Source organism: Flavobacterium sp. B183, from assembly GCF_023539155.1.
Taxonomy (GTDB): Bacteria; Bacteroidota; Bacteroidia; order Flavobacteriales; family Flavobacteriaceae; genus Flavobacterium; species Flavobacterium tructae.
Genome location: NZ_CP097434.1, coordinates 3,343,657 through 3,574,342, shown reverse-complemented (window position 1 = coordinate 3,574,342; position 230,686 = coordinate 3,343,657). Strand labels below are relative to the sequence as shown.

192 protein-coding genes, 2 tRNA genes, 2 pseudogenes and 1 riboswitch (2 of these 197 running past the window's edge) are annotated in these 230,686 nt (G+C 35.8%); of the genes and pseudogenes, 108 read left to right on the top strand and 88 right to left on the bottom strand.

The window, feature by feature from the left end; genetic code table 11:
- Nucleotides 1-901, top strand: partial view of a multidrug effflux MFS transporter gene (locus M4I44_RS15165; protein ID WP_249965226.1) — the 3' portion only. It extends 329 nt beyond the left edge of the window; 901 of the gene's 1,230 nt are visible here — the last part of the coding sequence; its start codon lies beyond the left edge, outside the window; it ends in the stop codon at nt 899-901.
- A gap of 166 nt (nt 902-1,067) precedes the next feature.
- Here the strand turns inward: M4I44_RS15165 and M4I44_RS15160 are convergent.
- The 4 genes and pseudogenes from M4I44_RS15160 to M4I44_RS15145 all read right to left on the bottom strand — a co-directional run bounded on the left by M4I44_RS15160 (nt 1,068) and on the right by M4I44_RS15145 (nt 6,123).
- A pseudogene (locus M4I44_RS15160) lies at nt 1,068-2,323 on the bottom strand (NAD(P)/FAD-dependent oxidoreductase).
- A gap of 83 nt (nt 2,324-2,406) precedes the next feature.
- A complete protein-coding gene (locus M4I44_RS15155; RefSeq protein WP_249965225.1) occupies nt 2,407-3,741 on the bottom strand; it encodes a DEAD/DEAH box helicase in 1,335 nt (444 codons plus the stop codon).
- A 199-nt stretch (nt 3,742-3,940) separates the two neighbouring features.
- Nucleotides 3,941-5,482: a DEAD/DEAH box helicase gene (locus M4I44_RS15150; RefSeq protein WP_017498295.1), complete on the bottom strand. Its 1,542-nt coding sequence runs from the start codon at nt 5,480-5,482 to the stop codon at nt 3,941-3,943.
- Between the two features lie 110 nt (nt 5,483-5,592).
- A complete protein-coding gene (locus tag M4I44_RS15145; RefSeq protein WP_017498294.1) occupies nt 5,593-6,123 on the bottom strand; it encodes a DUF6155 family protein in 531 nt (176 codons plus the stop codon).
- A gap of 103 nt (nt 6,124-6,226) precedes the next feature.
- Between M4I44_RS15145 and M4I44_RS15140 the strand changes: the two genes are divergently transcribed.
- Both M4I44_RS15140 and M4I44_RS15135 read left to right on the top strand, forming a co-directional pair.
- Nucleotides 6,227-6,514: a DUF3817 domain-containing protein gene (locus M4I44_RS15140; RefSeq protein ID WP_017498293.1), complete on the top strand. Its 288-nt coding sequence runs from the start codon at nt 6,227-6,229 to the stop codon at nt 6,512-6,514.
- Entirely contained in the window at nt 6,507-7,763 is a 1,257-nt protein-coding gene (locus M4I44_RS15135; RefSeq protein WP_026110171.1) for a mechanosensitive ion channel family protein, read from the top strand. The genes M4I44_RS15140 and M4I44_RS15135 overlap by 8 nt, the downstream gene beginning before the upstream one ends.
- 118 nt (nt 7,764-7,881) lie before the next feature.
- Here M4I44_RS15135 and M4I44_RS15130 read toward each other — a convergent pair whose 3' ends face one another.
- Complete coding sequence (locus tag M4I44_RS15130) at nt 7,882-8,310, bottom strand: hypothetical protein (protein WP_249965224.1); 429 nt, start codon at nt 8,308-8,310, stop codon at nt 7,882-7,884.
- A 129-nt stretch (nt 8,311-8,439) separates the two neighbouring features.
- Between M4I44_RS15130 and M4I44_RS15125 the strand changes: the two genes are divergently transcribed.
- Complete coding sequence (locus tag M4I44_RS15125) at nt 8,440-8,847, top strand: glyoxalase (protein WP_249965223.1); 408 nt, start codon at nt 8,440-8,442, stop codon at nt 8,845-8,847.
- Nucleotides 8,848-9,091: 244 nt separating this feature from the next.
- On the opposite strand, the gene M4I44_RS15120 is transcribed toward M4I44_RS15125, so the two are convergent.
- Nucleotides 9,092-10,834 (bottom strand): DUF885 domain-containing protein, encoded by a 1,743-nt coding sequence (locus M4I44_RS15120; protein WP_249965222.1) that lies wholly within the window; start codon nt 10,832-10,834, stop codon nt 9,092-9,094.
- Between the two features lie 67 nt (nt 10,835-10,901).
- Entirely contained in the window at nt 10,902-12,878 is a 1,977-nt protein-coding gene (locus M4I44_RS15115) for a thiamine pyrophosphate-dependent enzyme (RefSeq protein WP_249965221.1), read from the bottom strand.
- Between the two features lie 171 nt (nt 12,879-13,049).
- Between M4I44_RS15115 and M4I44_RS15110 the strand changes: the two genes are divergently transcribed.
- From M4I44_RS15110 to M4I44_RS15030, 17 genes are all read left to right on the top strand, one after another.
- A complete protein-coding gene (locus M4I44_RS15110; RefSeq protein WP_017498286.1) occupies nt 13,050-14,000 on the top strand; it encodes an isopenicillin N synthase family oxygenase in 951 nt (316 codons plus the stop codon).
- Nucleotides 14,001-14,115: 115 nt separating this feature from the next.
- Nucleotides 14,116-14,448, top strand: a complete 333-nt coding sequence (locus tag M4I44_RS15105; protein WP_070908059.1) for a translation initiation factor — start codon at nt 14,116-14,118, stop codon at nt 14,446-14,448.
- Nucleotides 14,449-14,651: 203 nt separating this feature from the next.
- A complete protein-coding gene (locus M4I44_RS15100; RefSeq protein ID WP_070908058.1) occupies nt 14,652-15,521 on the top strand; it encodes a nucleoside phosphorylase in 870 nt (289 codons plus the stop codon).
- A 36-nt stretch (nt 15,522-15,557) separates the two neighbouring features.
- A complete protein-coding gene (locus tag M4I44_RS15095) occupies nt 15,558-15,998 on the top strand; it encodes a DinB family protein (RefSeq protein ID WP_249965220.1) in 441 nt (146 codons plus the stop codon).
- A 4-nt stretch (nt 15,999-16,002) separates the two neighbouring features.
- Nucleotides 16,003-16,395 (top strand): VOC family protein, encoded by a 393-nt coding sequence (locus M4I44_RS15090; RefSeq protein WP_070908056.1) that lies wholly within the window; start codon nt 16,003-16,005, stop codon nt 16,393-16,395.
- A gap of 31 nt (nt 16,396-16,426) precedes the next feature.
- The gene (locus M4I44_RS15085) at nt 16,427-16,900 is read left to right on the top strand and encodes a DUF4265 domain-containing protein (RefSeq protein ID WP_017498281.1); all 474 of its coding nucleotides are present in this window, start codon (nt 16,427-16,429) and stop codon (nt 16,898-16,900) included.
- Between the two features lie 49 nt (nt 16,901-16,949).
- Entirely contained in the window at nt 16,950-17,801 is an 852-nt protein-coding gene (locus M4I44_RS15080) for a substrate-binding domain-containing protein (protein ID WP_249965219.1), read from the top strand.
- A gap of 18 nt (nt 17,802-17,819) precedes the next feature.
- Nucleotides 17,820-18,752 carry a transglutaminase gene (locus M4I44_RS15075; protein ID WP_249965218.1) on the top strand — a complete coding sequence of 311 codons (933 nt, stop codon included), beginning with the start codon at nt 17,820-17,822 and terminating at the stop codon, nt 18,750-18,752.
- A gap of 145 nt (nt 18,753-18,897) precedes the next feature.
- Nucleotides 18,898-19,266 (top strand): hypothetical protein, encoded by a 369-nt coding sequence (locus M4I44_RS15070; RefSeq protein WP_017498278.1) that lies wholly within the window; start codon nt 18,898-18,900, stop codon nt 19,264-19,266.
- A 194-nt stretch (nt 19,267-19,460) separates the two neighbouring features.
- On the top strand, nt 19,461-19,850 hold the full coding sequence (locus tag M4I44_RS15065) for a hypothetical protein (RefSeq protein ID WP_249965217.1): 390 nt from the start codon (nt 19,461-19,463) through the stop codon (nt 19,848-19,850).
- Nucleotides 19,851-19,997: 147 nt separating this feature from the next.
- Nucleotides 19,998-20,321, top strand: coding sequence for a helix-turn-helix transcriptional regulator (locus tag M4I44_RS15060; RefSeq protein ID WP_017498276.1), 324 nt, complete (start codon nt 19,998-20,000; stop codon nt 20,319-20,321).
- A gap of 7 nt (nt 20,322-20,328) precedes the next feature.
- Nucleotides 20,329-20,799 (top strand): SRPBCC domain-containing protein, encoded by a 471-nt coding sequence (locus M4I44_RS15055; protein WP_017498275.1) that lies wholly within the window; start codon nt 20,329-20,331, stop codon nt 20,797-20,799.
- 26 nt (nt 20,800-20,825) lie between these two features.
- Nucleotides 20,826-21,206, top strand: coding sequence for a DoxX family protein (locus M4I44_RS15050; protein WP_249965216.1), 381 nt, complete (start codon nt 20,826-20,828; stop codon nt 21,204-21,206).
- Between the two features lie 68 nt (nt 21,207-21,274).
- Nucleotides 21,275-21,832 carry a DUF4256 domain-containing protein gene (locus M4I44_RS15045; RefSeq protein ID WP_249965215.1) on the top strand — a complete coding sequence of 186 codons (558 nt, stop codon included), beginning with the start codon at nt 21,275-21,277 and terminating at the stop codon, nt 21,830-21,832.
- Between the two features lie 22 nt (nt 21,833-21,854).
- On the top strand, nt 21,855-22,433 hold the full coding sequence (locus M4I44_RS15040) for a YdeI family protein (RefSeq protein WP_249965214.1): 579 nt from the start codon (nt 21,855-21,857) through the stop codon (nt 22,431-22,433).
- 73 nt (nt 22,434-22,506) lie between these two features.
- Entirely contained in the window at nt 22,507-22,926 is a 420-nt protein-coding gene (locus M4I44_RS15035; RefSeq protein WP_017498271.1) for a VOC family protein, read from the top strand.
- Nucleotides 22,927-23,494: 568 nt separating this feature from the next.
- Nucleotides 23,495-25,060 carry a serine hydrolase gene (locus M4I44_RS15030; protein WP_249965213.1) on the top strand — a complete coding sequence of 522 codons (1,566 nt, stop codon included), beginning with the start codon at nt 23,495-23,497 and terminating at the stop codon, nt 25,058-25,060.
- Between the two features lie 77 nt (nt 25,061-25,137).
- On the opposite strand, the gene M4I44_RS15025 is transcribed toward M4I44_RS15030, so the two are convergent.
- Together M4I44_RS15025 and M4I44_RS15020 are read right to left on the bottom strand one after the other, a co-directional pair.
- A complete protein-coding gene (locus M4I44_RS15025) occupies nt 25,138-26,208 on the bottom strand; it encodes a hypothetical protein (RefSeq protein ID WP_249965212.1) in 1,071 nt (356 codons plus the stop codon).
- 12 nt (nt 26,209-26,220) lie between these two features.
- Nucleotides 26,221-26,514, bottom strand: coding sequence for a hypothetical protein (locus M4I44_RS15020; RefSeq protein WP_249965211.1), 294 nt, complete (start codon nt 26,512-26,514; stop codon nt 26,221-26,223).
- A gap of 248 nt (nt 26,515-26,762) precedes the next feature.
- Between M4I44_RS15020 and M4I44_RS15015 the strand changes: the two genes are divergently transcribed.
- Nucleotides 26,763-28,214, top strand: coding sequence for an NAD(P)/FAD-dependent oxidoreductase (locus M4I44_RS15015; protein ID WP_249967422.1), 1,452 nt, complete (start codon nt 26,763-26,765; stop codon nt 28,212-28,214).
- A gap of 156 nt (nt 28,215-28,370) precedes the next feature.
- On the opposite strand, the gene M4I44_RS15010 is transcribed toward M4I44_RS15015, so the two are convergent.
- From M4I44_RS15010 to M4I44_RS14995, 4 genes are all read right to left on the bottom strand, one after another.
- Complete coding sequence (locus M4I44_RS15010; protein WP_249965210.1) at nt 28,371-29,318, bottom strand: DUF4465 domain-containing protein; 948 nt, start codon at nt 29,316-29,318, stop codon at nt 28,371-28,373.
- A 64-nt stretch (nt 29,319-29,382) separates the two neighbouring features.
- The gene (locus M4I44_RS15005; protein WP_249965209.1) at nt 29,383-30,621 is read right to left on the bottom strand and encodes a hypothetical protein; all 1,239 of its coding nucleotides are present in this window, start codon (nt 30,619-30,621) and stop codon (nt 29,383-29,385) included.
- 12 nt (nt 30,622-30,633) lie between these two features.
- Nucleotides 30,634-31,875, bottom strand: a complete 1,242-nt coding sequence (locus tag M4I44_RS15000; protein WP_249965208.1) for a hypothetical protein — start codon at nt 31,873-31,875, stop codon at nt 30,634-30,636.
- A 43-nt stretch (nt 31,876-31,918) separates the two neighbouring features.
- Entirely contained in the window at nt 31,919-33,208 is a 1,290-nt protein-coding gene (locus M4I44_RS14995; RefSeq protein ID WP_249965207.1) for a cell surface protein, read from the bottom strand.
- A gap of 462 nt (nt 33,209-33,670) precedes the next feature.
- Nucleotides 33,671-33,873, bottom strand: a riboswitch (cobalamin riboswitch).
- 281 nt (nt 33,874-34,154) lie between these two features.
- Here M4I44_RS14995 and M4I44_RS14990 point away from each other — a divergent pair.
- Both M4I44_RS14990 and M4I44_RS14985 read left to right on the top strand, forming a co-directional pair.
- Nucleotides 34,155-34,499 (top strand): hypothetical protein, encoded by a 345-nt coding sequence (locus tag M4I44_RS14990; protein ID WP_017498262.1) that lies wholly within the window; start codon nt 34,155-34,157, stop codon nt 34,497-34,499.
- Between the two features lie 4 nt (nt 34,500-34,503).
- Nucleotides 34,504-35,622 (top strand): hypothetical protein, encoded by a 1,119-nt coding sequence (locus M4I44_RS14985; RefSeq protein WP_249965206.1) that lies wholly within the window; start codon nt 34,504-34,506, stop codon nt 35,620-35,622.
- Nucleotides 35,623-35,777: 155 nt separating this feature from the next.
- Here M4I44_RS14985 and kdpA read toward each other — a convergent pair whose 3' ends face one another.
- Both kdpA and M4I44_RS14975 read right to left on the bottom strand, forming a co-directional pair.
- Nucleotides 35,778-37,475 (bottom strand): potassium-transporting ATPase subunit KdpA, encoded by a 1,698-nt coding sequence (kdpA, locus tag M4I44_RS14980; protein ID WP_249965205.1) that lies wholly within the window; start codon nt 37,473-37,475, stop codon nt 35,778-35,780.
- Nucleotides 37,476-38,067: 592 nt separating this feature from the next.
- A complete protein-coding gene (locus tag M4I44_RS14975; protein ID WP_249965204.1) occupies nt 38,068-39,255 on the bottom strand; it encodes a PQQ-binding-like beta-propeller repeat protein in 1,188 nt (395 codons plus the stop codon).
- A gap of 359 nt (nt 39,256-39,614) precedes the next feature.
- Between M4I44_RS14975 and M4I44_RS14970 the strand changes: the two genes are divergently transcribed.
- Nucleotides 39,615-40,670 (top strand): serine hydrolase, encoded by a 1,056-nt coding sequence (locus M4I44_RS14970; RefSeq protein ID WP_249965203.1) that lies wholly within the window; start codon nt 39,615-39,617, stop codon nt 40,668-40,670.
- A 64-nt stretch (nt 40,671-40,734) separates the two neighbouring features.
- The gene (locus M4I44_RS14965; RefSeq protein WP_249965202.1) at nt 40,735-41,532 is read left to right on the top strand and encodes an alpha/beta fold hydrolase; all 798 of its coding nucleotides are present in this window, start codon (nt 40,735-40,737) and stop codon (nt 41,530-41,532) included.
- A gap of 71 nt (nt 41,533-41,603) precedes the next feature.
- On the opposite strand, the gene M4I44_RS14960 is transcribed toward M4I44_RS14965, so the two are convergent.
- From M4I44_RS14960 to M4I44_RS14945, 4 genes are all read right to left on the bottom strand, one after another.
- Entirely contained in the window at nt 41,604-42,719 is a 1,116-nt protein-coding gene (locus M4I44_RS14960) for a nuclear transport factor 2 family protein (RefSeq protein ID WP_249965201.1), read from the bottom strand.
- Nucleotides 42,720-42,976: 257 nt separating this feature from the next.
- Nucleotides 42,977-43,681: a purine-nucleoside phosphorylase gene (deoD, locus tag M4I44_RS14955; RefSeq protein WP_249965200.1), complete on the bottom strand. Its 705-nt coding sequence runs from the start codon at nt 43,679-43,681 to the stop codon at nt 42,977-42,979.
- Nucleotides 43,682-43,915: 234 nt separating this feature from the next.
- Nucleotides 43,916-43,993 (bottom strand) — tRNA-Val (locus M4I44_RS14950).
- 136 nt (nt 43,994-44,129) lie between these two features.
- Nucleotides 44,130-44,693 (bottom strand): nucleoside monophosphate kinase, encoded by a 564-nt coding sequence (locus M4I44_RS14945; protein WP_089077567.1) that lies wholly within the window; start codon nt 44,691-44,693, stop codon nt 44,130-44,132.
- Between the two features lie 501 nt (nt 44,694-45,194).
- On the opposite strand from M4I44_RS14945, the gene M4I44_RS14940 reads away from it, so the two are divergent.
- Entirely contained in the window at nt 45,195-45,455 is a 261-nt protein-coding gene (locus M4I44_RS14940; protein WP_249965199.1) for a hypothetical protein, read from the top strand.
- Between the two features lie 191 nt (nt 45,456-45,646).
- Here the strand turns inward: M4I44_RS14940 and M4I44_RS14935 are convergent.
- Nucleotides 45,647-45,724, bottom strand: a tRNA-Val gene (locus tag M4I44_RS14935).
- Nucleotides 45,725-45,987: 263 nt separating this feature from the next.
- On the opposite strand from M4I44_RS14935, the gene M4I44_RS14930 reads away from it, so the two are divergent.
- Nucleotides 45,988-47,778, top strand: a complete 1,791-nt coding sequence (locus M4I44_RS14930; protein ID WP_249965198.1) for an ABC transporter ATP-binding protein — start codon at nt 45,988-45,990, stop codon at nt 47,776-47,778.
- A gap of 40 nt (nt 47,779-47,818) precedes the next feature.
- Nucleotides 47,819-49,126 (top strand): OprO/OprP family phosphate-selective porin, encoded by a 1,308-nt coding sequence (locus M4I44_RS14925; RefSeq protein ID WP_249965197.1) that lies wholly within the window; start codon nt 47,819-47,821, stop codon nt 49,124-49,126.
- A 132-nt stretch (nt 49,127-49,258) separates the two neighbouring features.
- Here the strand turns inward: M4I44_RS14925 and M4I44_RS14920 are convergent, their stop codons facing one another.
- Nucleotides 49,259-50,428 (bottom strand): proline dehydrogenase family protein, encoded by a 1,170-nt coding sequence (locus M4I44_RS14920; RefSeq protein ID WP_249965196.1) that lies wholly within the window; start codon nt 50,426-50,428, stop codon nt 49,259-49,261.
- A gap of 272 nt (nt 50,429-50,700) precedes the next feature.
- On the opposite strand from M4I44_RS14920, the gene aroB reads away from it, so the two are divergent.
- The 5 genes from aroB (at nt 50,701) to recQ (ending at nt 57,203) form a co-directional block, all read left to right on the top strand.
- Nucleotides 50,701-51,768 (top strand): 3-dehydroquinate synthase, encoded by a 1,068-nt coding sequence (gene aroB / locus M4I44_RS14915; RefSeq protein ID WP_249965195.1) that lies wholly within the window; start codon nt 50,701-50,703, stop codon nt 51,766-51,768.
- Between the two features lie 298 nt (nt 51,769-52,066).
- The gene (locus tag M4I44_RS14910; protein ID WP_070908026.1) at nt 52,067-53,470 is read left to right on the top strand and encodes an arginine decarboxylase; all 1,404 of its coding nucleotides are present in this window, start codon (nt 52,067-52,069) and stop codon (nt 53,468-53,470) included.
- A 107-nt stretch (nt 53,471-53,577) separates the two neighbouring features.
- Complete coding sequence (locus M4I44_RS14905; protein ID WP_017498535.1) at nt 53,578-54,546, top strand: deoxyhypusine synthase family protein; 969 nt, start codon at nt 53,578-53,580, stop codon at nt 54,544-54,546.
- A gap of 7 nt (nt 54,547-54,553) precedes the next feature.
- Nucleotides 54,554-54,958, top strand: coding sequence for a hypothetical protein (locus M4I44_RS14900; RefSeq protein WP_017498534.1), 405 nt, complete (start codon nt 54,554-54,556; stop codon nt 54,956-54,958).
- 136 nt (nt 54,959-55,094) lie between these two features.
- On the top strand, nt 55,095-57,203 hold the full coding sequence (recQ, locus tag M4I44_RS14895) for a DNA helicase RecQ (protein ID WP_249965194.1): 2,109 nt from the start codon (nt 55,095-55,097) through the stop codon (nt 57,201-57,203).
- A 272-nt stretch (nt 57,204-57,475) separates the two neighbouring features.
- Here the strand turns inward: recQ and M4I44_RS14890 are convergent, their stop codons facing one another.
- The 4 genes from M4I44_RS14890 to M4I44_RS14875 all read right to left on the bottom strand — a co-directional run bounded on the left by M4I44_RS14890 (nt 57,476) and on the right by M4I44_RS14875 (nt 62,391).
- The gene (locus M4I44_RS14890) at nt 57,476-57,991 is read right to left on the bottom strand and encodes a DinB family protein (protein WP_017498532.1); all 516 of its coding nucleotides are present in this window, start codon (nt 57,989-57,991) and stop codon (nt 57,476-57,478) included.
- Between the two features lie 12 nt (nt 57,992-58,003).
- Nucleotides 58,004-60,589, bottom strand: coding sequence for a phosphoenolpyruvate carboxylase (locus tag M4I44_RS14885; protein WP_017498531.1), 2,586 nt, complete (start codon nt 60,587-60,589; stop codon nt 58,004-58,006).
- A 90-nt stretch (nt 60,590-60,679) separates the two neighbouring features.
- Nucleotides 60,680-61,159 (bottom strand): Lrp/AsnC family transcriptional regulator, encoded by a 480-nt coding sequence (locus M4I44_RS14880; RefSeq protein WP_008468989.1) that lies wholly within the window; start codon nt 61,157-61,159, stop codon nt 60,680-60,682.
- A 77-nt stretch (nt 61,160-61,236) separates the two neighbouring features.
- Nucleotides 61,237-62,391: a M14 metallopeptidase family protein gene (locus M4I44_RS14875; RefSeq protein ID WP_249965193.1), complete on the bottom strand. Its 1,155-nt coding sequence runs from the start codon at nt 62,389-62,391 to the stop codon at nt 61,237-61,239.
- Between the two features lie 312 nt (nt 62,392-62,703).
- Between M4I44_RS14875 and M4I44_RS14870 the strand changes: the two genes are divergently transcribed.
- Nucleotides 62,704-63,090 (top strand): helix-turn-helix transcriptional regulator, encoded by a 387-nt coding sequence (locus tag M4I44_RS14870; RefSeq protein WP_371922979.1) that lies wholly within the window; start codon nt 62,704-62,706, stop codon nt 63,088-63,090.
- A gap of 158 nt (nt 63,091-63,248) precedes the next feature.
- On the opposite strand, the gene M4I44_RS14865 is transcribed toward M4I44_RS14870, so the two are convergent.
- A complete protein-coding gene (locus M4I44_RS14865) occupies nt 63,249-63,800 on the bottom strand; it encodes a 1-acyl-sn-glycerol-3-phosphate acyltransferase (RefSeq protein ID WP_249965192.1) in 552 nt (183 codons plus the stop codon).
- A 63-nt stretch (nt 63,801-63,863) separates the two neighbouring features.
- On the opposite strand from M4I44_RS14865, the gene M4I44_RS14860 reads away from it, so the two are divergent.
- From M4I44_RS14860 to M4I44_RS14840, 5 genes are read left to right on the top strand one after another with little or no spacing between them, the layout of a single operon-like run.
- Nucleotides 63,864-64,529 carry a spermidine synthase gene (locus tag M4I44_RS14860; RefSeq protein ID WP_017498527.1) on the top strand — a complete coding sequence of 222 codons (666 nt, stop codon included), beginning with the start codon at nt 63,864-63,866 and terminating at the stop codon, nt 64,527-64,529.
- 4 nt (nt 64,530-64,533) lie between these two features.
- Complete coding sequence (locus tag M4I44_RS14855; protein ID WP_249965191.1) at nt 64,534-65,211, top strand: peptidoglycan DD-metalloendopeptidase family protein; 678 nt, start codon at nt 64,534-64,536, stop codon at nt 65,209-65,211.
- A 6-nt stretch (nt 65,212-65,217) separates the two neighbouring features.
- The gene (locus M4I44_RS14850; protein ID WP_249965190.1) at nt 65,218-65,694 is read left to right on the top strand and encodes a hypothetical protein; all 477 of its coding nucleotides are present in this window, start codon (nt 65,218-65,220) and stop codon (nt 65,692-65,694) included.
- A 10-nt stretch (nt 65,695-65,704) separates the two neighbouring features.
- Complete coding sequence (locus tag M4I44_RS14845; protein WP_249965189.1) at nt 65,705-66,232, top strand: hypothetical protein; 528 nt, start codon at nt 65,705-65,707, stop codon at nt 66,230-66,232.
- Between the two features lie 52 nt (nt 66,233-66,284).
- A complete protein-coding gene (locus M4I44_RS14840; RefSeq protein ID WP_017498523.1) occupies nt 66,285-66,764 on the top strand; it encodes a nuclear transport factor 2 family protein in 480 nt (159 codons plus the stop codon).
- A gap of 22 nt (nt 66,765-66,786) precedes the next feature.
- Here M4I44_RS14840 and M4I44_RS14835 read toward each other — a convergent pair whose 3' ends face one another.
- Nucleotides 66,787-68,274: an aminotransferase class V-fold PLP-dependent enzyme gene (locus tag M4I44_RS14835; RefSeq protein WP_017498522.1), complete on the bottom strand. Its 1,488-nt coding sequence runs from the start codon at nt 68,272-68,274 to the stop codon at nt 66,787-66,789.
- A gap of 180 nt (nt 68,275-68,454) precedes the next feature.
- Here M4I44_RS14835 and msrA point away from each other — a divergent pair, with 180 nt between their 5' ends.
- Both msrA and M4I44_RS14825 read left to right on the top strand, forming a co-directional pair.
- Complete coding sequence (gene msrA / locus M4I44_RS14830; RefSeq protein ID WP_249965188.1) at nt 68,455-68,988, top strand: peptide-methionine (S)-S-oxide reductase MsrA; 534 nt, start codon at nt 68,455-68,457, stop codon at nt 68,986-68,988.
- An 82-nt stretch (nt 68,989-69,070) separates the two neighbouring features.
- A complete protein-coding gene (locus tag M4I44_RS14825; RefSeq protein WP_249965187.1) occupies nt 69,071-70,639 on the top strand; it encodes a YdiU family protein in 1,569 nt (522 codons plus the stop codon).
- 78 nt (nt 70,640-70,717) lie between these two features.
- Here M4I44_RS14825 and M4I44_RS14820 read toward each other — a convergent pair whose 3' ends face one another.
- The gene (locus M4I44_RS14820; RefSeq protein WP_249965186.1) at nt 70,718-71,683 is read right to left on the bottom strand and encodes a YpdA family putative bacillithiol disulfide reductase; all 966 of its coding nucleotides are present in this window, start codon (nt 71,681-71,683) and stop codon (nt 70,718-70,720) included.
- A gap of 5 nt (nt 71,684-71,688) precedes the next feature.
- Nucleotides 71,689-72,162, bottom strand: a complete 474-nt coding sequence (locus M4I44_RS14815; RefSeq protein ID WP_249965185.1) for a CYTH domain-containing protein — start codon at nt 72,160-72,162, stop codon at nt 71,689-71,691.
- 293 nt (nt 72,163-72,455) lie between these two features.
- On the opposite strand from M4I44_RS14815, the gene M4I44_RS14810 reads away from it, so the two are divergent.
- Both M4I44_RS14810 and M4I44_RS14805 read left to right on the top strand, forming a co-directional pair.
- Complete coding sequence (locus M4I44_RS14810; protein WP_249965184.1) at nt 72,456-73,277, top strand: OmpA family protein; 822 nt, start codon at nt 72,456-72,458, stop codon at nt 73,275-73,277.
- A gap of 19 nt (nt 73,278-73,296) precedes the next feature.
- Nucleotides 73,297-73,848, top strand: coding sequence for a hypothetical protein (locus M4I44_RS14805; protein ID WP_249965183.1), 552 nt, complete (start codon nt 73,297-73,299; stop codon nt 73,846-73,848).
- Between the two features lie 48 nt (nt 73,849-73,896).
- Here M4I44_RS14805 and M4I44_RS14800 read toward each other — a convergent pair whose 3' ends face one another.
- From M4I44_RS14800 to M4I44_RS14770, 7 genes are all read right to left on the bottom strand, one after another.
- A complete protein-coding gene (locus M4I44_RS14800; RefSeq protein ID WP_249965182.1) occupies nt 73,897-74,943 on the bottom strand; it encodes an o-succinylbenzoate synthase in 1,047 nt (348 codons plus the stop codon).
- 83 nt (nt 74,944-75,026) lie between these two features.
- The gene (locus tag M4I44_RS14795) at nt 75,027-76,229 is read right to left on the bottom strand and encodes a M48 family metallopeptidase (RefSeq protein WP_249965181.1); all 1,203 of its coding nucleotides are present in this window, start codon (nt 76,227-76,229) and stop codon (nt 75,027-75,029) included.
- A 33-nt stretch (nt 76,230-76,262) separates the two neighbouring features.
- Nucleotides 76,263-76,778 carry a DUF2199 domain-containing protein gene (locus M4I44_RS14790; RefSeq protein ID WP_249965180.1) on the bottom strand — a complete coding sequence of 172 codons (516 nt, stop codon included), beginning with the start codon at nt 76,776-76,778 and terminating at the stop codon, nt 76,263-76,265.
- 5 nt (nt 76,779-76,783) lie between these two features.
- Nucleotides 76,784-77,461, bottom strand: coding sequence for a metal-dependent hydrolase (locus M4I44_RS14785; protein WP_017498512.1), 678 nt, complete (start codon nt 77,459-77,461; stop codon nt 76,784-76,786).
- Nucleotides 77,462-77,491: 30 nt separating this feature from the next.
- Nucleotides 77,492-78,454, bottom strand: coding sequence for a 1,4-dihydroxy-2-naphthoate octaprenyltransferase (menA, locus tag M4I44_RS14780; protein ID WP_249965179.1), 963 nt, complete (start codon nt 78,452-78,454; stop codon nt 77,492-77,494).
- A gap of 78 nt (nt 78,455-78,532) precedes the next feature.
- Nucleotides 78,533-79,366, bottom strand: a complete 834-nt coding sequence (locus tag M4I44_RS14775) for a 1,4-dihydroxy-2-naphthoyl-CoA synthase (protein WP_017498510.1) — start codon at nt 79,364-79,366, stop codon at nt 78,533-78,535.
- 778 nt (nt 79,367-80,144) lie between these two features.
- The gene (locus tag M4I44_RS14770; RefSeq protein WP_249965178.1) at nt 80,145-80,999 is read right to left on the bottom strand and encodes a S1 RNA-binding domain-containing protein; all 855 of its coding nucleotides are present in this window, start codon (nt 80,997-80,999) and stop codon (nt 80,145-80,147) included.
- 166 nt (nt 81,000-81,165) lie between these two features.
- On the opposite strand from M4I44_RS14770, the pseudogene M4I44_RS14765 reads away from it, so the two are divergent.
- Nucleotides 81,166-82,514, top strand: a pseudogene (locus M4I44_RS14765) (M28 family metallopeptidase).
- Between the two features lie 79 nt (nt 82,515-82,593).
- Here the strand turns inward: M4I44_RS14765 and menD are convergent.
- Nucleotides 82,594-84,258: a 2-succinyl-5-enolpyruvyl-6-hydroxy-3-cyclohexene-1-carboxylic-acid synthase gene (menD, locus tag M4I44_RS14760; RefSeq protein WP_249965177.1), complete on the bottom strand. Its 1,665-nt coding sequence runs from the start codon at nt 84,256-84,258 to the stop codon at nt 82,594-82,596.
- Nucleotides 84,259-84,437: 179 nt separating this feature from the next.
- Between menD and M4I44_RS14755 the strand changes: the two genes are divergently transcribed.
- Together M4I44_RS14755 and M4I44_RS14750 are read left to right on the top strand one after the other, a co-directional pair.
- Entirely contained in the window at nt 84,438-85,616 is a 1,179-nt protein-coding gene (locus tag M4I44_RS14755; RefSeq protein ID WP_249965176.1) for a thioredoxin family protein, read from the top strand.
- 85 nt (nt 85,617-85,701) lie between these two features.
- Entirely contained in the window at nt 85,702-86,199 is a 498-nt protein-coding gene (locus tag M4I44_RS14750; protein ID WP_017498504.1) for a GNAT family N-acetyltransferase, read from the top strand.
- A gap of 84 nt (nt 86,200-86,283) precedes the next feature.
- On the opposite strand, the gene M4I44_RS14745 is transcribed toward M4I44_RS14750, so the two are convergent.
- A complete protein-coding gene (locus tag M4I44_RS14745; protein WP_017498503.1) occupies nt 86,284-86,871 on the bottom strand; it encodes a glutathione peroxidase in 588 nt (195 codons plus the stop codon).
- A gap of 837 nt (nt 86,872-87,708) precedes the next feature.
- On the opposite strand from M4I44_RS14745, the gene M4I44_RS14740 reads away from it, so the two are divergent.
- The 3 genes from M4I44_RS14740 to M4I44_RS14730 all read left to right on the top strand — a co-directional run bounded on the left by M4I44_RS14740 (nt 87,709) and on the right by M4I44_RS14730 (nt 89,496).
- On the top strand, nt 87,709-88,239 hold the full coding sequence (locus M4I44_RS14740; RefSeq protein ID WP_017498502.1) for an RNA polymerase sigma factor: 531 nt from the start codon (nt 87,709-87,711) through the stop codon (nt 88,237-88,239).
- A complete protein-coding gene (locus tag M4I44_RS14735; RefSeq protein ID WP_017498501.1) occupies nt 88,239-89,027 on the top strand; it encodes an anti-sigma factor domain-containing protein in 789 nt (262 codons plus the stop codon). The genes M4I44_RS14740 and M4I44_RS14735 overlap by 1 nt, the downstream gene beginning before the upstream one ends.
- Before the next feature lie 88 nt (nt 89,028-89,115).
- On the top strand, nt 89,116-89,496 hold the full coding sequence (locus tag M4I44_RS14730) for a DoxX family protein (RefSeq protein WP_070907996.1): 381 nt from the start codon (nt 89,116-89,118) through the stop codon (nt 89,494-89,496).
- A gap of 71 nt (nt 89,497-89,567) precedes the next feature.
- On the opposite strand, the gene ccsA is transcribed toward M4I44_RS14730, so the two are convergent.
- From ccsA to M4I44_RS14715, 3 genes are all read right to left on the bottom strand, one after another.
- A complete protein-coding gene (gene ccsA, locus M4I44_RS14725; RefSeq protein ID WP_249965175.1) occupies nt 89,568-92,774 on the bottom strand; it encodes a cytochrome c biogenesis protein CcsA in 3,207 nt (1,068 codons plus the stop codon).
- Nucleotides 92,775-93,065: 291 nt separating this feature from the next.
- Nucleotides 93,066-93,746: a hypothetical protein gene (locus tag M4I44_RS14720; RefSeq protein ID WP_249965174.1), complete on the bottom strand. Its 681-nt coding sequence runs from the start codon at nt 93,744-93,746 to the stop codon at nt 93,066-93,068.
- Nucleotides 93,746-94,486 (bottom strand): hypothetical protein, encoded by a 741-nt coding sequence (locus M4I44_RS14715; protein ID WP_249965173.1) that lies wholly within the window; start codon nt 94,484-94,486, stop codon nt 93,746-93,748. The genes M4I44_RS14720 and M4I44_RS14715 overlap by 1 nt, the downstream gene beginning before the upstream one ends.
- Before the next feature lie 179 nt (nt 94,487-94,665).
- Between M4I44_RS14715 and M4I44_RS14710 the strand changes: the two genes are divergently transcribed.
- The 11 genes from M4I44_RS14710 (at nt 94,666) to M4I44_RS14660 (ending at nt 108,198) form a co-directional block, all read left to right on the top strand.
- A complete protein-coding gene (locus M4I44_RS14710; protein WP_249965172.1) occupies nt 94,666-95,427 on the top strand; it encodes a Rossmann-like and DUF2520 domain-containing protein in 762 nt (253 codons plus the stop codon).
- Nucleotides 95,411-95,938 (top strand): HAD family hydrolase, encoded by a 528-nt coding sequence (locus M4I44_RS14705; protein ID WP_017498577.1) that lies wholly within the window; start codon nt 95,411-95,413, stop codon nt 95,936-95,938. The genes M4I44_RS14710 and M4I44_RS14705 overlap by 17 nt, the downstream gene beginning before the upstream one ends.
- Before the next feature lie 106 nt (nt 95,939-96,044).
- Nucleotides 96,045-96,971, top strand: a complete 927-nt coding sequence (locus M4I44_RS14700) for a geranylgeranylglycerol-phosphate geranylgeranyltransferase (protein ID WP_249965171.1) — start codon at nt 96,045-96,047, stop codon at nt 96,969-96,971.
- Entirely contained in the window at nt 96,964-97,548 is a 585-nt protein-coding gene (locus M4I44_RS14695) for a Maf-like protein (protein ID WP_249965170.1), read from the top strand. Before M4I44_RS14700 ends, M4I44_RS14695 begins: the two co-directional genes overlap by 8 nt.
- Before the next feature lie 10 nt (nt 97,549-97,558).
- Nucleotides 97,559-98,089 (top strand): mechanosensitive ion channel domain-containing protein, encoded by a 531-nt coding sequence (locus tag M4I44_RS14690; protein ID WP_249965169.1) that lies wholly within the window; start codon nt 97,559-97,561, stop codon nt 98,087-98,089.
- Nucleotides 98,090-98,364: 275 nt separating this feature from the next.
- Nucleotides 98,365-100,191, top strand: a complete 1,827-nt coding sequence (locus M4I44_RS14685; protein ID WP_249965168.1) for a hypothetical protein — start codon at nt 98,365-98,367, stop codon at nt 100,189-100,191.
- A 202-nt stretch (nt 100,192-100,393) separates the two neighbouring features.
- Nucleotides 100,394-100,900 (top strand): hypothetical protein, encoded by a 507-nt coding sequence (locus tag M4I44_RS14680; protein ID WP_017498583.1) that lies wholly within the window; start codon nt 100,394-100,396, stop codon nt 100,898-100,900.
- Nucleotides 100,901-101,121: 221 nt separating this feature from the next.
- Complete coding sequence (locus tag M4I44_RS14675; protein ID WP_249965167.1) at nt 101,122-102,759, top strand: hypothetical protein; 1,638 nt, start codon at nt 101,122-101,124, stop codon at nt 102,757-102,759.
- A gap of 207 nt (nt 102,760-102,966) precedes the next feature.
- Entirely contained in the window at nt 102,967-105,498 is a 2,532-nt protein-coding gene (locus tag M4I44_RS14670; RefSeq protein WP_249965166.1) for a PIG-L family deacetylase, read from the top strand.
- 123 nt (nt 105,499-105,621) lie between these two features.
- Nucleotides 105,622-107,358: a sodium:solute symporter gene (locus M4I44_RS14665; RefSeq protein WP_017498586.1), complete on the top strand. Its 1,737-nt coding sequence runs from the start codon at nt 105,622-105,624 to the stop codon at nt 107,356-107,358.
- 210 nt (nt 107,359-107,568) lie between these two features.
- Nucleotides 107,569-108,198, top strand: a complete 630-nt coding sequence (locus tag M4I44_RS14660) for an MCP four helix bundle domain-containing protein (protein WP_017498587.1) — start codon at nt 107,569-107,571, stop codon at nt 108,196-108,198.
- 469 nt (nt 108,199-108,667) lie between these two features.
- Here M4I44_RS14660 and M4I44_RS14655 read toward each other — a convergent pair whose 3' ends face one another.
- The 7 genes from M4I44_RS14655 to M4I44_RS14625 all read right to left on the bottom strand — a co-directional run bounded on the left by M4I44_RS14655 (nt 108,668) and on the right by M4I44_RS14625 (nt 113,689).
- Nucleotides 108,668-109,081 (bottom strand): nuclear transport factor 2 family protein, encoded by a 414-nt coding sequence (locus tag M4I44_RS14655; protein WP_249965165.1) that lies wholly within the window; start codon nt 109,079-109,081, stop codon nt 108,668-108,670.
- A gap of 2 nt (nt 109,082-109,083) precedes the next feature.
- On the bottom strand, nt 109,084-109,608 hold the full coding sequence (locus tag M4I44_RS14650; RefSeq protein WP_249965164.1) for a TetR/AcrR family transcriptional regulator: 525 nt from the start codon (nt 109,606-109,608) through the stop codon (nt 109,084-109,086).
- 252 nt (nt 109,609-109,860) lie between these two features.
- Nucleotides 109,861-110,703 carry a DUF2911 domain-containing protein gene (locus M4I44_RS14645; RefSeq protein ID WP_017498591.1) on the bottom strand — a complete coding sequence of 281 codons (843 nt, stop codon included), beginning with the start codon at nt 110,701-110,703 and terminating at the stop codon, nt 109,861-109,863.
- 70 nt (nt 110,704-110,773) lie between these two features.
- Nucleotides 110,774-111,436: an HAD family phosphatase gene (locus tag M4I44_RS14640; RefSeq protein WP_089076023.1), complete on the bottom strand. Its 663-nt coding sequence runs from the start codon at nt 111,434-111,436 to the stop codon at nt 110,774-110,776.
- A 151-nt stretch (nt 111,437-111,587) separates the two neighbouring features.
- Nucleotides 111,588-112,304, bottom strand: coding sequence for a ThiF family adenylyltransferase (locus M4I44_RS14635; RefSeq protein WP_017498593.1), 717 nt, complete (start codon nt 112,302-112,304; stop codon nt 111,588-111,590).
- A 125-nt stretch (nt 112,305-112,429) separates the two neighbouring features.
- The gene (locus M4I44_RS14630; RefSeq protein ID WP_249965163.1) at nt 112,430-113,089 is read right to left on the bottom strand and encodes a TatD family hydrolase; all 660 of its coding nucleotides are present in this window, start codon (nt 113,087-113,089) and stop codon (nt 112,430-112,432) included.
- Nucleotides 113,090-113,689, bottom strand: coding sequence for a DUF1684 domain-containing protein (locus M4I44_RS14625; RefSeq protein WP_249965162.1), 600 nt, complete (start codon nt 113,687-113,689; stop codon nt 113,090-113,092).
- 97 nt (nt 113,690-113,786) lie between these two features.
- Between M4I44_RS14625 and M4I44_RS14620 the strand changes: the two genes are divergently transcribed.
- The 7 genes from M4I44_RS14620 to M4I44_RS14590 all read left to right on the top strand — a co-directional run bounded on the left by M4I44_RS14620 (nt 113,787) and on the right by M4I44_RS14590 (nt 120,745).
- On the top strand, nt 113,787-115,004 hold the full coding sequence (locus tag M4I44_RS14620; RefSeq protein WP_249965161.1) for an MFS transporter: 1,218 nt from the start codon (nt 113,787-113,789) through the stop codon (nt 115,002-115,004).
- A 389-nt stretch (nt 115,005-115,393) separates the two neighbouring features.
- A complete protein-coding gene (locus M4I44_RS14615) occupies nt 115,394-115,762 on the top strand; it encodes a BlaI/MecI/CopY family transcriptional regulator (protein ID WP_017498597.1) in 369 nt (122 codons plus the stop codon).
- A gap of 6 nt (nt 115,763-115,768) precedes the next feature.
- Nucleotides 115,769-117,364 (top strand): M56 family metallopeptidase, encoded by a 1,596-nt coding sequence (locus M4I44_RS14610; protein WP_249965160.1) that lies wholly within the window; start codon nt 115,769-115,771, stop codon nt 117,362-117,364.
- A gap of 11 nt (nt 117,365-117,375) precedes the next feature.
- Complete coding sequence (locus M4I44_RS14605) at nt 117,376-117,732, top strand: BlaI/MecI/CopY family transcriptional regulator (RefSeq protein WP_017498599.1); 357 nt, start codon at nt 117,376-117,378, stop codon at nt 117,730-117,732.
- An 18-nt stretch (nt 117,733-117,750) separates the two neighbouring features.
- Entirely contained in the window at nt 117,751-119,568 is a 1,818-nt protein-coding gene (locus M4I44_RS14600) for a M56 family metallopeptidase (protein ID WP_249965159.1), read from the top strand.
- A 105-nt stretch (nt 119,569-119,673) separates the two neighbouring features.
- Nucleotides 119,674-119,814: an SsrA-binding protein gene (locus M4I44_RS14595; RefSeq protein WP_070907978.1), complete on the top strand. Its 141-nt coding sequence runs from the start codon at nt 119,674-119,676 to the stop codon at nt 119,812-119,814.
- An 85-nt stretch (nt 119,815-119,899) separates the two neighbouring features.
- Nucleotides 119,900-120,745, top strand: coding sequence for a DMT family transporter (locus M4I44_RS14590; protein ID WP_249965158.1), 846 nt, complete (start codon nt 119,900-119,902; stop codon nt 120,743-120,745).
- A 104-nt stretch (nt 120,746-120,849) separates the two neighbouring features.
- On the opposite strand, the gene M4I44_RS14585 is transcribed toward M4I44_RS14590, so the two are convergent.
- Together M4I44_RS14585 and M4I44_RS14580 are read right to left on the bottom strand one after the other, a co-directional pair.
- The gene (locus M4I44_RS14585) at nt 120,850-121,404 is read right to left on the bottom strand and encodes a fasciclin domain-containing protein (RefSeq protein WP_249965156.1); all 555 of its coding nucleotides are present in this window, start codon (nt 121,402-121,404) and stop codon (nt 120,850-120,852) included.
- A gap of 218 nt (nt 121,405-121,622) precedes the next feature.
- A complete protein-coding gene (locus M4I44_RS14580; RefSeq protein ID WP_249965155.1) occupies nt 121,623-125,123 on the bottom strand; it encodes a patatin-like phospholipase family protein in 3,501 nt (1,166 codons plus the stop codon).
- A 257-nt stretch (nt 125,124-125,380) separates the two neighbouring features.
- On the opposite strand from M4I44_RS14580, the gene M4I44_RS14575 reads away from it, so the two are divergent.
- Nucleotides 125,381-125,911: a biopolymer transporter ExbD gene (locus M4I44_RS14575; RefSeq protein ID WP_249965154.1), complete on the top strand. Its 531-nt coding sequence runs from the start codon at nt 125,381-125,383 to the stop codon at nt 125,909-125,911.
- 112 nt (nt 125,912-126,023) lie between these two features.
- On the opposite strand, the gene M4I44_RS14570 is transcribed toward M4I44_RS14575, so the two are convergent.
- The 14 genes from M4I44_RS14570 to M4I44_RS14505 form a co-directional block, all read right to left on the bottom strand.
- Nucleotides 126,024-128,006, bottom strand: coding sequence for a T9SS type A sorting domain-containing protein (locus M4I44_RS14570; RefSeq protein ID WP_249965153.1), 1,983 nt, complete (start codon nt 128,004-128,006; stop codon nt 126,024-126,026).
- 540 nt (nt 128,007-128,546) lie between these two features.
- Nucleotides 128,547-131,189 carry a T9SS type A sorting domain-containing protein gene (locus tag M4I44_RS14565; RefSeq protein ID WP_249965151.1) on the bottom strand — a complete coding sequence of 881 codons (2,643 nt, stop codon included), beginning with the start codon at nt 131,187-131,189 and terminating at the stop codon, nt 128,547-128,549.
- Between the two features lie 122 nt (nt 131,190-131,311).
- Nucleotides 131,312-133,090, bottom strand: a complete 1,779-nt coding sequence (gene rpsA, locus M4I44_RS14560) for a 30S ribosomal protein S1 (protein ID WP_017498660.1) — start codon at nt 133,088-133,090, stop codon at nt 131,312-131,314.
- A 488-nt stretch (nt 133,091-133,578) separates the two neighbouring features.
- Nucleotides 133,579-134,250 carry a hypothetical protein gene (locus tag M4I44_RS14555; RefSeq protein ID WP_249965150.1) on the bottom strand — a complete coding sequence of 224 codons (672 nt, stop codon included), beginning with the start codon at nt 134,248-134,250 and terminating at the stop codon, nt 133,579-133,581.
- A 388-nt stretch (nt 134,251-134,638) separates the two neighbouring features.
- Nucleotides 134,639-135,061, bottom strand: a complete 423-nt coding sequence (locus tag M4I44_RS14550; RefSeq protein ID WP_017498662.1) for an MgtC/SapB family protein — start codon at nt 135,059-135,061, stop codon at nt 134,639-134,641.
- A gap of 110 nt (nt 135,062-135,171) precedes the next feature.
- A complete protein-coding gene (locus M4I44_RS14545) occupies nt 135,172-136,392 on the bottom strand; it encodes an ABC transporter permease (RefSeq protein WP_017498663.1) in 1,221 nt (406 codons plus the stop codon).
- Nucleotides 136,379-137,140, bottom strand: a complete 762-nt coding sequence (locus M4I44_RS14540; RefSeq protein WP_035747104.1) for an ABC transporter ATP-binding protein — start codon at nt 137,138-137,140, stop codon at nt 136,379-136,381. The genes M4I44_RS14545 and M4I44_RS14540 overlap by 14 nt, the downstream gene beginning before the upstream one ends.
- Nucleotides 137,141-137,170: 30 nt before the next feature.
- Nucleotides 137,171-138,427, bottom strand: a complete 1,257-nt coding sequence (locus M4I44_RS14535) for an efflux RND transporter periplasmic adaptor subunit (RefSeq protein WP_249965148.1) — start codon at nt 138,425-138,427, stop codon at nt 137,171-137,173.
- Between the two features lie 10 nt (nt 138,428-138,437).
- The gene (locus M4I44_RS14530; protein ID WP_249965146.1) at nt 138,438-139,778 is read right to left on the bottom strand and encodes a TolC family protein; all 1,341 of its coding nucleotides are present in this window, start codon (nt 139,776-139,778) and stop codon (nt 138,438-138,440) included.
- A gap of 341 nt (nt 139,779-140,119) precedes the next feature.
- Nucleotides 140,120-142,069 carry an OmpA family protein gene (locus M4I44_RS14525; RefSeq protein WP_017498667.1) on the bottom strand — a complete coding sequence of 650 codons (1,950 nt, stop codon included), beginning with the start codon at nt 142,067-142,069 and terminating at the stop codon, nt 140,120-140,122.
- A 2-nt stretch (nt 142,070-142,071) separates the two neighbouring features.
- The gene (locus tag M4I44_RS14520; RefSeq protein ID WP_017498668.1) at nt 142,072-142,980 is read right to left on the bottom strand and encodes a type IX secretion system membrane protein PorP/SprF; all 909 of its coding nucleotides are present in this window, start codon (nt 142,978-142,980) and stop codon (nt 142,072-142,074) included.
- A gap of 61 nt (nt 142,981-143,041) precedes the next feature.
- Nucleotides 143,042-154,003 carry a choice-of-anchor A family protein gene (locus M4I44_RS14515; protein WP_249965140.1) on the bottom strand — a complete coding sequence of 3,654 codons (10,962 nt, stop codon included), beginning with the start codon at nt 154,001-154,003 and terminating at the stop codon, nt 143,042-143,044.
- 363 nt (nt 154,004-154,366) lie between these two features.
- Nucleotides 154,367-154,987: a response regulator transcription factor gene (locus M4I44_RS14510; protein ID WP_157495883.1), complete on the bottom strand. Its 621-nt coding sequence runs from the start codon at nt 154,985-154,987 to the stop codon at nt 154,367-154,369.
- 47 nt (nt 154,988-155,034) lie between these two features.
- Complete coding sequence (locus M4I44_RS14505) at nt 155,035-156,879, bottom strand: HAMP domain-containing sensor histidine kinase (protein ID WP_017497545.1); 1,845 nt, start codon at nt 156,877-156,879, stop codon at nt 155,035-155,037.
- A 358-nt stretch (nt 156,880-157,237) separates the two neighbouring features.
- On the opposite strand from M4I44_RS14505, the gene M4I44_RS14500 reads away from it, so the two are divergent.
- Both M4I44_RS14500 and M4I44_RS14495 read left to right on the top strand, forming a co-directional pair.
- On the top strand, nt 157,238-158,233 hold the full coding sequence (locus M4I44_RS14500; RefSeq protein WP_249965138.1) for an SDR family NAD(P)-dependent oxidoreductase: 996 nt from the start codon (nt 157,238-157,240) through the stop codon (nt 158,231-158,233).
- Between the two features lie 145 nt (nt 158,234-158,378).
- On the top strand, nt 158,379-159,179 hold the full coding sequence (locus M4I44_RS14495; protein ID WP_017497547.1) for an AraC family transcriptional regulator: 801 nt from the start codon (nt 158,379-158,381) through the stop codon (nt 159,177-159,179).
- Nucleotides 159,180-159,400: 221 nt separating this feature from the next.
- Here M4I44_RS14495 and M4I44_RS14490 read toward each other — a convergent pair whose 3' ends face one another.
- The 3 genes from M4I44_RS14490 to M4I44_RS14480 form a co-directional block, all read right to left on the bottom strand.
- Nucleotides 159,401-162,223, bottom strand: a complete 2,823-nt coding sequence (locus M4I44_RS14490; protein ID WP_249965136.1) for a pitrilysin family protein — start codon at nt 162,221-162,223, stop codon at nt 159,401-159,403.
- 252 nt (nt 162,224-162,475) lie between these two features.
- Nucleotides 162,476-163,378 (bottom strand): hypothetical protein, encoded by a 903-nt coding sequence (locus M4I44_RS14485; protein ID WP_249965135.1) that lies wholly within the window; start codon nt 163,376-163,378, stop codon nt 162,476-162,478.
- Nucleotides 163,375-163,803 (bottom strand): DM13 domain-containing protein, encoded by a 429-nt coding sequence (locus tag M4I44_RS14480; protein WP_249965131.1) that lies wholly within the window; start codon nt 163,801-163,803, stop codon nt 163,375-163,377. The genes M4I44_RS14485 and M4I44_RS14480 overlap by 4 nt, the downstream gene beginning before the upstream one ends.
- A 182-nt stretch (nt 163,804-163,985) precedes the next feature.
- Between M4I44_RS14480 and M4I44_RS14475 the strand changes: the two genes are divergently transcribed.
- On the top strand, nt 163,986-164,951 hold the full coding sequence (locus tag M4I44_RS14475) for a hydrogen peroxide-inducible genes activator (protein WP_070908416.1): 966 nt from the start codon (nt 163,986-163,988) through the stop codon (nt 164,949-164,951).
- Between the two features lie 176 nt (nt 164,952-165,127).
- On the opposite strand, the gene M4I44_RS14470 is transcribed toward M4I44_RS14475, so the two are convergent.
- Both M4I44_RS14470 and M4I44_RS14465 read right to left on the bottom strand, forming a co-directional pair.
- Nucleotides 165,128-165,925, bottom strand: a complete 798-nt coding sequence (locus M4I44_RS14470; protein WP_249965130.1) for an alpha/beta hydrolase — start codon at nt 165,923-165,925, stop codon at nt 165,128-165,130.
- 68 nt (nt 165,926-165,993) lie between these two features.
- Nucleotides 165,994-166,413 carry an OsmC family protein gene (locus M4I44_RS14465; protein WP_017497553.1) on the bottom strand — a complete coding sequence of 140 codons (420 nt, stop codon included), beginning with the start codon at nt 166,411-166,413 and terminating at the stop codon, nt 165,994-165,996.
- Between the two features lie 466 nt (nt 166,414-166,879).
- Between M4I44_RS14465 and M4I44_RS14460 the strand changes: the two genes are divergently transcribed.
- Nucleotides 166,880-167,473 carry a hypothetical protein gene (locus tag M4I44_RS14460; protein ID WP_249965129.1) on the top strand — a complete coding sequence of 198 codons (594 nt, stop codon included), beginning with the start codon at nt 166,880-166,882 and terminating at the stop codon, nt 167,471-167,473.
- Between the two features lie 29 nt (nt 167,474-167,502).
- Here the strand turns inward: M4I44_RS14460 and M4I44_RS14455 are convergent, their stop codons facing one another.
- Nucleotides 167,503-168,270 carry a methyltransferase domain-containing protein gene (locus M4I44_RS14455; RefSeq protein WP_249965127.1) on the bottom strand — a complete coding sequence of 256 codons (768 nt, stop codon included), beginning with the start codon at nt 168,268-168,270 and terminating at the stop codon, nt 167,503-167,505.
- A 566-nt stretch (nt 168,271-168,836) separates the two neighbouring features.
- On the opposite strand from M4I44_RS14455, the gene ribB reads away from it, so the two are divergent.
- The 10 genes from ribB (at nt 168,837) to M4I44_RS14405 (ending at nt 178,407) form a co-directional block, all read left to right on the top strand.
- Nucleotides 168,837-169,499 (top strand): 3,4-dihydroxy-2-butanone-4-phosphate synthase, encoded by a 663-nt coding sequence (gene ribB, locus M4I44_RS14450; RefSeq protein ID WP_089076325.1) that lies wholly within the window; start codon nt 168,837-168,839, stop codon nt 169,497-169,499.
- Between the two features lie 125 nt (nt 169,500-169,624).
- Nucleotides 169,625-170,203: a Crp/Fnr family transcriptional regulator gene (locus tag M4I44_RS14445; protein ID WP_249965126.1), complete on the top strand. Its 579-nt coding sequence runs from the start codon at nt 169,625-169,627 to the stop codon at nt 170,201-170,203.
- A gap of 210 nt (nt 170,204-170,413) precedes the next feature.
- Complete coding sequence (locus tag M4I44_RS14440; protein ID WP_017497558.1) at nt 170,414-170,977, top strand: Crp/Fnr family transcriptional regulator; 564 nt, start codon at nt 170,414-170,416, stop codon at nt 170,975-170,977.
- Nucleotides 170,978-171,051: 74 nt separating this feature from the next.
- Nucleotides 171,052-171,378, top strand: a complete 327-nt coding sequence (locus tag M4I44_RS14435) for a multidrug efflux SMR transporter (RefSeq protein WP_017497559.1) — start codon at nt 171,052-171,054, stop codon at nt 171,376-171,378.
- 256 nt (nt 171,379-171,634) lie between these two features.
- Entirely contained in the window at nt 171,635-171,982 is a 348-nt protein-coding gene (locus tag M4I44_RS14430; RefSeq protein ID WP_070908421.1) for a hypothetical protein, read from the top strand.
- Nucleotides 171,983-172,436: 454 nt separating this feature from the next.
- Entirely contained in the window at nt 172,437-172,910 is a 474-nt protein-coding gene (locus tag M4I44_RS14425; protein WP_070908646.1) for a DUF4625 domain-containing protein, read from the top strand.
- Nucleotides 172,911-172,920: 10 nt separating this feature from the next.
- Nucleotides 172,921-175,347, top strand: coding sequence for a TonB-dependent receptor (locus M4I44_RS14420; protein WP_249965125.1), 2,427 nt, complete (start codon nt 172,921-172,923; stop codon nt 175,345-175,347).
- Nucleotides 175,348-175,354: 7 nt separating this feature from the next.
- Nucleotides 175,355-176,287, top strand: coding sequence for a DUF4625 domain-containing protein (locus tag M4I44_RS14415; RefSeq protein WP_249965123.1), 933 nt, complete (start codon nt 175,355-175,357; stop codon nt 176,285-176,287).
- Nucleotides 176,288-176,311: 24 nt separating this feature from the next.
- On the top strand, nt 176,312-177,526 hold the full coding sequence (locus M4I44_RS14410; protein ID WP_249965122.1) for a hypothetical protein: 1,215 nt from the start codon (nt 176,312-176,314) through the stop codon (nt 177,524-177,526).
- Between the two features lie 296 nt (nt 177,527-177,822).
- On the top strand, nt 177,823-178,407 hold the full coding sequence (locus M4I44_RS14405; protein ID WP_070908423.1) for a hypothetical protein: 585 nt from the start codon (nt 177,823-177,825) through the stop codon (nt 178,405-178,407).
- 107 nt (nt 178,408-178,514) lie between these two features.
- On the opposite strand, the gene M4I44_RS14400 is transcribed toward M4I44_RS14405, so the two are convergent.
- Together M4I44_RS14400 and M4I44_RS14395 are read right to left on the bottom strand one after the other, a co-directional pair.
- A complete protein-coding gene (locus M4I44_RS14400) occupies nt 178,515-180,212 on the bottom strand; it encodes a ribonucleoside-diphosphate reductase subunit alpha (RefSeq protein ID WP_249967421.1) in 1,698 nt (565 codons plus the stop codon).
- Nucleotides 180,213-180,229: 17 nt separating this feature from the next.
- Entirely contained in the window at nt 180,230-181,204 is a 975-nt protein-coding gene (locus M4I44_RS14395) for a ribonucleotide-diphosphate reductase subunit beta (RefSeq protein ID WP_249965121.1), read from the bottom strand.
- Between the two features lie 603 nt (nt 181,205-181,807).
- Between M4I44_RS14395 and M4I44_RS14390 the strand changes: the two genes are divergently transcribed.
- The 5 genes from M4I44_RS14390 (at nt 181,808) to M4I44_RS14370 (ending at nt 191,753) form a co-directional block, all read left to right on the top strand.
- The gene (locus M4I44_RS14390) at nt 181,808-182,362 is read left to right on the top strand and encodes a GNAT family N-acetyltransferase (protein WP_070908426.1); all 555 of its coding nucleotides are present in this window, start codon (nt 181,808-181,810) and stop codon (nt 182,360-182,362) included.
- 421 nt (nt 182,363-182,783) lie between these two features.
- A complete protein-coding gene (locus M4I44_RS14385; RefSeq protein WP_249965120.1) occupies nt 182,784-184,346 on the top strand; it encodes a histidine kinase in 1,563 nt (520 codons plus the stop codon).
- 105 nt (nt 184,347-184,451) lie between these two features.
- Nucleotides 184,452-187,052, top strand: a complete 2,601-nt coding sequence (locus M4I44_RS14380) for a zinc-dependent metalloprotease (RefSeq protein ID WP_249965119.1) — start codon at nt 184,452-184,454, stop codon at nt 187,050-187,052.
- Between the two features lie 25 nt (nt 187,053-187,077).
- Nucleotides 187,078-190,422, top strand: a complete 3,345-nt coding sequence (locus tag M4I44_RS14375) for a SusC/RagA family TonB-linked outer membrane protein (protein WP_249965118.1) — start codon at nt 187,078-187,080, stop codon at nt 190,420-190,422.
- Nucleotides 190,423-190,433: 11 nt separating this feature from the next.
- Nucleotides 190,434-191,753 carry a RagB/SusD family nutrient uptake outer membrane protein gene (locus tag M4I44_RS14370; RefSeq protein ID WP_249965117.1) on the top strand — a complete coding sequence of 440 codons (1,320 nt, stop codon included), beginning with the start codon at nt 190,434-190,436 and terminating at the stop codon, nt 191,751-191,753.
- 166 nt (nt 191,754-191,919) lie between these two features.
- On the opposite strand, the gene M4I44_RS14365 is transcribed toward M4I44_RS14370, so the two are convergent.
- The 11 genes from M4I44_RS14365 to M4I44_RS14315 form a co-directional block, all read right to left on the bottom strand.
- Nucleotides 191,920-192,351 carry a response regulator gene (locus M4I44_RS14365; protein ID WP_017497573.1) on the bottom strand — a complete coding sequence of 144 codons (432 nt, stop codon included), beginning with the start codon at nt 192,349-192,351 and terminating at the stop codon, nt 191,920-191,922.
- A gap of 12 nt (nt 192,352-192,363) precedes the next feature.
- Nucleotides 192,364-193,674: a HAMP domain-containing sensor histidine kinase gene (locus M4I44_RS14360; protein ID WP_249965114.1), complete on the bottom strand. Its 1,311-nt coding sequence runs from the start codon at nt 193,672-193,674 to the stop codon at nt 192,364-192,366.
- 568 nt (nt 193,675-194,242) lie between these two features.
- Complete coding sequence (locus M4I44_RS14355; protein ID WP_249965113.1) at nt 194,243-195,379, bottom strand: type II secretion system F family protein; 1,137 nt, start codon at nt 195,377-195,379, stop codon at nt 194,243-194,245.
- The gene (locus tag M4I44_RS14350) at nt 195,369-195,845 is read right to left on the bottom strand and encodes a type II secretion system protein J (protein ID WP_070908435.1); all 477 of its coding nucleotides are present in this window, start codon (nt 195,843-195,845) and stop codon (nt 195,369-195,371) included. Before M4I44_RS14350 ends, M4I44_RS14355 begins: the two co-directional genes overlap by 11 nt.
- Nucleotides 195,827-196,171 (bottom strand): hypothetical protein, encoded by a 345-nt coding sequence (locus M4I44_RS14345; RefSeq protein ID WP_249965112.1) that lies wholly within the window; start codon nt 196,169-196,171, stop codon nt 195,827-195,829. Before M4I44_RS14345 ends, M4I44_RS14350 begins: the two co-directional genes overlap by 19 nt.
- Nucleotides 196,159-197,442 carry a hypothetical protein gene (locus tag M4I44_RS14340; RefSeq protein ID WP_249965111.1) on the bottom strand — a complete coding sequence of 428 codons (1,284 nt, stop codon included), beginning with the start codon at nt 197,440-197,442 and terminating at the stop codon, nt 196,159-196,161. The genes M4I44_RS14345 and M4I44_RS14340 overlap by 13 nt, the downstream gene beginning before the upstream one ends.
- A complete protein-coding gene (locus tag M4I44_RS14335; protein ID WP_249965110.1) occupies nt 197,439-197,924 on the bottom strand; it encodes a hypothetical protein in 486 nt (161 codons plus the stop codon). Before M4I44_RS14335 ends, M4I44_RS14340 begins: the two co-directional genes overlap by 4 nt.
- 5 nt (nt 197,925-197,929) lie before the next feature.
- Nucleotides 197,930-198,844 carry a hypothetical protein gene (locus M4I44_RS14330; protein WP_249965109.1) on the bottom strand — a complete coding sequence of 305 codons (915 nt, stop codon included), beginning with the start codon at nt 198,842-198,844 and terminating at the stop codon, nt 197,930-197,932.
- Nucleotides 198,845-198,848: 4 nt separating this feature from the next.
- Entirely contained in the window at nt 198,849-199,823 is a 975-nt protein-coding gene (locus tag M4I44_RS14325) for a tail fiber protein (RefSeq protein WP_249965108.1), read from the bottom strand.
- A gap of 65 nt (nt 199,824-199,888) precedes the next feature.
- A complete protein-coding gene (locus M4I44_RS14320) occupies nt 199,889-200,824 on the bottom strand; it encodes a hypothetical protein (protein WP_249965107.1) in 936 nt (311 codons plus the stop codon).
- Between the two features lie 56 nt (nt 200,825-200,880).
- A complete protein-coding gene (locus M4I44_RS14315) occupies nt 200,881-201,609 on the bottom strand; it encodes a hypothetical protein (protein ID WP_249965106.1) in 729 nt (242 codons plus the stop codon).
- Nucleotides 201,610-202,078: 469 nt separating this feature from the next.
- On the opposite strand from M4I44_RS14315, the gene M4I44_RS14310 reads away from it, so the two are divergent.
- The gene (locus M4I44_RS14310; RefSeq protein WP_249965105.1) at nt 202,079-202,837 is read left to right on the top strand and encodes a LytTR family DNA-binding domain-containing protein; all 759 of its coding nucleotides are present in this window, start codon (nt 202,079-202,081) and stop codon (nt 202,835-202,837) included.
- Nucleotides 202,838-202,871: 34 nt separating this feature from the next.
- On the opposite strand, the gene M4I44_RS14305 is transcribed toward M4I44_RS14310, so the two are convergent.
- On the bottom strand, nt 202,872-205,223 hold the full coding sequence (locus M4I44_RS14305) for a TonB-dependent receptor (protein ID WP_249965104.1): 2,352 nt from the start codon (nt 205,221-205,223) through the stop codon (nt 202,872-202,874).
- A 210-nt stretch (nt 205,224-205,433) separates the two neighbouring features.
- On the opposite strand from M4I44_RS14305, the gene M4I44_RS14300 reads away from it, so the two are divergent.
- Together M4I44_RS14300 and M4I44_RS14295 are read left to right on the top strand one after the other, a co-directional pair.
- Entirely contained in the window at nt 205,434-206,522 is a 1,089-nt protein-coding gene (locus M4I44_RS14300) for a sensor histidine kinase (protein ID WP_249965103.1), read from the top strand.
- 4 nt (nt 206,523-206,526) lie between these two features.
- Nucleotides 206,527-207,231: a LytTR family DNA-binding domain-containing protein gene (locus tag M4I44_RS14295; RefSeq protein ID WP_249965102.1), complete on the top strand. Its 705-nt coding sequence runs from the start codon at nt 206,527-206,529 to the stop codon at nt 207,229-207,231.
- Nucleotides 207,232-207,249: 18 nt separating this feature from the next.
- Here the strand turns inward: M4I44_RS14295 and M4I44_RS14290 are convergent, their stop codons facing one another.
- Entirely contained in the window at nt 207,250-208,263 is a 1,014-nt protein-coding gene (locus tag M4I44_RS14290) for a zinc-binding alcohol dehydrogenase family protein (RefSeq protein ID WP_249965101.1), read from the bottom strand.
- A gap of 171 nt (nt 208,264-208,434) precedes the next feature.
- Complete coding sequence (locus M4I44_RS14285) at nt 208,435-209,313, bottom strand: NmrA family NAD(P)-binding protein (RefSeq protein WP_249965100.1); 879 nt, start codon at nt 209,311-209,313, stop codon at nt 208,435-208,437.
- 80 nt (nt 209,314-209,393) lie between these two features.
- Here M4I44_RS14285 and M4I44_RS14280 point away from each other — a divergent pair, with 80 nt between their 5' ends.
- The 6 genes from M4I44_RS14280 (at nt 209,394) to M4I44_RS14255 (ending at nt 213,425) form a co-directional block, all read left to right on the top strand.
- Nucleotides 209,394-209,762 carry a helix-turn-helix domain-containing protein gene (locus M4I44_RS14280; protein ID WP_249965099.1) on the top strand — a complete coding sequence of 123 codons (369 nt, stop codon included), beginning with the start codon at nt 209,394-209,396 and terminating at the stop codon, nt 209,760-209,762.
- A 70-nt stretch (nt 209,763-209,832) separates the two neighbouring features.
- The gene (locus M4I44_RS14275; protein ID WP_249965098.1) at nt 209,833-210,270 is read left to right on the top strand and encodes a DoxX family protein; all 438 of its coding nucleotides are present in this window, start codon (nt 209,833-209,835) and stop codon (nt 210,268-210,270) included.
- 287 nt (nt 210,271-210,557) lie between these two features.
- Nucleotides 210,558-210,800: a hypothetical protein gene (locus M4I44_RS14270; RefSeq protein ID WP_124020557.1), complete on the top strand. Its 243-nt coding sequence runs from the start codon at nt 210,558-210,560 to the stop codon at nt 210,798-210,800.
- Nucleotides 210,801-210,988: 188 nt separating this feature from the next.
- Nucleotides 210,989-211,825 carry a sulfite exporter TauE/SafE family protein gene (locus tag M4I44_RS14265; protein ID WP_017497585.1) on the top strand — a complete coding sequence of 279 codons (837 nt, stop codon included), beginning with the start codon at nt 210,989-210,991 and terminating at the stop codon, nt 211,823-211,825.
- A gap of 4 nt (nt 211,826-211,829) precedes the next feature.
- The gene (locus tag M4I44_RS14260; protein ID WP_249965097.1) at nt 211,830-212,219 is read left to right on the top strand and encodes a DUF1634 domain-containing protein; all 390 of its coding nucleotides are present in this window, start codon (nt 211,830-211,832) and stop codon (nt 212,217-212,219) included.
- Nucleotides 212,220-212,402: 183 nt separating this feature from the next.
- Nucleotides 212,403-213,425: an LLM class flavin-dependent oxidoreductase gene (locus M4I44_RS14255; RefSeq protein WP_249965095.1), complete on the top strand. Its 1,023-nt coding sequence runs from the start codon at nt 212,403-212,405 to the stop codon at nt 213,423-213,425.
- 132 nt (nt 213,426-213,557) lie between these two features.
- Here M4I44_RS14255 and M4I44_RS14250 read toward each other — a convergent pair whose 3' ends face one another.
- Nucleotides 213,558-215,945 (bottom strand): TonB-dependent receptor, encoded by a 2,388-nt coding sequence (locus M4I44_RS14250; protein WP_249965094.1) that lies wholly within the window; start codon nt 215,943-215,945, stop codon nt 213,558-213,560.
- Nucleotides 215,946-216,155: 210 nt separating this feature from the next.
- On the opposite strand from M4I44_RS14250, the gene M4I44_RS14245 reads away from it, so the two are divergent.
- The 4 genes from M4I44_RS14245 (at nt 216,156) to M4I44_RS14230 (ending at nt 221,738) form a co-directional block, all read left to right on the top strand.
- Nucleotides 216,156-217,436: an acetyl-CoA C-acetyltransferase gene (locus tag M4I44_RS14245; protein WP_249965093.1), complete on the top strand. Its 1,281-nt coding sequence runs from the start codon at nt 216,156-216,158 to the stop codon at nt 217,434-217,436.
- 145 nt (nt 217,437-217,581) lie between these two features.
- Nucleotides 217,582-218,682 (top strand): hypothetical protein, encoded by a 1,101-nt coding sequence (locus M4I44_RS14240; RefSeq protein ID WP_017497590.1) that lies wholly within the window; start codon nt 217,582-217,584, stop codon nt 218,680-218,682.
- 381 nt (nt 218,683-219,063) lie between these two features.
- Nucleotides 219,064-220,974, top strand: a complete 1,911-nt coding sequence (locus M4I44_RS14235) for a fumarate reductase/succinate dehydrogenase flavoprotein subunit (RefSeq protein WP_249965092.1) — start codon at nt 219,064-219,066, stop codon at nt 220,972-220,974.
- Between the two features lie 17 nt (nt 220,975-220,991).
- A complete protein-coding gene (locus tag M4I44_RS14230) occupies nt 220,992-221,738 on the top strand; it encodes a succinate dehydrogenase/fumarate reductase iron-sulfur subunit (protein WP_249965091.1) in 747 nt (248 codons plus the stop codon).
- A gap of 229 nt (nt 221,739-221,967) precedes the next feature.
- Here M4I44_RS14230 and M4I44_RS14225 read toward each other — a convergent pair whose 3' ends face one another.
- Nucleotides 221,968-222,717, bottom strand: coding sequence for a 4-hydroxy-tetrahydrodipicolinate reductase (locus M4I44_RS14225; RefSeq protein WP_017497592.1), 750 nt, complete (start codon nt 222,715-222,717; stop codon nt 221,968-221,970).
- Nucleotides 222,718-223,188: 471 nt separating this feature from the next.
- On the opposite strand from M4I44_RS14225, the gene M4I44_RS14220 reads away from it, so the two are divergent.
- From M4I44_RS14220 to M4I44_RS14190, 7 genes are all read left to right on the top strand, one after another.
- On the top strand, nt 223,189-223,539 hold the full coding sequence (locus tag M4I44_RS14220; protein WP_017497593.1) for a hypothetical protein: 351 nt from the start codon (nt 223,189-223,191) through the stop codon (nt 223,537-223,539).
- Nucleotides 223,540-223,831: 292 nt separating this feature from the next.
- Complete coding sequence (locus M4I44_RS14215) at nt 223,832-224,527, top strand: ABC transporter ATP-binding protein (RefSeq protein ID WP_202701783.1); 696 nt, start codon at nt 223,832-223,834, stop codon at nt 224,525-224,527.
- Nucleotides 224,493-226,862 carry a TonB-dependent siderophore receptor gene (locus M4I44_RS14210; RefSeq protein WP_249965090.1) on the top strand — a complete coding sequence of 790 codons (2,370 nt, stop codon included), beginning with the start codon at nt 224,493-224,495 and terminating at the stop codon, nt 226,860-226,862. Before M4I44_RS14215 ends, M4I44_RS14210 begins: the two co-directional genes overlap by 35 nt.
- An 8-nt stretch (nt 226,863-226,870) precedes the next feature.
- Nucleotides 226,871-228,319 (top strand): DUF3526 domain-containing protein, encoded by a 1,449-nt coding sequence (locus M4I44_RS14205; RefSeq protein WP_249965089.1) that lies wholly within the window; start codon nt 226,871-226,873, stop codon nt 228,317-228,319.
- Between the two features lies 1 nt (nt 228,320).
- Nucleotides 228,321-229,676 carry a DUF3526 domain-containing protein gene (locus tag M4I44_RS14200; protein ID WP_249965088.1) on the top strand — a complete coding sequence of 452 codons (1,356 nt, stop codon included), beginning with the start codon at nt 228,321-228,323 and terminating at the stop codon, nt 229,674-229,676.
- Between the two features lie 288 nt (nt 229,677-229,964).
- Entirely contained in the window at nt 229,965-230,291 is a 327-nt protein-coding gene (locus tag M4I44_RS14195) for a helix-turn-helix transcriptional regulator (protein ID WP_070908465.1), read from the top strand.
- A 57-nt stretch (nt 230,292-230,348) separates the two neighbouring features.
- On the top strand, nt 230,349-230,686 hold the 5' portion of the coding sequence (locus M4I44_RS14190; RefSeq protein WP_249965087.1) for a DUF6428 family protein. The gene runs 127 nt beyond the window's last position; 338 of the gene's 465 nt are visible here — the first part of the coding sequence; its start codon is at nt 230,349-230,351; the stop codon falls past the right edge of the window.

Sequence of the window (230,686 nt, the reverse complement as noted above, 5' to 3'; positions counted from 1 at the left end):
TTGTGCTGCCACAGTGGCTTCTGTAGCGATGGTTCGTGATTTGTTTCCTGTAAAAGACATTCCAAAAGTATTCTCTTTATTAATGCTTGTCGTTGGACTTTCTCCTATGCTGGCACCAACAATTGGAGGTTATGTTACAGAAGATTATGGCTGGCATACCGTATTTTTTATCCTAATGTGTATGGGAATTGCTATATTAATTGCATCACAAGTTGGTTTACCAAATACTTATAAGCCTGATACTTCAATATCTTTGAAGCCAAAACCTATTATTACCAATTTTATCATCGTTTTTAAAGAACCTCAGTTTTATACTTATGCCTTTACCGGTGCAATCGCTTTTTCGGGCTTATTTTCATACGTTGCGGCCTCACCTATCATTTTTATGGATATTTATCACGTTGATGCCAAGACTTACGGTTGGATTTTTGCTTTTATGTCGTTAAGTTTTATTGGCTCAAGTCAGTTAAACTCAGTGTTATTGAAGAAATATTCTAGTGAACAGATGATTTTTGGAGCATTGATTTCACAGTCTGTTATTAGTATCCTTTTTCTAATTCTGGCTTTAAATGACCTTTTGGGATTGTATCAAACTATCGGAATGTTGTTTTTATTTCTGGCTTGTCTGGGAATTTCGAATCCAAATACCGCCGGACTTACCCTGGCACCTTTTGCTAAAAATACAGGGAGTGCTTCAGCATTAATGGGGGCTATTCAGTTGGGTATTGGGGCTTTGGCTTCGTTTGCTGTTGGAGTTTTCGTTAAAGATTCTGTAGCTCCAATGGTGGCTATTATGACCATCACTACTCTTACAGCTTTTGTCTTTTTAAATATCAGCAAACGTTCTATCAAGCAAAAAGTTGAATTATCTGCGGAAGATGATATTATGATTGGTCACTAATAAAGATATTCTAAATTGTCATTTCGACGGAAAAGAGAAAAAGTACATTCTCACTATAATAAAAAAAGCCAGAATTTAATAATTCTGGCTTTTTTTATGCTCAATTAAATACTCTCAGTTCATTGGAGTTTGGAATTTAAAAATTGAATTTTATCAATTCTCTTTATTATCGTTTATCCGGTCTGATAATCATTCTCAAAGACTGATCTTTTGCGAAATAAGCAATCATCCAGTTCCAGAAGGTATTCAATCTGTTTCTATAGGTAATCAAAGACATCAAATGAACAAATAACCAAATAAACCAGGCAAAGAATCCTTTAAAATGCCATTTTGGACTTGGTAAATCTACAACAGCTTTATTTTTTCCAATAATTGCCATAGAACCTTTGTCATTGTACATAAATGCTTTTAAAGGTTTGTTTTGAACCATTGCTTTAAAGTTTTTGGCCAAATTTAATCCTTGCTGAATAGCGACCTGCGCCACTTGCGGATGCCCGTCCGGGAAATTTTTGTCACCGGCTGTGATGGCTGTGTCACCAATAGCGTAAATATTTACGAGTCCGTTGACTTTATTGTATTCATCAGTCGCCATTCGTTTTCCACGACCATAACTTTCTGTTGGGATTCCTTCAAAAATTTAGCAGAAACTCCGGCTGCCCAAATCAGGTTTTTGGTTTTAATTGTTTCTCCATTTGCAAAATGAACAGTATCATCAACATAGTCAACAACACGTGTTTGAAGTTTTACCACAACACCAAGTTTGGTAAGTGCCTCAAGGGTATCCTCCTGAGAGGCTTTGCTCATAGGTGAGAGGAGTGCGTCTCCCCCATCAACCAAATACACATTACTGGCTGATGTTTCTAATTCGGGATATTCTTTTAACAGAATACTTTTGCGCATTTCGGCAAACATTCCGGATACTTCCACACCTGTCGGGCCTCCTCCTGCTACAACGATAGTTAATAATTTGCGTCGTTTACGCATGTCTTTGGTAATTGCTGCTTTTTCAAGGTTTTTAAGCAGTGCATTACGCATTTCGATGGCGTCGTTTAACGTTTTCATCGGAATGGCGTTTTTCATTACATTTTCCATTCCAAAATAACTGGTTTCAGCACCGGTTGCAAAAACTAAATGATCGTATGTTAATTCTCCGTTGTTCAGGATGATTTTATTCTCGGCCGGAACCACAGAAAGCAATTCTCCTAAACGAAACTCAAGATTCTTTTTACCAGCAAAGAATTTTCTAAACGGATAACTGATACTTGAGGGCTCTAAAAAAGCCGTAGCAACCTGATATATAAGTGGTGGAAAAAAGTTATAATTGTTCTTGTCTACAAGAGTTACCTGTATCTGAGGATGGTTAACAAGCTCTTTTGCAAGATTGATTCCTGCAAAACCACCTCCTATGATGACTATCTTCATATATGCTGTATATTAACTGGGATTATAGTGAAATTACCTTATAAATATACGACATAAATTAGCAAAGTTAATCGGCCGGAATATTACTTTTTGAATTTTTTAACAGGTTTTTCGGTGACTTCAACTTTGTTCTGTAAAACATAACTGGCCATCAATTTTTCAATTAGTTCGTCTTTAGTCAGATGATGAAAAACGGTCTTTACCTTCGTTTTCAGATCAGTTGAAATATCATGATTGGGCTTTGTTTTGAAAATCTGCTTGGCCCATAAAAGCATATTGTTCTCTTCAAGACTTAAAGCCGACGGTTTTTGAAATTTGGTGAATTTAATTCCTAATTCTGCTTCAAATTCCGGAATTTCTGCTACTTCTTCCTCCTGTAAAACCGTTAGTGAAAGCCCCTTTGCTCCTGCCCTTGCCGTTCTTCCGCTTCGGTGAACGTAGTTTTCATAAGTGTCAGGTAAGTGATAATTCACCACATAAGAAATCTCTTTTACATCAATTCCTCTGGCTGCCAAATCTGTAGCCACTAATATATTGATATGTCCTTCACGAAACTGCTCCATGATTCTGTCACGTATTCCTTGCGACAAACTGCCGTGAAGTGCTCCTGAAGAAAAACGATTGATCGCTAAATTCTTCGCCAATTTATTGACTGCTGCTTTGGTTTTACAGAAAATAATACCGCGTTCCCCCTCTTTTGAATTCAGGAAATGCATTAAAACATCCAGTTTTTCAATTGGATCCACTACAATATATTCGTGATCAATTCCCTGATTACCTGCAGTTTCCATATTTGCGCTGACCTGAACTACATTTTTATTCAAATAGTTCTGAATCAGTTGTTTGATCGTTCCCGGTAAAGTAGCAGAAAACAATAAAGTACGGTGTTTTTTAGGAAGTTCCGCGATGATCTCGTCCAAACTTTCTTTAAGTATCGAAACCATTTCATCGGCTTCATCCAGCACTAAATAAGAAGTTTGTTTTAAATCAATCGCTTTGCGCTGAATCAAATCAATTAAACGTCCCGGTGTAGCTACAACTATTTGTGTAGGTTGTGTTAATCGCTCAATTTGTGGTTTTATTGGAATTCCTCCGCAAATTGAAGCAATAGAAATATTTGGAATATGTTTTCCAAAATCTTCTAAATTTCTAAAGATTTGCTGTCCAAGTTCTCTCGTTGGAACTAAAATGACAGCCTGAACAACAGGAGATTCTGCAGCAACTAACTGCAGCAACGGCAATCCGAAAGCTGCGGTTTTACCAGTTCCTGTTTTGGCTAAACCAACTACATCCTGAGTTTCAGCCAGAAGTAATGGAATTGTTTTTTGTTGAATTTCTGTTGGTTCAACAATGTTCAATTCGCCTAATGCTTTTAAAATTGGTGCTGAAATTCCTAATGATGAGAATTGTTTAGACATCTTTTTATTTTGTTTATTTTGTTTTTATTGGTTTCAAGTTTCAGGTTGCTTTGATAACTTAAAAATGAGTTTCTGGTAATTTGCAAAGGAGAAATCGCAATAGAATGAATTACTCTAAAATGCTATTTCTCCTTTTAAGAATATAATTTTGTTTAGATTCCAAAAAAACCTGAAACCTTAAACCTGAAACAAAATTTTTCTATTCGTCCGGTTCGTTCATGATTTTTTCACGATACTTCTTACCTATTAATAACGTCAGGTTCTTTTTATAATCGTCAAGAAGCCATTCGCGGTAATTTTTACTACACTGACTCAAACATTTTGCAAAACGTTTGATACGGCATTCTATATCATCATCAAGTTCTTTTCCTAATGATTTTGCTTCTTGCAGCGTTTCTGTATTGTCCACACACATGGAAGCATGTTGTTCTAACGATTTGTCTAAAACCACTTTTGAACGTAAATTTTGTTTGATAATTAACTTATGTTCTTCATCAACGTCAAAAGTTACATCGGCGGTTTTGCTGAATTTAGCACGTAATTCCGGCGGCATACTGTATTTAAAGTACATTTCAATCTCAGTATCATCACGAAGATTCTCTAAATAAAATTCAGGCGATTTAAAGATGTGCTGCCAGTTTACCGGCTCACTCCATAAACCAAAACGTGCGGCGTTATTCCCCAGGTCGATTACTGTAAATTCGTCTTTTCCGGGTAATTTACGGGATCCACGACCAATCATCTGATAATAAAGCGTTAATGACTTAGTCGCTCTGTTCAAAATAATCGTTTCAACCGTTGGTTCATCAAAACCTGTTGTTAAGATTCCCACAGAAGTCAGAATCGCATCCGGTGTTTTTTTGAACCATTGTAAAATATCTTTACGCTCTTCTGAGCTGCTGGTATTATCAAGGTGTCTGATGTCGTACCCTGCTTCTCTAAATGTTTCATAAACATATAATGAAGTGTGGATACCATTATTAAAAATCAGGGTCTTTTTACCTATTGAGCGTTCTGTATAAGCGTGCAATAATTTTTCCTGCATGATGGTATTCGTATACAAATCATCGGATGATTTTACGGTATAATCACCGTTAATACCTACTTTAAGAGAGGTTAATCCAACATCATAACTATAGGTTGTTGCACGAGCCAAAAATCCCTTGTCAATCAATGAACTAATGGTATCACCCACAATAAGTTCATTGTAACTCTGGTGCATCGGTAATTTTATATTTGAACTCAAAGGCGTTGCTGTTACTCCAAGAATAAAAGCATTTTTGAATGAGTTTAGTAATTTTCGGAATGAATTGTAATGTGCCTCATCAATAATAACCAAACCAATGTTATCTAAATGTAGTTTTTCGTCATTGATACGGTTTTTTAAAGTCTCGACCATGGCCACAAAACAAGAGAAATCGTTTTGATCCGGTAATTCTTTTACTTTACTGTTAATGATTTTATTGGAAACACCAAACCCTTTTAGCATTTTTGAGGTTTGCTTACAAAGTTCGATACGGTGTGTCAGGACCACCACTTTTTTATCATTATTAGCTAAATAACGACGAACAATTTCGGAAAAAATCACAGTTTTTCCACCACCAGTAGGCAATTGATATAATAAATGATGTTTCGGAGGAGCGTTGTCTAAACGATCAAAAATGGCATCAATATCGCCTTTTTGATATGCATAAAGTTCTTTTTTCTCTTCTCTTTCTATTTCTAAAGTGTTTTGAGACATTGTTTATTTTTGGATTTTTGCAAAAATACACCGAAAAAACAGTTTTTCACTTTATTTTAACCTAAAATAAATGTTTTTTTTAAATAAGATTTTTTATGAGAATCACTTTATTAGTCGATTTTCTCTAAAATTGCCTCGAAATCGTACCTATTTATCCATTTTTGTTGAAGAGTTTCTTGTTGAATGGTGATGATTCTTTCTTTAAAATCCGGTAAAATTCCATTGGAAATCGAAAAATTCACTGCCTGTTCGAAGGAATTGAAGATGCTTTTACAGAATAAATCCTGCTTAACCGGATTTTGAGACGAATAAGTTTGTGCTATTTCTATATTGTAAAGCATAATATCAGCAACAACAAAAGGATCAACTCCTAACAAAATAAAATGTTTGATGTATTTCTGCGCTACCGAACGTCGCAATTTTGCTTTCGGACGTTTTCTGGCCCCTGCTTTTTTGATTGGAAAATATTCGTGTGAAATCTTTACTTTACATTCCTGCAATAGCTTATCTTCTTTAGGGTTAAAGACAAAATCGTAGTACACTTTTACAGGACTAAACTTTTCATACAATTCGATAATTTGCTCTTCGAGCTGTTCCTTATCTAATTCGGCAAGATATTTTTTTAAATCGCGTTTACTCATTATCAAAGTTTAAGATTACAAAAGTAAATTACTTTCCTGATTGATACTGCAAAAACCAACGATAATACTTAATTTTGCTAGTATTAAACTCAAAAAATAGAATATGCTCAAGATTTTCAAAGTTACTGCAATTTTAGAGGGAATCTCTTATTTAGTATTGTTTACCAATATGCTTTTCATCAAAACCAATAATCCTGAACTTTATCATACCTTATTACGTCCGTTGGGAATGACACATGGTGTTTTATTTATCGGATATGTATTGTTGGCTATTTTACTTAAAAAACCTCAAAACTGGGATTTAAAAACTTTTGCAATTATACAGATAGCGTCACTTATTCCGTTTGGAACTTTTTATATAGAGAAAAAATACCTGGAGAATAATGCCTAGACTTTTGGATAAAATATTCAACTTTTTATACCCTATTTTTAGAGACTGGGGCATGAGCCGCAACATTGCGTCTTATGTAAGCCTGGTCTTTAATATTGCCATTATGGTAATACTGGCTTATGCCATCTATTATTTGGCAAAATTTGTTTTGGTTACACTAACCGCCGTTTTTGCGCAGCGTACCAAAACAAAATTTGACGATTACCTTATTCACAATAAAACCACAAAATACACGGCCTATTTAATTCCGTTTTTCTTTATTTACAAGGCTGTTCCGATTATTCTGGACAAATATGAATACTGGGAGTCTGTTTTTGGAAAAATAGTGGGCGTTTATATCGTTTTGCTGGGTTTATGGATTACCCGCACCATTTTTAATGCTTTACGTGATTATTTAAAGCAAAAACCGGAATACAGCGACAAACCAATCGACAGTTTTGTTCAGGTTATTATGATAGTTCTCTGGATTTTTGGGGTTGCCATTATTATTTCGAAGTTATTCGGAATCAAACAAGGCGAATTGCTGACTATCTTAGGAACACTTTCGGCTATTATTATCTTGATATTCAGAGATACTATTCTCGGGTTTGTTTCGAGCGTTCAGGTCGCGATAAACGATATGGTTCGTATTGGCGACTGGATTACGATGGATAAATTCGGTGCTGATGGTGATGTAATCGAAATTAACCTGACGACCGTTAAGGTTCGAAATTTTGACAACACGATTACCACAATTCCAACCTATGCTTTGAGTTCTGATTCTTTTCAGAACTGGCGCGGTATGCAGAAATCTGACGGTCGACGTATTAAAAGACACGTTTTGATCAAAAGCAGCAGCATTCGTTTTTTGAATGACGAAGATTTGAATCAGATGAAAAAAGTACAATTGATTTCTTCTTATATCGAAACCAGACAATCCGAAATCGACAAATACAATGAGATTCGCGGAATTGATAAAACTTTGGCACTTAATGGCCGAAACATGACCAATTTAGGATTGTTTCGCAAGTATATCATGCAATATTTGGTAACACATCCCGGTTTAAACAAAGACATGCACATGATGTGCCGTCAACTGCAATCGACTGCGAATGGAGTTCCATTAGAAATTTATGCTTTTTCGAGCGATAAACGCTGGGCCAATTACGAATATATTATGTCTGATATATTTGATCACGTAATGGCTTCTGTAGAATATTTCGATCTTGAGATATTTGAACTGCCTTCGAAGATTGGTAGGTTTGATTAAGAAAAGTTTTGTTTCAGGTTTTATGTTTCAGGTTTCAAGTTTCAGGTTTCAGGTTTTGACTTCGTCAATAAACCTAACAACAACGTGAAATCTGAAACCTGAAACAAATAAACAAAAATTACTCCTTAACTTTTTCAAAAACAAACCCTGATTCGTTATATTCTATAGGCTGATCAGGCATAAAAAGCGGAAGATTAAAATAAATTCCGATTACTCCTTTTCCTAAGAACAATTTATTGTCTTTTTTTAGCAAGGCTAAAGGAATTCTCTTCCAGCTTCCGCCATTAGAGATAAAATGATAATCCCCTCTTAACGTGTCTCCTTTTATATCTCCTCTTACATCCCCGGAATCTTTACCAATTTTATGGTAGAATACTTCATAACGGCCGAAAAACCGCTTGTTGTTTATACGAATGTCTAAGACTGCTGTATCGCCTTTGTGAACCGCGCGATAAACAGCATGTTTGTACTCTTCTTTATTTTCTTTTGAATTACAAGAAATTAGAGCAAGAGCCAATAAAGAAAAAAGTATAATTTTTTTGATCATTTTTGAAGTTTTAAAATGCAAATTCATTTCAAACAAAGTTCAGGAGTTTAAAATAATAAGGAATTGCATCATTTTTAGTTTAAATGGAAAAAATCGTATCGGATTTTTTTCTAAATTTAAAGAAAAAACATGGAAGCAAGAGACACTTTTTTAAAAGAATTCAGAGGCGAAACTTTAGGAACTATAAGTGCTCAATCTTCTGCGGATGAGTTGTTTCAAAATCAAACCATTAGACCCATTTTAAAACTTCAGAACGATTTATTTGTTGCGGTTTTTATTAACTATGTCAACAAAAATAAAGCTGATTTTTACTCGTACACAGTAGAAAAGAAACTCCAAACCATCGAAAACTCCATTCAAAAAGATATTAAGTTTAGAAATTCTCTAAAAGGAATCGTAATGGCGCTTTTTACCCTTGAAGAATACGAAACTTATATTCAAAACTCCTCCAGTCTCAACAAAAGGATGATGAATTTACTCATCGATCGCTTGAAAAGTCGGGTACAATTGTTTGAATTAGAGTCGAAATCGAAATAGAATTTAAATGAAAATAGAATTTGAGCTATAAAACAAATCTGACAGGTTTTAAAAACCTGTCGGATTTACATAAATTACTATTTAAACTCCAAAATAAAAAAGACTAACGGTTAAATAAACTGTTAGTCTTTTTACTTTGCATCCATTAGGAAGCAGTTCTCAAAAAAATGTTTTACACTTAATAAAACAAAATCTTGCAAACGACGACTCTATAAGTTTAAAATCGGCCGTAATTGTTGCTGTTTTATTCCTCAGACAACATTAATTCTTTTATATATTTCACTGGAGCACTTCCAAAACTCAAGAATTTCTCGTGAAACTTCTTCAAATTGAATTTATCTCCTTCTTTCTTTTTAAGCTCTTCTCTTAAGTTATAGATCTCCGTGTATCCTGTAAAATAAGAACACAATTGTACTTGTGATAAAGTAACACGTTTCCATTTCCCATCTGCCTCTGCCTGCTGCTGAAAAGCCTCTTTAGTCAATAAATCCAATGCCGCTTCTTTAGACATATTTTTAGTATGTACACTAATGTCCAAAATGGTGTTGCAAGTAGCTCTCAAGTTCCATTTGTAGTACATTAACCACATCTCATCAGAGTTTTTATATCCGCTTTCCAACATCATTTTCTCTGCATAAACAGCCCAGCCTTCTACCATAGCGCCATTTCCTAAAATAGATTTAATGATACTTGGCGATTGATTGCTGTACACCAATTGAGTATAATGTCCCGGAACAGCTTCGTGAATGTTTAAAATTTGAAGGATATAATCGTTGTATTCACGCAGGTAACTTTCTGAATTTTCAGCCGTCCAGCCAGACATGCTTCCCACATTATAATAGGTGTTGGCATTTTTATCATAAGGTCCGGGAGCCGAAATAGAAGCTCCTGCCACGCCCGCCATATAAGCCGGCTCTTTACGAACTACAAGTGGTTTTGAAGGATCGATGTAAAGTAAATCTTTTGCTTTAACATACGCTGTTAATTCCGGAATTTGTTTTTCAATTTCAGACTGGAATTTCTCAGGTGTAGTATGCTGTAAAGAGATTTTATCAATTACTTGTTTGATTAAATCCAGTTTGTCAGCAGGCTTTGGTTCGTTTCCTTTGTATTTTTTCCAAAGTTTATCAGCCAAAACAAACATTTTTTCGTGCAAATCTTTTTTATGATCTACGGCAACTTTGAAGATTTCCTCTGCTGTATAGCTTGATTGGATATCAAAATTGAACTTTTTAGCAAACAATTCCGATCCAAGTCTGAAAGAACGTGGTGTTTTGTTGTCTAACTTTTTTAACCAATCAGCATAATCTGCAACTGCTTTTTTAGCAACTTTTGCTTTATCGAGCATTTCTTTTTTCTCGGCAGCAGTTAATTTACTTTTTTCCAGAGCTGCAGCCAAATCAACGTCAAAAACGGTAGAACCGCCCAAATTTTGCGCTATAGCAAGCTCTGTATGTTCAACTGTTGGATTTTTAATATTCTTTTTGGCTGCTTCATAAAATGCAGGAACATTATTCATTTTAGCATTGAAAGCACGTAAACGAACTTCCAGTGAATCGTATTTACCATTTAAGATTTCGGCGAAAGCTCCACAAACATTATATTCAGAAGGATTCCACTGAGAAGATTTTACTTCTTTAATGTTAAAAACAGTAGCTTCCAATTGATTTTTTATCATTTGAAAATCTGTCTTATTGTTATCCGATAAATCTTCAAGTTTAAATTGTTTTAAAGAATCTAATTCAGAATTAACAAAATCAAGTTGTCTTTTTTCCTCAGCAGCATCCGGAACAACCAAAACACTATCCAGTTTATGATAACCAACAGCCGAAGCCCAGCCCGGGTTAATCTTCCATAAATCAGTAACAAAACGATCCTTATAAGCGTCGAATTTTGTATCTAATGCTTTGTCGCTCTCTGACTTCCCATTCTTATTACAAGAAAAAAGTACCGTGATTGCAAAAATTGAAACAAACAGTTTTTTCATAAGTTATATTTTTATGGTTTAAAGATAAAAAAAATGTTCTTTATGCAAAACTATTTGTTATTTGTAATTAATATTTCAATAATTCTAATAAAACATCTTCAAATCGATTTTTAGCTAAAAACTGATCCTCCAATGCTTTGGTAAACGGAATAGGTGAATCTAAACTGGCAACTCTTTTTACAGGACCGTCTAAATGTTCAAAGCATTCTTCCATAATCAAGGCCGAAATATCACTCGCAATACCTCCAAACAAAGTATCTTCCTGATAAATGATTACTTTTCCTGTCTTTTTAACCGAATTAAAAATAGTTTCGGTATCCAAAGGCTGCAACGTTCTTAAATCAATTAAATCCGCTTTTATTTCAGGATTTTTATTCAGCGTTTCTAATGCCCAATGAACCGTGGCACCAAAAGCAATAATAGTAACAGAGTTCCCCTCTTTCAATAAAGCTGCTTTTCCTAACGGGATAGTGTAATAATCTACAGGAACGTCCTGATAAACGCTGCGATACAATTGTTTGTGTTCGAAAAACAGTACCGGATTCGGATCATTTATAGAAGTATTCAATAATCCTTTTGCATCATACGGAAAGGCCGGATAAACAACTTTCAGTCCTGGAGTTTTAGTAAACCAGGCTTCATTGGTCTGTGAATGAAAAGGTCCTGCCTGAGTTCCTCCGCCACATGGCATTCGTACCACAACATCGGCCTTTTCTCCCCAACGGTAATGTGATTTGGCCAGCAAGTTTACGATCGGGTTAAAACCTGTAGAAACAAAATCGGCAAACTGCATTTCGACAATAGCTTTACAGCCGTTGATTGACAATCCCATCCCGGCAGAAACTACTGCACTCTCACAAATTGGGGTATTTCGTACACGTTCTTTCCCGAACAACTTCACAAATCCATCCGTAATTTTAAAGGCACCGCCATACTCGGCGATATCCTGCCCCATGATCACCAGATTCTCATGCCGCTCCATCGATTGTTTTAAACTACTGCTGATGGCATCAATAAATCTAATATTAGCTACTTCAAAATCAGATTTAACTTCCTCATAAACAAAAGGTTTATAAACATCTTCTAATTCACCATTATAATCAGGAACGATTTCCGGCTCTGCATTTGCCATGGCCCAGTTTTCATCAATTTCCTGTTTAAGAGAACTGTGTAATTGTTCGTCAAATTCAGCAGTCAGAACACCGGTTTCTATTAAATATTTTTTGTAATTCGCTACGGGATCTTTGGCTGCCCATTCGTCCATTAACTCCTGCGGAACATATTTAGTACCACTCGCTTCTTCATGGCCACGCATTCTGAAAGTCTTAAACTCCAGTAAAACCGGATGTGGATCTTTCTGCATTTCTTCTTTCAGTTGCGCCAGTTTATTATAGATTTCCACTATATTATTTCCATCAATAATATGACTCTCTATACCATAACCTATTCCTTTATCGGCCAGGTTTTCACAAAAATACTGCTCGTTTGTTGGTGTAGATAATCCGTAACCGTTGTTTTCAATTACAAACATGACAGGTAGTTTCCACACCGCAGCGATATTTAAAGCTTCATGAAAATCACCTTCACTGGTAGCGCCTTCACCTGTAAAAACTGCTGTTATTTTATTCTCATTTTTAAGTTTATGCGCCAGTGCAATTCCGTCTGCGATTCCAAGTTGCGGACCCAAATGCGAAATCATACCGATAATATTGTATTCTTGAGTGCCAAAGTGAAAACTGCGGTCCCTCCCTTTTGTAAAACCGTTTGCTTTTCCTTGCCATTGCGAAAATAAACGATGTAACGGAATATTTCTGCTGGTAAAAACGCCAAGATTTCGGTGCATAGGCAACACATATTCTGAATCATCTAAAACAGAGGTCACTCCTACTGCGATGGCCTCTTGCCCTATTCCGGAGAACCATTTGGAAACTTTCCCCTGACGAATTAAGATGAGCATCTTTTCTTCGATTAATCGGGGTTTGAGAATTTTTTTATATAAGTCTAATAATTGAGTGTCAGTTAGGTCTTGTCTGTAAAAGATCATTAGCGGTTAGTTTTTAGTATTTCAAATATAGAAAAATATAACAATTTTATAGCTTTTTGTTAGAAAATTTTAATTTTAGTATAACTTTTAAAATTGAATTCTAAAATATTCTCTACCTTTGTTACTGAAAGGTTTTACAACGCCTTTTATCTTTAAATAAAAATGTAAAGTATGCAAAACATTCCTAGTGTAGACTTACGTGATTTCCTTTCGGACGACCCGAAACGTAAACAAAAATTTGTAAATGAAATCGGCAGTGCATTTGAAAACATTGGCTTCGTAGCCCTAAAAGGTCACTTTTTAGATGACCAATTGGTAGACGAGCTTTATAGCGAAATTAGAAAATTTTTCGCTTTGCCAGTAGAAACTAAGCATAATTATGAAATTCCCGGTATTGGCGGACAAAGAGGTTATGTCTCTTTTGGAAAAGAACATGCTAAAGGACGCAAAGAGGGAGATTTAAAAGAATTCTGGCATTTTGGCCAGTACGTGGATGCTTCTTCTAAATATGCAGCAGAGTATCCTGAGAACGTAAATGTTACGGAATTACCTCGTTTTAATGTTGTAGGTAAAGAGGCGTATCAAATGCTTGAAAAAACAGGTGTTTATGTATTAAGAGCCTTGGCTTTACATTTAGGTCTGGATGAGTTTTATTTCGATCAGTATGCGAAAGACGGAAACTCTATTCTAAGACCAATTCACTACCCACCTATTACTACTGAGCCGGAAAATGCAATTCGCGCGGCTGCTCATGGTGATATCAATTTGATTACCTTATTAATGGGTGCTCAGGGTAAAGGATTACAGGTTCAGAATCATGATGGCGAATGGATTGATGCTATTGCTGAAGACGATCAGTTGGTGATTAATGTTGGAGATATGTTGTCAAGACATACAAACAACAAGTTAAAATCAACTATTCATCAGGTAGTTAACCCACCAAGAGAATTATGGGGAACTTCTCGTTATTCTATTCCGTTTTTTATGCATCCGGTAAGCGATATGAAGCTGGATTGTTTGGAAAACTGTATTGATGCAGAGAATCCTAAGAAATTCGAAGATATTACAGCTGGAGATTATTTATACGAACGCTTGGTAGATTTAGGTTTAATCAAGAAATAAACCTAAATTAGATTCCAAAATTTAAAAATTCCAAATCCCAAACTCATCATTGGGATTTGGAATTTGATTTTTACATACTATCTTTAATTAGCATTTATTTTTTAGCATAAAAATTATGGACTTACAAGATCAATTAAAAAATTTGTTTCCAGATCATGTCGAATCCAATGAACCTGAAGAGATTCAGGAACAAGATCATGTTCTTTATATCCAAAAGGAACCTATGATTTGCAAATTCGAAAAACGAAAAGGAAAAGCCACCACCATAATCGAAGGCTACGAAGGATCAGACGAAGATTTCAAAGTATTGGCTAAAGAAATCAAAACCAAACTTAGTGTTGGCGGAACTTTTAAAGACGCCTCTATAATTATTCAGGGAGATTATCGGGATAAAATTATGGAAATCCTTAAAGCTAAAGGATTCAAAACTAAAAGAGTTGGCGGGTAATCATTTTAGATTTTAGATTTTTGATTTAAAAAATTTGACCGCAACGTACGCAAAGAAATTATAATGTAACGCTTAAACAAAAACGCAAAGATCGCAAAGCCTGAGCTTAATGATTTTTAGATTACTGCTATTTGAAATTTCAGAATCGAAAATAAAAAAACTTAGAACCTTAGCGACTTAGCAACTTAGAACCTTAAAAAAAAATGATACAAAATTCAGAATTAATACTTAATCCGGACGGGAGTGTTTACCACTTAAACCTTCGTCCTGAACATATTGCACACGATATTATTTTCGTAGGAGATCAAAACAGAGTGGAAAAAATCACTCAGTTTTTTGATTCAATTGAATATTCTACACAAAAAAGAGAATTTAAAACCCAAACCGGAATCTACAAAGGAAAAAGAATATCGGTAATGTCAACGGGAATTGGTCCTGACAATATTGATATCGTGATAAACGAACTTGATGCTTTGGTAAACATCGATTTTGAAACACGTCAGCCAAAAGAAAATCTGACTTCTTTGAATATTATACGAATTGGAACTTCAGGTTCTTTACAAACCGATATTCCTGTAGACAGTTTTGTGATGTCTAAATACGGATTGGGACTTGACAACATGCTCCGTTCTTATTTAATTGACGAAGTTTCGAATGCTGATATCGAAGAAGCTTTCATCAAGCATACGAACTGGGATGCTAAAAAAGGTAAACCTTATGCTATCGCTTGTTCTGAAAAGCTGGAAAAAATTATCGAATCGGATCAAATGTTCAAAGGAATAACTGCTACAGCCGGAGGTTTTTACGGACCACAAGGACGTGTTTTACGCTTGAACATTCAGGATCAGGAATTAAATAGTAAAATGGATAATTTTAGTTTTGACGAACAAAGAATTACCAATTTAGAAATGGAAACTGCTGCGATATACGGACTTTCTGCTCTTTTAGGGCATAATGCGCTTTCGTTAAATGCAATTATCGCCAATCGTGCTTCGGGAACTTTTAGCGAGGATCCTTATAAAGCGGTTGATGCACTTATTGCGTATACCCTTGATAAACTGGCAGGAAATTAATTCACTACTATAATCCATTCAGAAATTAGATTATTCATGGAAAATGCTATTTTAAAGTTTGAAAAATTACTGACGGATAATTCGGCTTATTTTCCTTCTCTGAAAAGTGAAATTTTGGAAGCTAAAAACCCCGGGAAATGGTCAAAAAAAGAAGTTATCGGACATTTGGTTGATTCGGGGATTCATAATCTGGTTCGTTTTACAGAAATTAATTATCTAGAAAAACCGTATTATCACAGACCTTACAATCAAATGGATCTGGTAAATTTAAATCAGTATCAAACCATGGACATTAATGATCTTACACAACTTTGGCTTTCTATCAACCGCCAAATTATAAGGATCATGAAGAATGTGGATGAAAAAGCTTTGAATTATGAGATCATTTTAAGCGATGCATCTGTAATTGATTTAAAGTTTCTAATGACTGATTATGTAGAACATTTAGAACATCATATTAATCAAATAAGATCCTAAAATTATGTTTTTAAGAGTTGCCCGACATACCGATAATATTGAAAAAATAGCTAATTTTTATATCAATGTCCTTGGTTTTGAACTCTTGGGCAGCTTTGAGAAACATAAAGATTATGATGGTGTATTTCTTGGAATGCCACAATCCGACTGGCATTTTGAATTTACACAATCAAAAGTAAAAGCAAATCATACATTTGATGAGGATGATGTTATTGTGCTTTATCCAAAGTCAATTATCGACTACAACGAATTGATAGACAGAATTGAACGCAATAATATCTCAATCTTAACTGCAACCAACCCTTTCTGGAACGAGAATGGAAAAATGTTCTTAGATCCTGACGGTTATCGCATTGTAATATCGCCTTTGAAAGCAGTGATCGATCAGATCAATTAATAGAAGTTGCAATAAAATATAAAATGAAATAATGGCAGAAACACATAAAAAAATACTGTTCAAATACTACAGTACTTACCTGGAAGAAATAGTGTCGGAAACCATGTGGGCAGAAATTTTAGATTCTGAGAAAGGTCTTTTTAAACTGGATAACATTCCTTTTTTCGGTCCTTTAATTGCTACAGATGATATCTTTAGAGCAGAATATGACGAAAATGAAAAGTGTTTTATCCATAAAGAAACCATAGAACATTCAGGGAACTCGATCGTACAGGTTCTTATTCTTGAAAAAGAATTTGATAAAGAAATCATACGCGAAAAATTAAAAGCAATCAATTGTTTGTCAGAAGCATTAAATGATACCTTTCTTGCAGTCGAAATTACAAAAAATACCGATTATTCGATTGTAAAGAACTTATTATCAGAATACGAAGCAAATGCTATAATTGAATTTGCCGAACCCTGTTTATCAGACAAACACAGAACTGATTTATTAAAAAATTAATACCCCAATAAACTTAAAACACACTTAACCAACTTAAACTAAACTTAGAATGAAAACTGTAAAAATTGTAGGTGTTCCTGAGCACTTCAATTTACCATGGCAAATGTGCATTGAAAATGGTGAATTTGAAGCTGAAAATATTGATTTACAATGGAAAGACATTCCGGAAGGAACCGGCAAAATGTGTCAGATGCTTCGCAATGATGAAGCTGACATTGCCGTTATTCTGACTGAAGGTATTCTAAAAGATATTGCAGCAGGAAATCCAAGTAAAATTGTTCAGATCTACGTACAATCACCTTTGATTTGGGGAATTCATGTTGCTGCAAAATCAACTTTTGAAACCGTGAAAGATCTTAAAGATAAAAAAGCAGCCATTTCACGATTGGGTTCAGGATCACAGCTAATGGCTTATGTCAATGCACATGAGCAAGGATGGAAAACCGATAATTTACAGTTTGAAATCATAAATACGATAGACGGCGCTGTTGAAGCATTGACTAACGGAACTGCCGATTATTTTATGTGGGAGCGTTTTATGACCAAGCCACTGGTTGATAAAGGTATTTTCAGAAGAGTTGGTGACTGCCCTACTCCATGGCCATCGTTTGTACTTGCCGTCAGAGACGAGTTTTTGAAAAAGAACCCTAAAATAGTCGAGCAGATATTGGAGATAATCAATAGAACAACTCAGGATTTTGCTCAGATTCCAAATATTGACAAAACTCTGGCAAGTCTTTTCAATCAAAAACAAGAAGACATTCAGGAGTGGCTAAAATTAACCCAATGGTCTCAGAAGCAACTGACTGAAAAAGCTTTTATCAAAATTCAAAATCAATTATTTGATCTGGGAATTATTGAGAAAAAAAGTACTTTTGTTGAAACCGTAAAAGCGCTGTAAAAACTGCTTTTGAATCTTATGATAAAATTTCCTAAAATTGACTTTCCGCAATTAAAATCCAAACTACAGGTGAAATCACCCTGGGACAGGATTATTATTATGCTGCTGAGTCTTTTGATTACGGTTCCGATTTTTATCATATTACATCAAAATCTGATCGATTTGCAATGGGCATTCAATTTAGATCGTGTTTTGATTTTTATACTCGTTTTTACTGCAATTTTCTTTCTTCTGATGTTGCTCAGAACCATCATTATACTCTGCATTGCGGTATATTTATTAGTATTGTTCTACGGAACGGTTATTGGAAATTATGGCTTCAGTGAAATCTCCGAAGACTACAATTCGATGATTTACACCATGTCTGACAATCCATTCCCACAGGATATTATTGTGGCAAAACTGCTTCCGTTTCCTAATAAATCCAAAATTATCAATGCGATAGAGTATCAGAATCCAAAGGTTCGAAACTTTGCCATTATGGCCACCTCTAAGCATTTTAAAGGCCTTAAAGGTTATTCAGATTACAGAACCATTATTCAGTGTTTTGCCGTGTTTAAAGAAATCAACAGCCGTTGGAATTATGTTAATGATCCTAAAGAAGGGGATTATATTGCAACTGCGAGTGAGTCTTTAGAATACTTTTCAGGCGATTGCGACGATCATTCTATTTTGATGGCCGCTGCAGTTCGATCGATTGGCGGAACTCCCCGATTGATTCATACGAAAGGACATATTTACCCTGAAATACTTATCGGCTCAACAATCGACTTGGAAAAAGTAAATTACCTGATCAAAAATGTGCTTTTTGTAAAAGAAAGTTATGGTAAAAAAATTCATTACCACATAGACGAACGTGGGCAGGTATGGATGAACCTGGACTATACCGCCAAATATCCGGGTGGCCCTTTTATGTACGAAGAAATTCTGGGAGAGCTCACCTTAAACTAGTTTTTCTGAAGCTATTCAGGCACAAAACCCTTGAGATTTATGGTTTTTTCATGTGTGATAGTAATTTTATAAATATTTGATTTTTAGATTTTTAATTAGAATAAATTTTGTAATTTTCTGTAGTTTAACATATAACCACAAAATCATGAAAAAATCTAAATTATTTATCTTCGCAATTGCAGTACTGGCTGTATTAATGATTTCATGTCATAAAGGTCGAAATAAATTAGTGAACTCCTGGAAAATTACTGCTGTAGAGCCTAAATTACCGATTTCGGATTCTATGAAAAATGTAATTCTAACTCAGGGTACACTTACCTTTACGGAAGACGGACATGTTACCGGATATCTTACTCAAGAAATTAACAATGGTACTTATGCTTTAACAAAAGGTGGTAAAAATTTAGTGATAAAGGATGAAACCGGTACTCCCTACCCTTGTGAAAGTATCATAACAGAAGATCAACTGACACTAGACAGTAAAGAAATGAAAGTTACCCTCAAAAAAATATAATGTTCTGCACCTTAAAACAACAAAACCACTCTTTTATAAACCGGAAAGAGTGGTTTTTTATTTGGAGCAATACCTCAATCTCTTTTTAAGCAATCAAACACTTCTGAAAGTGAATTCCTTCATTGATTTGTTTTTTTTGAGTCAAACTATTGTAATTTAATATTTTAAGCCTAACTTTAATAAACTAAAAACAAATGCCCCCAATAGAACCTATGATTTTAAATTCGAAAAAAATATTTCTGATCGACGGCTTAGGAGCTTTATTCTCTACCCTTTTGTTGGGCGTAGTATTGGTTGAATTGGAAATCTACTTCGGCGTTCCCAAAAAAACACTCTATCTTCTTGCTGTTTTAGCCTGTTTGCTTATGGCATCTTCATTTGCGAGTTACTGGTTTGCGAATGAGAACTGGCGAGGTTGTCTAAAAATTATTGCTTTTGCAAACCTGTTGTACTGTGGAATCACGGCAGGCCTCTTACTCTATCTTTATACCCACCTAACCTATTTAGCGGTATTCTATTTTCTCGCGGAAATTGCAATTATACTCTTTCTTGCTCGAATGGAATTTAAAATTGCGAGCCGTTAACTTCTTATCTACTCTACGGCTCCATCGTCCGGAAGTCTATAAAACATTGATAATACTGTCATTACAAAAAAATATTTTTAAAAAATAGTGTCAAAAATTTTGCGCAGTCAAATAACTGCATTATATTTGCTGTCAAATAACTGCACAATGGAAATTCGTAGAGATGTATTTCAGGCAATTGCCGACCCTACCCGAAGGGCAATCTTAAGCTTAGTGGCTATCCAGTCAATGACTCCGGGAGTTATTGCTGAAAATTTTAATTCTTCAAGACAAACTATTTCAAAACACATTCAAATATTAACGGAATGTGAGCTCTTGGAGCAAACGCAAAATGGAAGGGAAATTTATTACGTTACTAATGCCAGAAAAATGAAAGAAGTTGCTGATTTTATAGAACCGTTCCGCCAAATGTGGGACGATCGTTTTAACAAACTGGAAAGTATCATGAAAAACTATAAACCGAAAGAATAACCAAATTATGGAACGAAAAACGAAAATTACTGCCGAAGAAGGTCAACAGGATTTATTAATTACAAGAGAGTTTGATCTTCCTTTAAAATTATTGTTTATGGCTTATACAGAGCCCGAAATTGTTGAACAATGGATGGGAACCAAAGTACTACAACTTGAAAATAAGAAGTATGGCAGCTGGCAATTTGAAACTTCCGACCCTAAAGGAAATGTAGTTTTTAAAGCTAATGGAGTGGTTCATGAGTTTTTTCCGGAACAGAAGATTACACGAACATTTGAAATGGAGAACTCTCCTTTTCCGGTTCAACTTGAGTTTCTTGAATTTGAGGCGATAACAGAAGAAACCAGTCAGTTAAAAATGCATATTATTTACAGATCTGCTGCACTTAGAGATCAGATGTTAAAACTGCCTTTTGCTCAGGGAATCAATATGGCTCACAACAGATTACAAGAATTCGCTGCCAAAAAACTAAATTAAACTAACTTAAACTAAACTATAAAATCATGAAAAAAAGAGACAAAATCATCTATTGGGTTGCTACATTATGGCTGGCGTTAGGAATGACTGCTACAGGAATCGTACAAATGCTAAAAATAAAAGAACAGGAAGGCATGATACAACATTTAGGGTTTCCAATATACTTTCTGACACTTATTGGTATTTGGAAATTATTAGGTACTGTGGCGATCTTAATTCCTAAATTTCCATTACTAAAAGAATGGGCCTATGCCGGCTTTTTCTTTACCATGACGGGTGCTGTTTTTTCGCATTTGGTTGTTGGAGACCATCCAAAAGAACTATTTGGCCCGGTATTGCTTATTGTTTTGACTATTGTGTCCTGGTATTTCAGACCTTTAGAAAGAAAGGCAGTTTTGATAAATTAGATTATTTCTACTAATAACCGTGAAATTTTTACACTCAAAAACATTTAGCTTCTAAAAATTAAACCCAAATGAAAAACAAACTATCAACAGAACAAAGCGAAGAATTATTGAAAGTACTACAAATCCGTTTTGAGAACAATATGAAGAGACACGCAGGTCTTGCGTGGGATGATGTTCAGAAAAAACTGGAGGCAAATCCGGGGAAACTCTGGTCACTCGATGAGATGGAACGAACCGAAGGCGAGCCGGATGTTGTTGGATTTGACGAGAAAACGGGAGAATTTATTTTCTTCGATTGTTCTGCCGAAAGTCCAAAAGGCCGAAGAAGTCTGTGTTTTGATCATGAGGCACTGGAAAAAAGAAAAGAACACAAACCTGCCGGAAGTGCTGTAAATATGGCCGAAGAGATGGGAATTGAACTTTTAGATGAAGTACAATACAAAGAACTTCAAAAACTGGGTAAGTTTGATGCCAAAACTTCAAGCTGGATTGTTACACCTTCTGAAATTCGTAAACTGGGTGGGGCATTGTTCTCTGATTTTCGCTACAATACCGTATTTGTATATCATAATGGCGCCGAATCTTATTATGCAGCCAGAGGTTTTAGAGGATCTTTGAGAGTTTAATGAATTTTAATAACAATAGCATATGAACCCTAAAGTTGATCTTTACTTTGAGAATGCTGAAAAATGGCAAAAAGAACTGGAAGAGTTACGAAAAATTGCGATGGATTGCCAATTGACAGAAGAACTAAAATGGGAAACAGCCTGCTATACGCTGCATGGTAATAATGTTGTTTTGATACATTCTTTCAAAGAGTATTGTGCTTTTCTGTTTTTTAAAGGAGCCTTAATGAAAGATACGGACGGAATTCTAATACAGCAGAGTGAGAATGTTCAGGCCGCAAGACAAATTCGTTTTACGAGTCTTGACGAAATCAAAGCTCAGAAAGCAATCTTAAAAACGTATATTTATCAAGCCATTGAAATAGAAAAAGCCGGTTTGAAGGTAAAATTAAAGAAGACTGCCGAATTTGAGATTGCAGAAGAATTTCAACAAAAACTAGACGAAAACAAGGCTCTTGAAACTGCTTTTAAAGCTTTAACTCCAGGTCGTCAACGGGCTTACTTACTGTATTTTTCAAGCCCAAAACAATCTAAAACCAGAGCGTCTAGGGTAGAAAATATGACGGATCAGATTCTTCAGGGAAAAGGATTGAAAGACTAATTTTTTTAAAGATGATGTAGGAACCGTTTTAATAAAGAAGAATAGTTTTATCTTAGTATAAAAAACAAAGCTCATGGAAGACCAAAAAAATCAAACCAATCCCTCCTCTTCTGACCCGACACCAAAAGTAACGGGAGTTGGAGGCATATTCTTTTTTTCAGAAAACCCAAAGGAAACCAGAGATTGGTATGCCAAAAACTTAGGACTTGAAGTTAACGATTGGGGATCTACTTTTGAATCCAGAAAAATAGATGCTCCTGAGGTCGTAGAATCTCTTCAATGGAGCCCGTTTAAGAAGGATGACGCGTATTTCTCTCCTTCCAAAAAAGAGTTTATGATTAATTACAGAGTGCAGCATATTGAAGCTCTTGTCAAACAGCTTAAAGAAAACGGTGTAACGGTACTTGATGATATTGCCACCTACGATTATGGAAAGTTTGTTCACATTATGGATACTGAAGGCAATAAAATTGAACTTTGGGAGCCGGCATAGGATTTATTGGTCTTCTCAGTACAAAGAAACTATGTTTCTATAGGGATAATCTTTTTACGCAGATTGCTTTGCTTGTTCGCTATCGCTCGGGTCTGCAGATTTAGCTGATTTTTTTTCTGAAATAGTTCTCCGCTATACAGAAGGAATGTGTTTCTTTTAGTTTGTGTTTCTCAGTACATAGAAAAACTATGTTTCTCTGTGTTTAGTTTTTTTTCACGCAGATCCCGCAGATTTAGCAGATTTTTTTTTCTAAAAATATTTCTTAGCAATTATATTCGATCGAAGCATCCAATTGCCTCTTGGCTGAAATAGCTTAAAAACTATTTTGGCAAACATGAGGTGTTATAAACATGCAATTCAGTTTCATAAAAAATACCCCTTGCATAGCTCTTTGAAAAACCGAGCTTCTAAAAACTTAAAGAAACTTACAACAGATGCAGCTAAATCATTTTTTAGGCCACGACATACAGGATTAATTACAAAGATAATTCCTATATTCGCTGATGGGAATGTTAATTTTTAACAACACCAACTAACAATCAAAAACGCCATAACCTTAAAAAAAATTATGAAAAAAGTAACTCATCTGTTTACATTAATGCTCTTTATTTGTTACGCTTCTACCCCTCTCTATTCACAAATTACATCTGAAAAAATAGATCTTTTAATGCAGGACGCTTTGGAGAAATTTAAAGTGGCCGGGGCTTCAATTGCAGTTGTTAAAGATGGAAAAGTAATTCATCAAAAAGGATATGGTGTTGCCTCTATCGAAACAAAAAAGGCCGTAAATGAAAGCACAAATTTTCAAATAGCCTCCAACAGCAAAGCTTTCACAACTGCAGCGCTCTCTATTCTTGAAGACGAAGGCAAACTGAAATGGACAGATAAAGTAAAAGACCATCTTCCAAAGTTTAAAATGTATAACGATTATGTTACGGAAAATTTTAGCATACAGGATTTGCTTACACATCGCAGCGGACTTGGATTAGGCGTGGGTGATTTGATGTTTTTCCCTGATGGCTCCAATTTTACAATAAATGATGTTCTAACTAGTTTTCAACATTTTAAACCGGTATCTGCTTTTCGAACTAAGTTTGATTATGACAATTTACTGTATATCGTAGCGGGAGAATTAATTTCTAAAGTAAGTGGTATGACTTACGAAGATTTTATACAAACCCGAATTATTGATCCTTTGCAAATGAGTAATTCTTTTGCACAAAGCGACAGGATAAAAGATAAAAGCAATCTGGCTGTATCACATTCGTCAGAATCCGGAACTATAAAACGAATTGATGGATTCGGAATACAGATAAACGGTGCTGCGGGAGGAATCATTTCAAACGCAGCCGATATGGCAAAATGGATGACTTTATGTCTAAATAAAGGACAGTATGGAAGTGACTTGAAATCAACACTATTTTCTGTTAAAAATCATAACGAAATGTGGCGCATCCATACCGTTGAAGAAGTAGATCGTGATCCGAGATACAATTCGCATTTTAGCGGTTACGGTCTGGGTTGGGGATTAACTGATGTGAAAGGAAATCTAAAAGTATCTCATACAGGAGGTTTACCAGGAATGTTATCCATTGTTACGATGTACCCGGATCTAAACTTAGGCATCGTGATTTTAACCAACACAGAGAATGGCGGTGGCGGGCTCTTTACTGCCGTTACCAATACTATCTCTGACAGTTATTTAGGCCTGGACGATTTTGGTTGGACCAATAAAATTGTGGAATGGATGAAACAAGGCAGAAATACAGGAGATGACGTTACCAAGAATGTTTGGGAAAAAGTAAAACTGGCAAAAAATGTGAAAGTAAAAAACGAAGACTTTATCGGAGTTTATACTGACAATTGGTTTGGAGAAATTGAAGTATTTGAAAAAAACAAACAGTTATGGTTCAGATCCTATCGTTCACCAAAATTAAATGGCCCTATGGCTTTTTATAATGCTAATACATTTGCCATAAAATGGGAATATCAGGCAATGAATTGTGATGCCTTTGCGATGTTTTCACTGGATGAAACCGGTAAAGCACAATCAATTAAAATGAAAGGCATCTCTCCTAATATTGATTTCAGTTTTGACTTTCAGGATCTGGATCTAAAAAGAGTGAATAAGTAAACCTGTTTTTTATACTAAAATTAAAAAAAAGTCCGCAAAGTTTTCTTTTATACTTTGCGGACTTTTTGCTTCTCTATTTAATCAAGTAATGCTTTTAGTTCTGATTCCTTCTGATTAATAATGAAAAGCTGACTTTTATCTTCCAATAATATCTTGTAATCAAACTCTTTGGCTGCATTGAACTTCCAGTTTTTTAATTCTTTAAAACTGTTCTTAATGAGTTTTAGATTTTCAGCATTATTTTTAGAAACAATGATCATCTTAGTCAGATTTGATTTCTGCATCTTTTCAAGAGTGCTTCTGCTAATTTCGGTTTCATCTTCTGATCTGGAACGGTAACGATACTTTTGTTTGATGACGTCAAAATCCTTTTCATTTTCAGAAATAACGTATCTGTAAGCCATAAGATTATCCATTTCGTCTATCCAGTTTGGGAATTTTGTTTCATAGCTTTCAATATAATGATCTATAAAACTTTTGTCTATGGCTTTCTTTTGAGAAATGTACTCGTTAAGCATAGGGTAAATTTCTTTTGCCATGAGGTTGATGTATTTTTTATTGTACCAGTCACCATCATCAACTTTTCCATTCAGCTGTGCGTATACATAACCATTGGCTAATGAAGTTGCCAGCGCTTCGTTAAGCAGATGATAGGCGTAATTACTGTATTTTGATTTGTTTTCTTTGAAACTATTATCGATCATTTTTTTTACTTCCAATGGCTGTTCGTTGTAAATAATATGATACGTTTCGTGCAGCATTACACTAAAGAGATCCTTATAATCGTCTAAATCTGTTTGAATGGCACTGATGAAATTATTACCAAAAGAATTCGCAGTAAAGCCTTTAGAATTAGGCAAAGGATAAAATGCGATTTCAAAAGGAATTGAAGTATCCCAACTCGAATTGTAAAAAATCAAACCCATTTCAAAATAATGCTCCAAGTCATTTTCCTTTGCGTATTTGGTAATTTCTACGAGCTGTTTTTCAAATTTTTCTTTATTGGGATTGTATATGAGTTCGTTGTAAATCGGAGTAAAAGCGGAAATTATTCTCGTAAGATCATTCAGTGTTTTGTTGGTTAAAACTCCAATAGAGCGTATTTTAAAATCTTTTAAATTTTCTGTTTCGATTAAGTTTTTTCTCAAAAAATCAAACGATTACATTGGCTTTTTAGAGCCTTCCGGGAATTCTTCAAATGGATAGCTGTAATCCAATGTCAGATGATCAAATTCTGCGACCAGTTTCTGAAATTGCTCAGTATTGTATTTTGATTTTTGAAACTCGGTTTTAAAAACGTTGTCCGGATAGTTTTCGGATAAATTCTGAAGAAAAACAAAAACAGCCAACTGCTCAGAATACTTAATATTAAATACTGTTTTTTGAGCAAAAGACCAATTGGTTACGGCACACACCATAACAACCAAAAGCTTAATTTTTAAAGTAATTTTCATTGTTTAGTCATTAGAATTTATTCGATAAGGATTAAAAATAATTCAAAAATTAGCAGCCAACAAACACTCACGATACCCTAAACAAAACAGTAACTGCTATGTTATCTTCAATAACTCTTACAATCTCTTTTAGTATCTATAGCTTACTATTTTGCACTAGCCCTCTTTTGTCTTAAATTTGCAGTCTTGTTACAAGCATATCAAAGTTTTCAAATGCTGAAGTGTCTAAATTAGGTAAAAAAGTGGGAATACATACGATCGAAAATGCAGAAAGAAACTGGACTATTTGTCCCGAATGCCAGGGACGTGGTAAAAAAAGCCAAAGACTCAGCAAGAAAGTGCGGCTTCAGTATCAGATAGCGCTGGAAAACTTTGAAAAATCAAAGGACTCAGGAGTTCCTCCTACTCGTCCTAAAGCGCATCTCAATGTTTGTCTCCACTGTGACGGATCGGGATTGATTCCTTCGGAACATCCTACTATGATTGACAAAGAAAACTACCCGCATGTTGCCATAATTGGAGCCGGTATCGGAGGAGTTGCATTGGCTGTTGCTTGTTTGCACCGCGGAATTCCTTTTACTCTTTACGAACGCGATACTAACTTTGATGCCCGATCACAAGGCTATGGACTTACCTTACAACAAGCCAGTAAAGCCATTGAAGGATTTGGTATTTTCTCTTTAGAAGAAAAGGTCATTTCCACCAGGCATTTGGTACATACTCCGGAAGGAAAAGTAATTGGAGAATGGGGGATTCGAAAATGGATTCCATCAGATACCAAAACAGCTCCAAAGAGAACAAATATGCACATTGCGCGACAACATTTGCGTTCAACACTGCTGAAACAACTCGAAGGAAATGATATCGTACAATGGGGACATCAACTCATAGATTTTAAGGAATCAGAAGATCAAAGTATTTCCTTAAACTTTGAAGTAAATGGCAAAATCATAACTACTAAAGCCGATCTTGTGGTTGGAGCTGATGGCATTCGCAGTACGGTACGAAAACTATTAATTGGTGACGAAGTTACTCCTTTGCGTTATCTGGGATGTATTGTGATATTAGGTATTTGTCCGTTAAAGACTCTTGATGGACTTGATCATAATTTGCTCGACTCGGCAACTGTGTTTCAAACCGCTAACGGCAATGAGCGAATTTATATGATGCCTTATACAGAAAATTCTGTAATGTGGCAGCTTAGTTTTCCAATGTCCGAAGACGAAGCTAAAATATTGAGCGCACAAGGACCGAAAGCGTTAAAAGAAGAGGCTTGTCGAAGAACACAATGGCATGCTCCTATTCCGCAAATTTTATCGGCAACTTTAGAGGAGCAAATTTCAGGTTATCCGGTATACGACCGTGAATTACTTCGTCCCGAATTATTAGCAAAAAATAAACGGACCACATTGATTGGGGACGCAGCACATCCGATGAGCCCTTTCAAAGGACAGGGAGCTAATCAGGCATTGTTAGACGCGCTTTCTTTGGCTCGGGGAATCGTAAGAGGATGCAGACCGCTATCCAACTGGAGAGAAGCAGGAATAAGAGAAAGCGTTTTGACTGAGTTTGAATCTGAGATGCTTGTGCGAAGTGCTGCCAAAGTAAAAGGCTCGGCTGAAGCTGCTGAATTCCTTCATTCTGAAATTGTTCTTCACGAAGGTGATGAACCAAGAGGAAGGTGTTTAAAGAATAAATAAGCCAAATCATTTATTGCGTTTTTGTACAGTTTTTTTGTACAGTTTTTTTCTCGCAGATTTTGGAGATCAAGCAGATTTTTCTTTATAGCCCATGTGTTTTAAACTAAAAAAAGGAGCCACTTTTCAATGACTCCTTTTCGATAATAAATTTTAGTATTATTGGATTCTTTTTACAGACAGCTTGTCTAAGCAGAAGTAAGCTGCAGTATTCATTCCGTATACCGGGTGTGAATCTGTTGAAGCCATTTGGAAAACAAGGTATTTTACGTCTCCCAAACCTTGAAGTGCTGTAGCGCTTACATTTATCCATCCTGTTGGCATTACTAAAGAACCTCCTGTGTAATCAGCCAATGATTGTGTAATTGGTGCAGTAATAGTTCCGCTTGAATCTACTCCGTAAATTAACAATTCAAAGTGATCTCCTGAAGAAAATGCCTGAGCAAAACCGTCTCCATACAAACAACCATAATAAGGCCATGGGTGCATGTTGATTTTTAATCCTTTTACATTGTACAATCCTGTATTTCCAATTTTAATCCAGTTAGAGAAACTTGTCTCACTAAAAGTAGTTCCCTGTGGATTTTTAGGATCTGTATAACTTGACCAGTAAGCTACGATGTACGGATCTCCTGTTGTACCCGGAGTACCTGCCGAAATTGTAGAAGAAGTTCCGAAACCACTTCCTGCCATAGTACCCCATTGATTGGCTACCCAACCGTTAGATCCGCCAGTACCTGCTCCCGAACCATAATTTGTAATATCATTTACATTGGATACAATAAAACCATCCCAATAATTGTAACCTGATGATGTTCCGCTATGTGAAAATTTAAATATATCAACGGTTAAGTTGGTACTTGCCACATAGGTATTTTGCCAATACTTCCCGCCTGTTGTTGATGTTCCGCTGGTCAATAAAGAACTTGTCAGGTTAAGCGTAGTAGTTGTTCCTATCGAAGGATCGGTCACTGCACTTTTAGAAGTTGAGCCTGAGCTTTTAATCGCTGCACTGCCGCTTTCGCTATTTAATAGATTTTCATCATTACTACAGGACGAAAGTCCCAGAATCAAACCTACTGTCAAAAAATAAAGTACTTTTTTCATGATTTATAAAAATTTGGATTAATATTCTTGGTTGATTAATAAACAGTTTTATTCCCGCTTTCGATTACTTGCCTGCAGCAAAATTCAAATCTTCTGCCTGTTTGAAGGAGTTCGTAACCAGGTCTAATGCGCCAATCTCTGTAAATGTAGGCACGTATACTTTTACGAAATCTACTCCGGGAAGATGTACTTTATTACCATTACTATCTACAGCCCAGCTAATGTCTATCGAAGGATCTTTGATTCCGCCATAGCCCCATTCAAAAGTTCCAACATTGAATGCTGTACCTTCTCCATCGCTAATATCTTTTGTAGCCAAATTGACTTTTGTTCCTTTTAGTGTGTAAGAATCTCCAAGCCATTGTGGGTAATAATTATAACGTCTCCATTTTTTTGTTCTGGTGATAAAACCTGAAGCCGTTTTATTATTTGCCCATTTAAGATATTCCTTGTCGAATTGCCAGTCGTACTTTCCTGCTACGGCAGCTTTATTTGGATCCGGTTTGTAATATGTCACCTCATAATTCTTAACTGTAGTCGATTTATAATACTCACTTCCGGCTATTTCGTACCACTCATTATCCTCTGCAATTCCATTTTTATTGGCATCATAAGCCACCATAATACTCACAGGAGAAAACTTTGAAGCATTCGAAACTGTATTCATCTGAACTGTAAAATCACGTTTGCCATAAGCATTGATCACCGTATGGTCGAATTTTGTTACGATATAACCGCCAAAAGTTCCCAGATCAACAAGAGATCCATCGGCCAAAATAGCCTGTGCATTCTCTATCGCTTCCGCTTTCGTTGCAAACTCAAAACCGTCATTGTTATAATGCGGAGCAGGTACATAATCAATAATTGAAAGTGCTTTCGAAGTATACGTTTTACCGGTTTCGGCAACTGTAACTTTAGTAGAAGCCTGTTTTACCAACTTATTTAGTGTTACGGTAAAATCTACAGCATAGCTTAGTGCTTTTGGTGCTATAAACTTCAAGGTCTTACTGTCGCCAATAACAGAATCTTTAGCCACTCCGTCTTTTCCGGTTACTTTTAAAGTCCATTTGTATTGGGCAACAGCCCCATTTGCATTTTCAATCGTTACTTCCGGATCAATCGCTACCACATTGTATCGCTCCGTTGTAAAATCTGCCTGCAATTTTATAGTAAGAGTTGGATCTTTAATCGGCTCCGGTTTAGGTTCTTCAATTACAGGCTCCGGCTTTGTATCATCATTACTGCAATTGTAAAAAGAGCAAACAATGGCGAGGTACAAACTATATTTTATAAACTTTTTCATATTCTTCTCTTCTTACTTTTTTAGATTGTATTTTTTAATTATTTGAAGATCTGCAGCTCCCGAGAATCGCGTAGCCATAGACGATTGCTGGTGACAAAGTCCCATTGGTTCGCTGACACAGTTCACTACTTTGATAAAATGAATTCCCGGAAGATTTGCTTTATTTCCATTCTTGTCTACGGCCCAGTCGATATCAATATCAGGGCTTTTGGCATTTACGTATCCCCATTCCGGAGCCTCAAAATTCCACAAAGTAGTTTGCCCCGGACGTACTGCTGCGAAATTTACGTTTAACTTCGTTCCTTCGTAAACAGCTGTATTTTGAGTATCCCAGGCTGGATAATACTCTTTCTTGGTTTTAGACCTTGGCAAAAAGTACGTTTGAGATTGGTTGTTCTCACAATAAAGATGTTCACGATCTAAAAAAGGATCATTTGGACCGCTTACAACTACTTTCTTGCCAGCTGCAGGTTTATAGTAAGTAATTTTAAAATTCTTAACCGTATTTTCTTTAGCATGCTGACTTCCTATGATTTCATACCATTCGTCTTCATCGGGTTTTCCATTGGCATTTTTATCATAAGCAACATAAATTAAACCCGGAGCCGGAGGATTGGCTTTATCCGTTAAATCTGCTCCGTACACTCTAAAGTCTTTTTTTCCTGAAAGATTAACCACCATATGATCAAATCCAACCACAATTGAGCCTCCAAAACCTCCTAAATCAATTGGATATCCTACACTGGTTTCACTTATTCTTCCCAATGCTACCCTCATAACATCTGCTTTCGAAAATCCGTCTTTGTACAAATCATTGGCAAACATTCCGGGTGCCGGATTAAAATCCTGAATACTTGTTATGTAAGGATTGTAATTTTGAGTCTCATTTATCACATTCACTGTGGTGGCGCTTGTGCCTTTTTTATCTCCTTCAGTAACATTTAAGGTTAGTTCATATGCACCGGGATATAAAGCAACAAATCGTAAATCTTTTGTAGTTCCTATAATCGAATCTTTAGTCTGATTCACCGGATTTTTTTTAAGTACCCATTGATAATTTGGATTACTTGTTTCAGCTGAAGCTGTAATATTCAAAACTTTAAAGGTGTTTACTTCAAATTTATCCTGAAGCTTTACTGCTATTGGTACGACGAGTCCTTCTCCGGTGTTGACATCATTTTTATCGTCATCACTGCATCCGGTAAATGCCGCCGCAAAAGCCAATAATAATAAATGGGCAAAGTTTTTTTTCATAATTCCTGATATAATAATTTAGTTTAATACATTTTTGAATGGGTTAACGCGTGGGAATGCTTTCTCCTGAAAGATGCAAATCTGTTGCCCCCATTATTTCTGTCGAAGTTTCTCCTAGCCATCCCGCCTGCTGATTAAGGCCATTGTACACTTTCACAAAATCGATCCCGGGAAGCACTACCTTGTTTCCCTTTTCGTCCACAGCCCAGTTAATATCTATGCCCGAATCATCATCATTGTTCGGAGCATTATCTGCATATCCGTATAAAAAAGCATACTGCACAAAGTAACTTCCCGTTCCGCTTTCATCAACTGCGTTATCGGGCAATCTTGTTCCTTTATAAGTAATAGAAGATTGATCTTTAAGCCATTTTGGCCAGTAATCTAAAGAATGATTGTAGGCATTATTCTGAACCAGATAGCCACTTTTCCCCTGATTGTCTTTCCATAAAATATACTCCATATCGACAAAACCTACTGTACCCGTTGTTCCGCCCGACACCGGAATTTTATTGGGATCAGGTCGGTAATACGTTATTTCATAATGCTGAATCGTTTTAGGCATTTTATGCCCGCCGCCTTCTATCTCGTACCACTGATCGTCCGGAAGCCCGTTTTTATTTTTATCGTAAGCGACCATGATTACACCTGCTTCACTACTTCCGCCACGCATGGTACTGTTTGGATTTGGATTAGCCTCTGCCCAGAAAGCATTGCCCAAAATTCTAAAATCACGTTTACCCTTAACATTAACAATGGTATGATCGAATCCAAAAACAACATAACCACCAAAAGCCCCCAATGAAACCAGATCACCATTTTTCTTGGCCAGATAAGTATTGGCTCTTGATAAAATTCTTTCAGGAGTATCGCCGTCATTCGCAATAGGCAGATCGTTAACAAACTGCCCGGGTGCCGGTTTAAATTCAAATACTTTTGAGATGTAGCTTTTATACTCCTTCGTTTCTTTTGTAACGGTAACGACTACTTTTTGAGTTTGTATACTTCCTTTGTCATTTACAGTAACTGCCAATTCATAAACTCCTGCTTCTGCTGCCACAAATAAAAGTTCCTTTGCTGTAGTAGTACTTAGTGCATAACTTTCTGAAGGTGCTTTTGTAATGGTCCAACTGTAAGTAGCTTCTGTTGTTGCGCTGATTGTTGGATTTAAAGTCATAATTGTAAATCTCTGCATACTAAAAGCTAAATCTGAACTAACAGGTGTCGGATTACTATTTTCATTTGATGCATTATCATCAGAACAATTGGTTAATGAGAGTACTGTAATAAGCAACAATATGGATTGGAAGTTTTTGAAAATATTATGGTACATGTGGTATTGTTTTAGTTGGTAGTGGTAAAAGCAGGAGAAATTGAAGAAATAACAAAAGAAGTTTCAATTAAAGTCTTCAACAGAGCGCAATGTTATCTTTGTAAGCGAACACAATCCCGCATCGCCAAAAGCCCTTGGAATTGTGCTGATTTTTTATTGGAACAGAATTAAAATAAGGGAAGACACCGCCAGATAATGCATTCGGAAAATACCGATTCAACAGTGATTTCCTTTTCAGAAGTGATACTCTCAGAGAGAAAAAGCAACTACACAACACTCCCGACTGAAGCAGAATAGAAGCAAAAACGATAACAATAAATAAGAATTCTCTTTTTGTATTATACATCACTTATTGAATTAAGAAAACTCCGGGATGTATAAATTAAAAACGCAATAAGGAAGAATCCCGTCATAAAAATGACAGGTTTCGTTTATTGTTCTTCAACTTTATTCCACGAAAGTCTTAAACTATGTGATTGTGGCAGGTCTCCTGACTTGTTCCATCTTTAAAACAACCTTCTCATCCCGCACGCGGGACAATGGCATTAGTAACGTTTAAAGACTTGTATAGAACTTACAGTAGCGGGTCTGTTCAGGATTTGCACCTGATTCCCTTTTAACCATTTTTTCTTAAGAAAAAACAGACCAAAATCTGGCGCAAATATATAACTATCTTTTACAATAGCGTAATTCTGAATAAAAAAATGAAATTTTAATAATAATCAATGCGTTACCAAAATTTTAAACTTTTTCCGAAGGTCTATCCAATGGTACCAATTACAGATACATGTTTACTGACTAAACTTCTTTATTTATTTTTAATCTCAATTTTCATAAGTAAAACAATACCCGTAAAAGTTCCTTTTGATCCCTAAATCAGGTATATATACTTGATTTCAGAAGATCCTGACTAGTTACTTTTATAAATAACTAAAACTTAAATATTATGGAAACAGTAAAAATCCCTCAAGGGGTTCAGGTTACACTAAATGTAGCGATAAGTTCTGATGCAATTGTTGGTGCTGCTATTCGTTTAAAAGGTGAGGTAACCACTTACCCAGACAATCAATTTTCAGTAATTCTGGGAGATCTTTCAACACTGCAGAATGAAAAAATGACCGTGCAATCATTATTTCATGTCGATCAAAATATTGACCAAATAATGGCAACTACCCGATTAGATATTGAAGTTTCTTATGGTGACCAAACGCAGAAGCTAACTGTCAAAAAAAGGAAAATATACAATCAGCTTTTTATAGCATTTGCATACGTTCAATTTACAAAACAATAAAGTTATGAAAAACTATTACTTACTAATAATTATAATAATAGGAAACATTTGGAACAGCAGTGCACAGGAAAAAAATGTTCCATTAAGTGAGTTTCCTATGTCTAACTTGACCAGCCCTGCATTTCAATTGCTAGAAGAGACAGTAACAGATATATACACTCCTGAGAATGTAAAAGCATTAGCATTACATGTACAGAACAATTTTGGTGAAAGTATGGCTATAGAAGTAACTCCCTACTTTTTTATTAATACCAAAAGTAAAAAAAGGACCTACGACAGATACATAGGTGTTATGAAAGATAAGGCAACAGGCAACTTAAAACAAAATCCTTTTAGCGGATTAAATACAACTACTCTTTCTTTTGCCTATTTAAAAAAGGATTTTGAAACTATTGCAGGAGACAACAAACGCCAGACCTTTTCTATAGGGGCAAGAACAACATTGTTACGCTTTTTTGATAAAGAAAAAATATATGAAACGAAACAAAATATTCAACGTGTATTAACAGATAAAGCATTAATGATTCCCGAGGAAATACTTCAAATAGTAGATGAAAAAGAACAACAAAAAGCTATAGAAAAATTCTTTTTAGAAGAACAAAAAGTAAGAGATCGCTTAAAACCTTTTGAAAAGATAATCAAACCAATTTTCAAACTGGATGCAGCTGCAGCTTATAGTGAACTTTTCAAGGACAATTCTATAAATGGCGGAACAATTAACCGTTTCGGATCATGGCTAACCGGGGAATTTAATCTGATTTTAAATGAGGATGATGAAGAAAGTTCTACCAATAACTATGCAAATCTTCTGTTTATTGGCCGATATATCGAAGATGGTTTTAATATGGATTCTACTAATGTTTATACCACTAATTATTATAGAGATTTCGGGAGTAAATTAAGTTTTGAATTTGGAAAATTTACCTTAGGATATGAATACATCAAACGAAACGGAACTGTAAAAAGCGAAAGATCTGTAGGTAATATAAGTTTTAGGATAGATAAAAACATAAGTATCACAGGAGCATTTGGAAAGGACTTTCAAAAAGAAGATAACCTTCTGGCGCTTTTTGGAGTAAATTGGGGATTAAATTTTGGCAATTCATCGCCTTCTCTCGAATAGTTGAACCATAAAGAAATAACCTACAAAACACATTGGATGTAATATAAAATTTGAAATCCTATAAAAAAGAAAGCATACTTGTTTTTTCTTTCAATTAACTGATTAGAAACAAGTATGCTTCTATGTCTTATATTAATACAAAAATTACACTACTACTAAATCATTAGCAAATGTTCCTGTACAGGTCCTAATGCAAAAACAATAAACATGGACATCACAGTTAAAATCATAATGACCATAAATAATAAGGTTCCAAAAATACCCGAATCAACTCTCAAAGTGCCCAGCGAAGGAACTACGGCTTTTTTAGCACTTAAATAACCAATGATTAAAAATGCTCCAATCATCGGAATAAAGCGACCGGCCAGCATCGTAACTGAGGTGGTTAAATTCCAGAAAGGAGTGTTATCAGCCAGACCTTCAAACCCACTTCCGTTTCCCGCCATCGAAGACACATACTCATAAACTATGGTGGTAAAACCGTGTGGTCCTGTGTTACTCAGCCACTCAACAGCTTCCGGAACATACAAATAAACATGAACTGCAATTGCGGAAAAAAGTAACGGAATCGCCAAAGCGCAAAGGTTTACCAAAACTGCTACCTGAACTTCCTTAATCGAGATTTTCCTACCAAACAACTCAGGAGTTCTTCCTACCATCAGTGAACCGATAAAAGTGGCTATAATCAGGTAAATAAACATATTGATCCATCCGGTACCCAGCCCTCCAAAAAACGCATCTACCTGCATTCCTATAAACATCCCTATCGAAGACAACGGCATATAACTATCGTGCATACCTGTTATGGTACCAGCCGGGATTATCATATTAACCGCGCTGTAAAAAGAGGAATAATACGTTCCAAAACGCACCTCTTTACCCTCCATATTGGCTGGTGATGAGTCGATTCCCATTGCGCTAAGTTTGGGATTACCGGACATTTCACCACAGATTAAGGGAATACAAGTTACAACAAACCCCATCAACATCACTCCCAAAAGCATTCTTGAAAATTTTTTATTGTTGAGATACCTGCCTACGAAAATGATAAAAGACATCGGCAAAAGCCAAACGATAATGGTATGAATGATATAGGTAAAAAAGTTAGGATTTTCAAATGGATGCGCACAGTTGGTTCCAAAAAAGCCACCGCCATTAGATCCTAATTCTTTGATCGGAAGAAAAGCTGCTACAGGTCCTGTTGACACCACTACCTCCCTGCCTTCAGCCGAGGAAATTTTCTCAGGCTCGTCAAATGTCATTGGCACGCCGTTAAACAAAAAAAAAGTTGCGGTAATTATACTTAACGGCAACAGTATACGAGTAGATGATTTTACAAAATCGCTATAAAAATTTCCTAATCCTTGTATCGATTGAGCAGCAAGTCCCCTGACTATTGCTACACCCGCACAAAGACTTGTGGCCGCACTTAAAAACTGTAAAAGCATAAACACGCCTACCTGTGCAAAATAACTCGCTCCTGTCTCTTCTGAATAGTGCTGCAAGTTGGTACTGGTCAAAAAACTAATTGTCGAATTTAACGCCAATGTCCACTCCATACTGTCGATACCAGCCGGGTTTAAAAATAGTTTTCCCTGGAGCAATAAAATAACAAATCCCCAGAGGAACCATATGAACTGCACAGATAACAATACTTTTAAATATGTTTTCCAATTCATTTGAACCGTGGGGTCAATTTTACAAAACCGGTATATCAATCGGTCTAATGGATTAATGAAGTCTGTTATGCTTTTTTCATTTGCATATATCTTTTTCATTTCCCGACCTACGATGACCGACAGCAAAATAACAGTAAGAAGAATACCAAGTGAAACTATTAGTTGAGTTAACATATTTTTTAAGATTGAGGTTCTTTGCGAAAGCACCAACAACTAGTCCATACGAACAATAAAAATGTTAATCCCTGATTTACAACCAAAAGCACTTGTAGGAAATACCACGACCTTATCATTTTGATACGATTACACTATCATTTTGATACTATTTCCTTTTTATTCCTGAAAAATCTAAAGGAATAGGAAGCTAAAAATCAAATAATTAATTAGAAAATGCTTTTTACGGCACATCATTTGCATAAAAACACAAAAAGTAAATCCGTTTACTTTTATCAAACTTAATTTCCAAAGCCATGAAGAGACATAAAAAAATGCCGGTTACTTTAAAATTTTTAAGCAAGCTACTAAAGAGCGAAGACAAAAAAACAAAATCATACTTACGATACAGATTATTTTTATAACCATTATAACGATTATGGTGTATCAAAGAATTATGACATAGAAATGTATGGCAAAAAAACGAATCAGCTTACACAACGCTCTTCACCTTCAGGTAAATAAGTCCGAAATAGTAATAATAAACAACTTATCACTCCCTGAATAAAGCGACACAGAATAAAACCTGAAGAAAACTGATGCGTTTTTTTGCTTATCGAATCAATTTTAAAAATGCACTATACACATCATCTTTAATTGAGGTTCGCAAATAGACTTCGTTTTCGTCTTTGGTTTTATATTCAAACTGAATCAAAGCCGCATCAGAATAATAAAAAAAGTAATCATCACCCAAGAATTCAAGATTTGAAATAGGTCTCGTTGATAATTTGTATTCAAATGCAATTTCACCATTTGTAATGTCCAATTGAAAAAGCTTACTTTTACGAGTGTAGCCCCAAATATTATCACTTTCTTCGACCATATACTCAACATTATCGCCTTTAAAATCCCTTTTCCAAATTTCAGTTCCTGTTTTTGAATCTACAGCGTATATCGAAGAAACTTCGGGTCCTTGTGCGGCGAAATATAGCTTCTTGTCTTTGCAAAATATACGTTCCTTAATATTGTTCTGAGTTTCCTCCAATTTAAACTGCCACAAAACATCTAATTTATCAGGATTTAGAGCAAAAACTACATTTTTTTCATTTGCGGTAAATATATTTTCTCCATCGGTTACCAGTTTTCCGCGCATGGCTTCTTCAAAGCTCTTTTGAACAAGAAGTTTTCCTGTATTGGCTTCAAAACTATAAACAGAAGTTCCGCTTTGAATAAAAACTTTGTTATTGAATAAAAGAACCGGACTTTCATTATTTTCAACATCCAGTTTATGATTCCATAATAAACCACCAGTCTTTATATCAAGTGCATAAAGGTTCCCGTTTTGGGAGGTTACGAATAATTTTCCCTCATTTATAACCGGAATCTGATTTTTCAGGATGATCTGATCTGTGCTATTCCCCAGTCTTGATTTCCAAAAAACAGCACCACTCTGATTATCAATGGCAAAAATTTCTCCGTTAATAAAAGGAACATACACTACTCCGTCCTGTAATGTGATAGCATTTGCACACAACTCCGTAAAGGAATCTGTTGCTTTTACGGTCCAGTTCATTTTTTCGGACTCTAAATTGAAGGAAAAAAGAGAACCGTCGTAATCGTAAATCAATATCGACTCTTTATCCAATGCAACTTTCGCCAACGGTTTTAGCACTTTATGAGTAACCTTATCATTAATATTACCTGCAGCTTCCATTTTAACCGGTGCTGAAACGGTTGGTACTTGTCCAAACATATTGGTAACGGCACATGCAAATAAAAGAGTAATTATATTTTTTTTCATTTTTAGATTTGGGGTTAAATGAACTGATTTTTTTTATCAAGACGAAATTGCGTTTTAAGTGATTCCATGCTTGATAAATGCTTAAAATTATTACGGTACTAATATAGAAACAATTTTCACTGCTAGATCAATATTCCAGAAATAACAGCTAAAAAAACTTCTTAAGGAATTAAGGATACTTTTATAGTTCTAACAAACCTGTATACAAGCCATTTCTCCCATGGTTTAAAGAAAATTTCAGCCAAACAATGACGAGAAACATTTAAAGTTTATTTTTCAAATCAACCAAATCATTTACTCTAATAATTCTTACATTCGCTCAGGGAAAAGTCTATTGATATCCACTAATAAACAATTTAATGAACCAAACTTTTACACTCTTCAAAATCCTCTTTTTAGTACTTTTTATTAGCTGCAACAATTACGCACAACAAAAAGACGACTTTTCTTCAAAAATTGACAGTCTAATACAAACCACAAACCCAAGAAATTTTAACGGAGTTGTTGTTATTAAACAAAACGGAAAAATAAAATATGCAAAAGCACATGGTTATTCTGATTTCAACAAGAAAACAGAACTGAAAATTTCTGATAAATTTTCAACAATGTCAATTGCCAAACAAATTACGGCTACACTTATCTTACAAGAAGTAGAAAAAGGAACAATCAATTTAGAAACCCCTATTCGCAAATATTTACCGGAATTAAAATATTCGTGGGCAGATACCATCACTGTTAATCAATTGCTCAACAATACTTCGGGATTAAGCAGTGAAGACATAGACAAACCTCTTAAATTTACTCCGGGAGCTGCTTTTAATTATTCTAATATTGGCTATTATGTAGCGGGACAAGTTTTGGAAAAACAAAGTCATAAAAGTTTTGAAGAGTTAGTAACTGCCTTGTTTAAAAAGTGTGGGATGACCAACAGTTACTACCCCAATGAGACAAACAATACATTTTTAACAAAAGGGCACTCCGTAAAAAAGGAGGGTAGTATTAAACTGAACGAACAATTAAATTTTGATATTCATAATTATTTTGGCAGTCATTTAATTGTTTCGGTTCCTGACTTAGCAAAATGGAATGAATGTCTGCACTCAGGTAAACTATTAAAACCAACTACTTATAAAATGATGATTGCTTATTCAATCACCAATACACATCCGCTTTTAGGTGATAAACCAATTGGTTATGGTTATGGATTGCGAATAAATGATAAAACCAATATTATGGAAATCGGACATACAGGTTTTCATCCCAGTGAAGGATTTACAGCGGTCAATTTATACTATCCAAAAACCAAAACCAGCGTTATTGTTATGGAAAATCAAGCATTTGAAAATTTTAGTATTGCTTATTATTTTGAACAGGAAATTAGAAAAATTATTAGAGGAAGTAATCTGTTGAATTAAAACTCAAATTTATAAAAACCTTATGCGTAAAAGAAATTCAAAACAAATTCTCACAATACTTTTTTTGACTTTAAGTATAAACTTCTCCTTTGCACAAAGAAAAGAGTTCCGGGAAACCACCGTTGATAGTCTAACTTTCGTAAATAACCGAAAAGCACTGAACAGTCTCGATACCGATAGCTTCCTAAAAAGAATATTTACTAAAGATAATGTACAAATTCCTTACAGATTTCTAACGCCAAAGGATAATAGCAATCGCCAAAAATACCCTTTGGTCATTACTTTCCACAACTCTACCCGAATTGGAAATGATAATGAAAACCAGCTGGAACCATTCGCGAAAATTTGGCTGAGACCTGAAATTTACACTAAATATCAATGTTATGTAATCGCACCACAATTCAGCGAGCGTTCTTCAAATTATGAAAAGAATAGTGATGGAATTCAAATTTCAAAACCTTCTGCAACTGTTTTTGCCTTACTCGAATTAATTCAAAATATCGAAAAAGAATACCCAAACATCGATAAAAACAAGATTTACTTAATTGGATATTCTATGGGGGGATCGACTGCGCAAAATCTACTCAATATCGCTCCAGACAAATTTGCCGGTATGGTTTCCGTAGCAGCAGTTCCTGATTTTTCCAATCTCAAAAAATTAAGCCAGAAGAACATCTGGCTTATTCATGGAAAAAAAGACGATGACAATCCTTATATTGGAAGTGTTGAATTGTTTGCAAAATTATCCTCTAACAAGAATTTGACTTTTACCACTTTGAATAATTTAAATCATAACAACATTGTGATTCCGTTTTTACTAACCGAAGAGATTCCAAAATGGTTATTCGAAAAGCATAAGTAAATCGTATTTTGATGGATTTAGAACTTGATATTCTTTCCTTAAATGTCTGTGCTGACCGTTGATAAATCCTCTTATTTGTTTTTCTCCATCCATTCAATAATTTTTAAGGCAACACCATTTGAGGATTGAAAATTTTGTCCTGTAATGATACGGCCATCTTGTTCCACATAAGATTCATTTCTCTTTGAAAATTTAAAATCTCCCCCCCTTTCTTCTATTGTCTTCTGAATTAAAAATGGAAAGTGCTTAAAATATTCGCCATCTTGTTTTTCGAAAGAGTCAGGATAACCGCTTATTTTTTTTCCATTCACTAAGAATTTACCATTTTTAGTTTTCAGGTTAACAATACCAGCTGTTCCGTGACATACCGAAGAAATAATGCCATTATTATCTTCGTACACTTGCATCGCAATACGTTGAATATCTAAACTTTCAGGAACATCATACATAGCACTTCCACCGCCGATATAATGAACAGCTTTATAGTTTTTATAATCAATTTCTTTAGGACTTACGGTATGTTTTATGGCGTACATAAAATCCTGATCATATAAGTATTGCTTTTGTAAATTGTCAGAGGTATTAATATAAGCCAAAGGAATACTGCCACCCTTTGGACTCACAAAATCGACAGTATAACCTGCACGAATAAAAGTATCATAAGCATTTACGATCTCAGCGAAACTATTACCTGTTGAAATGGTAGAATTTCCGTAATAATGTGCGTTAGAAACAATAAATAAAATCCTTTTTCCAGATTTATTAGTTGCTTTACTGCTGGCCGCTTTGCTGATTATTTTCCATTCGCCCTGAATTTTTTTCAGCAAAAACATATCCATAAATTCTTGTTTTTTTTCTGCAATGATAATTTCAGCCTTTGCAATAGCAATATCATTAAAAAATTCCACAGAAACAACTCTGCCTACGCGACCGTTAAATTCACCTTTCTTACCTTTTTGAAACCAGGCGACATATTCCGAAGCCGGAACGATCCATAAGGGTTTGTCTTTGTGACTTAAAAAAAGACTGGCTTCAGAATAAAAAGCCTTACTAATACTGTCAGGCTGATTGTAAGATGTACCCTCAATATAGTTTTGAATGCAATTCTGAATTAAAGATTGTTCTGATTGCGAAAAAGATAAATTGGATACTAATGCAAATAAGACTAAAAGAAAAACTCTCTTCATAAACTTGGATTTTAATGGTTTTAAAATATTGCTCAAAACTATACTCATTGCATCTTAAAACGTTCCGGATTTATAATAACGGACTCCAATTTTATACTTTTAGGAGTAAAAATGATTCTTATTGCTAAATGGTTTCAAAAAAAATCGGGCATAAAAAAACTCCTTAATGTCTTAAGGAGTTTCTTGATGGAAGATGATGAATTAAAATAAAACCTATATATTAAGCTATTTCAATTCTTTTATTTTTTTCGATCTGTTTAGGCTAACTGCAATGCGAATTCTATCATTTCTTTAAAAGAATTTTGTCTGTCATCTGCTGATAGAGCCTCCTTTTTAAGAATATGATCCGATACCGTTAAAATAGCCAAAGCCTTTTTTCTATATTTAGCAGCTATAGAATACAACGCAGCTGTTTCCATGTCAACAGCCAAAACGCCGTAGGTTTTCCAATTTAAAAAAGGATCGCCTAAATGGCTTTCAGTATAGAAAAAATCAGATGTCAATACTGACCCTGTATGAGCTTTTATCTTATTTTGCTCTGCAATATCATAGGCCTTTTTTAATAATTCAAAATTCGCCGTCGGAGCAAAATCATTGCCGTTAAATTTAAATTTATTCATCCCGGAATCTGTGCACGCACTCATGGCTAAAACAATATCCATCATATTTACATCATCCTGGATAGAACCACAAGACCCCACTCTCACCAACGTCTCTACACCATACTCTTCGATTAATTCTGTAATATAGATAGAAATTGATGGCATCCCCATACCTGTGCCCTGTACACTAATTCTCTTACCATTATAAAAACCGGTATATCCTAACATTCCTCTAACCTCATTATAGCATATAACGTCTGTTAAAAACGTTTCCGCTATCAGCTTTGCTCTTTTTGGATCACCAGGAAGTAAAACGAAATCTGCTATATCACCCTTTTTTGCGTTATTATGTGCACTCATATTATTATTTTTTAGATTTATAAACTATATTTTTCTCCTCTAAATTACTTGATTTAGATACTATTTCAAGCATAATTCTATAACGGATTTTAATGAAAATCAAAGTGATATGAATAAAAACTAATTTGGAATTGTTCTTGCTTTCGCTTCATAAATCCCTGACAACACCTTAATAGAGGTCCCATAAAACAAAAAACCTCCAAAATCAAATGATTTTGAAGGTGTCTTAAAAAGTGGTGGGCGATGAGGGGTTCGAACCCCCGACCCCCTCGGTGTAAACGAGGTGCTCTGAACCAGCTGAGCTAATCGCCCTATTTTATTAGGTTGCTATCATTTCGTGATTGCGAGTGCAAATATACAGCTAGATTTTGTATTTGCAAGCATTTTTCGAAAAAAAAATCAACTAATTTTAACTCAATACACCTACTCGCTTCATAGTCAATACCTTTTATAAACTATTTTTTATTCGTTCTGTTATTTCGTCAATTGCTCCTAGGCCATCAAAAGTCAAAACTTTAATTTTAGACTTCATATATTCGATTGCAGGCCGGGTCAAAGTTTCAAAAACTTTAATTCTCTTCAGATGAATTTCAACATCTTTATCGTCTTTTCGATTAGACGTTTCGGCTCTTTTTTGTGCTCTTTTTAAAAGTTCTTCTTTTGGAACTTCTATATTAATTACCTTATCTATTTCCATATTCTTGGATGCAACAAGTTCCATCAAATCGTTAACCTGAGGTTCAGTTCTCGGATAACCATCCAAAATAATCCCTTTAGCTGAACTGTTTTCATCCAGAATTTTACTAAAAAGATCTTTCATAATGGAATCAGGCACTAAGTCTCCTTTTTCCTCATATTGAGACATTATTTTTCCAATCTCTGTTTTATTCTGTTTTTCCAGGCGACATCGGTCTCCAGTTGAAATATGCTTGAACTTAAGTTCTTCTTTTAAAATTTCACATTGAGTACCTTTCCCTGAGTACGGAGGCCCCATTATTACTAATATTTCCATTTATGTGGTGTTTTTATTCTTCTTTATTATCTTCAAAAATTTGAATGAGTTATTTTGTTTTTATTTGCATGACATTACAAATTTACAGGAAATGCAAATTAATTACTTTACAGACCTTCTCGATAAAGAACCAAACTAAGTCTATATTCACTTTATAGCAAAATAACACCTTCTATTTTGTTTAAACAATATAACTAATTTCAGCTTTAAAAACACTATTTTAAATTAATTTAGTCGTAAACTTAAAATAACTATCTGTAAATGGAATTAACTATTAGAAATTATACTATTGCTCAAAAATCTGAAAAATTTGACATTCTAGTACCATGTGATAGTTCAGTTGAACTAAAGTTTTCCTACGTAGATTTCGAAACTAAAGAAAACCCTAAAAAAAAAACTAACAGTAAAGTTCGCCCTCAATCAAGCTAACGATGAATTAAGTGAGTTTAATTTCGTTTACTTCAAGAACACTGATCTTATTTTCTTTAGATGTACCTATCAATGGGGAATTATAGATTTCAAAACAAAACAACTAAAAAAAATATCATTGACGAGTCTTTGGATTTTCCTTTTTTTTACTTGCATGATAATTGTATCCTAGTAACTGATGATTCTTTTGCGGAAACCATAACTTTTGATGGAGAAACAATTGATAAGATCAGTAATGAACAGCCTCATGAAATGAACGAACATGAAGATTACTTTGAATTTGACATTATAGGAATTGAGAAAAGAAAACTAAGTAAATTACATAAAAGATAGACTATCGATAAAATTCTTAGTTTCTCTAAAGTCGTATATAGATTTTTTCTTGTTCAGATTATCTAATCTTTTTGCTTAATCCCCAACTCTTGAACCTGATCCATTTTAATTCTGCTTTTCCAGGATTAATTCCATAAAAAACTACAAAATAAAAAACCTACAAAATCAACTGACTTTGAAGGTGGTATTATTGGTGGGCGATGAGGGGTTCGAACCCCCGACCCCCTCGGTGTAAACGAGGTGCTCTGAACCAGCTGAGCTAATCGCCCTATTTTACTAGGTTGCTATCGTTTGTGATTGCGAGTGCAAACTTACGACTAGATTTTGTATTTACAAGCTTATTTTGAAGAAAAATTACATCATTTTGCGAAATAATTTTTAGTAATCTATTTATCAATCTTTTAAAACAAAAATATTTTTCATCATTTTTTGCCATTTAGTTAAAAAACGAAATCTCAAAGCCTAATTTCGAATATTCTTTTGTATTCACTGGCTATAATCATACATTTGCATACCTTAATAGTATACTCAAATGCCTAGATATCAAGAAAACGATTTACCTAAAGCTAAATTAGACTCTAATTCACTTCAAAAAGCACTACGAATTTTTAAATACGGTAAAAATCACAAATGGAAATTCTTTCTGGGATTGATTTTTCTCTTATTAACCAGCGCCACTGCCCTGGCCTTTCCGAAATTAATGGGTATGCTCGTGGATTGCGTTACCAATAAAAATCTCAACAGAGCCAATGAAATTGCAGTTGGACTTATGGTGATCCTTACACTGCAAGCTATTTTCTCTTTTTTCAGAATTTCGCTTTTTGTAAATTTTACCGAAAATTCACTTTCAAACATCCGTTTTGCTTTGTATGAAAACTTAGTAAAATTACCGATGTCATTTTATTCTCAAAAACGTGTTGGAGAACTAAACAGCCGAATCAGCGCTGATATTTCACAACTACAAGACACTTTCACTACGACCATTGCTGAATTTTTACGTCAGTTGATCCTAATTATTGGCGGATTTGTTATTTTAGGTAACATCAGTCCAAAGTTAACTTTAATGATGTTGGCCATTGTACCTGTTGTTGCTGTAGCGGCAGTTGTTTTTGGAAGATTTATTCGCAAATACGGAAAGAAAACACAGGATAAAGTAGCCGAAAGTCAAGTAATTGTAGAAGAAACACTGCAAGGAATAAGCAATGTAAAGGCTTTTGCGAACGAATGGTACGAAATTCAGCGTTATAAAAATAAAATCAAAGAAATTGTAAAAATCGCTATTAAAGGTGGTCAATACAGAGGTTACTTCGCTTCTTTTATCATTCTTTGTCTTTTTGGCTGTGTGGTTGCTGTGGTTTGGTACGGAATCACCTTAACCATTAAAGGCGAAGTGGAAGGTGTAGGAGATTTAATTTCTTTTGTACTTTACACCACTTTTATCGGTGCTTCTTTTGGCGGAATTGCCGAAATGTATGCGCAAATCCAAAAAGCAGTTGGAGCAACGGAACGTGTTTTTGAATTACTAGAAGAAACTCCGGAGGATATCAATGCCAAAACAAGAACTACCCCAATTGAAAAAATCAAAGGAAATCTTTCCTTCAAAAATGTTGCTTTCAGTTATCCTTCCAGAAAAGAAGCTGAGGTGTTAAAAGATGTAAATTTCACTGCCGGATTTGGTCAGAAAATTGCGATTGTCGGGCCTAGTGGTGCCGGAAAATCGACTATTTCCTCGCTCCTTTTACGCTTTTACGACAGAACATCAGGTGATATTATCGTTGATGGAAAAAGTATCTATGACTACGATTTAGAAGAGCTTCGCGGAAATATGAGTATCGTTCCTCAGGATGTTATTCTGTTTGGCGGAACTATTAGAGAAAACATTGCTTACGGAAAACCGGATGCTACCAATGAAGAAATTATAGCCGCGGCAAAACAAGCCAATGCTTTTAACTTTGTGGAAGGTTTCCCTGAAAAATTTGAAACCCTGGTAGGAGAACGTGGTGTAAAATTATCGGGCGGACAGCGTCAGCGTATTGCAATCGCAAGAGCATTGCTTAAAAACCCAAGTATCTTAATATTAGATGAAGCAACATCCTCTTTAGATAGTGAGAGTGAAAAACTGGTTCAGGAAGCATTGGAAGTTTTAATGGAAGGAAGAACAAGCATCATTATCGCACACCGACTTTCGACTATTAGAAATGCCGATAAAATTCTGGTTTTAGATCATGGAAGAATTACTGAAGAAGGTACACATCAGGAATTAATCAACCTAGAGAACGGAACTTATAAAAACTTAAGTAACCTTCAATTCAGTAACTCCTAATCAGAATGTAAGCAGTATTAACTAACCTTAAACCAAAGAAATGCCACATTTAAGAATTGTTTTAATTTTATTATTTATTGTTGTAAATACTATCAATGTTCTTGCTCAGGAAAAACCTTTTAATGTGGTTAATATTTCCAAAGACGGATCACAATACATCAAATTTGGAATGAACCTTCAGGTTTGGGGAAGATATGCCGAATTGAACGAAGGAAGTAAAATTGGTACAAATGAAGTTAGTGATACCTACGATATCGTCATCAGACGTTTGCGTTTGCAGGCAATGGGAATGCTGACCGAGAATATTTTCTTTCATCTTCAGCTGGGACAAAACAATATCAATTTCACACAAAACAACGGACCTTCAAATGCACCGCTTTCAGTTATGGATGCTTTAGGAGAATATCATTTTAGCAAAAAACTTCATATTGGCGGTGGATTAACAGCCTGGGGAGCCGGAACAACTCGTTATTCTGCAAATAGTTCTTCCTCACATCTTACTCTGGATACGCCCATGTACCAGCAGTTTACTAATATTTCATCGACATTCGGAAACCGAAATCTTAGTATTTATGCCAAAGGTGATCTGGGCAAATTTAATTATCGTGCCGCTATTACCAATCCATACCGAAATACAACTGACAATCTGGGAATCAATTCTTCGGTAAACACACAAACACCAAGAGCACAATATGCGGGAATCTTAACCTACTCTTTCTACGACAAAGAGTCACTTGAAGATGCCTACCACAAAGGAACGTATTTAGGAACAAAGAAAATCCTTAATATCGCACTAGGTTATATGACTCAAGCCAAAGCCATGTGGCATTTAACTCCTGATGCAACTATCGCATACGACGATATGAGAATACTGGGTTTTGATGTTTTTTACGACAGTCCGATTAACAGTAAAGGTGCTGCTATAACTGCTTACGCGGCTTTCAACAATAATAATTACGGAAAAAATTACATCCAGTCTGTTAACACACCCAATCCCGCTATAGGAGACAATTCTCTGATAAACGGCTCAGGTGCCGGATTTATTGGCGTAGGAACCGGAAATATATATTACGCTCAGTTAGGATACCTTTTTGGAAAATCAGATAACGAATCCAAAAAAGGCCGTTTCCAGCCTTATGCTGCCACACAAATTGCAGACTTAGAAGCATTAGACACTCCAATGGCGATGTATGAGTTAGGTGTAAATTATTACACTACAGGCACTTTGGGACCAAAATTCAGTTTAAACTATCAAAACAGAGCCGTTTATAACAAAAGCCTTACAGGTTCTTACAAACAAAGTGACCGATTAGGAATGGTCGTTTTGCAATGCCAGGTTTCGTTTTAATTTAATACCCAAATCCTGACAGGCTTTAAAAACCTATCAGATTTACTACATAAATCAAATGAATAAAAAATCCCAAATCCCAATCGTAACAATTGGAATTTGGGATTTTTTATATTGGAATTTTACTTTAATTTATTTTCCTTTTCTTCTTTTGCGTTCTGCTTTAATCATTGATAATTCGCGGCTGGTTTGACCTGCAACTGAAGTATTCTCTTCTGCACGACGAATCAGGTAAGGCATAACATCTTTTACTGGTCCGAAAGGTAAATACTTCGCAACATTATAGCCGTTCTCTGCTAAATTGTAACTGATATTATCACTCATTCCGTACAACTGTCCAAACCAGATTTTAGTATCGTTTTTCGCAATTCCTTTTTCCTGCATGATATCCATCAATTTATAAGAACTCAATTCATTGTGAGTCCCTGCAAAAATGGACATGCTTTCCAAATGCTCTGCCATATAACGTATAGCAGCATCATAATTAATATCTGTAGCTTCTTTAGAAACACAAATTGGAGAAACGTAATTTTTCTCTTCCGCACGTTTGTTTTCTTTCTCCATATAAGCACCACGAACGATCTTCATTCCTATAAAGAAACCTTCATTCTTAGCCACTTCATGCAGTTTTTTCAAATAATCCAAACGATCCCAACGGTACATTTGCAAAGTATTGAAAACAATCGCTTTTTCTTTATTGTATTTACGCATCATGTCGGTAACCAAATCATCAGCCGCATCCTGCATCCAACTTTCTTCTCCGTCAATTAGCAAAGCCACATCTTTTCTGTGAGCTTCAGCACAAACATGGTCAAAACGGGCTACTACTCTATCCCACTCCGCTTGTTCTGTTGGAGAAAGCGTTTGTTTCTCTCCTAATTTTTCATATAATTCGAAACGTCCAAAACCGGTTGGTTTAAATACTGCAAACGGAATCGCCAGACGTTCTTTTGCAAATTCAATGGTTTTTAAAGTCATTTCTAAAGCAGCATCAAACTGCTCTTCCTCTTCTTTTCCTTCAACTGAATAATCCAACACTGATGAAACACCTTTAGTAAACATTTTGTCTACCACTGTAATACAATCGTCTTCGTTTACACCACCACAAAAATGGTCAAAAACAGTTGCACGGATCAATCCTTCTACCGGAAGATGCGCTTTAATAGCAAAATTAGTAACAGCGGTTCCTATCCTCACCAAAGGCTGGCTGTCGATCATTTTAAAAAGAAAATAAGCTCTGTCAAGTTCCGTATCACTTTTTAGCGAAAATGCAACCTGAGTGTTATCAAATATTTTTTCCATTAAGGTCAGTTTTTTATGCAAATATAGATAGAGTTTTGAATATTCGTCAATAATCACTACCCTATTTTTCAATATCATTAACAACATTGTTATATTTTTACAGCTTGCAACACAAGAGTTTGCCTCATAACAATCTTTTTGAAAGAAAATTACAGACAAACACCTTAAAACCTTATATAGAATGATTCGTTTTAATACAAATTAGAACAAAACTTTGAATATTATTTAGTTAAAAATGCCTTATTTTGCGGTTTCAATTCAACGACAGAGATATGCAATCTATTCAGGCCAATAATTATCTGGTGCATTTTAACCAAAATGCATACGAAGCTTTAAACCATCACTTAAAAGAAAGTAAATATTCAAACGTGTTTATTATAGTTGATAATCAAACCAATGAGTATTGTTTACCAAAGTTTTTGCCTTTATTAGAAACAGATCTGACCATTGAGATCATTGAATTTGAAGCAGGAGAAATCAATAAAAATATTGAAACCTGTATTGAAGTATGGAAAGTCCTGACAGAACTTGGTGCCGACAGAAAATCACTTGTCATTAATCTTGGCGGTGGTGTTGTAACTGATTTGGGAGGCTTTGTCGCTTCGACTTTTAAGCGCGGAGTAGATTTTATCAATATCCCTACTACCTTATTATCTATGGTTGATGCTTCTGTTGGAGGAAAAACCGGAGTAGATTTAGGAAATTTAAAAAACCAAATTGGTGTAATTAACGTACCTCAAATGGTATTAATTGATACACAATATCTTGAAACGCTGCCACAAAACGAAATGCGTTCCGGTCTTGCCGAAATGTTAAAACACGGATTGATTTACGATTCCGCTTACTGGAAGCAGTTTTTAGATTTAAATTCAATTGATTACGCTGATTTTGACGAATTAATTTACCGTTCTGTAGAGATAAAAAATGACATTGTCATTCAGGATCCAACCGAAAAGAACATCCGTAAAGCCCTTAATTTCGGACACACCTTAGGGCATGCCATTGAAGGTTACTTTTTAGAAAGTGAAACAAAAACGACATTATTACACGGTGAAGCCATTGCGATCGGAATGATACTGGAAAGTTATATTTCACTGCACAAAAACTTAATTTCAGCAGCAGAATATACCGAAATTAAAACCGCAATTAAGAGCATTTACGAAGACGTAAAGATCGAAGAAAACGACATCGATCCGATCCTCGAATTGCTGATTCACGACAAAAAAAATGAGTACGGATTAATTCAATTTGCCTTAATCGAAGGAATCGGAAAAATAAAAATTAACCAATCGGTTGAAAATAAATTAATTCTAGACGCGTTTCAGGATTATAAATCTTAAACTTTTTTTAATAAAAAAGCTTTGCTTTAGGTATATATTATTTTTTACATTTGCCACGATGAAAACGAACAGTAAACAAAGACATTTTAACTCTTACAGAAACCGCCTCAACAGTTCTTTATTAAGAATGTTGAACCGTTTTTATAATAGTAAAAGTCCATTTTGTTTTGATGTCTTTTTGTGCTCGAAAGCAGAACACGAAAAGCTGGAAATTATATTTGCTAATATTAGGGTTTGAATTTTAGATTGAATTTTCGTCATCTAAATTAAATATCACATCCTAAATATTAAAAAATAAATGAATACAAAATATTCTGACCTTATCAATCAAACATACTATTTTCCTCAGGAAGAATTCAAATTAAACAAAGACAATCTACAATTTCACAACATCGATTTGATGAAATTGGTAGAACAATACGGAACTCCTCTAAAGTTTACTTATCTGCCTCAGATTTCAGAGAACATTAATAAGGCAAAAGCCTGGTTCAGAAAATCAATGGAGAAAAATAAGTACGACGCAAAGTACTACTACTGTTATTGCACAAAAAGCTCTCATTTTGAATACATTATGAACGAAGCTTTCAAAAATAACATTCACATTGAAACCTCTTCAGCTTTTGACGTAAATATTGTTGAGAATTTATTAGAAAATGGTAAAATCAACAAAAGTACTTATGTAATCTGTAATGGATTTAAAAGAGACGAATACATTAGTAATATCGCAAGATTGATTAATAACGGACATAAAAACACAATTCCGATTATTGACAACTACGAAGAGTTGGATTTACTTCAGGCTGAAATCAAAGGGAAATTCAAAATTGGAATTCGTATTGCTGCCGAAGAAGAGCCTAAATTTGAGTTCTATACTTCAAGATTAGGAATTGGATATAAAAACATCGTTTCGTTCTACAAAAAACAAATTCAGGAGAATGATAAACTGGAGTTAAAAATGCTTCACTTTTTCATCAATACCGGAATAAACGATACCTCTTATTACTGGAACGAGTTGGTAAAATGTATCAAAGTATACATTGCCCTTAAAAGGGAATGCCCTACTCTTGACGGATTAAACATTGGAGGTGGTTTCCCGATTAAAAACTCTCTTGCATTCGAATACGATTATCAATATATGATTGATGAAATTATCAATCAGATTAAAATTGCATGTGATGAAGCCGAAGTAGATGTACCCAACATCTTTACAGAATTTGGATCATTTACAGTAGGTGAAAGCGGTGGCGCGATCTATCAGATTTTGTATCAAAAACAACAAAATGACAGAGAGAAATGGAACATGATTGATTCGTCATTCATTACCACTTTGCCGGATACTTGGGCAATAAACAAACGTTTTATCATGTTGGCGGTAAACCGCTGGAATGATACTTACGAGCGGGTTTTATTAGGCGGTCTGACTTGTGATAGTGACGATTATTACAACTCAGAGCAAAATATGAACGCTATTTATTTGCCTAAATACAACAAAGAAAAGCCACTATACATTGGTTTCTTTAATACTGGTGCGTATCAGGAAACTATTGGGGGATATGGCGGTTTACACCACTGTCTGATTCCACAGCCTAAACATATATTAATAGATCGTGACGAAAATGGCATTCTGGCTACAGAAGTTTTCTCTGAACAACAAACTTCTGACGATGTATTGAAGATTTTAGGATATACTAAAAAGGTTTAAAAAAAAAATACTGCTAAATAAATGTTAATAAATATAAAATTATTAATTTGCAGTATAAACTAAAAGGTTAAACTTTTAATTCAAAAAAAATAAAAAAACAAGAACAAATGAAAGGACCAATCAGTCAGTTTATTGAAAAACATTATTTACACTTCAACTCTGCCGCTTTAGTAGATGCTGCAAAAGCATACGAACAACAATTGGCTAATGGAGCTAAAATGATGGTAAGTATGGCTGGCGCTATGAGTACAGCAGAAATTGGTAAAATTTTTGCCGAAATTATTAGACAAGATAAAGTACAAATTATTTCTTGTACTGGAGCCAATCTAGAAGAAGACATCATGAATTTAGTAGCACACTCTCACTACGAAAGAGTGCCAAACTATCGTGATTTAACACCGGAAGACGAATGGGCTTTATTGGAAAGAGGATTAAACCGTGTTACTGATACTTGTATTCCTGAGCATGAAGCATTCCGTCGTTTGCAAAAACACATCTACAAAATCTGGAAAGAGGCTGATGATAAAGGAGAACGTTATTTCCCACATGAATTCATGTATAAAATGCTGTTATCAGGTGTTTTAGAAGAATACTACGAAATTGATTTAAAAGACAGCTGGATGTATGCCGCTGCAGAGAAAAATTTACCTATCATAGTTCCGGGATGGGAAGACAGTACAATGGGAAATATCTTTGCTTCCTATGTAATCAAAGGCGATTTAAAAGCCTCTACCATGAAATCAGGAATTGAATACATGACTTTCCTTGCAGATTGGTATCCAAAAAACAGCGCTAACGGAATTGGATTCTTCCAAATTGGTGGTGGTATCGCAGGAGATTTCCCTATTTGCGTAGTACCAATGTTGTATCAGGATATGGAAATGCACGATGTTCCATTTTGGAGTTATTTCTGCCAAATCTCAGACTCAACAACCAGTTATGGTTCGTACTCGGGAGCAGTTCCGAACGAGAAAATCACCTGGGGAAAACTAGACATCAAAACCCCTAAATTTATTATAGAGTCGGATGCTACAATTGTGGCTCCATTAATTTTTGCTTATTTATTAGATCTATAAGATATATATGAAAAGAGTTATAGTAGACTACGCTAAACTTACCAACGAAATTTTAAACCTTTTGGTAGAAAAATTTCCTGATGGTTATGATGATTCGGATGTAATCCGTTTTAGAAATGCTAAAAACGAATTAGTTGAAGCTGTTGAAGTTCGTACTGAAGATACTATTTATTTGGTAAAAATTAGTACTAAGCTTGCGGACAGAATCGAAAATTATGATGAAGACGATGATATCGACGTAGATGTAGATACAATCGAACCTGTAAAAGGTCTTGATCTTGATGACGATATTGACGACGACGACGATGATGACAATCAGGACAAACCAGATGTTGACAATGGAGATGACGACGATGACGACGAAGACAAAGAAGATATTGCTGACGACGAAGATGATGAAGACGAAGATTAAGCAATCTTTTTCAAGATAATTTAAAGGAACTCTATTGGAGTTCCTTTTTTTATGACTTCAGAAGTCTATTATTTTAAAAAATAAGAAAAATACTATATATTTGCTTTTTACTTTTTCTTCCTAATCAATCAACGCCATGACTTCAGAAATTCTACATGCCAAACTAAAGGAAAATTTCGGATTTGAAAAATTCAGACCCAATCAGGAAACAATAATTACTACAATACTTTCCGGTCAGGACACTTTAGCTATTATGCCAACCGGCGGAGGAAAGTCAATCTGTTTTCAGCTGCCCGCTTTAGTCTTACCCGGGATCACAATTGTGATCTCTCCACTAATTGCTTTGATGAAAGATCAGGTCGACAGTCTAAAAACAAATGGTATTAATGCCTGCTACATCAACAGCAGTCAATCCAGTCAGGAACAGCAATTTTACATAGACAATTTAAAATCAAACACTTTCAAGCTTGTTTACATTGCACCGGAGAGCTTGTCTTATCTGGACGTTGCTTTCAACGAATTGACAATCAGTCTAATTGCAATTGACGAAGCACATTGTATTTCTTCCTGGGGGCATGATTTTCGTCCGGCTTATACTAACTTGGGATATTTAAAGAGCCGCTTCCCTTCTACTCCTGTTCTTGCTTTAACCGCTACAGCCGATAAAGCGACCCGAACTGATATTATCAAGCAGCTAAAACTTAGAAATCCAAAAACGTTCGTAGCCTCGTTCGATAGAAAAAATCTAAGCCTCGAAGTACGCCCGGCTTTAGACCGCGTCAAACAAATTGTTGATTTTATTGATAAAAAACCCAATGAATCCGGAATTGTTTATTGCTTAAGCAGAAAAACAACCGAAGAACTTGCAGATAAACTAAAGAAGAATGGAATTACTGCAAAGGCCTATCATGCCGGACTTGACAATAAAATCCGAGCTAAAACTCAAGATGATTTTATAAACGATGATTGTCAGGTGGTTTGTGCCACAATTGCCTTTGGTATGGGAATCGATAAATCTAATGTTCGATGGGTTATACATTACAATTTACCCAAAAATATTGAAGGTTATTATCAGGAAATCGGACGTGCGGGTCGGGATGGGTTACCAGCCGAAACCGTAATGTTCGAAAGTTACGCCGATGTAATACAATTACAAAAATTTGCCTCCGAAGGATTAAACTCTGATGTGCAATTGGCAAAATTAGAAAGAATGAAACAATACGCGGATGCTTTAAGCTGCCGTCGAAAAATTCTGCTTTCGTATTTCGGCGAGCTGGTAAAAGAAAATTGTGGTAATTGTGATATCTGCAAAAATCCGCCCACCTTTTTTGATGGAACTATTTTAGCGCAAAAAGCCCTGTCTGCAATCGCCCGTTTAAAAGAATCTGAGCCGTTAGCTGTAATTGTTGATTTTTTAAGAGGCTCGAGAAACGCGTATATCTACGAAAAAAATTATCAAAGTCTAAAAACGTACGGAATTGGATCCGACATTTCCTGGTACGACTGGAATCAATACTTAATTCAGTTGATCAACTTAGGATATCTTGAAATTGCCTTCCATCAGCACAATAAAATTTTACTGACGTCTTTTGCGAAAAAAGTTTTGTTTGAAGGAGAAAAAGTAAAACTAAATACAGTTGTTAAAAAGGTAATAGATAAAAATGAAGTAAAAGAAGCCAATACAAAAACGGCTAAAAATTCTCTTTTCGAAACGCTACGAAAACTACGCTACGAAATTGCCCAGGAAGAAGAAGTTCCGGCTTACGTAATTTTTAGTGATGCCGCTTTGAGACAAATGGAATCCTTACGACCAATGACTGATGAAGAGTTCCTTGCTATCGATGGTGTCGGAAATGCAAAACTCGAAAGATATGGTACTGAATTTATAAAGGCTATCATTCAATTTCAGAAGGCAAAAAAGACAAACACGAAAGTTAAAAAAGAAAGCAACACGTATAAGACTACTTTAGAGCTTTTCAGAAATGGCGAAACTGTCACGGAAATTGCAGGAAAAAGAAATTTAGGCTATACCACAATTATATCTCACTTAGCCAAACTATATCTTGACGGTGAGGAAATCGATTTAAGTTCTTTTGTAACAAATGAAGAAGTCAAACAATTGCACAAAGCTCAAATCGAACTGGAGTATCCTTCTGCTCTAAAACCCTACTTTGATTATTTTGAGGAGAAAATGAGTTATGACAAAATTCGTTTAGGACTTGCAATTGTGGAACGAAACAAGTAAAACACATTATTTTGTCATTTCGACCGAAGAGAGAAATCACACTAGAAACTCGGCACAGAATGTCTTCAATCTTTATCGAATCCTGCATATGATTTGCCTCGCCTGTTCGTTATCAATCGAAATGGCACAAGCAAAACAAAAATTCGTGAATTGCTTCGCCTGTTCGCTATCGCTTGGGTCGTGGCGGTAAAAATTCATTCCTCCCTTTAATGCAAAAAATAAAAAATCCTGTAAAGTTAAACGCTACAGGATTTTTTATATAAGAACAAAATCTACAAATAACGTTCTTCAAAAACTTTCTGATGGTGTTTTTGATGTCCGATAATTACAAACCCCAGAGCACGTACAGAAATCTGAAGATTAGAAGCTGTACCAATTCTCTTAAGCTGCTCTTCTGACAAACTCTTAAAAAACAACAAATTAGAATGTCTTAAAGCGGAGAGTTCCGTTAATAAACTCTGAATACTTCTGCTATTTGAATCTGTACTAATCGCATAGTCATTCTCTTCAAAACTTGGCAAAGCCGTTTTATCATTTCGCGAGAATCGCAAAGCGCGGTAAGCAAAAATTCTCTCACAATCCATAATGTGCTGGATAATGTCTTTTATTGTCCATTTTCCTTCTGCATAACGATAATCAAATTTATCCATCGGGATATTTTGCACAAATTTGATAAATTCATGCAATGAAATTTCCAGTTCTTCAAATAAATTTACCTCTCCGGCTTCTTTGATGTAATTAGCAAATCCGCCAGAATATTCATTTTCTGTTAATAAAGCTGTGTTCATTTTTTATAATTTTTAAGCTGAGTTTCTACTCGCATTTGTATTTCCGAAAAGTGACCTTGTTACTATTTTTTCATACACTTTGACCAATTCTTCATCTACCACACTTTCCTTATTCAATTCGTTAATTCTCAACAAAGCATACTGCTGTATTGTCAACAACGGCAACACAATACGCTCCCTTATCTGAATCGATGCTATACCATCAGGGTAATTTTCCATAAGTGTTTTATGCCCTGCAATTTTAAGCAAAAGGCGTTTGGTTTCTGAAAATTCGTCGTAGATAATTTGCCAGAATTCACCAAACTCAGGGTCATTTTTCATATAAGCAGTTAGCGGTAAAAATGATTTCGCCAATGACATCATACTATTCTCCAGCAGTGTTTTGAAAAATAAGGAATCATGATACAAATTTTGAACTTTGTCCCACTGTCCACTTTCTTCAAAATATTTCAAAGCTGAACCAACCCCAAAAAATCCCGGTACATTTTGCTTCAACTGACTCCAGGATCCTACAAAAGGAATCGCTCTCAAATCAGCAAAATCAAGTGATTCTGATTTACTTCTTTTAGATGGTCGGCTTCCTATATTGGTTTTTGAGTAATATTTTAGCGTACTCATTTTCTCCAAATACGGAATAAACTTAGGGTGATTCTTGAAACTCAGGTATTTTTCATATCCTAAATCAGCCAATTGTGTCAAAATTTCAGTTTCTTCAACACTTAACTCATTCTTTTCTTTACTAAAAACCTGATTGGTAACTCCAGCACTTAATAAGTTCTCAATATTATAACGACAGGAATCTAAAGTTCCAAAATTTGAACTAATGGTTTGTCCCTGAATCGTAATTTGAATTTCGTTATTCTCGATTTTTGGTCCTAAAGAAGCATAAAATTTATGCGTTTTTCCACCACCACGAGCAGGAGGTCCTCCGCGACCATCAAAGAATATTGCTTGTATACCATATTTTCTTGAAATTTCTGTCAATGAAATTTTAGCCTGATAAATACTCCAGTTCGCCATTAAATACCCCCCATCTTTAGTTCCGTCAGAGAAACCTAACATAATGGTCTGCTTGTTACCTCTGGCTTCCAGATGTTTAGAATACTCTGAATTAGTATACAATTGCTCCATAATCTGATGTGCATTTTGTAAATCATCAACGGATTCAAAAAGCGGAATAATATCTACCGTCGGATTCTCCCAATTGTTCAGACGAATCATTGCAAAAGTTTCCATAACATTCAAAGCGCTTTCGTTATTACTGATAATGTAACGATTGGCTCCAGATTCACCATTTGCTTGCTGTATGGTTTTAATGGTCTGAACAGATTCTAATGTAGATCTTGTAATTTCATTTTCAAAATCAGCAGAATTTAAGTCTCCTTTTACTTTCGACAAAACCCCTAACTTCTCCTCTTCAGACAAATCAAAGTAATTTTTCGGAAATATCTCTGAGCCCGAATTCAGATAAAAATCCACCACATCTTTGAATACAGCATTGTGAATTTTACTGTTCTGACGAATATCTAAGGTCGCAAAGTGAAAACCAAATAGATTAATTTTCACTAAAAAAGCTTCCAGTTCATCTAAATAAAGGGATTGATGCTTCTCTATAATTATGGTTCTAATTTTGTTTAATTGTGTCAATAATTCTTCCAGAGTAATATAAATCTCGCCTTTAGAATAAAAAACAGAACGGTAAAGCTTATGTTCAAGTTCAGAAACCAAAGTATCTACTCCTGAGAAAGTTAACTTTCTTTTTAAACTTCTCATTTCTATATAATAACACTTCAGAATTGAGGTACGCAAACGCTCTGCTACTTTTAAAGTAATATCGGTCGTAACAAAAGGATTTCCGTCGCGATCACCTCCCGGCCAAAAACCCAATTTTATCAATTGATTCTGAATAGAACTCCCCTGAAGGATATTTTTTTGCAAGTAGTGAACAATTTCTCCTGAAGTTGCGTAGAATACATTTTCTAAATACCAGATCAAACTCACCGCTTCATCATATGGATTTGGCTTTTCGTTCTGAATAAAAGGTGTTTTTCCAAGCTGCGCCAGCAATTGTTTGATTTTTAATAAATCATTTGAACGAATAGCATCTTTCAAATCATTTATAATCCCTAAAACAGGCCCTGGATAAAATTGTGTTGGATGTGCTGTTAAAACAGTTCTGACATTAAAGTTTTCTAAAAACTCAATCAACTCCTCATTCTTCTCCTTTGCATCTGATTTTTCTTTAATGTCACGCAACGAACCACGCCCTTCCATATTATTAACTTCCGGAAAAGCAGCATCTTCAATGGCATCAAACAACACAATCTGACGTTCGATATACTGAATAAATCGAAACATTAAATCGATTTTATCTTTTTCAGAAGCATCATTCAGGAATTTATTAGAGAAGAAATTAACAATCTCTTTAGGAGTTTCCTGCTTTTTAAATCCTGTCTCACAAGTATCTGTAAATAAAGGAAGTAAAACTCCTGTATTATCAATCGAATCAAAAGGTAATGTTATAAATACACTATTGTAAATATGGTATTTTGAAAGAACGTCCTGATTGAAACGTTCGATTTTTGGTAACGTGTACATAATTTATGGGTAGTTGGTTGGTTAATTGGTCATAAAAAAACCCCAAGAATAAACTTGAGGTTATATTTAGATATAGCATTCAAGAAAATATTACATATTTTTAAAAATAGTATGCATCAAACGCTTCTTATCGTTTATACTTTCTTCTAATGAAATCATAGTTTCTGTTCTGTAAACACCATCAATATCATCAATCATAAAGATAACTTCTTTCGCGTGTTTAGTATCTTTTGCTCTGATTTTGCAAAAAATATTGAATTTTCCTGTCGTTACAGAAGCTACTGTTACGAACGGAATTTGATTGATTCGCTCTAATACAAATTTAGTTTGAGACGTATTATTAAGGAACACACCCACATAAGCAATAAATGAATACCCCAACTTATCATAGTCTAAGGCTAATGAAGATCCCATTATTATCCCTGCGTCCTCCATCTTTTTTACTCTAACATGCACTGTACCAGCAGATATCAATAGTTTTTTAGCAATGTCAGTAAACGGAACTCTCGTATTGTCTATTAACATATCTAAAATCTGGTGATCTACTTCATCTAAACGAAATTTACTCATAATTCTTTAATTAATATTACTAATTGCTATTACAAAGTATAAAAATATGTATAAAAAACAACAAATTCACAAAAAATCTAACTTTTTATCAACCCGTTAACAAATTTAACATTTTTATCTAAACAAAAATCTGCTTTTTGATTCAATTTCGGAAAACTACCAAAGTCATCAGAATAATTAGCACCTTTTGCATCGTATTCATAATGTCCAAAATAATTTTCCAAATCGCCTACTTCAACTATGTAAGCATTGAAATGAATCTTATTTTCAATCAATTCCTCTTTGTATTGTGCGACAAAATTCGTAATAATTTCGATACCATCATAATTTATTTTGATATTTTTCCACATAAAATCATAAAAAACCACTTTATTTTGTGAAATATTCAAATAATCATTAATTCTATTATCAACTAAATCGTTTTCGCTAATCAGTTGAAAACTCGAAACAAGTGAGAAGAATAAAAACTTTCGCGTGATTTCACGCTCGTAATCATCAGGAAAATGACCCGCCTCAAACAAGATTGTCGGGACTCCCAAATGCTGAAAAGTATCTCCTATACAATTGATATTAAATGAGTCATCAAAACGTCCGACCTGCCCGGGGATATATTGCTGTAAAACATCATTGATTCCGGCAATTACATTAATAGCCTTTAAACGATTCTCATTAACTTCTCTCTCCTCATTATACGAAGGAGCCAAAAACGATAGCGTTGCTGGTTTTCCGGTTTCACCAGCCCCAAAAATAGTACGCTGATCATGCAGGTTAAAACAGAAATGCGGTTTAAAAGCTTCAAATACCGATCTTAAAATATTGCTTTCCGGCTGTGTGAGATTTTGCGAATCACGATTTAAATCCACTTTATTGGCGTTCTCACGTGTATAAAGTCTTGCTCCGTCAGGATTCAGCATTGGAATACTGTAAAAAGTAAAGTTTTTTAGCATCTTCTCTGCAAATTCAGAACCGCTGTTTAGCACATTTACAAAATCAAATAATGCTTTTGTAGTGGTACTTTCGTTTCCGTGCATTTGAGACCAAAGATAAATACGTGTTGGACCGCTCCCAATTTGATAACTATAAATGGGTTCTCCTAAAACCGATTTACCAATAATCTCTACTTGATTGTTTGTATTTAATTGCTCTAATAACGGCTGAATATGATCTAAAGTCAGATAACGCCCTTCTATAGTTTGTTCTTTATACTGGTGAAATAATTCTTCTAAATTCATCTTATTTTGATTAGTTTACAAAAGTAAACATCTTTATTTTTACAATTGTAAATGATTTGTAAACAAATTAATTTAGAATTGTAAACAGTTTTCTCTCTATTTCCAAAGACCTTTTCTTTTTACTGAGAAACATTTGTTACAACTTTAATTTATTAAATTCAATTATTTATTTTTCAATCAATTAACAACAATCAATTAAAGCAATGAACACAATGTTTCTAGACTTAATTGAAGCTTTTTAGCTCTTAAATTGTTTTACATGTTTCATTTGATTACATTTGTAAACAGCGAATTTCTAAACAGTAATTTACAATGGTAAACATCGACGATTTTGTAAAACGGCTTGAAATTATACTAGATTATTACAGCTTAAATGCTTCTTCTTTCGCAGATCGAATCGGAGTTCAGCGTTCCAGTATGTCTCACCTGCTTTCCGGCAGAAACAAACCCAGCTTAGATTTTGTACTCAAGATTTTGGAGGTTTTTCCTGAAATCGATTTGTACTGGATTTTAAATGGTACAGGAAATTTTCCAAAAACAGAAGACAGTGCCGATCTGAAAAAAAATGAATCGGTGTCAGAATTTACAAAATCCCATTCCCCTATTCCATTAGACGAAAATTCTGCTTCAGGAAATTCTTTATCAGAAAATACAAAAACAAAAATGCATCCTCTGCAGAAATTAAAAATCAAAATTTGAATGCCGCAGAAAATGAAATCGAAAAAATAGTAGTATTTTATAAAAACGGAACTTTCAAGACTTATGTTCCCTAGTTTGAAATTTTTGAGTATTTGAAAAACTTTAAAATTATTTTTCATTTAAGCGATTCTCGCGCAATGGAATCTACAGTAAAAAAATCAACTCCAAAATCCATTTTCAGGAATTTTACCCAAAACTCCGTCATAGTGTTTTTTCAACACACTCAAATCACAATCATAATCTCCCGTTGGAAGAAATGGCTTTCCTAAATTGACTTCTTTTTTCCCCCAGTCAAAAGCCACAGGAATAATGGGCACATTTGCCTTAAGAGCAATATAGTAGAAACCGCTTTTTAATTCTTTAACACCTTTACGAGTCCCTTCAGGAGCTACAGCCAGGCGAAAAACCTCTTTACGGTCAAAAATTGCAGCAATCGATTCTACTTTATTCAATCCACCGGTGCGATCTATCGGCTCTCCACCTACATTTCTGAAATAATATCCAAACGGAAAGCGGAATAATTCTTTCTTTCCTACCCAATTCATCTCCAAACCAGAAATTCCACGAGTAAAAATTCCTAAATAAAAATCATGATTGCTTGTATGCGGCATTACCATCATCACACATTTTTTCACTTCAGCATTTTCAATTCCTACTATTTTCCAGCCCATTAGCTTAAAAAAAATGAATTTGTACAATCGCTTTTTCATTAATTACTTTTTTACTGCAAAATAAAAGATTTAAAGTGGTATTTTTGAGTAAAAGCATTTAAAATGATCCAAAAATTGTTCAGTTATATTGTTCCTATAAAAATATTCAAAAAAAAATCACAAAGAAGCAAAATCATCGAAGTTACCTGGGCCAACGGCGAACTGGTCCTTGATTCTGAAAATACAAATTACTCTTATGGAAGCCTGCAACGTATCTTAAGGTATGGTCTTCGAAATATTGGATACGATGCCATTCTTAAAATGAATCATATTTTATTATTGGGAGTTGCCGGAGGAAGTGTAGTAAAAACTTTGGTGGACGAAATTCAGTATAAAGGTAAAATTACCGGAGTAGAAATTGACCCCGAAATGATTAAAATAGCCAATGAGTATTTCAATCTGAATGAAATCAAACAACTGGAAGTGGTAATTGATGACGCTTTTGAGTTTGTTTTAAAAACAAAAAATAAATATAATTTAATTATTATTGATATTTTTGAAGATATCAAAATGCCAAATTTTTTATTCGAACGTTTTTTTAGCGAACGTATTTGTTCCTTATTGCAAAATCACGGATTTGTTTTATTTAATACCATGATTTTAGATGAAGCGCATAATGTTCGAAACCGAAAATACATTTCTGAAATTGACCCCAAACTGTTTGCTTCAAAAATGCTCCCACGAGTTGAAGCTCACAATGAATTAATAATTATCGAAAAAGTAGTTTAAATTTATGAAACCTCTTGCCTCTATTTTAAAAGCCTTACCTCCCACTAAAATAATAGATTCTTCCATTGATATTTCAAAATACATCCCTTTAGATTTATCCGTAACCAATCAGGAACTTGCTGATTTTAAACCTACCTGTACCCAGGAATTTGAAGGTTTTATTTCAGACTACTTAGAAAAAAATGATGCCGAAGTGGCCTTTGGCGGTTATATTGAAGGAAGAACTCTTTATCAGCGCAGTGCCATTTTTAAAAACAATTCTATTCCGGAACGCAACATTCATATAGGACTGGACTTATGGACAAAAGCAGACACAGCAGTTTTGGCACCGCTTGACGGAAAAGTACACAGCTTTAAAAACAATATAGGCTTAGGTGATTATGGTCCGACCATTATTTTAGAGCATCGGATAGAAAATAAGAAATTTTATACTTTATACGGACATTTATCGTTAGAAAGTATAGAGAACCTCAGTGTTGGGACATTTTTTAGTAAAGGTCAAAAGATTGGAACCTTGGGAAGTTCGTCCGTTAACGGAGACTATCCTCCGCACGTACACTTTCAAATTATTCGAAACATCGAAAACTATTCCGGTGATTATCCGGGAGTATGCAATACCAACGATTTGAACTTTTACATTGAAAATTGCCCTGACCCCAACTTATTATTAAAAATTACTTAAATAGTTATGAAGAAAGCAGGATTGATTATATGTTTGTTGTTGTTATTGGGATGTAAATCGAAAACAATCCACAGAGATACTGAAGATTTAAAGATCAAGAAAGTCACTGCTGCCGAAATAAATTCCAATCAGCAGAAAAAAGCGTATGAATTAGGAAAAAGGGTGCTGGAAACCTGCAATTCCTCAAAATTCAAACCTTTTAACGAGACTGAAGTCACCAAATCGGTAATGGAGAATACGACCGAAGAACGTCTGACCAAAACCTGTCAAAGGTTCAGACAATACTATGGAAGTTTCATCGATTTAAAACTGGACGGTGTTTACAGAACAAAGCAAGAGGTTATTTATCGATATCATGCGCTGTACACCAAAAAAGTAGCCAATAAAGAATTGCGCATTTTTGTAAATGAAGACAATCTGATCTCAGCTATAAAATCAATGGATTGGGACGAAAAATTTGACTCAAAAGTAACAGATCAATAAAGTAAAACCTATGAATTTAAAACTGCCTCTTTTAATCGTATTGTTAATTTCCGGTTTCATAAATGCACAGCAAACTGTAAGCATAAAAGGTTCTAAACCATTTCCGGCAACAACCAGTTATACTTTTATTTGTGAAAAATATGTGTTTACCGGCGAAACGGAAGTTCAGATTGCGAAAACAGATAAAGGAGGGGTTTTAAAACTATCAATAGGAATTTCTAATGATAAAACTCAAATCTCAGGAGGCGTATATGTTGACCTTGTTAACGGAGATGTAATTGCTTGTGTGGACAAAAACATCAAAGAAACCCTTGATGGAAAGACTACTGCTTATTACTATTTCACTCCTGCCGAAATGGTAAAACTAAAGAAAACAGACATTAAAGCCATCCGATTTATCATTAAAGGGAACAATACAGCCGCTTTTGGTGACCAAACCGGTTACTTTACTGCTTTGAACAAAATGGCGTACTTTTCGACAGCATTCGATAAATCTAAAAAAACTTTTGACACTGCAGCCGCAATTAGTGTGCTGTAAGTGCTTTTTTTAGTACAATAAATTCTATATTTATAATCTAAACAACATTTTTATGAATTCGAATGAAGCTTTAATTACAAAATTCTATACTGCTTTTGCCAATGCCGATGCTAAAACAATGAGCGAATGTTACCATCCAAAAATTCATTTTATCGATCCGGCTTTTGGTTTACTAAAAGAAGAGCAGGTTTCTAAAATGTGGGAAATGTTGATTTTGAAAAGTAAAGGCAACATTAAAATCGAATTTTCAGATATTAAAGCCGATGATTCTTCGGGCAGTGCTAAATGGGTTGCAACTTATAATTTTAGCAAAACCAATAGAAAGGTAATCAATCGTATTTCTGCTGAATTTGCTTTTCAGGATGGTCTGATTATCAAACACACAGACAATTTTGATGTTTGGAAATGGTCGAAACAGGCTTTCGGTTTTACCGGATATTTAATGGGCTGGACAGGCTTTTTTCAAGGAAAAATTCAAGAACAGGCACTCTTGTCCTTAAAAAAATTTCAGGCAAACCAGACAGGTTCTTAAAACCTGTCTGATTTATGTATTTTTACGATTTGAACCATCCGGCCACTAAATCGTCTTCAAACGAACCGGCGTTCTTGTGAACAAATTCATTCGTATCTTTATTATAGGAATAGTCCAAAGCCCACTCCTCATGATTTTTCGCTAAATCTTTAATGCTTTCACAAACAAAAGCAATTTCTTTATCGGTAGTAGTTGGATGAATTGACATTCTGATCCATCCCGGTTTTTTAATTAAATCTCCAATCGTAATTTCATTCACCAGTTTATTAGATGTTTCCTGATCTACGTGCAATAAAAAATGCCCATACGTTCCCGCACAACTGCATCCTCCTCTGGTTTGAATTCCGAATCTGTCATTCAGTAATTTCACTCCTAAATTGAAATGAAGATTTTCAATAAAAAACGAAACAACCCCTAAACGGTTCTTATGTTGGCCTGCCAGAATTTTTATGTTGGAAACAGTGTCCAGTTCATTAAAAACATACTCTACAATCTCATGTTCACGTTGTAGAATATTCTCGATTCCCATTTCTTCTTTCAGCTCAATTGCTAACGCCGTTTTAATTACCTGAAGAAAACCCGGAGTACCACCATCTTCACGATCCTCAATGTTGTCGATATATTTATGTTCGCCCCATGGATTGGTCCAGCTAACTGTGCCTCCACCAGGACAATCGGGAATCATATTGTTGTATAACTTTTTATTAAAAATTAAAACCCCTGAAGTTCCGGGACCTCCTAAAAATTTGTGTGGAGAAAAGAAAATTGCGTCCAGGTATGCTTCCGAATCTTCAGGATGCATATCGATTTCGACATAAGGTCCTGAACAGGCAAAATCAACAAAACAAACACCATTGTGCTTGTGCATCAATTTTGCAGCTTCGTGAAACGGTGTTTTTAAACCTGTAACATTTGAACAGGAGGTAATAGAAGCAATTTTAATAGTTCTTTCGCTGTATTTCTCTAACAGTTGCTCTAAATTATCCAGACAAAAAAGTCCTTTTTCACAAGATGGAATAATTTCAACATCCGCAATGGTTTCCAGCCAGGAGGTTTGATTGGAGTGATGCTCCATATGAGAAATAAAAACAACTGGGCGCTTTTCAGCAGGAACAACAGTGCACTCTTTTAGGTTCTCAGGGATTTTTAACCCCAGAATACGCTGAAATTTATTGACAACACCCGTCATTCCGGTTCCATCTGTGATCAAAACATCATCATTGCTCGCATTGGTATGACGCTTGATGATCGATCTGGCATGATGATAAGCTTTTGTCATGGCAGTACCTGACACTGTAGTCTCTGTATGTGTATTGGCTACAAAAGGCCCGAATTCATTAAGAATTTTCTCTTCAATTGGTCGGTATAACCTTCCGCTGGCAGTCCAATCGGTATAAATAATCTGCTTTTTGCCAAACGGAGAAGAAAACTCCTGATTAATTCCTACAATATTCTTTCTAAAATCCTGGAAATAGGTTTCTAAAGTGATGGTACTATTTTTGCTGTTCATTAGTGTGCCTGAATTTAATTGCAAATATATTGCTTTTTTATAGAATTGCGAATTTATCAATTATAAACTTCAAACACTAAAAAACTGTTTGATATCTTTATTTTAACTATCTTTTTACTTATAATTTATCACAATATTCTATCGGATTAATAGGGCATTAAAACTTGAACAATACTATTTATGGGGAATTTATCAGTTGCCACTTTTGGTGGAGGATGTTTTTGGTGTATTGAAGCTGTAATTCAGCGTTTAAAGGGAGTCGAATCCTTAAAATCAGGATTTTCGGGAGGTTTTATTAAAAATCCACCCTACCGTGAAGTATGTACCGAAAGAACCGGCCATGCAGAAGTCGTACAAGTTGCATTTAATCCTGACATAATTTCATACCATGACCTGATTTTCATATTTATGACAAGTCATGATCCTACCACCCTGAACCGTCAGGGTGCAGACAGCGGCACACAATACCGCTCGATTGTTTTATATCATAATGAAGAACAGAAAGCGATTGCCGAAAAGGTCTTTGAAGAAGTAAAAGCTTTTTATGAAGACCCGATTGTAACGCAGCTCGTTCCTTTTGAAGTTTTTTACGAAGCTGAAACAGACCATCAAAATTACTACAAAAACAATCAGGATGCACGTTACTGCCAGATCGTAATTGATCCTAAAGTTCATAAATTAAAAAAAATGTACGCCAACCGATTAATGGATTAAGCAGACATTTTTATCATACTTTAAAATAACACAATACAAACAGAACTCGTTTTAATCTGAAAATCAGAGAAAGATTATTCTAATGAAAAATTTAAAAATAAACAACCGATTTACTGCTGAGCTGCCCGCAGACTCAAATGAAACCAACGAGGTTCGTCAGGTTTCTAATGCGCTTTTCTCGTATGTAAATCCAACAAAACCATCCAATCCTAAGCTGATTCATGCTTCACAAGAAGTAGTGGAATCGGTTGGAATTTCACTTGATGAAATTAAGTCCGCATCCTTTTTGAATGTTTTTTCAGGGAAAGAAATATTACCTGAAACTCGTCCGTTTGCTATGTGTTATGCCGGACATCAGTTTGGAAACTGGGCAGGGCAATTGGGTGACGGCCGTGCCATTAATTTAACTGAAGTGACACATAACGATGAATCTTTTATGCTTCAATTAAAAGGTGCCGGAAGAACTCCGTACTCCCGAACTGCTGACGGCCTGGCTGTTTTGCGTTCGTCTGTGCGAGAGTACCTGTGTGCTGAGGCCATGTATCATTTAGGAGTTCCCACTACCCGATCCCTATCCCTTATGCTGTCCGGAGATCAAGTTTTACGTGATATGTTATACAATGGGAATGCTGCTTATGAAAAAGGTGCAATTGTTTGTCGCGTAGCTCCTTCCTTTATTCGTTTTGGAAGTTTTGAAATGCTGACCGCCCGAAATGAGCTTCAAAACTTAAAACAGTTTGTGGAATACAATATTAAATACTACTTCCCGGAAATAAAAGGAGAGCCTAAAGAGCAATACCTTCAATTTTTCAAAACAGTAGCCGATAAAACCCGTGAAATGATTCTGCATTGGCAGCGTGTGGGTTTTGTACATGGAGTAATGAATACCGACAACATGTCAATTCATGGAATTACGATTGATTATGGTCCTTACGGTTGGCTGGAAAATTACGATCCAAACTGGACTCCAAACACCACAGACAGTCAATACCGAAGATATCGTTTTGGAAATCAACCGCAGATTGCACAATGGAATTTGTACCAATTGGCCAATGCCATTTACCCCTTAATCAATGAAGCGGAACCTTTAGAAAAAATTCTGGAGTCTTTTATGATTGATTTTGAATCTGATTATAAGAATATGTTTTTAAGCAAATTAGGCTTACTTATTTCAACCGAAACTGATAGTACGTTAATTGACGGTTTGGAAACTGTTTTGCAACTGTCTGAAACAGACATGACGATCTTTTTCCGAAATTTAAGCAGCGTACAAAAATCAGATTCTCCTGAAAAAGCAATCGAAAGAATTCAGGATTCGTTTTATATTCCGGAGCAAATCTCAGGTACAATTTTAGAATCATGGGAGAAATGGTTTACTCTTTATCTCGAAAGACTTCATACGGAAGCGCTTTCTGATAGAGAGCGTTCTGAGAAAATGAACACTATAAATCCAAAGTACGTACTTCGAAATTATATGGCGCAATTGGCTATTGATGCCGCAGATCAGGAGGATTATTCTTTAATTGATGAATTGTATCAACTTCTGCAAAAACCGTATGACGAACAGCCTGAATTTCAAAAATGGTTTGCCAAACGTCCGGACTGGGCCCGCTCAAAAGTTGGATGTTCTATGCTTTCTTGCAGTTCTTAATTTTTTAGCCACGAATTCACGAATTTTAATTTTTTGTAAACTTTGCAAAGTTTTAATTCGTGAATTCGTGGCTAATACTTATTTTGAAGTAATATAATCTACAATCATGTTCGCATGCACACGAGAATTTTCGATAAACCATTTGTGCGTATACATTCCTCCGCAAATTACACCCGCTAAGAATAAACCTTCCACATTGGTTTCCATAGTTTCGGGGTTGTATGTTGGTGTTTTTAGTTCATCTTCAGATAATTGTATTCCCATATTTTCTAGAAAAGCCAAATCAGGTTTGTATCCGGTTAGAGCCAGTACAAAATCATTTTCAATAGTAATTTTCCCCGTAGGAGTTTCAATTTCTACTTCAGTCTCCCTGATTTCAGTAATATTTGATTCGAAATAAGCTTTAATACTGCCTTCTGCAATTCGATTTTCAATATCCGGTTTTGCCCAATATTTTACCCGACTATTGATTTCCTTTTTGCGAATAACCATGGTTACATCGGCTCCTTTTCTCCAGCATTCCAAAGCCGCATCTACTGAGGAATTGTTTGCTCCTACCACCAAAACATTCCTAAAAGCATACTCATGGGCTTCTTTATAATAATGACGAACTTTAGGCAATTCTTCTCCTTTCACTTCCATTTCAATCGGAATATCATAAAAACCGGTTGCAATGATCACATTCGCAGCTTCATAAAGTGCTTTATCAGTTGTAATTTTAAAAGTGGTATCAGCAAGTTTCTCCACCTGAGTTACTCTTTCAAATAAATGAATGGAAAAATTAAAATACCGATGAATATTGCGATAATACTCCAATGCTTCCTGACGCCCGGGCTTCGGTGCCAGACAACTGAATGGTATATTTCCTATTTCAAGTCTTTCCGCAGTGGAGAAAAAAGTCATATACAAAGGATAATTGAAAATACTATTGACTATAGCTCCTTTTTCAATTATCAAATAACGCAATCCTTTCTTTTGGGCTTCAATTGCACAAGCCAGACCAATTGGCCCGCCCCCTACAATAATCAAATCATATGTATTCATATTTTTTACTTCTCCCACTCTTTAAAAGGATTCTTACTCAAATAAGCATTATAATATCTTGGATCGTTTGTTACCTCTTCACCCAGCCAATCCGGCTTCTCGAAAATTTCTGTTTCCGATTCCAACTCTACTTCTGCCATCACCAGTCCTTCATTTTCTCCGTAAAATTCATCTACTTCAAAAATATGTTTCCCTAATTTTATTTCGTAACGCGTTTTCTCGATTTTTCCTTTCTCACATAACTTAAGCAATTCCAATGCCTCATCAAGCGGAATTTCATTCTCCCATTCAAAGCGGGACATTCCGCCCTGCTGACTAACTCCTTTTATGGTAATAAAACCTCTTTCGCCTTTAATGCGCACACGAACTGTTCTTTCCGGAACTGCACTTAAATAGCCTTGGGCAATTTTATTGTGCGTAAAAGCTTGTTCTTTAAAATCAGCTGATTTTACCAGAAACTTTCTTTCTATTTCGACCATTTTGATGTCTGAATTTAATTTTTATGCAAGTTACTCAAATTAATTTGGCCTAAGAATTGAAATTACAAGAATCATTTCTAGACTTTAAATTTTACTTTTGTAATACGCTCACAATAAGAATAATAACTTTAAAATAACTGATTTTTAATAGGTTATGTATTTATTTTTTTGTTAAATTTGATAGAATCTTAACTTCATCACCTATGTCTAAAAAAGCACTTTATCTGTTAGGCATTGTAATAACCATTATTTTAGGTACCTTTTTGTATTTGAAATTTTGCTGCAATTGCACTATGAAAACACCTGCGGTTGATACCGAAAAAGTATCAAAAGTAGTGGCTCCGGACGAAACTACTGTCCCTTTTATTCTAAATGGTTCCGGAATTGATTATCATACCAATGATAATATCAAGTTCCTTAAAAGCAGTCCTACAGCACTTTTGCCTGTGGGTGATTCGGTATCGATTGGAATTCAAAACCTTAAAACATTCCTGATCGCTAATCCAAAGCAAAAAATTACCATAACTGGTTATGCAACTTCAGATGAAACCAATACAACAACCTTTGAAAATCTGGGTCTGGCGCGGGCTAATGACATTAAAAAGTATTTTGTGTCACAAGGTTTACCTGATGCGCAGTTAACCACAAAAGGTGAACTAATTGATAAATGGCAAACGAAAAAAGATACACTGTTTGGACCTGTCAAATATGCTTTTGAAGCTCCGGAAGCTGCTCCGGCTGTAACTGACGAATGGGTTATTTTAAAAGAGAAAATCAATGACGATCCGCTCGTTTTACATTTCAACACCAATAAAGCCAGTGATAAGTTAACAGCTCCAGAAAAAGAAAAAGTGGCTGATCTGGTAAAATATATGGAGCACGTTAAAGAAGCTGTAATTGTAGCTGTTGGACATAGTGATAATGTTGGAAATCGTGATTCTAATGTGGCTCTTGGTCAAAAACGGGCCGAGTTTACTAAAAAATATTTGTCGAAAAATGGTGTTGACGGAAGTCGGATAACGGCAGAATCAAAAGGTCCTGACGAACCAATTGGTGAAAACACCACCGCCGAAGGCAGGGCAAACAACAGAAGAACAGTGATAACAATTAAATAATCAATCAAAATATACGATCATGAATATACCTTGTATCTTAATACCGGCTCTAGTGGGATTAATCTGTGGAATTTTGGGTTACTTACTGGGAAAAATGAATTCTAAAGGTGACGATTCACTTGCTTTGTCACTACAGTCCGATCTGGATGCCTGCAAAGCCAATACGCGAAACCTGAATGCTAAAATTTCTTCTCTGGAAGCTGAATTGGCCGCAAAAGCTAAAGTCAACAACGCTCCGCAATCATTTGCAGCAGCAACAATACCTGCAATACCTTTTGACGGTGCATTGGCAGCAACCGCCTACGGCAAAAAAATTAAAGAAAATGATTTAAAAATAGTCGAAGGTATCGGACCAAAAATTGAAGCGTTATTTAACGCTGCAGGAATTAAAACATGGCACGAACTATCAGAAGCTTCAACCGAAAAATTACAATCCATTCTGGATGGCGGAGGTGAAAATTATGCTATCCACAATCCAAGCACCTGGGCCAGACAGGCATTACTTGCTTACCAGGGCAAATGGCAGGAACTGAAAGACTGGCAGGACAGTCTAAAAGGCGGAAAAGAATAAAACCGAAATCAATATAACCATCAAAACTGGCATAAAGCCAGTTTTTTTTTATAAACTGCTGAGAAAATCGAAATCCCAGTCTTTTGTTTTACTGTACCATAACTGTCCCCCCACAACTTCAAGCGGACAATCAAAATTATTAGTATAAAGTGCTCCGGTTCCAAGACCTTGAGGCATTTTTGAGTTTTGCAAAAATGTCCATTGTGCGATCGCATTAAGACCTATATTACTTTCTAATGCCGAAGTAATCCACCATCCTATTTGATACTTATCGGCCAAATCTATCCATTCTTTTGTGCCTTTGAAGCCACCAACAAAACTTGGTTTTAGAATAATGTATTGTGGTTGTATTTTTTGTAGTAAAGCCTCCTTTTCTTCCAACGAGAAAATACCAATCAATTCTTCATCAAGAGCGATAGGAAAGGGTGTAGTTTTACACAAATCGGCCATGGCGGCAATGTTTCCTTTCTTTATTGGCTGTTCAATGCTATGCAGCTGATATTTATTCAATTGATTCATTTTACCTAATGCATCATTTAAATCAAAAGCGCCATTAGCATCCACCCTGATTTCAATTTGCTCTGCTGAAAAATGACTGCGAATAAAAGCCAATAACTCCAGTTCCTTTTCGAAATTAATGGCTCCTATTTTCAACTTTATACAATTAAAACCAGCGGCTAATTTCTCTTCGATTTGTTCTTTCATAAAGGAAGCTTCCCCCATCCAGACCAGACCGTTTATCACAATTGACTCTACATTACTGGTAAAATCGGACGGAAACAAAACAAAAGGATCTTCACTTTTAAAAGATAAAAATGCCATTTCAACACCAAATTGTATCGATGGAAATTCTAACAAAGCATCCCAAAGCGCCTTTTCTCCCAGATGAATATTATCACACGTCCATTGCAGTTTTTCTTCATAATCTTCGCGATCATCCGCACTCAAACCACGAAGTATTCCACACTCTCCTATTCCTTTTTTACCGTTCTCTTCCAGAACAATAAACCAGGTTTCCTTCTCGGTCATAACCCCTCTGGAAGTCCCGGAAGGCCTTTTAAAATCAAGCATGTATTTATGGAAGGTTGCTTTCATATAATAAACAGATGGTAAAAAAATAAGCCTGAATAAATAGGTGTCACACCATTAAACAGGCTTATTATTGATTTTATATTTTTTTAATTGTACAGTTTCAATATTTTTTCAAAATCTTTTGAGGGTAATCCTGCTTTTTGAAAAATTACGAAATCCTGTTTTGTTTTCTCTATCCAGCTTAAACTGTCTGTCACGTTTTGCGACTGGTATTTTTTATAAATGGCTTTCGCTTCGCTATAATCATCACTAATCAGATAAACGTGCGCCAGATTTAATTTGACAAGCAACTCTGTATCGTCTAATTTTTCACCTTCTTTCAAAAATTTAATGGCTTTACCGTATTGTTTAGTCAAAATATAACAATATCCTATCGAACTGTAATCTAAAGCCGTTGCTTTTCCGTCGTTAATGATGGTATTCAGTTTCGGAATCGCTTCGTTGTATTTTTGAAGTCTGACTAAAGCAGCAGCCTGTGCTCTCAGGTCGTTGTAAACATTTTTAGAAATATCAGCATCTTTATAACAGCTGCTTCCAAAATCCTTATAAGCTTTAGTCTTTTCAATTGGCAGTAACTTTTGAAATTCTGTATAACGGTACTGTTTCATGATTTTATCAAGTATACAAACACAAAAATCATCAGAATTCGCCATTTTCTGAGCCATTGTGGAGGTTTTGCAAAGACTTATAATTTCATTTTTATTGTCCTGATTCCATCCACGATTCAGTTTTGTGTCCACCCACGGCACTACTTCCAGAACTATTTTTTGATTTAGAAGCCAGTTTTTGCTGTGAAAACCAAACCAAAGTGTGCTTACATTCTGTCCCAAACAGGACGATTTATCCAGCGACAATCGTTTAGCATCTTTGCTTAAGGGATCTTTCTGATCGTAACAGGCTTTCTCTGTTTTACCATCAGTGATATACTTTTTTGCCGTCTCGTTGGAGGTAAATAAAGCATACGTACAGGTATCATCACCTGAAATTTTAGACATTAGAAAAACTGCTCCGGCTGATCCCTGACTGATTCCGGTTGGATCCGGAATTGATTTTAAAACGGAGACCAGACTGTTTGCCATTTCCTGATTTTCATCTAAAAGTGTAATTCGGTATACAATTTCTGTTGTTCCTACCGGTAAATCTTCTGTTTTAAGAATAATTCGGTCACGGGCAGAAACTATAATTTCCTTTGTAGTAGCACGTTCTTTATCCCAATAACCGTCTTTTTGTGCAAAAATGCTGCACGAAGTCGTAATTAAAAGAAACAGGGCAATTTTTTTTAAAATCATTGTAGAAATTTATTTTAAGATCACTTACAAAATTCAGGCCTTATTATTTAATATTCTGTAAATTCTTTTCTCCGCTTCAGCTTTTGTAATCCCATTATAAAAATCTTTTACAAAAGGATGATCGAAATCCTGGTGTGGAAAAATTTCAGGTCTTTCATTACCGGGTTTGGTCACTACTGTTGTGGGAATACTGTTTGAAAATTCATAATCCGGAATGTAATTCGAAAGCCATCCGAAATACTGTGCTTCGTGATTTTCATCTTCGCCATTTTCCAGATAATCTTCAAAACTTTTTTCACTTAGCGAAACCCAGAAGCCATACTCTAAATCTTCGCAATGATCGTTTACTTGCTGGACTAAAACTGCTCTGATAAAACGATGCACCTGATCCGGATGCTTGATCACGCAAAAATCTTCATTAATCTCCGCAATTTCCTCTTTCTCTTCCGGAGAAAGTTTATCATAAGAAAAAGGTGAACTGTAAGCTAATGCCGGCCAGCTTTCATGCTCTTCGCCACAGCATTCACAAATAAATTTAATATCTGACATTTTAATTACAGTTCAATTGATTCGCCAATTTCCAAAAGCATCAAGTCTTTTCCTTTATCAAAGAACTTGCGAATCGCGTCTTCATGATCGATTTTAATGTAGCCAAAAGTATCAAAATGATATCCAAGAATCTTATCGCATTCTACAAAGTCTGAAGCTATGATGGCATCTTCGACATCCATTGTAAAATTATTTCCGATTGGAAGAATGGCCAGATCCAGTTTGGTCCTCATTGGAATTAGTTTCATATCCATTGTCAGTGCAGTATCGCCAGCAATGTAAATATTTTTATGTTCGCCCTCAATTACAAACCCACCCGGATTTCCGCCATAACTTCCGTCAGGGAAAGAGCTTGAATGAATCGCATTGACATATTTCACTTTTCCAAAATCAAATTGCCAGCTTCCGCCGTGATTCATCGGGTGTGAGCTGAAACCTAATTTAGCATAATAACCTGCAATTTCAGCATTTGAAACGATCACCGCTTTGGTACGATTGGCAATAGCCTCAACATCCAGAATATGATCGCCATGCGCATGAGTCAGTAAAATATAATCTGCTTCTAAGTTGTTGATATCAACTCCTGCTGCCTGCGGATTTCCTGTAATAAAAGGATCTACAATAATATGTTTTCCCCCCACTTCAATACCTAAAGACGCGTGTCCGTAAAATGTTATTTTCATTTTATTTCATTTTTAAAATTGAACTTTGTTTTATCTTCCCCCTAAAAAGAGGTTGACAATAATGTCTGAAATCAATGAAATCATACATACCGTCAGTAATATTGAAAGTAAAAAGGTGCTTAGTGCCAGTTTCTTCAATTCAGGATCTAACAACTTTGGATTTTGGTTTTTATAAACGGTAATTAAATGTTTAGTTAAAGGAATAAAAGCCAATAAAAACAAATACTGATCGAAGTTATAATCACTCAAAAAGGCAAAAGCAACTATTAAAAGCATAGCGGTAATAATCAAAGTGAAATGATAAATTTTAGCTTTTGCACCACCGATCTGAACTACAATGGTATTTTTTCCTGATTTGCGATCTGATTCTTCATCACGCATATTGTTCAGATTTAAAACTCCAACACTTAATAAACCGATTGAAATAGCTGGTAAGATCAAAAGAGGATCGACTTCTTTTGAATACAAAAAGTTTACTCCCAAAGTACTAACCAATCCGAAGAAGATAAAAACGAACAAATCTCCAAATCCTCTGTATCCATAAGCTGAATTTCCAACGGTATAACGAATTGCCGAAACAATTGCTGCTATTCCAAGTAATAGGAAAAAGATAGAATATCCAAAATTACTTTCGCCAAAAGCGAAATAGATCAGTACAATTGCAGACAACAAGGTCAAAAATGAAGTAATTATGATGGCTTTTTTCATGGCCTGAGGCGTAATAACACCACTCTGAATGGCACGCTGTGGACCAACTCTGTCGGCATTGTCCGTACCCTTTACACCGTCACCATAATCATTTGCAAAATTGGACAAAACCTGTAATCCAAGCGTCGTTAATAGTGCAAAACCAAAAATTTTCCAACTGAATACCTCTGTTGGTGTGTTAATGGTTTCCGTTGGGTTGGATAAGGCATATATACTTCCTACTATGATTCCGGAAACTGATAAAGGCAATGTACGCAAACGAGCGGCTTCAATCCAATGTTTCATTCTATTTTATTTTGTTAGATTATTTGTTTCAGATTTCACGTTCTCAACTTGAAACCTGAAACTATTATTTTAAGCCTTTTATGGCAACCATTTATTCTCGCCGAAGTTTGGCTTTCTTTTTTCCAAAAAGGCATTACGTCCTTCTTTTGCTTCTTCGGTCATATATGCTAAACGTGTTGCTTCTCCGGCAAAAACCTGCTGACCTACCATACCGTCGTCTGTTAAGTTCATGGCGAATTTTAGCATCTTGATAGAAGTTGGAGATTTTTGCAGAATTTCCTGTGCCCACTCGTAAGCAGTAGCTTCAAGCTCATCGTGTGGAATTACAGCATTCACCATGCCCATATCCATAGCTTCCTGAGCAGAATAATTTCTACCTAAAAAGAAAATTTCACGCGCTTTTTTCTGTCCGACCATTTTAGCCAGATAAGCAGATCCGTAACCACCGTCAAAACTGGTTACATCGGCATCCGTTTGTTTGAATATGGCATGCTCTTTACTCGCCAAAGTCATATCACAAACGACATGCAGACTGTGTCCACCGCCAACTGCCCAACCCGGAACAACCGCAATAACTACTTTTGGCATGAAACGGATTAAACGCTGTACTTCAAGAATGTTTAAGCGGTGTTGTCCGTCTTCACCCACATACCCTTGATGCCCACGCGCGTTTTGATCGCCTCCACTGCAAAAAGAATACACTCCGTCTTTTGTAGAGGGTCCTTCTGCAGACAGTAAAACCACTCCTATCGAAGTATCTTCCTGCGCATCGTAAAAAGCCTGGTACAATTCTGAAGTTGTTTTTGGACGGAATGCATTTCTAACGTTTGGTCTGTTAAAAGCAATTCTCGCAACTCCGTTACATTTTTTATACGTTATATCTTCAAATTCTCTGGCTGTAATCCAATCCATTTCTGTTTGTTTTGTTTTTAATAATTGATAGTGTAAAAATAAAGCATTTTTATATTTTTACCTACCGCTATTTGTTTTTAGTCGCAACTAAAATCTGTTGTAATGTTAACAATTGGTATAATCTTACAAAAAATAATAATTTTAACAGTAGTTTTAAAAAATAATATTTAATTTTACCACCTAGAAATCAATGAGATACATTTTATTTCATTGACTAGAAGATTGATTTTCTTTCACTGATTTATTAACCTAAAAAATGATTTTTTTGAGAAAATTTAAAAATTTTGTCGCTCATTATTTTACGGTTTTTATTCATACACCGTGGATCAATGAGCAAATGATTTATTCATTTGTTGAAACTTCGAAAAGGAGATAGTAACACCTAAGGTTAAAAGCTGGAATTGTTTAAGAATTAGTATGAGATTGATTACGAAAAGAGGAAAAAATACTAATGAAAACTTTCTACAAGTTATTTTATCAAACCAAATGGGTCGAGCCGTGAAATTGAGTTTTTGCTTTTAATATGAATTTATAAATTGTTTAAAGACATACCCATTTCAGAAAATAGTTTCTAAAATTTTTAAAGCTATTATTTTTTGAATGGATTCGAGTTTATTTTATTTCTGTTTTTTTTTAATTACAATTTTTTTTAAAACTAGAATAAAAAGGGAAAGGCTACTTGTAATGAGTAGCCTTTCCTGTTATAACAATATATTTTAAACTTCAAATTCCAAATTCCAATAGTACGTATCCTATTGGAATTTGAATTTTGGAATTTTTATTCCTTTACCAGATAAATTCCGTCTTCTCTAATTTCGATGAGTTTTTCTTTATACAAAGCTCCAACAGCCTTTTTAAACGTTTTTTTACTCATTTTTAGTACCGTTTTAATATCTTCCGGATGTGAATTATCATTTAAACGTAAGAAACCTCGATTAGCTCTTAATTCGTCCAGAATTTTCTCTGCATTAGGCTCAATACTCTGATAACCTTGCACTTGCAATGCAACGTCGATTTTATGATCAGGACGGATATTTTTAATGTAACCGCGCATTCTGTCTCCGGTTCTGATGGCGTCATCATACACCTCGTCTTTGTACAGCAATCCTTTGTGTTTCTCGTTAATGATCACATTGATTCCTATTTCAGTGATATGAGATACAATTAATTCTACTTCCTCCCCTTTTTCAACGGTCAGCTGCTCATTGCTCAAAAACTGATTGGTCTTACTTGAAGCTACCAGACGATTTGTTTTTTCGTCCATGTACAAATACACCAGGTAACGTTTTCCTTTTTCCATTGGACGGGCTTGTTCTTTAAACGGAACAAGAATATCCTTTTCCATCCCCCAATCCATGAAAGCACCTACGTTATTAATGTAATTCACTCTTAATAGCGCAAATTCATTTAACAGAATATAAGGCTCTAAAGTGGTTGCCACCGGACGCTGTTCGTGGTCCAAATAAACAAAAACGATTAATTCTTCACCGATTTCAAATTCGTTCGGAACGTATTTGTTGGGTAATAAAATATCGTGAATTCCTTCGGGGTCTTTTTCAGGATTTCCTAAAAACAAACCAACTTTGGTATCACGAAGTATAGTAAGGGTATTGTATTTTCCTATTTCAATCATATGCTAAAAATTCTAAGCTGTTAAGCAGCTAAGTTTCGAGCTGCAAATGTACGAAGTTTGAAAATGGTAATCCTAAAAATGTTTCTAATTAAAAAAAGGCAGTTGCATCTTATTCTAATTTATTCCTTTTGGTTACATTTGAAAACCTATAATTAATCCAAAACCAATGAAAAAGACCATTTTCTATTCTATTTTTACCTTCTTATTTTTTACTCATATTTCTACTTCACAGATTACGGAGGATCCTGAAATCAAAAAAATGATCGGCGAAATCAAAGCTGAAAACCTCGAAGCTACGATTCATAAATTAGTTTCTTTTGGTACCAGACATACCCTCAGCGATACCAAAAGTAAAACCAAAGGTATCGGCGCGGCACAACAATGGGTAAAATCGGAGTTTGATAAATTTGCTCTGGAATCTGGGGGAAGACTAACTTCTAAAATCGATTATTTTGATGTAAAAGCCGATGGAAAACGAATCGCCAAAGACAGCCAACTGGGAAATGTTATGGCGACCTTAAAAGGTACCGATCCAAACGACAATCGTGTGCTTATTATAAGCGGACATCTGGATTCCAGAATTTCAGACGTTATGAATGTGAAATCTGACGCTCCGGGAGCCAATGATGATGGTTCGGGTGTTGCAGCTGTTATCGAACTGGCCAAAGTAATGAGTAAAAGATCATTTCCTGCTACTATAATTTTTGTCGCGGTAACCGGTGAGGAACAAGGTCTTTATGGTGCTCGTCACTTAGCAGAATTGGCCAAAGCAGCCAACTGGAACATTACAGCCATGCTAAACAATGATATGATTGGAAACAGCCTCTCAAGCGGTACAAATTTAAGAGATAACACACAGATCAGGATATTTAGCGAAACCATTCCGTTTACAGAAACTGAAGAGGAAGCTAAAATGCGCAAAGCAACAAACCGTGATAACGACAGTCCGTCACGATTATTAGCCCGTTATATCAAAACTGTTACGGAACAGTATGTAGATCAATTAAAAGTGAAACTTGTATATAGAAACGATCGTTTTCTTCGTGGTGGAGATCATACTCCGTTCAGTCAAAATGGCTTTACTGCTGTTCGTTTCTGTGAAATGAATGAAAACTTCAATCATCAGCATCAGGATTTAAGAACTGAAAATGGTATCCAGTACGGTGACCTCGCGGAATTTATGGATTTTGACTATTTGAGAAAAAATACTTGTTCAAACTTAGCAACTTTGGCTAATCTGGCCTGGTCGCCAAAAGCACCTTTAAACGTGGGTATTGAAGTAAAAGAACTTTCCAATTCTTCTACCTTAGCCTGGACTGCACCTGAAGGGCAAACTCCTTTTGGTTATCAGATTTTAATGAGAGAAACTTCATCTTCTCATTGGGAGAAAACTTTTTTTGTGAAAGAAACCAAGGCCGAAATTCCCTATTCAAAAGACAATTACTTTTTGCCGTACAAAGTGTTGATGCTTTAGGGCATGCAAGTTTACCGGTATTTCCGGTTCCAATTCGTTAATTCCCTTACTATCATAAAACAAAAAAGACGCAAAGAAAAAAAATAATCTTTGCGTCTTTTGTAATTTATAGTTTTGAGTCTAAACCAATTCTTTAAAATATTGTTTTAAGATAACATCATTCTCCAAAGTTGGCGTGAATACTTCCAAAATACAAGGAGCGTTGTTTGTAGCATAAAGCGACTTAATACCTCCTGTTAAAGATTTCTCATCTGTGGCTGTAAAATAATGCATCTTATACATTTTGGCCAGATGTTCGGCTGTTAAATGATGTGAAGTCTCGAAATAGGTATTAAAAACAGGTTTTTCTTCATGGCCTGGAAGAATCCTAAAAATTCCTCCTCCTCCATTATTGATTAGAATAATTTTGAAGTTTTCAGGGATGTACGAATTCCACAAAGCATTGCTATCGTAAAGAAAGCTAATATCTCCGGTAATAAAAATGGTTTGTTTATCGTTTCCTACTGCTGCACCAATTGCTGTTGAGGTACTTCCGTCAATACCGCTGGTTCCACGGTTACAATAAACTTCGATGGAAGGATCAATCTCAATTAACTGTGCATATCGAATGGCCGAACTATTGCTAATTTGCAACTGACTATTTTTAGGAAGTGATCCGATTACTTTTTCAAATACTTTAAAATCCGAAAATGTAATTTTACCCAGATATTCTTCTTTTCTGATTTTTCTTAAATCGTAAATTTGATCAATTTTAGAAAAATAATCACTTGCTGCAAATTCTGTCTTCGGAAGCAGCGCTTTGAAAAAAGCATCAGGTTCCATTACAAAATGCTTCGTTAAAGCATTAAAGGTATCATAAGCACGTAACGTATCAATATGCCAGTGATGTTCGGGTTTGTATTTTCGTAAAAAGGCTTTAATACGTTTGGATACAATCATCCCTCCAAAAGTAATTAACACTTCCGGTTCAAGATCTTTAAAATCAGCATCATCAAATGGCGTAATTAAAGTATCGATACTATTAATAAAACTCGGATGATGCAAATTTGAGGTCGTCTCTGTAAGCACTACAATTGAGGGATCTTTGGCAAAGTTTTCCAGAATTTCTTTATCGACAGAATTCGCTTCGTTTATTCCTCCAATAAGAATTAATTTTCTTTTTGAAGTATTCCAAACAGAAACAGTCTCTGCTTCGTTTTCTATGATTCCTGCACCGATAATTTCCTCTAAATGGGTAATTGTTGGTGCTACAGAAAGTTCTGAAACGGTTTCGTATAATGGTTCTTCAAAAGGAGCATTAATATGAACAGGGCCTTTTTGAAGTATAGCTGCTTCTATGGCTCTGTTGATCTTTAAATCGTTTTCTATTGAAGCTTCTTCAGTCAAATTTGCGTTGTAAACAGAATGGTTCTGAAAAACATTCTCCTGACGAATGGTTTGCCCGTCTCCAATATCAATCTTGCTTTGCGGACGGTCGGCTGAAATGACAATAAGTGGAATCTGACTGTAAAATGCTTCGGCTACAGCCGGATAATAGTTTAACAAGGCAGAGCCTGAAGTACAAACAACTGCGGTAGGCATTTTGGTTTGTTGTGCAATTCCCAATGCGAAAAAAGCAGCACAGCGCTCATCGGCAATACTGTAACAGTTAAAATTAGGGTTTTGAGCAAATCCTATTGTTAGTGGAGCATTTCTTGATCCCGGAGAAATAATAATATTAGTGATTCCTTTGCCTGAACAAATTTCGATAATGCTTTGTGCAAGCGCTATTTTGGGGTAAATCATTCTTATGGTGTATTACTTTTTGAAAAGAGACTTACAGTTATAAAACTCTTTTTTTAACCTCACAAAGTTACAAACTTCGCATTGGATTTAACTTATAAATAGGAAGATATTAAAAGGAGTTTCCCAAAAAAGGGAATATATTTGTAAAACTGATTATTTCTATTCAAAACAAACCGATTATGCGCTTTTTATACTTATTTTTTCTTTTTATATCCCTACAGACTACATCGGCTCAAAATCAATTTGTTGCTGATGACATGCCTTATAATACCGCTCTGAACAATGCCAAAGCACAAGGAAAACCGGTTTTTCTAATGCTTTATGCCGATTGGTGCCCACATTGCAATCTGATGAAAAAAGAAGTTTTAAGTGATCCTGCTGTGATCGATTTTCTAAAGAAGAATTATGTATGTGTCTGGAAAAATATTGAAAAAGAAGAAGGAACTGCACTTAAGAATAAATTCAATACAAAATCTTTGCCTTCCTTTTTATTTATAGACCCTGCCACCGAAACCCTTTTGTATGCTTTAAAAGGCGAATTAAAAAAAGAGGTTTTTATGACAGAAGTAAACAATGCCTTAAATGCGAAACTGCAATTGCCCTATCTGGAAAAAGAGTTTCTCGCTGATCCTTCTAATGTCGACAAATTTTTCAACTATCTGAACACGCTGAAAAAAGGAAAAGACCGTACTGACTTATCAATTCCAACACATATTTATCTCAATACACAATCTGATGCACAATTAATTAGCGAAACCAACTGGCGAGTGATTGCCAATGGTGTTACAGATATCAAATCGAGGGAATTTCAATATGTATTAAGTCATAACAAGGAATTTGCTGCTGTGGCCTCCCAAAGTCGTATCGATCGAAAGATTGAAAATATAGTCACGGAATCGCTTCGTCCGTATGTTGATAATTTAGACACTACCAACTATTACAAACAAAGAGAAATTGCAAAATCGATACGCTTGCAAAAAGTAGATTCACTGGTTTTTAAATTTGACTTAACTCTGGCAGAACGAACCGAAAAATGGCAATTTTATAAAAAAGTTACTCTTGAAAATACTCAAAAGTTAGTATGGAATGATGCCGGTTCTCTGAAAGATATCGGACAAACTTATTTAAAGCATATTTCGGATACCGAGAGTTTAAAAAAAGCAATCGAATGGATAAAACATGCTATTGAACTGAATGATTCTTACGATGGAAATCTACTTCTGGCAAGGCTTTACCAAAAAACAAAAAACAAGAAACTAGCCTTGCAATATGCTAAGGATGCTAAAGAAATCTCCAAAGAAATGAATTGGAACCCCAAAGAAGTTGACGCTTTACTGACAGAGCTAAACACTAAATAATACTTATTAGGAATCATCTGGCTGTTTCTTTAAAATAATTACCAAGCAGTCACACCCAAAAAACATCGCATATACCCAAAGAACTATGAGCCTAAACCTTAGACCGGCAACAACAAATGATTTAGAAAAGATTCTGAATATTGTAAACCATTCCATTCTGCATACCACTGCAAATTATAGTTATGAAATTCAGACTCTTGAAGTTCAAACGAAATGGTTTGAAGACAAAAAAGCTAAAAATCTGCCCGTAGTGATTGCCGAATTAGATGGCGAAGTAGTAGGATTTGGGAGTTATGGACAATTCCGTGAGAAAATCGGGTATCAATATACTGTAGAACATTCTGTATATGTAGTGGATACTGTTATCGGAAAAGGTATTGGATCTCAGTTACTGTCAGAACTCATTCGTTTGGCTAAAGAACAGGGGTATCACGTAATGATTGGCGCTATTGATGCCGACAACGCGGGAAGTATTGCTTTTCATGAGAAATTTGGATTTGTCGCAACCGGAACCCTTCGCGAGGTGGGATACAAATTTGATCATTGGCTCGATTTGGTTTTTATGCAACTGATACTACAATAGTTCTAACGCAATTCTATAAAAAAACCACAAACCTAAATTTAATATTCAGATTTGTGGTTTTATTTTGCATTCTTAATTCTTTAACTAGCTCTTGATCCAGTTGATTACTTCCGGATCTGTTGGCAATGTTCTTGGCTTAATCACTTTTACCAACTCCCCTTTTTCGTTAATCAGGTATTTTTGAAAGTTCCATTCAACTTCAGAATCCTTCAAGCCATTTTTTGATTTTTGTGTTAAGAATTTGTACACTTCACACATATCACTTCCTTTTACAGAAACTTTATCCATCATTGGAAAAGTTACACCATAATTTTGCTGGCAGAATGTCTCAATCTCTTTATTTGTACCTGGTTCCTGCTCGGCAAAATTATTAGCAGGAAAACCAACAATTACGAATCCTTTATCTTTATACTCTTTGTAAATTGCTTCAAGATCTTTGTATTGAGGAGTTAAACCGCATTTTGATGCCGTGTTAACAATCATCACTTTTTTTCCTTTTAGCGAAGCAAAATCAAAAGTGTCTCCTGATAAATCTTCTACCTTAAATTGATAAATGGTTTCTTTTGTCATAGGTTTATCCGTTTTAGATAATTTCTCTTTACTGGTTTGTGCCTGAATTTTAGTACCGAACAAAAGGACAATACTACAAGCTATAAATACTACTTTTTTCATTGTTTATTTTTTTATAAAATTAGTTAAATTCTCTTCTCAAAAATCACTTTAAATTCTTTATTTTTTGCTAAACATACGTTAAATAAAAAATGAAGCCTAACGTTAATCAGACGTTAGGCTTCCCCCCATACAAACAAATCAAACCATGAATTAATTGTTATTCCCTTTTTATATCGTTATATTAAAAATAGTTGATGCCCCGGTTATAGTGCTCATACATTTCAAATTTCCAATCCCTCAGGCGTATCTTTTTTAACGGCTTTTATCTTTTATTCTGGGCAAGAGTTGGACTACCTTCATTTTTTTGGAAGTCCGAAGACATCAACTGATCTACTAATTCCTAAATAATGTATTATCGCTTATTACAAGCTCTGAATTCTTATGAACAAGTCCTTTACGGAAATCACTTTTACTGAATCCCGCCAGCGACAAAACTGTAGTCAAACCAACAATCAGTATTTTCAGTTTATTTAAGCTATTCATGACAAATAAATTTTTATTTATTGAGATTTACTTTACGATTTACTCTTTCTAAATATTAATTTTCATTACTAATTCTTAAAACAAAAGTGCTGCTATAAAATTCCAATCTTCTTCATTTTCAAACTTTTGCTATTTTCGACACTATAAATCCGATGTTATAATAGCATTTACGTAATTGGATTGCTTTTGGTTTTAAAAAAATCAAAAAAAAGTGATATTTTTTTCAAACCCCTTAGTTTCCTAGGTTTAAGACTACTAAAAAAATTAAAAAATTCACGAAAAAATAAATTATCTTTATCTCAGGTTAAACATAATGTCTCTTAAAATTTTGTTCCAACTTAAAATACCACACCTATGAGTCAAGAAGAATTATTAGTTTTAATTTACAAGAAAGACGAACGAGCTTTTACCCATTTGTACGATATGTACTCGAAAAGTTTGTTTTCTGTTATCAATGTTCTCATAAAAAACCGCGAAGAAGCCGAAGATGTTTTGCAGGAAGTTTTTGTCAAAATCTGGAAAAACATCGATTCTTATAATGAGAGTAAAGGCCGATTTTACACCTGGATCCTCAATATTGCAAGGAATACCTCCATTGACAAGTTAAGATCCAAAAATTTTAATAACAGTCAAAAAAACCTTTCTTCAGATAATTTCGTAAATCTGTTAGACGACAGTAATAAACTCGTTAATAGAATTGATACTATTGGAATACAAGAATTTGTAAAAAAATTAAAACCAAAATGTATCGAGATTATTGATTTATTATTTTTTAAAGGATATACCCAACAAGAAGCTTCAGAAGAATTGGCAATGCCATTGGGGACTATCAAGACGCAAAACAGAAACTGTATTAATGATCTAAGAAATTATCTAAAAATATAATGGAAGCAAAAGAGTATATAGAATCAGGAATTCTGGAACTATACGTTTACGGTTTATTGACCGAAACTGAAAATCTGGAAATAGCCGAACTGGCTAAGAAAAATCCGGAAGTTGATCAGGAAATTATTTCGATAGAAAAAGCTATTGTAGCTTTATCATCAAGTTTTTCTCCTTTTCACTCGGTAGCCAATTTTGAGAAGATAAAAGCCCGTTTAGAGCTGAAACACGGCAAAGTAGTCGACATGAAACCAGCTTCGAACTGGTCACAATATGTAGGCTGGGCTGCGGCAGTGCTACTGCTTTTAGGCTTTGGATATCAAACTCTGGAATTGACAAAAACGAAAGAAGCTATTGCTACTGTTGGGACTGAGAAAAACAAAATTGAAAAAGATTACGCTTTCTTAGATCAGCAGAACAAGCAAACCGAAAAAAGTCTGACTATTGTAAGAGACATCAAAAACACGGGTGTAACACTTGGCGGACAAGCCGTTTCTCCAAGTTCATTTGCAAAAGTGTACTGGAACAAAGACACAAAAACAACGTATATTGATGCTGCCGGTTTACCAAAACCTCCAAAAGGTATGGTATATCAGGTTTGGGCTTTAAAATTAAGTCCTGTACTAACTCCTACGAGTATTGGTTTATTGAGCGATTTTGAAGGAAACTCTCAAAAAATATTTGCTGTTAATCAAACTGATTCAGCAGAAGCTTTTGGAATCACTTTAGAGCCTGCCGGAGGAAGCCTGACGCCTACAATGGAACAATTGTATACTTTAGGAAAAGTTTAAAACATAACACATCTTATCACTTAAGAAACGCATATTCAATTTAATATGCGTTTTTTATTACTTTCAATTAAAATATCTCGAAAAAAATATGAATGGAAATTTACTTTTAAGAACTGCGGTCGCTATTATTCTACTCACCCACTCTGTTTTCGGAATGTTTAATAACGGAATCAATGATTTTGGAAATCTATATTTAAATCAGATTGGCTTCGCTCCTTTTGGCGTTTTTCTGGCCTGGTCTATTAAACTATCCCATGTAGTAGCAGCCATTCTTCTGCTTAGTAACAAATACGTTAAACCGGCAGGTTTTGTCACTATTCTCATATTGATAATGGGAATAATCCTTGTTCATTTTCAGGAAGGCTGGTTTGTTGTAGGCGGTGGAAGAAACGGTGCCGAATATAATTTTTTACTCATTGTCGTGCTACTGGCAATTATGTATCCCAATGGCTTAAAAAAGCAAAACTAAACACCTCCCGTTTAGACATAAAAAAAGATTCAGCTAAGCTGAATCTTTTTTTATGTCTATTATACTATTTACTATTTTTTCTTGCTTTTATAGTATTTACGGTATTTAGGATACGTTAAAGCTCCAATAACCGAAATGGTTCCTAACGAATACCAAATCCAGCTTAACGAATGTGCTTCTCCTGTGGCATACGAGTGTAAACCTACTAAGTGAAAGTTTACTCCATAATACGTGAACAATATTGACACAAAAGCGAACATGCTCATTAAATTAAAGAACCATTTTCCTCTTAGTGCCGGTACAAAACGAGCGTGAATTACAAAAGCATATACCATAATCGAGATTAAAGCCCATGTTTCTTTCGGGTCCCATCCCCAGTAACGCCCCCAACTTTCATTGGCCCATTGTCCGCCCAGGAAGTTACCGATCGTTAACATGATTAAACCAATTGTAATGGACATCTCATTGATATAAGTGATCTCTTTGATATTTAAATCCATTTTAGCTTTGTTCTTTTCATTGGTAAAGAAAATCAATACCAAGGCTACAAAACCTAAAATCATTCCTAAGGCAAAAGGACCATAACTTCCTACAATTACTGCTACGTGGATCATCAACCAATACGAGTTCAATACCGGTTGTAAGTTTGCAATTTCAGGATCAATCCAGTTCATATAAGCTGCCATTACGATCATTGCAGTTACAAAAGCAGATGAAGCTACAGTAAGTTTCGATTTTCTGTCAAAAGCCAATCCGAAGAACATTGTTGCCCAGGCTACATATATAATAGACTCGTAAGCATTACTCCACGGAGCGTGACCCGAGATGTACCAGCGTGCAATAAGTCCTAAAGTATGCATTGCAAACAATACTCCTACCAGAATATGAAAACCGTTGATCGTTACGCGCAGCCATTTCTTCTCCAAAAAGATATTTACAATAGTGAACATAAGCATCAAGACTGAAACAGTAAGATACCAGTACGGTAATTTTTTAAAAATATCGTATTTGTTATAGGTTATTTCGGCATTAATTTTCTCCTCGCTTGGTCTTACTTTAGCACCAAACTTCTTTTGGAAACCATTTATACTCTCCACCAACTGATCGGCTGTTGTAAAGTTTTTAGAAATTGAGCCATTGTTTAATGCACTAAAATACATTGGCAGAATTTGCGTCACATAAGTCGAATCCATTCCTTTAAATCCTCCTTGTTGTCTTTCCAGATACGAAACCCATTTGTGATTTGGATCATTCGGAATAGGGAATATTTTCAGAATACTACCACTTAAAGCAGATTCCATCAGATTCACTCTTTTATCGGTATCTATAAAATCTTTCTCAAACTGATTTGGATTTGCTGCTTTATAGGCTGCATCTAAAAATGGTGAAAGTTTATAATTTCCGTTAGCATCAAAAAATTGCACAAACGCAGCACGTTTAGCCTCTTTATCTACTCCAATAATTTTACGAATACTGTCGTTTCCGGCTCTTAGATGAATCAAAGGAATTTGTATCCAAACCTGAGCATACTGTGTCATAGACAGGAATACCTGATCAGAATTCATTCCGTTGTACGTATCACTCTGACTTACTTTTCTAAGCAATTCAGATGAAAAAGTATTCACCGGTTTCATTCTACCTCCTGCATCCTGAATGATCAAACGTCCAAATTTAGCGGCATGCGCTTCCGGAGCTTTGTAAATGGTCAGTAAAGAATCTAACTGTTTCTGACTTGGCGGTGCAGTAACATGATTGGCATGATCGTTTGGATCTGTATTGTGATCGTGATTGTGGCCCGGTGTGTGCACATGCGGAGCCTGAGCAAAACCACTTAAACCAATCATTAAAACTAAAATGGTAATTAGTTTTTCTTTTTTCTTTTTTACGCCTTCTAATTTACGTTTCAAATCGCCAAAACGAGAATGTTTGGTAAACATAATAGCCATTAAGCCAATGTATAAAAGAAAATATCCTAAATAAGTAATATTAGTTCCCCAGAAATCGTGATTTACAGACAATACTGTTCCTTTTTCGTCCGGATCAAATGAAGATTGAAAAAATCGATATCCTTTGTGATCTAAAACGTGGTTCATATAAATATCAGCATTAAATGTTTCTGTTGAATCCTGAACGGTTACTTTACTTTCAAAAGAAGAGTAGCTTTTTTCTGTTCCCGGATATTTTGTAGCGATAAAATCGTTTAATTTTATCTTGAAAGGCAAAACATACGCTTTACTTCCGTAGAACAAACTGTATTCGATTTTTCCAATTTTAACGGTCTGAGGTTCACCTACACTGCCTTTAGACCCCAAAAGTCTAACTTGTTTTTCCTGTCCGTCAGCTTTAATTTTTATAATCAAAGCATCATGATGTGATTTTGCTTTGTAATCGTTATTCGACTCATAATCTACAACTCCTTTAACGGCAGGATCAGGAAATACAATTCTGATATCGCCAATACTGTACAAAGAACGCATCATTAAAGGTTGTACATTATCTTTACTTACCTTACCTTTTAACTGATCGGCCATTCGCATGAACTCTCCTTCAAAAGGGGTCTGAATCGTATATTTATCTCCTGTGGTATTGATGTTGATCGCACCGGCAGTTGGTTTGTTCAACGCAAATAATACGTTGTGAATGTTTTGTACTTCACCCTCTTTCAGAAAATGTTCTTCACGTCCACCGGAACCGGCTTCCACCATTTTAAGGTATAACGTTCCAGTAGGATCTGGTTTTATAGTTTCTTTAGCTCCCATGATGTAATTCACGTATGACACTTCAAAAGGAGTCTCATCGAATTTTCCTGAAAGCGTAAAATCATTATTGGTTACGGGTGAAAACAATAAGCTTTTGTCAAAAACTCTGCGTTTCATTTCTCCTTTATATTCGCCATCTGCAAAAACAGTTAAAAATGTTTTATCAGAGTAAACCTGATTTTCAGCAGCCCCTTCACGAATAGGCATCATTCCTTCATAACTAATATATCTTGTAATAAAAGCTCCTAAAAGAATAAAAATAAAGGCAAGGTGAAGTAATAAAGTGGCCCATTTTTCTTTTTTATGCAATTGGTAACGTTTGATGTTTCCAAAGAAATTGATCAAAAAGAAGACCATTATCGCCTCAAACCACCAGGTGTTATAGATTAAAATTCGGGCTGTATCTGTGTTGTACTTACTTTCGATAAAAGTTCCAACACCCATTGCAATTGCGAATGTTAAAAAAAGAACGGCCATTAATCGTGTAGAAAACAAAAAAGAGAATATTTTTTTATCCATTTTTAAGGAATTACATTGTATAAAAGTGGCACAAAAATACTTAAAAATGTTGATTTGCAACGGCTGTAATTTGTTAATAAAAACCAAATATAAATTAGTAAATCAAATCATTCTTTTAAAAAATGTACGCTTAATTTTACAAATTGATAATCTAGTTTACGAATCTGTTTTTTTATGCCACAGATTACGGGATTAAAAAAGGATTTATTCGTTTAGCAAACTTCATTTAGAGCAGTACTTTTTAAATAAATCAACAGAATCATTGCAATCACTATAATCTGCAGCTAAACTTTATTTTATTTTTTGTTCAATTTTAGAAAGCCGTTCCGCTAGGGTTTTAAAAGATTTATTCTCTTCCTTAAGTACCTCAATCTCCTTTGACTGTTGAATGGAATACAAGGTCAACTCTTCAATTTTCTGCAAAAGCTTCGCATTCATTTCCCCCAGACTGATCCCGTTTTCCAAAACTTCTTTCTCACTAGGAATATTTTCTAAATGTCCTTTTTCTTTGATGTGTTTTTCAACTTCTGCAAGTGTAGGCAAATCATACTCTTTTTTAAAGACAAAATCAGACCACTTCTCCATGTTTACTATAACTTCTCTGGAACGAATAGTACCTTCTACGTCTAACTTGTATCGAGGATTTACTCCACCAATACCAACATTCCCATTGGGCAAAAAAGTCAAATATGTTTTGTCCCAATCTTTACCTATAAAACTATAAGAAAGAGTTGACACCCCATTATATACTCCTCCAAATGATCCAAAAACGATATAATTATTACTGTCATTTTCATTCACCACAGAAAAACTCCTTGCCCACCCACCAGTAACATTAGGGAAATTTGCTTTTATTTTTACTCCATAAGCTGGACCATCTGTACCTATTGAAACATTATTAAAATTTGTGTTCTGTGCGTTAATTTTAGCTACAAAAATCAAACATAAAAGGACAAAAAAAGATTTTTTCATTATTTCGATTTTTTTCTGAGTTCATTAATTGTTTTTTCAAATTCCAGTTGTTTAACCTTCATTTGATCGTTCTCTTTCTTTATGTCAATCATATAAAGCGTCAACTCTTCTATCTTCTGTAAAAGTTTGGCATTCATTTCCCCAAGATTAATACCGTTTTCCAAAACTTCTTTTTCACTGGGAATATTTTCTAAATGCCCTTTTTCTCTGATGTGTTTTTCAACTTCGGCTAACGTAGGTAAATCATACTCTTTTTTAAAGACAAAATCTGACCAGCCCAGCATATCAACCTTTACCTCCTGAGAATGAATAACCCCTTTAACATCTAATTTGTTTTTTGGATTTATTTCGCCAATACCAACATTTCCGTTTATAATCTGATTTCCCACAAAACTATTTCCCCCTCTTGTTGCGAGTTCTACCCAAGAAGGATTTGATGACGATAAACTTCCTAAAACAGCTATTTTTCTAAAAAACAATCTATCATTCGTGCTAAATGAGGATGCAATTTGTAACTGATGATTATTATCCGGATTATCATGTCTAAGTACAAACAAATGCTGCCATCCGGTATAACTATTATCTAAAGTCATGCCCACAGGATTTAGACCTGAATAAACACCAGATTTTAAATCTGTGGTAAAATTAGAAATACTTGGTCCAAATCCACTTCCTATTTGTTGTGCAAAGGATACTCCACTTATAAATAATAGTGCAAGTGTTGTAAATGTTTTTTTCATTTCTTTTTATTATCAGTTTTTATTTTTCAAATTTAGTTCTTAAAATGATTTTTTAAGCATTAATTATCAATATTTACCTTACTTATCAGCTTTTTTGAGAGGACAATTGAATTCTGAAATTTTAAACCTCTTTACCTAAAATGATTACTCTTTAAAAAAAATAATACTAATTTTGCGCTATGATTCGAATTACAATAATTGGTTCCGGAAATGTTGCCCAACATTTGATCAAAGCTTTCTCTAAAAGTGAAACGGTCGAAATTGTACAGGTGTTTTCCAGAAAAAAAGAAGCCCTTGCTTCTTTGGTAAATTTTGAAAAAATTACAGATAGTTTTGACTCTTTGCTAGAAGCTGATCTCTATATTATCGCGGTTTCAGACAATGCAATTTCAGAGGTTTCAAAGCAACTGCCTTTTCAAAATCGTCTTGTCGTTCATACCTCAGGAGCGGCTCCAATTGAGACTTTGGACATTAAGAATCGCAGAGGTGTTTTTTATCCGCTTCAAACCTTTTCGAAAAATGCCACCATTGACTTTTCAGCAATTCCGGTTTGTCTGGAGGCTGAAAATACCTTTGATTTCCGTGTTTTGGAAAAAGTAGCCAAAAGCATTTCACAGTCGGTTTACCCAATCAATTCTGATCAAAGAAAGGCACTGCATGTTGCAGCGGTTTTTGTGAATAATTTCACCAATCATCTGTATCAAATCGGACAGGAGATCTGCAAAGAACATCAGGTGCCATTTGACGTTTTGAAACCTTTAATTCAGGAAACTGCTCAAAAAATAAATACACTAGACCCAATTGACGTTCAAACCGGGCCTGCAAAACGCAAAGATTCTACTACAATCGAAGCGCATTTGGAGTATTTAAACCATGAAAATCAAAAGAATATTTATAAAATACTAACACAATCTATACAAAATAATGGCAAAAAATTATAAAGAAATAATGAATGACATCACCACTTTCGTTTTTGATGTTGATGGTGTGCTTACCGACAGTTCTGTTTTTGTAACCAATGAAGGAGAGATTCTTCGTACCATGAATATTCGTGATGGTTATGCGATGAAAGCAGCAGTTGAAAGCGGTTACAATGTTTGCATTATTTCCGGCGGAAGCAATGAAGGTGTCCGTGTACGTTTGCGTAATTTAGGAATTAATGACATTCATTTAGGAACTCCCGATAAAGTAGCAACTTTTGCAGAATATACAGAGACTTATAACATTCAACCGGAACAGGTTTTATATATGGGTGATGATATCCCGGATTATCATGTGATGAAATTAGTAGGTTTACCAACTTGTCCTCAAGATGCCAGTCCGGAAATTAAAAACATTTGCCGTTATATCTCGCACGTAAATGGCGGAAAAGGTGCTGCACGTGACGTAATCGAACAAGTAATGAAAGTTCAGGGGAAATGGATGGAACATTTTAACGGAAAACACGATTAATGATTTTAGATTGTAAATTTTAGATTGCACGATCACATCTCACATTTTACAAATAACATAAAACTTAGCCCCTCAGCCCCTCAGAACCTTAGTACCTCAAATAAAAATGAAATTCCTCAAACTCATTCGCTACAAAAACCTGCTCCTGCTAGCTTTTATGCAGGTATTATTTCGTTATGCCTTTCTAAAACAGCAAAATATTCCTTTAGCTTTAGCGGACTGGCAATACGGATTATTGGTTTTAAGTACCGTTTTACTGGCGGCAGCGGGTTATGTAATCAATAATATCTATGATGTTGCAACAGATAGTATCAATAAACCTGCTGATGTTGTAATTGGTAAGGGAATCTCTGAAACAACAGCCTATAACATTTATATCGGACTTAATATTACAGGGGTTGCTATTGGATTCCTTTTGTCAAATATCATCCTTAGACCAATGTTTGCTTCTCTTTTTATTTTAATCGCCTCGCTGCTTTACTTTTATGCAACGACATTAAAACAAATTATGATTCTGGGGAATTTTGTTGTGGCCTTATTACTTTCTGTAAGCGTATGGATTATTGGAATTTTCGACCTTTTTCCGGCTACCAATTCTGAAAATCAGGCACAAATGGCGAGTTTCTTCTCCATCTTAACCGATTATGCAATATTTGCTTTTATGATTAATTTTATTCGGGAAATCGTCAAAGACATTGAGGATCATAATGGCGACTACAATCAGGGAATGAACACATTGCCAATCGCTATTGGAATTAGCAGAACCGCAAAAATAGCCTTGGGACTTGCAATAATTCCTTTTATTTCCTGTTTACTTTATATCAAAACCTATTTTGTTGAGAACAATCTTTTTATCGCTACATTTTATGCTTTTGCATTTGTTCTGGCTCCCTTGTTGTATTTTATTGTAAAAATATTTGGAGCGAAAAATCAAAAAGAATTCCACCATTTAAGTACCGTTTTGAAACTAATTTTATTCTTCGGGATTTTATCCATTCTCGTTATCACTTTAAATATCAAATACAATGCTTAAAGAAAAACTAAAGAAATATACGTTAATTCTGGCTTCGGGATCGCCTCGCAGACAGCAGTTTTTTAAAGACCTGGATCTTGACTTCGAAATTAGGTTAAAAGACATTGAAGAAATCTATCCACCGGAATTAAAAGCAGTCGAAATTACAGATTATCTGGCAGCATTAAAGGCTAGTGCATTTGAAGGTGAACTGAATGAAAATGAAATCCTGGTGACCAGTGACACCATAGTTTGGCATGAGAATAAAGCACTAGGCAAGCCAAAAAATGCTGAGGAAGCCTTTACTATGATCAAGTCATTATCCAACACTACTCATGAAGTAATCACCTCAGTTTGTTTTAAGACGAATAGCTCTTCAACTCTTTTGAATGATACAACAAAAGTTACCTTTAATGATTTATCAGACGAAGCTATTTTGTATTACATCGAAAATTACAAACCGTATGACAAAGCAGGTGCTTACGGTATTCAGGAATGGTTTGGTTTTATGGCAGTTGCAAAAGTAGAAGGTTCTTACACCAATGTTATGGGATTGCCAACAGCCAAAGTTTATGAATATTTGAGTACTTTAGTGTAAAAATTTATTTATGTTTTCTTTCAAAGAATATAGCCAGGAGATCTTAACGACCATAATTCTGATTCTCGTTCTGATAGCGTTGCGTATTGTTGTTGCGAAATTAATTCGTCGTTATGCCAGCACAAGTCAGTTATTAGAGCATCGTACCAATTTAGTGATCAAGTACATTCACTTGCTCATGAACATACTGGTTATGATTAGCCTGATTGTAATTTGGGGCGTTGAGACCAAAGATATTTTTATAACAGTTTCTTCCATTGCTACTGTAATTGGAGTGGCTATGTTTGCCCAATGGTCTATTTTGAGCAATATAACTTCGGGTATGATTTTGTTTTTTTCTTTTCCTTTCCGAATTGGAGATACCATCAAAATTCATGATAAAGACTTTCCAATCGAAGCAGAAATTGAGGATATAAGCGCCTTTCATGTGAACTTAAAAACAAAAGACGGCGAAAAGATTATTTTTCCCAATAATTTACTACTACAAAAAGGAATTTCTATAATGCCTGTCCAATACGAAGAGAAGGAGTTTTTTGATTAAGATAAGTTCTGGAATCTTATACGATTTTATTGAACAAAATACTTCTTTCCCTCAAAGCGTTAGGGATGGCAGCGATATCCTTTTGCAATACCCAAACCTTTTTTGCATTTCCCAAATTCTCCTGTTGCAAAAGATTTAGCGTACAGCCCGGCCCGTAGGGAAACGCCATAAACAAAATTATCAGTAACGAAATACGAATCTAATTTTATAAAGAGTCATAATAATTGCTTATATTCATGTCGAAATGAGCCTTTAAGCCTATAAAAAGTTATATAATGTCTGTAAACAAAAAAATAGTCGTTTTTATTCTATTATGCTTTTGCTTACAAGGCGCTTATGCACAGGTTAATCCACCACAGAAAGACGCAAAAACTAAAAAAGACAGCAGCGAAGTTTATCAGAAAATTAGAAACTATTCGAAAAAGAATAAATTTACTCAAACCCTGCACAAACTGTTCTTCAGGGGAGACAATACACAAAAAAAAGAAGTTTTAGTACAAAACGACACCAGCGATTTTAGTGGTAAAATCATTCGGAACATCAATATTATAACACTTGATCCGTTTGGGCATTCGGTTACAGACACCACTAAGATACCCAAAAACTGGGGAGAAAGAACGGGAAACAGACTGCATTTAAAAACAAAAAAAATAGCCATTTATAATCTGTTGCTCTTTAAAAAAAACACTCCTTACGACACTTATAAAGTACAGGAATCTGAGCGTTTGATACGATCGCAACGATATGTTACAGCTGTAAGAATAACGAATAAGATAACCGGAGTAGCTTCAGATTCAGTTGACGTAACGATTAGGGTTCTGGACTCTTGGAGTACGATTCCCAGATTTGCGGTCTCTGGTAATCAGGTGTCTTTTGGTATTAAAGAAAAAGACTTTTTCGGAACAGGACAGCAATTGGACTACAAACATACCAACCGATTTAAAGATGGCCGTACTGCCAACGAAGTAAGCTACAACATTCCCAATATTAAAAATACTTATATAGGAACCACTTTATACTACAAGATCGATATTGATAACAACTACACAAAAAGCATCAACATCGAACGGCTTTTCTACTCTCCTTTGACCCGATGGGCTGGCGGTTTATATGTGGGACAGAACTACAAAAAAGACTCTTTACAGGCGCCTGATAAATCGTATGCATTTCAACCCTTTAAAAATAATTTTCATGATTTTTGGGCAGGACATGCCAGTAAAGTAACTCAAGATGAAGATGGTATCACCAACCTGGTGGCAACCGCACGTTTTCTGAACGTTAATTATAGTCAAACTCCTTCTGAACTCTACGACCCCACTCGTTTTTACTCTGATGAAAAACTAATTTTAAGCGGAATTGGTTTGAACCGACGTAAATTTATAAAAGACAATTATATTTTTAGAAATGGCCAGACAGAGGATGTTCCCATTGGGAAAATATACGGAGTTACTCTGGGCTATCAATACAAAAACAAAGAATGGCGTCCTTATGCGGGAGCGCAGTTCTCTTTTGGAAATTACTATCGTTGGGGATTTTTTAGTACCAATCTGGAAGCCGGTACTTTTTTTCATGATTCGAAAACCTATCAAACGGCCTTCTCATTTGAATCTAATTATTTTACGAAACTCTTCACTATCGGAAATTGGAAACTCCGCCAATTTGTAAACCCATTCATCGTTATTGGTGCCAATCGGGAAAATATCATTGGAGATCAGCTTAATATTAATGAACAAAATGGCTTGGCTGGATTTAATACTGCGATCTATGGAACAAATAAGGTGGTTCTGTCACTTCAAACCCAAACTTATTCCCCTTATGCTCTGCTAGGATTTCGTATCAATCCATTCTTTAATTACGGGCTGGCTGTATTAGGAGCCCCAAATGATGCTGTTGGAAGAAATAAAGCTTACCAAAAAATAACCTTAGGTTTGTCGATAAATAATGACTACTTAGTATTTAGTTCCTTTCAGATTTCACTGTCCTACTACCCTACTATTCCTTTTCAGGGAGATAATGTTTTTAAAACCAACACTTTTCAGACCTCTGATTTTGGCTTACAAAGCTTTGAACTGGCTAAGCCAAGAATTGTAGAGTACAAATAGTAAAAAAATCTATTTTCTCTACTTTTTTCAAAAAAAAACCACACTACAAAAACAACTAGTATTCAGTACTTTAAAATAAAATTCATTTTTAAAAAGTCGTCAAAATGTATCATTTGTCCGATGAACTGCATTGTGCTTTAATTTTTGGCACAGTATATGAATATCACAAAACAGGATCAACCTTAACTTTAAATTAAAAAAAATGAAAACAATAAAATTAGCAATTGCAGGACTTTTTCTCCTGGTTGCAAATGCCACGCAAGCGCAGGTATCTATAAACGTTAACATAGGAACACCTCCGGCTTGGGGACCGGCAGGATACGAAGAAATGGAGTATTATTATCTACCGGACATCGAAGCATACTATGATGTTAGAGCATCACAGTTTCTCTATTTTGGAGGAGGCAGATGGATTAGAGCAACCTACTTGCCAAGACAATACAGAAACTATGATCTATACGGAGGATATAAAGTAGTTTTGAACGACTATCACGGCAGAACTCCTTATGTTTACTTTGATCGTCACAGAGTAAAGTATTACAAAGGATACCATGGTGCTCCACAAAGATGTTACAAGCCAAGACCTAGATATGGTTATGACGACCGTCATTATGATAAAAAACGTTACGAGAAACGCCATAAACATGATAGAGACGACGACGATGACGATGACGATCATGATGGTCACTATGGTCGCAGAAGAGGCTAGTTTTTGCTAAATCATTAACTTTCAATACAAAAGAGTATCAAAATCATGATACTCTTTTTTTATGCATGCATACTAAATAACTAAAACGTTAATTTAACGAGGAAAACATAAAAATATCAATCAAAACAATTCAAAAAGTTAAATTATACACAAGAATATCAAGACATTACGTTTAAAACTGTAATTTTGCACAAAATTTTAAACCACTAAATATACATTATATGAAAAAGCGTGTTTATTTATTTTCATTATCCGTGTTGTCCCTTTTTACATTTTGTACGAATCATGACGACTCTGCAACGAATGATCAGGCAACAAATAACAACATCGAAATCAATAGCGATGTTACGGCTTTAAATAAGAGACTTGATTACACCAATTCCGGAGTAATTTCAATTACCGGTTCATCAGCTTCAACAGGTAAGCTTTTAAGTAGTTCTCAATCTTCGGCTACCGATTTTCCATTGGTTCAGATTGCAGAAGTTAATCCACCCAAAGACAATAGCGGGAGAACGTTACAGGCCAGTCATGTAGCTGTTAACGGAAACTATGCTTACGTTGCTTATACCATGAGTGGTGAAGCATATTCAGGAGCTATTGATGTTATTGACGTATCTGATCCTTATAAACCTAAATTGATCACTTCTGCCTTAATAGCCAATACCGATATTACCTCCCTTACCTATTCAAACGGAAGTCTGATTATTGGTGCAGCGGCCGATATCGATAAAAATTCTACGCTAAAAAGCCCGGCAATTGTCATTAACATGCCTTTAAGTTCAGGTATGCTAACGGATAAATACACTACGACTAATGTTGAAGGTTACGTAACAACCGATGTTACTTCGAATTCCGGCTCTTACTTTGCAGTAACCGGAGATCAGGGAAGTCTGTTTAAAATTAATGCTGCCTCTAAAGCAATTTCAGGAAAAGTTGCCGTAGAAGATTTACGTTCTGTAGCAATAAGCGGAGATAAAGTCGTGACTTTGAGCGGAACAAAAGGAGTAAATATTTACAACGAATCAACACTGGCATTACAAAAAAGCTTTACCACATCAACAGATGTAAAGGCTTCAAAAAGAACGATAGATTTTGATGGTACAAAATTATTAGTATCAGAAGGTTATAAAGGCTTAGGTGTTTACGACATCAATAGCGGTTCAAAATTACAGACTATTCCATTAGCTGTTGCCGGTGAAGAGAATGTTACCAATGCAATTTCTGTTAATGAAGGTTATGCCTTTGTAGCCAATGGTGCTGCAGGTTTAAATGTCTACAAAACGGGGGCTCAACTTGGTTTATTGGGAACTGTTGATATACTAGGTTCGTCAAACTATGTAAAATCAAGTGGTAATTTTATCTATGTAGCCAGTGGAAAAGGCGGTTTGAAAATTATTAAGATGGAAAAACCAAACACCACTTTTGATGGCTGTACAGGATATGGTACTTATAATCAGGGACAAAATCTGATTCTGAACTCAAATGAAGTTAAATCGTATTCTGGTGCTACCTCTATTAGCTCTGCCACTATTAATTCTGGTGCAGTATTAACGCATTGTGGTTCAATTACAGTTCAAAATAATCTAACCTTAAACAGTGGAGGAACTTTCAACATGAAAGGAACATTGTCTCAGGGTAAATACGGTCAGTCTAACCCAACACAACTTATTATTAACAGCAATGCGATATTACAAGTTGAAGGCACTGTAGTAATTTGGGGAGACTTACTATTAAATAGTGGTGCTAAGATTAACTTTATTGGAAACAACTCTTCTATTACCATTTATGGAAAAGTAACCAAAAACAGTAATGTTACCATTACAGGAAACTATAAAGACACAGAGAATAAATTGAAATAATTTACTGCAATCCTAAGAAATACCACATGATCTAAAACATTAGATCTATTTTCTATAAAGCTGTCAGATTTGATCTGGCAGCTTTTTTTTTGAATCAATTTTCTTAAAAAAGCAAATCAATAACCAAACATTAACATTTCATTTAAATACTCTTCCATGATTTAATTAGTATTTTTGAAACGCTATCAAAAAACACCTAACCTTATTATGCGAAAAATTCAGATACAAATTCTTCTCTTTTTTTTATCAGGCATTTCCCTTTCTTTTGCACAACAACCACAAAAACCAAGTTCTGTTGAAATTTACAACCAAATTAAAAAATTAAACTTTTTAGGTTCCGTTTTATACATCGCGGCACATCCGGATGACGAAAATACCCGCCTAATTTCTTATATGGCCAATGAAGTAAATGCCAGAACAGGTTATTTGTCTTTAACTCGCGGTGATGGTGGACAAAATTTAATTGGTCCGCAGTTACGCGAATTGTTAGGTGTTATTAGAACACAAGAACTAATCGAAGCCAGAAAAATTGATGGCGGTGAACAGTTTTTCTCCCGTGCAAATGATTTTGGATATTCTAAAACCCCTGATGAAACATTAGAAATCTGGAATAAAGATAAAGTACTGGCCGATATGATTTGGACGATCAGAAAATTTCAGCCGGATGTAATCATCAACCGATTCGATCACCGCTCACCGGGTACTACACACGGGCATCATACATCATCAGCGATGCTAAGTGTGGAAAGTTTTAAACTCACCAATGATCCGAAAATATACCCGGAACAACTAAAATATGTAAAACCCTGGCAGGTTAAACGTCAGTTTTTCAATACATCCTGGTGGTTCTACGGAAGTCAGGAAAAATTTAAAGCGGCAAATAAATCCAACTTTATCCAATTGGAAACCGGAGTTTACTATCCGGGAATTGGAAAATCAAATCAGGAAATTGCTGCTTTAAGCCGTAGCCGTCATCAATCACAAGGTTTTGGAAGTACCGGATCACGTGGTGACGAAACCGAATTTTTAGAACTCATCAACGGTGATCGTCCGATAGACAAAAATAATTTATTTGAAGGAATTGATACTTCATGGAACCGCGTTAAAAACGGAAAACCAGTTGGAGATTTAATCTCTTCCATCATCGCCAAATATGATTTCAGCAATCCGTCAGCCAGCATTCCGGATCTGGTTAAAGCCTATACTATGATCGAGGCATTGGAAGACGAGCACTGGAAGTCTGTAAAATCAATCGCCATCAAAAATATCATCGCTTCCTGTACCGGATTGTATCTGGAAGCTGCAGCAATTGAGCAGGAAGCCACTCCGGGAAGCACTATTAAAGTAACTCTGGAAGCCATTAACAGATCTTCAATCGAAATGCAGTTAAACAGTGTGACTTCAATGCCGGATCAGAAAAGCACTCCACAAAATATACTGCTGAAAAACAATAACGATCAAAAAATAAGCTACCAAATTCAGCTTCCCAATACATTAGAATACACGCAGCCTTATTGGTTAAAAGAAAAAGCAACTGAAGGAATGTATACGGTTTCTAATCAGGAAAACATTGGCGTTCCCGATATTATCAGACAAGTCAAAGTTGTTTTTAATATCAGAATAAATGGTGTAGAAATTCCGTTCGAGCGCACTGTCATTTACAAATACAATGACGGCGTAAAGGGCGAAATGTACAATTTCCTTGACATCGTTCCTGAAGTTACGACCTCAGTTCTTGAAAAGGTTTTAATTTTTGGAAGTACGAAAAGCAAGTTGGTTCCGGTAAAAGTACGCGCAGGGAAAGACGATATCAAAGGAAATCTGCAATTAGAATTACCGAAAAGCTGGAGCATTTCTCCTAAAGAAATTCCTTTTACTTTAGAGAAAAAAGGAAACGAACAGATCTTTTACTTTGAAGTTACACCACCCGTAAATCCGGAAGAAGCTGTTGCAAAAAGTATTGCTGTTGTCGATGGCAAACGTTTTGACAAAGATCAGACCATTATCGATTACAGTCATATTACCAAACAAATGGTTTTAAAACCGGCTGAGTCAAAATGCATCCGAATTGAGTTAAAAACAAATGGTGATTCGATAGCCTATATTATGGGTGCCGGTGATGAAGTTCCGGAAAGTTTAGCCCAAATGGGATACAAAGTCAGTATTATTAAACCGGAAGAAATCACACCCGAAAAACTGGATTCCTTCAATGTTGTAATGACCGGAGTACGCGCCTATAATACTATAAATGCTTTGGCACACAAACAAAATATCCTTTTCAACTTTGTCAAAAGCGGTAAAAACATGATCGTACAATACAATACGTACGGACAAACAGTAACCGATCAAATTGCTCCTTACCCGTTAAAAATATCAAACGATCGTGTGACTGAAGAAAATGCAAAAATCACTTTTCTGGCTCCAAATCACCCTATTTTAAACACACCAAACAAAATCAGTGCTAAAGATTTTGAAGGCTGGAAACAAGAACAGGGTTTGTATTATCCTGATCAGTACGATCCTGCCTTTACTCCTATTCTTTCTTCACATGACAAAGGAGAATCGGCTAAAAATGGTGCTCTGTTGGTAGCGCCCTACGGAAAAGGATACTATATTTACACCGGTTTAAGCTTCTTTAGAGAGCTGCCCGAAGGTGTTGCCGGAGCTTATCGATTGTTGTCGAATATGATTTCATTAAAACAGCCTATAGAGGCTCCCAAACAGGAATTAAAAAAGTAAACTATTCCCAATATGGAAACTAAAAAAATAAAAAAATGGAAGAAAAGCTACACTTATGTTTTGGTAGCCAACGCCATTTACATTCTGATTTTTTTCTTAATCATGAAATTATACTCATAACCTATGCAGCTATTTGATTGGATCGTACTGATCGTTACTCTTTTATTCATCGTTGGGTACGGCTCTTGGAAAACCAAAGGAAGTAAAAACGTCGAAGATTTTATTCTTGGAAACAACGAAACTCCCTGGTATACCGTCGGACTATCAGTTATGGCCACACAAGCCAGTGCTATTACTTTTCTTTCGACTCCGGGACAGGCTTACCATGACGGAATGGGTTTCATACAATTCTATTTTGGACTGCCAATTGCCATGATTGTGATTTGTGTGACTTTTATTCCTCTTTATCATAAAAATAAAGTATTTACCGCTTATGAGTTTCTGGAAAAGAGATTCGATTTAAAAACCCGTTCCCTGGCCGCCATTTTATTTTTAGTTCAGAGAGGGTTAGGAACCGGTTTAACCATTTATGCTCCGGCGATTATTCTCTCGGCTCTTTTGGGATGGAATTTAACTCTAATGAACATTATAATCGGGGTTCTGGTTATCATTTATACCTTCTCCGGTGGAACAAAGGCGGTAAACGTAACTCAGAAACAGCAAATGTTTGTGATCATGTCGGGGATGTTTATTACTTTTTTCCTAATTCTGCACTACCTGCCAAACGATATGACTTTTACCAGTGCACTGCACATTGCCGGAGCCAACGATAAAATGAATATTGTCGATTTCTCTTTTGATCCGGAAGAAAAATATACTTTCTGGAGTGGAATTACCGGTGGTTTTTTCCTCGCCCTTGCCTATTTCGGAACCGATCAATCGCAGGTTGGTCGTTATTTATCCGGAAAATCTGTTCGTGAAAGTCAAATGGGACTAATTATGAACGGAATTTTAAAGGTTCCAATGCAATTTTTTATTCTGCTGACAGGAGTTATGGTTTTTGTCTTTTTTCAGTTCAATCCCGTTCCGTTAAATTTCAATCCCAACAATAAAATTGTCATTGAAAAATCGCCATACAAAGAGGAATATCATGCTTTAGAAAAAAAACTAAGCACTTTATCTGAAGACAAAAAAGTAATCAATTTATTATACATCGACCAGCTGAATCAGGATTTCGACAATCCGATTTTACGAAAAGAACTGGTTACATTGTCTAATAAAGAAAAAGACCTTCGTGATCGTGCCAAAGAAATCATTTCCAAGGCTGACAGCAACAGTGAAACTAATGATAAAGATTACGTCTTCTTTCATTTTATTCTCAATTACCTGCCAAAAGGATTAATTGGTCTTCTTTTAGCTGTAATTCTTTCAGCCGCAATGTCTTCAACGGCTTCAGGGTTAAATGCTTTAGCGTCGACGACTGCAATTGATATTTACAAACGAAATCTGAAAACTGAAAAATCAGATAAACATTATCTGTATGCGACCAAGTTTTTTACCTTATTCTGGGGAATTGTAGCGATACTTTTTGCCTGCGTGGGAACTTTGTTCGAAAACTTAATTCAATTGGTAAACATTATTGGATCCATTTTCTACGGAACTGTTCTAGGTATCTTTTTGGTCGGCTTCTATCTCCGACGCGTAAAAGCCAAAGCTATGTTTTATAGCGCTATAATCAGTCAGCTTACCATATTTATCATCTATTATTTTATGATTGCGATTTACCCGAGCGGTCAGGAAAAACTGGGGTATTTATGGCTGAATTTCATTGGAGCTATTCTAACCATTGTTCTCGCGCTGTTCATGCAGCTGGCCTTTTTTAGAAATGAACCGGACGCTGAGGAAATTATTATAGAGTGACTCTAAAACCTTAATTTAGCATACAGCCTTTTCAAGTTCAAGAATTTAAATCCGGACAATTAAAAAAAATCTTCTAAAATCAAATTTAGAAGATTTTTTTTTGAATAAGCTGTAGCGGATGATCTGGTAATTCAAATCCATCTCACTTCTAAGATTTTACTTCAACAAAATTTTTATCTTTGAGAAAACAACCGTCTAAATTCCAACTCTATGAAAGATTTGAAAAAATACAGCAATAAGACTAAAGCTGCTTTTATTTTATTGATTGTGATGCTTCTAATTCTTCTGGGGAATTTCAATACGCTTCAAAATTCAAAAAATGTAAATGAAAATATTAACGCAATTTACAAAGACCGCTTAGTGGTAGCGCATTACATTTTTCAATACTCCAAAGAACTCCATTTTATAAAATCGGAAGCCGAAAAACTGGACTTAAGCGATACTATCAAAAAAGATGAAATCATTCAGACATTAAATGTTATCCACACCATTGACGATTTATATGCTAAAACTGTCCTGACCGATACGGAAAAACAGTATTTCGATGCTTTTTTAAGTTCCTGTAAAGAAATAAACAATCAGGTAGCTGCCAAAAACTGGAATAAAATTGCCGTTTCAAGCAATGAAGCTCTAAAAACCTTAGAAGCTTTATCGCAAATTCAGATTCAGGAAGGAAAAGCAAAACTAGCGAATGCCAATGCAATGTACAGTAAAAACAATAGTCTTGGACAATTGCAAATTGCACTACTCATTATTTTAGGAGGAATCACATTTTACCTCTTGATTGTCAAGAAAATTAAAAAAAGTATCAAAATTCCTGAGTCGCCAAGCTTGAACTAATTTTAGAATCTGTTCTCATTAAGAATGTTACGAATTTAATACGCGGATTTTACGGATTCGTTTCACGAAAACGCGGATTAACACGGATTTATTTTTTAGCATTTTAACCAATATTGTGTTATTTGGCGCAAGGAACTGTATTAACTTTAATTATGTCGCTCCTTCGGAGCTTTTTATTGTATTGGATAATTTTGTTATGTCTATACCTATTTCGCTCCTTCGGAACTTGACTCAAAATTTTCCTTCATGGGAATGACACATGAAAAAAATCCGTTCAAATCCGCGTTTTCGTGAAACGAATCCGCTAAATCCGCGTCTAAAACCAAGGTATATAACTCCATTTCAATATCAATATCAATATCAATATCAATGTCAATGTCAATGTCAATGTCAATATCAATGTCAATGTCAATGTCAATGTCAATGTCAATGTCAATGTCAGTATCAATATCAAAAATAACGCTATCTATTACTTCAGTTTCCTGTCCTCTTCCTTAATTGGCAAGTCGTTTATACTGGCGAATCGCTTTTGCATAAGTCCATTAGCATCAAACTCCCAGTTTTCATTTCCGTAGGCTCTGAACCAGTTTCCATCCGGATTCTGATATTCGTACTCAAATCGCACGGCAATTCTGTTTTCCGCATGTGCCCAATATTCTTTTTTAAGTTTATAATGTCTTTCCTTCTCCCACTTTTGAGTCAAAAAGCGAATAATAGCCTCTCTCCCATTGACAAACTGATCTCTGTTTCGCCATTCGCTATCAACGGTATAAGCTTTTGAAACACGCTCAGGATCCTGACTGTTCCAGGCGTCTTCTGCCAATTGAATTTTTTCTAATGCCGTTTCATAAGTAAAAGGCGGCAATGGTAACTTCTGTTCCATAATTATAAAATTAAAGTTTGAATTATTTTCTTGGATTGCTCGATAAGATGATTTGATTTGAATAACTGACTTTCGATGATACAGCTTTCGAATAGTAAATAAATATGATCTGCCAAAAGCTCATTCTCAATCTCCGCTTTAAAGTAATTTCGTAAGTCTGATTTATGGCTTTGAATGACACTCAGTACTTTCTCGTTATCTGAAGGTATTTCTGAAAGTAGGTTCAAAAAACTACATCCTCTGAAATTTTCCTTTTGATTCATGGCTATTAAAAAGTCAAAAGAAGCCAAAACTTTTAATTTAGAATCTTTTTGATCTGAAGTGAATTGTTCCAGCTTCGTAAACCAATATTCATGACGCCACTCTAAAAAAGCGACACATAAATCTTCTTTTGATTTAAAATGCTGATAAAAACTCGCTTTTGCCACTTTCGCTTCTTCAATAATCTGATTTATACCTGTGGAATTATATCCTTGGGTATGAAACAAAAAAGCGGCTTTTTCTAAAATTCGTTGTTTGGGTTGCATGTCTACTATCTGTTTTGAATTGCAAATATACATCTTTAAATCTAAAAAACAGACAGGTCTGTCTATTTAGAATAAATCTTCTGTTTTTTTAACCGCAAAGAACGCGAAGTTTTACGCAAAGTACACCAGGGTGAATTCTGAAATACTTATTTTTAAAGACTTCCCAAGCAATACCAAATAAAAAATCCAAATTCCACTTGAACATTGGAATTTGGATTTTTTAAATTTGGAATTTTCTAATTCAGTGAATTATTATCTGCTCCACTCAGCGATACTGTCTTTATTTAATTTTACGTAATCCTGATTTTTAGCAGCTTCTGCAGCAGCAAGGGAAATTTTAGCGGTTTCAATTGCTCCTTTTTTATCTCCTTGTTTTGCCTGAATTTGCGATTTCAATCTTAAAATGTAATATGGTTTATCAGCGCTTAGGTCTAATGATTTATCTACATAAGTTCTGGCCGTTTCGATGTTTCCGTTAGCCTGAAACAAATAAGTAGCAGCCGAAAAATAATCGTTTGAACTTGGACCTCCTAAAACTTTCTCGATACTTGCTGTAGCCGTTTTTGCAGTTGGTACTTCAAATTTTAATGCTACATGAGAATTTTCCCAAGACATTTCTAAATAACCGTAGTTTGGATCTAAACCATTAATTCCAATAGTAAAAGTTTCTACTGGCGTTGGCAATGCATCTTCTTTTACCGTAGTTCTCAGCGCCACATAAGAATCGCTCCAGTTTTCAGGTAGTCCCCAGTTGTCAGTAGAAAGGTAAAATATAACTTCCCAGCTTTCGATTTTAGGAATAGTATAAATTGCATATTTACCTTTTTTCAATGTTTTCCCGTCGATCACTACATCATCACTAAAGTTAATGATCGTGTTTTCATTAGCTCCGGTTCTCCATAATTTTCCAAAAGGAACTAAATTTCCAAATACAGCTCTTCCTCTGGCACCCGGTCTTGAATAGGTAACTTCAACGTCGGTCAATCCAACGGTTTGTTTGATGTATCCTTTAGGACTCGCTTGTGGAGTTTTTATTTGTGCTTCTGAAGCAAAAGGAGCCAAAACAATGGCCAATGCAATAAGTAGTTTTTTCATTTTCGTAGTTTATTTTGTTCCCTCAAATTTACAAATTCAATTAGCGAATAAATGTTAAATTTAACTTAATTCAAGCGTCTAATTGTGATATTTTTTGCGCGTTCAGCTCGGCAAAGTGATTGATAATCAAATCGGCATCTGATAAATCCTGTAATTTCGAATGATGACTATTATACCCCACACAATATACGCCAGCACCTTTTGCTGCTTTTACTCCATTTGTACTGTCTTCAATGATAATACAGTTTTCTTTCGGAGCTTTCGATAGCGAAGCCGCATGTACAAAAATGGCCGGATTTGGCTTAGATTGCGGAAAATCTTCACCACTCACAATATCGGTAAAATACTGGTGCAAATTGAATCTGGTAAACACACGTTCAATCGTTACTTTTGAAGCCGAAGAAGCTAAAATTAACTGTATTCCGTTGGCGTATAGATCTTTTATCAAATCTTCAACGCCTTCTAATAAGTACAAATCTTCTTTGGTATCAAAAGCATCATTAAAAATATTCCTTTTTCGTTGGATTAAATCTTCAACTTCGTGCTCAATTGTTGGAAAAAGCTCTTTTAACGTCTGAAACGTATTTCGCGTCGAAAATCCGGTAAACGAAGTGTACATTTCTTCCGTTACTGTAATATTCAGTTCGGTAAATTGTTTGTAATAGGCATAACGATGTACAGGTTCAGTGTCTACAATGACACCATCCATATCGAAGATTACTGTTTTTATCATTTTTTTTAAGATACTAAGATTCTGAGTTACTAAGGTTCTAAGGTTTTTTTAAAGGTACTAAGGTACTGAGATTCTAAGGTTCTGAGTTTTTTTCTGAAACATATCTGTTTAAGACTTAGTCCCTCAGAACCTCAGTATCTTAGAACCTTTTCTACTCCTTCTTCAGCAAATGACGAATCACCGTTTCAGCAACATGTAAACCAAATAATCCCGGCATATAACTGTTGGTTCCGTAGAATGATTTTTTGAAGTTCTTTCCGTCTGTTAGTTTTAAACTTTTCTCGTCCTGAATTTCAGAGGAGAAAACTACTTTTAGTTTGTTTATTTTTTCGGCTTTTAAGCGCTTTCTGATTGTTTTAGAGAAGTAACAGTTTATTGTTTTTGAAATATCAGTTACTTTTACTTTCGAAGCCAGCATTTTTCCGCCCGCACCCATACTGCTGATGATTTTTACTCTTTTACGTTTTGCAGCAATGATCAGATTCAATTTTGGTGTAATACTGTCGATGCAATCCAACACATAGTCAAACTCAGAAGAAACCATCTCAAAAGCTCTTTCAGGGGACAAAAACTCTTGTACTCTTGTTAGTTTCAACTCTGGGTTGATATCCATTAATCGGTCTCCAACGATCGTAATTTTAGGTTGACCAACAGTGGAGTGCAAAGCCGGTAACTGTCTGTTAATATTTGTAATATCCACTACATCGCCATCAACAATAGTCATACTTCCTACTCCTGCTCTTGCCAAAAACTCAGCTGCAAATGATCCAACTCCTCCTAAACCTACTACCAACACATTGGAATTTTGTAGGTTTTGCAATCCTTCTTTCGTAAATAAAAGCTCGGCTCTTTCTGTCCACTCTGCCATATGTTAATCTTGTTATTTTTGTTTATTTTTTTATTTGTTTCAGGTTTCAGGTTATTTGTTTCAAGTTTCAGGTTTCAAGTTTTACGTTGGTCAGTTCGAGCGAAGTCGAGAACGTAATTGGAACCTTAATTCTCATTACTTTCCCCAAAAACAGCATTGAAATTATTTGACACAATCTTTTGCAATTCCTTAATGGTTAAACCTTTATATTGTGAAGCTAAATCATAAACCTGCTCTATACTTTCTTCTATCGTATCGGTTTCCAAAAAGAAGCGATCATTGGGAACAGTCTGAAAAACAGTTTTCAAATCCGGATTTCGCAAAAGATATTTTCCAAACGAAATATAAAATCCGTCTTTAATCAGCTGCGCAGCAATCTGACCATTTTTAGAAAAACCATGAACAATCATCGGAACCGAAACTTTCATTTTCTTCTTCATCGCAATCACTTCCTGAAAAGCTGCAACACAATGGATGACAACCGGTTTTTGATACTTCTCCGCTAGTGCCAGTTGCTTTTCAAAAACAACTATTTGTTGATCCAACGGAATCTCGATTCGTTTGTCTAAGCCGCATTCACCAATAGCCAGACAATTATTCGATTGCAATTTTTCTTCTATAATTTTCAATTCAGCATCAATTTGATCCTCTTTTATGTACCAGGGATGAATTCCCATGGAATAAAACGGAATCGAAGCATCAAACTCCTGTGGGTATTGATTGACCAATTCCAGCACATTGGCTTGATTTTTAAATTGATGAGTATGAAAATTAAAGAATTCCATTTAATGAAATGCTTTAACTCCTGCTTTGATTTCTACATTCAGATCGTTTTCCAAAGGAACTATCGGACATGAATACTTATGATTATAAGCACAATACGGATTATAGGCCATGTTGAAATCAACTGCAATTGTGTTTCCTTTTGGGACTTTTAAATCAATATATCTACCTCCAATGTAACTTCCTTTTCCTGAGGTTAAATCTGAAAATGGTAAGAATAGGTGATCTTTATATTCCTTCGTTTTCGAAAGCTCTATATTTCTGTAAACATTCAATTTAAGGGCAACTCCATCAACTGTGAAATATAAAGTCCCGTACTTAATGTATTTTGGCGTTCTTGTTCCGGTCGTTTTCATTTCGAAAACTTTTTCGTTTTGTGCTTTCTCCAATTTTGCTGTCACAAAATACTTTGCATTTATGGGATAAAAATCTAAACTTTTAAAGGTTTTCAGATCTTCTGCCATTAATGGACTTGTCTTAGCATTAGCATATTCTGAATTTATTGTCTTTTGAAACTTTTCACTTTCCTTTTGATTAAATTTACTTTGTCCCAGGCAAAAATTAATCGCTAACAATACTAAAAAAACTATACTATTTTTCATCTTAGAAATTTTGAGCAAAAATAGTTCAAAAGTAACAAAGCAGCAACCGCTCATCCATACAAAGTTTACTAACTTTGTTGCAAATAACTTATTTATAATGCTTAAAACCGCTTTTAGCCGCTACATCAATAATTTTAAAGGTTTTTCGAGAGAAATTTGGATTCTTGCTATTGTTACTTTTATCAATCGTGCCGGAACCATGGTACTTCCATTTTTGTCCAAATATTTAAAAGAAGATTTACATTTTACTTATAATCAGGTAGGCTGGATTATGGTGGCTTTTGGTTTCGGATCAATGTTAGGTTCCTGGCTGGGTGGAAAATTAACAGACAAAATTGGGTTTTACAAAATCATGATTTTTAGTTTGTTTACTAGTGGAGTTTTCCTTTTCCTTATTCAATATGTTACCCATTTCTGGACGCTTTGCATCGCGATATTTTCTTTAATGACCATTGCCGATATGTTTCGTCCGGCGATGTATGTTTCGCTTGGCGCCTATTCTGAACCTGAAAACCGAACGCGCGCCCTTAGTTTGGTGCGTCTTGCCGTTAATTTAGGATTTGCGGCAGGTCCTGCATTAGGAGGTTTGATTATTATGGGCATGGGGTATTCAGGTTTATTTTGGGTAGACGGTGCATCATGTATCATCGCCATTTCGATATTTGCTATACTGGTTAAAGAGAAGAAAAAAATACTACACGAAGATAAAATCAAAAGTACCGAAGTTAAAAAATCGGTTTTTCAGGACAAAATCTTTTGGGTTTTCTTGTTTGTGTGTTTCGCGACGGCTATCATATTCTTCCAGCTTTTTACCACTTTACCGCTGTATCATAATGAAAAATTTGGTTTAAGTGCGTTTCAGACCGGACTCTTAATGACACTAAACGGGTTGCTTATTTTTACTTTGGAAATGCCAACTGTTGCTTTTATGGAAAGAAAAGGCTTTCCTAAAATAAAAATTATCACACTTGGATCTTCCATTATAGCCCTGAGTTTCTTTTTACTGTTGATTAATGTTTGGGCATGGATTCTGATAATCAGTATGATTCTTTTCTCGATTGGAGAAATTCTCAACTTCCCTTTCTCAAATGCTTTTGCCCTAAGCCGGGCACCACGCGGACAGGAAGGCCGTTATATGGCACTTTATACTATGAGTTTTAGTCTTGCCCATATTGTAAGTGCAAAAGTAGGATTCGAAATCATCTCCCGATTCGGATACCAAATCAATTGGCTTTTCATGGCTTCTATTGGAGTTTTTGCCACTTTATGCTGCCTTTGGATCAAAAAGGCATTGGTCAGGGAGAAAATATCTTAAAAACTTACTCTCCTTATATCGTTTATCGTTTATCGTTTATTAAACCCGATAGGTTTCAAAAACCTGTCGGGTTTGTTTATATATGAAAACAATTTTTACAGATCAAAGTCCAATAATTCTCTTGGATGTTTCCCTAATCCTTCTTATTTAACCCTTTGAAGAAAATCGATTGTTTCCTTCACTTTTTTTAAAACTTTAAATCTACGAGTGCATTTTACCCCCCCCCCTTAAACCATGTTAAAAACCTATAAAACAAATCATTAAACTTAATTTTAAACTAACTTTAATGCCTCTAAAAGATATTCAAAACGTAATTTTTAGTTAAATAACTATTTTTATAGTTGCGTAACTAGAAAAATAGTTGTAGGTTTGAATTAAAATTAGAAAACATGCAAAAGTTAACGAACAAAGAAGAGGAAATCATGCATATTTTATGGAGGCTTAAAAAAGCTTTTGTAAAGGAAGTTCAGGCAGAAATAACAGAAGATCAACCCCACTACAATACCTTATCGACTATAGTGCGTAATCTGGAAGAGAAAGGATTTGTGGCTCACAATGCTTTTGGAAACACACATCAATATTATCCAATCATTACTTTAGAGGCCTACAGTAAAAAGTATATGAATACGGCAATTGACAACTATTTTAATAGTTCGTATAAAAATATGGTTTCATTCTTTGCTAAAGAGGAGAAAATTTCGGCGGCAGAATTACGTGAAATTTTAGACATGATCGAAAATCCAAAAGGAGAAAAATAATTGTTTATGGAAGCACTTTTCTTATTTATCGCAAAATCCGGTGGTTTATTAATATTGTTTTATTGTGCTTATTATTTTTTACTGCGCAAAGAAACTTTTTTTAACAGCAACAGATGGTTTTTATTGGCTGGTTTGATTACCTCAGTAGTGTTGCCTTTTTTGGTATATTCTAAAACTGTGTGGGTAAACCCTACTCCCGTAACCAATGTGAATTATACAACTGTTTACCAGCCGGCGCTTATCGAAAATACTGCTCCCTTAATCAACTGGAATCTGGTGCTGCTTTCAGTCTACGTTATAGTACTTCTAGGATTACTTTTAAAATTTGCCTTTGACTTTTATAGTTTAAATGCGGTTCTGAAAGGAAAAAAAATCACACAGCAAGCCGATTTTAAATTCATCGATACCAACGAAAATATTGCCCCTTTCTCTTATTTTGATTATATCGTATACAACTCATCAATGTATACGCCTTCGGAATTAGAAAATATTATCGAGCATGAAAAGGTGCATAGTGAACAAAATCATACTGTAGATGTTTTACTGTCCAGAGTATTTTGTGCTCTCTTTTGGTTCAACCCGATCATGTGGCTGTATAAAAAAGCAATTCTTCAAAATCTGGAATTCATCGCCGATAGTGAAGCTGCACGAAAAATCTCCGACAAAAAAGCGTATCAGTACACACTTTTAAAAATTACAACACATGAAAATTGTGTTGCCATTACCAATCATTTTTATCAATCATTAATCAAAAAACGAATCATTATGTTAAACAAAAATCAATCAAAGAAAAGAAATTCCTGGAAATTTGGAGCAATAGTTCCGGTACTTGCCGCATTTGTATTATTGTTTCAAATCGAAGTAATTGCCAAAGAAAAACAACAAACGGCAAAGGTAATTTCAGGAAAAACAGAATCTGTAGATGTTTACAAAATCAAAAAAAATACGACAGATGCTGAATTAAAAGAAATCAAAGAAAAATTGAAATCAATTCATAACATTGAATTTAAAGCTTCTGAGATAAAAAGAAATGCTGATAACGAATTAATATCAATTAAAATTGATGTTAAAAATGGTAAACAGCAAGCACAATCTGTTCAGACTTCAGGAAATGATGCCATTAAAGATTTTGGATTAATTGTTACAACGGACACGAATGGCAGCAAAAAAATTGGCATTCAGACTGCTGATGAAAATACTAATTCTGAAAGCCACAAAGAATCCAAAAAAGTAAAAAACAAAAAAGTAATCCTTAAACAAAGTAAAGATGTTAACACTAATTCTGGTACTGACGAAAAAATTACTGGCAATACTCGTACAAATACTAGCACTACTACTGTAATTACTGATGATAACGGAACAACCAGCGTATCTACTTCAAATAGTGATGGCAAAATTATTGTTTCAACATCAGGTAAAGCCAGCACAAAAGGGCCTAAACTTACCATCGTTGACGGAGTTGAAATGCCTGCCAATTATAACCTGGAAGACCTTAAACCAAAGTATATTAAAAAAATGAGCGTTTTTACAGGAAGTGAAGCAACTGCTAAATATGGAGAAAAAGGGTCTAACGGTGTAATCGAAATCGAAACACATCAATAGGAAAGCTTAAAATGCAAAAGCTAACCAACAAAGAAGAGGAGATCATGCACATTTTATGGAAGCTTCAAAAAGCTTTTGTAAAAGAAATTCAGGCAGAGATCACAGAAGATCAGCCACATTACAACACTTTATCTACAATTGTTCGTAATCTGGAAGAAAAAGGCTATGTAAGTCATAGCGCTTTTGGAAATACACATCAATACTACCCACTCGTGAGTATTGAAGAATATCGAAAAGGGTTCATGCATACTGCTATCGATAATTATTTTAACAGCTCTTATAAAAGTATGGTTTCATTTTTTGCCAAAGAAGAAAAAATCTCGGCAGCAGAATTACGAGAAATCTTAGTCATGATCGAAACTCCCTAAAAGAAAAAATAGTTAGTTATGGAAGCCTTTTTCATTTTTATCGCAAAATCAAGCGGACTGGTAATATTGTTCTATTGTGCTTATTATTTTTTATTACGCAAAGAAACCTTTTTTAACAGCAGCCGATGGTTCTTATTGGCAGGATTAATTACCTCCGTTGTTTTACCTTTTTTAGTTTACACCAAAATTATATGGATAGAACCCGCTCCTATTGTTCAGGCTCCAGTAATGGCTGCCTCAAAAGCAACAATTGCTGCAATGGATTATTCGAAAGCCTATGTTGCTCCTGCTGTAGCAGAAGATCCTTTTGAAATTAATTGGAATTATGTTGTACTGGCTGTGTATGGTATCGGATTTCTGGCTTTGGTCATAAAATTCATGATTGACTTTTATAGTCTTAATTCTGTTCTAAAAGGTAAAAAAGTACTGCAGCAGGCCGATTTCAAATTTGTCGATATCAACGAAAACATCGCTCCTTTTTCTTATTTTGATTATATCGTATACAACTCATCAATGTATACCGCATCAGAATTAGAGAGTATTATTGAACACGAAAAGGTACATAGCGACCAAAATCATACGATGGATGTTTTAATCTCTAGAGTATTTTGCGTCTTATTCTGGTTCAATCCTTTTATCTGGCTATACAAAAAAGCAATTCTTCAAAACCTTGAATTTATTGCCGACAGTGAGGCTGCCAAAATAATAACCGACAAAAAAGCGTATCAATACACGCTTTTAAAAATAACAGCACACGAAAGCTGTGTTGCAATCACCAATCATTTTTATCAATCATTAATCAAAAAACGAATTGTCATGTTAAACAAAAATCAATCAAAGAAATGGAATTACTGGAAGTATTATGCCATCATTCCGGCACTAGCTGCTTTTATCTTTTTATTCCAAATTAAAACCATCGCACAAGAAAAAGAAGCTAAAGAAGTTAGAGAATCAAAAGGGATCATCAAAAAAAATGACTCAACCGATGTTATTAAAATCCAAAAAAACACTACAGATCAGGAACTTAAAAAAATTGCAGAAGATCTTAAACAAAAACACAATGTTGATGTTGTTATTTCGGATGTAAAAAGAAACAGTGAAAATGAACTGACCGCCATTAAAGTGGACGTGAAAAGACAAAATGGAAAAACACAAACCATTCACATTGAAAGCAATAAAGCGATTAAAGGCTGTGGAATTGTGGTATCAACCCAAAATAACGGTTCCAAGAATGTAGCCTTAATAACGGATGATGCTCCAAGCAGACCCCGAATTTTCAGAAATCAGGTTGCAGAAAGAGATGAAATCAATGATACAGATGGTGGCCCTCTAGCGCCTCCAACCCCTCCAACTCCTCCAACTCCACCGTCATTTCCTATTGGAGCAATGCCGCAAATGCCATCATTAGACGTTCCCATGCCTCCAATGCCACCAATGAATCCAGGCAGTAAAGCTGACATGGCTAGATTTAAAAAAGATATGGCCGAATATGAGAAGAAAATAAAATCTATCGAACCCGGGATAGCTGCTTATGAAAAACAAATAAATGAATTCTTAGGACAAAAGAATTCCAGCTACGAGAAAGAGATGCAAAAATATGAGGCCGCGATGGATAAATTTAGTGCTGAGATGGATAAGTTTGCTCAGGATATAGAAGGTAAATACGGTAAAGATTCTAAAGAGTACGACATCAATATGAAACAGTACGAAGAAGACATGAAACAACATGAGCAAAATATGCTACGATATGAAGTCGACATGAAAAAACATGAAAAAGAAATGAAGAGACACGAAAAAGAAATGAAAAAGCTTGAGAAAGAAAGCAGAAAATCATAATCTCGGCTTTACTTCAAAACACTATAAATACTTAAAAATCAAACTAAAAGACTTTGCCTGACCGCAAAGTCTTTTTTTTATATCTTTGCAAAAAATTAAGCACTCATGTACAAAATTTTAGCCCGAATCAACAAAATACTGTTACCGAGTTTTACGAAACAAGGTCTGGACATTACGAAAGCAAAAAAATGGCAGATGGCTGTTATTGGTTACCGTGCTTATGTTACCAAAAGAGCTTTAGGATAGTATTCTAAAAAATCTCTTCAAAGCTCTACTAACCGTCTTTGGTTATCGGCTATATATTTGCCGTTTTTCTCTCCATTACATTTCCATGAAAAATAAAGAATTCAATATCCCCCCTGTTTACGCTGTGCTTCTGGCAATTATAAGTGTTCAGTGTGGGGCTGCCATTGCAAAAAGTTTATTCCCAACTATAGGTGCTGCGGGAACAGCTTCTTTGCGAATTGGAATTTCGGCTGTCCTATTACTTTTAGCATACAGACCCAATTTAAAAGCAATTACTCCAAAACAATGGAGAATTGTTCTTCCATATGGCTTGACACTTGGCGCTATGAATTTAGTTTTTTATAGTGCAATAGAACGAATCCCGATTGGTCTGGCAGTGACACTTGAATTTATAGGTCCGCTACTGGTTGCCATTGTCGGTTCGAAGCGTTTACTTGATTATTGCTGGGTTGTACTGGCAGGAATTGGAATAGTTTTAATAGCTCCCTGGTCAAATGACCAAATTGATCCTATAGGTGTTTTATTTGCTCTTTTTGCAGGTGCTTTATGGGCTGCCTACATTGTTCTGGGCGGAAAAGTTTCTAAAATTATGCATGGTGGAGAAGCTGTTGCCACCGGAATGCTATTCGGAGCCATTTTAATTCTACCGTTTGGTATCTATGAAAACGGATTGGTAAATCTTACGCCTAAACTCTTTGGGATGGGTGTTGCTCTGGCTCTTCTATCCAGTGCCATTCCATTTACACTCGAGATGAAAGCTCTGGGTCAACTCCCTCCTCGTACTTTTAGTATTTTAATGAGTTTAGAGCCTGCTGCCGCAGCTATCTGCGCTTTTATTTTCTTGCAGGAACATTTAAATTTTTATGAAATTTTAGCCGTTATATGTGTTGTAATTGCTTCGGCGGGGTCAACTTTAATGGCAAAGAGGTAAATCACAAAAATTCAAATTCCAAATTCCAAATACCAATTTGAAAGTTGGAATTTAGAATTTGGAATTTAAGAATTGGGTTTAAGACTTGCTGTCTAAAAATTATATTAACTTTTTGGCAACAATACCGTATCAATTACGTGAATTACACCATTTGACTGATTTACATCTGCAATAGTAACTTTAGCACTGTTTCCGCTTTCGTCAGTAAGGTATAAATCTTTTCCTTTCATCCAGGCTGTCAGTGTACCACCGTTAACTGCTTTAATAGTTGCTTTTCCTTTACCTTCTTTAATTGCTTTTGCAATACCTGAAGCATTCCATTTTCCTGCTACTACATGGTAAGTCAGGATATTTTGAAGCATTTTTTTGTTTTCTGGTTTCAATAATGTTTCAACAGTTCCTTTTGGTAATTTTTCAAATGCTGCATTTGTTGGGGCAAAAACAGTAAACGGTCCCTTTCCTTCAAGGGTTTCTACTAATCCGGCTGCTTTTACAGCTGCTACTAATGTCGTGTGGTCTTTTGAATTAACGGCATTTTCAATAATATTTTTAGTAGGATACATTGCAGCTCCTCCAACCATTACGGTTTTTTGCGCAAATGATGAAAATCCAAATCCTAATACCAGGATTGCTACGGCTAAAAAATTTCTAGTTTTCATAATTAATATTTTAAGTTATAAGCTCATTTACGCGATAATACTAGTTTTGGTTTTTAATACATCTTCAAAAAAACTAATATTATACTGAATATTTTTCAAAATCCGCTAAATAACAAGGCTTTAGAAATGAAATATTTTTTATAAAAAATCGAACTTCCTTCCCTTTTAATTTAAATACATTAATCTTAAATCATTATTTTTTCTGAGAATCGTTTGATTTAGGTAAGCCCCAATTCTTGTATATTTTTTATAGAATGATACCCCAACTTACGATAACTTTCAAATTGTGCTTCATCAAAAAACTGATCTGCCGTGGACTGCTGTGGAAAATCAGGATTAGCCAGAGCGTATTCCCGTATGTCAATGGGCTCATCCCCCGTCAATGCGGCTTTTATATAGATTAACGTTCCTTTTCTTTTTATACCTGGATAAGTGATTTCTCCTTTGATGACATGCTTCTTTTTATCCTCTTCAGCAAGTTTCGTAATATCTTTAAAGTCTTCAAAAACAATCTCCACACCAAAATCAATTCGGCATCTTCTAATGGCATTGGCCAGACCTTCACAAGCCACATCCTGATCTTGTTCACCATCTCCTAATATGATATGATGACAACGCCTTCTAATAAGTTCATACAATCCCATATTATCAAAATGTCCTCCGTCTGAAAGACATACATAGTCCATATTGATATCGGATTTTCCGGTCAAATCATGAATTAGGTACAGCAAACCTCCTCTTGGATCAGAATCTTTCCATCTCTTAAGTCTCGTATTTCCAATCCACCATCCCAGGCGGACATTAAAGATTGTCAATAAAAAAGCCATAGGCGCCGAAGAATGATATCCCCAATTCGGATTTACCGCTGCCCCTGAAATAGCCATTGCTGTCCCGATAGTTGGTCCTCCTTTTTCATTAGAAAACTTATTAGTAGGACGATAACCATATTCATACACATGATCCACATCATACGTAGACGGGCGTGTCGGACTAAAATCATAGCCACAATACAAGGGTGTAAATACAAACGATTCTGCTTTACGATCCTGGCGGTCCAATGCCGAAACGACAGTGGCATTAAGTGCGGTATTGAGAATAGGATACGGACCAAAATAACCGTCTTCAACCTTCATAGACGATAGTAATATATCATCATTTGTATCAAAGCCCGTAAATGCATTTGCAGTTTTAATACGGTCTTCCCTGCTACGCGTAGCTCCCATAAAAGCTCTTATAAGACGGTTGCGATAAAAATGATGAAGCGAAAACTCATTAACTCCAACACGCCAACTCAAGAAAAGCGTGACTAGCGCTAATCCTACTGTGGTGAGACGATTTACAAAATCACTATTCCCTATTCTTATCAGGTTTATTATACCCGAACCGATAAGCAGTACACCAATCATAAAAATAAAAGGGACAAGTTTAACAACAATGTTTACATAACTATTAGTCTTCTTTGGATCTTCGTCACCTTTGGAGGCAAATGCTATTTTTACTCCCCAGGCCACTACTCCGGCCCAACCTCCCGTAATGGGTAGCATAATCAAAGCATCTTTAGCTTTGAAACTGTCCCATAAATCGGGCATAATAAATACTGCAAAGCAAATAATAACCCAGAAAAGCACAAAACGATTTATATAACCCCCGGTTCTTCCCCACCACTCCCGACGATAATCGGGAAACATTTTACCCAATATAGCCATCCTTGTTATTATGGCAAGAGAAAAAATTTCAAGAACAATAGGTAGTCCAAGCAACAGCATTACTTTATCTGAACATACTTTCGGATTGAAATTTCTAATCGGAATAAGTATCGATTCATAATTTTTCCAAAACAGATAAAGCAATATACTTAAAACCACCGCAGCAATAGCTGAAGATATTATTAATATTATGGTAAACCAGTTTACAAATCCGGTTTTAGTTGCTTCATTTTTAGCTTCTTTATTTTCTTCGTCAGATGCCTTTTCTGTTACTACATTTGCTTTTCCCAACTGAATAAGATCGTATCTTTTGTGATAATTACCCAATATTGCAACAAAAATCAATGCGATAAATCCCGGAAGTGATATATTGTAAATAAACCATCCGTAAAGATCTTCATGCTTTCGGCAAATTTCGTCGATACTGATATTAAACATAAATGTGCTAACCAAAAAGGCACAGATAATTGTCCAGATTATGAGTAAATAAGGCAAAACACTTGATACCTTTGTGAGAAAGGGTATATCTAAATTAAGAATATTCCAAATTTTTGTTGCCCGTGCCACTTTTCTTTTCCGCTTAATTTTATAATAGGATCTCATGGCAAAAGCTGCAGTTAGTGCTCCAATTGAGAGCATTACAGTATTCAGCCAGAAAAACGGAATTTCATCCTTCTTTTCTAATCCTTTAAAGAATAACCCCAGTATTTCCCAGCCTTTATAAAGATCTAAAATGGTAGAAAAAACAGTTAACAACACCAATAATAACAATACCTGATTGACAAGGGTATTCCTCAGCCACGTCATTCCGGATGTCCAGGCGTCCGGCGACATCATACCTACGTTTGGAGAAAGATAATTACTAAACATCCTAAGCCAGCGTATAGGACGGACTTCATCGGCAAAAGGGTCGGACGATTTATCCGGACATAACTGATCTGTAACTTTACTAAAAGATCCGGAGCGTTTGATCCAGGAGGTATACCAGGTACCAATATACCCACCTCCTGATACCGTAGAAATATAATCGATTTTTTCTAAAACATCCAGACTTGCCAATTTCTGGAGTATTCCAAGATTAAAGGTAGCCGAACGAATACCTCCACCGGAAAAAGCAAGACCGATAAGCTTCATATCAGTAGCTCTTGACATGGGATCGCGGACTTTCGATTCACTACTGGCTATTTTTAACAGGTTCTCATATACACTATCATCACTTGTTGTCGATGCCTGCCATTCCTCACTTCTCTTTTTACGGGCTTCCCTTATCTCATCCAGTTCATCATTAAATAAGGTTTCAAACGGCAATGGAAACTCAGTTCTGATTTTTCTTGTAGACTTATTATTTAGCAACTGTTCAAGAAGCTGTTTATCATCAGTAAGATAAGTGAGAGCCTGCTCTCCGTTTTCATTCCACCAATCCTTATGTTTCTTAGCATCATCATCATTTAGAATCTCTGAGTAATCGTATACTTTATCTTCTGCGGCATAAAATTGATAAAGACGAATCTCATACGCTGATTTATTCTGTCCTGTAATTGCCTGAACCACTTGTACCGGCATGTACCGAAGTGCTGCTGACAGTTCTTTTCGTTTGCCCAAATTTTCTTTGTACAGCGCTGTCCGTATGCGCTGTCTCCAAAAAAAAGGTACTCTGAATAACAACAGTTCACTTGATTCAGGTTTATCCATGTACCTCTCATCAATATTATCAGCTAGCCAACCTAAAAGATCATAGAGTATATCCAAATATATTTTTGTCAAATTCTTATCTCCATGCTTATCAGGACTATGCCAGACTAAATCTGTTATTTCATCTATCTGTCCGGGAGTTAATTCATTTATACCGTATTGATATTGATATTGATTTTCATTCTCGTTCCTGAGATTCTTCCATGAATCTTTTTCTAAAAGGGCTTTAGGAAAAGTGTTCTTAGGATTACTTTTTAAAATATCCTGAAAAAGAGTCAGATAGGATATTGCTTCGGCGGTGAGATCGGTTACTATATCCATAATAAATGAGGTTTAATGATTAATAGATTAGAGGAATTAAGCTGTCAGAAAAAACAATCGATTATTCGACTGATTCTCTGTAAAATACCAGGATTTTCAGCACTTTAAAACTGTACTAAATTACATCAAAAAATTCTGTACAGAACAGGTGGAATTACCTGTTTATGAAACATCAATCCTATTATTTAAAATCAATTTTAATCAACTGTTTTCAGTTCAATATATTTTTATAACTTTAGAATCAAAACCAATTTATTATGCAAAATCTTCCAAAAAAAGTAAGAAGTAAAAAGTTAAATGCAAAAGTTGATTTAACCGCTATGGTAAGTGTTTCATTTTTGCTAATTATATTTTTTATGGTTGTTGGTGAATTATCGAAGCCCAAAGTAATTGAATATTATACTCCAGATTGTCCTGATGAATCTTTTATGGGAAGTTGTTTTAACCCAGATACAAACCGTTTGACTACTGTACTTTTAGACAAAAACAACAAAATCATTATCTATTCAGGATTAATATTTGCTCCCATTGTTGCTCCAAAAAAGATGCAATATGGTAAAAATGGAATCAGAAGAGAATTATTTGGCAGAAATAAAACAGTTCTGGAATATTCAGCTGCTTTAGGTAAACCTGGACGAGGAATGACAGTTATAATAAAACCAAGCAAAAAATCCAGTTATGGCAATTTGGTTGATATAATAGACGAAATGAAAATTACAGGTATAACTTCCTATTCTATTGTTGATTATTATACTCCAGAAGAAGAAAAATTATTAGCTTCAAAGTAATCCCTTTAAAATTTACTCTTAAGTTTTTCTGCATTAAATCTAACAATACTCCATAAAAAAACAGCCGTCTCAAAATTATTTTGAGACGGCTGTTTTACTTTAAATTGAACTCTTATTTTTTAATAAATTTCACTCCGGAACTACCTTTGTTTGATTTCACTTTTATAAAATAACTCCCCGTTGTAAGCCTTGAAACATCAACCGTAGAAACTGATTTCGCATTTGGAACCGCTATTACCAACTGGCCAAAAATATCATAAACTTCTAACGATTGTATTTCTGCGTCTTGTTTTGTTTTAATGGTCAAAACATCTGATACCGGATTCGGGTATAAAGTAAAATAATTAGAGAATTCGAAATCCGGAGTTCCCAGGGTTTTCATACTAACTGTTACCGCCAAACGGGCCGGACTCTCACACGTACTCACTTTTAAAGCCCCATAATAAATACTTCCATCGGTTAACACTGTTTTATAATCTATAAGTTTACCGTCAACCGAAGCGTCGTACCAAACTACATCTGGTTCGTTAGTTTTCAAATCAGCCACTGTAGAATTCGCCGCTTTCAAAAATTCTTGTGTTGCATCTCCTGTTGGTGTTTGAGGATCGCTGATTGTCACCGTTACTGCCAATCGCGTTGGGCTCTCACAAGTACCTACTTTTAGCGAACCGTAATATGTCCTTCCGTTTACCAAAGCTGTTGTTGAACTCACTACATTTCCCGCAGTAGCCGCATCGTACCAAGTAACTCCGCTCTCATTGGTTGCCAAACTTGCCACGGTAGCATTGGCAGATTTACAGAATTCCTGATTTACAGCTCCTATTGGTGTCTGAGGATCACTGATTGTTACCGTTACTGTCAATCTTGTTGGACTCTCACAAGTACCTACTTTTAGCGAACCGTAATATGTCCTTCCGTTTACCAAAGCTGTTGTTGAACTCACTACATTTCCCGCAGTAGCCGCATCGTACCAAGTAACTCCGCTCTCATTGGTTGCCAAACTTGCCACGGTAGCATTGGCAGATTTACAGAATTCCTGATTTACAGCTCCTATTGGTGTCTGAGGATCACTGATTGTTACCGTTACTGTCAATCTTGTTGGACTCTCGCAAGTACCTACTTTTAGTGAACCATAATATACTGTTCCGTTAGTTAATATGGTTGTAGAAGCCAATTTATTGCCTGCAGTAACCGCATCGTACCAAGTCACTCCTGTTTCATTCGTTACCAGACTTGCCACAGTAGCATTCGCAGATTTACAGAATTCCTGTGTTGCATTACCTGTTGGAGTTTGCGGATCGCTTAAACTTACCGTCACTGCCAAACGTTTTGAACTCTCACAAGTTCCAATTTTTGAAGACCCATAATAAATTTTATTGTTTTCTAAAGGAGTCGAGGAGGTAATAACATTTCCATCAACAGCTGCATCATACCAAATTACATCATGTTCATTGGTCACTAAACTTGCTACTGTAGCTTTGCTAGCTTTACAAAACACCTGTACTGCAGCGCCTACTGGCGTTTTAGGAACTCCTATATTAACCTCTACTTGAAATCGTGTAGTGCTCTCGCAAGTACCTACCCTTAAAGCGCCCCAAAACAGAGCCACAATACTATCATAATCTTCTGATAATTCTACAGGTAACATCGTTGTTTGTGGAATTACTCTTCCGCCGGTTGGCGCATTGTACCAAATAACTCCCGGTTCATTGGTCACCAAACTAGCCATTGTAGGATTGTTGGCAGCGCAAAATTTCTGCACAAGGGGACCCGTTGGGGGTGGAATTGGAATATTAGTTACTACTAATGTACCTCCAAAGAATTCAGTCATAGATGAAGCGGATGATCTTCTAAAACCATAATTATAACTACCAGCAGGAAGCCCCGTAAAAATAGGACTTGGCTGATAAGTTTTAGGAATATTTTTAGATTCTATCCAATAATCAATAGTTTCTCCTGGTTGTGCTTCAACTGTCGAAAGCGTAATTCCTCCACTTGGTACTCCACAATCTGAAGGTGTACTTGTCTGACTATACCCTGCTAATGGCGATAAGCACAATAAACTAATAAATAAATTAAATAATGTATTCTTCATTTTTCTCTGGCTTTTGTTTTAAAAATTTTTACTGATTTTGCATTAATTCTTCTGACAGATAGTTAAGATATAAAGCAGGAAAGCTCAAAGTAGATGATATAAAAACACCTCTCAAAACCAATCTTTAACAAGAATATTACTCAAAAATAGCTTCAATATGGTCATTCATAATCTATTGTGTTATAAGTGGTCTAATGCTGTAACAAGTGGTCATTATAAATTTTAATAATCCTCGTTTAAATTGAAAAAACTCTTTTGCAAATTCATCCAATTACTTCCTTCATAACCTTAGAAACTTTTTAGTTTTTAGATAAAAAAAGCAGGCTCGAAAGTTGAAGATCAGGCAAAATCCACAGCTATATCTAATACGAATATAAAATTGCAGCCAATATGAATATTATAAAACATTTGATCGTAAAACACGATCACGACTATTCCCGAGTCGAAATAATACAGAATTCAGAAAAAATGAACTTCACTTTAAAACAAAAAAAAAGTCCCACATTGCTGTGGGACTTCTTCTTAATTATATTGATTTTTTTAATTTTTGATGAACTTAAAACCTGAATTTCCTTTGTTTGATTTCACTTTTATAAAATAACTCCCCGTTGTAAGCCTTGATACATCAACGGTAGAAACTGATTTTGCATTTGGAACCGCTATTACCAATTGTCCTAGAATATCGTAAACCGTTAATGACTGTATCTCTATACCCTGATTCGTATTAATGTTTAAAACATCAACCGCAGGGTTTGGGAATACTGTAAAATAAGTAGCAAAATCGAAATCCTCTGTTCCTAAGGTTATATTTTTAAAGGTAGAAGTTGCTTTATTGGTTAAAATCGGAAAATTATAATCAAAATAAATATTAGCATCGTTTTCAAATGTGTCTCCTACTTTTAGGGTTGGTTTTGTTTTGATTTTAAACGCTACATAACCGTCATTATTGGCATCATCAAAGGGAAGATTGATACCTTCAAAAATAAATTCTACCTTATTCCCTTCTGAAATTTTAGTTACGAATGTGTGACTTGAACTTGTTGGTACTAAAGTCGCAATATCAAATTTTGTCAGATCGATCATGTCTTTTACTACAATGTTTTCTGCAGCAAATGTTCCGGTATTTTCAAAACGAATCAGATAATGCACATACTCTCCTATTAAACTAGGAGTGATGACGGAACCTTCTAAACACGTTTTGTCGTTTGGATCAAGCGACCCCAATACCGTTTGATTTAAGTAAAAGATATTATCTAACGGTGTTTTATCTATTTTTTCGGAATCAATTGATGCAACAAATTTTAAAATATCGCCATTGTTTACCGAAGGAACATCTGTCGGCCTGTTAGTAATCAAAGTAAATACAATTTCTCTGCTTTCAAATGGCTTTAAATCGACAAAACTCCATTCTAAATTATTTACAGATTTGGTGTTAAAAGAAGGATTTGAAGAAAGACATTCTAAAACTGCGTCATCAAAAGTCAATTTAATCAAGCCTGACTGCGTCATTGTTCCCTTATTGTTGTACACTAATTTATATTTTGCCTTAAATCCAGGTCTTGCAGCCTCTACAGGAATAAGAGCGATCTCTAAATCAGGATGAGAACCATTTGCGGTAATGCAAAAATTTTGAACAACAGAACTACTTGCTTCTTTCGAAAAAAGGGTATTAATACTTGTTGGGGTTACCTTATAATAATCCGGATTTTCCAGCTGTGGTGTAATTGTGTAATTCCCTGCTCCTACAGCTATAGAATAAGAACCTAAATTATTAGAAATCAACTCTCCGTTAGTCGTACTGCTTTTTACGGAAAATTTTAAATCCGGAAAAATAATACCTCCTGTACCACAGGCATTAGCATTTTCATCATACTTACTTGTTCCGCTTACGGTATAAAAATCACCTCCGGGAACAAAAGAACAATAACTGTTCACATTACAATTTGTATATCCAAGCTTATTTACTAAGTCCTGAATTGTTTTTAGTTTAAAATCATCGGTACAGATGTATCTCAGATTTGGGCATTTGGTGATATCTGCATACAGCTGTTTATCAGGAGATCCGTTTTTCAGAGATAAACTCACTAAATCGGGATTGGTATCAAGACTCAAGCTTGTCAGTTTCTTAAATTGACTGATATCTACCGAAATCAATTTATTATTATACAAAACCAAAACGACAAGATTTGGGCAATTTGTTATATCCACTTCCTGAAGTAGATTATTCTCAGCCTGAAGCGAAGCAAATTTTGGCAAATCTGTTAACTTTAACGCAGTTAACTGATTGCCAGCTGCGCCTAAAAATTCGAGTTTTGATAATTTACTCAAATCTAACGAATTGATTTTATTATAATTTAAGCTTAATGATTCCAGGTTCTCTAATCCGGTAGATTGAAATGAAGTCAATTGATTGACATAACAATATAAAGTTTTTAGCTTAGGTAAATTTCCAAATTTTATTGTTTCTAATTTATTATAGGAACAATCAAGCGCTTCCAGATTTACCAGATTACTCACGTCTAAAGATGTCAGAAGGTTTTCTTCACAATTTACAGAGGTAAGACTTACTAAACCGTTAAGGTTTAAAGAGCTAAGTTTCGTTTCGTCACAGGCCAAGGTTTTTAGATTAGTCAATCCGCTTATATCCAATGCATAAAGCGGATTTTTTCCACAATTAACCTCTTTAAGTTTAGTTGAAGAGGTTAAATCCAAACCATTTATGGAATTATAGGAACAATTTAAACTAAGAAGTTCGGTCTGATTCCCTGTAAACAAAGCATTGATTCTATTATTATTACAAATTAGAGTTTCGAGTTTTGTTAAAGGAGCGATATTCAAACTCGAAATTTTGTGTTTGTCGCAGATTAATGTTCTAAGATTAGTAAATTTAGAAATTCCGTCTAATGATAGAATAAATCCATTGGCGCCATCACCGTGAACATCTATGTAGCTCACCTGCAAAGCTTCGCTCTCCTGTATTTCGCCATCATTATTCGCATCAATTTTTAATGGCTTTCCCTCTAAATCTTTAAAAACTCCAATGTTGTTAATTATACCCGGAGTTCTAAGGAGCATATCCTTGAAACGTTTGTCGGGAATATTCACATTTTGCGCTTTCAAAGCATTAAAAAAACATAAAGCAAGAACTAAAAAGTAGAGTTTCTTCATAGGTGGTATTTTCATACAAAAATAAGTTTTCAAACCTATAACACAACTTTTTCTGTTAAAATTTATTCTTTCAAAAATACCGGAACAAAAAAAGTCCCACATTACTGTGGGACTTTCTATTTAGAGAAAACTAAGAATTATTTTTTCTCTGTTTTTTCCATTTTAGCTTTTAAAGCAGCTAATACATCATTGTTATCTCCTAAAGTTGCAGCTGGTGCATTTGTAGTAGATGCAGATGAAGTATTTTCAGTTGCAGCTTTCACGTTTTTCTCTTCTTCTTCACGGAAGATAGCAGTGTGAGAAGCTACTACTCTTTTGAATTCTTTGTTGAATTCGATTACTTTGAAATCAGCAGTATCCCCTTTTTTCAATTTCTTTCCGTCTTCTTTTTCAAGGTGACGAGTTGGAATGAAAGCAACGATATCATCTCCGAATTCTACAGTAGCTCCTTTGTCAACGATTTCAGAAATCTCACCATTGTGGATAGTTCCTACAGCGAAAGAATCTTCGTATTGATCCCAAGGATTAGCAGTAGTTTGTTTGTGACCTAAAGATAATTTACGTCCTTCAACATCTAATTCTAATACAACTACATCAAGTTTCTCACCAACATTTACAAATTCAGATGGGTGTTTGATTTTCTTAGTCCAAGAAAGGTCAGAAATGTAGATTAATCCATCAATTCCTTCTTCTAATTCTACGAAAATACCAAAGTTTGTAAAGTTTCTAACGATACCTGTATGTTTAGAACCTACTGGGTATTTAGAAGTAATGTCAGTCCATGGATCTTGAGTCAATTGTTTGATACCTAATGACATCTTACGATCGTCTCTGTCTAAAGTTAAGATAACTGCTTCAACAACATCTCCAACTTTCACGAAGTCCTGAGCAGAACGTAAGTGAGTAGACCATGACATTTCAGAAACGTGGATTAAACCTTCAACACCTTCAGCAACTTCGATGAAAGCACCGTAATCAGCGATTACAACTACTTTACCTTTTACTTTATCACCAATTGTTAAGTTAGCATCTAAAGCATCCCATGGGTGAGCGTTTAATTGTTTCAATCCTAATTGAATTCTTGTTTTCTCATCATCGAAATCAAGGATTACAACGTTTAATTTTTGGTCTAATTCAAGAACTTCACTTGGGTGGTTGATTCTGCTCCAAGAAAGGTCAGTAATGTGAATTAATCCGTCAACACCACCTAAGTCAATGAACACACCATAAGAAGTAATGTTTTTAACAACACCTTCTAATACTTGTCCTTTTTGTAATTGACCGATGATTTCTTTTTTCTGTACTTCGATATCAGCCTCGATAAGTGCTTTATGAGATACAACAACGTTTTTGAATTCGTGGTTAATTTTTACCACTTTGAATTCCATCATTTTGTTTACATATACATCGTAGTCTCTAATTGGCTTAACGTCAATTTGAGATCCAGGTAAGAAAGCTTCAATACCAAAAACGTCAACGATCATACCACCTTTAGTTCTGCATTTTACAAAACCATTAACGATTTCACCTGTTTCGTTTGCAGCAATAACTCTATCCCATGATTTAATAGTACGAGCTTTTCTGTGAGATAATACTAATTGACCTGTTTTGTCCTCACGGATGTCGATTAATACTTCTACTTTGTCACCTACTTTTAAGTTTGGGTTGTAACGGAATTCGTTTAAAGAAATAACACCTTCCGATTTTGCGTTGATATCAACGATAACGTCTCTATCTGTAATTCTAACAACTACACCTTCTACTACTTCTTCCTGATCTGTAGCGATGAAAGTTTTTGAAACTAGTTCTTCGAATTCTAATAAGTTTTTCTCATCAACTGCATCAATTCCTTCTTGGAAGTTATGCCAGTTAAAATTTGCTAAAAACTCTTCTTGTGATTTTAATTGTTCAGACATGCTGATAAAAAATTTGTATTCTGTTTCTCTCGAGTTTCATAAAGCAGTAGAAAATACAGAAGTTGTTTTACATAAATAGTTGATACCTAAAGGAAACTCTTCTTTGCCAAAAGGACTGCAAAATTAATACATTTATTTGTAATAGCAAAACAAAAGTGTGTTAGATGTAAATTGCAATTGACAATTGATAATGGCTAATTGTTAATTGATAATTGATAATTGATAATTGATAATTGTTAATTGTTAATTGTTAATTGATAATTGTTAATTGATAATTGATAATTGATAATTGATAATTGATAATTGATAATTGATAATTGATAATTGATAATTGTTAATTGATAATTGATAATGGTCCTGTCTTTCAGTTTGCATTTCACATCTAACGTTTCATAGATATACAAATCATTTATAAAAAAATATACCCGACAGGTTTTAAAACCTGTCGGGTATAATATAATTATTAGATTCTTATGAATTGGCTTTACTTAAAATGTTGAGGTTAAATTTGTATTTTGGCTTTTGGCCAGTAGAATATCCAGTTTCAGAACGGTGAGTCTTCCGCTGCTGTCTATAAAATTAAGGGTTTCTTTTCCTGCATTCAATGAAACTGTTTTTGGGTAATTAAAGTTCGGCACTAACTGAGGAAGATTAATCACAACCTTTTCTCCTACACTATTCTTATATTTTAAAACACCACTTTTGTTTTCAAATACAGCCTCATAAAAGGTTTCGTCACTTGTTGTCATTGAAAGCCACATCGATCCATTATAAAAGTACACATCTTTTGTAGAATAGTCAAAGAAGAGATCTCCTGCTTTTCCATTATCTTTTGGCAAACCGTTTTCTTCGGTCAGGTTTTTCAAATTGTTCCATTTATTTTCGTACCAATAATAATAACCCGGTAAAATTTCCTGATTTTTTGCTGTATTAAAAACCAAAATGAATTTGGTATCTCTGCCTACAACCGTAGACTTGTCAAATCTGCTTTTTAATGTTGTTCGTGGTATCATTATTTCTTTACTTTTACAAATTAGATCTAAATGTGATGCTATAACAGACATTTCTTTATGTGTGTCTGTACGGTGTTTTGGGGCACCTGTCTGGCACATTACGACTGCCGGAACTAACCAAATAACACTCCAAATTATCTTCCTCATATTTACTCCATCTTTAAATTCAGATACAAATTTAACACACTCATTTACCGCTAATTACTCATAATTAACAAGCAGCAGTAATGATGTAATAAATAGTACTTTGTTTGGAATAAGTGGTGAGGAGAGGGAGTTTTGAATTATGAATTATGTTCACTGTAAAATGTGAAATGCGAGATGTGATTTCTGGAATGTATATACTGTAGAATTAAGTTGCGTTTACTGTGAAACGTAGGATGTGTAAACTGTAAACTGAGACTGAGACTGAGACTGAAAACTACAAACTATCTCATGTGCTGCTTTTAATCACGAAGTGTGCGAAAATTATCATGAGGTATTACGATCTGGCACATTTCACATTTTAAATCTAACAAACAGTTAAAATTGGTCTTTATTTTCGATTTCGAAGCCATCTTTCGATTGGTTCGAGAACTGTGTTGACAATTGTAACCAGGAATGTGCAAATTAGCGCTTCTATGAAATAACCTGATGCGGCAATACAGCCAATAGCAGCACTGCACCATATGGTCGCTGCAGAATTCAAACCGTGTACATTGGGCCCTTCCCTAAATATAACTCCGGCGCCTAAAAAACCAACTCCCATAACGACCTGAGCTGTAATACGGGTTACATCGATATTGGGTGCTGTCGCAGCCACTTTAATCGATAATAAAACAAATGCCGCTGCTCCTGTTGCTACCAGCATATTGGTTTTTAAACCGGTTTCTTTGTGGTGCCACTGTCTTTCGAAACCAATAATTAGTCCGGCAAACAGTGCAATTATAAGTCGGGTTAGAAATTCTGTTGTACTCACAGTTTATATCTTTTTATAGTTTAAAATTATTTTTTTCTGTTGTCAGTTACAAGTCAATTTTACGTTAAACTTACCTGTTTGACTATTAGACAGCCTTTAATACTTTTTTTCTATTCAAAATGTAAAGCTTCAATTGGATCTAATCTCGATGCTTTTAATGCAGGATAGTATCCGAAAAAAATACCTGTAATAGCACAAACCAAAAAGGAAAGAATTACAGAAGATTCTGAAATTAAAGTGGGCCAATGCAGAAAAAACTGTATCAGCTCAGAAGCAACTATTCCCACTACTATCCCGATTAATCCGCCAGTGAGACTAATTAATATGGCTTCGACTAAAAATTGCAATAGAATATCTTTTCCATTTGCTCCAATTGACATTCGCAGTCCAATTTCTTTGGTTCTCTCGGTTACCGACACGTACATGATGTTCATAATTCCGATACCGCCAATTAATAATGAAATTCCGGAAATTGCCGTTAATAATACGGTCAGTAGCTGGCTTGTAGAGCTAAAAGTATTGATTAATTCAGCCTGTGTTCGTACTGAAAAATCATCTTCGTCTTTGGCTTTCAGTCGATGTGCCGTTCGCATAATTTGTTCGATCTCATCAGTTGCCAACTGAGTCTGACTTTCATCAGCAGTTGAAGCATAAATATTCTGCAAATAAATAGAGTTTGTTATTCTTTTTTGCACGGTGGTAAAGGGCGCAATAATCACATCGTCCTGATCCTGTCCGAATGCATTCTCACCTTTTGATTCGAGGAGACCTATAATTCTGAAAGGAATTTTATTAAAGCGGATTATTTGACCGATTGGATTTACCCCATAGGGAAAAATGTTATCGGCTACTGTTTGCCCAATGAGACACACTTTATTTGCAGTATGTATATCAGATTCTCTAAAGGCAATTCCTTCTTTTACTGGCCAGTCCCTGATTTTTAGATAATCAACACTAACTCCCTGCATGCTTGTAGGCCAATTGAGTGCGCCATTGATGGCTTGCCCTTTACTGGATACTGCCGGTGAAATTGCATTGAGATGTTTGGATTCTTTTTTAAGGGCTTCTACATCGCTAAGTGTAAGAGTTTGCACACTGGATATGTCTAAACGGGCTCCTGCACTCACATTACTGTTGGGGCGAATTGTAATCATGTTTGATCCCATACTGGACAATTGATCCTGTATGCTTTTTTTGGATCCTTGTCCAATGGCCACCATTGCAATTACGGAAGCCACTCCGATAATAATTCCAAGCATGGTTAGTAATGCTCTAAGTTTATTACGACGCAGTGCTTTTAGGGCGATCAGAAAAAGATTAGCTATTTTCATATTTATAATCTTCGTCTACATGAAAATCTGCCAGCATTTGTTTGGCCGATTTTATGTTTGGATTAGTAAAATCTTTCATGATTCTTCCGTCCCGAAGCATCACGGTTCTGTTGCTAAAGGCTGCTATATCTGGCTCATGAGTTACAAATATTATTGTTTTTCCTTGTGTATTTAATTCCTGAACTAAAGCCATGATTTCATACGAGGTTCTTGTATCTAAATTTCCTGTCGCTTCATCGGCCAGGATCATAACCGGATCGTTTACCAGTGCTCTTGCAATTGCTACTCTTTGTTGTTGCCCGCCCGAAAGCTGATTGGGAAAATGGTCCAGACGATCGGCTAGTTTTACAGCTTCTAAGGCATGAATTGCTTTTTCTCTTCTTTCTTTTGTAGATACTTTAGAATTGTACAATAATGGAAGTTCTACATTTTCTATTGCGGATGTTCGAGCTAATAAATTATACGATTGAAAGATAAACCCAATTTTGGTATTTCGCAATGCTGCCAATTCATTTTTAGACAATGATTTAACATTCACCTGATCTAATAAATAATTGCCGTCAGTTGGTTTATCCAAACAGCCTAAAATATTGAGTAAGGTTGTTTTTCCGGAACCGCTGCTTCCCATAATGGTTAGAAACTCTCCTTCTATTACATCAAAAGAGATTCCTTTTAGCGCTCTGACAATCTCAGCCCCCATCGTGAACTCTCTTGTTAAGTCTTGTATTTCAAGAATTTTTCTTCCCATGATTGTTTGCTTTGAATCCTTACACTATTATTATCTTTTTCCGCCTCCACCACGTTTTGGTATAAACGGACTGGAATCTGACGCTTTAGAACTTTTAGATTGTTTTGACACATTAACTCCTGTGATAATTTCATCTTGTACCGATAGTCCTTTAATTACCTGTATGTTTATATCGTCGTCCAACCCAATTTTTATGTGTTTGGGTACAATTGAATCTCCTACTCTTTGCCATACGATTGCTTTTTTATGATCGATACTGTCGGGAACTTTAAGGTTAGAATTTGTATTTCCTCCTTCTTTATTGCGATACCCTTTACCTCCTTTGTGTTTACCCTGAAAAATATTTCTAATCTTAAACTGTTTTCCTAAAGTCGAATCTGGTTGAAAAGCGATTGCCTTTGCCGAAATGAGTAAAGTGTTTTTTACTTCGTTGGTATAGATAATGATATTGGCCGTCATACCGGGCTTAAGTTTTAAATCGTCATTGGGTGCATTGATTATTGTAGTATAAGTCACGACATTAGACGAAATAGTAGGCTGCAAACGCACTTCGATTACGGTTCCTTTAAACACATCGTCCGGAAAAGCATCTACGGTAAATGTTGCTTTTTCACCAACTTTTACATTGCCCACGTCAGCTTCATCAACAGAGGCCTGAACCTGCATTTTGGTAAGGTCTTTGGCTATACTAAACAATGTTGGTGTGTTCAGGCTGGCAGCTACCGTTTGTCCTTCGCTTACTTTTCGCGATAAAACAGTTCCGTCTATAGGCGAAAAAATGGTTGTAAAAGAAAGGCTTTTCTGTACGGATCTTAGCTGCGCCGCTACACTATTGACATTGTCTTTTGCAACATCATAAAGATTTCTTGTGGTTTCAAAATCGGCCCTGCTAATACCTCCTGCCTTGTATAATTCGTTTTGTCTGTTAAAATTAGATTGCTGGTAACTCAAATTATTCTTTGCTACCTGTAAATTGGCTGTAATTTGCTGTACCTGGGCAAGAAGCAATGACTGATCAATCTGTGCCAACAACTGTCCTTTTTTTACTACGGAGTTAAAATCGACAAATACTTTTTGTATGGTACCCGAAACCTGAGTTCCTACTGCAACAGTATCTACGGGCTGTATTTTCCCGGTTGCCGTTACACTAGTGGCAATATCTCCATAATGAGGTTTTTCGGTAATTAACTCGACATTATTTCCTTCTTTATGAAAAACAAAGTATCCTATACATCCTATCAGTAATGCTCCAATAATGCTTATGATGATTAATTTACTTTTTCTCATTTTACTCTTTTTATAGTTTGATTGGATCTCCTTTATAGAAATCGTATATTTTTAGACTCACGACCACATTGTACTTTGCTTGTATAAAATTCTGAAAGGCCTGAATGTATAAATTCTTCTGCAACAAATAATCTACAGTACTAATTCCACCTAATCTTAATTGTTCGCTGGCAATTCGGTAATTTTCATTATTTGCATCAAGCTGTTCCTGTGCAGCTGTAAACTGAGATTGTGCATTAAGAACATTGATATAAGCCTGTTCTACTTTTTGTGAAAGTACCGTTTCTGCATTGGTTAAATTAAGTTTTGACTGATCGATCGCGATCTTCGATTTTTCAACTCCGGTTTTCACTATCCGATTTGTAAATACCGGAATCGATAAGGAAAGCCCCAATCGCTGATAAAAATTATTATCGATCTGTGACGGAAACGGTGTACTTTGGTTGTCTGAATAACCTGAAGCCAAAGTTCCGCTTGCACTAAGTGTGGGTTTAAAACCTGCTCTGGATTTTAGTAATTCTAAATCTGCCGCTTCTTTTTCTAACTGACTGCTTTTTATTTCAGGTCTTTGCTCGAGTGCAATCTTTTGAGCTTCTTCTAAGTTCTCGATCGGCAAATTGGTAACCAGCGTTTCCGGTTTCTGAATGTTTAAATTGTAACCTGACGGAAGCTGCAGCAATTGTTTTAGTGTTAAAGTATTCTGACGTTCCAGATTCTGTGCCGAAATTAAATTGTAATTGTCTGTTGCTAATTGTGCTTTTAGCAGAACAAAATCTTTTTTGGCGATACTTCCAGCATTGTATTTTAGCTCTCCCAATTTCAATTGTGCCTTGGAAGTTTCTACAATCTCATTCAGATAAATGCTGTTTTCTTTTGTCAGTAAAATGGTAAGATAAGCTTGTGTGATTTGAATGGTGATGTCCTTCTCAGCGGCTTCGGCGTTAAATTGTGCCGACTTTGTAAGCAGCTCTTTTTGTTTGACATCATTGTTTAAATATCCCCCATTGTACAAAACCATTGATGAAGCTAAAGAATAATTTCCGGCAAAACTGGCCTGGGTTTGAAAACCTCCCACCACTAAATCTGCATTTTTAGCATTGGTAAAAGTTTGGGATGCGTTTCCTGAAAGATTAGGATATCTGGCTGCTTTTGAAAGTAATAAATCCTGCTCTGTACTTTTAGTGGTTAAACGCAAGGTGTTAATTTGAATATTCTGCTGCTTGGAATAAGCGATGCATTGTTCCAGAGTCCATACCGTAGGTAATTGATTTTGCCCAATCGTCTGTGCATAAATGCCCGTACAATGAATCATAAAAATTACCATTAAAGTATTTATCATAAATGACTTCATACCTGAATTTAATTTAAATTAAAAAAAATTGTAATCTGAGTCCTAAATAATAGAATATGCTAAACCTGTTGCGGATTTGGTAAAAGGGGAATTTGGTATGTTATTCATTGTAAAACACTTTAAAACAAATAACTACATCAAATATAACGATTATTTTAACACTTTTAAAAAAGTGAAATCTGTTTTGTCATAAATAAAATATAAATTAATCTGTATAAAAACTTAATACGATTGGATCTTTTTCCAGACTGTACGGCACAAAAAAAAAGCTGCAGGATTTACCCTGCAGCTTTTCATAACAATTTAATTAACTCAACTTTATTAAAAAAGCTAACTCTTTATTACATCGAAACAATAATGAACTCACTTCTTCGATTTGCCTGATGTTCTTCTGTAGTACATTTTACGCCATCAGCACATTTATTCAGTAATTGTGTTTCTCCGTATCCTTTTCCGGTTATACGATCAACAGCTATTCCTTTTTTAACCAGCCATGCCACTGTTGCTTTAGCCCTTCTGTCGGAGAGTTTTTCATTGTACGCATGTGTTTGTCTGCTGTCTGTGTGCGAGCGAACATCAATTTTCATGCTTGGATTTTGAATCATCACCTGACGGATTTTTTCTAACTCAATGGCGGCCTCTTTTCGAACAATAGATTTACCTAAATCGAAGTAAATCATTTTTATATGTAAAATTTTCGCCAAATCATCACCCACAATCAATTTTTCAATCGTTTTTTCAACTACTTTTTGAGGCGTTTTTTTCAAAGGCAGTGTTAAACTTGTTTTATCGATCGCTTTAGGCAATTCATTAGTATCATAATCTTGTCTAGCAGCGCGAACAAAGTATTCTTTATTGCAATTTACTTTAAAACTATACTTCCCATCGGCTTTGGTTGTTACCTCACCTATTATCTGAAGCTGATTGTCCAATAAATTTACTTTTGCGTTCTCTAATACCAAATTTGTTTCGGCATCTATAACAATTCCTGATAAAATCTCCTCACAAGGCAATTTTCTGGTTTCCGAAAAACGGTAAACATCATCATAACCATGCCCTCCATCTCTATTTGAGGAGAAAAAACCGGTTCTGCTTTTACTGTCTATTATAAAACCAAAATCATCCACTTTTGTATTTATAGGAGCTCCAACATTCTGAACTTCGCTAAAAGTCAAATCATTTTTAATAGTCGAAACATACACATCAAGTCCTCCTAATCCCGGACGTCCGTCGCTTGCAAAATACAATTCATTGTCTCCTGATATAAAAGGAAAAGTTTCTCTTCCCTCAGTATTAATTGCAGCTCCCAGGTTTTCAGGTTTACCAAAACTGCCATCCGTATTAATCGTCACACTATACAAATCTGATTGTCCAAAAGTACCCGGCATGTCTGAAGCAAAGTATAACTTTTTTTCATCTACACTTAATGTCGGATGTGCCACACTGTATTGATCACTGTTAAAAGGCAATTCAACAATATTCGTCCATTTACCTTTTATGTAACTTGCCTTATACAATTTTAACAAAGTGACCTTCTTGTCGTCTGTCCCTTTTGTACCGTTTAGAAAATTGTTTCTGGTAAAATACATCGTTAATCCGTCTTTTGTAAAAACGGGAGTCGATTCATTAAATTTTGAATTGATTTTATTCTCAAAACGTTTCGGAATTCCTACACTACCATCGGCGTTTAATTCTGCCGAATAAAGATTTGTAAACGATTTATTGGTCCATTTAAATTTTGCTTTGGCAACTCCGCCCGTGTCTCTGGCAGACGCAAATACCAATTTATTATCTAAAAAAGAACTTCCATAATCTGAGTATCTTGAATTAATTCCGGCATCGGCTATTTCAAATCTCCCTGAATTGTTTTTTATCTGCTCTAAATAATTTTTATTCTTTTCAAATAACAATCCTCTTTTATCAGTACTTGCTTTTTGGTTGAAAAGCTCTAATATTTTATCGGCTTTGGTATAATTTCCTGTTGCTTTTAAGGTTTGAGCATATCGGTAATAATACTCAAATTCCTGTTGATCATTCATTCCGAAAAGAGCTTTGTACCATTTTAATGCCCTCACCAACTCGCCATTAAAATAATAGGCGTTACCCAATCGTTGGAGCATTTTTTCCTCTTTATATCCTTTTTCTGCTACCTTTTCGTAAGTAGCAATTGCATCTATGTAAGCATACTGATTGTAATTTTTATCAGCTTTGTCTAAACCTGACTTTTGTGCCATTCCACTAAAAAAAACGGAAGACAGAAAGACCGTATATGCTATTTTTTTTATTTTCATAATTAGAAGAATCTAGGTGAAGTTATTCGGCTGTAATTTTTTAAGAATTCAAAACGCAGAAATATCTCATGCGACCCTGAGTTGTAGTTTACTAATCGGGTTGTTTCGCGATCATAGGAATACCCTAAATACATGCTATCGGTTATCTGAAATCCTGCCAAAGCACTAAAAGAGGCGCTCCATCTGTAAGCTACTCCGATCACAAATTTATCGTTGAACATAAAATTTGCCGATGCATCTACTTGTAATGGTGAACCTTCTACCATTTTAGTCATTAAAGCCGGTTTGAATTTTATCGTTTCATAACGATTTAGATTAAATACATAACCAGCTATGAAATAATAGTTAATACGGTCTTTATAGATGGAATAATCGTTATCGTCATAGCGGGTAGTTTGAATAAAATTAGGAACAGATAATCCCACATAAGCTTTATCCGTATGCCAGTAAACTCCGGCTCCGATATTTGGAGCGAATTTATTCTGAAAATCCTGAAACTGGGTATCTCCCTGATGTTCCGGGTTTAACTTTGTAGGATCCAGCTTAAATATATTGGCAGAACCTTTAATACCAAAAGAAAGTTTCGCGGTTGCTGATGTTTGTATGGAGTAAGAGAAATCAGCTGATATATTGTTTTCATTTGTTGGTCCGATTTTATCATTGACTAACGATATTCCTAATCCTACATTATTGTTTATTGGTGTGTTTAACGAAAAACTGCTGGTTTCGGGTGCTCCATCCAATCCAACCCACTGGGTGCGATACAATCCGAAAATACTCATAGCTCCGCGAGAACCGGCATAAGCAGGATTTATATTGATGGTATTATACATGTATTGTGTAAACTGCGCATCTTGCTGGGCAAAACCTGCAGTAGAACAAAACAATAAAACTAAAACTAATTTTTTCATTTATTTTATTTTTAAATAATGGCTTAGCCTATTGACTAAGCCATTTTATTAGTACAGAATATTATTTGGTCAGGTATAAATACCCCGCCTCCTGATGTGGATTGGATTGGTTGTCTTTGTATTTAATGATATAATAATAAGTTCCTTCCGGTAATCCATCTGAATCTTTAATTGTAACACGTCCTTCAGAAATACCTCTAAAAACAATATCATTATTATTGTAATGATCACGATCAAAAACCAAAACTCCCCAACGGTTAAAAATCTGAACCGTATTGTCAGGATAACATTCTAATCCCTGGATATAAAATCTCTCATTCTTACTGTCTCCATTTATAGAAACCGCGTTGTATACTTTAATTACACAACCTTGTAGCGGTAAAACAGTTGGTTTATCCCCCAATACACTACTATCATCTGATTTGTCTTTTACTTCAATATGATCAGGACTTGTTCCAAAAACTTCGGCTTGATTCGATATACTTCCCGAATTAATATCAGCTTGTACGATCGAATAAGTTCCTGTAAAAGAAGTACTATCCTCTTCTCCCACAGCTAAATTTATTGGGCCTCCGGTCATGGTAATTCCAGTTAACGGGTCTACTATATAAACATTAGTCAACGCTACATTTCCTGTGTTGGTTACTGTAAAATTATACGTAATGGTTTCCCCTACTTTGGCATTACCGTCACCATCTTCATCATTGAAATGTGCCGTTTTCACTAAAGCAACACTTGGTCTTGATACAAATAGGGTTACCGTTGCAGCATCACAATTTGAAAGATTTGATTTTTCACAAATACTGTACGTTAATGTATAGGTACCTCCCGGTGTATTAGCTGGAACACTTATTGTTCCTGTGGCAGTGTCAATTAACGGAACTGCTGCTCCTGGTGTTTTTGGAACTGCCGGTGTTGTCACTTTTAAATCAACCAGGCTAATCACAACTGGTACGCCATTTAAAGTATCCGAATTTGGATTACCAGCTAGTACATTCCCTGCATTTGGTGTTCCTGTTATTCCATTTACGTTTGGAATATTATCATCATTTGCAATTATTGATGTCCCTGTAATTGCCGTTACTTTGATTTCATCTGAAACCGTCGCACAAGTTACCGGACTTAGTTTGTCGCATAACTGATAAACTACATTATAAGTTCCCGGTGTGGTTCCTGCCGCAACACTTACTTTTCCGGTTAACGGATCTAAAGTAATTCCTGTTGGCCATGTTCCTGACACTGCTACTGTAGCATTTCCTGTTGTTCCTAATACTGCCGGAACTCCATTTATTTTATCGTTGCTTGCAATGTTTGTGAAAACAGTTCCTCCTGTTGACGCAATAGTTCCATTTTCGAATATTGGCTCTACCACTGGAGTTACTTTGATTTCATCCGAAACAGTCGCACAAGTTGTCGGAGTTAGTTTGTCACATAACTCATACACTACATTATAAGTTCCCGGTGTGGTTCCTGCCGCAACACTTACTTTTCCGGTTAACGGATCTAAAGTAATTCCTGTTGGCCATGTTCCTGACACTGCTACTGTAGCATTTCCTGTAGTTCCTAATACTGCCGGAACTCCATTTACTTTATCGTTACTTGCAATATTTGTGAAAACAGTTCCTCCTGTTGATGCAATAGTTCCATTTTCGAATATTGGCTCTACCACTGGAGTTACTTTGATTTCATCCGAAACAGTCGCACAAGTTGTCGGAGTTAGTTTGTCACATAACTCATACACTACATTATAAGTTCCCGGTGTGGTTCCTGCCGCAACACTTACTTTTCCGGTTAACGGATCTAAAGTAATTCCTGTTGGCCATGTTCCTGATACCGCAACTGTAGCATTTCCTGTAGTTCCTAATACTGCCGGAACTCCATTTACTTTATCGTTACTTGCAATATTTGTGAAAACAGTTCCTCCCGTTGATGCAATAGTTCCATTTTCGAATATTGGCTCAACCGTCGCTGTTACTGTAATTTTTGCTTCAGCCTGATCACACATTGGTGTACCGGCTGCTGCCATTGCTTTTGAGCATATACTATAAATTACAGTATATACCCCTGGTGCAGTACCAGTATTAACTTTAATAGTGCCATCGGTATTTAATGTCATTCCTGTCGGTAAAAAAACCGCACTTAAATTCACGTCTGAAGCGACTATTGATGTACCATGTAATTTGTCATTCAACAATACAGAAACCGTGGTACCTCCGTTCAATCCATTAACTACTAATGGAATCTCATCTATCGCATCAATAAAACTTACTACTGTACAGGTTGAACAAGTAGGATCTATCGGCCTGCAAGTCGAACAAATTGGACTTGGATCGGTTGACTTAGCTGTTACTGGAGATCCTGTTGGAGGAGTTCCTGTAACTGTAGCTACGTTGTCTACCTGACCGTTATTCATATCGGCCAGTGTAATGGTGTGAACGGCTGTAAAACTAGACGAGTCTGTTGCTCCGGGAGCTAAACTCGCTAAACTTCCGCTTACCACTGCGTTAGCATCGGTAATCGTTACCGGAGCCAGGGTTACGTTACCTGTGTTGGTAACTGTAAAAGTATAGTCAATTCTATCGCCTACGTTTACAATACCATCTGCATTAGCATCTACGTAAGTTGCCTTTTTGCTTACCGTTACTTTTGGTGAAGACGTTAAAGGAACTACGGTACAGCTTGGACATGCCGCTGGGTCTTTTGGTGGACAAGTCGAACAAATTGGACTTGGATCGGTTGACTTAGCTGTTATTGGAGATCCTGTTGGAGGAGTTCCTGTAGCTGTAGCCACGTTGTCTACCTGACCGTTATTCATATCGGCCAGTGTAATGGTGTGAACGGCTGTAAAACTAGACGAGTCTGTTGCTCCGGGAGCTAAACTCGCTAAACTTCCGCTTACCACTGCGTTAGCATCGGTAATCGTTACCGGAGCCAGGGTTACGTTACCTGTGTTGGTAACTGTAAAAGTATAGTCAATTCTATCGCCTACGTTTACAATACCATCTGCATTAGCATCTACGTAAGTTGCCTTTTTGCTTACCGTTACTTTTGGTGAAGACGTTAAAGGAACTACGGTACAGCTTGGACATGCCGCTGGGTCTTTTGGTGGACAAGTCGAACAAATTGGACTTGGATCGGTTGACTTAGCTGTTACTGGAGATCCTGTTGGAGGAGTTCCTGTAGCTGTAGCCACGTTGTCTACCTGACCGTTATTCATATCGGCCAGTGTAATGGTGTGAACGGCTGTAAAACTAGACGAGTCTGTTGCTCCGGGAGCTAAACTCGCTAAACTTCCGCTTACCACTGCGTTAGCATCGGTAATCGTTACCGGAGCCAGGGTTACGTTACCTGTGTTGGTAACTGTAAAAGTATAGTCAATTCTATCGCCTACGTTTACAATACCATCTGCATTAGCATCTACGTAAGTTGCCTTTTTGCTTACCGTTACTTTTGGTGAAGACGTTAAAGGAACTACGGTACAGCTTGGACATGCCGCTGGGTCTTTTGGTGGACAAGTCGAACAAATTGGACTTGGATCGGTTGACTTAGCTGTTACTGGAGATCCTGTTGGAGGAGTTCCTGTAGCTGTAGCCACGTTGTCTACCTGACCGTTATTCATATCAGCCAGTGTAATGGTGTGAACGGCCGTGAAACTAGACGAGTCTGTTGCTCCTGGAGCTAAACTCGCTAAACTTCCGCTTACCACTGCATTAGCATCACTAATGGTTACTGGAGCCAGGGTTACGTTTCCTGTGTTGGTAACTGTAAAAGTATAGTCAATTCTATCTCCTACGTTTACAATACCGTCTGCATTAGCATCTACGTAAACTCCTTTTTTGCTTACCGTTACTTTTGGTGAAGACGTTAATGGAACTACGGTACAACTTGGACATGCCGCTGGGTCTTTTGGTGGACAAGTCGAACAAATTGGACTTGGATCGGTTGACTTAGCTGTTACCGGTGATCCTGTTGGAGGAGTTCCTGTAACTGTAGCCACGTTGTCTACCTGACCGTTATTCATATCAGCCAGTGTAATGGTGTGAACTGCTGTAAAACTAGACGAATCTGTCGCTCCTGGAGCTAAACTCGCTAAACTTCCGCTTACCACTGCATTAGCATCGGTAATGGTTACTGGAGCCAGGGTTACGTTTCCTGTGTTGGTAACTGTAAAAGTATAGTCGATTCTATCTCCTACGTTTACAATACCGTCGGCATTAGCATCTACGTAAACTCCTTTTTTGCTTACCGTTACTTTTGGTGAAGACGTTAATGGAACTACGGTACAACTTGGACATGCCGCTGGGTCTTTTGGTGGACAAGTCGAACAAATTGGACTTGGATCGGTTGACTTAGCTGTTACCGGTGATCCTGTTGGAGGAGTTCCTGTAACTGTAGCTACGTTGTCTACCTGACCGTTATTCATATCAGCCAAAGTAATGGTGTGAACTGCCGTGAAACTAGACGAGTCTGTTGCTCCTGGAGCTAAACTCGCTAAACTTCCGCTTACCACTGCATTAGCATCACTAATGGTTACTGGAGCCAGGGTTACGTTTCCTGTGTTGGTAACTGTAAAAGTATAGTCAATTCTATCTCCTACGTTTACAATACCATCTGCATTAGCGTCTACGTAAGTTCCCTTTTTGCTTACCGTTACTTTTGGTGAAGACGTTAAAGGAACTACTGTACAGCTTGGACATGCCGCCGGATCTTTTGGTGGACAAGTCGAACAAATTGGACTTGGATCGGTTGACTTAGCTGTTACTGGAGATCCTGTTGGAGGAGTTCCTGTAACTGTAGCCACGTTGTCTACCTGACCGTTATTCATATCAGCCAGTGTAATGGTGTGAACTGCTGTAAAACTAGACGAATCTGTCGCTCCTGGAGCTAAACTCGCTAAACTTCCGCTTACCACTGCATTAGCATCGGTAATGGTTACTGGAGCCAGGGTTACGTTTCCTGTGTTGGTAACTGTAAAAGTATAGTCGATTCTATCTCCTACGTTTACAATACCGTCGGCATTAGCATCTACGTAAACTCCTTTTTTGCTTACCGTTACTTTTGGTGAAGACGTTAATGGAACTACGGTACAACTTGGACATGCCGCTGGGTCTTTTGGTGGACAAGTCGAACAAATTGGACTTGGATCGGTTGACTTAGCTGTTACCGGTGATCCTGTTGGAGGAGTTCCTGTAACTGTAGCTACGTTGTCTACCTGACCGTTATTCATATCAGCCAAAGTAATGGTGTGAACTGCCGTGAAACTAGACGAGTCTGTTGCTCCTGGAGCTAAACTCGCTAAACTTCCGCTTACCACTGCATTAGCATCACTAATGGTTACTGGAGCCAGGGTTACGTTTCCTGTGTTGGTAACTGTAAAAGTATAGTCAATTCTATCTCCTACGTTTACAATACCATCTGCATTAGCATCTACGTAAACTCCTTTTTTGCTTACCGTTACTTTTGGTGAAGACGTTAATGGAACTACGGTACAACTTGGACATGCAGCCGGATCTTTTGGTGGACAAGTCGAACAAATTGGACTTGGATCGGTTGACTTAGCTGTTACTGGAGATCCTGTTGGAGGAGTTCCTGTAACTGTAGCTACGTTGTCTACCTGACCGTTATTCATATCAGCCAGTGTAATGGTGTGAACTGCCGTGAAACTAGACGAGTCTGTTGCTCCTGGAGCTAAACTCGCTAAACTTCCGCTTACCACTGCATTAGCATCACTAATGGTTACTGGAGCCAGGGTTACGTTTCCTGTGTTGGTAACTGTAAAAGTATAGTCAATTCTATCTCCTACGTTTACAATACCGTCTGCATTAGCATCTACGTAAACTCCTTTTTTGCTTACCGTTACTTTTGGTGAAGACGTTAATGGAACTACGGTACAACTTGGACATGCAGCCGGATCTTTTGGTGGACAAGTCGAACAAATTGGACTTGGATCGGTTGACTTAGCTGTTACCGGAGATCCTGTTGGAGGAGTTCCTGTAACTGTAGCTACGTTGTCTACCTGACCGTTATTCATATCAGCCAGTGTAATGGTGTGAACTGCTGTAAAACTAGACGAGTCTGTTGCTCCGGGAGCTAAACTCGCTAAACTTCCGCTTACCACTGCATTAGCATCACTAATGGTTACCGGAGCCAAGGTTACGTTTCCTGTGTTGGTAACTGTAAAAGTATAGTCAATTCTATCACCAACGTTTACAATACCATCTGCATTAGCGTCTACATAAACTCCTTTTTTGCTTACTGAAATACCAGCACATTCACTAGCGATCACAACATTATCTGAAACTACTGAACTACAAGTGCCCAATGTAGCTGTCACAGTATAAGTTCCTGCCGGAGCGGTTACTGTACCACCTGAAACCGTAACTCCTGTTGATGGATTTACTGAATATGTGTAAGCAGCATTATAATTTGAAATTGCAAAACTTCCTGTAGCTACTGAACAAGTAGGTTGTGTTACTGTACCTGCGGTTGGTTTTACAGGGGTTGAAGGTTGTGCATTGATCACAACGTTATCTGAAACTACTGAACTACAAGTTCCTAATGTAGCTGTCACAGTATAAGTTCCTACTGGAGCAGTTACTGTAGCTCCTGAAACAGTAACTCCTATTGATGGATTTACTGAATATGTATAAGCAGCATTATAATTTGAAATTGCAAAACTTCCTGTAGCCACTGAACAAGTAGGTTGTGTTACTGTTCCTGCGGTTGGTTTTACAGGGGTTGAAGGTTGTGCATTGATCACAACATTATCTGAAACTACTGAACTACAAGTTCCCAATGTAGCTGTCACAGTATAAGTTCCTGCCGGAGCGGTTACTGTAGCACCTGAAACAGTAACTCCTGTCGATGGATTTACTGAATACGTGTAAGCAGCATTATAATTTGAAATTGCAAAACTTCCCGTAGCCACTGAACAAGTAGGTTGTGTTACTGTACCTGTTGTTGGTTTTACAGGGGTTGAAGGTTGTGCATTGATCACAACATTATCTGAAACTACTGAACTACAAGTTCCTAATGTAGCTGTCACAGTATAAGTTCCTGTCGGAGCAGTTACTATAGCGCCTGAAACCGTAACTCCTGTTGATGGATTTACTGAATATGTATAAGCAGCATTATAATTTGAAATTGCAAAACTTCCTGTAGCCACTGAACAAGTAGGTTGTGTTACTGTACCTGCGGTTGGTTTTACCGGAGTTGAAGGTTGTGCATTGATCACAACGTTATCTGAAACTACTGAACTACAAGTTCCTAATGTAGCTGTCACAGTATAAGTTCCTGCCGGAGCGGTTATTGTAGCACCTGAAACCGTAACTCCTGTTGATGGATTTACAGAATACGTATAAGCAGCGTTATAATTTGAAATTGCAAAACTTCCTGTAGCCACTGAACAAGTAGGTTGTGTTACTGTACCTGCGGTTGGTTTTACAGGGGTTGAAGGTTGTGCATTAATCATAACATTATCTGAAACTACTGAACTACAAGTTCCCAATGTAGCAGTCACGGTATAAGTTCCTGTCGGAGCGGTTACTGTAGCTCCTGAAACCGTAACTCCTGTTGATGGATTTACTGAATATGTATAAGCAGCATTATAATTTGAAATCGCAAAACTTCCTGTAGCCACTGAACAAGTAGGTTGTGTTACTGTACCTGTTGTTGTTTTTACAGGTCTTTCTTTTACTACAACATCAATTGCGGTTCTGGCACTCTCGCAATTTCCAACCGTCTGACTAACATAATACGTTGTAGTACCAACAGCTGTTGTTACAGGAGTTGGTGCAGTTGCACTTCCAACACCGCCTGTTTGAGCAGTATACCATTTCAGATTTGAACCTGTTGCTGTTAAAGCAGTAGCTGTTTCATCCTGACAGTAATTTACTGGTGTCGTAACGACTGGTGCATCAGTGGTACTGATTTCTCCTTTAAAAGGATAATTGTGTGTTTCTGAACCGCCAATGTTTTGAATTAAATTTCCACCCACAATAAAACGACCGTTCATACCAATCATTTCGTTGGTAACCGTACCTGTACGTTGTGGAATAACCATACTTCCCCAAAACTGAGCTCCTTTTAAAGAAACAGTAGTGGCTGTAGGTAAATTCCATAAAATTCGCAGTGAAAAAGGCGCTACTTCATTCGCAGGTGTTTTATTCCCACTACCTACTGCCTGAGTTACACCATTAAACTGAAATGTAGCAATATTAAAGTTTGTTGTTGTACCAGGTACATTAATTAATAAACTCGCATTATCCGGAAAACCTACAAAATTAATAGTCCCATTTGGTCTTGATGCTAAAACATTTGGAATGTTTATCACATATGATTTTGAAACAGCAGGTGTCAAACATGTAAACGTGTAAGTTCCGAATCCATCATTTGCGAAAGTGACATTCGGATCACTTGGCAACTGATTCCAGGCTGTACTTGAAACCTGTAAAGCATTGAACGCATCATTATAAGGTGTTAAATCTAAAGTAGCTTCGTTAATAACTTTAGATGCATCTCCGGTAATTTTAACATTAGGAGATTTAGTTCCTTTATAAACTATAGTTCCATAGGACTTTTGACCATTACCGCTTTCTCCCCCCAGTATTAAATTACCCGAAGCTGCAGAAGCATCAAAATTCCCCCCTATGGTTAAAATATTTTTATTATCATCCGGTACAATAAAAGATCCTACTCCGGCCACTCCCAAATTAAAAGCACTTGTTTTGTTCATGGTAAAATTCCCATATACAAAACTACGTCCTTCGTATTCGGCACCATTTGTTATCGTAAGATTCCCTCCTACAGCAAAGTTAATGGCGTTATCACGGCCAATAAAATCTCCGGTAAAAGTCGCCGGTTTATAGATACTGGTTGGCGGATTAGACGAAATTACATCACTTAAAAACACTCCTAAACAAGAATTGGTAGTAGATGGAAATGGCAAAGGAGAACTAGTAACAGTAAAAACATCAGTCTTTATATTGTTACAACCCACACCGCTAGGCGTTCCGTCACATTCAACATCCGGGTCAACTGGAGGTGTTCCAACGTGAGTATCTGCAGTAGCATCCGGATCTGTTAAATCCTGTGGGCGCATGATCGTTGCTTTGACGTTTACATTAGTACCGGCCGGTGCCAATATCTTTCCGATAATTGTAAATGTAATTGTCGCATCTTTTGGTAAATCAACGGTAGCATCAAGTACACCTCCAGTAATAGTATGTGTCGTAACAGCGCCTCCTAAAGTAGAAGAAGAGGTAAAAGATTGAACCGCCAAATTTGCTCCCGAAACTAAATCCGAAAACTTAAATTTTGCCCCCGTTACATTATTGGGTCCTCCTATATTTTTTACAACGACTGTATAGGTAACATCCGTACCTACACTACCGCTAGTTACATCACTAATACTTGTTACTGCTAAATCGGCAGCATTCTGAACAACAGGAACCGTAACTACAGGAGATGTCGTAGTCACATATGCCCATGAATCCAATGTTCTGTTATCCCCATAGGAACTTGACCATTTATGTCCGTTAGAAGCACTCGACAAACCCGGAAAAGTAGTATTTGTTTTCGGGTTAGATTCTCCTGTGACTGTAGCAAACAATGAATCGTCCCAATAAATCTTATCATCAGGACTGTTACCATTTAATCTGGAAACTAAAAAACCACTCGCATTATTTTCTGCATCAACATAAGGGAAATGGACTTCTCCATTAAAAATAACTACATTTAAATTTAAGTTTAAACCTGTAGAAGCATAAGTTCCGTCTTTAAACTTACCGTCCCAGTATATCTTATTTTCACCCATTTTGGCAGCTACAAGTATAATTCTGTCTTTGTTTCCTGTATAAACACCATCATTGTCACCGTCTATCTGAACTAAAGCGTTACCATTTGTACTGGCAGTAAAATTTATATAACTCCCTAACGGAGGTGTCCCTACCCCAACTGAGCCTTCAGATCCCGAAATAAAGATATTCGAAATAGCGGCTGTTACCACGTTATTCACCAACCAGGTTGTTACAGTTGAACCTCCTACATTCACTGAAGCTGAAGTTGGCATTGTCAAATCAGGATCCTGATAAAATAATTTATTCGTAACATCATTCCCTGAACCAAAATTTTCAGGAGGATAATATAAATAAGGAGTCGTCGAAGGTGAAGCTGAGTTTGTATTATTTTCCACATCGACCATGTCCACACTCTTGTAAATTGGCAAACCGGTCGCTCTTGATTTAACTCCGTTATTATTTGAAAAGAAAGCAAAAACAAAAGGATCCATCCCATTTCCGTCTACCAAATAACGATAACCATCAATCGTTAAAACACGAAATTTCCCTCGGAAAGCTCGGGTATTGGCTCCCATGTTTCCAGTAAATACATTTAAGAATGTACGCCCCGGTTTTACTACTGTACCTGAAGCAACTGTAATATCCCAGGCCAGAATCAATGAATTATTCGTTGGCTGATGAGCTGCATTTGTTGAAGTCCAACTTGCATTTGCAGCTAATACAGTTGTCCCTGTATTTGGAGTTGCACTCGGAACAGGTGAAATAAATTCAATTTCCCAAATTCCGGCCTCCGAAGGGCCTACTATTTTTGAATAAGCTTTATACCCCCCAGGGCTTAAAGCAGCTGGTCCTGCCAACTCTTCAGCGCGACTCGCAATTAAACCGGTTACTTTGTCCGTCCCTGACGAATAAACTGTTCCGCTTGGTGTTCTGAAATTGATTGTACCGGAAGCGATTCCCTGAGCACTTGAGCCTACGTAAATCGTTTCTCCAGCGTTGACATAAACATAATGCCGCCCTTGATTAACACCTCCAATAAACATTCCTGACCCCAATCTAATATTTTGGGTTGAACTGGTCATCCAACTTCTATTCCCTGTCGCCCCACTGGGGAACAAATCCTTAGAGCCTTCAGCAAAGACATTCCATCCACTGAAGAGAGAAAGAAAACACAGTATAAAAGTCAGCTGTAATTGCCTTAATTTTAATGTAATTTTATTCAACATTTTAATAGTTTTGATTATTAGTAACTGCTATAGAATTTATCTCCCGATAACAACCTGAACGCCATTTTAATTCCTGCTGTTGTAGCGAATGCATGAGAGTAAAAAAAAGATTTTTAATAAATGTATCGGGTGAAAAGCGATTACTTTTTCGGATAAAAGCATCAAAATCAAGCGAAGTAAAAGAGATTAAGAAACCCTCCTTCAGAGCGCTTCTTCTAACAAAAAACCGGGTTATAAAAAAAGTAAAGTTCACCATATAATAAATAATTAAAATTCCATACAAAGTCTTTTCGAATATCCCTTGATATTCAAAAATTATAGCGATTAGACTCAAGTCGAAGGGACCTAAATCATCACTATACTCTAGTTGATATGTCCCAGTTTTGACGCCTCGCGCACCATACCGGCAACATTACTCACATCGAGTTTGCTAAAAATGTTTTTTCTGTGATTTTCGACCGTATTGACCGAAAGTTTTAGTTCGCCGGCAATATCGGCTGTAGTAAATTCTCTAATAATGTATTGCATGATCGTAAGCTCTTTTGCCGTTAGTGTAATTGCTGTGCCTACCCTATTTTGTTTGGATAAAAAGGCATAGTCGTCCGGCAGATAAACTCCGCCTTCCCATACTAATCTAATGGCTTCTAAAAGATCTTCACTATCCTGATTTTTATTAACGTAACCTTTTACGCCCATAGCCAATAGGTTTTCGACTAATATGGGACTTGAAAGAGAGGTAAAAGCAATTACTCGCAAATCAGGATGATTTTTATGAAGGTATTCATAGACTTCCAGTCCCTGCACATCACTTGCAATCAGATCCACAATAATTAAATCTAATCCTGAATGCTGCTGAACTTTAAGATATAAATCTTGCTTATTTGTTGCGTAAAAAAGCACTTCCAAATCTTTTTGATTTGAAAAAAAACTAGTAAGACCCCCACAAACAATAGGTTGGTCTTCAAAAAATGCAATATGTATCATAGCACAAATTAGCAACAAAAAAATTGTTAAATAAATAGCGGTTTTCCCTATTTCGGCAAGATAATTTTGAAAGTACAACCTGCTGATTCATTGTTAAAAACAGCAAGCGTTCCTTTGTTTTTCAGCATTAATTCTTGACATAAATAGAGCCCGATTCCAAACCCCGATTCCAGATTAGTGCCTAATCCCGGATTTATTTTCTGTTTGAATAATTTGTCAATCTTTTTTTGCTCGATTCCTTTCCCCGAATCTGTTACGATTATTTCATGATGATCATATTCTATAACAATAGTACTGTTTGCATAACTAAACTTAATAGCATTGTTAATAACGTTTCGCAAGACTATACTTAAAACAGCCGAGTTAAAAATAATGATTGTACCTTTTGCTACTTTAAGTTCAATTGTAATATTCTTAGCCTTTACTTGATGCCCTAACTCCTTACAGGCCGCGCTGATAAGGTTGTGCAGCATGATCTCGCTATAACCCGATTGTGCGGTAATCAGTTCCATTTTGGCCCAATCGAGTAAACTGGTAAGCATGGCATCCGATTGTTCCAATTGTTGCCCAATAGCTTTCATGTAGGTTGAAACAATCTCATTTTCATTTTTAAGTATCTCTTCTTTCTCTAATAAAATTTTTAAGGTTGTAATTGGTTCCTTAAAATCATGGGAGATTACCGTAAAAATCTTTTGGTGCAATAAATTAAGACGTTTAAGATCATTATTTTTTACTTCAATTTGCTCTTTTTGCAGTTTTAGTGTTTCATTGGTAATTCGTTGCTTTTTGGTCAATACTACAATCGAATACAACAATATAATTAATAAAGTAATTCCGATTAACGAAGCAATAAGAGCCACTTTCTGTTTTTGCAGACGCTCTTCTTTATTATCGTTGATTCTTTTCAGGTAAGTATTCTGCTGTTCTTTTAACTTGATTTTGTTCGCAATTTCAAACGAATCGATTCGGCTGTTTCGAATCTTCGTATCCTCTATTCCTACTAATCGATCCAGCCTTTCGAATGTTTTATGAGCAGCTTCAAACTCTCCCTGCTCAACCATAATTTCTCTTAAGGTTCGTAAGGCGTTAATTTTATTCTCTAAATCATTGCAGCTGTCAGCCACTCTTATACTTTCGGTAATCGCTTTTTTTGCTTTTTCTATTCTATTTTGCCTACTGTACACACGGGCAGTTTTAACATAAACTTCCGCAAGCTTACATGGATTATATTTTTTTGCCACACGTTCTGTGAGCAAAAATTCTTCCATACTTTTCTTGTGATCGTAATTGATGTAATAATAGTATCCAATAATTAAATGCAGAACTATATAATTGCTCGGACTGTCAGCTGGCGAAATTTCGTTTTGGCATAAATTGGCATAGTAAAATGCTTTTTTATAATCTTTTTTAGTAAATAATAAATCCGATAATATATAAAGACTCCTATAATACGTTTTCAACGATTCTCTTCCTTCACCTTTCAATGCAATAGATTTATTCAAAGAAATGATCGCATCCGATGATCTACCGATGATTTTATAGTAATTCGCCTTAAAAAAATGCAACAATTGAAGTTCATATACACTCAAATCAGGTTTAGTGAGATGTTTATCAATTAAGTAACTGATACTGTCTGTTTGATTGCGATTATCTAAATTTCTTAATTTCTCTCCTAGCAGTTTGATTCGGGGGGTGATTTCCTGAACCTGAGCCTGAGAATGGAATGAAACTAAGAAAAAAACGAGAATGATGTACTTTACAGAACTGGTTAATTTTACCTTATTATCAGGTAATATGGATCTAAAGCTAAAAAAAGAAAGGAATTCAAAAAAAATACTCTTAAAAAGAATAAAAGACTTCTGAATATATTTGGGCCAATTGTCTACGGTCATAAAATTAACTTACATTTTTTTAGTAAATCTCTTCACAACTCAGCCCCTATCCATTTAAAATTTACAGCAGCAAAATTATCAATAACAACCTAATCCATTGCTATGAATTCAATAAAATAATAATTTAAACTTAAAGAAATTGCCTTTAATTCAATTTTTAATAAATTAACAAGATATTTAACACCAGTTTAAAAGTAATTAAATATAATCCTACTGTGAGATTTTTTTGTATACCCAGTCTTTATAACCTTTTAAACGCAATGACATTTTAAACAAAGTAAAATGACATTCTAAACAAAGTCACTCCCTCAACTTCCTCATAAATTTGCCTTATACTATTCATCTAAAAATCTTTAAAATGAAACAGAACAATTATCAGGGAGCTTTGCAAAAACCAATTGGTTCAGGATTCTATGCTAAATCAACCACAAACGATGTCATTAAAGGAATTGATCTTACAGGTAAAATTGGCATAGTTACAGGCGGAAATACCGGAATTGGTTTAGAAACTGTTAAAACTCTTGCTCTGGCGGGAGCAACCGTTATAGTACCCGCCAGAGATCTTGCAAAGGCTAAAAAAAACTTAGCAGACATACCTAATATAGAATTAGAACAAATGGATTTAATGGATCCGGATTCTATCAAACTATTTGCCGAGAAATTTTTATTATCAAACAGACCTTTGCATTTGCTCATTAACAATGCAGGGATTATGTGGGTTCCGTTTCGTCGGGACCAAAGAGGTATCGAGTCACAACTGGCTACAAATTATCTGTCGCACTTTCAGCTAACAGCCCAATTGTGGCCCGCTTTAAAGAAAGCAGGTTCAGCAAGAGTTATTCAGGTATCCTCACAGGGCCATCAGTTTGCTCCATTCAATTTTGATGATCCTAATTTTCTTTACAGAGAGTACGAAACTTTACAAGCCTACGGACAATCCAAAACAGTCAGTAATCTATTTGCCCTCGAGTTGGATAATCGTGGAAAAGAATTTGGTGTACGCTCTTATTCATTGCATCCCGGATCTATAAACGGAACGGAACTTGCCAGAGAAGCGTCATTAGAATTGTTTCAAAAGATGGGTTTCTGTGATCAGGACGGAGTTATTTTGCCGGAAATAATGGCCAATTTAAAAACCATTCCACAAGGTGCGGCCACAACTGTATGGTGTGCAACAAGCCCATTGCTTGATGATGTTGGAGGGATATATTGCGAAGATGCCGAAATTGCTTCCCTAGCCGATGATTCTGATGTAGCTCCCGGAGTGAAATTATATTCTCTAGAAGAAGACCATGCTAAACGTTTGTGGAATCTCAGCGAAAAAATGACTGATGTTTCTTTCCATATTAGCTAAAAAAAAATCGGTTCAAAAAACAAAAGAAGTTACCGCAAGCTACTAGCGGTAACTTCTTTATAAAAACAAACGTTAGGAAAGTAACGAATGGTTAACCGCATAATTTTAGTAAATTTGAAATTATACCTTCTCAAAAAAAACATCCATGGAATTTGAAGCAAAATACATCACCCCGGATATTAAACTATCTTGTTACTCCGATCGCTTTTTTAAATCGGATATGATGTTCGATCAGCACATGCTGGTATGGTTTATCTCAGGTGAAACTAAGATTGTACAAACCGATGGCGTTCATATTTTTAAGGAAGGAGATATTTTTCTCATTCCAAGAAACCAACTGGCTACTATTATCAACTATCCCAAAGACGGTCAACCTCATAAAACCGTGGTCATGCATTTGACTTCTTCCATACTTAAAGATTTTTATAAAAAACTCGATATTAAACCTAAAACAATAGCAAATTCTAAAATAAACCATTATAACAATCATCCCTTACTAAAAAGTTGTCTCTCATCGTTAATTCCATATTTTGACATGAAAGAACTCCCAGAAAATATTGCTTCCCTTAAAATAACCGAAGCAATTAGCATTCTCAGAATAATTGATCCGAATATTGATGATGTTCTGGCCAACTTTGAAGAACCGGGGAAAATTGATTTGGTCGGTTTTATGGAACGTAACTTTATGTTTAATATGTCTCTCGATAAAATTGGTTATCTCACCGGAAGAAGTCTTTCTACCTTCAACAGAGACTTCCGAAAACATTTTAACACCAGCCCGCAAAAATGGCTAACGCGCAAACGACTAGAAATGGCACACTATCAGTTAACTCACAATCAAAAAAAAGCGAGCGATGTTTGCTACGAAGTTGGTTTTGAAAATCTTTCTCACTTTTCGCATGCTTTTAAAAAACAGTTTGGTTACTCACCCACCTCATTAACCTAATCCTTTTTCCTTCGCAGAATTTATAAATTACACTGTGTTTAGCACTTTTAAATCTGCTGGAGACAAAAACCTTTATGCCAGAATGTCTGCATATCTTTTTTCTCTTGCAGATTAGGCAGATTCTCTACAATTTCATTGATGACGCTGTTCAGATCTCTTTTGTATTGTCACATTAATGTATTCCTATTCACTGCTACCGGGTTACTATATACCAATACCCATTATTGCAATGGCTTAAAAACAATTTCGTAAGACTTGGCTTTGTTTAGAAATGCATTAGTAAACTCCTGAATGTCTTTTTCAGTGATGCTATTTACAATATCTACATAAGCTGCAGGATTATCCATGTTTATATTGTACTCAAAAAAATTGTATAATAAACTCAAACTGTAGCTGTTGAAATTTTTACTGTCTTCTCTTGATTTCAAGTAGTTGCTTTTGGTTTTCACCAGGTCCTCTTTTAACAAAACGCCTTTTTTAATTTTGTTAATTTCGTCGTACACTATAGGAAGTAAACTGTTCACTTTGATCGGATCTGAATCAAAATTTATCGATAGGGCAACCGTATTTTTTGGAAATCTCGAAGCTGCCGCACTAACCTGAACACCATAAGTTCCTCCTTCTTTTTCTCTAAGATTCTCTGTGTAGCGTAAAGTCAAAATGTCACGCAGCATATCCACCAAAACAGCATTTTTGGAAGTGTATTTAAAATCGCTTTCAAACTGAATATTGACCGTACTTTTAGGCGTTTCCATTTTTATTAAAACTTCTTTGTTAATTTTATTGGAACTCCAGACAGGTGTTTTGTCTTTGAATGTTTCTTCTCTTTTTATACCGGGAATACTAGCGATGTATTTTTCTAATAGTGGTTTCAGCACTTCCGATGTTACGTCACCTACAATAAAAAACTCAAAGTTAGAAACATCACAAAATCGTTCTTTATAAATTGCTTTTATTCTTTCAAAAGACAAATCATCAATAAACTGCTGATCCAAAAATCTTACTCTGGGATTATTTTTTCCGTAAACAATTGCATTGATACTATCGGTCATTTTTGCATTGATATCCTTGTCTTTATTTTCGAGATAATTTTGAAGATCTAATTTCTTAATATCATAAATTTCCTTGTCAAAGCGTGGCTTTACAAAACGCAGATGCACCAATTGCAGCATTGCTTCGAGATCCTTTACTTTAGCATTACCCGAAACCGTCTCATTTAAAGCTCCTACATTTATTCCCGTACCGACAACCTTTCCTGAAAGAATTTTTTCCAAATTAATATTAGAAAATGCTCCCACACCTGAAGCATCTGTCAAACCGTTCAGTGCAAATGTCGATGGCAGATCTTTGAGATCATATAACGACGCCCCCCCGAAACTTTCCGCATACAACTGTACATCATTAACATTTTTATTTGCAAATTTATAATGCACCTTTACGCCATTGCTTAAAGTATAAGTAGTAGCACCGATTTCTTTACTTTCCTTTTCAGCAGTAATTTTGCCCGGAACAATCGTTACATCTGTCAACAGTGACTTATCATTAAAACTGTCTGCATAAGGCTTTAAATTAGGATTGTTTTCTGATTTGGCAATAATAGCAAAAGCGTTCTCTTTTGTTAAATTGGTTTCATTTTCCATCCCTTCAACGGTCACTACTCTGTTTTTTGAAGTATATCCGCGAGTCAATTCGACCTGAAGAGCTTTTGAATCGATCTCTTTCAAAATAGACTGTATCATTTCAAACTCGCTTTTAGTATCTGTAAACAGTCGATGTAAAAGATAATCTGATTGTATACTATTGGCAATACTGCTATGTGAAACTTCTTTCTCTGATTGGATATAGTTTTCGTAAAAAGAACTAATGAAAGTTACTTTTCTTTGAATTTCACCTTCCGAAAAACCAAATTTTCCGGCACGATTAAATTCATCCATGACTACAGCTAAAGCTTCTGCCTGTTTATTTGGTTTTGGAGCAATATCCATCCCCATTACATCATTCACTCTTCTAAAATTAGAATAATAAGCCTCCGCATTTTTAAACGGACAATTTTCTTTCTGTGCTAATTCATTCAATCTGTCGTTGAGCATCGAAAACGCCATTATCCTCGTTATTGACTGCTTCAGATCAGCAAAAGTCTGACTCTGACCTGCGCCATTTTGAATGATTTTAAAAGATATAGTCGAATTTGTTATTTCTTTATCGAGCGCTAACTTAAAAAAAGGTTCCTCATGATCCGGAATTGCGACCTCAAATCGTTTCTTCGGGTTTTTAGCTTTCGGAATATCAGCAAATAATGTTTTTATTTTTTGCTCAATTTCTTCAGCATTTACATCCCCAACAACGGCAATTGCCTGCAAATCGGGACGGTACCATTCTTTGTAAAAATCTCGTAACAAAGCGTAATCAAAATGTCTTACAATATCCATATCACCAATAGCAACACGGTTAGCATATAGCGAATGGTTGTACAAATAAGGGTTGAATAAATTAGAAATTCGGGTTGATGCGTTTTGCCTGGTTCTCCATTCTTCAACAATAATACCACGTTCGGCATCAATTTCCTCATTGGTCAATAGTAATGAATGGGACCAATCGTGCAAAATCAGCAATGCAGTATCAATTACTTTAGGATCTGTTGATGGAATATTGTCAAAATTATAAACCGTCTCATCAAAACTGGTGTAAGCATTTATATTATTTCCAAAAACAGCCCCTTGTTTTTCGAGAGTCGTCAAAATTCCTTTTCCGGGAAAATTTTTAGTTCCGTTGAAAGCCATGTGCTCCAGAAAATGTGCCAATCCTTTCTGATTGTCATTCTCTAAAATAGAGCCTACGTTTTGAATAATATAATAACTTGCTGTGTTTTTATTTACTGCTGTTGGATAAATATAATACGTCATGCCATTGGATAATACTCCTTTTTTAAGAGTTTTATTTCCAATTAAGGCATCAGCAGGTTTGTAGTTTTGTGCATTTATGGAAGCAACTCCAATAAATAATAATAGTAAGTGTAAAATTTGAGCGTGTACAGATTTCATCATTTTTGATTTCGGCATTTAAAGTAAGAATATATATTTCCCACACCAGTTGAGAGTATAAGCATCCCTCCTGCTTAGAAACATATTTATCTAAGGACGGATATGGTTCTTTTTCAGTTCATCTGATCATGGTCTGCGCAAAATAATTAAAAATGATGTACGAAAAAATTTGCGTTACTTATTTAACACATTAAATTTCTGTGCGACACTATTTCTTCACAACCTATTTATACTTGAGTCACCATTCCATTTTTTTTAAAAACGCACTTTATAGCTCACCCCTGCTGTCCATGCCCGTGTAAGTCCGTCCGGTCTCACTTCTCTCACTACAAAAGGCGTCGCAACCGAGGCTTCGATACTACTTCCGGATGAAAAATGATATCCTGCAATTAAATTTCCATTAATGGTAAGTCCGTCAGAGCCTTTAATCGTCTGTCTTTGTCCGTAAATATCTTCATAAGTATCTTCCCCTAAATGATAAATGAAAAGCAAATTCGGCTTGAACGAAAATTTACGATTGGCTGTATTTATGGTGTAGGTTCCGCGTAAAAGAACGTCCGGTTTTCTCTCAAATAAATTGGTGGTCATGAAATCATCTGTACCGGAATATTCGCTGAAATAGGAATTCTTGTTTATATTAATGACTGGCAATTGTATCGCAGAATTAAAATCCCAGTTTTTATAGTTCAGATTCACACTTCCCAAAAAATCAAAAGTTCCAAGACTGCTTTGGTAATCCATTGGAAGCGGATGATCGTTTATTTTGAGATTACTTTGGTTAAACGGAACTTTAATCCCCGAAGTAAAACTCCATTTGTACAAATTTGTCGTAACCGGAGTATAGTTTGCCGTTAAAAAAGCATCTCCAACCGAAGCTTTTCCTCCGAAACTTCCATTGGCATACTGAGAAGTCACTTTTACATTTCCCGACCACTTTTCATTAAAACTTCTGGTGTAAGCAATATAACCCGACAAATATTTCACATCTACATCGCCTTTCCCCAGAACAGTTCCAAATTCGATATGGTTATTCTTCTTGTCATCATTTTTGTGAAATGCTCCTCCAATACTACAAATACCGGCGTCACTGCAGCCTTGTGCTTTACTATAATCGAATATAAAAAACGTGGCTAAAACTAGCAAAAATTTAATTTTCATAATGAGTTGGATTTTAAAGCAGCAGTAGCAAAAAGATGATTGAATTGCTGACAATGAATTAATACAAAGGGATAGGCCGCTAAATTTACTCCTGGCGGAATCGTATAGGTCTGTGAATTTCCTGTTCCTAAACTTCCCAGATTTACAAAACTGTCCGGTCGATTGGTTTTAGAAAGATAAACCTTAAGATCAGGCCCACTGGAAATACTAAAATCTTTAAGTGATAATTTGTACAGATCCCCTTCTTTGTAAATTTGGGCAGAACCGGTAACGGTATTGCCTCCCTCAGCTTCAAAAGTTCCTGTAGAAAGCAAAATTGCTTCTGAAGAAACTACCATTGAACCAATTTTTTCGCGCGTCAGTTCTCCTTCAGATTCACATCCGAAGAGTATTAAAATAGCTGTAAAAGAAAATAGTGTTCTCATGTGATATCATTTAGTAAATCGAAATTAAGAACTCTTACAGTCTCCTAATGTCGGCTAGTTTACATATCCTGAACATTTTTGATATTCTCCGTTTGTATTTTACATTTTCTCGTGCTTAGATTAAAAAACACCGAAACGCTCCGTTATATTTTTTTACCTTTATATCCAATATACCAATCGAGATGACAATTCAACAATTAAAATATATTGTAGCATTAGACGAGGAACGTCATTTTGCAAGAGCCGCAGAAGTTTGTTTGGTATCGCAACCCGGACTAACCATTCAGCTAAAAAATCTGGAAGAAGAAATTGGAATTAAAATTTTCGATAGAAACAAAGTTCCGTTAACCCCTACCGTTCTTGGAACCGAAATTATAAACCGAGCCAAAAAGATACTTCGCGAGGCCGATGAAATCAGAGATTTTGTAGTGAATGAGAAAAACAAACTGGAAGGCGAAGTTAAAGTTGGAATCATTTCGACTTTATCCCCTTATCTGATACCACTTTTTATTCAGGCCATGAAAAAAGCCACTCCAAAAATGCAATTCATTATAAAAGAAGCCAATACCGGACAATTGATGAATGATGTTATGACAGGAGCTCTGGACGTAGCTATTATGGCAACTCCTACCGGAAATCCTCATTTAATTGAGCATCCGGTTTTTAAAGAACCTTTTGTCGCGTACTTAAATACGGTACATCCTATGGCCGCAGCATCACATTACGAATTGCAGCCTTCAGACCGGGCCGAATTGCTTTTGCTTCAAAACGAATATTGTTACAATGCACAGCTCCTAGATATCTGTGATATCAAAAGTACGGGAAAAATTAAAGAACAATTCAGTTACGATATTAGCTCGATTGAAACCCTTAAAAATTTGGTACGAGCCGAATTAGGATTTGCCATAATCCCTCAACTTTCGATGATTAACGAGGTAGAAACCGGGCTTTTTAAACATTTTAAAGATCCAAAACCCGTACGCGAAATCAGTCTGGTGGTGTCTGATACTTTTTCTAAGAAATTATTGCTTGAAAAAATGAATGAAGCTATCTGGAATTGCTTACCGGAATCTTTACAACAAAACTTTGCTTATCGCAAAATAAGATGGAACGACTCTCCTTATTTTATTAAAGCTACCACCCGATAAATAGCTATCGGGAATCAATATAAAAAAGCCAAAATACCTTGCAGTACTTTGGCTTTTTGTATTTAGAAAAATGCTTCAATTAGTAAGATCAATGGAAAAAAAACATCATCAAATTAAAACAATCAAACCTATTTTCTCGCAGATCTCGCAGATTGTGCAGATTCAATAACATTCTATTATTTTCCGCTTAGATCTTTAGCTGCACCAATAATTACGTTTGCCACAGCTTCCGGTTGTGATATAAAAACACAGTGACTTCCTTTTACTTCTGTCGCTTTCGTTTTCGAACGTTTGTACATGGCACGCTGAATGGAAGGATCGATACTTTTGTCCTGTGTAGCAATTACTGCATAAGCCGGTTTATCTTTCCAGGCCGCTTTTGTAATCGGTGTGATAAAACCTTTGGCATAAAAAGCACCTTGCGAAGCGTACATAAAAGCGGCATCTTCTTTACTAATGTCCGCACAGAAACCGGCATGAAACTTGGCCTCATCATAATAAACGATCCCTTTATCATTTGGAGCCAAAACACCATTCTCTGGAGCGGGAGCAGCTGTTTGCAGCCATTGCAAAGCCGATTCTCCGTTATCCGGCTGAAAAGCGGCTACATAAACTAATCCCACAACATTAGCGTGATTACCGGCCTGCGTAATTACAGCACCTCCCCAGGAATGTCCCACCAAAATCGTCGGACCATCCTGATTGTCCAATACCACATTGGTTGCTGCTACATCATCTTCAAGAGAACTTAACGGATTTTGAACAATGGTAACTTTATATCCTTTTTTTGAAAGTACATCGTATAAATTTCTCCATCCCGAGCCGTCAGCAAATGCTCCGTGAACCAATACTACATTTTTAACTTTCGCCGGCGCAGTTTGTGCGATTGAAGTGGCAGACACTAAGAAGGTCAAAATTAAAGCGGCAGACATGAATAAGAGATTCAATTGTCTTTTTAGATTTATTGTTTTCATTTTTTTATTTTTTAAGATGTTGTTTGTTAGATTTAAATTAAAGTTGAGATACCTTTAATGACAACTATTTAAGACAGTAAAGACACGTTTAAAGCAATCTCTGTATTTAGCAGTTTTGAAATAGGACAAATCTCCTTTGCTTTTTGAGCTGTTTTCTCAAAATCATCTGTAGTAATCCCCGGAACCGATCCCGAAAGTTCAAGTGTAATTAAAGTAATCGTTCCGTCTTCAAAAGTTACTTTGGCTGTAGTATTAAGATCTTCAGGAACAAAACCGGCCTCTGATAATAAAAAGCTCAATTGCATTGTAAAACATCCCGCATGTGCGGCAGCTACCAATTCTTCAGGGTTAGTTCCTACTCCTTCCGCAAAACGGGTTTTAAAAGAGAGTTGAGCATTGTTTAAAGTAGTACTTTGTGTCGTAATGGTTCCTTTTCCTTCCATCCCTGTACCTTTCCAGTTTGCGTTTGCGTTTCTTGTAAATTTCATGATTAAAGTTTTTAATGTTATCAATTTTTTAATTTTCAAACCGTTGTTCTGATTTGATGAGACAAATTTATGGCGGACATTATCATAAATCAAATTGATAATTTTACAACCTTATAAAATAAAATTATAATCTTAACTTGAAATTCTGAAACTTTATCTGATTTCTATAGCTTCAACCCAATTTATCAGAAAGTATTAACGGCAAGATTCTTGTTTACTTTTTAATGCAATTTATTTTCTCCAAATCATAATGAAGAGGAAAACAACAACAAAAAGAGATTTGTATTCATATAAACAGCATAAGCATCTGCGAAAAAAAACGTAAATTTATAACTGATTGTCTGCATGTTACAAAACACTAGAAATAATTAACTTTCAGTAAATGCAATAAATAGTTATACTTAAATGTTATCTATCCGGATACAAACACATTCGTTTGATGTTTGTCTTAAAACCTTAAAATAATATGAAAAAGATACTATTAACTATTATACTAACCGGTGCTGTTTTACAGGGATATGCGCAGAAAGAACTCGGTGGCAAATACAAGCCCATTGATTCGAAAAATGTTGAATTAAAAGACGTACCACCTCCAACAGAAACTCCGTTAAATCCCGATCTTCCACTGCCAAAAGAACCTACCGTTTTAAAAATCAATCCGGAAGATTTGTATAAAAACAACAGCCTGTATAAACCGGAAGCCAATGTGGAAGGCATTTTTTACAGAAGAAATGAATATTTGGGAGGTTTTGTCACCAATACGGCTGTATCTACCATTCGTTATCGTGATGCTGCTTTTGTAGATGGCGATAAAATACGTGTATACCTGAATGATAAAGTAATTGAACCCGAAGTAAGTTTAAACGGAGATTATCAGGGTTTTAAAATTACCTTGGTAAAAGGAATGAACAAAATTGACTTTGAAGCTTTAAACGAAGGTTCTGCTTCACCTAACACAGCTGAATTTCAAGTGTATGACGACAAAGGAAAAGTGATTGAAGCAAGTCAGTGGAATGTGGGAAAAGGTTACAAAGCAACTATTATTCTCTATAAAGAATAAAGTTTTCTTCACAAATAAATATTCTTTCGTTAGGTTTTACGACCATAAAGTAAGAGTCTTTTAAACGAATAAATAGCGGGAAGTTTGGAAAAACCTTCCGCTATTCTCTTTTTATAGGTTTCAATAAAAAGTACCTTCTCCTCTCCTTCCAGTCTTTCTGCATAAGGAATCAAAGCCGATCCCGAGATGAAATTAAAAAGTGTTTCATGATCTTTGGCTATAATTGGATATACTTTTTGCTGAACCTGAAGGTCTTCCAATCCGCCATCAAACAAAATTTGTGTGTACTCATCGATACTTAAAACCGGGGATTCTCTTTTAAATCCTTTTAAGAAAGAGACGAAAGGCTCTTCCTGTACCAGCTCCAAAAGGATTTTATTGAGTTTGTTTTCCGTCTGTACCGGCATTTGTACAGCGAATTGTCCTTTCGGGGTTAACTGTTGCAGCAATCTGGTAAATAACATCTCATGATTGTCTGACCATTGTAAAGCCGCATTACTAAAAATCAGATCCCATTTTTCACCCGATTCTATTGTTTCTTCTGTGGTGGCTTTTCTGAAATGCAAACGATCCGTTTCTAAAGACTTGGATTGTTCCAGCATTTCCGGCGAAGAATCGACTCCCAAAAAGTACGCTTCTTCAAATTGATTAGACAGAATCGCCGTTTGTTCTCCTGTGCCACAACCTAAATCAATGGCTTTCATTCCTTTTACTGGCTGAATAAAACTGGCCAAATCATAAAATGGCTGATAACGAATATTTTTAAACTTATTATAAATTTCGGGATTCCAGGGCATTGCTTACATATTTTGTAATTCATACTGATTACTAAAAAGTTTATAATCAGTACAGATCTAGATTAATAAAGACTAAGATACAAAATTATTAAAGGAAGAAATAACAATAAAAACAGACATTACAATGCGTATTTATACGGATTTTAGTAAAAGTATGTCGTTTCGTAGTAGATTGATTTAAACATTTACAAATCCGACAGGTTTCTAAAACCTGTCGGATTTAAAATAATAAGTATTTATACGTTTTTAACTATCCGTGACCCCGTAGTAAAATTAGCCACAGATTAGAAAGATTTCCACAGATTTCTTTAATAATAGTAAGTAAAATGGATTTGAATTTATAAAATCAGTGGCAAAAAATATTCTTAGTACTACTAAGAACGATTATATTAATTTAAGAATGTAAATCCGACAGGTTTTAGAAACCTGTCGGATTTGGGATAATCGGTATTTATACGATTTTTACCTTTTAAAGAATCCTCTTCATTTTATTGACCTAGATCAAACTTTTGTGTCTGAAACAAGTCTAGCTTTGCTGCTCTTTAATTCAAAAAACGCAACAAAAGATGATCAGCACATTATCCTATCCTTTAGAAAAATTTGGTTTAACCAGTGTCGAACGTGTCGAAAATGCTTTACGACAACTGCGAAACGGAAAAGGAATTCTATTAACTGATGACGAAAACCGCGAAAACGAAGGCGATTTAATTTTTTCGGCACAACACATCAACGTACAAGACATGGCCATGATGATACGCGAATGCAGCGGAATTGTCTGCCTTTGTCTGACCAATGAAAAAGCCGATCAGTTGGAATTACCCTATATGGTGAAAGAAAACACCAGTAGTTTTCAGACGCCTTTTACCATTACAATCGAAGCAAAAGAGGGTGTAACTACGGGAGTTTCGGCAGCAGATCGAATTACAACCATTAAAACTGCGGTTGCTCAAAATGCAAAACCCACAGATCTTGCAAAACCCGGGCATATCTTTCCTCTACGTGCCAAAAACAACGGCGTCCTTGAACGAAACGGACATACTGAAGGCAGTGTAGATTTAATGAAATTAGCAGGTCTAAAACCGGAAGCCGTCCTATGCGAATTAATGAACGAAGACGGAAGCATGGCTAAACTGGACAAAATCATTAGCTTTGCAGTACAACACGATTTGGTAGTACTTTCAATAGAAGATATTATCTACTACCGAAAATATGTAAAAGACTATGTTTAATGGTTAATTGTTGATTATTAATGGTTTGTTATTGATAGTTAATTGTTTACACTCATCATCTAACTATCAAATTATCTAATTATCCAGCAATCAAATTATCTAATGCTAATCATCTAATTAAAAAAATGCCCTACAAACAACTTGGTGCTTATATAAGAAGTCGTATTGCAGTTTCTGATAAAGATCTCAATATTATTTTGTCGCACTTTAAACCTGTACAGCGGGACAAAAACGACCTGTTGCTTTCGGCCGGGCAAACGAGTCAAAATAGTTATTTCGTAGATAAAGGCTGTTTGAGAATTTATTACATCAACGAAGAAGGAAAAGACGTCACCCGATATATTGCATTCGAAAATCAATTCGCTACGGCTTTGGTGAGTTTTATTACCAAAATGCCTTCGACAGAATACATACAGGTTATCGAGAAATCGGAGTTATTATATATTAGTCATGAAGATTTCAATGATTTGATGGAGATTGTTCCTCAATGGAGGGAGTTTTATTGTTCGTATCTCGAAAAAGCCTATGTCAATAATACCAACAGACTAATGTCGTTTACCACTATGGGGGCTTTAGAAAGATACACCCAATTGCTCAAAATCAATCCCACAATTGTAAAACGATTGCCCAATAAAATTGTAGCTTCCTACATCAATATTTCGCAGGAAACACTAAGCAGACTGAAATCTAAGGTTTTAATTTAGCTTCCTGTAAATCTGTGAAATGCGAAATCTTTTTAGTGAGATGCGAGATGTAAGATATAAGATATTAATAATCAGCGCCCCAGAATAAAGAGTAAAGAATAAAGAATAAAGAATAAAGAATAAAGAATAAAGAGTAAAGAATAAAGAATGAAGAATGAAGAATGAAGAATCAACCATTAACAATCAACAATTAACCATCAACCATTAACAATGCACATCGATACCATTCTTGACAACATCTTTCAGCTTCCTGAGGAGTCCAAAAATGCACTAAAGCTTTGTATTAGTGAAATAAAATATCCCAAAGGACATATACTGTTAAATGCCGGAAAGGTTGAGTCTGCGCTCTATTTTATAAAAAAAGGAATTGTGCGGGCGTATGTTGAGGAGAATGATAATGAAGTTACGTTTTGGTTCGGAAAAGAAGGACAAACCGTTGTTTCGATGAAAAGTTATGTTGAAGAGCAAAAAGGTTATGAAACGATTGAACTTCTGGAGGACTGCGAACTCTACGAATTAAAAAAGACACATCTTCAGCAATTGTTTGATACCGATGTTCATATTGCCAATTGGGGTCGAAAATTTGCCGAACAGGAACTTGTTAAAACCGAAGAACGTCTGATTTCAAGGCAGTTTAGAAATGCCACTGATCGTTACTTGGAACTTATGAAATACCATCCCGAACTACTGCAAAGAATTCAATTGGGACATATCGCCTCCTATCTGGGTATCACGCAGGTCAGTCTCAGCAGAATCAGAGCTGATCTGAAATAAATTCATTTTTTATCATTTGTTAAATTTTTATTGCGGGAGTTAAAGGAACTTTGCGCCATAAAATTATTACACTTATGAACTGGATTATTCTAATTATTGCGGGACTGTTTGAAGTCTCTTTTGCAACTTGTCTCGGAAAAGCCAAAGAAGCAACCGGTACCGATGTTTATTTATGGTACACCGGATTTTTTGTATCACTAACCATAAGCATGCTGTTACTGATTAAAGCCACCGAAACCTTGCCTATCGGAACGGCCTATGCAGTATGGACCGGAATTGGAGCTGTTGGAACGGTATTGATGGGTATTCTTGTTTTTAAAGAGCCTGTTGACTTCTGGCGATTATTTTTTCTGTTTACTCTGGTAAGTTCTATTATTGGACTAAAAGCGGTATCACATTAATCAGACTATAACATTTACAATAGTTACTTCAAATTCAAAATGTCAATTCAAGGAACGGAAATTTTATTCAGTACAAGCTGATTTTTTTGCCATTTTTCGTTCCCTGAAGCGACAAAAGAGACCTACAACTGTCTTTTTACTTATAAGATTTATCCTTTTATTTTTTTCTTTATTTTTTTAATGAAACAATGTTGCATTTACAAATAAGAATTCTATATTTGTACTTCATTGCTTTATTAGCTATGGATTCATTAGAATGAAAAAGAAATTTAAATTTATAAATCTTTTGATGCCGTTGGTGGTAGTATTTGCCATACTATTTCCGGCGATACATTCATATGAACACATACACAGTCACAATTCCACTGCTAAAAAAGTCGTACTTTATCCTACCGATAAAAGTGAATTTAAAATGCAGGATCACTCTAACGAAGAGTGTGCTATTTGTCATTTCAAATTCAGTCCGGTCAGCACTTTTGACTTTGTAACTTTTCAGTTTTATAAAAATAGTACACCAATTCCTTATGTACATTTTTATTCCAAATCATTTGCTCCTTTTTTCAAAGGCTCTCTATTTGCCCTTCGGGCACCTCCTATTGCCTAAAACGACAAAAGTAAATCATTTCAATTTTGAGAGGATGTGCTGTTACGCGTTTTAGATATTCTCCACACTGAAAAAGTATTTCACTTTTTCACTACAGCTTTATTTTATGTCTTTTTCTATATTTAGAAAAATACTTTGATCGATACTGATTGACTCTATTATTCCTTTTTAGGAATACCACTTTCGTGCAACACTATTGTTTCAAAAAGAACTCTGCTGTCGGTTGATTGTTTGCAACTGTACAATTCAGTACCTGTAATTGGGTATTGCGTTGGCTCCCCTGTACACCCTTTTACTTTTGTTTCCCAATTTCCTTCCCGATGAAAACAATGCTTTTTACGGCCTAATCCTGTGCCCTAAAACTGCCATTTCCCTAGTATTATCAGGTTTGGAATATGCCTTTTGTAACCCACAATTTTCACATATGAATACCACAAAACTCAAACCAAATCGAATGAGAATTTCAAAAATGCTTTTGGCTTTTTTGGCGACTGGCTTTGCTTTCACAAGCTGTGACAGTGATAAAACCGAAATTGATACCGAATACCCTGTAATTGATGTTTCTGCCGCAAATGCGTTTCCGATACAATGCAGTACAATCACTCGCGGACAAAAAATTACTTTCAGAGCAAAGTTTTCAGACAACGCACAACTGGGATCTTATAGTCTGGACATTCACCACAATTTCGACCATCACAATCACAGTACCGAAGTAGCCTCCTGCAATGAGGATCCTATCAAAAAACCGGTAAACCCGATGCTTTACATCAATTCGGTTACGATTCCTTCCGGGCAAAAAAGTTATGAAGCAGCTCAGGAAATTGAAATTCCACAAAACATTGATGCCGGAGATTATCATTTCCTGATTCGTTTAACCGATAAGGAAGGCTGGCAGACGATCAAAGGTTTGAGTATTAAAATATTATAAATTGATTTTGATGAACAAGACTAAGTCAAATCAATTGCGGACTTATTGCGTGCTGCTCTTTTGTTTTGTTTTGGTTACAAAAGTAGCAGCCCAATCCGTTCGTGTTTCCGGCACCGTATTTTCTAAGGATCAAAAACCTTTGGAAGGTGCTTTGGTTACACTGTATCCGGCTCATATTAGTACTATAACCAATAAAAAAGGGGAGTATTTCCTAAATCAGGTTCCTAAAAATACAAAGCGAATAATGGTAACCTATTCCGGGTATGCTTCTTATGAAACGGCAATTGCTATAAGTCAAAACACAATTGTGCTACCTGCTATTTTCTTAAAACCGGAAATACAGGAGTTATCAGAAGTTGTCATTAGTGAAGGTTACGAAGTACGTCGCAAAAAGCAGGAATCTCTTAATCTTGAAATCGTAAACAGCAGCTTTATCCAACGTAATCTTGGCGGAAGCTTAATGCAGTCTTTGCAAAGACTTCCGGGTGTTAAGACCATTTCTATTGGTTCCGGCGGTTCAAAACCACTAATTCGCGGACTAAGTTTCAATCAGGTTATTGTGGTTGAAAACGGTATCAAACACGAAGGTCAACAATGGGGAGCAGATCACGGTTTAGAAATCGATCAATATGCTGTAAACCGCGTGGCAATCATCAAAGGTCCATCATCGTTTATGTACGGTTCTGATGCCATTGGCGGTGCCATAAACATACAACCTGTACCTTTTCCTGCTCAACATGTTTTGGGCGGAACAGTTGATTTTACAGGCAAAAGCAATAATGAACAATTTGGAGGATCTGTCAATCTTTACGGTAGAAACGAAAAATGGTTCTTTGATTCCAGAATAACTGCTATGGATTACGGAGACTATCGCGTTCCCACTGATACGGTACACGTATACAATTATGCTGTTCCTTTATACAAAAATCACTTGCGCAACACGGCAGGGCGAGAACTCGATGTACATGCCAGTACCGGTTATGTGACGGATCGATTGAAATCGGTTTTCTATTTCAGTAATATTTATACCAAAAGCGGCTTTTTTGCCAATGCACATGGACTCGAACCACGAAATGTAGACACCCAACTGCACGATCGTTCCAGCAGAGATATTTTAATGCCATTTCAGGAAGTTACACATACCAAAATCAGTAATACCACTTCCTTTTCCTTAGGTTCACACCGTTTCGAAACACAGTTGGGTTTCCAAAAAAACTTTCGTCGGGAATGGAGTCATTATGTCAATCATGGTTATATGCCACCTCTGTATCCTTCTAATATGCATGCTTCGAAAGATCTGGAAAGGCAATACGATAAAGAAGTGTTTTCTGCTGCTTTTAAGGATGAGTTTTCCATCCAAAATCATCAATTCACCGCAGGAATTAATGCCGAACAGCAACAAAATAGCATTAACGGCTGGAGTTTTCTGATTCCTGCTTTTAAACAATTCAATGCCGGAGGATTTGTTTATGATAAAATTCAGCTTAACGAATTATGGCTGCTTCATGCCGCTGTACGGCTCGATTATGGCAAAATCAAAATGAAACAGTATTCAGATTGGTTTCCTAGCCAAGTCACTGAAAACGGTCAAACAACTGCTGAATATTTGAAACGTTCTGAAGACCTGACCCGTACTTTTCAAAGTTTCAATTGGTCTGCAGGCGTTAATTATACACCGGGACAATGGTCCTTAAAAGCCAATCTTGGAACGAGTTTCAGAATGCCAATTGCTAAAGAACTGGCTTCTAATGGGGTAAATTATCATTATTTCAGATTTGAAAAAGGCAATCCCAATTTAGCAGCTGAACGTTCATATCAATTGGATCTTGGTATGGAATGGAAAAATGCTAAATGGTCTTTTCAACTGAGTCCGTTCTTTAATTATTTTCCTAATTACATTTACCTCAATCCAACTTCGCAACATGATATTTATTACGGAGCCGGCAATCAGGTATTTGAATACGAGCAGAGTAAAGTCATGCGTTATGGTGGTGAATTACAGCTACGTTATCAGTTTCTGGAAAATTTAGGCGGTGAAGTTTTAGCAGAATATCTGTATAGCGAGCAAATGTCGGGAGATAAAAAAGGATACACACTGCCCTTCTCTCCGCCCCCATCGGTTTTGTTTGGTATCACTTACAATCCAAAAATAAAAAGTTTAAAAGACACCTATTTCTCTCTTGATTATCGCTTTACTGCCAAGCAGAATCAGATTGTCCCGCCTGAAAAGAAAACGGCAAGCAGTAATGTCTTTAATCTGGCCATAGGAACTAAACTAAAAGCCGGACAACAGGATTTTATCATTAGTCTTCAGGTTCAGAATATGTTCAACACAAGATACCTGAATCACACCAGTTTCTACAGGTTAATAGAACTTCCTGAAGCCGGAAGAAACATCATTCTGTCGCTGAAAATTCCATTTTTAATACACAAATAAATACCCTATGAATTTAATTAATCAACCCAGTACCCTAATGAAAACGCTAAAACTAATACTGCTCTTTCTGGCTGTTAATCTGTCTTTTACAGCCTGTAGTAACGATGACAATAAAGAAATTATAAAGCCCAAAGCTGAGAATATTGAAATTGGTACCGCCAATAATAAAAAAGCCTTAATTGGACGTGACTTTCACTTTAATGCTGACGTGCTTGCCGGAGATAAAATTGCCGATGTACAGTTGAAAATCCTTCCCATAAAAGGTGAAACTTATACCAAAGACTGGAAATTTGAACTGTCCTGGGCGGAATTCAAAGGCGCAAAAAATACTAATGTACACAAACACTTCAATATTCCGGCTGATGCCCCGGAAGGTAAATTTGATTTCCTTTTTATTGTTACAGATGAAAACGGATCTAAACTCGAAATTAAAGAAGTCGTTACCATTACAGATCCTGCCAACTTGCCTGTCGATCCCGTAATTGGCCGCGATAATCTCTCCCGAAACGATAATCTGATTTACTACATGAATACCTGGGTTGAACCGGAACTTATTTTCAAAAAGAATGATCTTCTGACTGCGCATGCGCAAGTAAGTCAAATTATGGGGGACGGAATTTTATATTCTGTTTTGATTAAAAAAAGTGCCAATTACAATCCAGAAAGTATCGACAAGCTCGATTTGAAGAAAGTTATTGTCATTTCAAAAGTCGAACATAAAGGTCTGGGGCCTGCTTCAAAAATTACTACACTTCAAAAAATAAATGGTGTTTTGGGCGGTCAAAGCATCACTATTGGCGCAGCTGCAGATTTCGAAGGAACTCCAATTACAGCCGACAAAACCTGGCAATCCGGAACCTACAATTGGGTAGTACTTTATAAAAACACTACACACAATATAAGCGTCTATAAATCGATGCCTATTACCATTAATTTTTAAAAATCAACTTTAATTACCTTTACCATGAAAAACAATTTTTACAAACTCATTTTCCTACTCGCCTTATCTGCAACTGTATTTTCCTGCAGCAACGACGACGACAATACTCCTGAAACTCCCAAAGAAGCTTTAACTGAGTATAAATTCTTAAGGATTTTACTTTCTGATGAAAAAACAACTGAGATCACCTTAGTTAATCCGGTTGAAGCCACAATAAGCTCTTTTAATGCTAAATTTGCAAAATCTACTGTTTATACTTCAGAATCCAAACGATATGCCGGAATCATTCACAGAGCCAGCAATACAGTTGAAACTTTCGACAGCGGTTTTGAAGGTCATGGTGATCATGTAGATGTAGACGGAATCCCAAAATTTGGCGCTTTAATTGGTCAATCCCCAATGCCTACCCATTTTAAAAGCAAAAGCGGAGAGTTAATGACTTTTAATGACGGCGACGGAACATTGGCTGTTGCTAAAGAATCTGAAATTAATACTGTGGGAGCTAAATTTAAGATTATAAATGCTGGTTTATTAGCTCATCACGGCGCAATGGCTACTTTTTCTAATGGTACTTATGCTATTACCGAAAAAGACAATTCGGTAGCAGGAACACTCCCGGAAAAAGTCAAAATCATTGATAATTCCGGTAAGACTCTTTTTAACGCGACAGTTACTACCAAAGGAATTCACGGAAATGCTTCAGATGGAACATATGCCGTTTTCGGATCAGCAAGCGGTGTTCTCGTAGTGGAAAGTACCGGAAAACAAAAGCTTATCGCACTTCCTGCTGATTTTGGGACTGCGTGGTTTGGGACTATTTTAGAAACAAAGGCAAAAGGAAAATTTGTGGGATATACTGCTGCAAAAGGAGCTTACTTAATTGACGTGGCAAGTGAAACGATTAAACCTATTTTGGCAAGTACTGCTATCATGCAATGTAAAGTGAGTTTTAGTGCTACTAAACTGGGAATTCTATTGCATACGGGCGAATTCAAATTGTACAATCTTACCAGTCTGCAACTTGAAAAGGAAGGTAAAGTTATTGCCGAAACTGCCACTGATGCAGCTTTAAAACCACAAATTCAGTTAACAGAGAACTTTGGTTATATTACTTCTCCAACTACAGGAGAATTACTGCAGCTGAATTTGTCTACCATGGCAATTACAAAGAAAATCAAGGTTTCAAATACACCTTATATGATTACAATTCTTGGTTTTGAAAACAGCAAAGGCCATTAAAAAATACTATCTGCATCCATTTTATCAAAAGGTCGGGCTTTACCCGGCCTTTTTAATTTTATTCCAATATAAAGACTTTCCTCGCTCTCTCTTACTAAATGCATTTTGAATGAAAGCTTTTAGATATGCATTCCAAAAACACCATTTTAACCAAAAAAACATTATTTTTACAAATACAAATCAATGATATACAAATAATTACACACAAATCCTTCAATTTCTATATTATTATTTCACGACAAACAGGTACACTCTTAGCAAACAAAATACATGTTAACCCTAAATAATTGAGTACTATGAAACAAGTGTTATTAAAAAATTTAGACGAGAGCAGAAGTAAAGATATTTTTCCATCGCTCGAAATAAAAGAAAATTTAGTCAATGCTTTTTTTCCGGAAAATACCCTTACACTTACTCAGAACTTATCGAGCGTGACTGCGGGTTTTTACGGTCTGCTATTAAAGAATATTGGTACCGCTTTCGGAAATGATAAAATAGACGGACATTCTAAGAAATTATTCTTTGAATTAGGAAAACTGAAGACCATGCAGGCTTTTCAGCTATACCCCGCTCTGGAAAAAGATACAAGAGCATTTGCTGCAGTTGTTATTTATACGATATACAATTCAAGTCCGGAATACAACTTCAGATTATTAAAGTACACCGCCGAAAATACCATTTTAGAACTTACGGGAGTCGATCGGTATTTGAAAATTTTAACGGAGTTGGGAATCGAAGAACACATTACTATCCCCACGTTCTTGCCTTTTGTGGACGGAATTAAAGAAGTCGTAAATATTCCCTGCCAGGTCGATTATACGTTTGAAAGAACCAATCAGGACTTTGCCATTAAATCGGTGTACAGTATCAAACGGCTTTAATAATGGAAGCGTAGATTCAAAAATACAGCATTACAATCACGAATAATCAACACCTTACCACATATAACTCAAAAATAAAGACCGGATGATACATCCGGCCTTTTTGTTTATGATTCACAACTGCTGCAGCTCACCAAACTGGTTACCAATTCTTTCGAGACACTTTGACTGCGTTGGTAATACAAACTTTTGATACCAAGCTGCCAGGCTTCGATAAGCAGTCGGTTTACTTCCTTAATGGGTAAATCGGCAGGAATATTCAAATTGATACTTTGCCCCTGATCTACAAACTTCTGACGTATGGAAGCCTGCTGTACAATTTCTAACTGACTGATTTCTTTAAAGGTTTTAAAAACGTCTTTCTCTTCTTTTGTCAGCTGAGTCATGTGTTGTACACTTCCGCCATTCAGCATGATTTCTCTCCAGACTTCTTCATTATCTAGTCCTTTTTTCTCCAGTAACATTTTAAGGTATTTGTTTTTACGCATAAAATTTCCCTTGCTCAGACCGGCTTTGTAATAATTACTGCTGAAAGGTTCAATTCCAGGTGAAGTTTGCCCTAAAATAGCCGATGATGACGTTGTTGGCGCAATAGCCATGGTGGTTGTATTACGTCTTCCATATCCTTTTAACAGTTCTGGTTCTCCATAAATTCTGGCCAGATCCTGAGTTGCTTTATCGGCTTTATCACTGATATGTTGGAAAATTTCGGTAGTTTTCATCTTGGCTTCCATTCCTTCAAACGGAATCATATTTTTTTGCAGATACGAATGCCATCCCAGTACACCAAGTCCAAGTGCACGGTGTCTTTTGGCAAATCGGTTGGCTGCCGAAAGGTAATAATTACCTTCTGTTTTTTCGATAAATTCCTGCAATACGGCATCCAGGAAAAAGATCGCTAATTTTACGGCTTCAGTATCTTTCCATTCGTCGTAAAGTTCGAGATTCATTGACGAAAGACAGCAAATAAACGATTCATCAATGCTTGAAGGCAACATAATTTCGCTGCACAAATTACTGGCATTAATTCGCAGGTTTTTGTCTTTGTAAACTTGTGGTTTGTCTTTGTTTACGTTGTCACTAAAGAAAATGTATGGCAATCCTTTTTGCTGACGGCTTTCTAACACCTTTGCCCAGATTTGTCTCTTGTCGACATCACCATCAATCATTTCCTGCATCCAGTAATCCGGCACACAGATTCCGGTAAATAAATTCTGAATCGGGTTTCCAATACTTTTAATCTTCAAAAATTCCTCGATATCCGGATGATCTACGTCTAAATAAGCTGCAAATGCTCCACGACGGACTCCTCCCTGAGAAATGGTGTCCATTGTAGTATCAAAAAGTTTCATAAAACTTACCGCTCCACTGCTCTTACCGTTATCTGTAACAGCACTTCCTCTTTCGCGTAATTCGCCGAAGTATCCCGATGTTCCGCCGCCAATTTTGGTTTGCATGATCACCTCTCCCAATTTATGTGTAATTCCTTCTATTTCATCGGGAACATGCACATTAAAGCATGAAATTGGCAAACCGCGTTCAGTTCCCATATTGGCCCAAACGGGAGAGCTGATACTCATCCAGCCTCGTTCGATCATTTCTACAAAAGATTCTTTTAGTTCGGGTTTGTATAATCTTCGGGCTGCAGCGGTACAAATTCTGTCAATTGCACCTTCTACAGTTTCTCCCTTCAAAAGATAACCACGATTTAAAATTTGCTCACTTTCAGAGTTTTTCCACCACATTTTATTCTCGGCTTCACTTAACGGAAGGCTGTTTGCTGAAGTTGTATCTATTGTATTCATCATTGTAATTTTGCTTTTTAGAACAAGTCGTTTGCGGTAATGCTTTTGTCGTGTTTGGTATATTCTACTGGTCTTTTGGCAAAGAAATCGTCAAGGCTGTTGGCAAAAACTTCTTCTTCAAACCAAGCCATCGCTTTATAATCATCTGCCGGAACATTAAAAATAGTCGGGATATTGATCTGAACCAGACTTTCGTCTATTCTGAATTTCATGAAATTAACCAAATCAGTCTTATTGATCGTTTCAATCTCACCTTCTTCAAAAATCCAGTCTAATATATCAGCTTCTACTTCTATTGAATTTTTAACGGCTTCACGAATAAGGTTTAACGTTTCCTCATCGAAATAATCCGGAAACTCTTCACGTATTTTGTTTACGATATAAATGCCGCCATTAGCATGAATTTGTTCATCGATAGAAGTCCACGCAATAATATTACTCACATTTTTCATGTAGCCTTTGAATCGCGTAAAAGACAATAAAATTGCAAACTGACTGAAAAGCGACACATTTTCGATCAGAATACTAAACAAAATTAGTGAAACTACATACTTTTTATTGTCCTGAGATTTGGTATCCTTAAGCACATCCGAAAGATAATCGACACGTTTGCGGATAACCGGAATCTCCATCAGTTTTTCAAATTCATCATTATAACCTAAAACTTCCAGAAGACGTGAATAAGCCTCAGAATGTCTGAATTCACATTCGGCAAAAGTAGTCCCCAATCCGTTGAATTCCGGCTTTGGAAAATGCTCATAGATATTTCCCCAAAAACTTTTCACGGCTACTTCTATCTGTGCAATCGCCAAGAGACTATTTTTAATGGCGGTTTTCTCTGCAGCATTTAAATGAGAATGAAAATCCTGTGTATCGGCTGTAAAATCAACCTCTGTATGAACCCAATACGCTTTATTTATGGCTTCTGTAAATTGCAAAACCTCCGGGTACTCGAAAGGTTTATAATTGATTCTTTTATCAAATATAGACATATATATAAGTATTAAATGGTGAATGAACCTTGATAAAAATGCTTCGTTCTTGGGGAGGTATTTAACGACATTTTTATAGTTACAAATTTAACCCCGAGATCTTCTTTCACCCGCTTTTTGATGTTAAAAAACAACGCAATTATCAACAGTTGTACACCTCAAAATCGCCCCCTAGATTTGGTTTTTATCAACAGGTAGAAAATAAAGCTTAAGAGGCGAAACATCAGTTATTTATACTAAATCTAAATAGAGTTATCAACAGCTTAGGGTCTAAAAAACGGCTTCACCCTAAAAACAGTTATCAACAGCCATTTTAAAAAAAATAGCATTTATACTACAAAAAGTATCGTTTTGCGCAACAAGAAAAACGCTGACTACTCTCATTTTTGAAATTATTACACTCGATCAGCTAAATAAAAAAGCACACTTTAAAACACACGTAAGTACCTAATAATAAAAACATTAACTAATTAAAAATTATATTCTATAGTGCCAAGCATTTCTTTATAAATTATGAAAAAGGCAAATTTTTATCACAAATATTGAGCAAAATTGATTCATCTGTAAAAGTTGGTGTAATTTTGTACACTAAACGCATTTATCATGATTATCAGAAAAGCAACAATTGAAGATTCAGAAAATATTACAGCACTTTTGCTGCTGGCAATGGAGGACATTATCTATAAATTTACAGGTGAAAAGGATCCTAAAACGGCCTACTACTTCCTGCTTCATTTTGTTGAAACCGAGAATAATCAATACTCTTATCAAAATTGTTATGTAGCGGAGGAAGACAACGAAATTATTGGTGCTGTTGCTGTTTATGACGGAGGACAATTGCATTCGTTGAGAAAACCAATTGTTGATTATGTTCGTCTGAATTTCAATGCTGATTTTAATCCTGAAGACGAAACGCAAAGTGGTGAATTTTATATTGATTCGGTTGGAGTAAGTCCAAATCATCAGGGAAAAGGAATTGGTTCTAAACTGCTGCAATTTCTAATTGACGAGTATGTAACTCAAAATCAAAGGACTCTAGGACTATTGGTCGAAGATGCCAACCCGAACGCCAAAAAACTGTACTTAAAATTAGGTTTTAAAGTGAAGGGTACCCGAACTTTGGTAGGAAAAAATATGGAACATCTGCAGATTGGGTGATTTTTCTAGTTTCAGGTTTCAAGTTTCAAGTTTCAAGTTTCAAGTTTCAGGTTTCAGGTTTCAGGTTTCAGGTTTGAAATGAGAATAGAATTGTGATATGATTTAACCGCAAAGTCCGCAAAGATATACGCAAGGTTCGCAAAGTTTAAGTATAGCTTTGCGAACCTTATTTTTTACAATATCCGGCTTAGTAAAAAACCTTGCGGACCTTGCGGTTCAATTCTGTAAGCCATACACCTATTTCAAACCTGAGACTTTTTTACTCTTAACAAGATTTTTACTAAACGCACCCCTCGAAATACTGTTAACTTTTGCTAACTACAACAGTATCAAATAAAAAGTTTTATATTTGCACCCTAAAAAAATAAAAATTATTGCTTTTTAAGGTCTGAAATACTGCCTTATATTTTAATCTACATCGTTGAAATTTACTTTTAAAAATACCTTTTCCCGCAGGAACTTCTTTATTTTAGGAATTATCTTTATTGTCCTCACACTGCTTTCAATTTATATTCTGAGCAGTTTTATAACTGAGATCACCGAAAAATCAAATACTGCAACTGAAGAACGAGGCTTTCTGAAAAAACAGGAAGTGCTCGTACAGGAATTGTCGCATTTTTTAGAAATTCAAAATGAATTAAAACGTACTGTTGAAATGAGCAGTACCCAGAATCTGTCGGATAATCTAAAGGTACTCAGTACAATTCACGCCAATGACAGTCTTATTAAAAACAATTGGTTTCAGATTAATAAGGAGCATATCACTTTTGTAACTGCTAAAAATAGTCCAAATCTGGAAGCTTCCATCAAAGATTTTGCTGTTAAAAACGGGAATCTCAATGCCTACAATTGCATTGTCGAGAATAAGCAGGATTTTTTCTGGCGCATTTATTACAAGTACATCGCGACAAATGGTACAGTCATTCGATACGGGTATGATATTGATTTGAAAGCACTTCAAACCTATTTTTCTACTATTGACCAAAAAGCGCTCAATTATGCTTTTGTGTTTGATAAAAAAGGAACAATCCTCTACCATCCTGAGGTAAAATTGCTGAAGAAGAATGTTTTCAAGATCACAAACCTTCGAGCAAGTGATACTACTTTTATCAATAAAAACAGTTTCAGCCGACAAATTGCGCTTTCGGAATATTTAGGTCTTGACATTGTACGCTATACCAAACGACTCAATATAAGAGGAACGGATTGGTACATCTGTGTTAATTTTGCGGAGAAAATATCTAATGAAGATGTCAATACCGTAAAAAAGTATGCTTCCTTAATTTACATCGTTACAACAGCTATTTTAATCGTATTCTTCTATTTATTTACTCTTTTCACTCGTAAAAACTTTCAGGAAAAAGAAGTACTGGCGCAGGAGAAAAACAATCTTTTGATAGAAAACGAAAAGATTAATAAAGAGAAAGCACTCATTCAGCTGCAACAATTAAAAGAACAGATCAATCCGCACTTTCTGTTCAACTCGCTGAATTCGCTATACATGCTTATTGAAAGTAACACGGCTGTTGCCCGAAAATTTACCCTGAATCTGTCCAAAATTTACCGATATCTGATTACGCCCCCGGTTAACAATATTGTTACGGTACAGGAAGAACTGCTTTTTATCGAAAAGTATATATTTCTGCAACAAACCCGTTTTACGAAAGAATTTGTCTTTTCGATTCAGATCGAAGACGAAAATAATCTGGCTAAAAAAGTACCTTATCTGGCTTTTCAGATCGCGGTAGAAAACGCCATAAAACACAATATCGCTTCTGAAGAAACCTCTTTAAAAATAACAATTGACATTAAAGAAAACGTTGTAATTATTACCAATAATTTAAACGAAAAGCAAAACTTTGGCAAAGAATCCAAGTTTGGTCACAAATACTTAGAAATTATTTACAAATATTATGCTAAGGACGATTTCGAGGTCTTCAAAAAAGACGGCGATTTTACTTGCATTTTGCCTTTAATTGGATAAAAGAAAACATTCACTCCCGAAAAAAAGCCACTCACTCCATTTTGTTTTTTTTAACGTAACCCCTGCAATATTTTTAGCCAAAAATTAACCTAAACTTAACTTTCAATGAGAGAAAAGGCATTGTTGATAAACCTTAAAAATATCGTTTTATTGGTATTGGTACTGAGCACCAGTACTATGGTTTCTCAAAAAAAGAATAAAAAGAATAAAGAAGACAAAACTGTACAAGTTAAAGATTCATTAAAAGATTCGAAAGGAAAAAAGTATGATGATCTTGTTAAAAAAGGAACTTTCAAAAAAGGACTTTTTAACACCATTCAGGTCAAAACAGATTTATACCTCGAAATTAACGATTCTCTTTTTCAAAGAGAGTTTTTAGTAGTTAACAAAATCTCGAGTGTTCCTTTGCCTGTTAATGATGCCGGATTGAATAAAGGAATGAACTACGAGAATAAAATTATAACGTTTCACAAAGATTTAGTGGCCAAGAAAGTTTGGGTAAAATCTTCTGTTCCAAAGGTTTCATCGCCTGTTGGAGATGCTATTACGGCTTCGGTAAACAATAATTTCTCAGAATCTATTATTGAAGTTTTTGACATTGAAACCAAGAATAACGATTCGACTTCGGTTGTTATTAAAGCCAATAAGGTTTTCGACGGTAAGCAAAAGAGTTTCAATGATGTATTGAGCAACATTGGCTTTGGCGGATCTGTAAAATCGGAACTATCATATATAGAAAATGTAAAAACGTTTCCTAAAAATATCGTTGTAAAATCACAGCTTACTACATCTGTAAGCGAAGGCGGTCCTGCCCTTTCGGTTACTCTTGGAGTGACGTCCAACATTATTTTACTGGATAAAACACCTATGCAACCGCGTTTTGCAGACAAGCGTGTGGGGTATTTCTCTGAAAAACACTGGTATTTCAGCGACAGTCAACATGCTATGCAGGAGAAAGAATTAATCACGCGCTGGAGACTGGAACCTAAAAAAGAAGATATCGAAAAATACCGCAAAGGCGAATTGGTAGAACCTAAAAAGCCAATTGTGTATTACATCGATCCATCGACACCAAAACAATGGCGTTCTTATATTATAGAAGGGGTTCGCGACTGGCAGGTTGCTTTTGAAAGAGCCGGATTTAAAAATGCCGTAATCGCCAAAGAGCCAACTGAGGAAGATACTGATTTTGATGTCGACGATGTACGTTATTCTGTAATTACGTATGTGGCTTCTCAGAAATCTAACGCTATGGGGCCTGCGGTAGTAGACCCAAGAAGTGGTGAAATTATAGAATCGGATATTATCTGGTGGCACAATGTAATGACTTCACTTCAAAGCTGGATGCGCATACAGACAGGTGCCATTGATCCGAAAGCCAGAGGAAATAAATTTAGTGACGAACACATGGGAGAAGCGATCCGTTTTGTATCGTCTCACGAAGTGGGACATACTTTTGGTTTAAAACACAATATGGGTGCTTCGTTTGCTTATCCTGTAGAATCGTTAAGATCTAAAGATTTTACAGCAAAAATGGGCGGAACGGCTCCTTCAATCATGGATTATGCCCGTTACAACTATATTGCTCAGCCTGAAGATCATGTTGAAGCGATTACACCAAAAATTGGTGAATACGATAAATATGCTATCGAATGGGGTTACAAATGGTACGCTGATCAAAAAGAAGAGCACACTGCGCTTAACGATCTGATTGCAAAACACCAAAACGATCCGATTTATTTCTACGGAGAGCAGCAGGACGGTGACAGTACAATTGACCCGCGTTCGCAATCTGAAGATTTAGGGGATGATGCCATGAAGGCCAGCGAATACGGGCTTAAAAACCTTAAAAAAGTGGTGGGTAAAATCCTTGAGTGGACGTATGATAAAGATGAATCTTACTATCAAACAGGTAAACTTTATATTGGAGCAATTGGTCAGTGGAATCTTTACAACTACCATGTGTTAACGAACGTGGGAGGAATTTATCTGAATACCACGGTTCACGGTGACAATAAAGCAAGTTATGTTCCGGTTCCGGCTGCCATTCAAAAAAGAGCTGTTTCGTATTTACTGAAAAATAGTATTGCGCTTCCGGAATGGTTGTTTTTTAACCCAATTCTGGACAAAACAAATCCATTGAAAGATTCTCCTCTTGGACCTTATGAGTACACTCCTTACACGCTGGCAAGAGAATTACAATATGGAATTTTATACAACCTGTTAAGTGATGATCGTTTGTTGAGAATTACAGAAAATGAGCTGTTCCAACGTAACGAAGCCAAAGAGAATGTTTATACCGTAACACAATTATTTAAAACCGTTCATCAAAACATTTTCGCTCCTACGATTCAAAACAAATCGCTTACGATTATGGAACGTATGACACAGAAAAATTATGTAGATGTATTGATTGTTTCGACCAATAAACTTTTTGAAAAAACAGATAGCAAGAAAATTATTCAATTAGAAGAGACTTTAAAAATGCCTCATTTATGCGATTATCTGCAAGAATCAAAAATGGCGCGCAACATCAATCAGTCTTCATTAAAGAGAGTTTCTGAAGTGACTTCTGATAAAAAAGGAGAATTGAATCAGATTTTGAAACTTTTAAAGACGAAAAGAAACATTGGAAATCAGGAGACAAAGAATCACTATTTCGATCTGATCCAGCGTATTGAAAAAGCACTAAACAACACACTTTAAATTAACATAATCCAAAAACAACCCAATGAAAAATTTATTTTACATGCTGAGTTTCCTACTTACCCTCTCGGGGTTTGCGCAGGAAAGGACTATTAAAGGAAAGGTACTTGATGCCAAAGATGGACTGCCGATACCGGGAGTTACCATTGCTGTCGAAAACAGTTCCGTATCAAACAACACCTCTGAAAAAGGAGTAATTCAAAGTGCCGGTCTGGGAACTGTAAGTGACTTTGACGGTGCCTTTGAATTGAAAATAAACAATAATATCAAATCTCTAAGAGTAACCTATATGGGTTATCTGCCTTATACAATTGACATTACAGATAAAAATCAATACAACATTTCTTTAAAGTCAGATGTAAGCGAATTAAAGGAAATCGTAGTTACCGGTTATCAGAAAATCGAAAAGAGAAAGCTGACCTCTGCTGTTGCCAAAGTGGATATGGCTGATATCAAACAAGCGGGTGTTGCGAGTTTAGATCAAATGTTAGTAGGTCAGGTTGCGGGTGTTGCCGTAACACAACAAACAGGAGCTCCGGGAACCATTGCAAAAATCAGAGTTCGTGGTACTGCCTCTCTTAACGGTGCACAGGATCCATTATGGGTTTTGGATGGTTTGCCACTTGAAGGAAATGACATTCCTCAAAATTATGACAAAGACAATATTGATGTTTTAAACAATTTTTCTATCGCAGGTTTAAATCCTGAGGATATTAAAGATATTACCATATTGAAAGATGCTGCTGCAACTGCCATTTACGGAGCAAGAGCTGCAAACGGTGTTATTGTGGTAACAACTAAAAAAGGAAAAAAAGGAAGCATGAAAGTAGATTTGAATGTCAATACTTTTGTGACTCAAAAACCTGATTTTTCTAAATTAAACCTTTTAAATGCTTCTCAAAAAGTAGATTTTGAACTTTCACTGGCTTCAAGAGAAGATCTAACTTACAGAGACGGTAACGGAGAAATTTCCCGTATTCTTAAACAGGCTAATGAATTAGGAGCCTACAGATCGGGAGGTTTTTCGTCTCTAAGTCCAACAACACAAAACTCAATCAACGCTTTAAGAAACAACAATACCAATTGGGGTGACTTATTGTATCGCAGCGCCATCAACAAACAATATACTTTAAGTTTATCCGGTGGTGGAGAAAAATCAGACTACTATTTCTCTTTAGGAGCTTACAACGAAGAAGGTGCTACTATCGGAACCGGTTTTGACCGATACAATCTTACCTTAAAAAATAACTTTGATGTAACTGATAAACTGCATGTTGGTGTTGGAATTTTTGGTACACAAAGTAAAAAATCATCTTATATTTCAGATACAGACACTTTTACCAATCCTGCTAATTATTCCAGAAACGCAAATCCATATCTAACTCCAATAAACGCTGATGGAAGTTATAATTATGATAAAGACATGACCGGATATGGAAATGGAAGTGTATATATTCCTTTTAATTACTTAGAAGAAAGAGAAAATACCAATTACGAATTGACAACAAGATCTATAAAAGCTTTACTTGATGTTGACTATAAGATTACAAAAGGATTAAAAGCAAGTACTCAGATTGGTTTACAGTTTGACAACAATGCTTCTGAAAAATATGCTGGTAAAGACACTTACTTTACAAGAAAAGAAAGAGAAAAAACAAGTGTATTTGCAAATGGAGCTTATACTTATTTCCTTCCTGTTGGCGGAATTATTCAAAATTCAAACACTGACTTTTTTCAATACAACTGGAAAACGATGTTAAACTATAACACTACTCTTGGAGGAAAACATGAGTTAGAATTTATGGTGGGTAATGAGTTAAGAAAAAACAAAAGCACAGCTATTAATACAAAAGGTTTTGGTTTCGACCCGAAAACATTGACTACCACTCAAATTGTTTTTCCAACTCAAAATTATGCATCTAATCCAACCTATAGAACGTATTTAAAGAGTGAAAACGAAAATGCATTTGCATCATTCTTCGCAACAGCATCTTATACGTATGACAGAAAATATACGTTCTTTGGAAGTGTTCGTTACGACGGTTCCGATTTATTTGGTGCAGATCCTAAATACAAATACTTACCATTATGGGCAGTTTCCGGTTCATGGGCAGTATCTGAAGAAAATTTCTTAAAAGATAGCGAAATAGTTTCTAATTTAAGATTGCGTGCGTCTTACGGTTTACAAGGAAATATCGATAAAAATACTTCTCCGTATGTCGTTGGAACAAATCAAACAACTATTATTTTACCGGGACAATCAGAACCTATTATTAGTGTAGCTTCTCCTCCAAATGATAAATTAAGATGGGAAAAGACGACCAATACCAACTTTGGAATGGATCTGGGGTTATTCAATAACCGTATTAATATTATAACCGATGTTTACGGAAGAAAAAGTACTGATTTAATTGGCTTACAATCACTTCCTGTTGAAAACGGTTTTGAATATACAAACGCTAACTGGGCTCAGGTAACGAATAAAGGATACGAGATTTCTTTGTCTACAAGAAACATTGACCGTCCTAACTTTAAATGGAACACGACTATTAATTTTGCTCATAATAAGAGTACTGTTGATCGTATCCAGACAAGATCTAACACCTATTTACCTTCAAGACAAGGATTACCTGTTAATGCCGTATTTGCATTAAAAACTAACGGAATTGATGAAAGTGGTTTCCCTTTATTTGTAAATAAAAAAGGAGAAACTGTAAACACGCAAACTCTTTTTGGTCTTTTTGATCCTTATGCAGATTTTTTCCCAGGAGTTTTCTCGCAATCAAAACTTACGAATGAAGAAACAAGAGATTTGTTTACTTATGTTGGAGATGCAGATCCTAAATTTACCGGTGGTTTTATCAACACTTTTAAAGTTCATAATTTTGATCTTACTATTGCTACTACTTTCAATCTTAAACAAACTGTTGTTGAAAAACCAAGTTTTAATGGTACACAAGTAGATCGTGGTCAAAACTACACTACAGATGTACTTAATGCATGGTCACCTACTAATACCGGTTCAAACATACCTGGAATTACTAGTCCAACTTCAGGAACAGGAGATTCATGGATGGCTTACCAATGGTTTTCTCCAGCAGGAGCGCCACTTAATGTTTACAACTATTTAGATACTTGGGTTCATGAAATGAGCTATATGCGTTTAAGCAGCGTTCGTTTAGGATATTCATTGCCTAAAACAGCGACAAAAACGTTGTTTATGGACAGTATTAGATTTAGTATCGAAGGAAGAAACTTATTTGTAATCAGCTCTGATTATAAAGGTTACTTTGACCCTGAAACGTTCGGAAATATCTATGCACAACCAATCCCAAGATCAATATCTTTAGGATGTAATCTAACTTTTTAATCTGATTTAAAATGAAAAATATATTAAAATACATATTCGTTGCCAGCGTAGCTATTACGACTGTAAGCTGTGATAACTATCTTGATGTGAAGCCAGTGGGTAAAGTAATTCCGGAAACTTTAACTGATTATAGAGCAGTAATGACAAGCGGCTACTCTACAACTGCTATTCATAAAGCATTATCTACTATTAGAACAGACGAATTGGTTTTAGATGAATCTAATGATAATGCTACTTTCTACAGAGATCATTATATTTGGAACGATGCCAATCCTGATAAAACTACAAACAGTTTTCCTTATGCTACTTTGTACAACAGAATTTTCTATACCAATGTGATCATCAATGAAGCAACCGTAAAATTAGCGCCTTCTGCAGAGAAAGATCAACTAATAGGAGAAGCTTACGCTCTAAGAGCATTTGCTTACTTTGATTTATTGAATATCTTCAGTAAACCTTTTAATGCTGCAACAGCTGCAACAGACAGAGGTGTTCCGTTGGCTTTAAAAATAGATTTAGAGCAGGCTTATGTTCCTCAAAGTGTTGCTGTTATTTATGACCAGATTTTATCTGATAATGAAGAGGCAAAAAAATTATTGAATTTAGACACTCAAACAGCGGGTATCAATTACCGTTTTTCTAAAGCTGCTTTATATGCAATGGAATCCCGTATTTTCCTTTACAGAAAAGAATGGGCAAAAGCTATTGCTGCTGCAGATAAAGCAATGACATACAAAAGTGCTTTAATCAACTTAAACACTACAGCTGCCTTACCTAATCTTTACAACGGACCGGAATCTATATTAGCTCTTGAGGATCCTTTCATTAATCTTTTGAAAGGAACATCATATGCTGCGCCAACTTTAACAGGCGTTTATGATAAAACAAACGACTTACGTTTTGCTTTGTATTATCAGGCAAGCGGAAGCAGATACAGATTTAGAAAAGGTGGTGATATTGCACAAAAATGTACTTTTAGAACCGCTGAATTGTATTTGACAAAAGCAGAAGCATCGGCACAACTAAACGATCTGCCAACGGCGAGAACAACGGTAATCGCTTTCATCAAAAACAGATATAAAACTACAGCTTTTGATCAGTTAAGCCTATCGATTGCTGCCATGACACAAACTCAGCTTCTTGACTTTATCGCTCAGGAAAGACAACGTGAGTTTGCTGTAGAAGGTCACCGCTGGTTTGATTTGCGTAGAACAACTCAAAAACAAATCATCCATACTTTCAATGGAGAAAATTATACACTAATAGAAAATGATCCGCGATATACGCTTCCATTTCCTTTAGATGCACGTTTAAACAATCCTGAATTGTAAGTCTATAAAATCACTTCAAAGTAAAATTGCCCCAAAATTTTAGAAAATTATATACTTACAATAATGAGCCCGATATTACATCGGGCTCATTGCTTTTTTGGACTTATACAGTCATCACAATCGGGGTTATACTAACTAATAAAATTTAACTTTCAACCATCTATGTTTAATGACTTTTTAATAGAAACTCCTGTTTTATGCCTTCAAATTTCTCTTTACAAAGGGGTTTGTTCAGAAAGCCTATTACTAAGGGGTTACTTTCTGCCCGTTTGAGATCTTCCGGATGCGTTGAAGAAGTAATCATCATTATAATACAATTTAGTTTGATTGATTCAGAAAGTTTTGCATACTCCTCAAGAAACTCAAAACCATTCATTTCAGGCATATTGATATCGAGAAAAATAAACTGCGGAAGCAAATCAGGTGTATCTTCTAACGAACGTAAATATTCAAGTGCTGTTGTGGCTAACTCTTCTAAAACAATTTCCTCAGCAAAATAATACTTTTCGGCCATTCGCTTTGCAATATAACGATCTGTAGCACTATCGTCTATGACAAGGATTTTTCTAAAGTAGGGTTGTGTTGCGTTCTGTTCCATGGGTTAAGGTATTTACTTGTTTGGGATTTTAATCGTAAAAGTGGTTCCATGACCAATTTCAGATTGAACTTTTATATCTCCATTGAGTTTATAGATTGCTTCTTTTACAATATAAAGTCCCAATCCTGAACCAACCGACTCTCGGGAAACACGATAAAACATGTCAAATATTTTTGGATGTAAATCTTGCTGAATTCCAATTCCATTGTCCTCAACAACAATATTGGTTTCGATGTTAGAAATATCTATTTTAATATTGACAAATGGGTTTGAAACCTTAAAATTTTGATAGCGGATTGAATTTGAAATCAGATTGTTCAGAATAGTGGTAAGCCGGTTTTTATCGGAGTAGACCGAAGCATTACCAATAATATCAACTTTAAAATCAACTCTTCGGTCAGTATCTCCCATGAATTTTAAATTTTGGGTTACCTCATTGAGAAGTTCTCTAAAATTGATCTTTTGCTTCTCGATCTCCATCCGTGAGTTTCGCGAATAATCAAGGATATCACAAATGAAGTTATCTAACTTTTCGGCATTCTCCTTTAACATTTCAAGATGTCCAATCATTAACTCTTCCGCTGTATCGTCTTTGGCTATTTCAATAAGTCCAAGCATAGAATTTAATGGAGCACGTAAATCATGAGAGGTACTATACACAAAACGATCCAATTCGTAATTTGCCGTTTTTAATTCCTGATTTTCAATTTCTCTTTTTTTAAACGTCTGATTAATATGAGCTTCACTGTAATTTTTAAATTGATAAGCCCACAATCCACAAAGCCCGAAAATGGTCGTGGCTAATAGTATATGAATAACAAAAGTGCGCAGTGTCATATAATCCAACTGAGTAAAATAAATACCACTGACACCACTATATTGCAAATAACCAAATAGTGCATGATGAATTATTACTACTAATGTTAACGGTATTTGCAGTTTCCAGTTTTGATAAGTGATAAGTATAGCACTTGCAACAAATGCCGTAAAATGCATCTCAAACATACCATGCATCTGATAAATAAACTGGCACATGAAAATCCCCAATACAGTACTGAGAACATACTGATAAAAGTCAGATTCAGGCAACGCTAATTTTGATGAATAATAGGCAATAAGCAATATTCCCCCCACTCCAATTGCAATCTCCCAGGTATCAAAACAAAACGCTAATAACAAACCTATAATAAAAAAAGCGACCAGAAAGTAATTAATTAAAATATCCGATTTTCTCTTTATTGCCAAAAGAAATTCCTGAATGTTCTTAGATTGTTCCAGATTTTCGATTTTCTCTTTCATACTTTTTTCAACTTGGTACTGCATTGCGATACTCTTTTAAAGTAAAGGCAATTGGATTAAAAAAGGACAAGAAAAGCAGTTTATGCTTAGTGTTATGTTCATTAATTCTTCGCTTGAGCAAATGAATACTAGCTTTCAGATAAGAGATTTTGGTGAACTCTGCTTGCGCTTAATTATTATATCTCAAAAGCGAAAAAAATGTACCTGAGTAAAGTAGTCGTCTCATAGTACATCATTCTGCAACAAAAAGCTGACGAACAACACCATTAAAGCTTTAGCTAATTTAATAAAAAAAACGATAAAGTAGGATTTTATCTATTGCAATATATCTAAAAAGCGGGTAAAAAACTCCGTCACTATAGCAAAACACACTTGATAATAAGATAGTTAAAACCAAAACCTTGTAAAATAGTTTATATCCAACACAAATACAGTTAACGCTTAATTACTTCGGCAGAAGATTGTATACAGCACATTTTTTTATTAGAAAGAATGCTCTATATCATTACTGCTTTTCTATTAAGATATACATGTACTCACAGACCAATAATTTAGGAATATCTTTTACAACTTTCCTATTCGTTTTTTTTAATTATCCAATAGCACTACTAAGCTGGAACATTGGTAAATACATCGCAACAAGTAAAACTGCTACCAGAACTCCTACAAAAAGAATAATAAAAGGTTCTAAAACTGTTGTCATAATCTTAGATTGCTGAACGACTTCCTGATTGTACTGTTCACTTAGTTGTTTGAAAACATATTCAGTTTGATTCGTTTCTTCAGCCACTTTTACGAGAGATATAATTCGATTATCAAAAAGCGGAGTATTTTTTAAACTTGAACTCAAACTATTCCCTTTTAAAATACTTTTCTCAACTTCCCCTAATGCTTCCTGCAGCGGTACAAATCGAATCATTTTCTTTACCATCTGTATACTATTCAGCAGCGGAACTTTTGCAGTGGTAAGTAGCGTAACGGCTTGTGTAAATTGCGCCAGATACACTTTGGTCATAAAACTGCCTAACACTGGAATTTTGATAAGAGAATAATGCAATGCCCTTTTATATCTGGCATTATTTTTAAAGAATCTTGTTGAGAAAACGAAAGCAATCAGGATCACTATAAAATAAACTCCATAAGTTTTGGTAAGACCTGATAACTGAACAATTATTTGAGTCAAAAAAGGGAGTTCCATATTGTTTTGCTTAAAAATATCCTGAAACATAGGTACAACATAACTTAACATGAAAATCACCACCAGAACTGCTGTACTTAGTACAATTGAAGGATAAGTCAAAGCTGCTACGATGATACGTTTTTGTTCATTTTTACGTTCAAAAAAATGCCCCAATTCATTACATACCTGTGCTGTTGTTCCCGTTTCTTCACCAATCTGAATGGAATAATATTCATATTCTGTAAATGATTTCGAAGCAGACAAAGCTTCTGAGAATGGTTTTCCATTTACAACCTGATTGAGTATCGACTGAATTAACTCTTTGTCGGCAGTCTTTTTTAAAGATTCTACAATCAAAGACAAGCCTTCTTTAAAACTTACTCCGGCCTTAAGCAAGACAGCTAATTCCTGATAAAAAGCCTGTTTCTTTTTGTTATTAAAACTGTCTCCAAAAAGAGAAATTTCCTTTTTCAACAGGTCTTCAATACTGCTGGATTTTTTAGACTGAATTGTTTTTTTATTTGGTGTATTCTCTACTTTAAAGGCCATCTTCCTGATTCATAAAAAAGGTTACATCATTTTTCCTGGATACGAAAATCTGGTAATCAGGCAACTCGCTTTCTGCTAATATTGAAATTGCATCAACCGAACCTGATTGTACTTCCTTTCCTTTAAAAAAGATTTTATTTGGATTAATTTTTAGTTTAATAGTATCACGATTTCTCATTGCAAATTTTTCTTTGAACGAATACATAACCGTGTCTATTTCTGAAGTCATTAGTAAAATTTGGTTCTGATCGTCAAAAACTATAGTATGGGGTTCATTAAAATCCTGCCAAAGCTGTTGTTCAAAAAGAGCCAATCTGGTTGTTTTATCAAAATTACTTTGGATGGTGTGAATTTGTTTTTGTACCAAACGCAGTACGCTAAATGCCATACCCACCACAATTGCCGTAATAATCATAACGACTAATAGTTCTGACAATGTAAATGACCTTAATTTTCCTGTTGCCATAGTATTTGCTGCTTTGAAATTTCTTTTTTCGATCTTATATTTATGGCTGAAATATTAATAATTTTTATAGTTGAACCAGGGTCCTGACTAATTTGGATATCCCAATCTTTATAATTTTCTTGATAAGGTACTTTTACCGCTTTATTTTGAATTTCATACTCTAATTCACTTATTCTGTTTTCTATCATATGAGTATTTTTAGAAAACGTATTTAACACAAGGTTGTTCAAAACTAAGCTTGCAATTACAAATACGATTACAATAAGTACCGTAGCTACAAGAGCTTCAACTAAAGTCGCTGATTTTACTTTTTTTAATACATCCATTTCAAAACTGATTTAGGTTCTTGTTCTAAAGGGATGCCGCCATAAACAACCGGTATAGTTTCATTTTCAATAGTCGCATTGTACACATGATTCATAAAAATTGACCCTGCCTGATTGGCTACAAATTGTTTCGTATATACACAACCGGATACCGTTCCTCTTAATTCAAAATTACCATTACAATAGACCTGACCTTTTACTCTGGCATCTTTCTCTAATACAATCTGAGTTTGAAAATCCGGTTTTTCTTTGGTCCGAAAGTAAGCTATACATCCTTTTACCGTACTTCCGCTGTCGATTAATATCTGATTATCTGAAGAAGCACTCAAATTTTGGTCTGAATCGTTTTTGTTATCCTGAAAAAGAACTAATCCCGATGGAAAGCCTAGATTACATTTTTTCCCTAATACAATTTTTTTTGAAGCTATCGCCTGAAAACTGCCAATAGTTTCATCTTCAATCTCAATAACCGGAGCTATTAGAATGATATCATTGAGCAAAGCACTCTTTCTGATTTTAATTGCGGTTTCTGATTTTATAATAATATTTCCTGAGATTCTTTTGTTTTCCAAAATGATTGGCTGAACGGCATAATACCCTTTTGTTTTAGCTTTAAATGAATTGACAATTCTTGATGCTGAAAACAAATTTATATAATCCCCGGGGTCGTTGATTTTGTATTCTTTAAGATAGTACTGAATTGCATCTGTTTGAATTTTTCCCAGCTTTGGTAGTTCGGTGCTGCTTTTTTTTATAGTTCCATAAATAAGCTGTTTTCCATAGTAACTGTTTCCTGCTATATAGCCTGAGTTTACACCCTGAATTGGTAAAAAAGCAACTCCACGAATGCTTGTAGTCCCTACTACAGTTAAAGCATTATGAGTTTCCTGAAGATAAAGAGTGGGAGATTCATTGGCTCGTAAAAGAGAACCAATAATAGCTGACTTGACAAATTTCTTTTTTCGAAAACGTGCTTCAGAAATTCCTTTTTGAAAAATACCCCATTGCGATAAATGAACTTTGACAATCTGATTTTCTTTCTTGATAAAATCAATACGGATAGTATCAGTATTAAGTTCTTTTTGTTCTAACAAAGAATAAATTCCCATATCAACAAACTGAATGTTTTCGATAGCGCCTTTTGACTGCTCCTTCATATAGATAAAGGTATAGGCGTAAAGAATTAAGCCTGTTAAGAGCAATGCAATCAATACCGCTACAAATACAGTAAATTGTAAGGCCCCGGATTTAATTTTAAACTTTAACTTCAATCTTGCAGCATTATAAGATTTAGTTCTCCTTTGTACTTTACATATATAGATTCTTTATCACCAGATTTCAAGAAGATCTCATTTTCAGTATCTCCAATTTTCATGAAATAATTTTTTTTGTCAATGATAAGCACGAAAACCTTATTTTTTTCTTTGTTGTCAGATATTAGTCCTTTATACAGAATTACGGGCCAAACTAAAGCTTCTTTTGGTTTAATCACTTTAGATGACCTAACTCCTGATGGCTTAGCTTTTGGAGTTGTATTCTCTGCATACATTTTCCCCAAAAAGGGATCCCTGTAGTTCACATCAATAGTAAAAGACTGCCTTTTATTCAATTTTAATGGCTTGATCATTAACTCAGGGGTATTGTCGATAATTATTTCATCGGAGTTGGTGAAAGAAAATAGCTGAAACAACACAGCTCCCCATACCATCAACACGATCGGTAAAAGAATATAGATATTTTTTTTATTCTTCATTTATCTTATTTCTGACGTAAATCACGTTCAATTTTATTAACTCTCAAAACTAAACTTTTTAACGATTCGATTTCTTTAGATTGTGTATTAATTTTTTTATTCTGTTCGATCATATAAAGTGTCATTTCTTCAATTTTTTGAAGCAGTTTAGCGTTCATTTCACCCACGTTTATTCCGTTTTTCAAAACTTCTTCTTCACTTGGAATATTTTCTAAATGCCCTTTTTCAGTAATATGTTTTTCAACTTCTTCAAGAGTTGGTAAATCATAGTCTTTTTTGAAAACAAAATCAGACCAGCCTGTCAGGTCAATTTTTACTTCTTTAGAGTGTATAATGCCGTTTACATCTAACCTATTTTTGGGATCTGTTATTCCAATTCCGACATTAGCCATAAAAGAAGCATTCGTGTTTTGGAAGCTTCCACTTGTTATAGCATACTCATCAATTGATGTTTTGTAAGTATGTGAAGGACCATTCTGTTCGTTATATGGTAAAGAATTTTGAATACCATCATGAATAGTCGGATTTATGGCATAATTTGACTGATAGTAGTAGGTCGTGCCTCCTCCTTTTAACCAAATAATTATACACCAACAACTACCACTATTGGTTGCATCTCGCCAGCCAGCTATAAAAGAGGTACTTGATGTAATATTTGCATCTATAAAATTTGCACCATTGCCATAATTGGTAATATGATATTTAAAATCGGCAATCAATGCACCACGCCATGATGAATCTGTATGAGTTGCGCTTCGACCTAATGTTACCTTGGTAGCAACATTGCTACTCCACCCTCCATCAAAAAAAAGAACGGGATAAAATTTATCAATATCCCCTCCAACACTAAAGCTTCCGTTAACTTGAGAATATGACATAGTTGATGCAAGAAAAACTACGAATAAAATTATTCTTTTCATACATTTAATTTTTTAATTCTTTTAGTATTAATATATCTTTTTTCATTTTTTCGTTCTCCTTTTTCATTTCAATAACATAAAGCGTCAATTCTTCAATTTTTTTCAACAGACTCATATTCATCTCAGCCAGCATCAAACCATTTTTCTCAATATCCTGAGCTGATGGAATTTCAGGCAAATGTTTATTTTCATTGATATAATCTTCAACTTGCTGCAATGATTTTAATTTGTAATCGTTAGCAAAAACATAATCCGGTACCAGTGGTCCTGCCATATCAACACGAACTTCCTGAGTATGAATTTTCCCTTTTACGGTTAGTTTTTCATCGGGAGACATTGTTCCAATTCCTACATTCCCATTTTGGATATAATGGTTTCCGAATCCGCTAACTCTTAAATATCCACTTGAGATTAAGTTATAATTTAGTTCATTTGATGCTGAAAAATCAGGTATATTAACTCCGCTCGGTGTTTGATTAATTTTGATTTGATTTTTGTCGGTAACGACATCGACCCTTTCTTGTAAATAAGTAATTTTAATTCTATAAGTGGCATAATCTCGAACATCGAAAAATATTGGTAATTGTTTGTTGACATAGTCACCAAGATAGGTACTTAAATCTGTAGGCGAACCCAGTACAATTCTTCCGGAATGATACATTCCATTTGATTCAACAAGTTTAACAACAGGCGAACCGGTATTAGCCCCTTGATGGAAACCATTTTCAACAACGTATCTTTCATAACCGGTGCCATAAGAAACTTGAAAAAGTTCTATTATAATCAAGCCTCCAGCTTGCCAATGGTAAGAATTATAGCCAACAGAGGCGATTTCATATCTTCTTGCCTGCATATCAGCAGCTGATAATCCAGATATAACACTTGTTTTTACACCATTTTGATCTATATGCGTTTGTGCAAAAAGAAATGAGGAAAAAAAGAACGCTAAAAAAGGAATAATTATTTTATTAAAAAGCATGTTTATCAGTATTTTAAGTATTTATTTTTGTAAAGTGTTTGAAAAAAAAATGTAAAATTTCATTTCTAGTTTATTGTAAAATTAAACACAGTACTTCTCGGACTCACATTACCTGCTTCGTCGAATGATTTGATAAACCAATAGTAAGTTCCTTTCGTAAGTGTTTTGCTGTACGGTGTAACGGCTTTGTCTTTAAAATTTAAATTGGTGAGAGTACTTTCTGTATAAACATAAATACTGTCTTTTTCAGGACTTCCGGCCACCGGAGTTCTGCTCCATTGAAAATTTACACTTGTGTTTGTACTTGAACTCGCATTTGCCGGGCTCGATAGAACCGGGGTATTTGGAACTTTAGTATCTACCAAAATAGATCTTGAAGTATACAATGTTTGCGATGTACCATTGCTCGCTCTTACTTTCCAGGTATACTTTCCTTCGTCAAAAGTAAAATTAAGCAGCACTGTGGCTGTAGTTTGATCTTTTACCAGAGTATTATTTTCATCTAAAACCTGAAGCTGATAAGAAGTCGCTCCCAAGATAGTCTCCCACGATAATTTTTGTAGTGCCGTCTTGGTCGTTAAATTATTAGCAGGAGTTAATAAGATTATTGTATTATTTTGAAAATCATTATTGTTTAGAACTTCAAAGCTTCGTTTGGTATAAACCGTTTCGTAACCACTATTCACAGCTTTTACACGCCATTCATACTTTCCAATATTTAGTTGTTGGGAAAATGAGTTCTTTGATACCAGAGTATCGCGAACTAACTGTTGAGGATTATCAAAATTAGGTGTTGCAATCTGTAATCTGTATTTATCAGCATCCTGAACATTCTCCCAAGAAAACGAAACTCCTGAAGAAGAGAGCGTAACATTATTCCCCGGAGCAACAAGAACTACTTCTTTCTTAGATATATCCGGAACAAGAAGTATCTCTTCGCAGGATGAAAAACTTAACATTACTACAAAAAAGAACAATGTAAGGAACGAAATTTTATTCATAATAAAATAGAATTGAATGTTTTGGGTACTTAACCATAGATTTAGTGCCAAGTGATTTACAGGTCAAATAAACTTTTGTTTTTTTTCTTTGGGGTGATTCTTTTTTCCGTTACTCCTTTGCAACTACTATACTCCCCAACAATATCAGCTACATACCACTTCCCTTTTTCGGATACACTCCAACAAAAAGAACTTACCTGATAAGCCACTATGGTTTCTGAATTAATGTCGATCGTATCCACTTTTTTTCCCAATTTAAACAAAGCAATACTGTATTTTTTATGCAGATTGTTGATTAGATAGTAGGCATCTGCCTGTCTGATTTTAGTAATCTCATCAGCAGATAAACTAACCGCAACACTAGAAATAATTTTTGAAGACTCTGTGTTTACTAATAGATTTAAAATCTCAGTATTGTAATCCGAATTTATTTCGTGAACAAAACCAGCGACATCTAAAATCTTTATGGTTACCAATTCAGGTTTTATAGGCAAACTATCTATAAAAGCCACTTTAGTTTGATTTTGATTATACTTCGCTTTCGACTTATAGATTTTGTCTAATTTTTTGTTGTAAGGAACTACGCCAATCTCGAGACGAATATTATTCTGAAGTTTTGGAAAAGCCTTTGTTTCAAATATATTTTGATTATAAGAAAGTTTTGATTCTCCTATACTCCCTATCTCTACGATTGAAGAGGAAAATTTATACTCTTCATTTTTAATTTTGGTTGTTTGGCAAGCAGTGCAAATTAATATTGCCAGAGCCACAATCCTTTTCAACATACTACTGATTTTTAATGAGATAACATTATTTATTAAAGTTTCAATAAATAACTATTATCAATTCTTTTTTTCTTAAAATTTTGCTAACAAAACTAGTAAAATTGATGTAATTGACTGTTAAATTTTATTTTTATTTTGAGATTTTTAAGACCTCTAATTTCAGATATCCTCTTTTACTTTTTTTAACTTTTATAAAGTAGTGATTCTATACAATGCGAGTGTTCTTAAAATCAGCTTTGCAATACAATTGTTACGTTTTTCTAATTTTATACAAACTACTATCGATTTGAATATTAGCCCCTAATAGTCTCTACTCCATACAATTTATACTCTTTTCACTAAAATTATGCTAAATACAGTAATCATGTATAATTCAAAAAAAGTGCAATGATTCTAAATCATTGCACTTTACAACCTCATAACTTTTCACAGCCCTAAGTTTTTTTTAACTTTACAAAAAATAAACGAAATGAAAATAGTCATCATTGAAGATGAACATCTCGCCTCCACCTATCTCAAAACCATTCTGGAAGAGCAGACTGTCCTTCCGATCAGTGAAATTACAGTACTGAAATCTGTAAAGGGTGCTGTTGCCTTTTTTAAGGCGAATACCGTTGATCTGGCATTTATGGATATTCATTTGGGAGATGGTAAAAGCCTCGATATTTTCGAGCAGGCTCTCGTGTCATGCCCCGTTATTTTTATCACTGCTTATGACTCTTATGCGGTAAAAGTTTTCAAACATTTTACTATCGATTATCTTCTTAAACCTTACGAAGAGGAAGAATTACTCGAAGCTTTGCACAAATACAAAAACATAAAAGAAACCTTTAACAGCAATTCAGTTGTTGAATCTTTGGTTGAAATTGAGAATCAAAGTAACATTCAGCATCATTTTTTGGTGAGCCACAGAGATAAACTAATTTCTGTTAACGACACTTCAATTCCCTTTTTCTTTGCCACTGGAAAACATTTGTTTATCTACACCAACTCCGGCAGTAGTTATCTGTACAATAATAATTTGAAAGACCTCATCAATAAACTCGATCCGGCTCTTTTCTTTAAAATCAACAGAAAATATATTATCAACCGCCATTCTGTTCAGGAAATTGTGAAACATTCGAGCCAGAAAATCGAAATTTTACTGAATGTTACCGTTCCGGATACAGAACCTATTATTCTAAGCAAAAAGGAAATCAATAATTTTAAAAACTGGCTCGATTCCTAAAATTCAATTGGAGTAAAGAATCTAAACTTCCAGACTATTCAGAATCCGGAAGTCTGTCGGCTTCATTCTTTTTTCGGTTGAAACGGTAAATTACAGTCAGTCTGATATATCTTCCCTGCGAACGAAACTCTGATTCTAAATAATAGAGCGGTGTGCTGACCGTTTGTTTGGTTAGTTGCGAATTGAAAAGGTTGTTCACATTTAAAGTAACCGACATTTTATCGTTAAAAAAGTCCTTGTTTAAACCAATATTGGCCGAGTATTGTGCCTCGGTAACCGATTGAACTCCCTGATTTTTACCTCGGTATTTAAAACTAAAATCGCCCGAAATGATTTTTGGAAACTTCACAACCGAACGAAAACTTGACAGCCAGGTTTCATCTTCCACATCATAAACTACCTCTTTGTAAATACCTTGCTGCTTAAATTTGTAGTAATTAAAATCCAAAGACAGTCTCAGCCATTTTGTTGGACTGTAAGTTGAAGAAACTTCTGCTCCGTAACGATCTTCGGTGTCCAGATTTACCGGTGTTCTCACAAAATAATTTTCATCGGTACGCTGTAGAATATACTCGAAAAAATCGGTAGTGTGCTGATAGTATACAGACGGATTGATGCTAAATTTTCCGGGTTTAGCCAGTAAAGTCAATTCAAAAGAATTCGTAAACATCGGATTCAAATCAGGGTTTCCTACGGTAAGATTGCGCAAATCTGAAAGCCCGGAAAAAGGATTCAGCTGCCAAAACCTCGGACGGTTGATACGTTTGCTGTAGCTAAGCTGTAAGTCCGTTTTTTCGGTTAGATTGTATACTAAATGAACGGTTGGAAATAGGTTGATATAATTTTTAGTGTTGCTGAACAAGTTCTTAGAATCGGCAATTTTTATATCGGATAACTCTGCCCGCAAACCTGCCAGATAACTGAACTTTTTAATTTTACTTCCAAACTGAATGTAACCACTATAAAGGTTCTCGTCGTATTTTAATTTATTGGTAAACTGATCCTGTAGCACCTCATCCAAAACCGTATAATAATCACTTCTGATAGCACGCAAATCGCTTCTGATTCCCATCTCAATTTTAGAATTTTCGTTTATCGGATTTACAAAATCAGACTTTAGAAAGATATCGTTACTGCTTTCAATATCTCGGCTGTACAGATTAGAAACTTCGGGTTCATAAGGCATCGTTTTTTGCTGATCGATGTATTGATTTTCATCGTCGTGCCAAAAATCATATTGCAGGCTGGTCGTCCATTTTTTATCCTTTTTATCAAATGTTTTTACATAATTTAATTCTAAGGCATTGTAAAACTTTGGTTCCTTATAATTTTCGTAGCGATTGATGATACTGTCAGTTGCATTATTGGCATTGGCATACTCGTACCCAATAGCTGTTTTGTAATTGTTATTGTTTCTGTCTCGATAGTAGCTTCCGGTTAAGGTATTCTTGGCATTAATGTAATAATCTCCTCCTATGTAAATATTGTAGATACTATTATTTCTTCGGATATCATCGTATTGATTCAGCGTGGTTACTACATTGTTGCTGGTATTGCGCTGAAACTGTCTGTTGGAAGCAAAAACGTCAATATAACGGTATCCTATATTGGAAAACAAATTGACTTTTTCGGTTTTATAACTCACATTGGCATTCAGGCTATGATTTGCCGGATTTCCTATTCCTGCCTGCAGCGAACCGTTGAATCCCTGCATACTGTTTTTCTTTAGTATGATATTTATAATTCCTGCACTCCCCTGCGCTTCGTAAGCCGCTGAGGGATTTGTAATAACTTCTACCTTTTCAATATTCCCCGCCGAAATTTGAGACAAACCGTTATTGGCCGTTAACATGGATGGTTTTCCATTAATTAAAACCGTAACACCACTATTGCCTCTAAGGCTTACGGCCCCGGCAATATCAACATTCACAGAAGGAACATTATTCAAAATATCGTTAGCTGTTCCGCCTTTGGAGAGAATGTCTTTCCCAACGTTGAATACTTTTTTATCCATTTTTAGTTCTACGGCCGATTTTTCAGCTACCACATTCACTTCATTCAGTTCATTGACTTCTTCTTCCAGTAAAACGTCTTTTAAAATCAGATCTTTCTGAAGTGAAATCGCGTTTACGGTGAATGGTTTGTAGGATATAAATTCGATTTTCAACTGATAATTTCCGGGAGGACTCTTGAAAACGTACATCCCGTTTTCATCAGAAGAAACCGTTCTTTTTTTCTGATCAGACGATTCCAGCGTGACGGTAACATAGGACAGGGATTGTTTTGTTTTTGAATCCATAACTTTTCCTTTAAGCGTAAATTCATTGGTCTGTGCCACAGCTTCAAAGCCTAAAGAAAGGATGATGAGTAAGATGAGCTTTTTCATTTTTGGTTTCGTTTATAATTTTCACCAAAACTCTTCTTTAATTGTATGCAAAAATTAAGCGCATGCTATACAGTTCTTTCAGATCGATAAACCATTAAATAACGAGTATTAACGATGTTTATCTACGCTTTTCATGCGTTAATGTCTTTTTTGAACCTGTTTGTCGACACGTTCTTTCTCTTTGTAAATAAATACTAACTTTGGTCTGCTATGTCAATATTCGAAAAACTCATCAACTATTCCTCAGCGCACAGAGTTCCAACACATATTGTGTTTTGGTTCTGCCTGTATATTATGTTCCTTGGTAAAAACAATTTTGATGATCCTGCATTAAACATTCCAAATGAAATGCTGGGAATTGCATTCGATCTGTTTTTCTCTATGCTGTTTGCCTATTTCCTTTCCTACCGTATTCTTCCGCGCTTAATGACGCCCAAAAATCATAGTATGGTCTGGCTTGAATTTATAGTGGGCTGTTATCTTATCTCGGCTATTAACCGAACTATAATCATTTATGTACTGGAACCTATTGTACGCACCCCTCCTTTTATACAGGAGTCCGTTTTTGAAATCTTTACAGATATTTCAAAGTTGTTTCGATCGTATTTTATTCAATCCTTTTTTCTTTCTTTATTTTTTGTTTTTGTAAAACAGGTTAAAAACCAGTATTTAGTTCAGAAAAAAGCATTGTTACTGGAAAAGCAAAAGGCGGAAACGGAATTGAAAGTGCTAAAAGCCCAATTGAATCCTCATTTTTTGTTCAATACGCTCAACAATATTTATTCGCTTTCCCTTGTTAATTCGCCCATTACTTCACCATCAATTGCCGTATTGTCTGAAATACTAGATTGTATTTTATATCGCTGCAGCGGCACATATGTCCCTGTTTCGCAAGAAATTGCATTGCTTAACAATTATATTGCACTTGAAAAATTACGATATGATGAAAGGCTCAGTGTTATTTTTAATACCGATATCGACCATAATGATGTTATTGCGCCTTTAATTTTACTTTCATTAGTAGAAAATGCTTTTAAGCATGGCGCCGGAGAAGATACGGATTCCCCCGTTATAGTTATTGATTTAAAACTAAAGAACAATCATTTTACCTTTACGGTTAAAAACACTATTGGGAAAAGTGAAACTGAATCTGAAAACGGTAAAATTGGACTGAACAATATCATACAGCAGCTGGACAAAATTTATCCGGAAAATTATACTTTTGAGGTTGCCAAAAACGATACTCATTTTACAGCCCATTTAGAAATCAAGCTGCAAAACGATTCCAACCAAGCTTAGAAAAATGAAAATAAGATGTTTATTAGTCGATGATGAGCCTTTGGCCATAAACCTGCTGCAAAATCACATCAGTAAGCTGGATTATTTTGAGATTGTAGGAACCTGTCCGAATGCCTTAAAAGCTGCCGAAGTATTAAGAACTACGGCTGTTGACCTGATGTTTCTGGATATTAAAATGCCTCAGATCACGGGAATTGATTTTTTAAAGACATTGAAAAACCCTCCGTCTATTATTTTCACAACGGCTTATCGTGAATATGCTTTGGAAAGCTACGAACATGACATTGTAGATTATTTACTCAAACCTATTACTTTTGATCGCTTTTTTAAAGCCACTGATCGTTATTTACGTATCAGTGGCCCAAGCAATACTAAAATTATAACGCCGCCTCTCGAGAGTTTTATTTACATCAGAAGCGGTACTAAATTTCATAAAATCAATACAGATAATGTTCTATTTATTGAAAGTGTGAAAGACTACATTGTGGTGCATCAGAAGGAAGGCATAAAACTAACCTCTAAATACAAAATCGGCGATATTGAAGCGGAACTTCAGGGAAAAGATTTTCTTCGCGTACACCGTTCTTTTATCATCAATTTAAAAAACATTACTGCCTTTACCGCTTATGATGTTGAAATTGGCTCCATAGAAATTCCTATCGGGGCAAGCTACAAAGAATACGTTTTTAAGATATTAAAAGGTTCATAATCTTATCCCTGCTTGTCTTTAGAACTTAATAGCAATTTTTCCTATAGTTTTTCCTGACTCTAAAAGTTCATGCGCTTTTTTGAAATTCGCTACTGTTAAACCTGTTAGCGTTACATTTAGCGTTGATTTTAGCATACCCTGATCTAAAAGATCAGCCAATTTATTAAGAATAACGTGCTGTTCCTGCATATCATCGGTTTCATACATCGATCGTGTGTACATAAGCTCCCACGAGAAGGAGGCACTTTTATTTTTCAGTTTGTTCAAAGCCACGGGATCACTGCTTCCGGTAATAGAAGCAATATGCCCTTGGGGTTTAATCAATTCTACCATAGTATCCCAATACGAATTCGTATCTACAAAATCTAAAATAAAATCGACCTGTTGAAACCCGGCTTCCTGAACCGAAGCAATTAAATTTCGGTGATCAACTACATAATCCGCTCCCTGCTCTTTGCACCAGGCTATAGTTTCTGGGCGGGATGCGGTTGCAATAACCGTGAGACCCGCTACTTTTTTGGCCAATTGAATAGCGATCGAACCTACTCCTCCTGCCCCTCCAATAATTAAGATCGACTTACCTTTATCTTTTTCAGGATTGATTCGGATGCGGTCAAAGAGAATTTCCCAAGCCGTTAAACCGGTTAAAGGTATGACTGCCGATTCTTCAAGACTTAAGGACTTTGGTTTTCTGCCTACAATTCGTTCGTCAATAACCTGGTATTCGGCATTACTACCCGGTTTGGTAATATCTCCGGCATAAAAAACTTCATCTCCCACCTTAAACAGGCTTACTTTCTCTCCTACCGCTTCAACAATACCCACAGCATCCCAGCCTATAATCTTCGGAGTTTCTAAAACGGTATCTTTTGTACTATTTTGACGAATTTTAAAATCGACGGGATTAACAGATACTGCACTAATTTTTACTACTAAATCACGCTCTCCTGGAACTGGTTTTGGAGTTTCAAATGCTATAAAACTCTCTTCTTCAGCAATTGGTAACGATGTTTTAAATCCTATGGCTTTCATCTTTATAATTTTTAAGTTCTATTATTATTACAAAGATAAATACAGTCCGAATCTTACAAACGGTATAATTTTATACTAAACCAGTATATTCTTATCAAAAATCAATAGCACTTTAGAATTCTCAAATACTAAAAAAAGCTGATCCTAAAACCAGCTTCTTACTTTTACTATTTAAAATTTAGCGGCAAATTCTTTTGCAAAATCTTCCAGTTTAGTTCGTCCTTCAACAGAATTATAATCGCCTAAAAAATGTGCTGCAATTTTACCGTTTCTAAAACCTGATCCCATTTCGGTATACAATTCAGCAATTTCTTCCGGGAGTCCCGCTTGTTTCATTCCGTCAAGAGATTGTACATCGGTAAATTCTATCCATGGTAAATCCGGTTTTCCAATGGCTAAGCCTAAAGTTTTGGCTACTTCATTTGGAGTTCGTACATCACTTACAATATAACGAATGTTCTTTCCCGCTATCGTTTTTAGTAATTCTTCAGACACTGCTGCGGCAATATCTTCAGGATGTACAAAAGGAATTGTAGTGTTAGAAGGATAATTTGCTCCAATAATTCCCGCTCCCTTAATCATTGGAACATCATGGTACAAATTCGTGTAGAAAAAACCCGCACGAAGATACGTAACCGATACGTTCTCTAATGACTCATATAATTTCTCGATATTATGAAGTCCGGCAATTGGACCATTTCCTCTTGGTAAATCTGCACCAATACTGCTCAACATTACAACACGTTTTACTCCGGCAGCTGCTATGGCTTTTGCAAGTGCTTTACCGGCGTCTGTAGTATTGGTAATGATATTAACTCCTCCCATATTAGGCGGAGTCATTGCAAATACAGCATCAGCTCCTTCAAATGCGCTTTGCAAAAAAGCGGCATCACTTACAGAACCTATCGCTGCTTTTGCTCCTGCTGCTTCAATAATTTTTACGCGGTCTGAACTACTACTGATTACTGTTACCTCGTGTCCCGAGGCAATAAGTTTTTGGGTCAATGGCTTACCTATGTTTCCTAATGATCCTGAAATTGTAATTTTCATCTCTGTTTATTTTTTATGTTCTGTAACAAAGGTATATTTGTACTTACTTTTATACAAGTACTTACCCTAAAGTATGCACTATGACCGCCATCAAAGAATCATCGACTATTCAAGAAAATAAACAATATGCTTTAGACCAATGTCCTGTAACTTATGTTATGGAAAAAATTGGAGGCTATTGGAAACCCATTATCATTTACCATCTTTCAGGCGGAAGCAAACGTTACAGCGAACTAAAAAGGGCTATCCCTGCAGTTACCGAAAAGATGCTGATACAACATTTAAAACAGCTAGAAGCCGACCATCTTGTCATTAGAGAAGCTAAACCCGTTGTACCTCCTTTTGTGACCTATAGCTTAAGTCCGTCGGGAAAAGGTTTAATGCCTGTTATCGAAGCTATGGCGGCATGGGCCTTCAAGGATAAGGAAGATGGATTTAAGAGTTCTTAAAATAGCTTGGTCTCAAAAATAATCATCAAAGTAGCAGAACATCTTGTTACCTTTACCTAAAAAGATCCAAATGAGAAAAATTGGTACAACACAGGCAGGTTTTGTTTTAAGAATTGTTTTAGGAATTACGATGCTCTCTGCAGTTGCCGACCGTTTTGGTCTTTGGGGTGCACCCGGCGCTCCCGGAGTTGCGTGGGGAAACTGGGACAATTTTATTATTTACACCCAAACCTTAAACTCCTTTGCCAGTAAATCCTTAGCAGAAGTATTGGGAGCTTTGGCTACTTTTTTTGAGATTTTGTTTGGTTTGTTTCTCATCATAGGATTTAAAACCCGTTACATTGCTTTGGGAACTGCAGGTTTAATGCTTCTTTTTGCATTCTCCATGGCTGTTTCAGTCTCTGTAAAAGCTCCTTTTGATTACTCGGTTCTAACAAGTGCTGCGGCAGCCTTATTGCTTTCTTCTTTGGACAAAACGTATCTCGCTTTAGACAATCGATCCCAATAAAAATTTATAAAACTCATTCAAAATATAAAATCCTTAAAAAATAACTACCTGCGAAAAAGACCAAAACATTGGGCTTTCGACAACCTGCTTACCTCAAATACAAATTTTGTAAATCGCAATACAAATTATATAACAATTCCCAAATCTAAATTCTCAATTTAAACGTATGTATGAAAATACGATACTCCGGAGGAATTAAACTCAAATGGTAATGGTTTTTGGGGCATATTGAGCTTAATAACCTCCCGGGATATCGTTTATAAAATAATTTTAAACGAAGGAAAAGAGTGGAAAAGTTAAATGTCGAGAGATTAAAAAACAGTCTGGATTACTTGCAAAGCAAACAAAGGGAACTAAAAAGGCAAAATGAGGAAGATACCCGAACACTCGAATCTCTCATAAAGTATTTAAAAAAGGACATGATTGATCAGTATAAATTAACCAAATACGATTTATACATCAAGCAGGATGTTAAGGATACGGAGACTTTTATCAATAGTGTGCAAAAAATAATAGAAGACAACCTGTAAGTTCTTCAATCTTACCGCAGCATCAACCTCCCTGATTGTTATTTAAAAATCAATCAGTTAGAATTATTTTGGCATTATTTTTCATCCTTTTTACTTTAGAGTGATCTCATTTTAGTTTTTAATTAAGAAATAAAAAAGTTCCTCTCCCAATTTCAATTCGTAAATTAGCGGTAACAAAATTGATTCGAATGACAGTACTTACGTTTACCCTGATTATGATTCTTGGTGCTTTTTTAGCAGGTTTTATTGGCTCATTATCAGGTTTAGGTGGCGGGATTATCATAATTCCACTTTTAACAGTCATTCTTGGCGTTGACATTCATTATGCAATTGGTGCAGCCTTGGTTTCCGTAATTGCAACTTCTTCAGGTTCAGCCGCAGCTTATGTGAGAGAAGGAATCACCAACATGCGATTGGGTATTTTTCTGGAAATTGCCACCACAATAGGTGCTGTTTGCGGAGCCCTGCTTTCAACCATTGCTCCTACTTCGTTTATTGCCGTTTTATTCGGGCTTACTTTAATTTTCTCGGCTATCAATTCGCTTCGTAAAAAAGAAGAACATATTGTTTTAGAATCTAGTCCTTTGGCTAAAAAACTAAAATTAGAAGGCACTTATCCCGCACACGATGGCAAAGTTATTCATTACGGGACTAAAAATGTTATAGGAGGTTTCAGTATGATGGGAATTGCCGGAATGATGTCCGGTTTATTAGGAATTGGTTCCGGAGCTTTTAAAGTAATCGCCATGGACAATATTATGAGAGTACCGTTTAAAGTTTCTACTACCACCAGTAACTTTATGATGGGAGTTACCGCAATGGCAAGTTCTGTCATTTACATTCAGAAAGGATACATCGAACCCGGAATCTGTATGCCTGTAGTGGTTGGTGTGCTTTTTGGAGCGATGGCAGGAGCGAAAGTTCTTGTGAAAACAAATCCTAAGAAACTAAGAATATTCTTTGCCTGTCTCATCTTTGTATTGGCAGTAAATATGATCTATAACGGAATTAATGGAAAAATCTAAGACTATGCAAAAGGAAAAATTTGGAGAAAAAGATTTTCAAACCATTATCGGAAATTTATTGCGCTATGGCGTCTGGATTTCTTTATCCGTAGCTTTTATTGGTGGAATTGTTTACTTACTGCATCATAGTACAGACATTGAAGATTATTCGGTCTTTCATGAAAATGACCGTAATATCTTTGAAGTAATTTCGGCAATTTATCAGGGTGTAATTCAGGGAAACGGTGAATCTTTAATCTTTTTTGGAATTATTCTGCTTTTTCTAACTCCGGTTTTACGCGTTTTACTATCACTATTTTCGTTTTTACTGGAAAAAGATTATCTGTATGTAGGCATCACCTTAATAGTTATTGTGATTATTCTGATTAGCGTTTCCTTTGGTTTTTCACATTAATTATAAGCTTTAAGCTATAGGCACTAAGCTTTAGGCTTTCTTAATAACGACCAAACCCGACAGGTTTTTAGAACCTGTCGGGTTTACTAAGCGATAATACTTTACTAACCGCGATAAGTATTGGGCTGTAGGCTTTCTAAAAAAAGCATATTGCTTAAAGCTTAAAGCCTAAAGCTATAAAAAATGGAAATAGGAATTGACAGTTTCGCTTCGGCGATGTATGGAGACCACAATACGCTAAGCAGTGTTGATGCAATGGAACAATTACTCCAAAGAATCGAGCTGGCAGATCAGGCCGGACTTGACGTTTTTGGTATTGGTGAACACCATAAAAAAGAATTTTTAGATTCGGCAACCGCTGTGATTTTAAGTGCTGCTGCGGCACGAACCAAACGCATTCGATTGTCAAGTGCTGTTTCAGTTCTAAGTGCTGCCGATCCGGTAAGAGTCTATCAAAGTTTTGCGACTCTTGATTTAATTTCAAAAGGAAGAGCCGAAATTGTAGTAGGCCGTGGATCTTCCATCGAAGCTTACCCGCTTTTTGGATTTAATCTGAATGATTACGATGAACTTTTTAAAGAAAAATTAGATCTCTTTCTTCAAATCAGAGACAATGAATTTGTGACCTGGTCAGGAAAATTTCGCCCTTCCATAAATAATCTTCCAGTTTATCCCAGAGCTTTGCAAGAAAAACTTCCTGTATGGCTGGGTGTTGGCGGAACTCCTGAATCATTTATCCGCGCCGGATCGTTAGGGCTTCCCTTGATGGTCGCAGTTATTGGAGGACAGACCCATCGTTTTCGTCCTTTAGTTGACTTGTATCGTGAAGCAGGAAAAGCTGCGGGTTATCAACCCGAAGAACTTAAAGTGGGACTACATTCACCCGGATTTGCTGCAAATACAACCGAAAAAGCTATTGAAGAATATTATCCCGGTTATGCTGAACTTTGGACAAAATTAGGCTTGGAACGCGGGTGGCCGCCCGTGACCAAAGCCAAATTTGACGGATTAATTGACGATCTGGGTGTATTGGTTGTGGGAGGTCCTGAACGCATTGCTGATAAAATTTTGCGTCACAGCGAATCACTTGGTGGTATTTCCAGATTCACCTTTCAAATGGACAATGCTGGTCTCACGCACACACAACTCATGACTGCTATAGAACTTATTGGTGCAAAAGTGATTCCGCTCATTCAAAAAGGGTAGTTTTTTGCCACAGATTGCACAGATTAAAAGGATTTCTTATTTCATAACAACAAAAAAACCCGACAGGTTTCAAAAACCTGTCGGGTTTACTCTTAGAACCTTAGAACCTCAGTACCTTAGAACCTAAAAAAATTAAAACTTATACGTTACCCCCACTCTAAAGTTTCTTGGCGCTTCTGTTTGCCAATAGTAAGCAGAAAGCCACTCATAGTAAGATCCGCTGTAAAGGTATTTATCCAAAATGTTAAAGACGTTGGCAGTAACTTTAAACTTTCCGGTTTCATAAGATAACCCTCCATCCAGTTTAAAATAGTTTGGTAAGCTTATAGCTCCTACACTCCAACTGTCTGTCTGACGGCCCGCAAGATAAGTCCCTCCTATAGAAGCTCCTAATCCTTTTAACTTTCCGCTTTGAATGCTGTAGTTCAACCACGCATTTGCAGTATGTTTGGCAAAGCCCGGTACTACTGAACCAACTACAATAGTTTTAACTACTGAACTTGTAACTACAGATTCTGTAAAAGCATAATTGGCAATAAGGTTAAGTCCGTCTAATAATTTTCCTCTTACGTCAAATTCAACACCCTGTGCTCTTTTCTCTCCCAAAACAATTTTATAAACATCGTTTGGTCCATTCTTAGGATCAGAAGTAAGCTCATTTTGTTTTACGATACGATAAGCCGACAATGTAGTACTCCATGATCCGTCAAACCAATCTTTCTTAACCCCAAATTCCAAATTATTTCCTGTAAGTGGTTTTACCTGATCCCCATTTTGGATAATTCCGGATTGTGGTATAAAAGCCTGATCGTATAAACCATAAACAGCCAGATTATCAGTCACAGAATAACTAGCTCCCACACGTGGCGTAATATGACTGTCAGATTCATCCGTTCCCCAACTGTTTTGACTAATCCAAGTGTATCGTGCCGCAAGAGTCAATCTCAACCTGTTTTCAAAAAAACCTAACTCATCCTGAATGTAACCTGCTGCATACTTTTGTCCCAGTCTGCCTCCAATTCCGGCTCTGACAGAAAGCGGTGTTGCACGATCAAAAGCCGGAAAACCATTAGAAGGTGTACCATAATTTGGATGGTAAACATTAAATGGATTAGCTGCCGTATCAAGATCATGAGACTGTCCCCAATCTGCCATATAATCTTTATTCCCCAAATCTACACCACTTAGTATTTTATGTGTGACAGCTCCTGTATTGAACTTCCCGTTTACGAATACCTGGCCTAAATACATATTACTTTCTGCATCCCAGATACCCACATTTCTAATAATGTTGCCTTTACCAAGGGTATTTTCACTTGAGCCAACGCTGGCAGGCCATGAACTGTATCCTTGCTGAATGTACTTGAAATAAGAAGTTTGTGCTGTCAGTTTCCAGTTATCATCAAACTTATGCTCAAACATAAAATACCCGCTATGGTCCTGAATATTAGTATCCGGAATACCAGGCTGTGTCAGGGTAAATCCAACCGGTAAAGTGGCATATCCATCAGATTTAGGTCCAAACACATAATAAGAACCTACCTCAGTCATGTTGGCATATTGAAAATTATACTCCGCCGTAATTTTTGTTTTATCATCAATCTGGTAGGTAAGTACCGGAGCAATTACATAACGGTTATTGTGTTCAAAGGAACGGTGCGAACCTCTGTTTTGGGCTGCAGCATTAAAACGGTACAATAACTTTCCTTTTTTGTCCAATTTACCGTCAAGATCAATACTCGCTCTGTAAAAATCATAACTTCCCGCAATTACACTGGCTTCACCCTTTGTCATTCCGGTTGGTTTCTTAGTTACCACGTTATACAATCCGCTTGGATCACCACTGGAAAGCATAAATCCTGCCGGTCCTTTTACAAACTCGATATGATCTACAAAACTCATGTCTTCCGTAAGAGGTCCCCAGAAAGAAGTAACCACATTAAAGCCATTACGGAACGCCTGAACCTGTGAACCACGCATTTTTATATTGGTGTACAAATCTCCCCAATGCTCAGAGCGCACGGCTCCACTCACATTTCGGATTACTCCGTCACTCATACTCACAATCTGCTGATCTTTTAATGTCTGACCGCTCACAATCTGAATATTCTGTGGAATTTCCAATACCGGAGTTTGAAGACGTAAAGATAAAGAAGGCTTGTCTTGCTTGTATTTGTTTTTAGTAATCACCACTTCGTCCAAATCTTCCTGGCTCTCCGCAAGCATGAAATTTTTAGTTGTCGTTTGCTTTGATGTCACTGTAATTCTGTCTTCAACGGGACGAATTCCAACTGCACTGATGCTGATGGTATAACTCGCAGGTTTAACATTTTTAATTTCGTACTGTCCGTGTTCGTTCGTTATAGCACTGTATCTTGTTCCTTTAAGTGCAACAGAAACACCTTCTGCCGGTACATTTCCGGTTAAAGAAACCCTTCCGGCTACTTTTCCGTTTTCCTGCCCCATCATAACTAATGAGTTTAGAAAAATCAGAAAAAATAAAACTTTTTTTATTCTCATGGTATTCATAATTATTTGTATTGGTTTTTATTTCGCTGGCAAAAGTAAGGGCTAAAACATCGTTTTGCAAATTATTTTTAATTATTCTAAATAAATATAATTCAAAATCAAATCGTTAAATGCAATGCCAAGACTTATTATTTTGGATTATAAATTCGTCAATAGTAAATAACTCTGCTTATCTTTAAGGACAAAAACACCACCTGACTTATGAATCACACAAACACAATCAAAAAAGTAGCTATTGTGGGATACAACCGTATTCCGTTTGCAAGAGCTAATACCGCCTACGCCGAAGTTGGAAACCAACAAATGATGACCGCTGCTCTTGATGGTCTTGTGGCCAAATACAATCTGAAAGGAAAATTAATCGGTGAAGTAGCCGGAGGGGCCGTAATCAAACATACTTACGACAATAATCTAATGAGAGAATGTGTCCTGAAAACAACGCTCGATCCCGCTACTCCTGCCTGCGATTTGCAACAGGCTTGTGATACCGGAATCGAAAGTGCCATTTATATCGCTAATAAAATTGCATTGGGACAAATTGAATGCGGAATTGCCGGAGGTGTTGATTCTATAAGCGATATTCCGATGGCGGTGAGCGACAAACTTCGGAAAATTCTACTCCATGTCAGAAATGCAAAATCAATTACTGAAAAAATAAAGTTCTTTTTAAAAATTCGACCTGGAGATTTGGCTCCGCTGGTTCCCAAAAATGAAGAAGTTCAAACCGGACTTTCAATGGGAGGTCACACCGAAATCACTGCCAAACATTACAAAATCTCTCGCGAAGATCAGGACAACTTTGCACTTAAAAGTCATCTCAATATGGCGAAAGCCTATGATGACGGCTTTTTTAACGATATGATTACCCCTTTCAACGGACTTGACCGGGACAATAATTTAAGAAAAGACAGCACGCTGGAAAAATTGGCCAAGCTAAAACCAGCCTTTGACAAAATCAATGGAACCTTAACGGCAGGAAATTCAACTCCGCTAACGGATGGCGCTTCCTGCATTCTTTTAGCCAGTGAGGAATGGGCAAAAGAACATGATCTACCCATTTTAGCTTACATCACCTTTGCTGAAATTGCTGCCATCGAATATGTCAAAAATCAGCAGAATCTTCTATTGGCTCCTTTGTTTGCTGTCAGTCGCATGCTTGATAAAGCGGGTTTAACCTTACAGGATTTTGATTATTATGAAATTCACGAAGCTTTTGCCGCTCAGGTTCTAGCCACTCTGAAAATCTGGGAAAGTCCTGAGCTAAGTGCTCAAATTGGACTTCCTAAAACCCTTGGAGCAATCGATCGCGAAAAATTAAATGTGAAAGGAAGCAGTCTCGCAGCAGCACATCCCTTTGCTGCCACAGGAGGTCGTATCATTGGTGTTATGGCTAAACTGTTAAACGAAAAAGGGTCCGGACGCGGGCTAATTTCTATTTGCGCCGCCGGAGGACAAGGTGTAACCATGATAATCGAAAAATAATTAATTCTTATCGTTCCATACAATAAACCCGACAGGTTTTAGAAACCTATCGGGTTTGTTATTTTTAAAACCAAACTGTAACAAAATCAAAAAAAAAGTCTCTATAGTATAAAAAATGCTAATCCATTAATCCAAACATTGCTATATGAGAACTTTAAAACTTACCACTTTACTCATTTTCACTTTCTTTTCATTTTCGAAAATAAATGCTCAGACCACTCCAAACGACAGTATAAAACTGGATTACACTAAAATCTACTCGCTGGCTTTAGATGGCAATCCAAAATCAGCTTTACCGCTATTGGAAATCGATACCAATAAAAAAATAGCTGATAAAGACTTAAAATTCAAAACCAACTTTGAAAACCGATTTAAGTTTGCAGAAGACAAAAGTGATTTTCTGGAAACGCGAAAATCAAAAATAGATCAGCTATTAAAGATATACAGAGATTACTGGCGTTTCTCTTTCTTAAACAAAGAAAAGAAAACCGATACACTGATCCTGAAAAACGTTTCGAATTTTCTTAAAACGAATTTCCCGTCTGCCAAAAACCTAACACTTAACGAAGACAGCATCAATGTCTATCAAAAAAAATACATCGCGAGTTTAGGTTATCATACGACCGGATTTGGAAAAACAGGAGGTTTATATGACTTACTAGTTTGGAAAACAGAAAAAGACACCATCTATAAAGTTACTTATGATGGAAAAGAAACTCCAATTAAAATCTATTTTATGGATGATTTTGTCACCCTGGGCTGGAGTGAATATGCAACTCTGGGACGCTATTACCCTGCAGGCTGGGCCACAAAAGAAGCTTTGTTTTGCGTAAAAAAAGCCTATGACTTAAAATCCGAAAACTTTAGAGTAAGCTACATTGGTCATGAAGGGAGACACTTTGCCGATTATAAACTATTCCCCAAATTAAAAGGTGTTGGTTCTGCCGATCTGGAATACAGAGGCAAATTAACTGAAGTTTCTCTTTATTCCCAGGAAGGTCTGGTGAAACGATTGCAGTTTTTTATCAATACCGGAAACTATGATAGCGATAATGGTCATTCAATAGCCGCTTATTGTGTGATAAGAGATTTATCAAGAGTTTTATTTGGAAACGATTTCGAAAAGGACATCAACAAATGGAAAGCAATTCCGGCAAGCAAAATAAATGAAGCTGCTGCTAAACTGCTGGCCGAAAATACAAAGGCACTTGAGAAAATCCCGAATGTAGAGAAATTCATCAAATAGTACTTACAGAAGATATGAAAAACATTTAACACATAGAAACATAGATTTGTATTCTAAAAAGAGAATACAAAAGAGAAACACATTTCTTTCCCATAGTTATGCGTTTTATTTGAAGTGCAACGTCTTCTGTTCCGTTCGAAAACCTATGTCTCTATGTGTTAAAATAAAAACCACAGAAAGAAACCCAAAATCAGAAAATCTACTAAAACACTTTAAATCAACACACTAAACTCCTAACCTAATTATTTTGAATTGCAATAAACAGTTCAAATAATAGTTTTTTCTTTACAAAAAATCATTTTTTTATAGTAAATTAGACCTCCTTTTAAATCAAGTCACTTATAAAATTTGTGTATAAATTCATTTTAAACTAAAATAAAAATGATTGACTCCAAAATACCCGAAGGTCCACTAGCCGATAAATGGAATAATTACAAAGCAAAAGCAAAGCTTGTAAATCCAGCCAACAGAAAAAAACTGAACGTTATTGTTGTTGGAACCGGACTTGCAGGTGCTTCCTGCGCAGCGTCTCTGGCTGAACAGGGTTATAATATTCAATCGTTTTGTTTTCAGGATTCTGCCCGACGTGCCCACTCTGTGGCAGCACAAGGAGGAGTTAACGCTGCAAAAAACTACAAAAACGACGGCGACAGTACTTTCAGAATGTTTTATGATACCATCAAAGGTGGTGATTTCAGATCGCGGGAAGCCAATGTATATCGTTTGGCTGAATGTTCCGCACATTTGATCGACCATGCTGTGGCGCAAGGCGTCCCTTTTGCCAGAGAATATGCCGGATATTTAAACAACAGATCTTTTGGAGGTGTTCAGGTTTCGAGAACCTTCTACGCACGCGGACAAACCGGTCAGCAGCTTTTATTAGGTGCTTATCAGGGATTGTTGCGTCAGGTATCCTTAGGAAAAGTAACGATGCACACCCGTCATGAAATGCTAGAATTAGTAATTATTGACGGAAAAGCAAAAGGCATTATAGCCCGAAATCTCGAAACAGGAGCTTTAGAACGTCATGTTGCCGATGCAGTTGTACTGGCTTCAGGAGGCTACGGAAAAGTATATTATCTTTCTACACTGGCTATGGGCTGTAACAGTTCTGCCATCTGGCGAGCACATAAAAAAGGTGCTTATATGGCCGGGGTAAGCTGGATTCAGTTCCACCCTACCTCACTTCCGCAACACGGAGCCAACCAATCTAAACTCACTTTAATGTCAGAATCTTTGCGGAACGATGGTCGGATATGGGTTCCGAAAAAAGCCGAGGACGCACGAAATCCCAATACCATTCCCGAAGAAGAACGTGATTATTATCTCGAACGTCGTTATCCCTCTTTTGGAAATCTGGCACCACGTGATATTTCATCGCGGGCGGCTAAGGAACGGATTGATGCCGGACATGGTGTCGGACCAATGAAAAACGCTATTTATCTCGACTTTTCAGATGCTATAAAAGCACAGGGGAAAAATACTATTGAAGCCAAATACAGTAATCTGTTTGCCATGTATGAAAAAATTACCGGTATCAACGCTTACAAAGAACCTATGCTAATTTCTCCCGCTGCCCATTTTACTATGGGTGGACTTTGGGTCGATTATGAATTAATGACCAGTATTCCCGGGCTATTTGCTTTGGGGGAAGCCAATTTTGCCGATCATGGTGCTAACAGACTCGGAGCGAATTCTTTGCTTCAGGCTTGCGTAGACGGTTATTTTATTGCTCCGTATACGATTCCGAATTATTTGGCAGGAGAATTAAACGCTCCAAAAGCAACCATAGACCACCCCGCTTTTGAAGAAGCCGAAAAATCCGTGAGAACGCAGCTCGATCGTTTTTTAAATAGCAAAGGCACCCTTTCAACCGATCACTTTCATAAAAAAATTGGACGATTACTTTATGAAAAATGCGGTCTTTCGAGAAGCAAAGAAAAACTGGAAGAAGCCATCGAAGATATAAAAGCCCTGAAAGCTTCTTTTGAAAAAGATTTACTGATTACCGGAGATGATACCCTAAACAGTGAACTCGAAAAAGCCGGCCGAATTGCCGATTACATAGAGCTGGCCGAATTAATGTGTTACGATGCTTTACAAAGAGAAGAATCCTGTGGAGCTCACTTTCGCGAAGAATACCAAACTACCGATGGTGAAGCAGTTCGAAATGATAATGATTTCTGCTATGTTTCAGCATGGGAATGGAAAGGGGAAGCCAAACCGCCTGAATTGCACAAAGAACCTCTCGTATTTGAATCGGTTGAACTTGCAGTAAGAAGTTACAAATAATCAAAAGTTGAAGAAATATGAAACTTTCTCTTAAAATATGGCGGCAATCTGATAGTTCTTCTAAAGGAAAAATGACCGATTATGACATAGATGCCGTTTCAGAACATATGTCTTTTCTGGAAATGCTCGATCTTTTGAATGAATCCTTAATTCAGAAAAAAGAACGTGTTATTGAATTCGATCACGATTGTCGGGAAGGAATTTGCGGACAATGCGGTGTGATGATCAACGGAAGAGCTCATGGTCCTTTAAAAAATACCACCACCTGTCAGCTTCATATGCGAAGTTTTAAAGATGGAGATACTATTTATATTGAACCTTTTCGGGCAAAAGCTTTTCCTGTACTTAGAGACTTAAAAATCGATCGTTCCGCTTTTGACACCATTATTGCATCCGGTGGTTTTATCGGAGCTTCAACAGGTCAGGCACCGGAAGCCAATAGTATTCCCATATCCTATGAAACTGCCGAAGCGTCTTTTGATGCGGCAGCCTGTATTGGGTGTGGTGCCTGCGTAGCCACCTGTAAAAATGCCAGTGCAGCCTTATTTACGGGGGCCAAAATCACCCATTTGGCTTTGTTGCCACAGGGACAAATCGAAGCTCCAAAAAGAGTACTGAGCATGGTAAGCCAAATGGATGCCGAGGGTTTTGGAAACTGCTCAGACACCAGGGCCTGTGAAATTGAATGTCCACAAGGTATTTCGATTCTTTCGATCGCCAAAATGAATGCCGAATATACCAAAGCTTTAATTTTTAAAAAATAATACATTAATCATTTAATAAAATACACATAGAAACATAGACTTATCAAACTCAGAAATATCATTTCATAAGTTGAAAATACAAGCAACAAACCATGCGGAAGAAATGTATTTCATTTTGAAACCTTTTTGCCCCATTATTTCTATGCTTCTATGTGTTTATTAAAATAAAATCGTCTTAAAAAAACAAACCCGACAAGTTTTTGAAACCTGTCGGGTTTGCTTTATTAGATCAGACGGTAAAATAAGGTGTTAAAATATCTTCAAAATTATACAGCCCCTTGGGTTTGTTTTTCAGATTTTCGGCAACAAAAACAACTCCGTTTCCAAATGCTTCCCTCGAGATCGATTCATGAATTAAACGAACCGTCTGATATGGAAATCCAAATATAACCTCATGCTTACCTACTATTCCTCCTGCCCTTACTGAGTTGATATTGTCTTTATCAATTTCCAAAGCTTCCGCAATTTTAACCGCTGTTCCTGAAGTTCCTTCTTTCTTTTTAAAATGTTCTTCGTTTACTTCAATATCCACCCAGGGAGCAATTTTCTTTAAAAATTTAGCCGCAAAAAGCAGGTAATTAACCCCAAGCGTAATATTGGGCGACCAAAAGACCGTAGTTTTATGTGCCAGTTTCTTTAGTAACTGCAACTCTTTGTCTTTGTAATGAGAAATTGCCGAAATAATCTTAACCTTTCGCTTTGCAGCAACTTCTCCATAACTGTAAATACCTTCATTGGAAGAAAAATCAATAATAACATCAACAGGATGTTTGTCTAATAATTCTTCCATCGTCGTTTTAGAACTGGAGTAAATAACCCCTTGTTCTTCTGACGGAATGCCCAAAAACTCTGAAACAGATCTCTTTTCCAAAACAGTACTTTGTCTTAAAACCCATTCCAGGCAAAATTTATTATTTTCCAGTAGTACAGTCGCTACTGATTTTCCAGTCTTTCCAAATCCTATTAAACCTATTTTCATAATTTACTTTTTTATGGAGCAGAACGCCCGTTTATAAAATTGACATTTTGTGGAGTTCATGTCAAATCAAGAATTGAGTTATCAACGATGCCGATCACTATCGTCTTCCAGTAAAAATAGGAAATCTATAATGGGATTACTGGCAATAACTTAGATAACTACTAATAAACAACGATGTTAACACGAATAATATTGTCAAAATAATTTCTAAAGTACGACAATGGTATTTTTGGCACTGTCCTTTTTAATTTTGTTTTATGCCAAAAACTCTCCTCAAAACGGCTTGAAATACAATTGCATCTTATGAAAACTCAAAAAATCTACTAACAAAAAATAAACATTTTTAATCCAGTCCCAATAAAATAATAATCGATTCTGGCACATTTTTAAATAAGATATCTATATTTGCAACAACGTTGCGTTAGTTTATAAGCTACCAAGTCCTTTAAAAATGGGCTTTTTCCATTAAGAATGAAAAAGAAAAATGTATTAATTCCTCTTTTTATGTCTGTAACTGTATTGTTTGCAATGCTGTTTCAGACGCTGCATTCTTACGAGCATGTTTACAAGCAGCTAACGAGTAAACATTGTGAGCATACTTATATTGAGGGGCAAAAGCAAATCACACACAGTCATACTGTAGACAACAATTGTCAGATTTGTCATTTTACGTTTAGCACCTTTATACCAAACACTTTTCAAACGTACTCTTTTCTTAAAGCAACCGTAGAAACTTTCAGCGCGTTCTTTTACGAAAAAACAATTTCTGTTGTTTTCAAAGGCAGTCTTTTTGCACTTAGGGCACCACCATTTATTCGCTAGTTTACTGCATTTTCATCCGAAAAATTAAAAAATAGCTTTTGCTTGTCTTTTTCAAAGATCAGGTAAAACGCATTTGTAATCTTATTTGGTCTGTTTTCAATAAAACAGCTCCAATTAAGATACAAAAGACCGTTTTGGTTTATCTAATTTACCTAACTCTTCGGTTGTCCCCAGTAAATTCTACTCTTCCTATTTCGTCACCGGTTAAAATGTTTCAGCCCTAAAGGCTGTCACTATAACTGTGCATGAAAAGAAAAACCCGTACTAAAAATCATCCAAATACATCAAAACTATGCTTATAGCTGAAAATCTAACAAAAAAATATGGCGACCATATTGCTCTAAACAAACTCAACTTAACCATTAAAGAAGGGGAAATTTTTGCTTTATTGGGGCAAAATGGTGCCGGAAAAACTACCACAATCAACCTTTTTCTAGGTTTTATTGCTCCAACAGATGGAGAACTAAAAATTAACGACCTATCAGTCATCGACAACGCACAGGAAACGAAAAAATATGTTGCATATATCCCCGAAACCGTCATGTTGTATCCTAATCTTACCGGTCTGGAAAACTTAAAATTCTTCTCGTCGTTGGCAGGATTCAAATATTCACAGGGGGAACTGACTTATTTTCTTTCTAAAGCGGGGCTTCAGATTAAGGCGCATCATCAAAATTTAGGTGGTTATTCTAAGGGAATGCGACAAAAAGTTGGAATTGCCATTGCGATTGCCAAAAAAGCCAAAGTGCTCTTACTGGATGAACCTACGAGTGGTTTAGACCCTAAAGCTTCCAACGAGTTTTCCCAAATACTAAAAGAGCTTTCTGCTGATGGAACAGCCATTTTAATGGCTACACATGATATTTTCAGAGCGCGGGAAGTTGCCTCTCATATTGGCATTATGAGACAGGGGAACCTTGTCACCGTTATCGAAGCCGATAAAATCTCGGCAAATGAACTGGAAGATTTGTATTTACAAACTGTATAAAGGGAAATTACTTTCTCAATCCTATCCAAAAAAAATGAAACACCATATTCTCTCACTGTTTTTATTAAGTATTACTTCGTTTGCCCAATCGCAAACCGTTAATAAAAAGATATCTGATAGTATTCCTAAAGATTCTGTCAAGGTAAAAACCGTACACACACAATTGCAAACTGTCGAAATCATTGGCCGTTCGACCAAAAAATACAATAGCGATTATTCTTTTGCAGCCACCAAAACAGCCGCTCTCAATAAAGACATTCCACAATCCATATCCACGATCACCAAAGAATTAATAGCAGACAAAGGTGCTATCTATCTGGCCGATGCTGTAAAAATGGCCAGTGGAGTGATCCCTGCAAGTTATTACAATCAATATACCATTCGCGGAATCAGTCAAAATGAAGAAGGCCAGATCATAAATGGAATGCGAACGCATCAACATTACTTTTTACAACCATTGACTACCAATATTGAACGAGTTGAAGTGATCAAAGGACCTTCGAGCGCTACATTTTCATCGGTAGATCCGGGCGGAAGTATCAATATGGTGACTAAAAAACCTTTGGCCGTTGACCGAAAAGAAATAAGCCTTACTGCAGGAAGCTTTAGCACCTTGCGCGGAACCTTAGATTTTACCGGTCCATTGAACGAATCAAAAACCCTTTTGTATCGTGTAAACGGAGCGTATCAGGAAGCCAAATCGTTCCGGGATCTGATTCGCAATAAATCATTCTTGATTTCACCCTCGTTCAGCTACATTCCGAATGAAAAAACAGCGATCAATACAGAACTGATTTTAAGTAACATGACCGGAGTTCTGGATCGTGGACAGCCCATTTTTGGAGCAGTTGCGGGTGTTACCAGTTTAAACAAAACTCCAATTAGCTTAAATTTAGGTGCTCCCAATGATTTCTACAAATCAAAAGAAATGATTTTGATGACGAATTTTGCTCATAAATTCAACTCTAAAATAGGGTTTAATGCTTCATACATGAAACAAACCTGGACAGAAGACCTTCAGGAACACCGAACGACTAATGCTTTTGCAGTCGACATGAACAATAAACCTGTCAGCAGTCTGGCCATGATGCAGTTTGTACAGCGTCAGCAATATTGGGACGTTGATAATCTCACTTCTTATTTCAACTTTGATTTAAATACAGGAAAAATCAAACATAAATTGTTAGCAGGTTACGATTTAAGCAGCTGGAACAAAACCAAAGGTGGCGGACAAAATGCGGCCAGAGGTTATGTATTGAAAGACGGAACGGTAGCCTCTTCATTTGTTGCTGCTAATGCTGCCAATTATCAAACCATAACCGTTGACGGAGTAGTTTTACCTAAACCAAATGTCAATTATTTTAACCTGAATAATCCCGCTAATACCCTAACAAACCCTGACGATTATACGCTCAATGTCCGTACCGCATTACCCCCTGCACTAACCACTACAAATGCAGTCTACATTCAGGATCAGGTACAATGGGAAAGATTTACCATCTTACTGGGGTTGCGCCAAGAATGGTTTAAAGACATCACAAACTACAAATCCAACAATGAACTGACTGTGAAAAAATCGGCTTTACTGCCGCGTATTGGAGTGACTTATGCCGTAAACAATCAAATAAATGTTTATACAACTTATTTGGAAGGTTACCAGCCACAATCGAACACCGTGTCTTTGATGCCTCAAACAGGAAGTTTACCCGCCGGAAGTTTGTTTGATCCACTGAAAAGCAACTTGAAAGAACTTGGATTAAAAGCTACTTTTTTCAACAATTCAGTAAGTTTTAATGCTGCTATTTATGAAATCAACCAACGCAATATCCTAATGAATGCTAACGACTCGGTAAATCCTGATTTGCTGGTAACAAGAGGTGCTGAGAGAAGCCGTGGTTTTGAGTGTGATATAGCCGGTTTTATTACGGCAGACTGGCAAATAAATGCTTCTTACAGTTACATTGATGCTAAAATCACCAACGATCGTGATCCATCGCTAATTGGTGCCCAAAAACAAAATACACCAAAAAACAGTGCCAATTTATGGACACGCTACAATTTCAATTCTGATTCGGCTCTAAAAGATTTGGGTATTGGTTTCGGAATGCAATATCAAAGCAGCAAAGTACCCTGGTTTACAAGAGCTTTTACACTACCAGATTTTACGGTTTTTGATGCCGCATTGTACTATAAACCCAACAAAAGCAATATGCAGATTGCTCTTAATGCGGGCAATTTATTCAATAAAACGTACTGGCTGGGTGCTCAGAATTACCTGCGTCTGTTTCCCGGTGCGCCACGTAACTTCAGTCTTACTGTAACTTATAAATTTTAAACGGTATCATGTCATTACATAAAGAAATTTTAATTGCCAGACATTTAAAAAAGACTGTTTTTAAAAATACAGCAGTCTATATCATCACGATTTTTATCGGTATCCTGTTGCTTTACGCCGCTTTTTCAGGTTGGGAAAATTACAGTAACCAGAATCAGACGAGCGAAAAATACCAACATGAATCACGCAAAGACTGGCTCAATAATCCGGATAAGAATCCACATCGAATGGCGCATTACGGGAATTTTGCATTTAGAAAAAGTACACCCCTGAGCGTTTTTGAATTCGGGATGGAACCGTTTTTCGGAAATGCGATCTTTCTGGAAGCACACAAACAAAACAGTGCCAATTTCTCAGAAGCAGGATTCTCCAACAGTATGCTTCGTTTCGGAGAAATTAGTATTGCTATGGTTTTACAGCTTTTATTGCCTCTGTTGATTTTTTTCTTAGGATTTAATGCTGTTGCAGCCGAAAGAGAAAACGGGACTTTAAAATTAATTTTAAGTCAGGGAATCAGTTGGAAACAACTCTTAACAGGTAAAATAGTAGGAGTTGCAAGTGCCATTCTGCTTATTTTTGTTCCTACGATTATGGTTCTTGTATTCCTTTGGCTGTTGTTGCAGGATTTTACGATTTCAAACGATGAAACCATTAAAATGGTATTGTTCATTCTGTTTCATTTTATATACCTGATGTTCTTTTGTGTCATTGCTGTTTTGGTTTCTGCTGCGAGTAAAACATCCAAAAAAGCACTGATTTCCTTAATCGGGATCTGGCTGGTTCTTACTATTATTTTACCCCGAACCACTCAGGCAATTGGCGCTTATCTTTATGAAGCTCCTTCCAAAATACAGTTCAACAGTGCTATCGAAAAGGACATTCTGAAACAAGGCGACAGCCACAATCCGAACGACATACATTACAAAGCCATAAAAGATTCCCTACTACGCGCCTACAAGGTAGATTCGGTACAAAAACTGCCTTTTAATTATTCGGGATTTATCATGACGGAAGGAGAGAAAATCAGTTCGCGAATTTATAAAGAACACTTAGAAGAGTTGCTAAAAGTTTACGATCAGCAGAACAGTTTTTCTAAGGTCGTTTCGTTCCTGAACCCTTATATCGCCATACGAAACCTGTCGATGGGATTATCCAACACCGATTATGGTTCGTATATTGATTTTCAAAAACAAGCTGAGATTTACCGCTATACTATGGCGCAAAAAATGAATGCTTTGCAGGTCAAATACATCAGTAATAAAAAGCCGGGACCAAACGACAAGCCTTTATCCATCAGCAAAGAACACTGGGCTGATTTGGAAGAATTTCATTATGAGCCAAAAGAAGTCCCGGCTATTTTAAAATCCGAAATCCTCTCTGTAGTCTCTATTTTTCTCTGGATTATCCTGCTTTTTGCTCTCCTGCGAATTGCAGCCAAAAACCTTAAAGCCCTCTAATATGTTAGCATTACTTTTTAAAAATTTCATTCGCTCAAAAGGTACCAAAATTGGACTGATGTTCCTGTTGCTCATTGGATTCATCGGTATTTTAATTGGGCAGCAGTTTCAGCAAAAGCAGCAAAACAATATTGCGGAAGCTGCATTGTACCAAAAAGAGCATATAGCACGAAATGCCGCTTTTCACAAAGACGAAATGGGACTCCTGCTCTATTACATCAAATTTTCTCTCATCAATAAAACATTACCTATCAATCCTTTAGCAATTGGTCAGCGTGATGTAAATCCGTCGATTCAAAGCGTCACGATTCGGGGTCTGGAAGGTCAGAAATATGACTCGGAACTCAATAATCCGAACAATCTTTTATCCGGAAATATCGATTTTAGCTTTGTACTTATCTATCTGTTTCCTCTTTTGATTATAGCATTCTCGTACAATCTGGTTTCGGAAGAAAAAGAAAGCGGCACCTGGAAAATTGTTTCTGTGCAAAGCGAAAATACCTTTTTATACATTCTGAAATTGTTTTACGTCCGAATTTTAAGTCTGATTGCGCTGTTCACCTTTTTACTTCTTTTAGCCGTTTTGATTCTGAGAATTCCTTTTGACTCCTCCCTTCTTGCCTTTTACGGACTTGGTGTTTTGTATCTAATTTTCTGGTTTGCAGTCTGTTTTTTTATTGTTTCCCTTCAAAAAAACTCCAACTTCAATGCGGTTATTTTGCTAACGATCTGGCTGTTTCTCATTATAATTCTGCCGGCAGTAATCAATACCTATATTGTGAATAAATATACTATTCCGGAAGCTTTGGAGCTGACTGTAAAACAACGTAATGCCTATCATGAAAAATGGGATATGGATAAGAAAATCACAATGGATAAATTTTACCAGCACTATCCGCAATTCAAGCGTTATCCTTTGCCTGATACGGAGTTTAACTGGCTTTGGTATTACGCCATGCAGCAGGCGGGCGACGACGATTCGGTACAACAATCTCAGGAACTGCAAACTAAACTGGAACAGCGCAACAAAGCCAGCCAGTTTATTGCTTTATTCGTTCCTACCCTGCATGCCCAGCTTCAACTGAATGAAATTGCGAAATCTGATTTAGGAAACCAGCTTTTATTTTTGAAGGAAACCCAGCGTTTTCACGAAAAAATGAGACTTTATTTTTATCCAAAAATATTCGACAATTCCAATGTTAGTAAAGAAAACTGGTCGAAATTTAAGGTAGAAACTTTTACAGATCCCTCAAAAACTAATGGTATAAAAGCCTTTTTGCCATTGTTGCTTTTTAATTTGTTACTGATTGGTTTGGGTTGGATGAATTTCAAAAACAGCAGAAAAGAGACCTTTTAGAAGTTGATAATCTCAACTTAAGAATTTTAAACACATAGAAACATAGATCGAAATGCAGAAAAAGGCGTTTCACTTCAAATAAAATGTCCCGATGCATCGGGACGAAAGAAATATATTTCTCATTCGTATCCTCTTTTAAGAATACAAATCTATGTTTCTATGTGTTTCATAATTTTAGCATTCCACCATCGGAATCAATATTTCAATTCACCTTATTTAAAAATTCTAAAATAAATCCTTTGATTTTTAAATTTATATCGTAATATTGCAATATTATATTTAAATCATATGGGAGCTTCTAAAACGGAACATTTTACCGACAAACAAAATCAGATCGCCACTATAGCCAAAGCACTGGGGCATCCGGCCAGAATTGCTATAATTGAATATCTGTTAAAAGTAAACGAATGTATTTGCGGAGATATTGTAAATGAGTTACCTCTGGCACAGCCTACCGTTTCACAACACCTGAAAGAACTAAAAAATGCAGGACTTATCAAGGGAAACATTGAAGGAAACGCCATCTGTTACTGTATCAATGAAGAAACTTTTGATGTTCTAAACACCTACTTTTCTGGTATTATTACCGTTACAAAAAATCAAAAATGCTGTTAAAGGCTTTTTTTATCTTACTATATCGCAATATTGCATTATAACTATAAAACAAGAAAAATGAAACTATCAGACATTAAAAAAATACTCCCTACTCTCGAAAACGTAGCATTTCAACTGGAAAACGGAACTTTTGTTCCGGAGCATTTTCACGTCACAGAAGTGGGAATGATCACTAAAGATTTTATTGATTGCGGAGGCGTAATTCGTCACGAAAAAAGTGTCAACTTTCAGCTTTGGAATGCAGACGATTATGAACATCGACTAAAACCCGGCAAACTTTTACATATCATTAACCTTTCAGAAGAAAAACTAAATATTGAAGATCTGAATATCGAAGTTGAATATCAAAGCGAAACTATCGGAAGGTACGATTTAGAGTTTAATGGTAATCATTT

What these genes read in the sequence shown, in the direction of transcription:
- M4I44_RS14805 (WP_249965183.1), top strand. Translation starts at nt 73,297, where the DNA reads ATGAATATACCTTGTATCTTAATACCGGCTCTAGTGGGATTAATCTGT.
- M4I44_RS14515 (WP_249965140.1), bottom strand. Translation starts at nt 154,003, where the DNA reads ATGTTGAATAAAATTACATTAAAATTAAGGCAATTACAGCTGACTTTT.
- M4I44_RS14345 (WP_249965112.1), bottom strand. Translation starts at nt 196,171, where the DNA reads ATGGATGTATTAAAAAAAGTAAAATCAGCGACTTTAGTTGAAGCTCTT.
- M4I44_RS14975 (WP_249965204.1), bottom strand. Translation starts at nt 39,255, where the DNA reads ATGAAAAAAAATATAATTACTCTTTTATTTGCATGTGCCGTTACCAAT.
- M4I44_RS14700 (WP_249965171.1), top strand. Translation starts at nt 96,045, where the DNA reads ATGAAATTCCTCAAACTCATTCGCTACAAAAACCTGCTCCTGCTAGCT.
- msrA (WP_249965188.1), top strand. Translation starts at nt 68,455, where the DNA reads ATGGGGAATTTATCAGTTGCCACTTTTGGTGGAGGATGTTTTTGGTGT.
- M4I44_RS14740 (WP_017498502.1), top strand. Translation starts at nt 87,709, where the DNA reads ATGAGTCAAGAAGAATTATTAGTTTTAATTTACAAGAAAGACGAACGA.
- M4I44_RS14785 (WP_017498512.1), bottom strand. Translation starts at nt 77,461, where the DNA reads ATGAAAATAACATTTTACGGACACGCGTCTTTAGGTATTGAAGTGGGG.
- M4I44_RS15140 (WP_017498293.1), top strand. Translation starts at nt 6,227, where the DNA reads ATGCTCAAGATTTTCAAAGTTACTGCAATTTTAGAGGGAATCTCTTAT.
- M4I44_RS15035 (WP_017498271.1), top strand. Translation starts at nt 22,507, where the DNA reads ATGGAAGACCAAAAAAATCAAACCAATCCCTCCTCTTCTGACCCGACA.
- M4I44_RS14590 (WP_249965158.1), top strand. Translation starts at nt 119,900, where the DNA reads ATGAAAAATAAAGAATTCAATATCCCCCCTGTTTACGCTGTGCTTCTG.
- M4I44_RS14880 (WP_008468989.1), bottom strand. Translation starts at nt 61,159, where the DNA reads ATGAGTAAATTTCGTTTAGATGAAGTAGATCACCAGATTTTAGATATG.
- M4I44_RS14600 (WP_249965159.1), top strand. Translation starts at nt 117,751, where the DNA reads ATGGAAGCCTTTTTCATTTTTATCGCAAAATCAAGCGGACTGGTAATA.
- M4I44_RS14690 (WP_249965169.1), top strand. Translation starts at nt 97,559, where the DNA reads ATGTTTTCTTTCAAAGAATATAGCCAGGAGATCTTAACGACCATAATT.
- M4I44_RS15110 (WP_017498286.1), top strand. Translation starts at nt 13,050, where the DNA reads ATGCAAAACATTCCTAGTGTAGACTTACGTGATTTCCTTTCGGACGAC.
- M4I44_RS14640 (WP_089076023.1), bottom strand. Translation starts at nt 111,436, where the DNA reads ATGATAAAAACAGTAATCTTCGATATGGATGGTGTCATTGTAGACACT.
- M4I44_RS14395 (WP_249965121.1), bottom strand. Translation starts at nt 181,204, where the DNA reads ATGTCTATATTTGATAAAAGAATCAATTATAAACCTTTCGAGTACCCG.
- M4I44_RS14570 (WP_249965153.1), bottom strand. Translation starts at nt 128,006, where the DNA reads ATGAAGAATACATTATTTAATTTATTTATTAGTTTATTGTGCTTATCG.
- M4I44_RS14415 (WP_249965123.1), top strand. Translation starts at nt 175,355, where the DNA reads ATGAATTTAATTAATCAACCCAGTACCCTAATGAAAACGCTAAAACTA.
- M4I44_RS14350 (WP_070908435.1), bottom strand. Translation starts at nt 195,845, where the DNA reads ATGGCAACAGGAAAATTAAGGTCATTTACATTGTCAGAACTATTAGTC.
- M4I44_RS14435 (WP_017497559.1), top strand. Translation starts at nt 171,052, where the DNA reads ATGAACTGGATTATTCTAATTATTGCGGGACTGTTTGAAGTCTCTTTT.
- kdpA (WP_249965205.1), bottom strand. Translation starts at nt 37,475, where the DNA reads ATGTTAACTCAACTAATAGTTTCACTTGGTATTCTTCTTACTGTTATT.
- M4I44_RS14900 (WP_017498534.1), top strand. Translation starts at nt 54,554, where the DNA reads ATGAAAAGAGTTATAGTAGACTACGCTAAACTTACCAACGAAATTTTA.
- M4I44_RS15005 (WP_249965209.1), bottom strand. Translation starts at nt 30,621, where the DNA reads ATGAAAAAGTTTATAAAATATAGTTTGTACCTCGCCATTGTTTGCTCT.
- M4I44_RS15020 (WP_249965211.1), bottom strand. Translation starts at nt 26,514, where the DNA reads ATGAAAATTACTTTAAAAATTAAGCTTTTGGTTGTTATGGTGTGTGCC.
- M4I44_RS15085 (WP_017498281.1), top strand. Translation starts at nt 16,427, where the DNA reads ATGGCAGAAACACATAAAAAAATACTGTTCAAATACTACAGTACTTAC.
- M4I44_RS14930 (WP_249965198.1), top strand. Translation starts at nt 45,988, where the DNA reads ATGCCTAGATATCAAGAAAACGATTTACCTAAAGCTAAATTAGACTCT.
- M4I44_RS14310 (WP_249965105.1), top strand. Translation starts at nt 202,079, where the DNA reads ATGAAAATAGTCATCATTGAAGATGAACATCTCGCCTCCACCTATCTC.
- M4I44_RS14610 (WP_249965160.1), top strand. Translation starts at nt 115,769, where the DNA reads ATGGAAGCACTTTTCTTATTTATCGCAAAATCCGGTGGTTTATTAATA.
- M4I44_RS14400 (WP_249967421.1), bottom strand. Translation starts at nt 180,212, where the DNA reads ATGAATACAATAGATACAACTTCAGCAAACAGCCTTCCGTTAAGTGAA.
- M4I44_RS14960 (WP_249965201.1), bottom strand. Translation starts at nt 42,719, where the DNA reads ATGAAGAGAGTTTTTCTTTTAGTCTTATTTGCATTAGTATCCAATTTA.
- M4I44_RS14625 (WP_249965162.1), bottom strand. Translation starts at nt 113,689, where the DNA reads ATGAAAAATAGTATAGTTTTTTTAGTATTGTTAGCGATTAATTTTTGC.
- M4I44_RS14865 (WP_249965192.1), bottom strand. Translation starts at nt 63,800, where the DNA reads ATGAAAAAGCGATTGTACAAATTCATTTTTTTTAAGCTAATGGGCTGG.
- M4I44_RS14375 (WP_249965118.1), top strand. Translation starts at nt 187,078, where the DNA reads ATGAAAAATTTATTTTACATGCTGAGTTTCCTACTTACCCTCTCGGGG.
- M4I44_RS15145 (WP_017498294.1), bottom strand. Translation starts at nt 6,123, where the DNA reads ATGAGTAAACGCGATTTAAAAAAATATCTTGCCGAATTAGATAAGGAA.
- M4I44_RS14660 (WP_017498587.1), top strand. Translation starts at nt 107,569, where the DNA reads ATGAAAGATTTGAAAAAATACAGCAATAAGACTAAAGCTGCTTTTATT.
- M4I44_RS14275 (WP_249965098.1), top strand. Translation starts at nt 209,833, where the DNA reads ATGAGAAAAATTGGTACAACACAGGCAGGTTTTGTTTTAAGAATTGTT.
- M4I44_RS14445 (WP_249965126.1), top strand. Translation starts at nt 169,625, where the DNA reads ATGCCCTACAAACAACTTGGTGCTTATATAAGAAGTCGTATTGCAGTT.
- M4I44_RS14655 (WP_249965165.1), bottom strand. Translation starts at nt 109,081, where the DNA reads ATGGAACAGAAGTTACCATTGCCGCCTTTTACTTATGAAACGGCATTA.
- M4I44_RS14220 (WP_017497593.1), top strand. Translation starts at nt 223,189, where the DNA reads ATGAAAAAGAAAAATGTATTAATTCCTCTTTTTATGTCTGTAACTGTA.
- menD (WP_249965177.1), bottom strand. Translation starts at nt 84,258, where the DNA reads ATGATTTACCCCAAAATAGCGCTTGCACAAAGCATTATCGAAATTTGT.
- M4I44_RS14265 (WP_017497585.1), top strand. Translation starts at nt 210,989, where the DNA reads ATGACAGTACTTACGTTTACCCTGATTATGATTCTTGGTGCTTTTTTA.
- M4I44_RS14300 (WP_249965103.1), top strand. Translation starts at nt 205,434, where the DNA reads ATGTCAATATTCGAAAAACTCATCAACTATTCCTCAGCGCACAGAGTT.
- M4I44_RS15155 (WP_249965225.1), bottom strand. Translation starts at nt 3,741, where the DNA reads ATGTCTAAACAATTCTCATCATTAGGAATTTCAGCACCAATTTTAAAA.
- M4I44_RS14815 (WP_249965185.1), bottom strand. Translation starts at nt 72,162, where the DNA reads ATGGTCGAAATAGAAAGAAAGTTTCTGGTAAAATCAGCTGATTTTAAA.
- M4I44_RS14855 (WP_249965191.1), top strand. Translation starts at nt 64,534, where the DNA reads ATGAAACCTCTTGCCTCTATTTTAAAAGCCTTACCTCCCACTAAAATA.
- M4I44_RS15080 (WP_249965219.1), top strand. Translation starts at nt 16,950, where the DNA reads ATGAAAACTGTAAAAATTGTAGGTGTTCCTGAGCACTTCAATTTACCA.
- M4I44_RS14730 (WP_070907996.1), top strand. Translation starts at nt 89,116, where the DNA reads ATGAATGGAAATTTACTTTTAAGAACTGCGGTCGCTATTATTCTACTC.
- M4I44_RS14630 (WP_249965163.1), bottom strand. Translation starts at nt 113,089, where the DNA reads ATGGAATTCTTTAATTTTCATACTCATCAATTTAAAAATCAAGCCAAT.
- M4I44_RS14890 (WP_017498532.1), bottom strand. Translation starts at nt 57,991, where the DNA reads ATGAACACAGCTTTATTAACAGAAAATGAATATTCTGGCGGATTTGCT.
- M4I44_RS14380 (WP_249965119.1), top strand. Translation starts at nt 184,452, where the DNA reads ATGAGAGAAAAGGCATTGTTGATAAACCTTAAAAATATCGTTTTATTG.
- M4I44_RS15040 (WP_249965214.1), top strand. Translation starts at nt 21,855, where the DNA reads ATGAACCCTAAAGTTGATCTTTACTTTGAGAATGCTGAAAAATGGCAA.
- M4I44_RS14825 (WP_249965187.1), top strand. Translation starts at nt 69,071, where the DNA reads ATGAAAAATTTAAAAATAAACAACCGATTTACTGCTGAGCTGCCCGCA.
- M4I44_RS14910 (WP_070908026.1), top strand. Translation starts at nt 52,067, where the DNA reads ATGAATACAAAATATTCTGACCTTATCAATCAAACATACTATTTTCCT.
- M4I44_RS14985 (WP_249965206.1), top strand. Translation starts at nt 34,504, where the DNA reads ATGAAAAACTATTACTTACTAATAATTATAATAATAGGAAACATTTGG.
- M4I44_RS14565 (WP_249965151.1), bottom strand. Translation starts at nt 131,189, where the DNA reads ATGAAAATACCACCTATGAAGAAACTCTACTTTTTAGTTCTTGCTTTA.
- M4I44_RS14875 (WP_249965193.1), bottom strand. Translation starts at nt 62,391, where the DNA reads ATGAATTTAGAAGAATTATTTCACCAGTATAAAGAACAAACTATAGAA.
- M4I44_RS14420 (WP_249965125.1), top strand. Translation starts at nt 172,921, where the DNA reads ATGAACAAGACTAAGTCAAATCAATTGCGGACTTATTGCGTGCTGCTC.
- M4I44_RS14720 (WP_249965174.1), bottom strand. Translation starts at nt 93,746, where the DNA reads ATGAAAAAATCTTTTTTTGTCCTTTTATGTTTGATTTTTGTAGCTAAA.
- M4I44_RS14615 (WP_017498597.1), top strand. Translation starts at nt 115,394, where the DNA reads ATGCAAAAGTTAACGAACAAAGAAGAGGAAATCATGCATATTTTATGG.
- M4I44_RS14535 (WP_249965148.1), bottom strand. Translation starts at nt 138,427, where the DNA reads ATGAGAAAAAGTAAATTAATCATCATAAGCATTATTGGAGCATTACTG.
- M4I44_RS14215 (WP_202701783.1), top strand. Translation starts at nt 223,832, where the DNA reads ATGCTTATAGCTGAAAATCTAACAAAAAAATATGGCGACCATATTGCT.
- M4I44_RS14520 (WP_017498668.1), bottom strand. Translation starts at nt 142,980, where the DNA reads ATGAAAAAATTAGTTTTAGTTTTATTGTTTTGTTCTACTGCAGGTTTT.
- M4I44_RS14795 (WP_249965181.1), bottom strand. Translation starts at nt 76,229, where the DNA reads ATGATTTTAAAAAAAATTGCCCTGTTTCTTTTAATTACGACTTCGTGC.
- M4I44_RS15090 (WP_070908056.1), top strand. Translation starts at nt 16,003, where the DNA reads ATGTTTTTAAGAGTTGCCCGACATACCGATAATATTGAAAAAATAGCT.
- M4I44_RS14245 (WP_249965093.1), top strand. Translation starts at nt 216,156, where the DNA reads ATGAATCACACAAACACAATCAAAAAAGTAGCTATTGTGGGATACAAC.
- M4I44_RS14675 (WP_249965167.1), top strand. Translation starts at nt 101,122, where the DNA reads ATGAAAAAGCGTGTTTATTTATTTTCATTATCCGTGTTGTCCCTTTTT.
- M4I44_RS14920 (WP_249965196.1), bottom strand. Translation starts at nt 50,428, where the DNA reads ATGGAAAAAATATTTGATAACACTCAGGTTGCATTTTCGCTAAAAAGT.
- M4I44_RS15125 (WP_249965223.1), top strand. Translation starts at nt 8,440, where the DNA reads ATGGAAGCAAGAGACACTTTTTTAAAAGAATTCAGAGGCGAAACTTTA.
- M4I44_RS15045 (WP_249965215.1), top strand. Translation starts at nt 21,275, where the DNA reads ATGAAAAACAAACTATCAACAGAACAAAGCGAAGAATTATTGAAAGTA.
- M4I44_RS14360 (WP_249965114.1), bottom strand. Translation starts at nt 193,674, where the DNA reads ATGCAGTACCAAGTTGAAAAAAGTATGAAAGAGAAAATCGAAAATCTG.
- M4I44_RS14685 (WP_249965168.1), top strand. Translation starts at nt 98,365, where the DNA reads ATGTCTGTAAACAAAAAAATAGTCGTTTTTATTCTATTATGCTTTTGC.
- M4I44_RS14325 (WP_249965108.1), bottom strand. Translation starts at nt 199,823, where the DNA reads ATGCTTTTTAATAAAATAATTATTCCTTTTTTAGCGTTCTTTTTTTCC.
- M4I44_RS14750 (WP_017498504.1), top strand. Translation starts at nt 85,702, where the DNA reads ATGAGCCTAAACCTTAGACCGGCAACAACAAATGATTTAGAAAAGATT.
- M4I44_RS14405 (WP_070908423.1), top strand. Translation starts at nt 177,823, where the DNA reads ATGAAACAAGTGTTATTAAAAAATTTAGACGAGAGCAGAAGTAAAGAT.
- M4I44_RS14195 (WP_070908465.1), top strand. Translation starts at nt 229,965, where the DNA reads ATGGGAGCTTCTAAAACGGAACATTTTACCGACAAACAAAATCAGATC.
- M4I44_RS14260 (WP_249965097.1), top strand. Translation starts at nt 211,830, where the DNA reads ATGCAAAAGGAAAAATTTGGAGAAAAAGATTTTCAAACCATTATCGGA.
- M4I44_RS14225 (WP_017497592.1), bottom strand. Translation starts at nt 222,717, where the DNA reads ATGAAAATAGGTTTAATAGGATTTGGAAAGACTGGAAAATCAGTAGCG.
- M4I44_RS14440 (WP_017497558.1), top strand. Translation starts at nt 170,414, where the DNA reads ATGCACATCGATACCATTCTTGACAACATCTTTCAGCTTCCTGAGGAG.
- M4I44_RS14945 (WP_089077567.1), bottom strand. Translation starts at nt 44,693, where the DNA reads ATGGAAATATTAGTAATAATGGGGCCTCCGTACTCAGGGAAAGGTACT.
- rpsA (WP_017498660.1), bottom strand. Translation starts at nt 133,090, where the DNA reads ATGTCTGAACAATTAAAATCACAAGAAGAGTTTTTAGCAAATTTTAAC.
- M4I44_RS14460 (WP_249965129.1), top strand. Translation starts at nt 166,880, where the DNA reads ATGAAAAAGATACTATTAACTATTATACTAACCGGTGCTGTTTTACAG.
- M4I44_RS14995 (WP_249965207.1), bottom strand. Translation starts at nt 33,208, where the DNA reads ATGTACCATAATATTTTCAAAAACTTCCAATCCATATTGTTGCTTATT.
- M4I44_RS15130 (WP_249965224.1), bottom strand. Translation starts at nt 8,310, where the DNA reads ATGATCAAAAAAATTATACTTTTTTCTTTATTGGCTCTTGCTCTAATT.
- M4I44_RS15075 (WP_249965218.1), top strand. Translation starts at nt 17,820, where the DNA reads ATGATAAAATTTCCTAAAATTGACTTTCCGCAATTAAAATCCAAACTA.
- M4I44_RS14835 (WP_017498522.1), bottom strand. Translation starts at nt 68,274, where the DNA reads ATGAACAGCAAAAATAGTACCATCACTTTAGAAACCTATTTCCAGGAT.
- M4I44_RS14370 (WP_249965117.1), top strand. Translation starts at nt 190,434, where the DNA reads ATGAAAAATATATTAAAATACATATTCGTTGCCAGCGTAGCTATTACG.
- M4I44_RS14820 (WP_249965186.1), bottom strand. Translation starts at nt 71,683, where the DNA reads ATGAATACATATGATTTGATTATTGTAGGGGGCGGGCCAATTGGTCTG.
- M4I44_RS14635 (WP_017498593.1), bottom strand. Translation starts at nt 112,304, where the DNA reads ATGGCAGAGTGGACAGAAAGAGCCGAGCTTTTATTTACGAAAGAAGGA.
- M4I44_RS15150 (WP_017498295.1), bottom strand. Translation starts at nt 5,482, where the DNA reads ATGTCTCAAAACACTTTAGAAATAGAAAGAGAAGAGAAAAAAGAACTT.
- menA (WP_249965179.1), bottom strand. Translation starts at nt 78,454, where the DNA reads ATGAAACATTGGATTGAAGCCGCTCGTTTGCGTACATTGCCTTTATCA.
- M4I44_RS15095 (WP_249965220.1), top strand. Translation starts at nt 15,558, where the DNA reads ATGGAAAATGCTATTTTAAAGTTTGAAAAATTACTGACGGATAATTCG.
- M4I44_RS14365 (WP_017497573.1), bottom strand. Translation starts at nt 192,351, where the DNA reads ATGGAACAGAACGCAACACAACCCTACTTTAGAAAAATCCTTGTCATA.
- M4I44_RS14235 (WP_249965092.1), top strand. Translation starts at nt 219,064, where the DNA reads ATGATTGACTCCAAAATACCCGAAGGTCCACTAGCCGATAAATGGAAT.
- M4I44_RS14710 (WP_249965172.1), top strand. Translation starts at nt 94,666, where the DNA reads ATGATTCGAATTACAATAATTGGTTCCGGAAATGTTGCCCAACATTTG.
- M4I44_RS14210 (WP_249965090.1), top strand. Translation starts at nt 224,493, where the DNA reads ATGAACTGGAAGATTTGTATTTACAAACTGTATAAAGGGAAATTACTT.
- M4I44_RS14205 (WP_249965089.1), top strand. Translation starts at nt 226,871, where the DNA reads ATGTCATTACATAAAGAAATTTTAATTGCCAGACATTTAAAAAAGACT.
- M4I44_RS14715 (WP_249965173.1), bottom strand. Translation starts at nt 94,486, where the DNA reads ATGAAAAAAACATTTACAACACTTGCACTATTATTTATAAGTGGAGTA.
- M4I44_RS15055 (WP_017498275.1), top strand. Translation starts at nt 20,329, where the DNA reads ATGGAACGAAAAACGAAAATTACTGCCGAAGAAGGTCAACAGGATTTA.
- M4I44_RS14990 (WP_017498262.1), top strand. Translation starts at nt 34,155, where the DNA reads ATGGAAACAGTAAAAATCCCTCAAGGGGTTCAGGTTACACTAAATGTA.
- deoD (WP_249965200.1), bottom strand. Translation starts at nt 43,681, where the DNA reads ATGAGTGCACATAATAACGCAAAAAAGGGTGATATAGCAGATTTCGTT.
- M4I44_RS14500 (WP_249965138.1), top strand. Translation starts at nt 157,238, where the DNA reads ATGAAACAGAACAATTATCAGGGAGCTTTGCAAAAACCAATTGGTTCA.
- M4I44_RS14250 (WP_249965094.1), bottom strand. Translation starts at nt 215,945, where the DNA reads ATGAGAATAAAAAAAGTTTTATTTTTTCTGATTTTTCTAAACTCATTA.
- M4I44_RS14680 (WP_017498583.1), top strand. Translation starts at nt 100,394, where the DNA reads ATGAAAACAATAAAATTAGCAATTGCAGGACTTTTTCTCCTGGTTGCA.
- recQ (WP_249965194.1), top strand. Translation starts at nt 55,095, where the DNA reads ATGACTTCAGAAATTCTACATGCCAAACTAAAGGAAAATTTCGGATTT.
- M4I44_RS14755 (WP_249965176.1), top strand. Translation starts at nt 84,438, where the DNA reads ATGCGCTTTTTATACTTATTTTTTCTTTTTATATCCCTACAGACTACA.
- M4I44_RS14735 (WP_017498501.1), top strand. Translation starts at nt 88,239, where the DNA reads ATGGAAGCAAAAGAGTATATAGAATCAGGAATTCTGGAACTATACGTT.
- M4I44_RS14305 (WP_249965104.1), bottom strand. Translation starts at nt 205,223, where the DNA reads ATGAAAAAGCTCATCTTACTCATCATCCTTTCTTTAGGCTTTGAAGCT.
- M4I44_RS14845 (WP_249965189.1), top strand. Translation starts at nt 65,705, where the DNA reads ATGAATTTAAAACTGCCTCTTTTAATCGTATTGTTAATTTCCGGTTTC.
- M4I44_RS15000 (WP_249965208.1), bottom strand. Translation starts at nt 31,875, where the DNA reads ATGAAAAAAAACTTTGCCCATTTATTATTATTGGCTTTTGCGGCGGCA.
- M4I44_RS14525 (WP_017498667.1), bottom strand. Translation starts at nt 142,069, where the DNA reads ATGAAAATAAAAAAAATAGCATATACGGTCTTTCTGTCTTCCGTTTTT.
- ccsA (WP_249965175.1), bottom strand. Translation starts at nt 92,774, where the DNA reads ATGGATAAAAAAATATTCTCTTTTTTGTTTTCTACACGATTAATGGCC.
- M4I44_RS14850 (WP_249965190.1), top strand. Translation starts at nt 65,218, where the DNA reads ATGAAGAAAGCAGGATTGATTATATGTTTGTTGTTGTTATTGGGATGT.
- M4I44_RS14870 (WP_371922979.1), top strand. Translation starts at nt 62,704, where the DNA reads ATGGTAAACATCGACGATTTTGTAAAACGGCTTGAAATTATACTAGAT.
- M4I44_RS14390 (WP_070908426.1), top strand. Translation starts at nt 181,808, where the DNA reads ATGATTATCAGAAAAGCAACAATTGAAGATTCAGAAAATATTACAGCA.
- M4I44_RS15050 (WP_249965216.1), top strand. Translation starts at nt 20,826, where the DNA reads ATGAAAAAAAGAGACAAAATCATCTATTGGGTTGCTACATTATGGCTG.
- M4I44_RS15065 (WP_249965217.1), top strand. Translation starts at nt 19,461, where the DNA reads ATGCCCCCAATAGAACCTATGATTTTAAATTCGAAAAAAATATTTCTG.
- M4I44_RS15030 (WP_249965213.1), top strand. Translation starts at nt 23,495, where the DNA reads ATGAAAAAAGTAACTCATCTGTTTACATTAATGCTCTTTATTTGTTAC.
- M4I44_RS14800 (WP_249965182.1), bottom strand. Translation starts at nt 74,943, where the DNA reads ATGAAAGCAACCTTCCATAAATACATGCTTGATTTTAAAAGGCCTTCC.
- ribB (WP_089076325.1), top strand. Translation starts at nt 168,837, where the DNA reads ATGATCAGCACATTATCCTATCCTTTAGAAAAATTTGGTTTAACCAGT.
- M4I44_RS14695 (WP_249965170.1), top strand. Translation starts at nt 96,964, where the DNA reads ATGCTTAAAGAAAAACTAAAGAAATATACGTTAATTCTGGCTTCGGGA.
- M4I44_RS14285 (WP_249965100.1), bottom strand. Translation starts at nt 209,313, where the DNA reads ATGAAAATTACAATTTCAGGATCATTAGGAAACATAGGTAAGCCATTG.
- M4I44_RS14320 (WP_249965107.1), bottom strand. Translation starts at nt 200,824, where the DNA reads ATGAATAAAATTTCGTTCCTTACATTGTTCTTTTTTGTAGTAATGTTA.
- M4I44_RS14240 (WP_017497590.1), top strand. Translation starts at nt 217,582, where the DNA reads ATGAGAACTTTAAAACTTACCACTTTACTCATTTTCACTTTCTTTTCA.
- M4I44_RS14490 (WP_249965136.1), bottom strand. Translation starts at nt 162,223, where the DNA reads ATGATGAAATCTGTACACGCTCAAATTTTACACTTACTATTATTATTT.
- M4I44_RS14290 (WP_249965101.1), bottom strand. Translation starts at nt 208,263, where the DNA reads ATGAAAGCCATAGGATTTAAAACATCGTTACCAATTGCTGAAGAAGAG.
- M4I44_RS14770 (WP_249965178.1), bottom strand. Translation starts at nt 80,999, where the DNA reads ATGATTGAAATAGGAAAATACAATACCCTTACTATACTTCGTGATACC.
- M4I44_RS14280 (WP_249965099.1), top strand. Translation starts at nt 209,394, where the DNA reads ATGACCGCCATCAAAGAATCATCGACTATTCAAGAAAATAAACAATAT.
- M4I44_RS14510 (WP_157495883.1), bottom strand. Translation starts at nt 154,987, where the DNA reads ATGATACATATTGCATTTTTTGAAGACCAACCTATTGTTTGTGGGGGT.
- M4I44_RS14940 (WP_249965199.1), top strand. Translation starts at nt 45,195, where the DNA reads ATGGGGAATTATAGATTTCAAAACAAAACAACTAAAAAAAATATCATT.
- M4I44_RS14885 (WP_017498531.1), bottom strand. Translation starts at nt 60,589, where the DNA reads ATGTACACGTTACCAAAAATCGAACGTTTCAATCAGGACGTTCTTTCA.
- M4I44_RS14430 (WP_070908421.1), top strand. Translation starts at nt 171,635, where the DNA reads ATGAAAAAGAAATTTAAATTTATAAATCTTTTGATGCCGTTGGTGGTA.
- M4I44_RS15100 (WP_070908058.1), top strand. Translation starts at nt 14,652, where the DNA reads ATGATACAAAATTCAGAATTAATACTTAATCCGGACGGGAGTGTTTAC.
- M4I44_RS14745 (WP_017498503.1), bottom strand. Translation starts at nt 86,871, where the DNA reads ATGAAAAAAGTAGTATTTATAGCTTGTAGTATTGTCCTTTTGTTCGGT.
- M4I44_RS14485 (WP_249965135.1), bottom strand. Translation starts at nt 163,378, where the DNA reads ATGAAAATTAAATTTTTGCTAGTTTTAGCCACGTTTTTTATATTCGAT.
- M4I44_RS14480 (WP_249965131.1), bottom strand. Translation starts at nt 163,803, where the DNA reads ATGAGAACACTATTTTCTTTTACAGCTATTTTAATACTCTTCGGATGT.
- M4I44_RS14465 (WP_017497553.1), bottom strand. Translation starts at nt 166,413, where the DNA reads ATGAAATTTACAAGAAACGCAAACGCAAACTGGAAAGGTACAGGGATG.
- M4I44_RS14475 (WP_070908416.1), top strand. Translation starts at nt 163,986, where the DNA reads ATGACAATTCAACAATTAAAATATATTGTAGCATTAGACGAGGAACGT.
- M4I44_RS14335 (WP_249965110.1), bottom strand. Translation starts at nt 197,924, where the DNA reads ATGAAGAATAAAAAAAATATCTATATTCTTTTACCGATCGTGTTGATG.
- M4I44_RS14645 (WP_017498591.1), bottom strand. Translation starts at nt 110,703, where the DNA reads ATGAAAAAACTACTTATTGCATTGGCCATTGTTTTGGCTCCTTTTGCT.
- M4I44_RS14585 (WP_249965156.1), bottom strand. Translation starts at nt 121,404, where the DNA reads ATGAAAACTAGAAATTTTTTAGCCGTAGCAATCCTGGTATTAGGATTT.
- M4I44_RS14670 (WP_249965166.1), top strand. Translation starts at nt 102,967, where the DNA reads ATGCGAAAAATTCAGATACAAATTCTTCTCTTTTTTTTATCAGGCATT.
- M4I44_RS14255 (WP_249965095.1), top strand. Translation starts at nt 212,403, where the DNA reads ATGGAAATAGGAATTGACAGTTTCGCTTCGGCGATGTATGGAGACCAC.
- M4I44_RS14455 (WP_249965127.1), bottom strand. Translation starts at nt 168,270, where the DNA reads ATGCCCTGGAATCCCGAAATTTATAATAAGTTTAAAAATATTCGTTAT.
- M4I44_RS14330 (WP_249965109.1), bottom strand. Translation starts at nt 198,844, where the DNA reads ATGAAAAGAATAATTTTATTCGTAGTTTTTCTTGCATCAACTATGTCA.
- aroB (WP_249965195.1), top strand. Translation starts at nt 50,701, where the DNA reads ATGCAATCTATTCAGGCCAATAATTATCTGGTGCATTTTAACCAAAAT.
- M4I44_RS14230 (WP_249965091.1), top strand. Translation starts at nt 220,992, where the DNA reads ATGAAACTTTCTCTTAAAATATGGCGGCAATCTGATAGTTCTTCTAAA.
- M4I44_RS14555 (WP_249965150.1), bottom strand. Translation starts at nt 134,250, where the DNA reads ATGAGGAAGATAATTTGGAGTGTTATTTGGTTAGTTCCGGCAGTCGTA.
- M4I44_RS14860 (WP_017498527.1), top strand. Translation starts at nt 63,864, where the DNA reads ATGATCCAAAAATTGTTCAGTTATATTGTTCCTATAAAAATATTCAAA.
- M4I44_RS14200 (WP_249965088.1), top strand. Translation starts at nt 228,321, where the DNA reads ATGTTAGCATTACTTTTTAAAAATTTCATTCGCTCAAAAGGTACCAAA.
- M4I44_RS14425 (WP_070908646.1), top strand. Translation starts at nt 172,437, where the DNA reads ATGAGAATTTCAAAAATGCTTTTGGCTTTTTTGGCGACTGGCTTTGCT.
- M4I44_RS14775 (WP_017498510.1), bottom strand. Translation starts at nt 79,366, where the DNA reads ATGGATTGGATTACAGCCAGAGAATTTGAAGATATAACGTATAAAAAA.
- M4I44_RS14970 (WP_249965203.1), top strand. Translation starts at nt 39,615, where the DNA reads ATGAACCAAACTTTTACACTCTTCAAAATCCTCTTTTTAGTACTTTTT.
- M4I44_RS14540 (WP_035747104.1), bottom strand. Translation starts at nt 137,140, where the DNA reads ATGGGAAGAAAAATTCTTGAAATACAAGACTTAACAAGAGAGTTCACG.
- M4I44_RS14650 (WP_249965164.1), bottom strand. Translation starts at nt 109,608, where the DNA reads ATGCAACCCAAACAACGAATTTTAGAAAAAGCCGCTTTTTTGTTTCAT.
- M4I44_RS15070 (WP_017498278.1), top strand. Translation starts at nt 18,898, where the DNA reads ATGAAAAAATCTAAATTATTTATCTTCGCAATTGCAGTACTGGCTGTA.
- M4I44_RS15115 (WP_249965221.1), bottom strand. Translation starts at nt 12,878, where the DNA reads ATGATCTTTTACAGACAAGACCTAACTGACACTCAATTATTAGACTTA.
- M4I44_RS14665 (WP_017498586.1), top strand. Translation starts at nt 105,622, where the DNA reads ATGCAGCTATTTGATTGGATCGTACTGATCGTTACTCTTTTATTCATC.
- M4I44_RS14905 (WP_017498535.1), top strand. Translation starts at nt 53,578, where the DNA reads ATGAAAGGACCAATCAGTCAGTTTATTGAAAAACATTATTTACACTTC.
- M4I44_RS14315 (WP_249965106.1), bottom strand. Translation starts at nt 201,609, where the DNA reads ATGTTGAAAAGGATTGTGGCTCTGGCAATATTAATTTGCACTGCTTGC.
- M4I44_RS14595 (WP_070907978.1), top strand. Translation starts at nt 119,674, where the DNA reads ATGTACAAAATTTTAGCCCGAATCAACAAAATACTGTTACCGAGTTTT.
- M4I44_RS14840 (WP_017498523.1), top strand. Translation starts at nt 66,285, where the DNA reads ATGAATTCGAATGAAGCTTTAATTACAAAATTCTATACTGCTTTTGCC.
- M4I44_RS14295 (WP_249965102.1), top strand. Translation starts at nt 206,527, where the DNA reads ATGAAAATAAGATGTTTATTAGTCGATGATGAGCCTTTGGCCATAAAC.
- M4I44_RS14530 (WP_249965146.1), bottom strand. Translation starts at nt 139,778, where the DNA reads ATGAAGTCATTTATGATAAATACTTTAATGGTAATTTTTATGATTCAT.
- M4I44_RS14925 (WP_249965197.1), top strand. Translation starts at nt 47,819, where the DNA reads ATGCCACATTTAAGAATTGTTTTAATTTTATTATTTATTGTTGTAAAT.
- M4I44_RS15120 (WP_249965222.1), bottom strand. Translation starts at nt 10,834, where the DNA reads ATGAAAAAACTGTTTGTTTCAATTTTTGCAATCACGGTACTTTTTTCT.
- M4I44_RS15105 (WP_070908059.1), top strand. Translation starts at nt 14,116, where the DNA reads ATGGACTTACAAGATCAATTAAAAAATTTGTTTCCAGATCATGTCGAA.
- M4I44_RS14810 (WP_249965184.1), top strand. Translation starts at nt 72,456, where the DNA reads ATGAAAACACCTGCGGTTGATACCGAAAAAGTATCAAAAGTAGTGGCT.
- M4I44_RS14705 (WP_017498577.1), top strand. Translation starts at nt 95,411, where the DNA reads ATGGCAAAAAATTATAAAGAAATAATGAATGACATCACCACTTTCGTT.
- M4I44_RS15060 (WP_017498276.1), top strand. Translation starts at nt 19,998, where the DNA reads ATGGAAATTCGTAGAGATGTATTTCAGGCAATTGCCGACCCTACCCGA.
- M4I44_RS15010 (WP_249965210.1), bottom strand. Translation starts at nt 29,318, where the DNA reads ATGAAAAAAGTACTTTATTTTTTGACAGTAGGTTTGATTCTGGGACTT.
- M4I44_RS14495 (WP_017497547.1), top strand. Translation starts at nt 158,379, where the DNA reads ATGGAATTTGAAGCAAAATACATCACCCCGGATATTAAACTATCTTGT.
- M4I44_RS14410 (WP_249965122.1), top strand. Translation starts at nt 176,312, where the DNA reads ATGAAAAACAATTTTTACAAACTCATTTTCCTACTCGCCTTATCTGCA.
- M4I44_RS14605 (WP_017498599.1), top strand. Translation starts at nt 117,376, where the DNA reads ATGCAAAAGCTAACCAACAAAGAAGAGGAGATCATGCACATTTTATGG.
- M4I44_RS14545 (WP_017498663.1), bottom strand. Translation starts at nt 136,392, where the DNA reads ATGAAAATAGCTAATCTTTTTCTGATCGCCCTAAAAGCACTGCGTCGT.
- M4I44_RS14620 (WP_249965161.1), top strand. Translation starts at nt 113,787, where the DNA reads ATGCTTAAAACCGCTTTTAGCCGCTACATCAATAATTTTAAAGGTTTT.
- M4I44_RS14505 (WP_017497545.1), bottom strand. Translation starts at nt 156,879, where the DNA reads ATGACCGTAGACAATTGGCCCAAATATATTCAGAAGTCTTTTATTCTT.
- M4I44_RS14580 (WP_249965155.1), bottom strand. Translation starts at nt 125,123, where the DNA reads ATGGATATAGTAACCGATCTCACCGCCGAAGCAATATCCTATCTGACT.
- M4I44_RS14790 (WP_249965180.1), bottom strand. Translation starts at nt 76,778, where the DNA reads ATGTCAGATATTAAATTTATTTGTGAATGCTGTGGCGAAGAGCATGAA.
- M4I44_RS14575 (WP_249965154.1), top strand. Translation starts at nt 125,381, where the DNA reads ATGCAAAATCTTCCAAAAAAAGTAAGAAGTAAAAAGTTAAATGCAAAA.
- M4I44_RS15135 (WP_026110171.1), top strand. Translation starts at nt 6,507, where the DNA reads ATGCCTAGACTTTTGGATAAAATATTCAACTTTTTATACCCTATTTTT.
- M4I44_RS14355 (WP_249965113.1), bottom strand. Translation starts at nt 195,379, where the DNA reads ATGGCCTTTAAAGTAGAGAATACACCAAATAAAAAAACAATTCAGTCT.
- M4I44_RS14470 (WP_249965130.1), bottom strand. Translation starts at nt 165,925, where the DNA reads ATGAAAACAATAAATCTAAAAAGACAATTGAATCTCTTATTCATGTCT.